185 protein-coding genes, 3 tRNA genes and 7 pseudogenes (2 of these 195 only partly in view) are annotated in these 230686 nt (G+C 72.0%); 85 read left to right on the top strand and 110 right to left on the bottom strand.

The window, feature by feature from the left end; translation table 11 throughout:
• The 4 genes and pseudogenes from ACN28C_RS31490 to ACN28C_RS31505 all read right to left on the bottom strand — a co-directional run.
• A pseudogene (locus tag ACN28C_RS31490) lies at positions 1-201 on the bottom strand (IS1634 family transposase); its annotated part reaches 288 nt to the left of the window's first position; the annotation flags it as partial.
• A gap of 22 nt (positions 202-223) precedes the next feature.
• The gene (locus ACN28C_RS31495; protein WP_422771120.1) at positions 224-631 is read right to left on the bottom strand and encodes a DUF4240 domain-containing protein; all 408 of its coding nucleotides are present in this window, start codon (positions 629-631) and stop codon (positions 224-226) included.
• A gap of 459 nt (positions 632-1090) precedes the next feature.
• Positions 1091-1714 (bottom strand): IS630 family transposase, encoded by a 624-nt coding sequence (locus tag ACN28C_RS31500; RefSeq protein WP_422774614.1) that lies wholly within the window; start codon positions 1712-1714, stop codon positions 1091-1093.
• A complete protein-coding gene (locus ACN28C_RS31505; RefSeq protein WP_422768684.1) occupies positions 1678-2169 on the bottom strand; it encodes a winged helix-turn-helix domain-containing protein in 492 nt (163 codons plus the stop codon). The genes ACN28C_RS31500 and ACN28C_RS31505 overlap by 37 nt, the downstream gene beginning before the upstream one ends.
• A gap of 190 nt (positions 2170-2359) precedes the next feature.
• On the opposite strand from ACN28C_RS31505, the pseudogene ACN28C_RS31510 reads away from it, so the two are divergent.
• Positions 2360-2458 (top strand): annotated as a pseudogene (locus ACN28C_RS31510) (GntR family transcriptional regulator); the annotation flags it as partial.
• An 831-nt stretch (positions 2459-3289) separates the two neighbouring features.
• Here ACN28C_RS31510 and ACN28C_RS31515 read toward each other — a convergent pair.
• The 21 genes from ACN28C_RS31515 to ACN28C_RS31615 form a co-directional block, all read right to left on the bottom strand.
• On the bottom strand, positions 3290-10066 hold the full coding sequence (locus tag ACN28C_RS31515; RefSeq protein WP_422771121.1) for a polymorphic toxin-type HINT domain-containing protein: 6777 nt from the start codon (positions 10064-10066) through the stop codon (positions 3290-3292).
• Positions 10067-10147: 81 nt separating this feature from the next.
• On the bottom strand, positions 10148-13693 hold the full coding sequence (locus ACN28C_RS31520) for a LamG-like jellyroll fold domain-containing protein (RefSeq protein ID WP_422771122.1): 3546 nt from the start codon (positions 13691-13693) through the stop codon (positions 10148-10150).
• Positions 13694-13737: 44 nt separating this feature from the next.
• Positions 13738-16911: a DNRLRE domain-containing protein gene (locus ACN28C_RS31525; RefSeq protein WP_422774881.1), complete on the bottom strand. Its 3174-nt coding sequence runs from the start codon at positions 16909-16911 to the stop codon at positions 13738-13740.
• A 183-nt stretch (positions 16912-17094) separates the two neighbouring features.
• Positions 17095-17355, bottom strand: a complete 261-nt coding sequence (locus ACN28C_RS31530) for a hypothetical protein (RefSeq protein ID WP_422771123.1) — start codon at positions 17353-17355, stop codon at positions 17095-17097.
• Positions 17356-17389: 34 nt separating this feature from the next.
• Positions 17390-18472, bottom strand: a complete 1083-nt coding sequence (locus tag ACN28C_RS31535; protein ID WP_422771124.1) for a Gfo/Idh/MocA family protein — start codon at positions 18470-18472, stop codon at positions 17390-17392.
• Positions 18465-19619 carry a Gfo/Idh/MocA family protein gene (locus ACN28C_RS31540; protein ID WP_422771125.1) on the bottom strand — a complete coding sequence of 385 codons (1155 nt, stop codon included), beginning with the start codon at positions 19617-19619 and terminating at the stop codon, positions 18465-18467. The genes ACN28C_RS31535 and ACN28C_RS31540 overlap by 8 nt, the downstream gene beginning before the upstream one ends.
• Before the next feature lie 9 nt (positions 19620-19628).
• Positions 19629-20783, bottom strand: a complete 1155-nt coding sequence (locus ACN28C_RS31545) for a hypothetical protein (RefSeq protein ID WP_422771126.1) — start codon at positions 20781-20783, stop codon at positions 19629-19631.
• Positions 20784-20885: 102 nt separating this feature from the next.
• Positions 20886-21761: a carbohydrate ABC transporter permease gene (locus tag ACN28C_RS31550; protein WP_422771127.1), complete on the bottom strand. Its 876-nt coding sequence runs from the start codon at positions 21759-21761 to the stop codon at positions 20886-20888.
• The gene (locus ACN28C_RS31555; RefSeq protein WP_422771128.1) at positions 21758-22660 is read right to left on the bottom strand and encodes a carbohydrate ABC transporter permease; all 903 of its coding nucleotides are present in this window, start codon (positions 22658-22660) and stop codon (positions 21758-21760) included. The genes ACN28C_RS31550 and ACN28C_RS31555 overlap by 4 nt, the downstream gene beginning before the upstream one ends.
• Positions 22657-23934 (bottom strand): extracellular solute-binding protein, encoded by a 1278-nt coding sequence (locus ACN28C_RS31560; protein ID WP_422771129.1) that lies wholly within the window; start codon positions 23932-23934, stop codon positions 22657-22659. Before ACN28C_RS31560 ends, ACN28C_RS31555 begins: the two co-directional genes overlap by 4 nt.
• 251 nt (positions 23935-24185) lie before the next feature.
• Entirely contained in the window at positions 24186-25685 is a 1500-nt protein-coding gene (locus tag ACN28C_RS31565; RefSeq protein ID WP_422771130.1) for a xylulokinase, read from the bottom strand.
• Positions 25682-26857 carry a zinc-dependent alcohol dehydrogenase gene (locus ACN28C_RS31570; RefSeq protein WP_422771131.1) on the bottom strand — a complete coding sequence of 392 codons (1176 nt, stop codon included), beginning with the start codon at positions 26855-26857 and terminating at the stop codon, positions 25682-25684. The genes ACN28C_RS31565 and ACN28C_RS31570 overlap by 4 nt, the downstream gene beginning before the upstream one ends.
• Positions 26854-27675, bottom strand: a complete 822-nt coding sequence (locus ACN28C_RS31575) for a class I fructose-bisphosphate aldolase (protein WP_422771132.1) — start codon at positions 27673-27675, stop codon at positions 26854-26856. The genes ACN28C_RS31570 and ACN28C_RS31575 overlap by 4 nt, the downstream gene beginning before the upstream one ends.
• An 83-nt stretch (positions 27676-27758) precedes the next feature.
• Complete coding sequence (locus ACN28C_RS31580; RefSeq protein ID WP_422771133.1) at positions 27759-28835, bottom strand: zinc-dependent alcohol dehydrogenase; 1077 nt, start codon at positions 28833-28835, stop codon at positions 27759-27761.
• Positions 28836-28893: 58 nt separating this feature from the next.
• Positions 28894-29862, bottom strand: coding sequence for an amidohydrolase family protein (locus tag ACN28C_RS31585; protein WP_422771134.1), 969 nt, complete (start codon positions 29860-29862; stop codon positions 28894-28896).
• Entirely contained in the window at positions 29859-30827 is a 969-nt protein-coding gene (locus ACN28C_RS31590; protein WP_422771135.1) for an acetylxylan esterase, read from the bottom strand. Before ACN28C_RS31590 ends, ACN28C_RS31585 begins: the two co-directional genes overlap by 4 nt.
• A gap of 61 nt (positions 30828-30888) precedes the next feature.
• Complete coding sequence (locus ACN28C_RS31595) at positions 30889-31542, bottom strand: type 1 glutamine amidotransferase domain-containing protein (RefSeq protein WP_422771136.1); 654 nt, start codon at positions 31540-31542, stop codon at positions 30889-30891.
• 67 nt (positions 31543-31609) lie between these two features.
• Positions 31610-32668 carry a phosphotriesterase family protein gene (locus ACN28C_RS31600; protein ID WP_422771137.1) on the bottom strand — a complete coding sequence of 353 codons (1059 nt, stop codon included), beginning with the start codon at positions 32666-32668 and terminating at the stop codon, positions 31610-31612.
• Positions 32669-32697: 29 nt separating this feature from the next.
• Positions 32698-33105 (bottom strand): DJ-1/PfpI family protein, encoded by a 408-nt coding sequence (locus ACN28C_RS31605; protein WP_422771138.1) that lies wholly within the window; start codon positions 33103-33105, stop codon positions 32698-32700.
• A gap of 294 nt (positions 33106-33399) precedes the next feature.
• A complete protein-coding gene (locus tag ACN28C_RS31610; RefSeq protein WP_422771139.1) occupies positions 33400-33816 on the bottom strand; it encodes a GlcG/HbpS family heme-binding protein in 417 nt (138 codons plus the stop codon).
• 104 nt (positions 33817-33920) lie between these two features.
• The gene (locus tag ACN28C_RS31615) at positions 33921-34667 is read right to left on the bottom strand and encodes an SDR family NAD(P)-dependent oxidoreductase (protein WP_422771140.1); all 747 of its coding nucleotides are present in this window, start codon (positions 34665-34667) and stop codon (positions 33921-33923) included.
• A gap of 151 nt (positions 34668-34818) precedes the next feature.
• Between ACN28C_RS31615 and ACN28C_RS31620 the strand changes: the two genes are divergently transcribed.
• Positions 34819-35913, top strand: coding sequence for a C45 family autoproteolytic acyltransferase/hydolase (locus ACN28C_RS31620; RefSeq protein WP_422771141.1), 1095 nt, complete (start codon positions 34819-34821; stop codon positions 35911-35913).
• A 64-nt stretch (positions 35914-35977) separates the two neighbouring features.
• The gene (locus tag ACN28C_RS31625; RefSeq protein WP_422771142.1) at positions 35978-36673 is read left to right on the top strand and encodes a FadR/GntR family transcriptional regulator; all 696 of its coding nucleotides are present in this window, start codon (positions 35978-35980) and stop codon (positions 36671-36673) included.
• 73 nt (positions 36674-36746) lie between these two features.
• Here ACN28C_RS31625 and ACN28C_RS31630 read toward each other — a convergent pair whose 3' ends face one another.
• A complete protein-coding gene (locus tag ACN28C_RS31630) occupies positions 36747-37634 on the bottom strand; it encodes a BadF/BadG/BcrA/BcrD ATPase family protein (protein ID WP_422771143.1) in 888 nt (295 codons plus the stop codon).
• A 155-nt stretch (positions 37635-37789) separates the two neighbouring features.
• Here ACN28C_RS31630 and ACN28C_RS31635 point away from each other — a divergent pair, with 155 nt between their 5' ends.
• Positions 37790-39028 (top strand): PQQ-dependent sugar dehydrogenase, encoded by a 1239-nt coding sequence (locus ACN28C_RS31635; protein ID WP_422771144.1) that lies wholly within the window; start codon positions 37790-37792, stop codon positions 39026-39028.
• Between the two features lie 239 nt (positions 39029-39267).
• Here ACN28C_RS31635 and ACN28C_RS31640 read toward each other — a convergent pair whose 3' ends face one another.
• Entirely contained in the window at positions 39268-39618 is a 351-nt protein-coding gene (locus tag ACN28C_RS31640) for a hypothetical protein (protein ID WP_422771145.1), read from the bottom strand.
• 323 nt (positions 39619-39941) lie between these two features.
• Between ACN28C_RS31640 and ACN28C_RS31645 the strand changes: the two genes are divergently transcribed.
• From ACN28C_RS31645 to ACN28C_RS31655, 3 genes are read left to right on the top strand one after another with little or no spacing between them, the layout of a single operon-like run.
• Complete coding sequence (locus tag ACN28C_RS31645) at positions 39942-40562, top strand: hypothetical protein (protein ID WP_422771146.1); 621 nt, start codon at positions 39942-39944, stop codon at positions 40560-40562.
• Positions 40550-41242, top strand: a complete 693-nt coding sequence (locus tag ACN28C_RS31650) for a response regulator transcription factor (protein ID WP_422771147.1) — start codon at positions 40550-40552, stop codon at positions 41240-41242. The genes ACN28C_RS31645 and ACN28C_RS31650 overlap by 13 nt, the downstream gene beginning before the upstream one ends.
• Positions 41239-42690 (top strand): HAMP domain-containing sensor histidine kinase, encoded by a 1452-nt coding sequence (locus tag ACN28C_RS31655; protein ID WP_422771148.1) that lies wholly within the window; start codon positions 41239-41241, stop codon positions 42688-42690. Before ACN28C_RS31650 ends, ACN28C_RS31655 begins: the two co-directional genes overlap by 4 nt.
• 274 nt (positions 42691-42964) lie before the next feature.
• Here ACN28C_RS31655 and ACN28C_RS31660 read toward each other — a convergent pair whose 3' ends face one another.
• The 4 genes and pseudogenes from ACN28C_RS31660 to ACN28C_RS31675 all read right to left on the bottom strand — a co-directional run.
• Positions 42965-43561 carry a DedA family protein gene (locus ACN28C_RS31660; protein WP_422771149.1) on the bottom strand — a complete coding sequence of 199 codons (597 nt, stop codon included), beginning with the start codon at positions 43559-43561 and terminating at the stop codon, positions 42965-42967.
• The gene (locus ACN28C_RS31665; protein ID WP_422771150.1) at positions 43552-44199 is read right to left on the bottom strand and encodes a DUF998 domain-containing protein; all 648 of its coding nucleotides are present in this window, start codon (positions 44197-44199) and stop codon (positions 43552-43554) included. The genes ACN28C_RS31660 and ACN28C_RS31665 overlap by 10 nt, the downstream gene beginning before the upstream one ends.
• Positions 44196-45974, bottom strand: a complete 1779-nt coding sequence (locus ACN28C_RS31670; protein WP_422771151.1) for a glycosyltransferase — start codon at positions 45972-45974, stop codon at positions 44196-44198. Before ACN28C_RS31670 ends, ACN28C_RS31665 begins: the two co-directional genes overlap by 4 nt.
• Before the next feature lie 269 nt (positions 45975-46243).
• Positions 46244-46487: pseudogene (locus ACN28C_RS31675) on the bottom strand (transposase); the annotation flags it as partial.
• A gap of 434 nt (positions 46488-46921) precedes the next feature.
• Here ACN28C_RS31675 and ACN28C_RS31680 point away from each other — a divergent pair.
• The 3 genes from ACN28C_RS31680 to ACN28C_RS31690 all read left to right on the top strand — a co-directional run bounded on the left by ACN28C_RS31680 (position 46922) and on the right by ACN28C_RS31690 (position 51112).
• Entirely contained in the window at positions 46922-47089 is a 168-nt protein-coding gene (locus ACN28C_RS31680) for a hypothetical protein (protein WP_422771152.1), read from the top strand.
• Positions 47090-47870: 781 nt separating this feature from the next.
• Entirely contained in the window at positions 47871-48581 is a 711-nt protein-coding gene (locus ACN28C_RS31685; RefSeq protein ID WP_422771153.1) for an ABC transporter ATP-binding protein, read from the top strand.
• Positions 48578-51112, top strand: coding sequence for an FtsX-like permease family protein (locus ACN28C_RS31690; RefSeq protein ID WP_422771154.1), 2535 nt, complete (start codon positions 48578-48580; stop codon positions 51110-51112). Before ACN28C_RS31685 ends, ACN28C_RS31690 begins: the two co-directional genes overlap by 4 nt.
• A 141-nt stretch (positions 51113-51253) precedes the next feature.
• Here ACN28C_RS31690 and ACN28C_RS31695 read toward each other — a convergent pair whose 3' ends face one another.
• Together ACN28C_RS31695 and ACN28C_RS31700 are read right to left on the bottom strand one after the other, a co-directional pair.
• The gene (locus ACN28C_RS31695; RefSeq protein WP_422771155.1) at positions 51254-51919 is read right to left on the bottom strand and encodes a response regulator; all 666 of its coding nucleotides are present in this window, start codon (positions 51917-51919) and stop codon (positions 51254-51256) included.
• Between the two features lie 586 nt (positions 51920-52505).
• A tRNA-Lys gene (locus ACN28C_RS31700) sits at positions 52506-52581 on the bottom strand.
• 190 nt (positions 52582-52771) lie between these two features.
• Here ACN28C_RS31700 and ACN28C_RS31705 point away from each other — a divergent pair.
• Together ACN28C_RS31705 and ACN28C_RS31710 are read left to right on the top strand one after the other, a co-directional pair.
• A complete protein-coding gene (locus ACN28C_RS31705; protein WP_422771156.1) occupies positions 52772-54010 on the top strand; it encodes an Ig-like domain-containing protein in 1239 nt (412 codons plus the stop codon).
• Positions 54011-54268: 258 nt separating this feature from the next.
• Complete coding sequence (locus tag ACN28C_RS31710; protein ID WP_422771157.1) at positions 54269-55570, top strand: Ig-like domain-containing protein; 1302 nt, start codon at positions 54269-54271, stop codon at positions 55568-55570.
• A 116-nt stretch (positions 55571-55686) separates the two neighbouring features.
• Here the strand turns inward: ACN28C_RS31710 and ACN28C_RS31715 are convergent.
• A tRNA-His gene (locus ACN28C_RS31715) sits at positions 55687-55759 on the bottom strand.
• A gap of 172 nt (positions 55760-55931) precedes the next feature.
• A complete protein-coding gene (gene orn, locus ACN28C_RS31720; RefSeq protein ID WP_422774882.1) occupies positions 55932-56528 on the bottom strand; it encodes an oligoribonuclease in 597 nt (198 codons plus the stop codon).
• A gap of 68 nt (positions 56529-56596) precedes the next feature.
• On the opposite strand from orn, the gene ACN28C_RS31725 reads away from it, so the two are divergent.
• Positions 56597-57892 carry a glycosyltransferase family 87 protein gene (locus ACN28C_RS31725; RefSeq protein WP_422771158.1) on the top strand — a complete coding sequence of 432 codons (1296 nt, stop codon included), beginning with the start codon at positions 56597-56599 and terminating at the stop codon, positions 57890-57892.
• Positions 57893-58184: 292 nt separating this feature from the next.
• On the opposite strand, the gene ACN28C_RS31730 is transcribed toward ACN28C_RS31725, so the two are convergent.
• From ACN28C_RS31730 to ACN28C_RS31740, 3 genes are all read right to left on the bottom strand, one after another.
• Positions 58185-60161: a hypothetical protein gene (locus ACN28C_RS31730; protein ID WP_422771159.1), complete on the bottom strand. Its 1977-nt coding sequence runs from the start codon at positions 60159-60161 to the stop codon at positions 58185-58187.
• Between the two features lie 230 nt (positions 60162-60391).
• The gene (locus ACN28C_RS31735; RefSeq protein ID WP_422771160.1) at positions 60392-61141 is read right to left on the bottom strand and encodes a YcnI family protein; all 750 of its coding nucleotides are present in this window, start codon (positions 61139-61141) and stop codon (positions 60392-60394) included.
• Positions 61142-61152: 11 nt separating this feature from the next.
• Entirely contained in the window at positions 61153-63108 is a 1956-nt protein-coding gene (locus tag ACN28C_RS31740) for a copper resistance CopC/CopD family protein (protein ID WP_422774883.1), read from the bottom strand.
• A gap of 420 nt (positions 63109-63528) precedes the next feature.
• Between ACN28C_RS31740 and ACN28C_RS31745 the strand changes: the two genes are divergently transcribed.
• Genes ACN28C_RS31745 through ACN28C_RS31755 form a run of 3 tightly spaced genes read left to right on the top strand, consistent with a single transcriptional unit; the run spans position 63529 to position 66006 of the window.
• Positions 63529-64065, top strand: coding sequence for a MauE/DoxX family redox-associated membrane protein (locus tag ACN28C_RS31745; RefSeq protein ID WP_422771161.1), 537 nt, complete (start codon positions 63529-63531; stop codon positions 64063-64065).
• Positions 64058-64777 (top strand): DsbA family protein, encoded by a 720-nt coding sequence (locus ACN28C_RS31750; RefSeq protein ID WP_422771162.1) that lies wholly within the window; start codon positions 64058-64060, stop codon positions 64775-64777. The genes ACN28C_RS31745 and ACN28C_RS31750 overlap by 8 nt, the downstream gene beginning before the upstream one ends.
• Entirely contained in the window at positions 64774-66006 is a 1233-nt protein-coding gene (locus ACN28C_RS31755; protein WP_422771163.1) for a hypothetical protein, read from the top strand. The genes ACN28C_RS31750 and ACN28C_RS31755 overlap by 4 nt, the downstream gene beginning before the upstream one ends.
• A gap of 9 nt (positions 66007-66015) precedes the next feature.
• On the opposite strand, the gene ACN28C_RS31760 is transcribed toward ACN28C_RS31755, so the two are convergent.
• The 5 genes and pseudogenes from ACN28C_RS31760 to ACN28C_RS31780 all read right to left on the bottom strand — a co-directional run bounded on the left by ACN28C_RS31760 (position 66016) and on the right by ACN28C_RS31780 (position 68985).
• A complete protein-coding gene (locus ACN28C_RS31760) occupies positions 66016-66153 on the bottom strand; it encodes a hypothetical protein (RefSeq protein WP_422771164.1) in 138 nt (45 codons plus the stop codon).
• The gene (locus ACN28C_RS31765; RefSeq protein ID WP_422771165.1) at positions 66150-66950 is read right to left on the bottom strand and encodes an energy-coupling factor ABC transporter ATP-binding protein; all 801 of its coding nucleotides are present in this window, start codon (positions 66948-66950) and stop codon (positions 66150-66152) included. The genes ACN28C_RS31760 and ACN28C_RS31765 overlap by 4 nt, the downstream gene beginning before the upstream one ends.
• Entirely contained in the window at positions 66947-67717 is a 771-nt protein-coding gene (gene cbiQ, locus ACN28C_RS31770; protein ID WP_422771166.1) for a cobalt ECF transporter T component CbiQ, read from the bottom strand. The genes ACN28C_RS31765 and cbiQ overlap by 4 nt, the downstream gene beginning before the upstream one ends.
• A 159-nt stretch (positions 67718-67876) precedes the next feature.
• A pseudogene (locus ACN28C_RS31775) lies at positions 67877-68269 on the bottom strand (PDGLE domain-containing protein); the annotation flags it as partial.
• Complete coding sequence (locus tag ACN28C_RS31780; protein WP_422771167.1) at positions 68266-68985, bottom strand: energy-coupling factor ABC transporter permease; 720 nt, start codon at positions 68983-68985, stop codon at positions 68266-68268. The pseudogene ACN28C_RS31775 and the gene ACN28C_RS31780, both read right to left, overlap by 4 nt.
• A gap of 140 nt (positions 68986-69125) precedes the next feature.
• On the opposite strand from ACN28C_RS31780, the gene bcp reads away from it, so the two are divergent.
• The 3 genes from bcp to ACN28C_RS31795 all read left to right on the top strand — a co-directional run bounded on the left by bcp (position 69126) and on the right by ACN28C_RS31795 (position 70547).
• Positions 69126-69602 carry a thioredoxin-dependent thiol peroxidase gene (gene bcp / locus ACN28C_RS31785; RefSeq protein WP_422771168.1) on the top strand — a complete coding sequence of 159 codons (477 nt, stop codon included), beginning with the start codon at positions 69126-69128 and terminating at the stop codon, positions 69600-69602.
• A gap of 29 nt (positions 69603-69631) precedes the next feature.
• Positions 69632-69712: transfer RNA gene (locus tag ACN28C_RS31790), tRNA-Leu, on the top strand.
• Between the two features lie 316 nt (positions 69713-70028).
• Positions 70029-70547 carry a GNAT family N-acetyltransferase gene (locus ACN28C_RS31795; protein WP_422771169.1) on the top strand — a complete coding sequence of 173 codons (519 nt, stop codon included), beginning with the start codon at positions 70029-70031 and terminating at the stop codon, positions 70545-70547.
• Positions 70548-70601: 54 nt separating this feature from the next.
• Here ACN28C_RS31795 and ACN28C_RS31800 read toward each other — a convergent pair whose 3' ends face one another.
• Complete coding sequence (locus ACN28C_RS31800) at positions 70602-71501, bottom strand: expansin EXLX1 family cellulose-binding protein (protein WP_422771170.1); 900 nt, start codon at positions 71499-71501, stop codon at positions 70602-70604.
• 290 nt (positions 71502-71791) lie between these two features.
• Positions 71792-72664 carry an MOSC domain-containing protein gene (locus tag ACN28C_RS31805; protein ID WP_422771171.1) on the bottom strand — a complete coding sequence of 291 codons (873 nt, stop codon included), beginning with the start codon at positions 72662-72664 and terminating at the stop codon, positions 71792-71794.
• 141 nt (positions 72665-72805) lie between these two features.
• Between ACN28C_RS31805 and ACN28C_RS31810 the strand changes: the two genes are divergently transcribed.
• From ACN28C_RS31810 to ACN28C_RS31845, 8 genes are all read left to right on the top strand, one after another.
• Positions 72806-73672 carry a MurR/RpiR family transcriptional regulator gene (locus ACN28C_RS31810; protein WP_422771172.1) on the top strand — a complete coding sequence of 289 codons (867 nt, stop codon included), beginning with the start codon at positions 72806-72808 and terminating at the stop codon, positions 73670-73672.
• Between the two features lie 106 nt (positions 73673-73778).
• Positions 73779-75530: a urocanate hydratase gene (gene hutU, locus ACN28C_RS31815; RefSeq protein ID WP_422771173.1), complete on the top strand. Its 1752-nt coding sequence runs from the start codon at positions 73779-73781 to the stop codon at positions 75528-75530.
• A gap of 11 nt (positions 75531-75541) precedes the next feature.
• The gene (locus ACN28C_RS31820; protein WP_422771174.1) at positions 75542-76771 is read left to right on the top strand and encodes an allantoate amidohydrolase; all 1230 of its coding nucleotides are present in this window, start codon (positions 75542-75544) and stop codon (positions 76769-76771) included.
• Positions 76768-78258 (top strand): formimidoylglutamate deiminase, encoded by a 1491-nt coding sequence (locus ACN28C_RS31825; RefSeq protein ID WP_422771175.1) that lies wholly within the window; start codon positions 76768-76770, stop codon positions 78256-78258. Before ACN28C_RS31820 ends, ACN28C_RS31825 begins: the two co-directional genes overlap by 4 nt.
• A 42-nt stretch (positions 78259-78300) precedes the next feature.
• Positions 78301-79476: an imidazolonepropionase gene (gene hutI, locus ACN28C_RS31830; protein WP_422771176.1), complete on the top strand. Its 1176-nt coding sequence runs from the start codon at positions 78301-78303 to the stop codon at positions 79474-79476.
• Positions 79464-81017, top strand: a complete 1554-nt coding sequence (gene hutH / locus ACN28C_RS31835; protein ID WP_422771177.1) for a histidine ammonia-lyase — start codon at positions 79464-79466, stop codon at positions 81015-81017. Before hutI ends, hutH begins: the two co-directional genes overlap by 13 nt.
• A 231-nt stretch (positions 81018-81248) precedes the next feature.
• Complete coding sequence (locus tag ACN28C_RS31840; protein WP_422771178.1) at positions 81249-82439, top strand: low temperature requirement protein A; 1191 nt, start codon at positions 81249-81251, stop codon at positions 82437-82439.
• 164 nt (positions 82440-82603) lie between these two features.
• Positions 82604-84211, top strand: coding sequence for an ABC-F family ATP-binding cassette domain-containing protein (locus ACN28C_RS31845; RefSeq protein ID WP_422771179.1), 1608 nt, complete (start codon positions 82604-82606; stop codon positions 84209-84211).
• Between the two features lie 88 nt (positions 84212-84299).
• On the opposite strand, the gene rdgB is transcribed toward ACN28C_RS31845, so the two are convergent.
• From rdgB to ACN28C_RS31890, 9 genes are all read right to left on the bottom strand, one after another.
• Positions 84300-84914, bottom strand: coding sequence for an RdgB/HAM1 family non-canonical purine NTP pyrophosphatase (gene rdgB / locus ACN28C_RS31850; RefSeq protein ID WP_422771180.1), 615 nt, complete (start codon positions 84912-84914; stop codon positions 84300-84302).
• Positions 84911-85639: a ribonuclease PH gene (gene rph / locus ACN28C_RS31855; RefSeq protein ID WP_422771181.1), complete on the bottom strand. Its 729-nt coding sequence runs from the start codon at positions 85637-85639 to the stop codon at positions 84911-84913. The genes rdgB and rph overlap by 4 nt, the downstream gene beginning before the upstream one ends.
• 165 nt (positions 85640-85804) lie before the next feature.
• Positions 85805-86551, bottom strand: a complete 747-nt coding sequence (locus ACN28C_RS31860) for an MBL fold metallo-hydrolase (RefSeq protein WP_422771182.1) — start codon at positions 86549-86551, stop codon at positions 85805-85807.
• 294 nt (positions 86552-86845) lie between these two features.
• Positions 86846-87811, bottom strand: a complete 966-nt coding sequence (locus ACN28C_RS31865) for a PLP-dependent cysteine synthase family protein (RefSeq protein ID WP_422771183.1) — start codon at positions 87809-87811, stop codon at positions 86846-86848.
• 10 nt (positions 87812-87821) lie between these two features.
• Positions 87822-88190 (bottom strand): MoaD family protein, encoded by a 369-nt coding sequence (locus ACN28C_RS31870; protein WP_422771184.1) that lies wholly within the window; start codon positions 88188-88190, stop codon positions 87822-87824.
• 68 nt (positions 88191-88258) lie between these two features.
• The gene (locus tag ACN28C_RS31875; RefSeq protein ID WP_422771185.1) at positions 88259-88747 is read right to left on the bottom strand and encodes a Mov34/MPN/PAD-1 family protein; all 489 of its coding nucleotides are present in this window, start codon (positions 88745-88747) and stop codon (positions 88259-88261) included.
• Between the two features lie 329 nt (positions 88748-89076).
• Positions 89077-89598, bottom strand: a complete 522-nt coding sequence (locus ACN28C_RS31880) for a DUF2017 domain-containing protein (RefSeq protein WP_422771186.1) — start codon at positions 89596-89598, stop codon at positions 89077-89079.
• A complete protein-coding gene (clpS, locus tag ACN28C_RS31885) occupies positions 89574-89864 on the bottom strand; it encodes an ATP-dependent Clp protease adapter ClpS (protein WP_422771187.1) in 291 nt (96 codons plus the stop codon). The genes ACN28C_RS31880 and clpS overlap by 25 nt, the downstream gene beginning before the upstream one ends.
• 70 nt (positions 89865-89934) lie before the next feature.
• On the bottom strand, positions 89935-91623 hold the full coding sequence (locus ACN28C_RS31890) for a hypothetical protein (protein ID WP_422771188.1): 1689 nt from the start codon (positions 91621-91623) through the stop codon (positions 89935-89937).
• A gap of 273 nt (positions 91624-91896) precedes the next feature.
• Between ACN28C_RS31890 and ACN28C_RS31895 the strand changes: the two genes are divergently transcribed.
• The 4 genes from ACN28C_RS31895 (at position 91897) to ACN28C_RS31910 (ending at position 97936) form a co-directional block, all read left to right on the top strand.
• A complete protein-coding gene (locus tag ACN28C_RS31895; protein WP_422771189.1) occupies positions 91897-94575 on the top strand; it encodes a LuxR C-terminal-related transcriptional regulator in 2679 nt (892 codons plus the stop codon).
• 97 nt (positions 94576-94672) lie between these two features.
• Entirely contained in the window at positions 94673-95953 is a 1281-nt protein-coding gene (locus ACN28C_RS31900) for a nicotinate phosphoribosyltransferase (protein ID WP_422771190.1), read from the top strand.
• Between the two features lie 94 nt (positions 95954-96047).
• Positions 96048-96638, top strand: a complete 591-nt coding sequence (locus ACN28C_RS31905; protein WP_422771191.1) for an isochorismatase family protein — start codon at positions 96048-96050, stop codon at positions 96636-96638.
• A gap of 65 nt (positions 96639-96703) precedes the next feature.
• Entirely contained in the window at positions 96704-97936 is a 1233-nt protein-coding gene (locus tag ACN28C_RS31910; protein ID WP_422771192.1) for an MFS transporter, read from the top strand.
• Positions 97937-98061: 125 nt separating this feature from the next.
• Here the strand turns inward: ACN28C_RS31910 and ctaD are convergent, their stop codons facing one another.
• The 4 genes from ctaD to ACN28C_RS31930 form a co-directional block, all read right to left on the bottom strand.
• On the bottom strand, positions 98062-99822 hold the full coding sequence (gene ctaD / locus ACN28C_RS31915) for a cytochrome c oxidase subunit I (protein WP_422771193.1): 1761 nt from the start codon (positions 99820-99822) through the stop codon (positions 98062-98064).
• A 164-nt stretch (positions 99823-99986) separates the two neighbouring features.
• On the bottom strand, positions 99987-101093 hold the full coding sequence (locus tag ACN28C_RS31920) for an FAD-dependent monooxygenase (protein ID WP_422771194.1): 1107 nt from the start codon (positions 101091-101093) through the stop codon (positions 99987-99989).
• Between the two features lie 314 nt (positions 101094-101407).
• A complete protein-coding gene (locus ACN28C_RS31925) occupies positions 101408-102505 on the bottom strand; it encodes a sugar kinase (protein WP_422771195.1) in 1098 nt (365 codons plus the stop codon).
• A 63-nt stretch (positions 102506-102568) separates the two neighbouring features.
• Positions 102569-103192, bottom strand: a complete 624-nt coding sequence (locus ACN28C_RS31930) for a bifunctional 4-hydroxy-2-oxoglutarate aldolase/2-dehydro-3-deoxy-phosphogluconate aldolase (protein WP_422771196.1) — start codon at positions 103190-103192, stop codon at positions 102569-102571.
• Positions 103193-103282: 90 nt separating this feature from the next.
• Here ACN28C_RS31930 and ACN28C_RS31935 point away from each other — a divergent pair, with 90 nt between their 5' ends.
• Both ACN28C_RS31935 and ACN28C_RS31940 read left to right on the top strand, forming a co-directional pair.
• Positions 103283-104077: an IclR family transcriptional regulator gene (locus ACN28C_RS31935; RefSeq protein WP_422771197.1), complete on the top strand. Its 795-nt coding sequence runs from the start codon at positions 103283-103285 to the stop codon at positions 104075-104077.
• A 265-nt stretch (positions 104078-104342) separates the two neighbouring features.
• Entirely contained in the window at positions 104343-105491 is a 1149-nt protein-coding gene (locus ACN28C_RS31940; RefSeq protein ID WP_422771198.1) for a GH12 family glycosyl hydrolase domain-containing protein, read from the top strand.
• 75 nt (positions 105492-105566) lie between these two features.
• Here the strand turns inward: ACN28C_RS31940 and ACN28C_RS31945 are convergent, their stop codons facing one another.
• Together ACN28C_RS31945 and ACN28C_RS31950 are read right to left on the bottom strand one after the other, a co-directional pair.
• Positions 105567-106583 carry a hypothetical protein gene (locus tag ACN28C_RS31945; RefSeq protein ID WP_422771199.1) on the bottom strand — a complete coding sequence of 339 codons (1017 nt, stop codon included), beginning with the start codon at positions 106581-106583 and terminating at the stop codon, positions 105567-105569.
• Between the two features lie 222 nt (positions 106584-106805).
• A complete protein-coding gene (locus ACN28C_RS31950; RefSeq protein WP_422771200.1) occupies positions 106806-107594 on the bottom strand; it encodes an aldo/keto reductase in 789 nt (262 codons plus the stop codon).
• A 184-nt stretch (positions 107595-107778) separates the two neighbouring features.
• Here ACN28C_RS31950 and ACN28C_RS31955 point away from each other — a divergent pair, with 184 nt between their 5' ends.
• The 3 genes from ACN28C_RS31955 (at position 107779) to ACN28C_RS31965 (ending at position 111770) form a co-directional block, all read left to right on the top strand.
• The gene (locus tag ACN28C_RS31955; protein WP_422771201.1) at positions 107779-108921 is read left to right on the top strand and encodes a DNA polymerase ligase N-terminal domain-containing protein; all 1143 of its coding nucleotides are present in this window, start codon (positions 107779-107781) and stop codon (positions 108919-108921) included.
• A gap of 78 nt (positions 108922-108999) precedes the next feature.
• Positions 109000-110205, top strand: coding sequence for a threonine synthase (locus tag ACN28C_RS31960; protein ID WP_422771202.1), 1206 nt, complete (start codon positions 109000-109002; stop codon positions 110203-110205).
• Positions 110206-110300: 95 nt separating this feature from the next.
• Positions 110301-111770, top strand: coding sequence for an MGH1-like glycoside hydrolase domain-containing protein (locus ACN28C_RS31965; protein WP_422771203.1), 1470 nt, complete (start codon positions 110301-110303; stop codon positions 111768-111770).
• A 5-nt stretch (positions 111771-111775) separates the two neighbouring features.
• Here the strand turns inward: ACN28C_RS31965 and ACN28C_RS31970 are convergent, their stop codons facing one another.
• Both ACN28C_RS31970 and ACN28C_RS31975 read right to left on the bottom strand, forming a co-directional pair.
• Positions 111776-112168: a cupin domain-containing protein gene (locus ACN28C_RS31970; RefSeq protein ID WP_422771204.1), complete on the bottom strand. Its 393-nt coding sequence runs from the start codon at positions 112166-112168 to the stop codon at positions 111776-111778.
• Between the two features lie 493 nt (positions 112169-112661).
• Entirely contained in the window at positions 112662-113096 is a 435-nt protein-coding gene (locus ACN28C_RS31975) for a hypothetical protein (RefSeq protein WP_422771205.1), read from the bottom strand.
• Positions 113097-113342: 246 nt separating this feature from the next.
• On the opposite strand from ACN28C_RS31975, the pseudogene ACN28C_RS31980 reads away from it, so the two are divergent.
• Positions 113343-113555, top strand: a pseudogene (locus tag ACN28C_RS31980) (fibronectin type III domain-containing protein); the annotation flags it as partial.
• Positions 113556-113796: 241 nt separating this feature from the next.
• Positions 113797-114759, top strand: a complete 963-nt coding sequence (locus ACN28C_RS31985) for an NAD-dependent protein deacetylase (protein WP_422771206.1) — start codon at positions 113797-113799, stop codon at positions 114757-114759.
• 80 nt (positions 114760-114839) lie between these two features.
• Here ACN28C_RS31985 and ACN28C_RS31990 read toward each other — a convergent pair whose 3' ends face one another.
• The 3 genes from ACN28C_RS31990 to ACN28C_RS32000 all read right to left on the bottom strand — a co-directional run bounded on the left by ACN28C_RS31990 (position 114840) and on the right by ACN28C_RS32000 (position 117792).
• Positions 114840-115775, bottom strand: coding sequence for a DMT family transporter (locus tag ACN28C_RS31990; RefSeq protein ID WP_422771207.1), 936 nt, complete (start codon positions 115773-115775; stop codon positions 114840-114842).
• A gap of 254 nt (positions 115776-116029) precedes the next feature.
• Positions 116030-116326, bottom strand: coding sequence for a HesB/IscA family protein (locus tag ACN28C_RS31995; RefSeq protein ID WP_422771208.1), 297 nt, complete (start codon positions 116324-116326; stop codon positions 116030-116032).
• 287 nt (positions 116327-116613) lie between these two features.
• Positions 116614-117792, bottom strand: a complete 1179-nt coding sequence (locus tag ACN28C_RS32000; protein WP_422771209.1) for an NAD(P)-binding domain-containing protein — start codon at positions 117790-117792, stop codon at positions 116614-116616.
• Between the two features lie 22 nt (positions 117793-117814).
• Between ACN28C_RS32000 and ACN28C_RS32005 the strand changes: the two genes are divergently transcribed.
• From ACN28C_RS32005 to ACN28C_RS32025, 5 genes are all read left to right on the top strand, one after another.
• Positions 117815-119128 (top strand): phospholipase D-like domain-containing protein, encoded by a 1314-nt coding sequence (locus ACN28C_RS32005; protein ID WP_422771210.1) that lies wholly within the window; start codon positions 117815-117817, stop codon positions 119126-119128.
• 123 nt (positions 119129-119251) lie between these two features.
• Positions 119252-120832 (top strand): malate synthase A, encoded by a 1581-nt coding sequence (gene aceB / locus ACN28C_RS32010; RefSeq protein ID WP_422771211.1) that lies wholly within the window; start codon positions 119252-119254, stop codon positions 120830-120832.
• Between the two features lie 90 nt (positions 120833-120922).
• The gene (locus ACN28C_RS32015) at positions 120923-122389 is read left to right on the top strand and encodes an FAD-linked oxidase C-terminal domain-containing protein (protein ID WP_422771212.1); all 1467 of its coding nucleotides are present in this window, start codon (positions 120923-120925) and stop codon (positions 122387-122389) included.
• Positions 122390-122392: 3 nt separating this feature from the next.
• A complete protein-coding gene (locus ACN28C_RS32020) occupies positions 122393-123883 on the top strand; it encodes an FAD-binding protein (RefSeq protein ID WP_422771213.1) in 1491 nt (496 codons plus the stop codon).
• A 301-nt stretch (positions 123884-124184) separates the two neighbouring features.
• Entirely contained in the window at positions 124185-125375 is a 1191-nt protein-coding gene (locus ACN28C_RS32025; RefSeq protein WP_422771214.1) for a (Fe-S)-binding protein, read from the top strand.
• Between the two features lie 33 nt (positions 125376-125408).
• On the opposite strand, the gene ACN28C_RS32030 is transcribed toward ACN28C_RS32025, so the two are convergent.
• Positions 125409-126038 carry a pyridoxamine 5'-phosphate oxidase family protein gene (locus tag ACN28C_RS32030; RefSeq protein WP_422774884.1) on the bottom strand — a complete coding sequence of 210 codons (630 nt, stop codon included), beginning with the start codon at positions 126036-126038 and terminating at the stop codon, positions 125409-125411.
• Positions 126039-126291: 253 nt separating this feature from the next.
• Between ACN28C_RS32030 and ACN28C_RS32035 the strand changes: the two genes are divergently transcribed.
• Entirely contained in the window at positions 126292-128832 is a 2541-nt protein-coding gene (locus ACN28C_RS32035) for a hypothetical protein (RefSeq protein ID WP_422771215.1), read from the top strand.
• 181 nt (positions 128833-129013) lie between these two features.
• On the opposite strand, the gene ACN28C_RS32040 is transcribed toward ACN28C_RS32035, so the two are convergent.
• Positions 129014-129346, bottom strand: coding sequence for a nuclear transport factor 2 family protein (locus tag ACN28C_RS32040; RefSeq protein WP_422771216.1), 333 nt, complete (start codon positions 129344-129346; stop codon positions 129014-129016).
• Positions 129347-129435: 89 nt separating this feature from the next.
• Between ACN28C_RS32040 and ACN28C_RS32045 the strand changes: the two genes are divergently transcribed.
• Together ACN28C_RS32045 and ACN28C_RS32050 are read left to right on the top strand one after the other, a co-directional pair.
• On the top strand, positions 129436-129924 hold the full coding sequence (locus ACN28C_RS32045) for a winged helix-turn-helix transcriptional regulator (protein ID WP_422771217.1): 489 nt from the start codon (positions 129436-129438) through the stop codon (positions 129922-129924).
• A gap of 173 nt (positions 129925-130097) precedes the next feature.
• Positions 130098-132977: a tetratricopeptide repeat protein gene (locus ACN28C_RS32050; RefSeq protein WP_422771218.1), complete on the top strand. Its 2880-nt coding sequence runs from the start codon at positions 130098-130100 to the stop codon at positions 132975-132977.
• Between the two features lie 360 nt (positions 132978-133337).
• Here the strand turns inward: ACN28C_RS32050 and ACN28C_RS32055 are convergent, their stop codons facing one another.
• A complete protein-coding gene (locus ACN28C_RS32055; protein WP_422774885.1) occupies positions 133338-134054 on the bottom strand; it encodes a response regulator transcription factor in 717 nt (238 codons plus the stop codon).
• Positions 134030-135586 carry a sensor histidine kinase gene (locus tag ACN28C_RS32060; RefSeq protein WP_422771219.1) on the bottom strand — a complete coding sequence of 519 codons (1557 nt, stop codon included), beginning with the start codon at positions 135584-135586 and terminating at the stop codon, positions 134030-134032. Before ACN28C_RS32060 ends, ACN28C_RS32055 begins: the two co-directional genes overlap by 25 nt.
• Before the next feature lie 130 nt (positions 135587-135716).
• On the opposite strand from ACN28C_RS32060, the gene ACN28C_RS32065 reads away from it, so the two are divergent.
• From ACN28C_RS32065 to ACN28C_RS32080, 4 genes are all read left to right on the top strand, one after another.
• The gene (locus ACN28C_RS32065; RefSeq protein ID WP_422771220.1) at positions 135717-136616 is read left to right on the top strand and encodes an ABC transporter ATP-binding protein; all 900 of its coding nucleotides are present in this window, start codon (positions 135717-135719) and stop codon (positions 136614-136616) included.
• Entirely contained in the window at positions 136613-137443 is an 831-nt protein-coding gene (locus ACN28C_RS32070; protein WP_422771221.1) for an ABC transporter permease, read from the top strand. The genes ACN28C_RS32065 and ACN28C_RS32070 overlap by 4 nt, the downstream gene beginning before the upstream one ends.
• Before the next feature lie 103 nt (positions 137444-137546).
• Positions 137547-138779, top strand: coding sequence for a serine hydrolase domain-containing protein (locus ACN28C_RS32075; RefSeq protein WP_422771222.1), 1233 nt, complete (start codon positions 137547-137549; stop codon positions 138777-138779).
• Between the two features lie 201 nt (positions 138780-138980).
• Complete coding sequence (locus tag ACN28C_RS32080; protein WP_422771223.1) at positions 138981-139643, top strand: hypothetical protein; 663 nt, start codon at positions 138981-138983, stop codon at positions 139641-139643.
• Between the two features lie 22 nt (positions 139644-139665).
• Here ACN28C_RS32080 and ACN28C_RS32085 read toward each other — a convergent pair whose 3' ends face one another.
• Positions 139666-140874, bottom strand: coding sequence for a hypothetical protein (locus ACN28C_RS32085; RefSeq protein ID WP_422771224.1), 1209 nt, complete (start codon positions 140872-140874; stop codon positions 139666-139668).
• A gap of 1034 nt (positions 140875-141908) precedes the next feature.
• Positions 141909-142433, bottom strand: a complete 525-nt coding sequence (locus tag ACN28C_RS32090; protein WP_422771225.1) for a hypothetical protein — start codon at positions 142431-142433, stop codon at positions 141909-141911.
• 616 nt (positions 142434-143049) lie between these two features.
• Between ACN28C_RS32090 and ACN28C_RS32095 the strand changes: the two genes are divergently transcribed.
• On the top strand, positions 143050-143589 hold the full coding sequence (locus tag ACN28C_RS32095) for a roadblock/LC7 domain-containing protein (RefSeq protein WP_422771226.1): 540 nt from the start codon (positions 143050-143052) through the stop codon (positions 143587-143589).
• Positions 143590-143716: 127 nt separating this feature from the next.
• Here ACN28C_RS32095 and groEL read toward each other — a convergent pair whose 3' ends face one another.
• The 8 genes from groEL to ACN28C_RS32135 all read right to left on the bottom strand — a co-directional run bounded on the left by groEL (position 143717) and on the right by ACN28C_RS32135 (position 154238).
• Entirely contained in the window at positions 143717-146080 is a 2364-nt protein-coding gene (groEL, locus tag ACN28C_RS32100) for a chaperonin GroEL (protein ID WP_422771227.1), read from the bottom strand.
• Positions 146070-146645 (bottom strand): hypothetical protein, encoded by a 576-nt coding sequence (locus ACN28C_RS32105; protein WP_422771228.1) that lies wholly within the window; start codon positions 146643-146645, stop codon positions 146070-146072. Before ACN28C_RS32105 ends, groEL begins: the two co-directional genes overlap by 11 nt.
• Before the next feature lie 204 nt (positions 146646-146849).
• Entirely contained in the window at positions 146850-148427 is a 1578-nt protein-coding gene (locus tag ACN28C_RS32110; protein ID WP_422771229.1) for a PQQ-dependent sugar dehydrogenase, read from the bottom strand.
• Between the two features lie 45 nt (positions 148428-148472).
• Positions 148473-148916 (bottom strand): hypothetical protein, encoded by a 444-nt coding sequence (locus ACN28C_RS32115; protein WP_422771230.1) that lies wholly within the window; start codon positions 148914-148916, stop codon positions 148473-148475.
• A gap of 73 nt (positions 148917-148989) precedes the next feature.
• On the bottom strand, positions 148990-150951 hold the full coding sequence (locus ACN28C_RS32120; RefSeq protein WP_422771231.1) for a vWA domain-containing protein: 1962 nt from the start codon (positions 150949-150951) through the stop codon (positions 148990-148992).
• Between the two features lie 2 nt (positions 150952-150953).
• A complete protein-coding gene (locus tag ACN28C_RS32125) occupies positions 150954-152525 on the bottom strand; it encodes a magnesium chelatase (RefSeq protein WP_422771232.1) in 1572 nt (523 codons plus the stop codon).
• A gap of 291 nt (positions 152526-152816) precedes the next feature.
• Positions 152817-153866: a LacI family DNA-binding transcriptional regulator gene (locus ACN28C_RS32130; protein ID WP_422771233.1), complete on the bottom strand. Its 1050-nt coding sequence runs from the start codon at positions 153864-153866 to the stop codon at positions 152817-152819.
• 195 nt (positions 153867-154061) lie between these two features.
• Positions 154062-154238 carry a hypothetical protein gene (locus tag ACN28C_RS32135; RefSeq protein WP_421491016.1) on the bottom strand — a complete coding sequence of 59 codons (177 nt, stop codon included), beginning with the start codon at positions 154236-154238 and terminating at the stop codon, positions 154062-154064.
• 491 nt (positions 154239-154729) lie between these two features.
• Here ACN28C_RS32135 and ACN28C_RS32140 point away from each other — a divergent pair, with 491 nt between their 5' ends.
• The 9 genes from ACN28C_RS32140 (at position 154730) to ACN28C_RS32180 (ending at position 168007) form a co-directional block, all read left to right on the top strand.
• The gene (locus tag ACN28C_RS32140) at positions 154730-155380 is read left to right on the top strand and encodes a transaldolase family protein (protein ID WP_422771234.1); all 651 of its coding nucleotides are present in this window, start codon (positions 154730-154732) and stop codon (positions 155378-155380) included.
• Between the two features lie 25 nt (positions 155381-155405).
• Positions 155406-156137 carry an HAD family hydrolase gene (locus ACN28C_RS32145; protein WP_422771235.1) on the top strand — a complete coding sequence of 244 codons (732 nt, stop codon included), beginning with the start codon at positions 155406-155408 and terminating at the stop codon, positions 156135-156137.
• A 103-nt stretch (positions 156138-156240) separates the two neighbouring features.
• Positions 156241-158001 carry a class II aldolase/adducin family protein gene (locus ACN28C_RS32150; RefSeq protein ID WP_422771236.1) on the top strand — a complete coding sequence of 587 codons (1761 nt, stop codon included), beginning with the start codon at positions 156241-156243 and terminating at the stop codon, positions 157999-158001.
• Positions 157998-161477 (top strand): DUF4915 domain-containing protein, encoded by a 3480-nt coding sequence (locus ACN28C_RS32155; protein WP_422771237.1) that lies wholly within the window; start codon positions 157998-158000, stop codon positions 161475-161477. The genes ACN28C_RS32150 and ACN28C_RS32155 overlap by 4 nt, the downstream gene beginning before the upstream one ends.
• A complete protein-coding gene (locus tag ACN28C_RS32160; RefSeq protein WP_422771238.1) occupies positions 161470-162882 on the top strand; it encodes a glycosyltransferase in 1413 nt (470 codons plus the stop codon). The genes ACN28C_RS32155 and ACN28C_RS32160 overlap by 8 nt, the downstream gene beginning before the upstream one ends.
• Entirely contained in the window at positions 162882-163856 is a 975-nt protein-coding gene (locus ACN28C_RS32165; RefSeq protein WP_422771239.1) for an aldo/keto reductase, read from the top strand. The genes ACN28C_RS32160 and ACN28C_RS32165 overlap by 1 nt, the downstream gene beginning before the upstream one ends.
• 62 nt (positions 163857-163918) lie before the next feature.
• On the top strand, positions 163919-165484 hold the full coding sequence (locus tag ACN28C_RS32170; RefSeq protein ID WP_422771240.1) for an alpha-amylase family glycosyl hydrolase: 1566 nt from the start codon (positions 163919-163921) through the stop codon (positions 165482-165484).
• Complete coding sequence (locus tag ACN28C_RS32175) at positions 165474-166742, top strand: D-arabinono-1,4-lactone oxidase (RefSeq protein ID WP_422771241.1); 1269 nt, start codon at positions 165474-165476, stop codon at positions 166740-166742. Before ACN28C_RS32170 ends, ACN28C_RS32175 begins: the two co-directional genes overlap by 11 nt.
• Positions 166739-168007 carry an MFS transporter gene (locus ACN28C_RS32180; protein ID WP_422771242.1) on the top strand — a complete coding sequence of 423 codons (1269 nt, stop codon included), beginning with the start codon at positions 166739-166741 and terminating at the stop codon, positions 168005-168007. Before ACN28C_RS32175 ends, ACN28C_RS32180 begins: the two co-directional genes overlap by 4 nt.
• A gap of 10 nt (positions 168008-168017) precedes the next feature.
• Here ACN28C_RS32180 and ACN28C_RS32185 read toward each other — a convergent pair whose 3' ends face one another.
• Positions 168018-168770, bottom strand: coding sequence for a class I SAM-dependent methyltransferase (locus ACN28C_RS32185; protein WP_422771243.1), 753 nt, complete (start codon positions 168768-168770; stop codon positions 168018-168020).
• A gap of 82 nt (positions 168771-168852) precedes the next feature.
• On the bottom strand, positions 168853-169194 hold the full coding sequence (locus ACN28C_RS32190; protein WP_422771244.1) for a hypothetical protein: 342 nt from the start codon (positions 169192-169194) through the stop codon (positions 168853-168855).
• 686 nt (positions 169195-169880) lie between these two features.
• Here ACN28C_RS32190 and ACN28C_RS32195 point away from each other — a divergent pair.
• The 4 genes from ACN28C_RS32195 (at position 169881) to ACN28C_RS32210 (ending at position 173082) form a co-directional block, all read left to right on the top strand.
• A complete protein-coding gene (locus ACN28C_RS32195; protein ID WP_422771245.1) occupies positions 169881-170687 on the top strand; it encodes a helix-turn-helix domain-containing protein in 807 nt (268 codons plus the stop codon).
• Positions 170678-170866 carry a DUF397 domain-containing protein gene (locus tag ACN28C_RS32200; RefSeq protein ID WP_422771246.1) on the top strand — a complete coding sequence of 63 codons (189 nt, stop codon included), beginning with the start codon at positions 170678-170680 and terminating at the stop codon, positions 170864-170866. The genes ACN28C_RS32195 and ACN28C_RS32200 overlap by 10 nt, the downstream gene beginning before the upstream one ends.
• 455 nt (positions 170867-171321) lie before the next feature.
• Positions 171322-172056 carry a peptidylprolyl isomerase gene (locus ACN28C_RS32205; protein WP_422771247.1) on the top strand — a complete coding sequence of 245 codons (735 nt, stop codon included), beginning with the start codon at positions 171322-171324 and terminating at the stop codon, positions 172054-172056.
• A 156-nt stretch (positions 172057-172212) separates the two neighbouring features.
• Positions 172213-173082 (top strand): class I SAM-dependent methyltransferase, encoded by an 870-nt coding sequence (locus ACN28C_RS32210; RefSeq protein WP_422771248.1) that lies wholly within the window; start codon positions 172213-172215, stop codon positions 173080-173082.
• A gap of 124 nt (positions 173083-173206) precedes the next feature.
• Here ACN28C_RS32210 and ACN28C_RS32215 read toward each other — a convergent pair whose 3' ends face one another.
• The 5 genes from ACN28C_RS32215 to ACN28C_RS32235 all read right to left on the bottom strand — a co-directional run bounded on the left by ACN28C_RS32215 (position 173207) and on the right by ACN28C_RS32235 (position 177384).
• The gene (locus tag ACN28C_RS32215; RefSeq protein WP_422771249.1) at positions 173207-174097 is read right to left on the bottom strand and encodes a metallophosphoesterase family protein; all 891 of its coding nucleotides are present in this window, start codon (positions 174095-174097) and stop codon (positions 173207-173209) included.
• Positions 174098-174141: 44 nt separating this feature from the next.
• Positions 174142-174549 carry a cold-shock protein gene (locus ACN28C_RS32220; protein WP_422771250.1) on the bottom strand — a complete coding sequence of 136 codons (408 nt, stop codon included), beginning with the start codon at positions 174547-174549 and terminating at the stop codon, positions 174142-174144.
• Between the two features lie 118 nt (positions 174550-174667).
• The gene (locus tag ACN28C_RS32225; RefSeq protein ID WP_422771251.1) at positions 174668-175456 is read right to left on the bottom strand and encodes an ABC transporter permease; all 789 of its coding nucleotides are present in this window, start codon (positions 175454-175456) and stop codon (positions 174668-174670) included.
• Between the two features lie 140 nt (positions 175457-175596).
• Positions 175597-176619 carry an ABC transporter substrate-binding protein gene (locus ACN28C_RS32230; protein WP_422771252.1) on the bottom strand — a complete coding sequence of 341 codons (1023 nt, stop codon included), beginning with the start codon at positions 176617-176619 and terminating at the stop codon, positions 175597-175599.
• A 621-nt stretch (positions 176620-177240) separates the two neighbouring features.
• Complete coding sequence (locus tag ACN28C_RS32235; protein ID WP_422774948.1) at positions 177241-177384, bottom strand: hypothetical protein; 144 nt, start codon at positions 177382-177384, stop codon at positions 177241-177243.
• 47 nt (positions 177385-177431) lie between these two features.
• Here ACN28C_RS32235 and ACN28C_RS32240 point away from each other — a divergent pair.
• From ACN28C_RS32240 to ACN28C_RS32250, 3 genes and pseudogenes are all read left to right on the top strand, one after another.
• Positions 177432-177593 (top strand): annotated as a pseudogene (locus ACN28C_RS32240) (GntR family transcriptional regulator); the annotation flags it as partial.
• Positions 177594-177602: 9 nt separating this feature from the next.
• Complete coding sequence (locus ACN28C_RS32245; protein ID WP_422774886.1) at positions 177603-178088, top strand: GntR family transcriptional regulator; 486 nt, start codon at positions 177603-177605, stop codon at positions 178086-178088.
• Between the two features lie 60 nt (positions 178089-178148).
• Positions 178149-179087, top strand: coding sequence for a DUF6282 family protein (locus ACN28C_RS32250; RefSeq protein ID WP_422771253.1), 939 nt, complete (start codon positions 178149-178151; stop codon positions 179085-179087).
• A gap of 134 nt (positions 179088-179221) precedes the next feature.
• Here the strand turns inward: ACN28C_RS32250 and ACN28C_RS32255 are convergent, their stop codons facing one another.
• Positions 179222-179701, bottom strand: coding sequence for an OsmC family protein (locus tag ACN28C_RS32255; RefSeq protein ID WP_422771254.1), 480 nt, complete (start codon positions 179699-179701; stop codon positions 179222-179224).
• A 242-nt stretch (positions 179702-179943) separates the two neighbouring features.
• Between ACN28C_RS32255 and ppdK the strand changes: the two genes are divergently transcribed.
• The 4 genes from ppdK (at position 179944) to ACN28C_RS32275 (ending at position 188503) form a co-directional block, all read left to right on the top strand.
• Entirely contained in the window at positions 179944-182622 is a 2679-nt protein-coding gene (gene ppdK / locus ACN28C_RS32260; protein WP_422771255.1) for a pyruvate, phosphate dikinase, read from the top strand.
• Positions 182623-182831: 209 nt separating this feature from the next.
• The gene (gene pflB, locus ACN28C_RS32265) at positions 182832-185066 is read left to right on the top strand and encodes a formate C-acetyltransferase (RefSeq protein ID WP_422774887.1); all 2235 of its coding nucleotides are present in this window, start codon (positions 182832-182834) and stop codon (positions 185064-185066) included.
• On the top strand, positions 185063-185827 hold the full coding sequence (gene pflA / locus ACN28C_RS32270) for a pyruvate formate-lyase-activating protein (RefSeq protein WP_422771256.1): 765 nt from the start codon (positions 185063-185065) through the stop codon (positions 185825-185827). The genes pflB and pflA overlap by 4 nt, the downstream gene beginning before the upstream one ends.
• Positions 185828-185920: 93 nt before the next feature.
• On the top strand, positions 185921-188503 hold the full coding sequence (locus tag ACN28C_RS32275; protein WP_422771257.1) for a cation-translocating P-type ATPase: 2583 nt from the start codon (positions 185921-185923) through the stop codon (positions 188501-188503).
• Here the strand turns inward: ACN28C_RS32275 and ACN28C_RS32280 are convergent.
• The 6 genes from ACN28C_RS32280 to ACN28C_RS32305 all read right to left on the bottom strand — a co-directional run bounded on the left by ACN28C_RS32280 (position 188476) and on the right by ACN28C_RS32305 (position 194383).
• Positions 188476-188952, bottom strand: coding sequence for a Crp/Fnr family transcriptional regulator (locus ACN28C_RS32280; RefSeq protein WP_422771258.1), 477 nt, complete (start codon positions 188950-188952; stop codon positions 188476-188478). The genes ACN28C_RS32275 and ACN28C_RS32280 overlap by 28 nt on opposite strands.
• A gap of 182 nt (positions 188953-189134) precedes the next feature.
• Positions 189135-190145, bottom strand: coding sequence for a type I glyceraldehyde-3-phosphate dehydrogenase (gene gap / locus ACN28C_RS32285; RefSeq protein ID WP_422771259.1), 1011 nt, complete (start codon positions 190143-190145; stop codon positions 189135-189137).
• A 151-nt stretch (positions 190146-190296) separates the two neighbouring features.
• Positions 190297-190998, bottom strand: coding sequence for a CBS domain-containing protein (locus ACN28C_RS32290; RefSeq protein ID WP_422771260.1), 702 nt, complete (start codon positions 190996-190998; stop codon positions 190297-190299).
• Between the two features lie 329 nt (positions 190999-191327).
• Complete coding sequence (locus ACN28C_RS32295; RefSeq protein ID WP_422771261.1) at positions 191328-192368, bottom strand: zinc-dependent alcohol dehydrogenase family protein; 1041 nt, start codon at positions 192366-192368, stop codon at positions 191328-191330.
• Between the two features lie 135 nt (positions 192369-192503).
• Complete coding sequence (locus tag ACN28C_RS32300) at positions 192504-194228, bottom strand: cellulase family glycosylhydrolase (protein ID WP_422771262.1); 1725 nt, start codon at positions 194226-194228, stop codon at positions 192504-192506.
• Positions 194198-194383 (bottom strand): MMPL family transporter, encoded by a 186-nt coding sequence (locus tag ACN28C_RS32305; protein ID WP_422771263.1) that lies wholly within the window; start codon positions 194381-194383, stop codon positions 194198-194200. Before ACN28C_RS32305 ends, ACN28C_RS32300 begins: the two co-directional genes overlap by 31 nt.
• Before the next feature lie 216 nt (positions 194384-194599).
• Between ACN28C_RS32305 and ACN28C_RS32310 the strand changes: the two genes are divergently transcribed.
• From ACN28C_RS32310 to ACN28C_RS32320, 3 genes are all read left to right on the top strand, one after another.
• Entirely contained in the window at positions 194600-195346 is a 747-nt protein-coding gene (locus ACN28C_RS32310; protein WP_422771264.1) for a DddA-like double-stranded DNA deaminase toxin, read from the top strand.
• Positions 195343-195765, top strand: coding sequence for an Imm1 family immunity protein (locus ACN28C_RS32315; protein ID WP_422771265.1), 423 nt, complete (start codon positions 195343-195345; stop codon positions 195763-195765). The genes ACN28C_RS32310 and ACN28C_RS32315 overlap by 4 nt, the downstream gene beginning before the upstream one ends.
• Before the next feature lie 151 nt (positions 195766-195916).
• Entirely contained in the window at positions 195917-196849 is a 933-nt protein-coding gene (locus ACN28C_RS32320; RefSeq protein WP_422771266.1) for an HIRAN domain-containing protein, read from the top strand.
• A 9-nt stretch (positions 196850-196858) separates the two neighbouring features.
• Here ACN28C_RS32320 and ACN28C_RS32325 read toward each other — a convergent pair whose 3' ends face one another.
• The gene (locus ACN28C_RS32325; protein ID WP_422771267.1) at positions 196859-197095 is read right to left on the bottom strand and encodes a winged helix-turn-helix domain-containing protein; all 237 of its coding nucleotides are present in this window, start codon (positions 197093-197095) and stop codon (positions 196859-196861) included.
• A 269-nt stretch (positions 197096-197364) separates the two neighbouring features.
• On the opposite strand from ACN28C_RS32325, the gene ACN28C_RS32330 reads away from it, so the two are divergent.
• From ACN28C_RS32330 to ACN28C_RS32340, 3 genes and pseudogenes are all read left to right on the top strand, one after another.
• Positions 197365-197931 carry a hypothetical protein gene (locus ACN28C_RS32330; protein WP_422771268.1) on the top strand — a complete coding sequence of 189 codons (567 nt, stop codon included), beginning with the start codon at positions 197365-197367 and terminating at the stop codon, positions 197929-197931.
• Between the two features lie 147 nt (positions 197932-198078).
• Positions 198079-198198: pseudogene (locus tag ACN28C_RS32335) on the top strand (hypothetical protein); the annotation flags it as partial.
• Between the two features lie 6 nt (positions 198199-198204).
• Entirely contained in the window at positions 198205-198393 is a 189-nt protein-coding gene (locus ACN28C_RS32340) for a hypothetical protein (RefSeq protein WP_422774949.1), read from the top strand.
• A gap of 60 nt (positions 198394-198453) precedes the next feature.
• On the opposite strand, the gene ACN28C_RS32345 is transcribed toward ACN28C_RS32340, so the two are convergent.
• On the bottom strand, positions 198454-198855 hold the full coding sequence (locus ACN28C_RS32345; protein ID WP_422771269.1) for a YbaB/EbfC family nucleoid-associated protein: 402 nt from the start codon (positions 198853-198855) through the stop codon (positions 198454-198456).
• A 156-nt stretch (positions 198856-199011) separates the two neighbouring features.
• Between ACN28C_RS32345 and ACN28C_RS32350 the strand changes: the two genes are divergently transcribed.
• The 7 genes from ACN28C_RS32350 (at position 199012) to ACN28C_RS32380 (ending at position 209213) form a co-directional block, all read left to right on the top strand.
• On the top strand, positions 199012-199578 hold the full coding sequence (locus ACN28C_RS32350; RefSeq protein ID WP_422771270.1) for a hypothetical protein: 567 nt from the start codon (positions 199012-199014) through the stop codon (positions 199576-199578).
• Positions 199575-199907 carry a hypothetical protein gene (locus ACN28C_RS32355; RefSeq protein ID WP_422771271.1) on the top strand — a complete coding sequence of 111 codons (333 nt, stop codon included), beginning with the start codon at positions 199575-199577 and terminating at the stop codon, positions 199905-199907. The genes ACN28C_RS32350 and ACN28C_RS32355 overlap by 4 nt, the downstream gene beginning before the upstream one ends.
• Positions 199900-200592: a hypothetical protein gene (locus tag ACN28C_RS32360; RefSeq protein ID WP_422771272.1), complete on the top strand. Its 693-nt coding sequence runs from the start codon at positions 199900-199902 to the stop codon at positions 200590-200592. The genes ACN28C_RS32355 and ACN28C_RS32360 overlap by 8 nt, the downstream gene beginning before the upstream one ends.
• Before the next feature lie 173 nt (positions 200593-200765).
• Positions 200766-202355 carry a TIGR02677 family protein gene (locus ACN28C_RS32365; protein ID WP_422771273.1) on the top strand — a complete coding sequence of 530 codons (1590 nt, stop codon included), beginning with the start codon at positions 200766-200768 and terminating at the stop codon, positions 202353-202355.
• Positions 202352-203587 carry a TIGR02678 family protein gene (locus ACN28C_RS32370; RefSeq protein WP_422771274.1) on the top strand — a complete coding sequence of 412 codons (1236 nt, stop codon included), beginning with the start codon at positions 202352-202354 and terminating at the stop codon, positions 203585-203587. The genes ACN28C_RS32365 and ACN28C_RS32370 overlap by 4 nt, the downstream gene beginning before the upstream one ends.
• The gene (locus ACN28C_RS32375; protein ID WP_422771275.1) at positions 203584-207966 is read left to right on the top strand and encodes a TIGR02680 family protein; all 4383 of its coding nucleotides are present in this window, start codon (positions 203584-203586) and stop codon (positions 207964-207966) included. The genes ACN28C_RS32370 and ACN28C_RS32375 overlap by 4 nt, the downstream gene beginning before the upstream one ends.
• On the top strand, positions 207963-209213 hold the full coding sequence (locus tag ACN28C_RS32380; RefSeq protein ID WP_422771276.1) for a TIGR02679 family protein: 1251 nt from the start codon (positions 207963-207965) through the stop codon (positions 209211-209213). Before ACN28C_RS32375 ends, ACN28C_RS32380 begins: the two co-directional genes overlap by 4 nt.
• A 14-nt stretch (positions 209214-209227) precedes the next feature.
• Here the strand turns inward: ACN28C_RS32380 and ACN28C_RS32385 are convergent, their stop codons facing one another.
• Complete coding sequence (locus tag ACN28C_RS32385; protein WP_422771277.1) at positions 209228-210655, bottom strand: aldehyde dehydrogenase family protein; 1428 nt, start codon at positions 210653-210655, stop codon at positions 209228-209230.
• Between the two features lie 218 nt (positions 210656-210873).
• On the opposite strand from ACN28C_RS32385, the gene ACN28C_RS32390 reads away from it, so the two are divergent.
• Positions 210874-211707, top strand: coding sequence for a helix-turn-helix transcriptional regulator (locus tag ACN28C_RS32390; RefSeq protein ID WP_422771278.1), 834 nt, complete (start codon positions 210874-210876; stop codon positions 211705-211707).
• Positions 211708-211791: 84 nt separating this feature from the next.
• Here the strand turns inward: ACN28C_RS32390 and ACN28C_RS32395 are convergent, their stop codons facing one another.
• The 14 genes from ACN28C_RS32395 to ACN28C_RS32460 all read right to left on the bottom strand — a co-directional run.
• Positions 211792-212682 carry an RNA polymerase sigma-70 factor gene (locus ACN28C_RS32395; protein ID WP_422771279.1) on the bottom strand — a complete coding sequence of 297 codons (891 nt, stop codon included), beginning with the start codon at positions 212680-212682 and terminating at the stop codon, positions 211792-211794.
• A 72-nt stretch (positions 212683-212754) separates the two neighbouring features.
• Positions 212755-213507: an SDR family oxidoreductase gene (locus ACN28C_RS32400; protein ID WP_422771280.1), complete on the bottom strand. Its 753-nt coding sequence runs from the start codon at positions 213505-213507 to the stop codon at positions 212755-212757.
• Between the two features lie 189 nt (positions 213508-213696).
• A complete protein-coding gene (locus ACN28C_RS32405; protein ID WP_422774888.1) occupies positions 213697-214632 on the bottom strand; it encodes a hypothetical protein in 936 nt (311 codons plus the stop codon).
• Between the two features lie 276 nt (positions 214633-214908).
• On the bottom strand, positions 214909-216519 hold the full coding sequence (locus ACN28C_RS32410; RefSeq protein WP_422771281.1) for a PucR family transcriptional regulator: 1611 nt from the start codon (positions 216517-216519) through the stop codon (positions 214909-214911).
• A gap of 129 nt (positions 216520-216648) precedes the next feature.
• Positions 216649-217755, bottom strand: coding sequence for an o-succinylbenzoate synthase (menC, locus tag ACN28C_RS32415; RefSeq protein WP_422771282.1), 1107 nt, complete (start codon positions 217753-217755; stop codon positions 216649-216651).
• Positions 217752-218744, bottom strand: coding sequence for a GNAT family N-acetyltransferase (locus ACN28C_RS32420; protein WP_422771283.1), 993 nt, complete (start codon positions 218742-218744; stop codon positions 217752-217754). Before ACN28C_RS32420 ends, menC begins: the two co-directional genes overlap by 4 nt.
• 2 nt (positions 218745-218746) lie before the next feature.
• Positions 218747-219871, bottom strand: a complete 1125-nt coding sequence (locus ACN28C_RS32425) for a M20 family metallopeptidase (RefSeq protein WP_422771284.1) — start codon at positions 219869-219871, stop codon at positions 218747-218749.
• A gap of 1 nt (position 219872) precedes the next feature.
• The gene (locus tag ACN28C_RS32430) at positions 219873-223367 is read right to left on the bottom strand and encodes a serine hydrolase (RefSeq protein ID WP_422771285.1); all 3495 of its coding nucleotides are present in this window, start codon (positions 223365-223367) and stop codon (positions 219873-219875) included.
• Positions 223364-224113, bottom strand: a complete 750-nt coding sequence (locus ACN28C_RS32435) for an ABC transporter ATP-binding protein (protein ID WP_422771286.1) — start codon at positions 224111-224113, stop codon at positions 223364-223366. Before ACN28C_RS32435 ends, ACN28C_RS32430 begins: the two co-directional genes overlap by 4 nt.
• Positions 224110-226161, bottom strand: coding sequence for a dipeptide/oligopeptide/nickel ABC transporter permease/ATP-binding protein (locus ACN28C_RS32440; protein WP_422771287.1), 2052 nt, complete (start codon positions 226159-226161; stop codon positions 224110-224112). The genes ACN28C_RS32435 and ACN28C_RS32440 overlap by 4 nt, the downstream gene beginning before the upstream one ends.
• 1 nt (position 226162) lies before the next feature.
• Positions 226163-227236, bottom strand: coding sequence for an ABC transporter permease (locus tag ACN28C_RS32445; RefSeq protein ID WP_422771288.1), 1074 nt, complete (start codon positions 227234-227236; stop codon positions 226163-226165).
• Positions 227233-228798 carry an ABC transporter substrate-binding protein gene (locus ACN28C_RS32450; RefSeq protein ID WP_422771289.1) on the bottom strand — a complete coding sequence of 522 codons (1566 nt, stop codon included), beginning with the start codon at positions 228796-228798 and terminating at the stop codon, positions 227233-227235. Before ACN28C_RS32450 ends, ACN28C_RS32445 begins: the two co-directional genes overlap by 4 nt.
• Before the next feature lie 56 nt (positions 228799-228854).
• Positions 228855-230258 carry a serine hydrolase domain-containing protein gene (locus ACN28C_RS32455; protein ID WP_422771290.1) on the bottom strand — a complete coding sequence of 468 codons (1404 nt, stop codon included), beginning with the start codon at positions 230256-230258 and terminating at the stop codon, positions 228855-228857.
• 128 nt (positions 230259-230386) lie between these two features.
• Positions 230387-230686 carry the 3' portion of a hypothetical protein gene (locus tag ACN28C_RS32460; RefSeq protein WP_422771291.1) on the bottom strand. Its footprint extends 258 nt past the window's final position, so the window shows 300 of its 558 coding nt (coding positions 259-558); the start codon falls outside the window, past its right edge; it ends in the stop codon at positions 230387-230389.

Raw genomic sequence — 230686 nt, forward strand, 5'->3', positions numbered from 1 at the left:
GACCTGCCAGAGGTCGTGGTAGGAGCTGATGACTTCGCCGGCGGGCATCACGTTGCCCGCGATGTTGGTGACGTAGCCCTTCAGGCCGACCAGGCGGCGGGCGCGTTCCAGCGAAACCTGGTCGAGGGTCTGCGATCCGTTGCTGGTCTTGACGAACCGGGGAGTCCGGGCCGCTTTCTGCCCGTCGACGACGGCGCGGGCCCCCATAGGCAACCCTAAAGAGTTACATCATTGGCTCACCGGTGCGTTTCTGATATTCAGTTCGTGCGAGGTAAAGAAGCGCCTCAGCAGATTGGAGCCGAGGGGCAACAAAGTTACTGAAGCGCGCCGATTCCTCAAGCACCGCCCGTGCTTCCTCCCGCCCAGCGAGCAAGCATGCGCACCGGGCGTAAAGGAAGTGATCGGCAGTTTGCTCCAGAATCAAATCTTCCGCCAATTCGACCTGAACTGACGCCAGAGAATTCAAGTCCAGCGCATCCAGATTCCGATCTAGCTGCTCTTGGAAATCAACCAGGTCCGCCAGGTCCAGCGCGTGCAGTCGCTGCTCAACTCGCCCGACCGCCGCTTCGACGTCCGCCCGACTCGTAACAGGATTCGACTCGATCAGTGACCAGAAGTCAGCAGCCATCATTGACCCCAATCCTCGGCTCCGGGCAGCATCGGTTGGTTACGTCTGTCAAGAATCGCCTTTCCAGGAGAATTAATATCGTTCGACAAAGGCACGCCCTGTTTGCGTAGCTGCTGAATCCGTAGGTGCTCAGCCACGAATACGTCATCTTCGCATCCACACACATGTGTAACCTTGACGTCATCCATGCTCGCCAACCGACCACTACGAAGGTGATCGCCCAGGCGATTCGTCAAGTTAATCGACTTGCCGACATAGGTTTTGCCAGGGTTGTGCATGTCAGGGAACTCGTAGATTCCTTGGTCTTTCCCGCAGTTATGGACGAGGACCGGGGTTTTGCCGGCGAGCACATAGTACGTGTGGGATTTTCAGCCCGTCACGCAGTGTTACTTACGCGTTCATAACGTTTCACCTGGCCTTTCGTGAGTGGTACAGCGGTTGAAAGTCTGGGGTCTGTTTCGGTCATGGTGGTTCCGGTTCCAGGCTGAGTCCGGTCTGGGTGAGGAAGCCGGGGATCAGGTCGGGTCGGTACTGGATGCGTTTGAGTCGGTTGCGGATGATCGCGGCGAGGTGGTCCACGCCGTCGACGGCGAGGTTGCCGAGGCTGGACTTCATCGTTGACCACAGGCCCTCGACGGGGTTGAGGTCGGGTGCGTACGCGGGTAGTTGGACCACGGTCAGCCACCGGTGGCGGGCGGCGATGAGCTGGCGCATCGCGGTGCTGGTGTGGGTGTTGACTCCGTCCCAGATCAGGATGATCGGGGCGTGGAGCCGGTGGTGCGCGGCGGTGATCAGGGTGGCGTAGTCGTCCTCGGACAGGCTGCGGCGCTCGCCGGTACGGTTGCGGTGGACGCGCAGGCGGTAGAAGACGTGGCCGCGCTGGCCGGGTTTGTAGGCGATCAGTCCGGCGATCGAGACCCGGCCTGAGCCCTTGCCCGATACCCGCACGGTGGGTGTGTGGCCCGTGCGGGCCCAGGTTCGGGCCCTGGACGGGCGCAGGGTCTGTCCGGCCTCGTCTTCGAAGACGATCCACGCCCTGGTCGCCGCCGCTAGCCTCGTACCTTGGCCCAGGTCGTGGCCCGCCAGTCGGCGATCGCGTCCTCATCGCGCTGGACGGCTCGGTGTGTGGGTACCTGAGGGGTGTAGCCCATGCGGTGCAGCAGGTAGGACACGCCGCGCAGGGTGTAGGAGACGTGGAACAGTCGGCCGATCAGGGTGGCGACCCGGGCCAGGGTCCAGCGTTGGTCCTCGATCCAGCCGTGTGCGGCCGGGCCGAGGTCCAACTCCGCGCGTAGCCGCAGTAGCTGGTCCGGTGAGAGCCGGGAGACGTTTCCACCCGGGCCGGTCGAGGCCAGGGCGGTCATCCCACCCGCACGCCAGCGGCGTCGCCACTGGTAGATCGACTTCGTCGACACCCGTAGCCGGGCCGCGACCTGCGCCGCCGGCACATCGACGGCGAACATCCGCGCGGCCTGCATCCGTACCTGCTCCCGCTTGGCCCGTCCGGCAGCGGACAGGCCACCACTATCGGCGTACCTCACACCCCAGGTATAGATCGACACCGACCGGTCGTCCATAGTGGTTGATCACAGGCGATCGACCGAGCCAGACCCCAGCCATTCAACCGCTGTAGCAACGCGCTGCATCGAAATCTATCGGTTGTTGACGGCGACGGTGACGGCAACCCGGGGAGACGTCCACGCCTTCGAGGTTCAGGGCATCGATGGGTGCGCCTACCTCGCCGACCAGCACGCCATCACCATCCGCTACCACCATGCCCGCACGGCCGACGACAAAAACGCCGCCCTGCACGAGCTGGATGCCCGGTAACGACAAGCAGGCACCACCCCGCCAAGCGCTCCCGCAACAGCCGGCGACGCAACGCGAAGCAGTAAGCCAGCCGGACCAAGGCCCCCGACCAAGAGCCGACTGGCTCAAAACTGCTCTACAGGTATCAAGTAGGCGGCCCGGCCGAAGCCGGGCCGCGCGCACGCGCTACAGGCCTACGGCCCCGCGCGCACGCCCACCAATATCGAGCCCGCCGTCAGAGGCCAAGACCATGGACGGTCATGGCCGTGACGATCCCTTCACCAACCACCCACGGCGACCGGGTCCGGGGATCGACGCCGCACCGCTACGCGGCACGCCACCGAGCATGCCATGGGCCGCCCACGGACCCGATGCGCAACATCGATAGGCATCGATTAGCTTCCGATACTGGCGGCAACCCTGACGGCAACGCAGGCGCACGGCCACGACCTGTACGGGCAACCGTCACGCTGCGCATTCACCTCAGCCGTCACGGAAGGCGTTCGCGGGGCATCCAACGTTAAACTTCTTGCCGTCTTACGCCCGTATTCGAGAAGCGACTCTGCGGGGGCCATTCGTTCGCGAATGTGCCCCCACTCGTCGGCTATGCGTCAAGGTCCGCTATCCAGGCGCGGAAATCCTCCTCGCCATGGAGATATACCCCTGGCCCCTGCTGGAGATCTGCACCGGCTAACCTGTCCAGTGCGGTCCAAAGAGTTGAATCTGAGGAGTAATCCGCAGATTCATCTTTGATCAGCTCCAGGGCCCAGTCCGCGACTTCCTCTCGCCTACCTGACCCCTGGAGCAGGGCAGCCATCCTGCTTCTGACCTGCTGATGAATGTCCTGCACTGCTACCAACTCCCTGTGTAGTTGCCGCCAGCGTCGAACATGTAGTGAACCTTGTTGCCGCCGGTTGCGCCAACATCAGGGCGAACGATTCTGACGTTCCCGCTATGATCCAAGGTCTCATGCCAGATACGGGTAGCCCCAGTATCAGGATTCCACTCCCGTACGAGGCGACGGCCAACCATCTCTCCAGGCGTCCGCGCCTCGGCTATTTCACCATAGAACCGGACTCGGCCATCGGGTAGCTCACGAACGCCACCCTTTCCATACTTTGCCGCTTGGTCCAGAAACTCCTGCGGATACGCCTTGAAATGCGGAACCTCGCCGCCCCCGCAGTTGTGGACCAATACCGGAGTGGTGCCGGCGAGCACATAGTACGTGTGGATGTCGTCGACGGTGACGTCGTACATCACTCGCTGGCTGGCGTAGGGCCGGACGGCCGAGACCGTCACCGGCATGTTGTCGACGGTCAGCAGCTTCTCACCGACGCGGAGCTGGGACGCGTCGACCCAGGCCGACCGCTGCGCGCTCCAGAAGGGATGATTCGCTGTTGTTTCAACGAGAACCGGCCCCGCCGCCGTCGCCAGGGTGAGGTCGGTCAACGCCAGATCGAGATTTATATGGGTGGCGACGACCTCGCGGACCGTGGTCGCACCGGTATCAGGGGCGGTGGCGAGGACCTTGTCCCCTGGCTTGAGCCTCTCGATCGGCCGGAGGGAACCGTCCGCCAGCAGGACGAGGGTGCCGGGCGCGAAGCTGTGGCATCCCTTGCTAAGGAAACTCTTCGCGCCATCGATCAGGTCACCGAGCAGGCCCTTGACGCGACTGGTGAGGTTGGCGAGCTTTTTCCACTTCCATGGCGCGCCGTATCTGACGGCCAGCTTGCCCAGCGCACCCCCGATGGCGGCGCCCGCGACGTTGGCCGCGGTGGCCAGGCAGCCGCCCATGTCTCCCTTGAGGAAGCAGTCCAGGGCATCGGTGATACCCAGCTCGTCCATCAAGATCTTGGCGAGGGCCTTGGCAGCGTTGAGCATCTTCGCCTTGGCCGCGGCGATTCGGCGCTGCCGCTCCTTCTCCGCCGCCGCCCGCGCGGCCGCCGCCCGCTCCTCCGCCGACGCCCGCGGGTTGTTGTGGACGTTGATCTTCGGCTCGTCCGGGTCGTACGCGCCCGAACAACCACCGCAGCCGTCGTTGTGGCCTTTGACCTTGTGGTAGTTGCCGTACATGTCGACGTAGTCGGCGCCCGGCCCACACACGTCGTCCGAACACGCCTTCAGACCATCAGGATCCGAGTACGAGATCGGATTGTTGTTCGCGTACGCGTACCCGTTCATCTGCTGCGGGTCGTGGACGTCGATGATCGGGTCGACCGAGATGAACCGGCCGGTGACCGTGTCGTACTCGCGCGCGCCGATATTGACCAGGCCCGTCGTGGAATCGATGTTCCCGTTGACGAAGCCCTTTTCCGTCGGCCACTGACCCGGATCCGGCGGGGTGCCGCGGTTCTCGCCGAACGGGGTCATCCGCCGGTGCGTGATGGCGCCGCCCTCGTCGATCGTCGCCTGGCCCGTGCCGTGGTGGTCGTTGGCGACGTACCGGACGCCGTCGACCTTCCGCACCAGCGACGCTCCGCCCGGCAACGAGTAGTAGCGGGTCGCGTCGGTGGACCGGGTCTGGTGGTTCAGCCGGATCTCCATCCCCGGCAGGTAGAGGGTGGTGGCGTTCGGCTCCTTGCGGAGCATCCGCGAGCCGTCCACGTCGTAGAGGAAGCTGGTCTTCTTGCCGGTGGCGTCGGTGACCGACTCCAGGTTGCCCTCGGCGTCCCACACCAGGTCCTGGTCCTCGCCGGTCTTCGTCCGCTTCTTCGTGTTGCCGGCCGCGTCGTACTCGTACGAGTACAGCCGGTCCCCGGACGGCGTCTTCTCCGTCATCTGCCGCAGCGTGTGCGGCTGCGCCTGCCCTGCGGCCGGGTACGTGTAGGAGCGCTCGACGAGAGGGGTGCCGTTGGCCGCGTACTGCGTCTCGGTCCTGCGGTTGCCGGTCAAGTCGAACGTGTAGGCGTGGTGGTAGGGGGCCACCCCACCGACGCCGGTCGCCGACGGACCACCGGCGCACGGGTCCTCCGCGGTGCTCGCCGATGTCCAGGCTCGCTCCATCCGGCGCAGGTAGTCGTACGTGAAGCACTGTGTGTCACGGGTGCCGGACGGGTTGTTGGCGATCCGCAGAATGTTGCCGGACGGGTCGTACGTGTAATGGGCGTCGATGTCGATCACCGACGCGGACTCCCGGTCGAGGCGCTGCTGGGTCAGCCGCTTCGAGCCCTGCTCGTAGCCGTACGTCGACCAGACCTTCTTGCCACCGACCAGCGCCTCGGTCTGGATCACCTCGCCGGTCGACGAGTAGTCGACGTCGGTCAGGTAGGCGGCCTCCCCGGTGGTGGCGGTCAGCCGCTCCAGGTTGTCGTAGGTGTAGGCGATCGCCTCGCTGGGCAGACCACCGGCTTCGGGCATGCTGACCGCGGCGATCGTGCCATCAGAGTTGTACTCCGTGCCGAACAGGTACAACCCGGCGAGTTCGGCACCGGCGTGCTCGGGGACCTGGTAGTAGGTGGCGTGCGGCCGGTAGAACTCGTCGTAGCCCGTCACGTAGGTGGTGTACTCGGCCCCGTCGATCCACCGGCTGGTCGACGAGAGCTGCCCCAGCATCTCCAGGTCGTACGTCCAGCTGCTGAGCAGTTGTCCGGAGGCCACGGTGCCCTGGTAGACGGCAGTTTTGCGGCCGATCTCGTCGTAGGTGGTGCTGATCTTGACGCCGACTCCGTTCACGGTACTGGTGACCCGGTCCAGGTCGTCGTACTCGATGGTGGAGGTGCCGGCGTCCGGGTCGATCGACTTGACCTTGCGGCCGAGCCGGTCGTACTCGTGCCTCCAGACGTTGTTCGCCGGGTCGGTGACGGTGGCCAGTTGCCCCGCCTTGGTGTAGGTGTACGTGGTGGTGTCGGCCGGGCCGGACGGGTCCGCGCCCTTGTACTGGAGCAGCTCGGTGGTCTGGCCCAGCGCGTTCGTGATCGTCGTGGTGGGAGTGCCGCCCTGCGGCGGGTCGACCGAGATCCGGTCGCCGCCGTAGCTGGTGGTGGTGCGCCACTTCTCGTTGCCGGCCACCGAGAAGATCTCGATCTTGGCCCGGTCCGCGCCGTCGTAGACGTAGCTGGTCTGCCCCTCGACCTCGCCCGGGTACGCCGGGTAGATGGTGTCGGTCGGCGCGCCGGCAACGTTGTAGGTGGCAAAAGTCTTATCGATCTTGCCGGTGGCGGTGTAGAAGGTGTCGGCGACCAGGCGGGTGCTGTTCGGCCCCTCGGTCTGCACCTGGCGGGGCCGCAGGAAGCCGTCGTGCAGCTTGTATTCGACGCTGTACGAGCCGTCCGTCTGCCGCCGTTCGGTCTTGATCGCGACCGGCCTGTCCTTCCGGACAAGGTACGAGTACCGGATGCTCGGGTCCATGTCGGTGCCACCGGTGCGGTCCGGCATCCACACCTTGCTCAGCCGGCCCAACGCGTCGTACTCGAGCTTGCTGACCAACTGGTTCGGGTCGGTCTGCCTGACCGGCTGGCCCCAGGCAGGGGCGTACTCGGTGACGGTCACGTGGTCGAGCGGGCTGGTCTGGGTGACCCTGGTGGTCAGCCCGTTCGTCTCGGTGTAGTCGGTCCGGGTGACCCGGCCGAGCGCGTCGGTCGAGGTCTTCGGCCGGCCGTACGAGTCGAACGTGCTCTCGACCGCCCGCACGTACGTCGCGGTGGTGCCGTTGTGGCTCTTCAGCCGCTCGGACCGGGTCGGGTTGCCGGACTTCGACGCGACGCCGAAGGCGTCACCGTCGTAGAACGTGCGGGAGTCGTCGAGCACGTCGGTGGCCCGGTTCGGCGTCGCCGAGCAGCGCACCGACACCGACTCCACCTGGGAGACCAGATGGTGGTAGTGCCGCGTCGGGTTGTCCGCGTAGGTCGTGCGGGTGCACGACTCGTCACCGGTGACGTCGACGTCGCCGTGGTGCTCGGTCCGGGTCATCCGGCCGAACGAGGTCTCGAAGGTGTTGGTGGTCCTCGTCTCCCGCCAGGCGCCGCTGGAGATCTTGACGAAGCTGCGCGACTCGGCGGTGTTGGTGAACCAGGACTTCCGTGAGCCACCGGGGATAGTCTGGGTGGCCGTGTTGTGCCGCCACGGCACCGAGATGCTCTTGCTCATCTCGTTCGGGCCGTCGTAGGTGACACTCTCCAGCTCGTGGCCGGCGAGCTCGTCGTGGTCGACGTGCTCCACACCCGTCGAGTCGTCGATCCGGACATCCCGGGTGCCGCTCCCGGGCTTCTTGTCGCCATGCATGCCGCGCAGGTAGCGGTGCTCGGTCCTGGTGGTCTGCACCTGCCCGTTGCCGGTGGTCACCACGACCCGGCCGTAGCCGCGCCACTCGCTCCAGGTGAGGTCCTTGGCGTCGGAGACGCCGTCCGGCTCGGCATGCCGCCAGGCGGCGCCGTCGAGGTAGTCGTACCTGGTCACCATGTCCGGCGAGCCGCCGGTCCGGTCGGTCTCGATCACCTGCTCGACGACGTACTTGTGGAACCAGTCGGTGATCGGGTCACCGCTGCCCAGCGGGTTCCACTTGACCGGGTAGCAGCGCCTCGTGCTGTTGCCCTCGGTGGGCACGCTCGACGCCGAGCAGTCCGGGTCCATGTAGTTGACGTCGACCTGGGCGCCGGAGTCGGTCCAGACCGTGGCCAGGCGAAACCGGTTCAGCGGCGAGATGTTGTCGGTCGGCGTGTCGATCCGGTTCGCCAGCTGGATGCCGCCGAGCTCGACCGAGGGCATCTCGATCGAACCGCCCACCAGCCCTCGGTGGGTGATCTTGTGCAGCCACAGCGTGCGGGAGGCGTCACCGTTGTCCGTGAGCAGGTGGTCGAGCTTCCACTCGTCCACCGGGGTCCAGCCGGACGCGTTCCGGATCTCGGTCGTGATGCCGGTCAGCCGGGCCCTGGTCCAGAACGTCGGGGTGATCTGGTCGAGCTTGCACCTGGTGTCCCTGTTGCAGTTCCGGTCGAACGGCACGTCCGGCCAGTACGACGCCGTCCCGGTGGTCAGGTCCTGCGGGTCGCAGTCGACGTCGCCGGTCGGCAGGCACCGCTCCCTGGTGTCGAAGCGGACCCGGGCGGGTGCGTGGGTGCTGTAGACGGCGTTGTCCCGCTGGCCGTAGTCGATCCGCTTCAGCCAGCCGCCCCGGACGTAGGGCACCCCGTTGACGTCGGTTTTCTTGCCACGGGCGTAGTAGTTGATCTCCTTGTGGTAGAAGTACGAGGTGACGTTGCCGTAGCGGTCCTTGACGTAGTCGAGACTCCACCGCCACGCCTGGTCGCAGTACGCCGACGTGAAGGTCGCGTTGTAGCACGGCTCCTTGTCGTCGTCGCCGTACACCGGCATCGTCCAGGCGGAGCCGGTCTCCTCCTTGTCGGTGGTCCAGCCCGGCAGGCGGTTACGCCCGAAGTGGTACTCCGAGCCGTCCACGGTGGTCACGACCCAGTACTCACCGTCGTTGTCGCCGTTGACGGCACCGAAGCGCCGCTCGACCTTCGCCCCGTCGTCGGTCGCGAAGCGGAAGCTGTTCTCGCCGGTCTTCACCAGCTCGGTGGACTTGCCGTTGAGCAGGATCGTCGCGTTGTCGAACGCCCAGCACTGGTCGGCGTACTGGTCGTGGCCATCCTCGGAGCAGGGCTTGTAGCGGCGCTCGATGTGGCCCGGCTCGTAGTTGAAACCCTCACCGATCCAGGACCCCTGGTTGTTGGTCGCGGCGGTCCGGCCATCGACCGACTGTGACGAGTAGGCCAGGGTGATGGCCGGCCCGTTGCCGCCCGGCACCGGCGGGGTCCGCAGCGGGTAGCTCCACGAGAATCCGCCGGTCGACGGGGCCACCGACCACTTGGCCGACGGCGCCAGCTTGGTCGCCCCGTAGTCGCCCTGCGAGGACGAGTCGTCGGCGGCCAGCGCCAGCAGGGTGCCGGCCGGCGCGGCGCTCACCTGGGCGGAGAGGGTGCGGTTCGCGGAGTCGTTGACCGTCGGGAGCGGAATGCCACCGCAGACCGACCGGTCGGGCGTGGTCAGCGCACAGTCCGGCAGGGCAACGAGGCGCAGCCGAGCACCATAGTCACCGCCGAAGGCGGCCGCGAAGCTGCCGTACCCGACACCCAGTCGGACCTCGGCGGCGGCCGGCTGCCCGTCGGTCCGGCTGACCCGCACCAGCGGGCCGTCCAGCCGGGCCCGCTCGGAGGCCTTGCGGTCGAGCACCTCCACCCGAACCCTACCCGGCGCCGGACCGCTCGCGCGGCCGTCGCTCGCATCGGCTGGTGCCGCGGCGGAGACCGAGACCGAGAGGCCACCGGCCCTGCCCGCGGCGGCGGGCCCGGCGGGGTCCGCGCCGTGGGCACGGGCACCGGCCGTCGCGACCGTCGCCGAAGGTACGGCCAGCTCGGTGGCGCCGGCGGCCGGCCAGGACACCTTGGCGGGCGTGGTGCTGGCGGCCGCCTCGGCCGGGTTGGCACCGCGCGGGCGCACCCCCAGCGGCGCGCGGTCCGGAAGCAACGTGGTCTTGTCCGTGGCCGTGGGACGGGCACGCTCCGCAGCGGTGGCGGGCATCGCGGCGACCTGGATGAGGCTCGCGCCCATCACACCGGCCATCGCCCAGGCCACCGGTCGAACCACCCGGCGCTGCCAGGCGCCGCGTGCGACCAGGAGTCGGGAGAACATCGACCCTCCTAGGGGGTGACTCACGGGGAAAGGCAATGGGTGTCGGGGACCGCCCAGCGGGCGGTCCCCGACACGGCGATCTCAGAGGTTGGTCTTCTCGGCGATGACGCGGATCTTGTCGATGGTGACCCGGTCGGCGACACCGCCGTAGACCCGGATCTCGTCGAGGTTGCCCGACAGGTACTCGGTGTCGGCGCCGTCGAGCGCGACGCGCCCGAACTGGAGGCTGGTCATCGCGGTCGGGGTGAACGGCTTGCCCAGCGCCGGCAGCTCGGTGGACTTGCCGTTCACCCAGAGGGCCAGCTCACGGGTGTATCCGTTGTAAACCAGCGCCAGGTGGTCACCCACCCCCACCCGGGAGGGGCTCTCGTCGGTGCTGATGCTCGCGAACTCGGCGCCGGTGCGGTCGTCGGTCGTGGCCGCCAGCTCCCATTCGCCGTCGTTGTTGGCCCGGACGACGATCGCCGTGTTGTTCGTCCCCTTGACCGAGAAGGCGGTCATGGGGTGTCCGACCGAGCTGCTGGTGAGCCGGACCCGCGTCGCGATCGTGAAGCTGCCCGTGGGGTCGACCAGCGCGGTGGAGGACTGTGCGTACTGCAACGAGCCCGGGATGCCCATCATCCGCAGGTGTCCGGCACCGACCATCCGACCGATCGGGGTCGGCGTGCGGACCAGGACGCTGTCGTGGCTGAGCAGCAGCGGACTGCCGCCCCCGACCTCTGGGCTCTGCTTGTTGGCCTGGTCGTTGACCTGCCAGTACGCCTTGCGGGACAGCACCTGCTTCTGCAGGCCCGTCGTGTCCTCGGCCACAATCGGCCGATCGAACACGGAGACCTCGGCCATGCCGCCCTTCCAGAAGTCGGAGTACCCGCCGCCCTTGTAGTAGTTGTGGCGGCCGAGCTGCAGGGCACCGCGGGCCCGGGTCAGCGAGCGCCGGTCCTTGACGACCGGCGCACCGGCGCCGACCTGGAGTGAGATCTTCCTGTTGGGGCCGTCGAAGATGGCCGTGACGAAGGTCCACTCCGTCGTGACCGTCCCCGCCGTCACCCTCCACTCACCCAGGTTGATGACATCGTTGGTGGGCATCCGGAAGAACCAGCTGCCCTGGTCGACGCCGAGGCTGAACCCCGGCTCGCCGGTGCCGTCCTGGCTCACCGCCACCTGGCGCCGGGTCACGTCGTCCACCCGGAACCACCCGGTGATGGCGAAGCTCTGCGAGATGTCGGCCAGCACCGACCTGTCGGTGGCCAGGTAGGCGTGGGGCGTGCCGTCGAAGATGGCGGCGCGGTCCCACGGACCGAAGTTGTTGGCGTCGGCGGCGAACGTGACTCCGCTGCCGACCCGCGCGTCGTTCGGTCCGGCCCGGTCGTTCGCCGTTGTCGAACCAGCGACGTCCGACATCGTCCACTGGGACACCGGGGGACGCTTGCCGACCCGGAAGGTACAGGTGACCGGCGCGCTGCTCCCCTTCGCCGCGTCGATCGCCTTGACGAACAGCTGCCGTGGCCCTTCCTTGTCCGGCGTCCAGTTGATCGTCACCGGCCCGCCGTTCGTGGCCGGCCTCACCTTGACCGTCGGGCCGCCGTCGAAGGTGTACTCGTATTCGGTGACGTCGGTGGAGGCCGAGTCGAAGGTGAAGCTGCCCTGCACGCCGATCGAGCCACGCCACTGGTCGTCGTCGAGGCAGTCGGGGGTGGTGTCGGTCGCGTCGAGCGGGAGGTACTCCGGCGAGTCGACGTCGGGCGGGCTCGGGCTGCTCTTGTCGTACCAGAACTGGCACGGATTGCGGGAGCCGTCGGTGCTCCACGGCCCCCAGCTCACCCCGTCGCTGGCCCGGACCTCCCACGAGACGAGAACGTTCTCCGGGATGTTGTCGGCCGCGACGATCTGATAGTTGAAGAGTGAACCACTGGCCTTCAGCCCCGTCACAATGCTGCGGGTCTGCAGGCTGCCGCCGGACGGCGTCCAGGTGATCTTGAATTCGGCCTTGATCTGCTCGGTGACCGAGGACGAGTGGTCCGGGTCGCGCAGGATGGCGTTGAGCCGTGGCAGGACCGGGACGTACGGCGCGGACGATCCGCCGTACACGCAACCGCCGCCGATGGACATGGTCAGGTCGGCCAGGTTTGCGATCAGCGGCGCCCGGTTGTAGCGGACGGAGAGGACGCCGTTGTCACAGAACCGCTTGGTGTGCGTGGAGTCGCTCTCGCTGACCGATCGCAGGCCGAGGGTCACGGTGCTCCACCCCCTGGCGACGGCCTGCTGGACGGCGGTCCTCGCGTTCCATTCGGTGTTCTGGTTCGTCGAGGTGCAGCTCGACTGGGTCCTGGTCGGGGAACTGGTGGCGAGGTGCGTCGCTCCGGACCAGCCGGAGCCGCCGGGCTGGTTGCTCCAGTTGGTGGAGGAGCTGATCCCGGCGGGCATCAGGTAGAGCGCGGCCGCCCGGGCGGTCGAGTTGTAGACGTGCTGCAGGGTCACCCGGAACGTGGCCTCCAGGATCGTCTTGCCCGAGTACGGCGTGGCGAGCCGGTAGAAGAGGCGCTTGACCTTCGAGTTGTTGCAGGAGTTGGGGCAGAGACCGATCCGCTCGTGCCGCTTGCCGTCGAACTTCCAGTACTCCTCGCTGGGATAGCCGCTGTCGACCATCGCCCAGGCGCTGTTGGTACTGCTCTGCCAGACCGGGTCCACGTACACCGGGTAGGTGGTCGCCGGGTTGGCCAGCATCGCGGCGTCCGGGGTCAGACGCAGCGTGCCCGACGCATAGTCGAGAACCACGCGGGCGATCCTGGAGTCCTCGCCGGGTCCCCGGGCGGAGGCGGCGTTCGGGTCCGGATCCGCAGCGCCGGTGGCCCGTCGTGGGGCGCCCGCGTCGCCGCCTTCCCCGCTGCCGCTGTCCCACATCGTCGGGGCGTCGGCCTCCATCACCGGATTACCGGTGGCCGGGTCGAGGGCAACCACGCCGCCTTCCTCGGTCTCCTCGATGTCGAGGCCGACACCGGTCACGCCGAGCCGGAGATCCTGCAGCTCGGGCAGGTTCGCCGCCTCGGGCGTCTTCAGCACCAGTACGTGCGAGAACCCCTCGACGGTCACGTTCGCCACCAGGTCGACGTCCGGCAGGACGTTCGGATAGGTGGCCTGGTCGCCGTCGATGGTGGGGATGGGCAGCGGCCCGTGCGGCCAGGTGAGCGTCATCACCCGGGAGTCCCGCTCGGCGACCATCAGCGGGACGTCGCCGCCGCCCGACAGCCGCATGTTGAGCAGGGCCGCCGCCAGCGTGATGGTGCCGTCGCCCTGGGCGACCAGCGTCGCGTCTGCCGGAACCCAGGTCTCGCCCTGGAGCACCCGGACCGCCTGGTTGTACTCGTTCGCGATCAGCGTGCCGTCCGGCTGGGCGAAGACGTCGCGGTACTCGCCCCGTTCGGAGAGCACCTCGACCGGCCGGCCGAGAGCGGCGGCCGCGAGGATCGCCTCGGCCTCGGTGTCCCGTACCGGATCGGTCTCCTCAGCGGCAGCGACCGGCGCCGGCTCGGGAGCGTCAACATAGGCAGTCCCGGCCAGCAGGCCGGCGAGGCTGAGCGTGAGGCCGAACGTGAAGAGCCGACCTCGTTTTTGCGTACGACGGGTCACCGTCAGGTCCTCCCCCGTTGAACTGTGCGAATCCATGTGCGCCATCAGCTGATCGCCGCCCCGAAAGCGCTGTGTCCGGTGGGGAGACCGCCCTGGCCCGGCTGCCAGGTAACGCTCGGAACCACGTTGCCGGCGACCAGGTCGGACCAGGTGAAGCCGTAGACGGCGTCGGTGCCGTACGGGGTGCCGACGTGGAGACGCTGCGACGTGGCCGCGAGCGAGGTGCCCAGCAGTTCCTGGGCCGCCGCCGACCCCGGCATGCCACCCGACACCCGGTGCAAGGTGATCGGGGTGCCGATCGGGTTGGCCAGGGCCGGGAAGACCCGGATCCGGCCCGAGTCGATGGCGCTGGTGCCGGCGTCCTCCCCGGGAACGCCGATCGCGATGAACATCGTCGAGTTGGTGCCCTCGCTGGCCGGTGCGGTGTTCACCACCGCGACCTTCTCGCCGAGATAGTCACCGTCCTCGGAGGAGTAGGTGATCTCCGGCAGCTCGGTCACGGTGTTTCCCGCCGTCACGTGGAAGCGGTGCACCAGGCCGGCGTCGGGCGCGGGCGTGTTCGTCGCCGCCACCGTGATGTCCTCCCCCGGAACGCCGACAACCACCAACGAGTCCGCCTGTCCGGCCGGGGAGCCGACCGGGCGGTACGGAGCGATCGAGATTGACTTGCCGAAGTTGTCGTCGGCCTCGGACACGTTGGAGATGCCCGCCACGTCCTGGGTCAGCCCGGCAGCCAGGGTGGGCAGACCGTCCGTCAACGTGTGGCTGAAAACGTTGACCGCTCCGGCGAACGCCTCGGCGCCGATGGCCTCGCCCGGCGAGCTGACCGCCCAGTGGTGCGTGGAGGCGGCCACCGCGAAGCCGGTGCGGTCGTCGATTTCCGCCGAGCCGGGGATCCCACCACCGCCCTGGTTGAGCGCGAGATTCAGGTTGCCGCGGAGGTAGTGGACGATCCCGGTGATCGGCCCGGTGGAGAGGCCCTCGCCGGGAACGCCGATGACCAGGTACGGCTCGCCGCTCGCGGTTCGGCTGCCGGCAACCGCATAGCCGAACCAGTCGAAGGCCTCCGCCGTGTCCGGAACGTTGGTGACGTCCTGGTGGTAGGAGATCGGTGGCCGCGCCTGCGCAAGGCCCGCCGGTGAGCCGAAGAGCAGGTAGACGGCACCGGCCTGGGTCTGGCTGTTGACGGTCTGGTTTGGCACGCCGACCGCGAGATCGGTGCAGCCGTCGTTGTTGGCGTCATAGGCGGAGATCGACGTGCCGAAGCGGTCACCCGGCTCCGCTGTCCCGGGTACGTTGGTCACGCCCTCGTGCAGGGTGTGCACGGTCGCGCTGCCGCCGTACGCCACGTTGATCCGGCCCGCGCGGATGGCGCCGCCGACAGTGGCCTCCGGGTCGGCGATCGCGATGTCGGCGACGCCGTCGCCGTTGAAGTCGCTGTCCGTGCCGCCGGTGCAACCGGTGATCGGCGTGACCGTGGTGTGGACCTGCATCTCGCAGAACGACGACCAGACGTCGCTGTTGGCGACGCCGTCCGCTGCCTTCACCCGCCAGCGGTAGATGCCGCCGTCGACGAAGGCGCCTGCCGGGACGGTCGCCGCCGCGGTGGCGCCGGACGCGACACCGCCGAAGCTCGCCGAGCCGATCGGCTTGTCGGCGTCCATCGCCCACCACTCGAAGGTGACAGTCATGGCGGTGCCGTCACCGTCCGAGACCGTGGCCTTGAACTGCGGGGTGAGCGTGTTCACCAGGGGGCGGCCGGAGCCGGCCACACAGCTCGTGGTCGGGACGGTCGAGCGGGCGGTCACCGTGGGCCACGAGTTGTACGTCACCGACGCCTTCGGGTCCTCCGCGGCACTCGCGCCGTCCCGGGACCGGAACTGCTTGAAACCCGAGGTGATCGTCTCGTCCGCCGCGCGGATGCCCATTCCGGCCCGGGTCTTGTTGGCCGTGGCGGCGCGCTGGAAGAAACTCCTGCCGTCGATGGTCGCCCACGCGTCACTGCAGTCGCTGGAGCCGTGCGTGGCGGTCGAGGTGGCTTCCTCGTGATCCCACGTCGGCTGGCTCGTGAACCTCGTCGTGGCGGTTGCCGTGCCCGTCGACCAGATCGTCCACCCGGTGGGGGTGCAGGTGTGTGACCAGAAGTTCCAGAACGAGACCGTCGCAGCGGTGATCTGCTTGCCGGCGAGAACCGTGGTGTCCCAGGTGAGGAACGAGCGGGTGAGGGTCGCCGGGGTGGTCGCCAAGAGCCCGATCTGCAGGTCGGGTTGCGCGCTCTGATCGGTGGTCACGGACTGCCGGACGTACGTGTCGAACGTCGTGGTCAGCGGGTTGACCGTCGGGTCGATAGTGACCGGAAAGACCGTGGCGCTGCTGTGCAGCCAGGTCGGATCCGGGGTCAGGGTGAGCTCGACGCCGCCGACCCGGTCCGCGACCTCGGTGCGGACGGGTTTCTGGCTGGCAGGGCTGCCGGCGAGGTCCCTACGGGCGTCCCACATCAGTGGTGCCGGGATGCGGGCGGTCTGCTCGCCGCTGCGGTCGGCCAGCGTGATGGCGCCGTCGGCGCTCCGCTCGGCGGTCGCCACGCCAGGACCGGAGAAGGGGAACGTGACCTTCTCGACCTGGGCCACGGCGGCGCGATTCTTGACCACCAGGAACTGTTCGAAGCCGAAGCGGGTCGCCTCCACCACGAGGTCGACGCCGGGCCGGGCGTCCACATAGGTGGCACGGTTGGCGTGGAGCATCGGTTTTGGCAGCGCTCCCGACCAGCCCATGGCGACCCGGTCGTCGTCGACGCCCACCGCCGCGAGTTCATGCCCGCCAACGCCCCGGGCGCCGGAGATCCGTAGGTCGTTCGGGTGCGCCACCGGCGCCACCGATCCGTCCGCCTGCGCCGTCAGGTTGAGATCGACGGACACCCAGTCGCCGCCCCGCCGGAACCGCTGCATGCCGGCGGCGATGTCCGCCCGGAACTGACCGTTGGGTAGTGCGTAGACCTCGGTCGTCTCCGAAGTGAGACTCTTGACCTGAACTGGCTTGCCGGTCTCGCGGGCGGTCCGCAACGACACCGCCTCGTCGGCCCGGCTCTGCACGCCACCCGTAACGCCGTCCGGTCCTGCGGCGAGATATCCCGCCGGCTCCCCCGGTACGCCCGACAACGCGACTGCCGTCAGTACGGCAACGCCCGCAGCCAGGCACGAACGGACGGTGGCCGTCACCCGACGTGCCACGAACCCTCCCCCGTGTGATTTCCAGTTGTGAGCAGGACTCTAGGGAGTGCCCGACTGAGAGCACAAGGGCAGTCACAAGCTGTCAGGACGGACTGCGGTGAACCGGACATCTCCCCGAGTCGCCATCACGTGGCGTGGCCTGCGGCTACTGGCCGACACGCCGAGAGGGCCCTACCTGGTACGCGAGATCACCCCCGACCACGACGAGCCGTAGCGCGGGTGGCGCCCGGCCAGCGTGCAGACGCGGCAGCGGGGCTCGCCGGCCGTGGCCGCCGAACCCTGCGCCTGCCGCCCGGAGATCGATGCGAAGTTCTCCGGGGCGATCATCTCCAGCGTGGATCGCTGCCGATCCTCCTCGGCGGCGAGGGCCGCCGCGATCTCCGGGGCGACGGTGGCGAGTTCCTGGTTGACCACATCGGCGTTGACCGGCACGGCCCAACTCGCCTCGATCGGTGCGGTGTGGGTGCTATCTGGCCTCCGTCGATGCCGGGACGGTCACGGCCTGGCCGGTCCGGACCGACTCGTAGTAGGCGTCGATGACCCGCTGCACGTGCAGTGCCGACGCGGCGGTGACCGTCGGCCGCAGTGCGGCCCCGTCGCGCAGCGCGGCGACGAAGTGTGCCGCCTCGTCGTCGTAGCTGGCCCTCGGTGTCACCGCCGAGCGCCAGCCGGTCAGGCCCGGCGGCGCGGCGACGGACTCCCATCCGGTCGGTCCGTCCTTCGCCGTCGTCACCAGTTCGTACCGGTCGGCGTACACGCTGAGCGTGCCGGTCGTGCCGTGGAACGAGTAGCGCAGCGGCGTCGGGCCGACCTGCCCCCACCGGGTGTCGATCGCGGCGAGCGCACCACCCGCGTGCCGCACGATCGCCGCGGTGTTGTCCTCGATCTCCGGTGGCACGTCCGGATCTACCGTGGCAGCGAAGCCGCTGATCCGCTCGACCGGGCCCAGATAGGCGACGAGGGTGGTCAGCAGATAGCCGGCCTGGTCCACGAAGGAGCCGCCGCCACCGCGCGACCGATCGGTGAGCCACGCGGCGAAGTCGTCCGACACCCCCGTCGCCCGGAGCCCGGCGTGACCGGCGAGACCCCGCGCGAACTGCACGGTGCCGAGCAGACCGTCCCGGACGAGCTGCCCGACCTCGTCGACGAGCGGGTCGAAGGCGGTGTGGAAGGCACACATCAACAGCCCGCCCGTACGCCGGACCGCCTCGGCGATGACCGCCGCCTGTTCGCCGGTGGCGGCGAGCGGCTTGTCCTGGTAGACGGCGACACCGCGTTGCAGCGCGGCGACCGCGATGCCGGGCTTGGCGGCATTCTCCGCACAGACCAGGACGGCGTCCAGCCGCTCGGCGGCCAGCATCGCTTCCGGGTCTTCGTACCCGACGACGCCCGGCACCGCCTCTCCGGCACGTTCCCGCAGTGCCGCCGTCTGCTCGGCCACGGCGACGACGTCCACTGCGGGCAGGCTCCGCAGCGAGCTGACCAGCGACCACACGTGGTCACTGGTCAGCCCCGCCACGCCGATCCGGATCGGGCGCGGGTCAGCCATGGATCAGCGCACCGTCCCGCACACCCCGGTCGAACTCGGCCGGCGTGAACGACGTCGTCAGCTCGATCGCCTGACCGGTCGTACTGGCCTCCTCCGCGGCGAGCATGATCTCCAGGGCGTGCCGGGCGACGTCGAGGGTCAGCTCGTTCGGCCGGGTCCCCCGGACCACGTCGACGAGATGCTCGACGATCAGCGCGCGCTTGAGGTTGTTGACGTGCTGCTGCGCGAACTGCAGGTCGCGGATGTCCACATCGAACCATCCCCGGGTGCCGTGCTCGTGGTCCACCCGGTAGAGCTCGAGCTGCTTGCCCTCGGGCTCGTTGAGGTTGCGCCACATGTTGAGCACACCCTCCCGGCCGAAGATCTCCATCCGCGGCGACTTGGCCGACCACACGTTGTAGGTGCCGTCGATGACGCAGAAGGTGGAGTCGCCGAAGTCGAGCAGTACCAGGTTGTTGTCGTTGGCGGTGACCGGAAACGTCAGCCCGCGCACCGGGCCGGACGGTACGGTCCGGGTCGCCTCCGTGATGCCGAAGAAGCCGAAGACCCGCTTCGCCGGCCGGTTCAGGATGCCGAGCACCTCGTGCATGCTGTACACACCGATGTCGAACATGGGGCCGGAGCCCTTCTGGTAGAACCAGCTCGGGTCGCTCGGCCAGGCGCCGGCGGCGGGGCCGGGGCCGGAACTCCGGTGCCGGACGAAGCAGAGCTGGCCGATGGTGTTCGCGGCCAGCAGCCGGCGCGCCTCCCGACGGGTCGGGTAGAGCATGTTCGGCGGTGCGCAGACCACGCTGAGCCCCTTGGCGTTGGCGGCCTCGGCCAGCGCGTCGGCCTCGTCGATGGTGACCGCGACCGGCTTCTCGGTGGTCAGGTGCTTGCCGGCCCGCAGGATCTTCAGCGACGTCTCGCCGTGCACCGGGATCGGGGTGAGGTTGACAACCGCGTCGAAGTCGCCGTAGTCCAGCATGTCGTCCAGGGTGGTGAAGGCCCTGGGGATGCCGAATCTCGCTGCGGCGTCCCTGGCCTTCTCCTCCACCGGGTCGGCGACCGCGGTCACCACCGCCTTGTCCGGGATGTGGTGCAGGTTGGGCAGGACGCCGTTCGGCTGGACCGCGATGTTTCCCGCACCGAGAACCGCAATCTTCATGGGATCCATCTAGTTCGACTTCCTCTCGTCGATGGTGGACAACGGTGCCGGCGGCGCTGCCGGCGCGGACGGGGTACCGAGCTTGGTGTCGTCCTGGTCGTAGACGAACTCGTCGGGGTCGACGCCCCGGGCGACCGCGACCCGCTGGGCGATCTCCTGGAGGCCGTAGCCGACCAGAAGCTGGCCGGCGAACGGGCCGAGCGCCGCGGAGTCGAGCAGCAGCGGTGGCAGCCCCGAGGCCGGGACGTGCACCGTCGTGCGTCCGCCGGAGATCGTCACCGACCAGCGCAGCACCGGTGCGGGCTCGGGTCCGGCGGCGAGCTGGTCGGCGACCCGATCCAGCCGGTCGCCACCGACGAGCACGGTGAGCCCGCCCGGAGCGGACTCCATCGGGCCGTGCAGGTAGCGGCGGGTTTCCAGCGCCCCGGCCCGGATCCGGCCGACCTCGCGGATCATCAGCGCGCCGTACTCGGCGGCCGCCAGCCAGTCCGGGTCGGCCACGACGTCCATCGCGGCCCAGCCGGCGGCATCCGACACCGTGCCGGCGGCATCCGACACCGTGCCGGCGGCATCCGTCACATCCGTCGCCGTGCCGGCGGCGTCCATCACCGTGCCGGCGAGCCGGTCGCCGAACGCGACCGCCGCGGCGGAGAGCGCGGCGACCTCCGCCGCCCAGCCGCGCCCCGGCGCACCGCCCGCGCACCAGTCGGCGAACATGTGGCCGGCCAACAGCAGCGCGGCGAAGCCGACCGTCGAGGCCCGGCTGTCGGCCAACCCGCCGAGGACCACCGCCTCCCCCGTCTCGGCCGCGAGCGGCGAGTCGGCGGCGTTGGTCAACGCCAGTCCCCGACCGGTCGGAAGCGCCTCGACCGTCGCGAGGAGTTCCGTGCTGCGGCCGCTCTGCGAGACCAGCAGCACCGGCCACCCGACCGTGGCAGCGAGCCCCGGCACGTCGCCGGGTGGCAGGCTCACCGCACCGACACCGTTGTGACGCAACCGGTCGGCGACCGCGTCGGCGACGGCCGCGCTCGCGCCGATCCCGGTGCAGATCCAGCCGCTGGCCGCCCGCCACGGCCCGGTGAGCCCGGTGAGCCGCGCCGGCAGGTCGCCGGCGACGCGGCCGAGCGGCGCGAACTGCCGGACCCGCCCGTCAGCGAACCGCATGACCATGCCGTACCCGTGACCGTGCTGGCCGCGTTCGACGGAGCCCGCCGGCCGGCGGGCGCGGAGCGGGACGACCGACGGCCTCCCGGGTCGTGCGCGCGCTCATCCCTTGACCGCCCCGACCGCCGCGCCGGTGGTGAGATAGCGGCGGATGAGCACGAAGAAGACCATCACCGGCAACGCGAAGATCGTGCTCGCGGTCATGATGCCGCCCCAGTCGGTGCCGTTCTGGCTGCTGAACTGCTGCAACGCGCCGGGGAGCGTCTTCATGGACTCCTGCTGCAGGAACGTCATGGCGAGCAGCAGTTCGTTCCACGAGGTGATGAACGCGAAGATGGCGCTCACCGCGACCCCGGGCAGGGCCAGCGGGAAGATGATGTGGACCAGTGCCTGGAACCTGTTGGCGCCGTCCACCAGCGCCGCCTCGTCCAACTCCTTCGGGATGCCGGCGAGGAAGCCCCGGATCAGCCAGACCGACAGCGCGAGTGACAGCGCGGCGTGCGCGATGATCACCCCGGCGTAGGTGTTCAGCAGACCGAGATTCCGGTACGCGGTGAAGAGCGGGATGACCACGACGATCGACGGCAGCATCTGCACCACGAGCAGCGCCACGGCGATCACCGACTTCGCCGGTACCGCGAACCGGGACAGCGCGTAGGCCGCCATCATCCCGAGGATCACCGAGCCGGCCGTGGCGCCGGACGCGATGATCACCGAGTTGAGCAGTTGCTGACCGATCGCCCCCTGCAGCAGGACGGAGTACCGCGACAGCGTCGGGTCCGTCGTCCAGAACTGCGGCGTGACGGTGAAGATCTCCGGCTCGGGTTTGATGGAGGTCAGGAACATCCAGTAGAACGGGAAGATACTGACCAGCCCGATCGCGATCGCCACCAGGCCGAGCAGGAACCGGCCCAGCGCCCGTCCGGCAAGCTGGACGCGCCGGCTCGGATACCTGTCCCGGGCGAAGAGAACGCTCATCCGGCGTCCTCCCGTTGCAACCTGACGTACAGGGCCGTGACGACCGCCAGCACGGCGAAGGTCGCGATCGCCAGCGTCGCCCCCATGCCGCCGTCGAGGAAGGCGAACGCCTCCAGGTAGGTCAGCAGCGACAGGATCTCGGTCGAGTGGTTGGGGCCACCGGGCGGCACCGTCATGACGAAGATGTGGTCGAACGCCTGGAACGCCTGGATGGTGGCGAGCACGAAGAGCACGACGATGACCGGTCGCATCACCGGCAGCTTGATCCGGAGCAGCACCTTGAACGCCGACGCCCCGTCGAGCCGGGCCGCCTCCACGAGGTCGCCGGGGACCGACTTCAGCGCGGCGAGGAGCGCGATGGTCAGAAACGGGATCTTGGCCCAGATGATCGCGACGGAGACCACGATCAGCGCCGACGTCCCGCTGTTGAACCAGCCGTAGCCGTCGAACCTCTCCAGACCGAGCGTGCTGAACAACCAGTTCACCACGCCGTACTGCGAGTCGAAGGCCCACTTCCAGAGGATCGCGGCCGAGACCCTCGGCATGGCCCACGGCAGCACGACGAGGATGGTCAGCAGTTTCATCCCGGGCAGCCCGGAGTTGAGCACCAGCGCGATGAGCAGCGAGGCGACCATCGAGCCGATGACCGTGACCGCGGTCAGGACCACGGTACGGACGAACGCGGCCTGGGTCTGGCCGTCGGTGAACATGTCGACGTAGTTCTGCAGTCCCACCCAGGCACCGGTACGCAGCCCTCTCCCCTCGTGCAGCGACAGCCATACCGTCTGCCCGAAGGGATATCCGATGACCAGCACGATCCCCAGCATCGTGGGGGCCATGAGCAGCCACGGGACGAGTCTGAGCTGCGCCCGGTGCCGGGACGCCACGTCTACGGTCACTTGCTGAACGCCTCGTTGATTTCGGTGTTCAGCTGCTCCATCACACTGTTGACGTCGGAGTTGCCGCCCATCAGGGCCTGCATGGCGTTGACGATCGCGCCGCTGCCCTCGACCTGACCCCAGCGCGGGTCCGCGGGCACGTAGCGGGTGTGCTTTGCCTGGTCACCGAAGGGCTTGAAGAGCGGGTCGGCGAACGAGCCGGACGTCTGCTCCTGCTCGATTCCGGCCAGGGACGCCGGCAGCATGCCGATGCCCTTGGTGTAGCCGATGACGTTGTCCGGCTCGGCCATGTGCCGCACCAGCGCCATCGCGTCGTCGAAGTCCGGGCAGTCCTTGAACACCACCAGGTTGCTGCCGCCGGCGAACGTGTCGTTGTTGCCGCCCGGACCGGTCGGCAGCTCCATGACGCCAACCTTGTCCTTCAGATCCGGGGCCTGGGCGAGCATCGACTTGAGCTGGAAGCTCGCGTAGATGCCCATCGCCACCTTGCCCAGGGCGAACGCCTTGGTGCCGTCGGCGGCGACCCAGTTGGCCGCGTCCGGTGGCGACAGCTTGTCGACGGTCAGCAGCGTGGCGTACCACTCGAACGCCGCCTTGGCCTGCGGCGAGTTCATCGTCGCCCGCCAGGTGTCACCCTCCTTGACCGCGATGTCGCCGCCCCAGTTCCAGACCAGCGGCACGAACTGCCAGATCTCGCCGCCCATGACGCCGAAGCCCGCGATGCCCTCGGCCTTGTTGTCGGCGTCGAGCTTCTTGGCGGCCGCCCTGACGTCCTCCCAGGTCTTCGGCACCTGCAGACCGCTCTTCTCCAGCAGGTCCTTGCGGTAGACGAAGGCGCGGTTGCCGACGTTGTAGGGATAGCCGTAGAGCTTGCCGTCCATGGTGGCGCTGTCCACCATGGATCCGACGTACTGCTGCTTGGCCTCGTCGAGGGCGAGGTCCACCTCGGCCAGCGCACCCATGCCCGCGAACTCGGGCGTCCAGGTGTTGCCGAGCTGCGCCACGCACGGCGGGGCGCCGCCGGCCACCGCGGTCACGTACTGCTGGTGTGTGTCGGCGCCGCCGACAAATCGCAGGTTGATTTTGACACCGTCATGCGACGACTCGAAGTCGGTCATCACCTTCTGAATCACCGGCTGTAGCTCGGTGCCCGGGTCGTTGAACCAGACATCGAGCGTGCTCTCGCCGGACGATCCGGACTGCCCGGAACATCCGACGACCGCACCCATCGCGCCGACCATCGCCGCCGCTATACCCCACTTCCACCTAGCCACGGGATCTCCTCCCTCACGTCACCGTCGAGGTCCTGACTATTGGAGTCGGTGCCAGTACTGCTATCTGCTTGCCTGGCTGCCAGACAAGTTCCCTCATCCTGGCCCTGACGTGGAAGTTCCGCAAGGGGGTCTGCCCAGCAGATCGTCATCGCGGGCACGCCGATCGCATCCTCGGCGCACCGATGCCTCGATCGTTCGTCCCATCGGCCGAGGCGCGCTGACCACCCCGCGTCGGCAGGGCGACGTTCGGGTCACGAGCCGGCGCGCTCCGCGCGCAGTGCCGCGTAGACCGCGTGGCGTGCCGGATCCGGCGTCGCGACAGTCGCCGCGCACACCGGATCGTGCACGACGGCCTCGCCGATCCCGGCGAACCCGAGCCGGGCCAACCCGACAAGTCCCAGATCGGTCTCGGCGGTGATGGTGAGCGGTCGCCCGAGCACGTCGGCCAGCAGCCCGGCGAAGCCGCCTGCGGAGGCACCCCCGCCGCAGAACAGCACCTCGTCCACCGGCCGGGCGGCGAGCACCCGGCCGACCTGGTCGGCAACCCAGACCGCGACACCGTCGACGACCGCACGCGCCAGATCGGCGCGGCCGGTCGCCAGCGACAGCCCGGTCAGGTCGCCCTCGCCGACGACCGCCTCGCGGCCGCCACCGGGTCGCGGCGCGCGGGGCACGAACCGCACGCCGTTGGCGCCGGGCGGCGCCGCCGCGGCGAGCGCGAACAGGCCGTCGACGTCACCGCGCGGGCCGGTGACGTCACCGCGCGGGCTGTGGAACTCACCGTGCGGGCTGTCGAACTCACCGCGCGGGCTGTCGAACTCACCGCGCGGGAACTCGAACTCACCGCGCGGGAACTCGAACTCACCGCGCGGGAAGTCGACGTCACCGCGCGCCGGCCCGAAGAGCCCGGCCGCCCAGTGCAGCACGGCGCCGCTGCCCACGGCGACCGCCAGGCAGCCGACGTCACGCAGCCCGGCCAACGCCGCCGGGTCGGCGAACCCGCCGTACGCCGCCGAGGTGCCGGCATAGAGCACACCGCGCCCGGGGAAGGCCGCCTGGGCGCCCAGGCAGACCGTCAGCCAGTCGCCGCTGCCGGTGACCACGGGCGTACCGGCGCGCAGGCCGGTCTCTGCCGCGGCGTCTACCGTCACCGTGCCGGCCACCGCCTCCGGCGCCAGCAGCGGCACGGGCTCCGCGCCGAGCCGGGCCAGCAGCGCGGCGCCGGCCGGCGTCTGGAGCCCGCTCGCCGGTTCCACCAACCCGGCGCCACCGGCGTCGTACGGGTCGCTGCCGAGCTCTCCGGTGAACCGGTACCGCAGATAGTCCTTGACCGGGATCGCGGCCCGCAGCCTGCCCTCACCGAGGTCGGCCCAGGCGGCGAGCCGGGCCAGCGCGGCCCGGCCGCCCGCCGAACCGGCGTCGAACTCCGCCTCGCGGGCGGCGCCGCGCCGGTCGCCGGGAAGCAGCACGGTCCCGGCACCGCCATCGGCGAACAGCGGTACGAGGGTGTGCATGAAGCTGGTGACGGCGACCACCCGTACTCCGGTCAGCTCCCCCAACCCGCCGACCGCCGCACGGACGCTGCGCCACCACTGTTCGGGTGCGCCGGTCACGCTGCCGTCACGACCGCGCCGGCTCGGCGTCGTGGCGCGGGCGCGGGCCAGCACCCGACCACGACTGTCCACAAGGGCTGCCTTGACCGAACTCGTGCCCTGGTCGACGACGAGTGCCGGCCCGGACCCACTGGTCATGCCCTGCCGCCACCAGGCGTGATCATCACCTTGACCGCCCCGGCGCCGCGATCGGCCAGCGTGCGGAAGCCGTCCGGCAGGCGGGCCAGCGGAAGGCTATGGGTGATCAGCGCCGCCGCGTCGACCGTCCCGGCGGCGAGCAGGTCGCGTGCGCGCCGGAAGTCGGGCACGCCGCCGAGGCAGGCGCCGTAACTGTTCGACCACCGCAGCGTCACCTCGCGCCGGTACGCCAGGTGCGGGTCGAGGCTCGGCGTGCCGGGATGGACGCCGAGCACCACCACCTCGCCGCCGGGCGTGACGAGACCCAGCGACTCGGTCAGCGAATCGCGGCTGCCGGCGGCGTCGAAGACCACCGGAAAGGTCCCGGCGGCCCCATCCCGGGCCCGCCGTCCGGCGGCGGTCGAGGTGTCCCAGACGGTACTGGCGGCACCCGCGCCGAGCGCGACGTCGAGCGTTGCCGCGCGGTGCCCGAGCAGGCTCACCGGATGCCCCGCGGCCCGGGCCACCTGGCCGAGTGTCTGGCCGATCGCCCCGCTGCCGAGCACCGCGACGGGTGCACCCGGCGGGAGCGCCACCAGGTGCAGGGCATGTACGCCGCAGGCGTAGCAGTCCAGCAGCGCCGCCTCGGCCAGCCCGACGTGGTCGGGGAGCGGGTGGAGCTGGCTGGCGGGCGCCACGTCGTACTCGGCGAACCCTCGGCTGTGCACGGGCACGCCGTGCCGCGTCCCCCGCTCGGCGCAGAGATAGCCACGGCCGGCCCGGCACAGCGCGCAGTGCCCGCAGCTGAGCAGGTGGATCGGCTCGACCGCGACCCGGTCGCCGACGGCGAAGCCGGCGACGGCGGCTCCCAGCGCGGCGATCCGCCCGCTCAGTTCGTGCCCGTCGCCGTCCGGGTGCGCCGGGTCGTGCTGCCACGGGCCGAGGCCACGGTAGGCGAGCAGGTCGCTGCCGCAGATGCCGGCCGCGACGACCTCGACCAGTACCTCGTCCGGCTCGACCGCCGGCACCGGCACCCGGGTGATCCGGATGTCGGTGCCGCCGTGGAACACCGCCGCCGCCATGGTCTGCCCGCTCGGATCGAAAGCGGCCTGCCCGGTCGGAACGGCAGCGCCGCCCTGCCCGGTCGGAACGGCAGCGGCCTGCCCGGTAGGGGCGGCGACCGGGTCGGTCACAGCGCCGCGTTGAGCTGCTTGACCGCGGCGTCCACCGAGGCACCGCCGTGCACGATCTCCACCAGCGCGGCGACCATGAGATCGGGCCGCTCGGCCTCGACGATGTTGCGGCCGAAGACGACGCCACGCGCACCGGCCGAGACGGCGTCGTGTGCCAACTGCAACGCGTCGCGCGGAGTGGGCTTGACCGGGCCGCCGAGCGCGAGCAGCGGCGCCGGGCACGTCGCCACCACCTCGGCGAACTCCTCGACCGTGCCGACGAACTGCGCCTTGACGAAGTCGGCCCCGGCCTCGGCCGAGATCCTGGCGCCGTTGGCGACGTTGGTCACGGTGTGCGCCTCGGTGGCCGCGAAGCTGACCGGGATCGGTTCGGCCATCAGCGGCATCCCCCACCGGTCCGCCTCCGCCGCCAGCTCCCGCAGTTCACCCAGCAGGGTCCGTTCCGGGTTGCCCGGGAAGACCTTCAGCTCCAACGCGTCGGCGCCGTACCGCACCGCCTGCTTTACGCCGTAGCCGGCTGACGGGATCTCACTGTCGAGCGCGAGGATCAGGCCACGCCCGCCCAACTCGCCGGCGGTCGCCCGGGCAAAGCCGATCCCGGCGAGGACGGCGTCGATACCCCCGTCGACGATCCGGCGGACCGCCGTCCGGGCGTCACCCAGGCCGGGCTTGACGCCGTACTTGAGACCGGCGTCAAGCGCCGCGACCACGGCTCTACCGTCGGGAGCGAAGACGTGGTGCATCCGGCGCCGCGGCCAGGCCGGCAGGTGCTCGGGGAAGGTGTGCGGACCCGGTAGGGGCCTGGCAGTCAGTGTCATGTGCTGTTCCCTCGATTGCGTGCTGTCCCTCGATTGCGTGCTGTCCCTCGATTGCGTGCTGTCCCTCGATCGGCCGGCCCGGCTCAGCCGGCGACCACGATCGACTTGAGGCCGGTCTGTGCCCGCGTCGTCTCGAACGCCTTCGTGATGTCGGCGAGGTCGAACCGATGGCTGACCAGCGGCGCGGTGTCGACCATGCCGAACCTCAGCAGCCGCAGGGCGGTGCTGAAGTCGTGCGGTGTGAAGTCGTGGCTCCCGTTGATCGAGACCTGGTCGTAGTGCGGGATGTCGGGGTTCACGGCGATGGTCCCCTTGGGATGGGTCCCGGCGAAGAGGTTGACCGTCGCGTTCTTCCCCGCCATAGTCAGCGCCGCCTGGATCACCGACGGGATGCCGACGGTCACGATGACCGCGTCCGGCCCGTACCCCTCGGTGAGTTCGCGGACCTCGGCGGCGCCGCCGTCGTCGTCGCCGGCCACCACGACATCGTGTGCGCCGCAGGTGCGGGCGACGTCGAGCCGGTCGGCCAGCCGGTCGAGCACGATCACCCTGGCCCCCCGACCGGCCGCGACCTGGGTGTGCAGCAGACCGATCGGACCCGCGCCGACGACGAGCACGTCGGCACCGAGCCCGACCGGGATGGTCCGGTGGGCGTTGAGCACGCAGGCGAGCGGCTCGCAGAAGCTCGCCGCCTCGAACGACACCTCGTCCGGCAGCCGGCGAAGCTGCCGTAGCGGCATCGTGGTGAGGTCGGCAAAGCCGGCGATCGGATACGAGACCACGTTCTGGCAGAAGTTGGCCGCGCCGCGCTCGCACTGCCGGCAGACGCCGCACACCCCGCGCCAGTCGACCGCCACCCGGTCGCCGACCCCCCACGGCCCCGCCGCACCGCCCGAGGACTCCGGCGTGCTGCCCGGGAACGCCGGCGAGCCGCCCGGGGAATCCGGCGCGTCGGCGCCGAGGGCGACGATGACGCCGGCGATCTCGTGGCCCGGCGTCCACGGCTCCCTGGTCGCCTTGACCCCGGTGTAACTGCGGATGTCACTCGGGCAGACCCCGGACGCGTGGATCCGCACCAGCGCCTCCCCGGCCTTCGGCCGCGGATCGGGGACCTCCTCGACCCGCAGGTCGCCAACTCCGTACAACCGCGCCGCTCTCACCCCATCGATTCCTTCCCTTGTCCGGCCCTTGTCCGGCCCCACCTGATGTCGGGCCGGGTCACACCCGCGAGATCGTGATCGCCCTACGCGTGTCCAGCCCGACCAGCGCGCGTGCGTTCGCGCCGAGCCCGGCCACGCCGCCGACCTCCGCGAACCCGTCGAGGCGCCGGAACTCCTCGCGGACCGTCCCGGCGTCGACGAACGGATAGTCGGTGCCGAGCACCAGCCGGTCGGCCGGCGCGATCGTGAGCAGGGAACCGAGCCCCGCCCTGCTGGCCGAGAGCGCCGAGTCGTACCGCAGCCGCGCCATCGTCGCCAGCACGCCGTCGACGCGGGCCAGCTCGGGAAGCGGCTCGGCGATCTCCAACCGGCGCGAGATGTACGGCAGCACGCCGCCGCAGTGCGAGAAGATCCAGGAGATCCGGCGGTACCTGTCGACCGCGCCGGAGAGCATCAGGTTCATCAGCGAGCGGCTGGTGTCGAAGACGTACTCGAGCAACGAGGGCCGCAGGTCGACGGCGCCCTCCGCCCACCACGGCGGCAGCGTCGGGTGGACGTGCACGATCGCGTGCATCGCGTCGAGCTCGGCCAGCAGCGGCTCGAAGCCCGGGTCGCCCAGGTAGCGGCCCGCGTAGTTGGTCAGCAGGCTGACGCCGACGAAGCCGGGGACCTCGGCGAGCCGGCGCAGCTCCGCCACTGCCGCGTCGGCGCAGGGGAGCGGCACGGCGGCGAAGCCGAGAAACCGCCCCCGCGCGCCGGCGACGATCCCGGCCAGCTCGTCGTTGGTCTCCCGCACCAGGGTCGTGGCGAAGTCCTGGTCGCCGAAGTAGTAGCCCGGTGACGCGGTGGAGATGGCCGCCACCGCGATGCCGAGGTCGTCCATGGCCGCCAGCGACCGGGCCCGGTCCCAGTCCGGGAACGGGATCCCGGGCTGGGCCTGTACGCCGATCGCGGTGAGCCGCGCGACGTATCCTGGCGGTATCGCGTGCTGGTGGAGGTCGACCGGCCCCGGCGGGTAACCCGTCACCCGCCGGTCCCCAGCGCCCGCACTTCGCGGATGACCCGCATCTGGTCCTCGGGGCCGCCGCCCTCGTGGCCGTTGAACTCCCACACCGTCATCCGCTTGTCGCCGGGATAGGCGTTGTGGACCGCGAAGACCGTGGAGGGCGGTGCGACGACGTCGCCGAGACCGACGCAGAAGGACGCCGGAGAGCGCCCGCGCCGGGCGAAGTACACCGCGTCGAAGTAGCCCAGCGTGGCGAACGCCCGGTCCGCCCTGGTGCGGTGGATGGCGAGCCAGCGCTTCAGCTCGCCGAGCGGGCCCTGCTCGGTCACCTGGAGCGCCCGGCGGAACGCGGCCAGGAAGGTGACCTGGGGCGCGATCCAGGCCAGGTCGTCGCGGAGGCCGCCGACCACGACCGAGAGCGCTCCGCCCTGGCTGCGCCCGGTGGCCACGATCCGGTCCCGGTCGATCCCCTCGGCGCCCCGGACGACGTCGACGAACCGGTAGGCGTCGACGTAGAGCCGCCGGTAGTAGTACCCCTCCGGGTCGAGGATGCCACGGCTGAGGTGGCCGGGGTTGGCCGGTGGCGTACCGGCCGGGTCCGGGGTGTCCCCGGTGCGCCAGGTGCTGCCCTGGCCCCGGGTGTCCATCACGAAGTGGGCGAAGCCGGCCGAGGCATACGCCAGCGACTCGATCGGCAGCCCGCGCCCGCCGCCGTAGCCGAGGTACTCCACGACCGCCGGCAGCGGCCCGGCGACCCCGGCAGGTCGGATCAGCCACCCCTTCACCCGCGCGCCGCCGTAACCGGAGAACTCGACGTCGAAGACGTCGACGGTGGCGAACTCGTGGTCGACCCTGGTGATCACCGGATCCAGCGGGAACGCCGCCTGCTCCGCCAGGGTACGGCGCCAGAAGTCGTCGAAGTCGGGCGGCTCCGGCTCGTCGTACGTGAAGCCGCGCAGCTCGGCGAGGGGCAGGTCGACGTTCACGAAGATCCCTTCTGGTCGGTGTGGGCACCCGGACGGCGGGACGGCAGGACGGCCGGCAGGGTCAGCCGAATTCGGCGTAGGCGCGGTAGTTGGCCGATCCCGGTCCGGCCGCACGGTTCTTGAGCAGCGCCGGAGCGCGGTAGACCGCCGAGCTGGGCGTGTATTCGGGCAACGGCGGCCGGGTCGTCTCCTCCGCCTCGGCGATGAAGTCGAGCACGCCGGCCAGGAACGCCGGGAGGTCGTTGGGCAGCTGCGCGGTGAGCAGCTTGCCGTCGCGGACCACCGGCTCGTCGAGCCAGGTCGCGCCGGCGTGCCGTACGTCGTCCCGGATGGTCGGCACGGACGTGGCCCGGCGGCCCCGGACGACGTCCGCGGTGGCGAGCAGCCAGCCGGCGTGGCAGATCGCCGCGACCGGCTTCTCCCCGGTCACGCTCGCCCGGACGAAGTCGACAATCGACTTGTTCCGCCGCAGGTACTCCGGCGAGAAGCCGCCGGGCACCACGACGGCGTCGAAGTGGTCCGGCGTGACCTCGCCGATCGCCACCTCCGCGACGGCGGGATAGCCGAGTTTGCTCGCGTACACCTCGCCCCGGGCGGGCCCGACGATCACGACGGTGGCGCCGGCCTCTCTCAGCCGGAGCACCGGATACCAGAGCTCCAGCTCCTGGTACTGGTTCTCGCACAACACGGCCACCCGGGCCTTGGAAACGTCCACGGTTGCTCCGCTCTCTGCTCGATGGCGGCGGCGACTCCAGCGGTCGACCGGCCGCGTTCGGACGTGGCTAGGCGGCCACGGGGTCGGGAACCTCGATCGAGAAGATCCGGCGCGGGTTGTCCACCATGATCTTCTGGAGCTGCTCGTCGGTGACGCCCTTGGACTTCAGCCGCGGGACCCAGCTGGTGAACATGTAGCTCAGGTCGACCTTCTCGTTGAGCAGTTGCGGGTCCTGCTCGGTGACACCCGCCCGGGGGTTCATGAACCACCTGTCGAACGACAGCGTGATCCGGTCGCCGAACCCGGCGTCGAGCAGCTCGACCAGGGCAACGGCCATCGCCTCGTCCAACTCCTCGGCGCTGCTGATCCGCCACGGGATGCCGACGTGGTCGAGCTGCACGTTGGCGCCCATGTCGAGCACCTCGCGCATCGCGCTGAGCTGCGGTGGGACGAACGCGTGGCCGAGGATGACCTTGCCCGGGTCCATCCCCTCCTCCAACAGGATCTCCAGCTGCTCGCGCAGCGGGTTGGTCACGTCGAAGTCCATCGGGTCGATGTGGGTGTTGATCGCACAGCCCACCCGGGTCGCCGCCCTGGCCGCCGCGCGGATCACCCGGTCCTCGACCTCGTGGATGTGGCGACCGTTGGGGCCGAGCGGACTCGGTCGCGGCGAGACGCTCTCCTGCCCGGTGGCAATCTTGATAGCACCGGCCCGGTACGGCGTCTTGTGCCAGGCGAACACCATGCCCTCGGTGAGGTCACTGACGAAGAAGTCGGTGAGCTCCTCGACCGTCTGCCGCCGCCAGTAGTAGGGGATCCCCATCCGCTCCGGGAAGAAGCCGGTGATGGCGACCACGTTCATGCCGGTCTTCACCGCGACGTCGGCCATGAACTTCGGGTACCGGCCGACCTCCGGCGGGGTCATGTCGACGATCGTCCCGTAGCCGTGGTCCTCCTTCCCCCGGCGGACCTGTGCGGAGACGAAGTCGACCGCCGCGTCGTAGTCCAGGGCGGCCCGGGGGTCGAGCTCGGCGCCGGGATAGCCGTAGAGCAGGTGCTCGTGCGACAGCATCAGCCCCGACCGCTCGGCCGGAACGTCACCGAGCACGGTGCGCAACACCTTCATGCCTTCACCTCGCTGGGCATGCCTTCACCTCACTGGGACAGTTCGCGAACAAGGGTGTTCATCAGTTCTGGCAGCGCGTCGGCGGACGCGAACGGCCGTGCGCCCGTGGCAGCCGGCACGCCGACGGCACTGCCGACGGCGTAGACCGGTTTGGCGGCGGCCGAGGCCGCCCGCAGCAACGCCGTCTGCGCGTCGGAGAGTGCCGGTTCCCCGGTCACGGTGCCGGCGACGACGACCGCGTCGAAGAGGCTCGGCTCGTCATGCTGGCCGACCGGGATCAGTGGGTAGCCGAGGTGACTGGTGACCCCGTCGGGTTCGGAGGTCACGACCGTGACGTCGGCCCCCGCCTCACGCGCCCGCAGCACCGGGTACCACAGCTCGAGTTCCTGGTAGCCCTCGGCGGCCAACACGGCGATGGTCCTTCCGGTCAACGACATGCACCACTCCTCAGCGTGTTGGATCAGCGTGTCGGATCAGCGGGTTGGAAGTCCGGCGATCCGGTTGTCCACTTGCCTGACAAGTTATCGACTCGGCCCGCCCGGGCGCAAGGGTCGGCCGGCCGGGACGCAAGGATCGGCCGGCCGGGACGCAAGGATCGGCCGGCCGGGACGCAAGGATCGGCCGGCCGGGACGCAAGGGTCAGCCGGCCACCGGAGGCCCCGGTCACCGTCCAGGGCGACAGAGCCCCACCTCGGCCGGTCACCGTCCGGGGCGACAGCACCGACCTCAGCTCAGTCGTCGTCCAGGGCAGCACAGCCGGCCTCGGCACAGGCCAGGTCCACCGGCGGCGCCGCCCCGCTCACGCCGACCGCACCGATCACCGTGCCGCCGGCACCGCCGGCCTGGATCGGCAGGCCACCGGCGAGCACGAGGATTCGGCCGCCGGCGGCGTTGGCCATCCCCCAGTCCGCCCCACCGGGCGCGGTGGCCTCGGCCCAGCGGTGGCTGGGAGCACCGAACGCCACCGCGGTGTACGCCTTGTCGACGGCGAGCCGGAGCGCGACGGCATTGGCGCCGTCCATCCGGGCGGTCGCGACCGGGTCGCCCGCCGGGTCGGTCACCGCGACCGCCATGGCGAGCCCGCGACCGGTGGCCTCGGCGAGGACGGCCGCGATCACGCGTTGCGCCGCCTCATAGTCGATTGTCATGATTTGTCGAGACATAGGGTTACCTCTCTCTTCCGGCGCGAGCGGAGCCGCACCCTCTGCCGAGCCGCTGCCCCGCATGGCCCGGCTCGCCGACCCGTCGGCACTCAGGAGGCCAGCAGCCCACCGTCCACGACGAAGGACTGCCCGGTGATGTAGCCCGCGTCCCGCGACGCGAGGAACGCCATCAGGCCGGCGACGTCGTCGGGCTGGCCGAGGACGCCGCGCGGGATCCGCGCGACGAGGTCACGCTCGGCCTGCGCGCGATCCCGGCCGACCCGTTTCCAGTACGGGTCGTTGAACGGCGTGTCGATCCATCCCGGGCAGACGCAGTTGACCGAGACGCCGGCGGGAGCCAGCGCCACGGCGAGCGATCGCACCACGGCGACGAGCCCGCCCTTGGAGGCCGCGTAGGCGAACGATCCGCCGCCGCCACGAAATGCCGCGGTGGAACCGGTCAGCACCACCCGCCCCGCACCCGACGCGGCCAGATGCGGCGCTGCTGACTGTGTGATCAGAAAAGGCGCGCGAAGGTTCAACGCCATGGTCCGGTCCCACTCCTCGACGGTGAAATCGGCGAGCTCGCGCTCGACCAGCAGGCCCGCGCAGACCACGACGGCGGTCAGCTCGCCGGTCAGACCGAGGGCGGCGGAGACCGAGGCGGCGGCGCCGTCCGGGTCGGCGAGGTCGCAGTGCGAGACCGCGTAACGGTCCGGTGGCTGGTCGGCCAGCCCTTCCCGTGCGGCGTCGTCGGCGATGTCGCTCACCTGGACGTGCCACCCGGCAGCCAGGAGGCGGCGCGCCACCGCGCGGCCGATCCCGGTTGCTCCACCCGCCACCAGGGCTGTCGGCATACGTCGTCCTTCCGGTATGGGTCAGGGTCATTGGCTGACCGGTTGTCTGGCTGCCAGACATCGTGCTTAGATTGCCCGGGACTCGCAAGGGGGAACCTATCCCAACCTGTCCGGCAGCCTGATGGCCTGGCAGTCTGCAGAGAGGATGTCCGTGAGCCAGTCGCACTCGTTCCCGCACTACCGCGTCGGCGGACCACCACGCGAACGGGGCCGGGCCTACGGAGCCCTTGCGCGGCGCGAGATCGAGAGTTCGATGGTCGGCTACGCCCGGGTCTTCGACCACTACCAGGGCTGGGCCTGGCCGGAGGTCCAACGGCGGGCCCGTGGCTTCCTGCCGGTCATCGCCGACTTCTCCCCCGCGATCGCCGACGAACTCGCCGGAATCGCCGAGGGGGCCAACCTCGACTTCGAGGACGTGGTGGCGCTCAACACGCGCAGCGAGATGATGTTCGGCGACGGCACGTCGATCGCACCGCTGGAATGCACATCCTTCTGCCTCACGCCGGAGGCGACCAGGACGCGCACCCTCATCGCCGGACAGAACTGGGACTGGATCCAGCACGCCCGCCAGACCTCGGTGGTGCTGGAGGTGCACCGAGACGACGGCCCCGACTTCATGACCGTCGTGGAGGCCGGCCTGTTGGCCAAGGTGGGGTTCAACTCCGCGGGCGTCGGACTCTGCACCAACACGCTGATCAGCAGCCACTCCGAGGGCACCGCCGCGGTGCCGTACCACGTACTGCTGCGGTCGGTGCTGGACAGCGACTCCGGCCGCCAGGCGGCCGACCGGATCGTCGACACGGACCGGGCGATCTCCGCCAACTACCTCATCTTCGACCGCGACGGCTTCTGCACGGACATCGAGACGACACCCGTGGCCGGCGGTTTCCAGCGGCTCTCGCCGACCGACGGGGTGCTGACCCACGCCAACCACTTCCTGGCCGACGACCTCACCGAACGCGACGTCTATCTCGCGCGCAAGAAGCACACCGTCGACCGCCTACGCGCGATCGACCAGCACCTGCGCGATCGGCACGATCACACCATCGAGTCACTCAAGGCCACGCTCGCGGACCACACGTTCGAGCCGAACAGCGTATGTCAGCATCTCAACCCGGATGTGCCGGAGCCCGAGCGGACGTGCACCATCGCGGGCATCATAATCGATGTCGAGGACGCCGCTCTGCACGTCGCGCCGGGCAATCCGTGCACGACGTCATGGTTGACGTACCATATCGGAACGTGATCTTACGAGTGCGCTGAGTGGAGCAAATGTTGCTGTCAGACAGTCAGACCGGTACGGTGCTGCCGTGACCATCAGGCCAGTGGAGCAGCGCCGTGCGTCGGAAGTTGTCCGTGCGCAGCTCATCGAGCTGATCGAGTCCGGTCACTACGCGGTCAACGACCGCCTGCCCTCGGAGGCGGAGCTCGCGCAGTCGTTCTCGGTGAGTCGGTCGGTCATCCGGGAGGCGCTGCACAGCCTCAACGCCCTCGGCCTGACCCGCTCACATGCCGGCAAGGGCACCTTCGTCGCCTCCGACCACCTCAGCTCGCGGCTGCTGATGGGGCGATATCTCCCGGCGCAACTGGGCGAGATCCGCCGCGCGCTCGAGGTCCCCTCGGCCCGGTTGGCGGCCGAGCGGCGGACCGCGGCAGACCTGAAGAAGCTGCAGCAGCTCGTGCAACGGTTCGGCGCTACGCCCGAGCCGGGCAAGCGAATCGAGATCGACGCCGACCTGCACATCGGCATCGCGGCCGCGACGGGCAACCCGCTCTTCGAACTGCTCGTCGGCGACCTGCGACAGGTGCTGCAGGACCAGGCCCTGACCCTCACCAAGATCGAGGGACGCGCAGAGCAGGCCGACGTCGAGCACCAACGCATCCTCGACGCGATCGTGGCCGGCGACGGCGCCGCCGCAGCGGCCGCCATGGAGGCCCACCTGGACTCGGTCGCGGCCCTGTCCGAGGAGGGCCAGCCCGTCGTCCCATCCCGCCGCTCCCGCTAGCGACGCCGAGCCCGGCTCACGCTCCGCCCAGGCTCAGAGCGCGTCCGCCAGGCTCAAAGCGCGTCCGCCAGGCTCAGAGCGCGTCCGCCAGGACGAGGGCACCGAGCACCGGCGGGCGGTCGAGCACGCGTACGGTGGTGTCGGGCCGGCTGGCCGCGACGGCGGCGGTGAACAGGTCGCGCAGCCGGGACTGGGCGAGAATGACCGCGCCGGCCACCACCACGTTGTCGGCCGCGACCCCCCGGTCGGCCAGTCTGTCCACCAGACCGGCGAGCTCCGAGGCGGCCTGCGCGACGACCCGCGCGGCAAGCGACGAGCCCTCGTCCGCGGCCCGGAACACCTCTACCGCGTGCCCACCGACCCACCCGGCTGACCGGGCGGTCGAGAGGGCGGCGGCCAACTCCGGCTCGTCGGCCACTCCGAAACTCGCCAGCAGCCGCCGGCCGAGCAGCCCCGGCGCCTCACCCCGGTCGCGGGCACCCAGGATCGCCTGTACGGCCGCGCGGACCAGTCCGGCCGCGCTACCCTCGTCGCCCAGCACCCAGCCCCAACCACCCGCGGTGACGAGTCGACCGGCGGCGTCCCGGGCGACCGCGATGGAACCGGTACCGGCGACGACACCGATGCCGGTGGGCAGCCCGACCGCAGGGGCCAGCAGCTCGGCGTCGTTGACCACCCGCACGGGACCGCGGAAATACTTCCCGAGATCCCGGGCGAACTCCTCGCACTGCGAGGTGCTGTCGCAACCGCGCGCACCGACGGCCAGCGGCCAGCCGTCCGCCTGCTCACCCCGCCAGGAGCGGACCATCTCGTGTAGCGCCGCCGCATCCCGCGGTCGCGATGAGCTGCGCCAGTCGTCGGTCCGGACGATCCGTTCGCGGACCAGATCCGGGCCGGCCCCGACCGCCAGGTGAGTCTTTGTCCCGCCGATGTCGACGCCGAGAGTCTCATGGGCCGCCATGTCCAGCAGCGTAACGGTCGGGAACGGTGCCACCATGCGCCGCTTCGCGCCGCAAAGGCGACAGGACGGGCGGACTTGATATTGACTGATGTAGATGTATTGTGGAAACGCTGCCAGATCGCATCCTCCACCCCGCCTGCTCGAGGAGCTGAAACATGTCGCGACGGCGTTGTCGCCCGGCCACCATGCTGGCCGGGCTGCTCGTTCTGGCCCTGTCCGCGTTCCTGTTGCCACCGGCGTCGGGGGCCGACACCGCCGCGGCCGGCACACCCCGCAACCGCGCGGTGCCACTCGCTGAGCTGACCGTGGTGTCCGAACAGGTGGCTTCCGGCCTGCGTCGTCCGATCGCGCTCACCGGGCTGCCGGACGGCCGGATGTTGATCGCGGAGAAGGACGGCACCGTCCGCGCCTACCACCCCGACACCGGCTTGTCGGCCGAACCGGTGCTCGACCTGACCGCCCGGATCGACACCTCGAACAACGAGCGCGGCCTCCTCGGCATCACCCCTGCGCCGAACTTCGCGTGGACCGGGATCCTCTACGTGGCCTACACGAGCCTACCGGCCGGCGCGCTGACCCTGGCGCGAGTGCCCATCGGCGCCCCTGGTCGGGTGCAGGTGCTGCTCACCCAGGAGCACGCCGAGTACGGCAACCACAACGGCGGACAGGTGGCGTTCGGCCGCGACGGCTACCTCTACTGGTCCCTCGGCGACGGCGGTCACGCGAACGACCCGTTCAAGGCAGGTCAGGACCTTGGCACCCTGCTCGGCAAGATCGTGCGGATCGACGTCAACCGCACCTGCGGGGGGAAGCCCTACTGCGTGCCCTTCGACAACCCGTTCGTCCGCGTCTCGGGCGCGCGGCCGGAGATCTGGCTCTACGGGCTGCGCAACCCCTGGCGGTTCACCGTCGACCCGGTCGACGGCTCACTGTGGATCGGCGACGTCGGCCAGGGCCTGGTCGAGGAGGTCAACCACATCCGCCCGTGGCAGGGCGGGGCGAACCTCGGCTGGTCCTGCCGGGAGGGCACCCCGGTGTTCGACCCGGAGCAGTGCCGGCCGGGCGTGCGGTACACCGACCCGGTCTTCGAGTACGAACATTTCATGACGGAGAGCTGCTCGGTGACCGGCGGTGTGGTGTACCGAGGGTCCGCAACCCCGGAGGCGTGGGGAACCTACGTCGCGAGCGACTACTGCTCGACCCTCGCGTTCGCCGTGCGTCCCAAGCCCACGGGTGGCTACGAGTCCGCCACGATCGGCAACTTCCCCATCCAGCCGACCGCGATCGACGTCGACGTGCACGGCGAACTGTACGTGCTCAGCGACCTCCCCGGATGGCTGAGTCGGGTGCGGTTCGAGCGGGTCCAACCAGCCTCTGCGGGAGCCGCCACCTGACGGGGAAGCCATCGGGGACGGCGAACTCCTACACCCCCATCCAGAACTGCCTTTGCCGTAAGGGCTCGGCGGGCGAGCAGATTACGCCGTAGGCGACTCGGGAACGCGCCAGGTGATCCGGAACCGGTCGGCGTCGGGAGGTCAGCCGTACTGATAGGCAGCATACGCCTCCAGTTCCTCCAGATCGGGATTGCGGTAGCCGTACGGCACACCCCGTTCCGCCCCGACGTAGTCACCCTTCAACGTGTGCAGCAGGAGCCGCAGCGCGTGTTCGCCCCCTGCTCCTCGATGAGCCGCCTCATCGCGTCGACCCATTGGTCCTCGGTTATCGGTGGCTCGTGCCGGGCAGCGAGCGAGGGATGGATCTCGATGGCACCGACAGGATTGATCAATATCCCCATAAGAAGTTCTGGCGTCCACTTGCCGTCCTCACCTCCCAATCCGCCGTTGACGATCTCCTGGAACGACGTCAGCGCGCCGGATTCCCCTTCGCTGATCGCGCGCCACAGCAGCTGGAACCTGGCTGTCTCGGACTTGTCGTCGCGGGGCGGACTACACAGTCCGGCGAGCACCACGACGATGTCGCGCACGGTCTCCCAGCGCGGCGTCCGTGTCCCGTTGACGGCGCTGCGCACTGTCTCGTGACTTGCAGCCGACAAACAGTCGTCTCTGCGACGGATGAGCCGGCTCACCCTCCGGAAGCCCGGTTGGCCCGCCGACCGGCGGAGTTCTTTGGTCACCCGGACGCGACGGCTCGGCGACGCCACGCTGGTTCATGACGCCGAGCGCGCCCAGACGGAGTCTGCCTCCTGGGCGCCGGTACGTGACAACCATGTTGCCCGTCTCATCAGCGTGCGCGAGGCCGCTAAGGCCGTGGCAGGGTTGGCCCGCAGCCGAGATACCGAGGCCTTACGTGTCGCCTGGCTACTCATATCGCTGGGGTCCGCGTAACACCCGGGTCGCCGACGCTCCGGAACCACCAGCTTCCATAGACCGGGAGGATCCGGAATTCAAGGGTGAAGTCTTCCGGCTCGACCTCGCCATCATCGAAGCTCGGGAGGCGGCGGAGCGGCTGGCTTATCACCTTGTCAACGATCAGCTCCCTGAGGAGCCCGAAATGTGCGACGAGTTCAAATGCTCGGAAAGTTGCTCGGGACGCCACGAGACCTCACACGTCGACTGCGGGCCCGACGTCGTCTTCGACGACCTGGATGGGGAGATTTTCGCTCAGAGCGTCGATCTGTATCGGAAACTCAGGACTGAAGCGGGGACATGGCGCGGCTCGTGCCCCGAGGTGATCTCGGTCGTCGACTGGTGTCTCTCCCTTGATCGGTCGATCAGCCGTTATTCGTACAGTCCCGATGTCGTTGATGATGCGTTGAGACCTCGGGGATCGGAGGGCGCGGGCGTCCGTAAGAGCACGGCCCGCGGGCACCACGGCGGCGACGGCTCTAATCCTGGCCTCAGGTTGATCGGGAAGAGTAAGCGGCAAAAGTTATCGACTGTAGGGGGCGGGCCGGCGTGCGGATCATGATCGCGGATGATGACGCGGCCATCCGTGAGTCGCTGGAGCGGGTGCTCCAGGTCGAAGGTTACGACACAAGCAGCGTCGCCAACGGGCTCGCTGTGCTCGACGGGGTCGGTGCGGCCGGCGGTGACGCGCTGGATCTGCTGATCCTCGACGTGATGATGCCCCGCCTCGGCGGGTTGGAGACCTGCCGGCGGTTGCGGGCCGCGGGCCGGGATCTGCCGGTGCTGATGCTGACCGCCCGTGACCAGGTCTCCGACCGGGTCGCGGGGCTGGACGCGGGCGCCGACGACTACCTGCCCAAGCCGTTCGCCACCGAGGAGTTGCTGGCCCGGGTGCGGGCCCTGCTGCGCCGGCGCACGCCGACCGACGGGGAGTCGCAGATCCTGTCGTTCGCCGATGTGCGGGTCGATCCCGACAGGTTCGAGGCGTGGCGGGGCGGGCGGCCGCTGCGCCTGACCCGGACCGAGTTCTCCCTCCTGGAGGTTCTCGTGCGCAACGCGACCCGGGTCTTGACCCGCGACGCGCTGTTCGAGGCGATCTGGGGCTTCGACATGAGCACCACCGCCAACAACCTTCAGGTATATGTGAGCTACCTGCGCCGAAAGATGGAGGCCGAGGGTGAGCCGCGATTGATCTACACGCTGCGCGGCCTGGGATACACGTTGCGGGAGACTCCTCCGTGAGCAGGCACGCCGGCCGGGAACCGCGCCGAGTGACCCGATGGTGGCGCCGGCGATCCCTGCGGACCAGGCTGACGGTGATCGCGGCGATGGCCATCGCGGTCAGCGTGTTCGTGTCCTTCCAGGTGGCCAGCGAGCTACTGGACTTGGAGCTGCAGAACACCGCCGAGAATCAGCTGCGCGCCGACTCCCGCGTCCTGGCGACGGACGCGGAGCGCGTCGGTCTGGCGCAGATCCAGCTACCGCCGTATTCCGGATCCGGTCGGCTGGTGCGGGTCATCCTGCCCGACGGCTCGACCCGTACGCCGGCCGGCCAACCCGCGCTGCCCCCGGTCAGCGAGCGCGCCGGGCGCGTGGCGCAGGGCGGCTTGGCCGACTCGATGGAGTCGAACGACAGCGACGAGGACGGCTACCTCATCTACACGCTGCGGGCGGGCGACGGCGCGGTCCAGGTGGCCCGCGTCGTCGACGACAGCCCGGTCAACCAGTTCGGGTTCGGCATGCTGCTGATCGGGCTGCTCTGCGTGGCCGGCGGCGCCCTTGTCGGGCGGACCGTGGCGCGGGCCGGGCTCGCACCGATCGACCGGCTGACCGCCGCCGCGGAACGTGTCGCACACACCCGGGATCTCGACGCCGACATCCCGGACGAGGGCGGTGGGGAGATCCGGCGGCTGATCCAGTCGATCAACGACATGCTCGCCGCGCTCCGGGACTCCCGGCGGGCCCAGCGGCTGCTCGCCGAGGACGCCGCTCACGAGCTCAAGACGCCGCTCACCAGCCTGCGCCTCAACGTCGAGCTGCTGATCCGGCTCGACCGGCGCGGCACCCTGGACAGCGCACTGCCGGCGGGGAGCCGGACCCGGCTGCTCAACGATCTCGGCGCCCAGGTGGCCGAGTTGAGCACCCTCGCCGCCGAGCTGACCGACCTGGCGCGCGGTGACGTCAGCGACGAGAGCACCGAGCCGCTCGACCTCGCCGACGTGGTGGTGGCCGCCGCGACCCGGGCGCGTTCCCGCGTGCCCGACATCGAGGTCGCGCTCGACGTGACCTCCGTGTGGGTGAGCGGGCGTCCCGCTGCGCTCCAGCGGGCGGTGCTCAACCTCATCGACAACGCGGGCAAGTGGTCCCCCGCCGACCAGCCGGTCCAAGTCCGGCTCCGTGCCGAGGGCGCGTCGGCGGTGCTCGAGGTCGATGACGCCGGTCCGGGCATCGACGCCGCCGACGCACCGCGGGTGTTCGACCGGTTCTACCGTGCCGACAGCGCCCGGGCGTTGCCGGGATCCGGTCTTGGGCTGTCGATCGTGCAGCGGGTCGTTCACGCCCACGGCGGCCGGGCCACGGTCGGCCGCTCCGCACGCGGTGGCGCGCTGCTTCGGGTCGACCTTCCGACCGCGGCCCCGACCGCCCCGATCGCGCGGCGCATCACCGGGGAGGACACCTCGGCGTGCTGACCCGCCCCGGCGGCGCGGCGCTGGCCAAGGGCCCGCCACAGCGGCAACGAGACGAGGACCGCGAACGTGGCCGCCAGAACCGAAGATGTCATCGGCTGGCCGCCGCCGAGCTCCGGGAGATGCTGGCGCAGACCCCCCCAACAGCCCCGGCTTCTCCTTGCCGGTCGTGCTGAACCGCCGGATGGCCGGCCAGAAGATCCGCAGCTGAGTCCGCCCGCACGCAGGCGCACGACTCGGGTACGAACGTTGCCTGCCGTACTCGATGCCGACGACGTCATCCGGCCGCGGTCGCCGCTCGGCGGCGGCGCAACACGTAGCGGACCAGTTCGCCGAGCGCGGTGATGGACAGGGCGAGACCGAGTCCGACCGCCAGGCCCAGCGTCGGGTTGGATTCGAAGGCGGCGCCGCCGAGGTAGCCGATCAGGCCGGAATAGCCGGCCCAGGTGACGGCGGCGATGGCGGTGAACAGGGTGAAGCGGGCAAGCGGGTAGCCGGTGGCACCGCTGGCAGTCACGATCGCGGTGCGGCCACCGGGGACGAACCGGCCCGCGATGATCAGGGCGCCGCCCCGGCGGTGCAGGTGCGGGGCGATCCTGTCGGCGGCGCGGATCAGGCGGCCGCCCGGACGGCCCTCGCGCAACAAGCGCCCGATGAGGTAGCCGATGTGATCACCGACGAAGGCGCCCAGCGCGGCGAACACGATGATCAGCGGAAGCGACGGGATGCCCGACACGGCGAAGACCGCCGCCGCGATGACGACCGACTCCGACGGCAGGAACGGCAGGAACGCGTCGAGGATCGCCAGCGCGAGAATCGCCAGATAGATGACCGGAGAGGTCATCGCGTTCTCGATCATGACCATCAGGTCCATCGGGACCGCTCCTCCCCTTCGAGCACCCAGGCGCAGAGCCCGACTACGACGAGCACGAGCGCCAGCAGAACCCGTTCGACCAGGCCCGCGAACGGGAGGAAGCTTTGGCCGAGCAGCACCGCCGGCCCGTTCACCGCCGCGAACGCGACGCACGCGACGAACGCGGACCACCCGGCCGCGTGCAGCCAGCGGACCCGGGCCGGGTCGGCCCCGCGCCCCGCACGCTTGGCGATGAGAAGGGCGAAGAGCGGTGGCAGCGCCGCCATCAGCGCCGCGCCGAAGCGATGCACCACGGCGGCGACGCCCGGTTCGGTCCCCGGCAGGTTCGTGGGAAACACCACCACTGCGACCAGGGACACGCACCACGTCGACAACAGCACGGTGAGGGGCCAGGCCGGTGACAGCACGCGCCGGGCGCCGGCCAGGAGCCATCCGCCGGCTGCCGCGAGCCCGGACGCCGCCAGGGCCAGCAGGACGGCGCCCGGCACGGTCCGAATCGATTGGCTTACCATCTGGTCCACCGGGTCGACGTCGCCGACCAGCAGCAGGCCCGCCCCGGCCGCCGTGCCCAGGCCCAGGCTCAGCTGGGCGTTGCGATACCAGTGGGAGGTGCCCGACCGGACGATCGTCGTTGTCATGCGGCGACCTCGGCGGGCGCGGGCGCCTCACGGGCCGGACGGATCCGGTAGAGCTGCTCGAACTCGGACACCGTGCGGGTCTGGTCGTGCTGCTCGGCCACGGCACGAGCCCGGTGCCCCAGTTCATCCGCGTGCTTCGGGTCGCAGAGCACGGTGAGCAGTCGCTCGGCGAGCGCGACAACGTCGCCGGGCGGGAACAGGTAGCCGGTCTCCTCGTCCCGTACGAGGTGGGGCAGGGCTGCGGCGTCGGCGCCGATCACGGGCCTTCCGCTGGCCATCGCCTCGAGCGTGACCAGGCTCTGCAGCTCGGCGGTGCCCGCGTTGACGAAGACCGCCGACGCCGCGTATGCGGAGGGAAGGTCCTCGTCGGGGATGAAGCCGGTGAACGTGACATGCTCGGCGACGCCCAGTTCCCCGGCGAGCGACCGCAGCGTCCGGTCCTCGGCCCCGATCCCAACCAGGAGCAACTGGGCGTCGAGGGAGCGCCGCACCAGCGCGAACGCCCGCATCACGACATCGACGTTCTTTTCGGCGTCGAGCCGGCCCACGTACGTGATGGTGGGCTTGTGCGCGAGGCTGTAGGCCCATCGGAACTCGGCTGCGGGCGCCTGCTCGCGGAAGCGGGCGAGGTCGATGCCGCACGAGATGGGCAGCACCGGCCCGGACACACCGGAGACGACGGCGAGCGTGGCGGCGTACGGGGTCGGGGCCGTGACGATGTCTGCCTTGGCGAACACCCGGGCGGCGTCGCGCCATGCCCACTCGTGCGCCCTCGTCCGGCCGGCGTTGCCGATGGGCAGGTAGTGGATCAGGTTCTCGGGCATGAAGTGGTTGGTGGCGACGACGAACAGGCCGCGCTCGTGCGCCGCGTCGACCAGCGCCCGGCACAGCGGGAAGTGGCTCTGCACGTGCACCACGTCGGGCTCGACCTCGTCGAGGATCCGGCGGGCTGCCGCGCGCAGCCCCAGTGGCGGGCAGAACCGGAAGCCTGAGTGGCCCGGCACCGGCAAGGAACGCACGCGGTGCTCGACGACGCCGTCGCTGGAGGTGCCGGGATGGGTGCGGGTGTCCGTCGACGGCGCGACCACGTGCACCTCGTGCCGGGCGGTCAGCGCCACGGCCAGGCGCTGGGCGAAGTAGGACGCCCCGTTGACGTGCGGGGCGTAGGTGTCGGCACCGATGAGGATGCGCATGGGACGACTACCTTTCGTAGGTGGTATCGCTTTTCGTTGGTGGTATCGCTTCATGACGAGGTGGAAGATCGCGACCGGCACGGCGACGGCCGCGGTGAGCAGGAAGATGCCGCCGGGCAGTGCGAGCAGGCCGGACAGCTGGCTGCCGAGCAGAGCGCCGAGACCGATCAGCACCAGGCCGCGTACGGCGGCGGTGGCACCCACCCAGGCGGCGAATCTCCGGTACGGGAGCCCGGCGAGCCCCGCCGACACGAACGCCGGGAGGGCGAAGACGTCGACGAGCTTGGCGGTGATCACCAGTCGAGGCAGCGACATCCCGGCCAGCCGGTCGATCAGCGCCGTCGCCTTGAGCCTGCTCAGCAGGGACGCCACCCAGGGCCGCCGGGCCGACCGGCCGACGAGGTAGAGCAGGCTGTCGCCCACCACCTCGGCCAGCACGACGATCACCCAGATCGGCCAGAACGCCGCAGCGCCGGCGCCGACCAGGGTGCCCGCGGTGATCGTCGCCGCCGGCCCCTCGATGAGCACGAAGGGACCGAGCACCAGGTAGGGGTGCTCGAGCACGGCCTGTGTCAGATCCATGCCGAGAAGCTTCGGCCGAAGGTTCCGCACCGGTCGTCCCTCCGCGGGGCCGACCGATGTAGCTGCGTGGTAGCGGGTCCGATCACCAACCACGGCACCCACCGGCCTGCCAACCGACCGGCCGGCGCTTCCCCGGACGGCGCTGCGTTGACCGCCATCACCAGCCTCCTACGCACGGGTTACATCGCTTATCTGGTGCCGAATTCATAGCGAGCGAATCTGAGACGACCGTTAATACGGGCATCGCGCTCCTACGACGGGCAACTGCCGGGTTTCGGTGCGCTGGCTGGCGGGGCGGTGGTCGGACGCAGGTTCCGAAACCCGCGACGGACCCGGGCGGGTGGGCGTCGCTCGGGTGCCGCCGGCCGCTCATGGCCGACGCAGGTCCGCGACGAGGGGTCGCGCGAGGCGTAGCTGGGTGTAGCCGGTGATGATCAGCCAGGTCCACCGGTGGCGGCTTCGGTGGTGCGGCTTTTCGGCCGGTCCATCCCAGGTCTGTTTGAACAGCCGGAATGCCCTTCCCCTCGTAGCGTGGAGGTCGGAGCTTGAGGTGATCTTGATGGACAGAGGTTCACGGCTGAGGCGAGAAGCCAGTTCGATCCGGCGTTCCGGGCAGGGCGCGGCACGTATCGTGCGGAAGACGGGTAAATCGATCGCTCAGGTCGCCCGCGACCTGGGTGTCGATAGCGGAACCCCAGCAAACTGGGGGCGAAAAGGGACGTCAATTCGCGGTGAGGCCGCTGCCGGGCAGTTGGGCCGAGGACGAGCAGGCGGAGCTGGCCCGGCTACGGCGGGAGAGGCGGAGCTGGCGATGGAGCGTGATGTCCTCGAGCGATCCGTGGTCCTGCGGGTCAGGGAAGCAACGGGCCGGTGAGCGTGGCCCCCTTCATCGCTTCCCAGAGGGCCGAGCATTCCGTGCCGCACGACTCCGCCCGGGCCTGCGCCCGATGGAAGGTATACCAGTCGATGGGCCGCGTCGGTCGTACTTCGACGACGCCGTCGCCGTCGCCGTCGCCGTCGCCGTCGCCGTCGCCGTCGCCGAGGTCAGCTTTTCCACCATCAAGGTCGAGTACGGACGCCGCCGCCACTTCCGCACCGCACCGAAGCACGCCTGAAGATCGCCACCTGGATCACCGACTTCCACAACCGTCCTGAGCGCCGTATTAACGGTCGTCTCAGGTTCGCTCGGTATGAATTTGGCATCAGATAGGCGATGTAACCCGTGCGTAGGAGGCTGGTGATGGCGGTCAACGCAGCGCCGTCCGGGAAAGCGCCGGCCGGTCGGTTGGCCGGCCGGTGGGTGCCGTGGTTGGCGGGCGGCTCGTGGGTGGCGCCGGCAAAGCGGTGAAGCACCACCGGTTTCATGGAGCACCCTGTGAGGTTCGAGAGCTGTTTCAACGGTCCACCGGCGGGCCACTTCACGAAGCGGTTCGGCTGCCCTGAAGCACCTTGTGAAGCAGCCGGTGGTTGCCCGTAGGGCAGCTGCTCGCGGTGAAGGAGCCCGTCCTGGGGCGTGTGGCGGACAGCAGGAGTCAGTCACGGTAGCGCGGGCGTGAACTCACTGTTGGCGCGCCCAACCGGTTTTCGCCCTCCACCGCCGGGCAGCCGGCCGAGGCAGCTTGCCCATGGCCACATCGATGGGCGCTGCGCGCTGAGACTCACCGACCGACTCTCGGTATCGAGGGCGTACCTGGCCGGAAGAAAGCTTCGGGGCAACCCCAGGCCGGCTAGGTGGATCCCGGTCTCCGGTCCTCAGCTAGAGCTACAACTCCAGATCCCTTACGGAACCCTGATCAACCACTCATCGGAGGTCTCGTGTCCTCAGGTCCAGATTCCACGGTCGTCGATCGGCAGTCCGGGAGCGCGCTGTCAGCCACCGCTGATAACGCTGCGGCCATGCTCGTCGGCGCCGTCAAGCGATACGGCTCCGGCCAGTCGGCCGTCGTCGCGCTCGACGACGTCACTATCGCGTTTCCGGCGGGGAAGTTCACGGCGGTGATGGGCCCGTCGGGTTCGGGAAAGTCGACGATGATGCACTGCGCCGCCGGGCTGGACCAGCTGACGTCGGGCCGCGCACTCGTCGGCAACACCGATCTGTCGACCCTCGACGACCGCGAGTTGACCAGGCTGCGCCGAGAACGGATCGGGTTCGTGTTCCAGGCGTTCAATCTCGTGGCGACGCTCACGGCCAAGGACAACATCTGCCTGCCGTTGACGTTGTCGGGGCGCCGGCCGAGTCTCGCAGTGCTCGATCAGGTCGTGTCGCTGCTGCGCCTCGGTGATCGCATGCATCATCGGCCGACTGAGCTCTCGGGTGGCCAGCAACAGCGAGTCGCCGTCGCCCGGGCGCTGGTCGCCCAGCCGCAGGTGGTTTTTGCCGACGAGCCCACCGGCAACCTCGACACCCGCTCCGGACAGGAGATCCTCGGATTCCTGAGATCAGCAGTCGATCTGCATCACCAGTCGATCGTGATGGTCACGCACGATCCCAACGCCGCTGCCTGGGCGGACCACGTCGTGTTCGTCGTCGACGGCCGAGTGCACGACGTGATGGATCACCCATCGGCCGATTCGGTGATCGACTTGATGAAGGGCCTGGAGCGATGAGCCAGATGATGCGGAGTGCGGCTCGAAGCGTGCTCGCGAGTCGAGGTCGGTTCGTGCTAACGGGCACGGCGATCACGCTGTCGGTGGCGTTCCTCGTCGCGACGCTGGTGCTGTCCGACTCGATGCGTGGCCGAGCGGCCGGTGACATCGCCGAAGCGTTGGCCGGGACGGACGCCGTGGTGCAGGGCGTCGTCCTCGGCGAGCCCGGCGGAGGGCCGGGAGATCCGGAAAGGTCGGTTCGGCGATCGCTGGATCCCGACATCACCGAGCGCGTGACTACGGTCGATGGCGTCGACGGGGCCGCCTCCCAATGGGTCGGCTTCGCGAAGCTGGTCGTCGACGGATCGTCGGTCGGAACCGGCACGGCGAGCGACGTCGGTCGCAACTGGGTCGCCGACCCGGCGCTCAATCCGTTCCGGCTCACGAGCGGACGACCACCGATCGAGGTCGGAGAGGTCGTGATCGATCGATCGATCGCCGGTGACGCAGGCTTGGCTCCGGGTGACGTCGTACAGGTCCTGACCACGACGGGGATACACGACGCGACGATCACCGGTGTCGCGACGTTCGCGTCGGCGGACGCGGCACCACTGCAGCGAACGGTGTTGTTGCCCGATGGAGCGGTGTCCGCCTGGCTCGACACTGCGGCGCCGACGGAGGTGCTCGTCAACGTCGCGGAGGGCGCTGACCGCGCCGAGGTACTCGACCGATTGTCGGCGCTGACCGATGCCGAGGTCATCGACGGGCCCGACCACATCCGGACGATGCAGGACGCCGCGACCTCACCCCTGCAGTTCCTGACCGTGTTCCTCCTGGCATTCGCCGTGGTCGCGGTGTTGATCGCTGTGACGATCATCTTCAACACGTTCGCGCTCACCGTCGCCCGCCGCAGGCGGGAGTCGGGGCTGCTGCGTGCGATCGGTGCGGAACGACGTCAACTGCTCGGCGGAGTGGTGATCGAGGCAGCGCTCGTCGGGACGATCGCCACGCTCGCCGGCCTCGTGTCCGGGGTCGCGGGAGTGGGCGCGCTGCGCTGGCTCGTCGGACTCGCCGGGGTCACGTTGCTCACCGGGCCGTCGATCGTGACCACGACCTCGATCGCGGTCGCCGCGACCGTCGGTATCGGCGCAACGATCCTGTCGGCATGGATCCCGGCTCGCCGCGCGGCGGCGACACCGCCCATCGAGGCGCTGCGCGAGAGCGCGGCGGAACCCCGGGTCGTCAGCCCGGCGCGAACTGCGAGCGGGCTCGTGCTCGCCGCGGCGGCGATCGCTGGAGGAGCTGTGGCTGTGGTGCTCTCGAGCGCGACGTGGGTCATGTTCGTCGCCGCCATCGTCCCGGCACTCGTGCTGTGCGGCCCGGCGATTGTGACCGCCGCAGCGCGTGGGAGCGCTCGGGTGGCCCGCCGCGCCGCCGGTGTGTGTGGCTCGATCGCAGCAGGCAATCTGGCTGCGAGCCCCCGTCGATCGGCGTCGACGGCGCTCGCGCTCATGCTCGGCACCGCGATGGTCACAATGTTCGCCATCTTCGCGAGTTCACTGACGAGCGCGGTCGAGACGGACGTTCGTGACGGACTGCAGGCAGACCTGGTGGTCACGTCGGCGACCGCCGACTTCCCGACGATCGACCCCACCCTGGCCGGCCGGATCGCAGCGCTGCCCGACGTCGACGCAGTCGCTGCGCTGTCGATCGCCGAAGGGATCGTGGCAGGGAAAGCCGAGGCGATCGGCGGCATCGACCCGACGGCACTGCCCACCATGTTCGACCTCGACCCGATCGCCGGCGACCTCGCCGACCTGAGCGAGGGGGGCGTGGCCGTGGTCGGCGACGACCCGACACTGCTCGGCGGCACCCTCGCGATCGCGTTCGAACGCTCGACACTCGAGGCGCCGATCGTTGCCGTGGTCGCGAGGAGCACCGGCGGTTTCGAAGCCCCTTTGTACTTCTTCGACCGTGCGACACTCGACGCATCGGTCGGTCGCCTGCTCGACGCTCTGTTGTTCGTCGACCTTGCCGACGGAGTGGTCGCGGACGCCGAGGAAGACGTGAGGGCGCTGGTCCGAGCCACGCCCGGATCATTCTTCGAGACCCGGGCAGAACACGTTGCCAACAGCGGGAGCGAGATCGCCGCGTTCCGGAACTTCATCGACGGGATGCTCCTCCTCGCGAGCTTCATCGCGCTCCTCGGAGTCGCCAACACCACGGCGCTCGCAATCAATGAACGTTCTGGAGAGTTCGGGCTGCTGCGAGCGGTCGGCGCGACTCGCCGAGAGTTGCGTCGAATCGTGCGACTCGAGGTGGCACTCCTGTCGTTCGTGGCAGCATCGATCGGTATCGCCGTCGCAGTCGGCTTCGGCTGGGCGCTGATCGACGTCACCGGTGGCGCGGAGATCCCATCCGTCGTCGTACCGTGGTCTCGCCTCGCAGTGACGCTCGTCGTTGCGGTCGCGGCCGGTGTCGTCGCCGCGGCATGGCCCGCGTTCCGGGTCTCCCGGGTGCCCGTGCTCGAGCTGGCGGGCCGGGACCGCTGAAGCACAGGTCCTGCGCCTGGACCGAGCGGCCACGACCGGCCCGAGTGCAGGGACCTCCCGGCGGAGTACGCGCCCGCCCTGTGGCTGATGAAGCGGCTGGGAACTACGGTCGTGCCCTCGTGGGACGCGCGAGATGAAGTGCTAAACCGGCCGGGTTAGTCTCAGATTGTAGGCGAGGATGACGGCCTGGATCCGGTCCCGTGCGCCAATCTTGGCGAGGACCCGCCCGACGTGGGTCTTCACCGTCGACTCCGACAGCGTGAACCGTTGCGCGATCTCGCCGTTGGTGAGGCCGTGGCCGATGGCGACGAGGACCTCGCGCTCGCGGTCGGTCAGGAAGTCCAGCCGGGGATCCTCCCGCACGGACCCGCAGAGGTCATCGTCGAGCTGGTCGGCGAGCGCGTCGAGCAGCCGCCGCGTCAGCGCCGGCGCGATCACCGAGTCCCCGGCGGCGACGGCCCGGATGCCGGCGAGCAGTTCCTCCGGGCGGATGTCCTTGAGCAGGAAACCGCTCGCCCCGGCCCGCAGTGCGGCGAACGCGTAGCGGTCCGAGTCGAACGTCGTCAGCACCAGGACCCGCGAACGCCCACCGGCAGCGACGATGCGCCGGGTTGCCTCGATCCCGTCGACGCCCGGCATACGGATGTCCATCAGCACCACGTCGGGACGCAGCTCCGTGATCCGACGAACGGCCTCGGCGCCGTTCTCAGCCTCGCCGACGATCTTGGTGTCGGGGGTGTTCTCCAGCAGCATGCGAAAGCCGAAGCGCTGCAGCGGCTGGGCGTCCGCCACGAGTACAGAGATCATGAATGGCTGCCTTTCAGGATCAGTTGATCCGTCGTGCCTCCGGCCGGGGCCGGCACTGACCGTGCCGCCGTGAAGCGCGCGCGTTCGGCCATGCCGACGAGGCCGAGACCCGTATCGCCCGGCGATGCCTACTTCATACCGAGCGATCCTGAGACGACTGTTAAAACGGCGTTCAGGCCGGTTGGTCGAGGGCGCGGCTTCGTCGGCTGGCCGCGGCCGTGCACGCTTAGCCCTCTGCTACCTCGCGCTCGACAAGATCGAAATAAACAGCAAAGAGCCCGGCCGATATCTCGACCGGGGCATGAAATGCCAGCTCGCGGCATCGTCGGGCCCGCCCTCGCCCCGGACAGCCCTCACATCCTCGAACAGCTCGGCGGGAGGCCGCAGTCAGGCGACCCCGAGCCCCGCCACCCCGGCCAGAACCCGGGCCACATGGATCCGGGCAGGATGACGACCAGCACCGCCGTCACCCGGGCCCGTCGAACCTGATCACCTGAGGGCGGCACCAGGGGGTCGGGGAAGAGATTGAAATTACATAGATAAATGTCGAAGCCCTGGCCAGCTTGCTGCTGGTCAGGGCCCTATTTGGTGCGCCGCCAGGGACTCGAACCCCGAACCCGCGGATTAAGAGTCCGCTGCTCTGCCAGTTGAGCTAGCGGCGCTCGCTGACAACGGGAGAAACCCTAACACGCGCCCACGGAAGGGCTCCAACCAGTTCCCCTCCTGGCCACCGTGACCACCACCGAGCGAGGCGATCCGGACAATCTACCCATAAGTTTCGGCATCCGGGGTCAAAACCGTGGCCGCGATAGGGCACGATGTCTCCCGGGATTCGAGTGGACCGAGGTGGGGATGGGCAGGAGCACACGCAACTGGGCGATGATCGTCGCTCTGGCGGTGGCAACGCCGTTCGGGGTAGCGGCCTGTGGCGGCGGGGCGGAGGAGAAACCGCAGTTCGAGGGGGGCAACGGGGCGGCGGCCGACCCGAGCACGACGCCGGCACCGCCGGCCGAGCCGATCGACCTCACGGTCACCCCGTCCGACGGCGCCAAGAAGCAGCCGGTCAGCGTCGAGATCGGTACCCGGATCAAGGGCGGCAGGATCGACGACGTCACCCTGACCCTCGCCGGCGGCGGTGCGGTCAAGGGCGCCATGCGGCCGGACGGTTCCTCCTGGGTGCCGGCGGCGCCGCTGAAGTATGCCAAGACCTACACCGCTCAGGTCACCGCGACCTCTCCGTCCGGGCAGACCGAGACCAGGACGACATCGTTCAGCACCATGGCCAAGCCGAAGTCGGTGATCGGCTCCGGCCTCTACCTCTTCGACGACAAGACCTACGGCGTGGCCATGCCGGTGGTGGTGGAGTTCTCCCCAGGCATCCTCAAGAAGGACCGGGCAAAGGTGCAACAGCGGATGTTCGTCGAGTCTGACCCGCCGCAGCCGGGAGCCTGGCACTGGGTCTCCAACGGCACCCAGGCCTACTACCGCGCCCCGGAGTACTGGCGGCCGGGCACAAAGCTCTCCGTACGGATCGGCCTGGAGGGGATCCCGCTGAGCAACGGCCGGTACGGCAACGTCGACCGCAGTGCGACCGCCAAGATCGGCAGCCGGTTCGAGATGAAGGTCGACAACAAGACCAAGAAGATGACGGTCCTCGAGGACGGCAAGCTGGTCCGGACCATCCCGGTGAGCCTCGGCAAGAAGAGCACCCCCTCCTCCAGCGGCACGATGGTGGTGATGGAGAAGAAGGAGTCCACGGTCTTCGACACCCGCGACGACCCGGACCCGGCGAACCGTTACGTAACCGATATCGACTTTGCCCAGCGCCTGACCTGGGGCGGGGAGTACATCCACGCCGCACCATGGTCGGTGGGCGACCAGGGACGGCGTAATGTTTCGCACGGCTGCGTCAACGTCTCCACCGCGCACGCCCGCTGGCTCTTCGAGAAGACCAAGACCGGTGACCCGGTGACGGTGAGCGGCACCGAGCGCAAGCTGGCCGCCGGCAACGGCTGGACGGCCTGGAACCTGCCCTGGAAGGAGTATGTCAAGGGCAGTGCCCTGCCGGTCCCCGCCGACCTCGGCACATGACGGGACGAACGCACCGGACGGGACGAACGCACCTGACGGGACGAACGCACCGGACGGGACGAACCGGCCTCGGCACCTGACGGGACGGGATCGGGAAGCGCCATCGACATTCGCGGCGCCAACGGACCAACCGCCTCTGCCCGATGGTGTTCTACCGCACGGCGGGAAACGAAAACGTGCTCACCAGCGTCTGTGAAAGAGGATGGCTTCGGGGACGGGTGGGTAGAGCTGTGGGAAAACCAGCACTGTGAGGGGATCATGCAAGCAGGCCGAGATCAGTTGATCCGTCGTACCTCCGGCCGGGGTTTCGCGACGCGGCGCCGACCTGCGCCGCTCCAGATGCTCGCCTCGGTCCTGCTCGCCGCCGCTCTTGCGGTCACCGCGACCGCCTGCACGGGTGACGGCGACAAGGGTGGCGGTCCGTCCTTCCAGGGTGGCAGCGAGGCCGAGGAGAAGCCGAAGGCCTCCGCCGAGATCACCGCGCCGGCTGCGGACGCCAAGGACGTTCCCGCCGCCGCGGAGATCACCTTCAGCAGCAAGGACGCCGTCGAGACCACCGTCGAGCTCAAGAACGCGGCCGGTGAGGCCGTCAAGGGCGCCCTCACTCCGGCCGGGACGTGGCTGCCGGAGAAAGCGCTCGAATACGGTACGACGTACACCGCGACCGTGACCGCGACCGGCGACGACGGCAAGCCGGCGACGGTGACCAACACCTTCACCACCATGGCCGAGCCGAAGAACCAGGTTCGGGTGACGAGCTTCCTCGGTGACGGCCAGACGGTCGGGGTCGGCATGCCGTTGATCGTCAAGTTCGGCCGGGCCATTCCGGAGGACTACCGGGACGACGTGCAGCGCCGGATGACCGTCAAGGCCACCCCGGCCCAGGAGGGGATCTGGCACTGGGTCAGCCCGACCGAGGTGCGCTTCCGCCCGAAGACCTACTGGAAGGCGAACAGCAAGATCTTCTACAAGATCCAGGCCGGCGGGCTGCCGATGGGCGACGGCTGGTACGGCCGGGCCGACCTCACCGTCGACATCAAGACCGGGCCGGCGGTGATCATGACCGTCGACAACAAGACCAAGAAGATGACGGTTACCAAGGACGGCAAGGTCATCAAGACCATCCCGGTGAGCCTGGGCAAGAAGAGCACCCCGTCCTCCAGCGGCACCATGGTGGTCATCGAGAAGCTCAAGGAGACCGTCTTCGACACGCGGGACGATCCGAACCCGGAGAACCGCTACGTCACCGACATCGAGTACGCCCAGCGGCTCACCTGGGGTGGCGAGTTCATCCACGCCGCACCGTGGTCGGTCGCCTCGCAGGGGCGTACGAACGTGTCGCACGGCTGCGTCAACATGTCCACGGCGAACGCGAAATGGCTCTTCGGGCAGACCCGGGTCGGCGACCCGATCGTGGTAAAGGGCACCGAGCGGAAGCTCCAGAACGGCAACGGCTGGACCGACTGGAACATGAGTTGGGACGACTACGTCGACGGCAGCGCGATCCCGGTCGGGGAGACGACGGCAACGCCGAGCACCGAGCCGGCCGTCACCGGCTGACCGGGCACGACGACGGTCTGACCGGCCCGACGACGAGCCCACCAGCGACGATCGAGGCCCCCTCCCAACGGAGGGGGCCTCGATCTGTGCGGACTGCGGACCAGATCCGCCGGCAGGGTGACTGATGGGATTTGAACCCACGACACCCGGGACCACAACCCGGTGCTCTGCCAACTGAGCTACAGCCACCATGTTCAGTTGAAGATATGAGCGTCCGCCATCACCGGGTCGGCAGACCCGGCGGGGCGACGACCAATGATAGCCATATCCCGTCCTGCGCCGTCGACCGGGTTACGCCCCCCGGGCCGGCCGGGCAGAACAGGGCACAGCCGGGCCGGGCAGAACAGGGCACAGCCAAGGTTCAGAGTTCGGCGGCGATCGCCTTGGCGGTGTCGACGTCCGGGCCGGGCAGCGGCACGAAGACCGTCCGCCGGTAGTACTCCAGCTCGCGGATGCTCTCCCGGACGTCGGCCAGGGCCCGGTGGGCCAGCCCTTTCGCGGGCTGCCCGAAGTAGACCCGGGGGTACCAGCGGCGGCAGAGCTCCTTGATCGACGATACGTCGATCATGCGGTAGTGCAGGTGGGTGTCGAGTCGGGGCATGTCCCGGGCCAGGAATCCCCGGTCGGTGGCTATGGAGTTGCCGCAGAGCGGCGCCGTCCGCGGGTCCTTGACGAACGCGGTGACGTAGTCCAGCACCAGGTCCTCCGCCTCGCGCAGGCTCACGACCGACCGGCGTACCTCCTCGGTCAGCCCCGACCGCTCGTGCATCGCCCGGACGATCTCCGGCATCCCGGCCAGCGCCTGCTCGTCGGCGTGGATCACCACGTCCACGCCCTCGCCGAGCACGTTGAGATCACGGTCGGTGACCAGCGCGGCGACCTCGATCAAGGCATCCTTGCCGAGGTCGAGCCCGGTCATCTCACAGTCGACCCAGACGAGAAGATCAGCCACGACGATCAGACTACGCGCAGCCCCGGAACCCGCGCCTCAACGCTGCGGACAGATCGGCCCGCTAGGGTTCTTTCGTGCCAGCCGATCCCCCCGCGCCCCCCGCCAGTAACCAGGACGATCCCGGCGGCCGCACCGCCCGCCAGCTCATCGTCGTGGTGCTGGTCGCCGCGGCGGTGCCGCTGCTCTATCTGGCCGGCACCCCACACCACTTCTACGACCTCAAGATCTATATGAGCGCGATGCGGTGGTGGGCGGAGGGAAACCCGCTCTACGACTACGTGCAGGCCGACCTCCTGCAGGGCGAGCTGTACTTCACCTATCCCCCCTTCACCGCCCTGCTGCTGCGCCCCTTCGCCGCGTTGCACATCAACGTGACGATTTTCCTCTTCACCGCGCTGACCATCCTGGCCCTCCTGGTCACCACCTGGTGGCTCGTCTCGTCGGTCGCCGACCGGCACGGGGTGTCCCGATGGTTCGCGGCCGGACTCGCCGTCCCGCTCGTCTTCGCCGTGGAGAGCACCCGGGAGACCATCGGCTTCGGCCAGATCAACATGCTGCTCGTGGTGCTGGTCCTGGCCGACCTGCTCTTCGCCGTACCTCGGAACTCGCGTTGGGCGGGCGTCGGGATCGGGCTGGCGACGGCGCTCAAGCTCTATCCGGGCATTTTCATCGTCTATCTGCTCGTCACCCGGCGGTGGCGGGCGGCGCTGGTCTCCAGCGTGACCGCCGCCGGTGCGACTCTGCTGGCGGCGGCGATCGCCCCCGGCGACTCCTGGCGGTTCTGGACCCACGAGCTCTGGCTCACCGACCGGGTCGGCCGGCCCGACTACACCGGAAACCAGTCGCTGTTCGGGCTGCTCAACCGCTTCACCACCCCGGAGCGGCCGAACCAGGCACTCTGGCTGGCGCTGGCGGTCGCCGTCGCCGCCTACGGCCTGTGGCGGGCGGCCCGCGCGGCCCGGGCCGGTGACGAGGTCGCCGGTCTCACCCTGACCGGGCTGGTCGCCGTGCTGGTGAGCCCGATCACCTGGACCCACCACGCGTACTGGTTCATCCCCGCCGTGGTGGTGCTGGTCGACGCCGGGCTCCGGTCCCCCGATCCGGTCTCCGGCGCGGCCGGGCGCCGCCGCAGCGTCGCACTGCTCTTCCTGGCCGCCCTGGTCACCGCCGTGATCGTGTACGGAGTGGTCTCCTACTACGACTGGGGACGCGCCTTCGATCGGACGGACACGCCCGGCGAGTTCCTGCTGCGCAACCTCTACGTGCTCGTCGCGCTGCTCCTGCTGGTCGTCCTACCGATTCGACACGCGTCATCGGGCGTGCCTGCGGCCAGCGAGGCCGCAAAACATGAACCAAGCATCCGGCAGTAGCAGAAGTTGCGCCAAATGGACAGATCTATCTACTAGCCCAGCATGCGGCTAATCTAGGGACAACACCTAAAACGTCCCTTCGGTACACCGATCCCCCGGTGAAGGTGGCCCCCCGTGTCGGCAGCGCGGGGGGCCACTTGCCACCCGTCCCCCCTGATGAAGGCTTCGCGGCCGGCCAGAGGGCGTCGGTCCGTGCCGGCAGGGTGCCAAGGCGCACACCGCGAGGCGGCCAGGAGCAGAGGCAGCGAGGCGCTCAGAAGCAGAGGCAGCCGCCAGCGGTCGTCGGGTGTCGTCAGGTCGCCGTACCGGCTCGCCCTCCGGCGATTTGCTCGGCGGCCTCCGGCCACCCTGGTGCCGGCTGGTTCGGCAGGCTCTCCGAGTGCGCCGGCGCGGCCTCCGGCCGCATCGGCGCCGGGTCCGGGTGCACGGCCACCGCATCCGGACACTCCATGGCAGGCACCTCGTACGCGGGCCCGTGCGCCTGCGGGTGGGGCAGGGCGGCGCGGGTCGGAAGTGGGACTGCGGCGCCACGCGGCGCCGATCCGGGGATGGCCGGGCGCAGTGCGATCTGCCGGATCGGCCACCCGCTCTCGGGCTCGGCCGGCGGCGGGGCGGTCGATGCGACGGGCGTCTGGCTGACCGGTGCCGCCGGCTGCGGGATGGGTGAGGACTCCGGCCGCTGCATGGGCGGCGGCGTACTCGTCGAATCGTCGGTCCTGCCGGCTGCCGGGACGGGCGCCGGTCGGGGTGGCCCGGGCATCGGCGGAGCCGGCGCCGGCAACGGTGGCGTCGGTGCGGGTGCCGGCACCGGCGTGGGCGGTGGTTCCGGCGCCGGGGCGGGCGCGGGCGCCGGGGCGGGGGCCCGACCGGCACCATACGGGGCATGATCCGGCGTCGCGGCATGACTCGGCACCGCGCCGGAAGCTGGCGGCGCAGCAAGCCCCGGCGCCGCGCCGGAGACCGGCGGCGCAGCATGACTCGGCGCCGCGCCGGAGACCGGCGACACAGCAAGCCCTGGCGCCGCGCCGGAGATTTGCGGTGGAGCTGGAGCAGCGCCTGGACCTGAGGAGGCAGCGGCCACCGGCGCCGGTCCGGGCGTCGCCGCGTGCCGCGCGGGCGTGGTGGTACCGGTCGACAATCCGTTCGGCGGGTTCAGCGGCGGCCAGATCGGGCGTACCGGCGGCTTGGGGCGGGACGCCGCCCGTCCACCGGCAACCGACGGCGCCAGGACGTCCGCGAGCGTTGCCGGCCGGACCAGCGGCGTCACCCGGAGTACGGCGGGAGATCTCGTAGCCGTGGTCACCTCGTCCCGCTTCCGGACTGCCGCCTCCCGCACGGGCGGGATAGCGATGTCGGGCTGCTCCTGGTCAGTGCCCTCGTGGCCCTGCACGGTGCCGTCCCGGTCCCGCACCGGCCGTCGGGCCGGGTCCGTGGAGTCGCCGATCTCGTCCAGGGCGGCGACGCCGAGCCGGGCCGCGAGCGCCGGCACCTGGCCGGGTTCCACGACGAAGACCACCTCGCGGGGGCGCACCGGCCTGGCCAGCAACACAATGCCGAGCAGCACCAGCAGTCCTCCGGTGGCGAGCAGGGTCCAGACGACCGGATCGAGCCAACCGACGCGAACCTCGGCCCGCAGGTCGGCGGCGACCCCGGCCCTCCCGTCCGGACGCATGACGACCAGGCTGAGCCGGCGCCCTCGCAGGTCGTCGGCGGTCAGGTCCAGCGCACCGACACCGCTGCTGAGCCAGAGATCCTGCTCGCCGGGAAGCCCCGGAAGCCCGATGGGTTCGGGGAGCTCAGGGCGTCCGGGAGCACCGGGGGGTCCGGGGCGCTCCTGGGGGCGTCCGGCGTTCTGCCGCTGCTGCCGCTCGGGTGCCGGCTCGGCGACCTCGGCCGGGCCGACCCGCACCGGCAGGCTGCCCCGGGTCACGCTGACCCGGTCGACCTGGGCATGCGACGTGCCCGCGAGGTAGGCGGCCACCTCGGCGGCGGGCCCGAGCCCGATGAACACCGGCTCCGATCCGGTACGGGCGACGAGCCGCAACCCGCTCCGGGCGGCTGGCAGGAAGGGCGCGTCCCGGCCGAGCAGTGCGGCCAGGTCCGGTACGACGGCGGCGTGTCCATCCGTCGCGATCGGGTCCAGCCGGCCGCCGAAGGCCCCGTCGTCGCCACGCCGCTGCGACACCGTCCACAATGCGGCGCCGGCAAGGAGCACCGGCAGCCCGATCGCGAGCACGAGTATCCCGGCGATCATCCGTACGAAGCGCATACGCGTCTCTTTCTCTCCGGTCGCCTACCCGCCGACGACGATGTCCCCTTACCGGCGGGAGCCGCGGTACCCGCAGACCATACCGAGCTAAATCACATAAACACCGGATTATTGCCCGAAAACGCCGCCGGCCCGTCGGCAGTGGTGCCGACGGGCCGGCGAAGGATCTGCCCGGTGGTGCGGGAACGGCGTCCCGTGCGGTAGTGCAGGGCGACGGAGAGCCGCTGGGGTCAGACGGCCGGCGGAGCGTCCTGCCGGCGGGTACGGGCGAACGCCAGCCCGCCCAGCGCCAGACCGGCGAGACCGGCGACCAGGCCCGCGATCGCCAGGCCCAGCGCAGCGGAGTCCCCCTCGTCCTCGTCGTCGTCCGCGCCGGCGGGCTCCGCGACGACGTCCGGGCCGCTGGTCGCCGGCGCGCCGCCCTCGGACGCCGCCGGCACCAGCGTCAGCACCGGCGCGGGGTCGTTCTCCGGCTCGCTACCGTCGGCGGCCGGGGGCTCGATCCAGCGCGCGACGTTGCCGTCCGAGTAGTGCTGGAGCACCCGGAACACGAGCCGGTCGGTCTCGGGCAGCGGCCCCATCGAGACCGGGAACTCCTGGAACTCCCCCGGCTTGATGCCGGCGTCCGGCGCCGCCGTCCAGGTGATCTTGGAAACCACCTCGCTGACCTGACTGCCGTGTACCTCCACCGGCGGATTCACCGTGCGCTTCTCGACGGTCGCCGTCCAGCCCGGCATCGGCATCGTGGAGACCGAGGCGAGCGGCGCGTCCTCCGGGAACGTCACCTCCAGCTTCACGGTCGACGCGGTGTCGCTCTCGGTCGGCGCCCGGAACGCCACGCGACCGTAACCGCCCTGGGTCGCCTCTCTCGGGTTCACCGTGACGTGTGCGGACGCCGACGAGGCCAGCCCGAACACGCCGATCACGGCTGCTCCGAGCGCGAGGGCCGCGATGCGCGTGGCCCGACGGTGACGGATCATGTCGTACCTCTCTAGGTGATGGGCACGGTGCTACTCACCGTGGCCTGGTCGATATCCGATATCCGGACGGTGAAACTGAGCTCCCAGTTGCCCGCCCTCGGCAGGCTGATCTCGCCGATGGCATGGTTGTCGGCGATCGGCAGCAGGGCGATCTCGATGGGCTCTACGCCCTGCTCCGGCAGGGCCGCCGTGGCCCGCCACTGAACCACCGGCAGGGGCTTGTTGTCCGGCGTGTACGCGTAGAGGTGGACCGAGTTGATCCCGGTCTCCGCCGGGTCCACCTCGACCTGCAGCGAGTAGAGCGCACTCGTCAAGGTCGTGGAATAGTAGCCTGCTCCGCCGCCGTCACCGTACTCGCTGGCGGTCCGGGCCGGCGTCGTCTGCACCAGGACGGCGGAGAGCGCCAACACGACGGCGGTGATCGCGAGCTCCACCCAGACCGCCCGACGCAGCCGCCGACCCGAGGTGACCGGTGGGGCGGGGTCGTCGATGAGTACCGCCGTGGCGCTGGCCACGCCGCCGCCGGCCGCCACCACCCTGCCCGGTCCGTGCCGGCCGGCCCCGCCGCCCGGCCCGACCACCTCGTCGGGCCCGTCCGGTTCGGCGGCCGTGCCCGGCCCGTCGCGGTCGTCACCGTAACCGTCACCGTTGCCGTCGTCGCCCGGCCGGTAACCGCCGTCAGCCAGGCCCGGCTCGTCCGGGTCGTGCGGCTCGTCCGGGTCGTGCGGCTCGTCCGGCTCGTACATTAGCTCCGGGCTTTCGGCGAGGAGCCGGCGCCGGACCAACTGCCGGGAGTACGCGGCAACCGCGACCACCGCGGCGAAGAGCACCGCCTTGGCGATGATCAGCCGGCCGTACGTGGTCGACACCAGCGCGTCGAGCGTACTGACCTCGATCAGGGCTTGGACGATCCCGGCCAGCAGCAGCGCGGAGACGGCGACGGTCGCCCAGCGCGACCAGACCGGCAGGATCGCGTCGAGTTCCCGGTCGTTGGCGCGGCGGAGCAGGAACGTACCGAGCATCACCAGCCCGCCGAGCCAGACCGCCATGCCGGCCAGGTGGACGGCGTCGACGACCACCGAGACGGCCGGCACCGGCGAGGCCGCCGGGTGCCCGGCGATCGGCCAGGTCCCCAGGCCGGCCACGCCGAGCACGGTGAGCAGGATGTGATCACCCCGGCCGGCCCGGCCGGTGATCAGCGGGCGAAGCAGGATCGCCGCCGCGGCCAGGATGCCGAGCCGAACCAGATGGGCCGCGCCGAAGGTGCTGCCGAGCACGTCACTCAGCCCGCTGGCGGTGACCGCGAACGGCCCGGCACCGGTGGTGTACGGCACCTGGAGCCAGAGCCCCCCGACCGTGGAGAGCGCGATCAGCCCGATGCCGGTCCAGATCAACCGGCCCGGGCCGCGCCGGTCCAGCCGCCGGGGCCAGAGCAGGCTGAGCACCATCACGGGACCGACCAGCAGCAGCAGGCCGGCGTAGCCGAGGTACTTGAAGACCTCGACCGCCGTACCCACCACCGGGTGCACCTCGTCGGTGCCGGTGTCCGTGGGCGGCGTGGACGGGGCGCCGACCGAATAGGTGTACGCGCCGGCGACGGGATGGTTGTCCGCCGAGATCACCCGGTAGCTGACCAGATAGCTGCCCCGCGCCCCGTCCGGGTCGACGGGGATGGTGATGACCGCGCCGTTGAACGTCGGGTCACCCCGATCCACCCGGGCACCGTCCGGCCCGAGGACCCGGATCTTGCCCGGTACCTCGCGGACGGTCTCGCTGAAGGTGAGCACCACCTCGGCGGGGGTGTTGGGCAGCACCACGTCGGCGGCCGGACTGCTGCTCACCAGCACCGCGTGCGCACTGGCCGGGGCGGCCGGGCCGAGCAGCAGGCCGAGGGCGGCCAGCAGCAGGCCGAGGCTGGCACCGGCCCGGGCCAGCCGTCGGCGATTCGCAGGAATCATGCTCGTAATCGTGGCCGACGACCAGGTGCGTGCGCGACCTCGGGTCACCCCCGCCCCGCCCCGGTCACCCCGACCGCCCACACCACGCCTGGCTCGGCCACCCCACCGCCCCGGGAATCGTCGGCGCGCCGATGGTCGAGACCGCTACCGCCACTACGCACAGACAGATAGTCGGTCCCCGGTCCGGAAAAGTTCCCGGGCCCGCCGGATCGGGACGGATCGCCGGCTCTGTCCACCGGCACCGCCGCCGCTGGGTCCGTGATCCGGGCCCTGCGACGGCATCCCGAGGGATATGCGGGTAATCCCGGCGTGGTGCCGCACTGCCCACGTACCGTGGGTGAACACGATCTCACCGCGGAACGGCGACCCGGATGACCGATGCCACACCGGGGGCGGAACCCTCCCACCGATCAAGACGACTAAATGACTGTGACTGAGCGGAACACAGCGAGCACTCCGGCCCCGGGCGGCAGCCGATGGCTGACTCTCCGCCCATGGCTCGGCACGGCGGCCCGGCTCGGCCTCGCCGCGGTGTGGCTGGTCGCAGGCGGTTCCAAGGTCGGTGACCTCGCCGCCTCCGGCCGGGCGGTCAACGCGTACCAGCTGTTCCCGTACGACCTGGCGGTGGTGATCGGCGCGGCCCTGCCCTTCGTGGAGTTGGCGCTCGGGCTGATCCTGCTGCTCGGCCTCGCCACCCGGCTGGCCGCCGGGATCTCCGCCGCGCTCCTTGTGATCTTCATCGCCGGCATCGTCTCGGCCTGGGCCCGGGGCCTCTCCATCGACTGCGGCTGCTTCGGCAGCGGTGGCGACCTCGCCGCCGGTCAGCAGCCGACGTACGGCACGGAGATCCTGCGCGATCTCGGTTTCCTGGTGCTCGCCGGGTTCCTGCTGCTCTGGCCCCGTACGCCGATCTCGGTGGACGCGGCGCTCGGTCGGGACACCCCGGAGGAGGAGAACGATGACTGACCGGAACCGGAAGGGGCAGCGCCGCCCCGCTCGGGTCGTACGCGAACAGATGGCCCGGGAACGGCGCCGCAAGCGCACGCTCTGGACCTCGGTGGGCGCGGTCATCGTGCTGATCATCGCCGGCCTGATCGGCTGGGGCGTCTCCACCGCCCAGGACGCCGGGGACTTCACCCCGCCGGCCGGGGCCAATCCGGAGGGCACCGGCATCGTGGTCGGCTCCGGCCCGGTCAACATCGACGTGTACGAGGACTTCATCTGCCCGATCTGCCGGGAGTTCGAGCAGCAGGCCGGCGAGACGCTCGACCGGCTCGTCGCCGAGGGAAAGGCCCGGGTCACCTACCACCCGGTAGCGTTCCTCGACCGCTTCTCCAGCACCGAATACTCGACCCGCTCCTCCGCCGCCTCCGGCTGCGCGGCGCAGAGCGGCAAGTTTCGGGAGTACGCCGAGGCGCTCTTCGACCGGCAGCCGCCCGAGGGCGGTCCCGGGCTCAGCGACGAGCAGCTCGTCGAGGTCGCCGGCAGCGTCGGGCTGGGCCGGGACAGTTTCCGCAACTGCGTCGAGGAGAATACCTTCGAGAAGTGGACCGAGCATGTGACCGAGGAGGCGGCCCGGGCGGGGGTCACCGGCACGCCGACCGTGCTGGTCGCCGGCAACCGGGTGGCGGCGAGCCCCGAGGCGATCACGGCGGCGGTGGCAGCGGCCGGCGGATGAGCCGTCCACCCACCGGTGACCGGCGCCGGCCCGGATGGCCGGGCCGTTCCCGCTGGCCGGGCCGGGTCGGGCTGGCCCTGGTGGCTGGGGCGCTCGGGGCGCTCGGGGCGCTATGCACCGCGACGCCGGCCGCCGGGCACGCCGCCGACGCCCCGGACGGCACCAACTACCGCACCGCGATCACCGGCGTCAGCCCCGAGGTTCCCGGGCTGAGCGTACGGGTGGTGGAGGGTGGCGCCCGACTCGAACTCGAGAACCGGTCCGGCCGCACGATCGAGGTGCTCGGCTACGCCGGAGAGCCGTACCTGGAGATCCGCCCCGACGGCGTCTACGAGAACACGGTCTCGCCGGCGACGTACCTGAACCGGACCCTGCCCGGAGACGCCGCCGTGCCTGCCGAGGCCGACCCGGCCCGGCCCCCCTCCTGGCGGCGGGCCGGCACCGAGCCGGTGGTCCGCTGGCACGACCAGCGCACCCGCTGGCTGGAGGAGGCGCCGCCGGCCGGGGTCGCCGCCGACCCCGGCCGGTCGCACCGGGTACGCGACTGGGTCGTGCCGCTGCGCGACGGGCTCCGCCCCATCGAGCTGCGCGGCACGCTGGACTGGCTACCGCCGCCCGACCCGCTGCCCTGGTGGAGTGCCAGCCTGCTCGGTGCGCTCGCGATCGGCGCGCTCGGGTTGCTGCCCCGGGCATCCCGGCCGGGACGGCGGGCCACCGTCGCGCTGGCCGGGCTCGCCGGCATCGGCGGGGCGGCGGCGCTCGGCTTCGCGCTGGCCCGGGGGGCCGACGCCGGGCTCGGCGGGATGCTGCTCGGGTTGGTCACCGGGGAGCTCTGGCCCACCCTGACCGGCCTGGCCTCGCTGGCCGCCGGGGCGTACGCGCTGACCCGTCGACCGGCCGGCGACTTCGCGCTGGCCCTCGCCGGCACCTGTCTGGCGCTCTTCACCGGGGTGACCAACGCCGCGGTCTTCCTCCGTTCGGTGCTACCACTGCCCTGGCCGCCGACGCCGGCCAGGATCCTGGTCGCGGTGGTCATCGCGGTCGGCGGCGGGCTGGCCGCGGCCGGCGCGCTGCGGCTGCGGGCCGCGGGCCGCTCGGCCGGGATAGCCACCGTGGCCGCCGGAGCCGGCCGGTCACCGGCCCGCCGCTGGTCGGTCACCCTGACGACGGAGGAGCAGGCGGCCGGCTCGTCCCTCCGGCGTGCCGACGAACCGGCGTCAGGTGGTTAGCGCGGCCGGTCACGCGAGAAGTGCGTCGAGGATGTGCCGGGCGGTCCCGGCCATCGCCGGCTTGCTGTCGACGTAGTAGGACAGCGCCACGATGGCCTGGCTGAGCGCCCATCCCCGGCGGGGTGGATCAGTGGCCGGTCTGGTCACCCGTTGGCGGCGAGCTGCCGGGCGGCCACCGCCGGGTCGAAGCCGTACGGCAGCTCCAGGCGGTGCCGGGCGAGCAGTTCGGTGTCGGCGAGAATCTCGGCGGTCGCCCCGTCGGCGACGATCCTGCCGGTGTCGAGAATCACCGACCGGTCGCAGAGTTCCAGCGCGTACGGCAGGTCGTGGGTCACCATCAGCAGGGTCACCGGCAGCCGGCGCAGGATGCCGGCCAACTCGCGCCGGGCCGCCGGGTCGAGGTTGGAGGAGGGCTCGTCGAGGACGAGGATCTCCGGACGCATCGCCAGCACGGTCGCCACCGCCACCCGGCGACGCTGGCCGAAGGAGAGGTGCTGGGGTGCCCGGTCCCGGTGCTCGGCCATCCCGACCGCGTCCAGCGCCTCGGTCACCCGCTCGGCCAGTTCGGCGCCGCGCAGGCCCAGGTTGGCCGGGCCGAACGCCACGTCCTCGGCGACGGTGGGCAGGAAGAGCTGGTCGTCCGGATCCTGGAAGACGATGCCGACCCGGCGGCGGATCTCGGCGAGGGTGGCCCGGTCCCGGTCCACCGTCAGCCCGCCGACGGTGACCGTGCCGTCACCGCCGGAGAGGATCCCGTTGAGGTGCAGCACCAGGGTCGTCTTGCCGGCGCCGTTCGGGCCGAGCAGGGCGATCCGCTGGCGGCGCGGCACGGTCAGGTCGACGCCGCGCAGCGCGACCTGCCCGTCCGGGTAACTGAACCGCACGCCGCGTACGTCCAGGGACGGCGGGTCGGCGGCGGACGGGCTCTGCACGTACCCGATCATCCCAGCACGACCGCGGCGGCGGCGATGCCGGTGGCGGCGAGCGGCACGGTCGCCGCCACCAGCCAGTGCCGGGCGGTGGCCGCGCCGGTGCCCAGCCAGACCGCCGGCATCCGGCCCTGGTAGCCCCGGGACACCATTGCCAGGTAGACCCGCTCGCCCCGCTCGAAGGCGCGCAGGAAGAGCGCACCGATGCCGGCGGCGAAGCCGCGCAACTGCCACACGAAACGGGGGTCGTCACCCCGGGAGATCCGCGCCACCCGCATCCGCCGCGCCTCGCCGACCAGGACGTCGAGGTAGCGCAGCATGAAGGCGGCGATCTGGGTGAGGATCTGCGGGCAGTGCAGCCGGTCCAGGCCGAGGATCAGGTCCCGCATCGTGGTGGTGCCGGCGAGCAGGAGCGAGGCGAGCACCCCGAGTGTGCCCTTGGCCAGGATGTTCCAGCCACCGTAGAGACCGTCGACGGAGAGTTCCACCCCCAGCCAGCTCACCCGCTCGCCGGTGCCGACGAAGGGCAGCGCGAAGGCGAACACGACGAACGGCAGCTCGATCAGCGAGCGGCTGGCGAGCCAGCGCAGCCCGATCCGAGCGACCGCCGCCACCAGCAGCACGAGCAGGAGATAGCCGCCGAAGGCCCAGAACGCCTCGCGGGGGGTGGCGACCACGGCGATGGTGAAGACCACCATCGCCGCGATCTTGACCTCGGGCGGCAGCCGGTGCACCGGTGACGTCCGGTCCCGGTAGAGCACGTGGGCGTGACCGGCTCCCATCGGCGAGCCTCGCTACCCGCTCCGGCCGCTGAGGCCGGCACTGTTGTCGATGGCGTCGTCGCCGCCGGTGCTGCTGCCGCCGGTGCTGCTGCCGCCGGTGCTGCTGCCGCCGGTGCTGCTGCCGCCGGTGCTGCTGCCGTCGCTTCCGCCGGCCGTGCCGGCGACCGGGTCGCCGGTCCCGCTCTCCGGCGTGTCGGTCGCGCGACGCCGGGCCAGCCAGAACAGGCCACCGCCGACGGCGAAGGTGACCAGCACACCGAGCACCCCGGCGAGCCCGGTCGACAGGTACGAGTTGTCGATTCCCCTGATCCCGTAGTCGGCGAGCGGCGAGTCGGCCAGTTCGTGGTCCCTGGTTTCCTGCGCCGGGCAGCTGCCGCCGGTGATGTTGTCGTCGGCGTCGAAGGTGCAGCCCTCGCGCAGCGACGAGTCCAGGCCGTCGGGATGGGCCGAGGCGAAGTTGCTGACCACCCCGGCCAGGATCAGCGCGACCAGCAGGCCGCCGAGGATGAAGACCCCGGTGCGCTTCGTCTTCCGGCTCGCTCCGATCGTCATCGGGCACCTCCGGTGAGCGGGAGTTGGCCGGCGGTGGAAAGCGGCCGCAGCGAGCGCAGGGCGTAGATCAGGTCGGGCCGCACCTTCGCCACGGTCATCACGGTGGTCGCGGTGATCAGGCCCTCGCCGATGCCGATCAGCAGGTGGGCTCCGGCCAGCGTTCCGGCCAGCGCGCCGAGGCCGCTGCCGAGGTCGGTGGTGCCGCCCAGCCAGTACTGCAGGACGAAGCCCTGCGAGGCGACCAGGACGCTGAGCACGGAGGCGACGAACGCGGTCGCCGCAAGCCCGCTCGCGGTCCGGGGCAGGATTCGCAGCAGGAGCACGATCAGCAGATACGCGACCGCGACCCCGATCAGCGCCATGTTGGTGATGTTGAGGCCGAGCATCGCCACGCCGCCGTCGCCGAAGATCAGCGACTGCACGATCAGCACCACCGCCACGCAGAGCGCCCCGACCCAGGGCCCGACCAGCATCGCGGCGAGGGCGCCGCCGAGCAGGTGACCGCTGACCGCTCCCGTGAAGATCGGGAAGTTGAGCATCTGCACGGCAAAGATGAAGGCCGCGACCAGTCCGGCCATCGGCGCCAGCCGGTCGTCCAGGTCCTGCCGGCTGCGGAACACGCAGAACGCGAGCGCCACCAGGGCCAACGCCCCGAACGCCGCGGCCACGGGACCGTTGATGATCCCGTTCGAGATGTGCATCGCCAGGTTGTCCACGCCACCTCCCTTGAATGCCGGCGCGGGATCCGCCCCGCCAGCCGGCCCAGCGTAGGAGCCGACTGTGGCTATTGCCAAGATTTTGCAAGAGCTGTACGCCAACCGCAATCTCCGGTCCACCTGGCGATAGGGTCATCGCCATGACCTCGCCAACCCGCCTCGCAGCCGGCGACCCCGCGCCCGACTTCGCGCTGCCCACCGACACCGGCGACACACTCTCGCTCAAGGATCTGCGCGGTCGCAAGGTCGTGCTCTACGCCTACCCCAGGGCGATGACGCCCGGCTGCACCACGCAGGCCTGCGACTTCCGGGACTCGCTCGCCTCGTTGCAGGCGGCCGGCTACGAGGTGGTCGGCATCTCCCCCGACTCCCCCGCCACCCTGGCGAAGTTCCGGGACCGCGACGCCATCACCTTCCCGCTGGTCGCCGACACCGACACGGCGGTACTCACCGCATACGGGGCGTACGGCGAGAAGCGGTCGTACGGGCGGACGATCACCGGGGTGATCCGGTCGACCTTCGTCATCGACGAGGAGGGCCGGATCGAACGGGCGCTCTACAACGTCAAGGCCACCGGGCACGTCGCCAAGCTTCGACGGGACCTCGGCCTGGACTGAACCCGTCGGCGGTCTAGACTTTGCGGCGAGCGGGAGTGGTGTAATGGCAGCCACGCAGGATTTAGGTTCCTGTGCCTTCGGGCGTAGGGGTTCGACTCCCCTCTCCCGCACAGCTCGGCGCGGTCGCCCCAACTCCGGCGCGGTCGGCCCAACTCAGCGCCGTCGGCCCGGCTCTGCGCCGTCGGCCCAACTCTGCGCCGTCGGCCCAACTCAGCGCCGTCGGCCCAACTCAGCGCCGTCGGCCCGGCTCAGCCTCCCGGCCGTGGCCCATAGACGGTGCCAACCGCGCCGCGGTCGACACCGCCGGCACCGCCCTGCCCGCCCCGCCGGGCTGCGCTGGGGCGGGGCGGGCAGGTGCTGTTAGCACCGTCACGCCCGGCGCGCGGGGCGGCGGGAGCACCGGACGCACGCGCGAGGATGGCCGGTGTGGGCATCCGCTTCGAACTCGATCCCCCGCTGACCACCGAGTTGCGTGACGAGATCGTCAACCTCTGGACGGCGGTGACCAACGCCGGAGGCGCGGTCGGGTTCGTCGGCCCGGTCACCGAGGAGGAGGTCCGGCCGCTCGCGCTCGCCGCACTCAGGGACGCGGCGCAGGGACCGGACCGGCTGCTGGTCGGCTATCACGGCGACGAGTTGGTGGCGCTGCTCTTCTTCACCGACAACCGGTTTCATCTCAAGGCACACTGGTGCGCGCTGAAGCGGGTGATGGTGCACCCGGACCGGCAGGGGCACGGCTTCGGCCGGACGCTGCTGCGTCACGCCGAGCAGTTGGCCCGGAAGGCCGGCTGGGAGGCGCTGCACCTGACCGTCCGGGATGGCCGGGGCGTGGAGGAGTTCTACCGCCGGCTCGGCTACCGGGAGGTCGGCCGGCTGCCCGGCGCGCTCCGGGTAGGGCCGGGCGACGACCGCGACGAGATCCAGATGTGGCTGTCGCTTACCTGATCCAGGTGCAGCCGGCCCGGGCGGTACGTCGGGGCGGGCCGGCGCGCGCGGGGATCAGTCGCAGCCGACCGGAACCGAAGCGCCGGCCGCTCCCGCCACCGGCTTTCCGGAGGCGTCCCTCCCGGTCGGCGTACCCGTCCCCGGGGTGTCTGGCGACGGCGTCGCGGATGCGCTCGGGGCGGCGGTGGCACCGGCACTCAGGTTCGGCGGAGCCGACGGGGTCGGCGTGCCGGCACCCGCCGGAGTGGTGTCGTACATCCGTACCGTGCTCCGCTGCACCAGGCGGGGCGTCAGCCGGATCCCGGTGGCGACCGCCTCGTGTCCGTGGACGTCGACGACCCGGATCGAGTACGGCCCCCTGCCGAGTCCGCCGTCGACGACCCAGTAGTTGTCGGACCCGCGCTTCGCCGCCCGCCAGCCCCCACCCGCACTCTTCGCCGCCAGCGACTTCACGGGGTTTCCGTGGTCACCCACCTGCACCGCGAACCAGTACTGCGACACGCCACCCTTGAGCCGGAAGGTGAGCGGGCCGGGCAACGGCGGGTCGACCACCGCCCGGTAGCGCACCGGGACGATCCCCTGCGACAGGTCGGCGATCTTCGCGAACGCCTGCCGGGAAAGGTCGATCTTGCCACCCGTGCAGCCCGCGCAGCGGTCCAGCACCATCACCCGTACGGTGCCCTTCGGGCCGGTCACGTCGAGGAAACTGCCGCAGGCGGCCGAGCCGGCGTACTGGGCGGAACCGAGCGCCACGTAGAGCCGGTTGGCCGGCGGACCGGGCAGCGAACAGTTCCCGCCAGAGTTCCCGCCGTCGTAGTGCGACGCCTTTCCCTTGTAGACGGTCCCGTCGGCCGGTGGCGCGACCAGGTCCACCGGCGGTCCGGCGAGCCCGGCGCAGGCGGCCGAGTCGGAGAACTGCCAGACGAGCACGAGCCCGAGGAGGGCGGCGAGCACCGCCGCGGACCCGCCCGCCAGCCATCGGCCCGCTGGTCGCCGACGCAGGAGCCGGCCGCCGCGCGGTCGCCGGCTCCCGTGGTCGTCGGCCGCCGGGGAAGCCGCCGGAACACTTTCGTCGCTGCTTCCGGGATGGGGTGCCTCGATCACCCGGGGGATGTTGCCCGAGCCGTCGCGCCTTCCGCAAGATCGGCGAACCGCCTCCGACCCGGCACGGCCGGGAAGCACGGCGGGCAGCACGGCCGGGAAGCACGGCCGGGAAGCACGGCGGGCAGCACGGCCGGGCAGGATCAGGACAGCAGTTCCACCGGGTCACCCACGGTCAGCGTGCCGACCGGACCGGACGACCTGAGCGCCGGCACCGGCACCGGCGCCGGCACCGGCACCGGCACCGGCACGAGGTTCTGACCGAAGACGAGTTGCCGGTTGATCCGCCGGTACGCCGCCAGGGTGCGCAGTGGCTCGCGGCCGCGTACCCCGGTCTCCTGGTCCGTCGTGGTGACCAGGCAGCGGCCGCACGGCTTCGCCACCCGGAACGTCACCGGGCCGATCCGGAGCCGGCGGCCGATCCAGTCGTCCTCGGCCCACGGTGCCGCTCCCCCGACCACCACGTTCGGGCGGAACCGGGTCATCGGCAGCGGCGCCTCGATGTTGCCCGACTCGAGCAGCGCGGCATTGAGCGCGTCCAGGGACGCGCGGTTGGTGAGCAGCAGGGGATAGCCGTCGGCGAAGCTCACCCGTTCGGCCGGGTCGGCGAGGTGGGTGTCCGGGATCGGGCGCGCGGTCGGGTCGCCGAGCCAGACCAGCCGGATCTTGCGGTCGAGCAGTCGGGAGAGCCAGTCGTCGGCCGCCGGACCCGCCAGCCGGCCCGGGGCGGGGGGCAGGTTCGACAGCACCCGTACGGCGACCGGGTCGCCGTCGACCGGCTCGGCCACCTCGAGTTCCGGCCGACCGGCGGCGCGCAGCAGCAGCGTGCCCGGGTGGAGTTCCGGCCGGATGGCGACCAGGCCGGTCGCCTGACGCTGGGTGACCCCGGTCCCGTCCTCGTCCACGATCATCCAGCGCCGGTCGCCGGCCAGGCCCCACGGCTCGACCCGGGCCTCGTCGAGGTCGAGCCGGTAACAGCTCTTGACCGGGTACGTGTGGAGCGAGACCAGCCGCATGTCGTTCACGATGCCACAGCGGCCACCGGTCGATCTCCAGCGCTCGCGGCTGACCGTGGTCGGCAAAGCTCCAGCCGGAAGCGCCAACCCGTTCGTGGTGTCCCATTGCCCCCTGAAATGTTTTATGCATACAGTCTTGTTGTGAATGACAGCGCTGTCATCGCGGCACCGTCGACGGACCGCGTGCTCGACCTCTTCCAGGGCATCCGGCTGACGCCGACCCAACGCCGGATCGCGCACAGCCTGGTCCAGCATGCCGCCTCCGCCGCCTATCTCTCCGCGGCCGAGGTCGCCGAACTGGCCAAGGTCAGCCAGCCCTCGGTGACCCGGTTCGCCATGGCACTCGGCTACGACGGCTACCCGGCGCTGCGCCGCCGACTGCGGGAGATCGCCGCCTCCGGCTACGGCCGCCCCGACCTGGCCGCCCCGACCGGCAACGAGATGCAGCGGGCGATCCGCGCCGAGGCCGACAACCTGGACCGGCTCGCCGAGCAACTCGCCGACCGGGACGGGGTGACCGCCGCCGGGACGATGTTGGCCGGCAGTCGGCCGCTGGTCGTCCTCGGACTGCGCGCCGCCGCCCCGCTGGCCGGATACTTCGCGTACTTCGCGGCGAAGGTGCATCCGGACGTGCGGGTCCTCGACTCCGGCGGGACGCTGCTGACCGACCGGCTGGAGCAGGCACGGGCAGCCGGCGCGGGCGCGCTGCTCGGCATCGTGCTGCCCCGCTACCCCCGGGAGTCCCTGGACGCGCTCCGGGACGCCCGGGAGGCGGGGATGTCGGTCGTGGTGATCACCGACTCGGCGGTCAGCCCAGCCGCCGAGTACGCCGACATCGTCCTGCCGGCCGCGGTCGGCGCACAGCTCGTCTTCGACCTGCACGCCGCACCGATGGCCCTGTCGATGGTGCTGCTCCAGGCGATCTGCGACGCCGCGCCCGCCGACGCGCAGCGTCGCCTGGAGGAGTTCGAGCAGTCCGCCGCCCGCCGCCAGTTGTTCGTCGTGTGACCGCCCCGGCGCGAACCGACGTCCAGGACCACAGCACACCGCCGTCGCACCCGATCGGCAGCACAGCACACCGCCGTCGCCCCGTTCCACCGCAGGAGGAGTCACCATGCCCGAGCCGATCCGCGCCGCCCGTGGCAGTACCCGGACCGCCGCCGGGTGGCCCCAGGAGGCGGCGCTGCGGATGCTGATGAACAACCTCGATCCTGAGGTGGCGGAGCGCCCCGACGACCTGGTCGTCTACGGCGGGACCGGGCGGGCGGCCCGGGACTGGCCGTCCTACCACGCGCTGGTCCGGACGCTCCGGACCCTCGCCGACGACGAGACCATGCTGGTGCAGTCGGGCCGTCCGGTCGGCGTGCTGCGGACCCACGAGTGGGCGCCCCGGGTGCTGATCGCCAACTCCAACCTGGTCGGGGACTGGGCCACCTGGCCGGAGTTCCGCCGTCTCGAACAGCTCGGCCTGACCATGTACGGCCAGATGACCGCCGGTTCCTGGATCTACATAGGCACCCAGGGCATCCTCCAGGGCACCTACGAGACCTTCGCCGCCGTCGCCGCCAAGCTCGCCGCCAAGCTCGCCGCCAAGCCCGCCACCAAGCCCGCCGCCGGGCGAACCGCCGCCGACACCGACCGGCAGGACGAGGGTGCCGGCTCAGGCATTCGCACGGGCGACGGCTCGCTCGCCGGCACGCTGACGCTGACCGCCGGCTGCGGCGGCATGGGCGGGGCGCAGCCGCTCGCGGTGACGATGAACGGCGGCGCCTGCCTGATCGTCGACGTCGCCCCGGAGCGGCTGGCCCGCCGGGTGCGTACCCGCTATCTCGACACCGTCGCCGACTCCCTGGACGCCGCCCTCGACCAGGTCCTCGCGGCGAAGCGGGACCGCCGGCCGCTCTCGGTCGGCGTGGTCGGCAACGCCGCCACCGTATTCCCGGAACTGCTCCGCCGCGGTGTCGATATCGACATCGTCACCGACCAGACCAGCGCGCACGACCCGCTCTCGTACGTCCCCGACGGCGTGGAGCTGGCCGACGCCGCCGAGCTGGCCCGGAGCAAGCCGGCCGAGTACACCGAACGGGCCCGGGCCGCGATGGTGAGACACGTCGCCGCGATGGTCGGCTTCCAGGACGGCGGCGCCGAGGTCTTCGACTACGGCAACTCGATCCGGGGCGAGGCACAGCTCGGCGGGTACGAGCGGGCGTTCGCCTTCCCCGGCTTCGTGCCGGCGTACATCCGGCCGCTCTTCAGCCAGGGCAGGGGGCCGTTCCGCTGGGCGGCGCTCAGCGGTGACCCGGCCGACATCGCCGCCACCGACCGGGCCGTCCTCGACCTCTTTCCCGAGAACGAGTCGCTGGCCAGGTGGATCCGGCTGGCCGGCGAACGGGTCGCCTTCCAGGGCCTGCCGGCCCGGATCTGCTGGCTCGGCCACGGCGAGCGCGACCGGGCCGGCCTCCGCTTCAACGACATGGTGGCCAGCGGCGAACTACGCGCCCCGATCGTCATCGGTCGGGACCATCTCGACGCCGGCTCGGTCGCCTCCCCCTACCGGGAGACCGAGGCGATGGCCGACGGCTCCGACGCGATCGCCGACTGGCCACTGCTCAACGCCCTGGTCAACACCGCCAGCGGGGCGTCCTGGGTGAGCATCCACCACGGCGGCGGGGTCGGCATCGGCCGCTCCATCCACGCCGGGCAGGTCAGCGTCGCCGACGGCACCCCGCTGGCCCGCCAGAAACTCGAACGTGTCCTGGCCAACGACCCGGCGACCGGCGTACTCCGGCACGTCGACGCCGGCTACCCGGAGGCCACCGAGACCGCCGCCCGCAACGCCCTCCGCGTTCCGATGGCCGAGGCGTGAGGAGGGGCCCCGTGTTATCGGATTCTGTTGTAGAAGGGCCCCCTCCTTTCACCCGGCTCTGGGCGGAGATCGTGGGGGTGGGGCGGGACGCGGGCAGCGGCGGTTACCTGCGGTACGGCTTCGGCGGGGCGGTACGGGAGTTGGAGCGGTGGTTCCGGGGCGTGGCGACGGCGGACGGGGCGCACACCGTCGAGGCGGACGGCAACGGCAACCTCTTCGCCTGGTACGGGCCGCCGCCGGAGCGGGGCGACGCCGTGCTGCTCGGCAGCCACTTCGACTCGGTGCCGCACGGCGGCGGCTACGACGGCCCGCTCGGCATCGTCAGCGCGCTGCTGGCGGTGCGGATGCTACGCGAGAGCGGCCGGGAGTTCCGCCGGCCGGTCGGGGTGGTGGCGTTCGCCGAGGAGGAGGGTTCGCGGTTCGGCGTACCGTGCCTGGGATCCCGGCTGCTCAGCGGTGCGCTCGACCCGGATCGGGCGGCGGGGCTGGTCGACCGGGACGGCACCACACTGGCCGAGGCGATGGGCCGCCGCCCGGCCGGGGCCCGGCCTGAGCTGCTGAGCCGGATCGGCGTCTTCGTCGAGCTGCACATCGAGCAGGGGCGGGCACTGGTCGACCTGGCCGCGCCGGTCGGCATCGCCAGCGGGATCTGGCCGCACGGCCGCTGGCTGCTGGACTTCGCGGGCGAGGCGAACCACGCCGGCACCACTCGGATGGCCGACCGCCGCGACCCGATGCTGACCTACGCCTTCACGGTGCTGGCCGCGAACAAGGAGGCCCGGCTGCGCGGGGCGCACGCCACGATCGGCCGGGTCGAGGTGGAGCCGAACGCCACGAACGCGATCCCGGCCCGGGTCCGCGGCTGGCTCGACGCCCGGGCCGCCGACGCCGCCACCCTGGAGGCCCTGGTCGAGGCGGTACGCGCCAAGGCCGCCGACCGGGCCGTCCGGGACGGTACGACCCTCGACCTCGTCCGCGAGTCGCTGAGCCCGCCCGTCGAGTTCGACGGCGGACTCGTCACCGCGTTCCGCCGGGTTCTCGCCGACGGGGTGCCGGTGCTGCCGACCGCCGCCGGGCACGACGCCGGGATCCTGGCCGCACACGTGCCGACCGCGATGCTCTTCGTGCGGAACCCGACCGGTGTGTCGCACTCACCCGCCGAGTCGGCGTCGGACGACGACTGCGCCGAGGGTGTACGCCGGTTGGCAGACCTCCTCACCGAACTGGCCGCCGCCGGATGAGCACCCCCGACCCGAGCCGGACCGCCCCCGACCCGAGCACGACCGCCCCCGACGGGAGCACGACCGCCCCCGACGGCCGGAGCACGACCGCCCCCGACGGGAGCACGACCGCCCCCGACGGCCGGAGCACGACCGCTCCCGCCCGGCCCGGCCAGCCGCGGACCTGGTACCACGCCGAGTACGCCTGGCTGCCGGACCGTCCCAAGCCGGACGCCGACGTGCTGATCGAGCTGGCCCGCGGCCGGTTCACCGAGGTCACGCCCGGGGTGGCGGTGCCGCCGCCGGAATCCCGGCGGCTGTCCGGGCTGACCCTGCCGGGGCTGGCCAACGCCCATTCGCATGCCTTCCACCGGGCGCTGCGCGGGCGCAGCCAGGGCGGCCGGGGCGACTTCTGGGACTGGCGTCGGACGATGTACGCCGTCGCCGCCCGACTCGACCCGGAGAGCTATCTCGCACTGGCCCGGGCGACGTACGCCGAGATGGCGCTCGCCGGGATCACCTGTGTCGGCGAGTTCCACTACCTGCACCACGCTCCCGAGGGCGTCCGGTACGCCGACCCGAACGCCATGTCGGCGGCGCTGGTGGAGGCCGCCGCCCAGGCCGGGATCCGGCTGACCCTGCTGGACACCTGCTACCTGACGGCGAGCGTGCACGGCGAGCCGCTGACCGGGCCGCAACTGCGGTTCGGTGACGGTGACGCCGCGCGCTGGGCCGAGCGGGCCGCCTCCTTCGCCCCGGCCGGCCCGCACGCCCGGGTCGGGGCGGCGATCCACTCGGTGCGGGCGGTACCGGCCGACCAACTCGCCGAGGTGGCCGGCTGGGCCGCCGGGCGGGGTGCCCCGCTGCACGTACACCTCTCCGAGCAGCCGGCGGAGAACGAAGCCTGCCTGGCGTACCACGGGACGACCCCGACCGGGCTGCTGGCCGGCGCGGGCGCGCTCGGTCCGGGCACGACGGCGGTACACGCCACCCATCTGACCGACGCCGACCGGGCGGCGCTCGGCGTCAGTGGCACCGGGGTCTGCCTCTGCCCGACCACCGAGCGGGACCTGGCCGACGGGATCGGGCCGGCCCGGGAACTGGCCGACGCCGGCAGTCCGATCAGCCTCGGCAGCGACAGCCACGCCGTGGTCGACCTCTTCGAGGAGACGCGGGCGATGGAGCTGGACGCCCGGCTGTCGACCCTGGCCCGGGGCCACTTCGCCCCGGCGGAGCTGCTGCGCGCCGCGACCGCCACCGGGCACGCGGCGCTGGGCTGGCCGGACGCCGGGCGGCTGGCGCCGGGTGGGCGGGCCGACCTGGTCACGGTTCGGCTGGACAGTGCCCGTACCGCCGGGGTGCCGCCGGCCGGCCTCTTCTTCGCGGCCGGGGCGGCGGACGTCACCGACGTGCTTGTCGACGGCCGGGAGGTGGTCCGGGACGGTCGGCACGGCACGCTCGACGTGCCGGCCGAGCTGACGGCGGCGATCCGGGCGGTGACGGGATGAGGATGGCGGCGATCCGGGCGGTGACGGCGTGAGGATGGCGGCATGAACCTGCTGATCGACAACATCGGCGAGCTGGTGACCAACGTTGCCGGGCTCGGCGAGGGCGGTCCGCTCGGCATCCGCCGCAAGGCAGCGCTGCTGGTCGAGGAGGGCGAGGTTGCCTGGATCGGCCCGGCGCGCTACGCGCCCGCCGCCGACCGGCGGATCGACGCCGGGGGCGCCGCGGTGCTGCCCGGCTTCGTGGACAGCCACTCGCACCTGGTCTTCGCCGGTGACCGGGCGGCCGAGTTCGCCGCCCGGATGGCCGGCGAACCGTACACCGGCGGCGGGATCCGGACCACGGTCGCCGCCACCCGGGCCGCCGGCGACGACCGGCTCCGCGACACCGTCGAGCGGCTGCGCACCGAGGCGCTGCGGCAGGGCAGCACCACGATCGAGATCAAGAGTGGGTACGGGCTCAGCGTCGCCGACGAGGCCCGCGCGCTGCGGATCGCCGCCGAGTTCACCGCCGAGACGACATTCCTCGGCGCCCACGTCGTGCCGCCGGAGTACGCCGACCGCCCCGACGACTACGTGGGACTGGTCTGCGGGCCGATGCTCCGGGCCGCGCTGCCGTACGCGAGGTGGATCGACGTCTTCTGCGAGCGGGGCGCCTTCGACGCCGACCATGCTCGGGCGATCCTCACCGTCGGCCAGGCCGCCGGGCTCGGCGTGCGGGTGCACGCCAACCAGCTCGGCCCGGGGCCGGGGGTGCAGCTCGGGGTGGAACTCGGGGCGGCCAGTGTCGACCACTGCACGCATCTGTCCGATCTGGACGTCGACGCGCTCGCCATGTCGGAGACGGTGGCGACGCTACTGCCCGGGGCGGAGTTCTCCACCCGGTCGACCTATCCGGACGCGCGACGCCTGCTCGACGCCCGGGTGACCGTGGCGCTGGCCACCGACTGCAACCCCGGGTCGTCGTACACCTCGTCGATGCCGTTCTGCGTCGCGCTCGCCGTCCGGGAGATGGGGATGACCCCGGCGGAGGCGGTCTGGGCGGCGACCGCCGGTGGCGCCCGCGCGCTGCGCCGCGACGACGCCGGGGTGCTCCGGCCGGGGGTGCCGGCCGATCTGATCCTCCTCGACGCCCCCTCGTATCTGCACCTGGCCTACCGGCCGGGGGTTCCACTGGTCCGCGAGGTCCTGCACAACGGAGTACCGCAATGTCTACCGTGACCCGTCCCGTCGTCACCGTCACCCCGACCGGGATCTCCCCGGCCGACGTGCTGGCGGTCGCCCGTGGCACCGCCACCGTCGCCCTCGATCCGTCCACCGTGGACACCATGGCGGCCAGCCGGGCGATCGTGGACCGGATCGAGCAGACCGGCCGCCCGGTCTACGGCGTCTCGACCGGCTTCGGCGCGCTGGCCACCACCTTCGTCGCGCCGGAGCGGCGGGCCGAGTTGCAGCACGCGCTGATCCGCTCGCACGCCGCCGGGGTCGGCGCGCCGATGCCCCGCGAGGTGGTCCGGGCGATGATGCTGCTGCGGATCCGCTCGCTGGCGCTGGGCCACTCCGGGGTACGCCCCGAGCTGGTCCGGGCCCTGGTTGACCTGCTCGACGCCGACATCACCCCGTGGGTGCCGGAGCACGGCTCGCTCGGTGCCTCCGGCGACCTCGCCCCGCTGGCGCACTGCGCGCTGGTGCTGCTCGGCGAGGGCTGGGTGGTCGGCCCGGCGGGCGACCGCCAGGAGGCCGGGGCGGCGCTGCGGGCCGCCGGACTGCGCCCGGTCACCCTCGCCGCCAAGGAGGGGCTGGCGCTGGTCAACGGCACCGACGGCATGCTCGGGATGCTGCTGCTGGCGATCGCCGACGCCCGCCACCTCTTCGCGATGGCGGACGTGACGGCGGCGCTGGCGATCGAGGCGATGCTCGGCTCGGAGCGGCCGTTCCTGCCCGAGTTGCACGCGATCCGGCCACATCCGGGGCAGGCGGTCTCGGCGGCCAACATCCACCGGCTGTTGCAGCAGTCGTCCATCATGGACTCTCATCGGGACGACCTGTCACACGCGGTGCAGGACGCGTACTCGATGCGCTGCGCGCCGCAGGTCGCCGGGGCGGCCCGGGACACCCTCGACTTCGTCGAGCAGGTGGCCGCGCGAGAACTCCGCTCGGTGGTGGACAACCCGGTGGTGCTGCCGGACGGCCGGGTCGAGTCGACAGGCAACTTCCACGGCGCGCCGCTCGGCTTCGCCGCCGACTTCCTGGCCATCGCCGCCGCCGAGGTCGGGGCGATCGCCGAGCGCCGGGTGGACCGGCTGCTCGACGTCACCCGCTCCCGGGAGCTGCCGGCGTTCCTCTCCCCCGACGCCGGGGTCAACTCCGGGCTGATGATCGCCCAGTACACCGCCGCCGGCATCGTCGCGGAGAACCGGCGGCTCGCCGCACCCGCCTCGGTCGACTCGCTGCCGACCAGCGGGATGCAGGAGGACCACGTCTCGATGGGCTGGGCGGCCGCCAGGAAGCTGCGTACGGTGCTGGACAACCTGACCAGCCTGCTCGCGGTGGAGCTGCTGGCCGGCGTACGCGGGTTGCAGTTGCGGGCCCCGCTCACCCCCTCCCCCGCCGGGCGGGCGGCGCTGGCCGCGCTGGCGGAGGTGGCCGGCGATCCGGGGCCGGACATCTTCCTCGCCCCGGTGATCGAGGCCGCCCGGGCGGTGGTCGCCGGGCCCGACCTGCGCGACGCGATCGAGGCCGAGATCGGCCCGCTGGGCTAGTCAGGCTTCCGGTCGGCGGAGCGCGGGCAGAGACCGCCCGGAGACCGTGCGGGGGCCCGCTGATCCCGCTCGTCTCACTGATTCGGCTCGCCCGCTACGGGCGGTAACCGCAAATCCCGGAGCGGCGCGCGTCCGGCGTGGTACGACTGCTTCGGCGGCGGCTGGCGGCCGTACGCGCAGGTCAGGCCATTGGTCAGCCGCGTGGTCGGTGGGCGGAAGAGCGGACGGCGGATGACGACGGGCAGGTTCTCGACGCTGATCCGCGATCCCGGACAGCCACAGCGGGCCACCGCCGTGGAGCTCTTCTACGATCTCGTCTTCGTCTTCATCCTGGCCCGGCTGGCCGAGGCGCTGGTCGCCAACCTCCACCCGCTCGGCGCGTACCAGACCCTCCTGCTGTTGCTGGCGATCTGGTGGGTCTGGTCGTACACCAACCTGGCCACCGACACCCTGGACTCGCGGCGGCCAGCGGTCCAGTTGCTGGTCATCGCGATCATGCTCGGCAGCCTGATGATGTCGACGGCCGTGCCGGAGGCGTTCGACGGGCAGGGGGTGCTCTTCGCCGCCTCGTACGTGGGGATACACCTCTTCCGCAGCATCGTGCTCGCGGTGATCCTGCACCGGCACCGGCTGCACAACCGGCCGCTGCGCGGCATCTTCTGGTTCGGCATCTCCGGGGCCATCTGGCTCGCCGGCGCGCTGGTCCCGGGTGTACCACGGACGGTGCTCTGGACGGTGGCCCTGGGCATGGACTATCTGGGGCCGGTGCTGCGCTGGCCGACCCCGAAGCTCGGCCGCTCCCCGGACTGGGAATGGAACACCACCGGCGAGCACCTGGCCGAACGCTACCGCCAGTTCATCATCATCGCCCTCGGCGAGACCGTGGTGATCACCGCCCGGACGATCCGGAGCACCGGGGACGCTCCCCGGGAGCGGATGGCCTTCCTCGTCTCCTTCGGCACCACCGTGCTGCTCTGGTGGATCTACTTCTACCGGACCAGGGAGAAGCTCGGCAGCGCCATCGTCGGCTCCGCCGACCCGGGCCGGGAGACCACCTGGGCCGGCTACGCCCATCTGATCATGGTGGCCGGGGTCGTCCTCACCACGGTCAGCGACGAACTGGTGATCCGCAATCCGCTCGACAACACGCCCTGGGGCTGGGTCCTGGTGATCATCGGTGGTCCCGCGCTCTTCCTGGTGGGCCGCACCCTGTTGGGGCACGAGGTCTTCGTCCGGGTCGCCCGGCCCTGGCTGATCGGGCTCGGAGTGCTGGTCGCGATGTCACCGCTGATGGTCCACCTGCCGCCACTGGCGGTCGCCACCTCCGTCCTGGCGGTGCTGCTCGGCATCGTCGTCGCCGACGCGCTCACCCTCCGGGACCCGCCCGCCCGGCCCGACACCACCACGACCGGCAGGGCCTGACCCGGCAACCACTCCAGCGCGTGCCCGGAGTTCCGGATCCGGTTGCGGCCCAGGCCAGCCGCCGGATATGTTGAACGCGATGTGAGCCGCTGACACCCCTTCCGCGCCCGCGCCCGAGGCACCGCCCGGCGGGCGAAAGGCTCGATTATTTCCGGTGGTGTCAGATGTCCCAGTCAGCTCTGCGCGCGCACGACCTCGTCCGCACCCTCGGTGGCCGCCGCGTGCTCGACGGTGTCTCCCTCACCGCCGCTCCCGGGCAGCGGATCGGGTTGATCGGCGAGAACGGCGCCGGCAAGTCGACCCTGCTGCGGCTGCTCGCCGGGGCGGACGAGCCGGACGGCGGCAGCGTGCTCCGGCCGCCCGACCTCGGCTTCCTGCACCAGGAGATGCCATTCGAACCGGCGTCGACGATCACGGACGTGCTCGACGACGCGCTCCGGGAAGCCCGCGAGGACCTCGCCGAACTCGACCGGCTCAGCCGGGCGCTCGCCGACAACCCGCCGGACGCTGCCGGCCACCCCGACCTGCTCGCCGAGTACGGTGACCGGCTCGACCGCGCCGAGCAGCACGCGGCCTGGGACGCCGACCGGCGTGCCGAGATCGTCCTTGCCGGCCTCGGCCTCGGGGAGCTGGCGCATGACCGCACCCTCGCCTCGCTCTCCGGTGGGCAGCGGGGTCGGCTCGCGCTGGCGGCGCTGCTGGTCCGGCGCCCCGTCGCGTTGCTGCTCGACGAGCCCACCAACCACCTCGACGACGCCGCCGCGACGTTCCTGGAAGAGCAGCTCCGCGACCTGCCCGGGGTCGTCGTGCTGGCCAGCCACGACCGGGCGTTCCTGGACGCGGTCTGCACCGACCTGATCGACCTCGACCCGGCGGTCGACGGCCCGACCCGGTACGGCGGCAACTACACCGCCTACCAGGCGGAGAAGCATGCCGAGCGCGAGCGGTGGCAGCGGCGCTTCGCCGAGGAGCAGGAGGAACTCGCCGAGCTGCGGCACTCGGTCTCGGTGACCGCGCACCAGGTCGCCCCGGGCCGGGCCAAGCGGGACAGCGAGAAGATGGGCTACGGGCACACCGCCGGCCGGGTGCAGCAGCAGATCTCCCGGCGGGTACGCAACACCACCCGCCGCCTCGACGAACTGGAACGCGACCAGGTCCGCAAGCCGCCGGAACCGCTGCGGTTCCGGGCCACCGGACTGGCCAGCAGGTCTCCGGACGGGATCCTGCTGTCGCTGCGGGACGTCCGGGTGCCCGGCCGGCTGCGCCTTGACCGCCTCGACGTGCAGGCCACCGACCGGCTGCTGGTCACCGGGCCGAACGGCGCCGGCAAGTCCACGCTGCTCGCGGTGCTGGCCGGGCGGCTGGCGGCAACCGGCGACGTGCACCGGCGCGGCGGGCTGACGGTCGGGCTGCTGGCCCAGGACACCGTCTTCGACCGTCCGGACCGGACGGTGCGGGACACCTACCAGCAGCTGCTCGGTGCGGTGCGGGCCGAGGCCGTACCGCTGCGCTCCCTCGGCCTGCTCGCCCCGCGCGACCTGGCCCGGCCGGTCGGGGAACTCTCGGTCGGCCAGCGGCGCCGGCTCGCCCTCGCGCTACTCGTCGCCGACCCGCCGGAGCTGCTGCTGCTCGACGAGCCGACCAACCATCTCTCGCCCCGACTCGCCGACGAGTTGGAGGAGGCGATGCGGAGTGGTCCGGGCGCGATCGTGGTGGCCAGCCACGACCGGTGGCTGCGGTCCTGCTGGCCCGGCCGTGAACTCCGGCTCTGACCGCCCCGAGGCATCCTGCTGGATCCCGGCTCGCTGACCACAGGCTCGTAGACCGCTGGATCCCGGCTCTCCGAGCGCGGGCGCGTCGTCAGACCGCCGGCAGGGCCCTGGCCATCACCTTGGCCAGGGCCCGCAGCGCCTTGCCTCGGTGGCTGACCGCGTCCTTCTCCTCCGGCGAGAGTTCGGCGTTGGTCCGGTCCTGGCCGTCACCGACGAAGATCGGGTCGTAGCCGAAGCCGCCCTCGCCCCGCGGCGCCCGCAGCAACCGCCCGGGCTGCCTGCCGTCGACCAGGTGCTCCTTGCCACCCGGTAGCACCAGCGCCGCCGCGCAGACGAAGGCCGCTCCCCGGTGCTCGTCCGGTACGTCCCCGATCTGCGCCAGCACCAGGTCCAGGTTGGCCCGGTCGTCGCCGTGCCGACCGGACCAGCGGGCGCTGAACACCCCCGGCATCCCGTTCAGGGCGTCCACGGCCAGCCCGGAGTCGTCAGCGATCGTCGGCAGGTTGGTCCACTTGACGCCCTCGCGGGCCTTGAGCAGCGCGTTCTCCCCGAAGGTGAGCCCGGTCTCCGGGACCTCCTGGTATTGCGGCACATCCGCCAGCCCGAGCAGCCGGATCCGCCGCGCGCCGAGGGCGTGGTCGAGGATCCGCTGGAGTTCCGCGAGTTTCTTGGCGTTCCGCGTCGCGAGCAGCACCTCGGTCATCCGGCGAGCGCCTTCCGCTGGGCGTCGGTCAGTTCGGCGCAGCCGAGCACCCCGAGGTCGAGCAGTGCGTCGAGCTGCTCCCGGGCGAATACGCCCGCCTCGCCGGTCCCCTGCACCTCGACGAAGTCACCGGTGCCGGTACAGACCACGTTCATGTCCACCTCGGCCGCCACGTCCTCCAGGTAGTTGAGGTCGAGTCGCGGTTCGCCCTCGACGACGCCGACGCTCACCGCCGCGACCGACCGGTGCATCACCTTCGCCGGCTTCCCGGCCAGCGCCTTCCGCTCGGCGAGCCAGCTCACCGCGTCGTGCAGCGCGACGTAGGCCCCGGTGATGGCGGCCGTGCGGGTACCGCCGTCGGCCTGCAACACGTCGCAGTCCAGCACGATGGAGTTCTCGCCGAGCGCCTTCAGGTCGATGCAGGCCCGCAGGCTGCGGCCGATCAGCCGGGAGATCTCGTGGGTACGCCCGCCGATCTTGCCTCGGACGCTCTCCCGGTCGGAGCGGGTGGTGGTGGAGCGGGGCAGCATCGAGTACTCCGCGGTGACCCAGCCGAGGCCGGACCCCTTGCGCCAGCGCGGCACCCCCTCGGTGACGCTCGCGGTGCAGAGCACCCGGGTGTCGCCGAACTCGACGAGCACGGATCCCTCCGGATGGATGCTCCAGCGTCGGGTCAGGTTCACCGGTCGAGGTTGGTCGGGCCGCCGCCCGTCAGGTCGCGCCATCCCCGCAGCCTATGTGCTCGCCGGATCCTCCCGACCGAGGGTGCCCCGACCACCGACCACCGTCACCGATCACCGATCACCGATCACCGACCGGCGGCTCCCATACCCGCAGGACGTTGCTTCCGTCAGGACCGGCGCCGCCGAGCCGAGCGGCAGGTCGCCGGGCTACATGTCGTACCGGGCGCCGGGGCGGACGACCTCCACCGGGCCGGCGAAGGCGGAGAGCGCGGCCTCGTGGGTCACCGCCTCACTGCCCCAGGCGGCGACCAGGTGGGTGAGGAGCAGCCGTCCGACCTCCGCCTTGGTGGCGATCTCGCCCGCCTCGCGCCCGGTCAGGTGCAGATCGGGCGGGTTCTCCACCCCATCGAGGTAACTCGCCTCGCAGAGGAAGAGGTCGGCGCGGTGGGCGAGCCGGAGCAGTGACTCGCAGGGAGCGGTGTCCGAGGAGTAGCAGAGCGAGCGGCCGCCGTGTTCCAGCCGTACCCCGTAGGTCTCCACCGGGTGGTTGACCCGGTCGACGGTCACCGAGAACGGCCCGATCGGAAACGTCCCGGGTTGGAGGCCGTAGAAGGTGTAGACGTCGTCGAGCACCCCCTCGTCCAGGCTGTAGGCGTTGGCAAGCCGGTCCGGGGCGCCGCTCGGGGCGTAGACCGGCAGCGGCGGATAGGGGCCGTCCGGTGCGTAGCGGCGTACCACGATGTATGGGACCGCGTCGAGGATGTGGTCGCCGTGCAGATGGGTCAGGAGGATCGCGTCCACCGCCTTGAGTCCGACGTACCGCTGCAGGGCGGAGAGCGAGCCCGAACCGAAGTCGAGCAGCAACCGGAAGCCGTCGGCTTCGACGAGATAGGCGGAACAGGCCGATTCAGGGCCGGGGAAACTCCCTGCGCAGCCGAGGATGGTCAATCGCATCAGGTCGCCCCGCCATTACTGATGGTCACGGACAGCCCGCCGACCAATGCGGAGGTGATCAATGCCGGTAGGTCTGTCACGGTGCGCAGCCTACGCCGCGACACCTGGGCACAAGAAAGATCTGGGAACAGTTGTCGCCAACGTGACAACCGGTTGGGGAGACCTCGCCCCGGTACAGCCCAGACGCCGTAATCGGCCCCTACCGTTACGTTCCGTCACCTTAGGCGGGCATGTCGGGATACTTTCCGGCCTGCGCCGGCGCCACCCTGGGTCACGGCGATCCGGGCCGGCCGGTCACGCCCAGAGCTGCCCCTCCAGGGCATCCTCGGCGTCGGCCAGGGTGCCGCCGTAGGCGCCGGTCGAGAGGTATTTCCAGCCGCCGTCCGCGACCACGAAGGCGACGTCGGCCCTCCGGCCGGCCTTGACCGCCTCGTGCGCCACGGCGAGCGCGGCGTGCAGGATCGCCCCGGTGGAGAAGCCGGCGAAGATCCCCTCCACCTCGACCAACTGCCGGGTACGCAGCACCGCGTCCCGGGTGCCGACCGAGAACCGCCGGGTCAGCACGCTCGCGTCGTAGAGCTCCGGGACGTAGCCCTCGTCGATGTTGCGCAGCCCGTAGACCAGTTCGCCGTACCGGGGCTCGGCCGCGATGATCTCGATATCGTCGACCTTCTCCCGCAGGTAGCGTCCCGTCCCCATCAGGGTGCCGGTGGTGCCCAGCCCGGCGACGAAGTGCGTGATCGTGGGCAGGTCGTGCAGCAGTTCCGGCCCGGTGGTCTCGTAGTGCGCCTGCGCGTTGCCCGGATTGCCGTACTGGTAGAGCATCACCCAGTCGGGATGCTCGGCGGCGATCTGCTTGGCGGTCGCCACCGCCTGGTTCGAGCCGCCGGCCGCCGGCGAGAAGATGATCTCGGCGCCGTACATCCGGAGCAGTTGCACCCGCTCCGCCGAGACGTTCTCCGGCATCACGCAGACCAGGCGGTAACCCCGGAGCTTGGCGACCATCGCCAGCGAGATCCCGGTGTTGCCGCTTGTCGGTTCGAGGATGGTGTCGCCGGGGCGGAGCCGGCCGGCCCGCTCCGCCTCCCTGATCATGAAAACGGCCGGACGGTCCTTGATGCTGCCGGTCGGGTTCCGGTCCTCCAGCTTCGCCCAGAGCCGCACCGGCGGTGCCCCGGAGGGCACCGTCGGCGACAGGCGGGGCAACCCCACCAGCGGAGTGCCGCCGCACGCGTCGAGCAGGCTCTCGTACCGCGCCATGGCGGCCCCCTCAGCGGGCGGCCGAGGCCGCGCCGGAGCTGTCCACCCCGGCTGCCGCCGCGGCGCTGTGCCCGATGATCGCCGCCGCGGCGGCGAGACCGAACGCGCCGCCGGCCACGGCGGGCAGGATGGTGACGGTGTCCCCGTCCGAGAGCTTCGCGTCGAGCGCGCCCAGGAATCGGACGTCCTCGTCGTTGACGTAGACGTTGACGAAGCGGTGCAGCGCGCCCTGCTCGGTGACCAGCCGGCCCCGCAGGCCGGAGTACTTGCCGTCCAGGTCGGACAGGAGGTCGTTGAGGGTGTCACCGGATCCCTCGACGACCTTGGCGCCGCCGGTGTAGCTGCGCAGGATGGTGGGAATGCGAACCTCGATGGCCATGATGCTGTGCTCCTTGGAAGACGACGGAGTGGGGGACTGACTACGAAACGGCTGCTGAGCTGGGGACGTCAGCGGCCGGAACACTCGTAGTCGACCGTCGCCGGGCTCTGCCCGAACATGTAGGACTGGACGGCGTTCGGGTCCACCGTGGCGTCGACGACCCGGACCGGCTCCTCGGTCACCACTCCATCCACGATCCGGAACGATCGGATCTCTTCCGTCTCCGGATCACGCGTCGAGACCAGCAGGTAGTGCGCGCCGGGCTCTCCCGCGAAGGAGATGTCGGTGCGGGAGGGATAGGCCTCGGTCGCGGTGTGCGAGTGGTAGATCACCACCGGCTCCTCGTCGCGATCGTCCATCTCCCGCCAGATCCGCAACTGCTCCATCGAGTCGAACTCGTAGAACGTCATGGATCGCGCGGCGTTCACCATCGGGATGTGCCGGGTCGGAGTGTCGGCGCCGGCCGGACCGGCGACCACGCCGCACGCCTCGTCGGGATGATCCCGGCGGGCGTGCGCGACGATCGCCTCGACTATCGACCGGTCGATGCTCAGCACAGGCCCCAGCCTACCGCCTGTCCGGCCGGCCGGGTGCGGTCGACCGCCGCCGGCTGGAGTGGTCGACCTCACGTGCCTCGCCCGACTGGCGGCACCGACCCGGGACAGGAAGGGTCCCGTACGCCGACGCGATCGGCGCGATCCGGAAACTGGTCGACGCCGGAAAGGTCCGGATGGCCGGGATCTCCAACGCCACCTGGAGCAGATCCGGCAGGCTCGCCCCGGGTGATCCCGATCCCCGGATCGAGCCGGCCGCCCTGAGATGAAAGGCGGGGGCCCTTCTTATACAAAAGACGATAAGAAGGGCCCCCGCCTTTCATCCCAGGCGCTCAGTCGATCAGGGCGGTTAGCAGCGACTCCTGGAGGTAGCCGAGGTAGGCGTAGATGGAGAGCTGGAAGACCCGGGTCGAGGTCGGGTCGTGCATGACCGCCTCGTCCAACTCGTCACCGAGGTCGGTGTCGCCGGAGATGTCCAGCCGTACGCCCATGGCCAGCCGCGCGTCGTTGAGGGCCCGCAGCCATGCCTCGGCGGCCTCCGCGTCGAGGCGTACCTCACCGCCGCTGGGCGGGGGCAGTGCCGCGAGCACCGCACCCGCCTGGTCGATCTTGCCGGTCTTCAGGTCACCCTCGGTGTACTGCCGGAACTCGGCCGAGTCGCCCGGGCGCTCCGGATAGATGTCCGGAAAGAGCCGCCCGACGACCGGGTCGGAGTGGTCGAAACCGTCGGTGAGCAGGCCGACGACCTCGGAGGCGACCTTGCGGAGCACCCGCACCTCGTCGGCGGCGAAGGTGGCGACGCAGTGCTCGCCCTGCCGGCGGAACGTGCTCACGCCCGATCCACCGTCGCCCACAGCCCGTACGCGTGCAGCTGGGACGCGTCGTGCTCCATCCGCTCGCGGGCGCCGCTGGAGACCACCGCCCTGCCCTTGTTGTGCACGTCGAGCATCAGTTTCTCGGCCTTCTCGTGGCTGTAGCCGAAGAGTTTCTGGAACACCCAGGTGACGTACGACATGAGGTTGACCGGATCGTCCCAGACGATCGTCACCCATGCCCGGTCGGCGACCGGCACGTCTTCGGTCTCCGGCGCGTCGACCGGTGCCACCTGTGGAGCCGCCATGCCCCCATCGTGCCACCGACGAAGGAGTTGCGAGGAACCGGAACGCCGCCCGGATGCGAACCAGCGGTGATCAGGCGAGCAGCCGGCCATGCCGGATCGCGTCGGCGAGCACGCCCGTCAGGGAGCAGGCGATCGCCTCGAACCGCCGGGACACCTCGCGGCACAGCTCCACCTCGGTTTCGCGAAGCGCGCGACGCAACCAGGACCGGGCCCGGGTCGGGTCCACCCGGGCCGGGTTCCGCCAGTACTGGTAACAGCCGCCGGACAGGCCCACTCCGAGCGGAGGCAGGATGCTGCCACCGGAACCGCCCGGATAGGCGGCGAGCGCGCCGACCGCGCCGAGCCCGTAGACCGTCTCGACCTCGCCGGTCTCCCGGATCAGCAGCACCCGGTCGAAGTCCCGGGCCCTCCGGTCGTCGGCGAGGCCCCAGCCGACGGCGGCGGCGGCACGCAGCCGTACGCCCTCGTCCGGTGCGCCGCCGAGAACGAGGGCGAGCGACTCGACGAGGATCTTGTCGACCCCGGCGTCGCAGGCGGCGACCACCTCCAGCGAGAGCGCTTCCACCTCCCGGTCCAGCAGCGCCGGCAGGCTCGGCACGCCGGCTCCGCTGACCACCTCGCGCACGCAACGCAGGTGGATGTTGGCCATCTCCAGCGCGACGTCCCGGCGGAGCCGGTGCGCGAGACCCCGGGCGCGCCGGTCCAACCGCTCCGCCCAGTCGGCGGCGTGCGCGGCCGGGGCGACCGGGACCGTGCGGGTGGCGCCGGGCGCGACCGGCGGACTCAGGCTGGCCCGGCGCAACCCCTCCGTGCCGGCCCAGTCCTTCATGGCCTGGCGCAGGTAGGCGGTGTCGGCGGCGGCCGGATCCAGGTCGATCCACCGCACTCCGGCGAGGCCGGGAACTGCGGCGACCAGGGTGGCACGGCGGTCCTCGACCCAGCCGACCGACACCTCACGGTTCTCGCCACAGGCCGGGGCCAGGTCGCCGTAACCCGAAGCGGGATCGCCGCACGCGGGCGGGAGATCGCCGCACACGGACGGGAGATCGCCGCACACGGACGGGAGATCGCCGCACACGGACGGGAGATCGCCGCACGCGGACGGGAGGACGTTCGGCTCCCATCCGGGGCGATCGAGTTCGGCGGGATCGAGTTCGGCGGGACGATTCCCGACCGGCGAGCCGCCGGCGCCCGGGGTGCCGACGAGGAAGATCGCGGCCTCGCCCGCCACCTCGGCCAGCAGGTCCAGGTCGGCGGCGGCCACCGGTTGGTCGTCGGGCAGCACGTAGAGCAGCGCGCCGCCTCGACGCACGGCGTCCCGGACCACCCGCACGCCGGCCATGCCGAGAGTCCCGGTGTCGGGCGCGTCGACCAGGCAGAAGTGGCGCAACAGTGGATGGGGCAGGGTCAGTTCGACCCGTCGTGGCGGGCGGGCGAGGGCGGGGCCGGCACCGACCGGCACCGACCGGAATTCCCGGCCCGACCGAAGGCCGGGAACGTAGGCGGCGCCACCGGCGGTGGGCGCGTAGTCGATCACCAGAAAGCTGCCGTCCGGCACCCGCAGGGACGGCGCCGCGACCCCGAGCAGCCCGGCGAGGACGGCCCGCCGGTCCCGGGCGGAGGGTCCGACCGTGACGACCGCGAGGGGTTCGTCGGGCGCGGACTCGACCAGCGCCGGCTCCTCGCCCGCCCGGCGGCGGAACATCCGGTCGCCGGGCGGCCCTGACGCCCCGACGGCGGGCAGCGAGCGAAACTCCATCGCCGTCTGTACCTCTCGTGTGACCGGAACGCTCCGGACTCCCGTATGACCGCAACGCTCCGGCCGGACCCACTGGGCGACTCGACCGGTACGACTCCACCCGTACGAGTTCGCCGGTACGACTCCGCCGAGGTCCCGCCGGATATGGGAACGCTACGTGTCGATATCCACACGCTACGAGCATCAACGATACTCATGGATGCTCGGCCAGCTACTCAAATTCATTCAGTCACCAGGCGCGCGCGGTCGGCAAACGGTCTATATGCTGCCCCGATGGGGCGGTGGAGCTTCGTTGGCCGAACGGATGAACTCAACCGGTTGCTGAGTGCCGCCACCGGTCCGGGGAGCCGGGGCATCTTCTTCAGTGGCACGGCCGGAGTCGGGAAGAGCCGACTGCTCGGCGAGGCCCTGGCAGAGCTACCCGCGCTCGGCTGCGCCGTCTGGTCCGCCTCCGCCAACATCGCGACCGCCGGCATCCCGTTCGGCGGGCTCGCCCAGGTGCTGCCGGCCGACCAGCCGGTCGGCCTCTCCCCGCCCGGGATCATGCGCTGGGCCGTCGACGCACTGCACCAGCAGGCGGCGGGCCGGCGCATCGTGATCGGCATCGACGACGCCCACCTGCTCGACCCCTCGTCGGCCGCCCTGGTCTACCTGATCGCCCGCTCCGACAACGCCACCGTGCTCGGCACGCTGCGCAGCGGCGAGCCGGTGCCGCTGCCGATCCGCGCGCTGTGGACGGACGACCTGGTCGAGCATGCCGAGCTGGCCCCGCTGACCGTGCGGGACAGCAACGACCTGCTCACCGCCATGCTGGGCGACCCGATCGACGCACCGTCGGCGGAGCGACTGCACCGGCTCTCCGCCGGAAACGCGCTGATGCTCCGGGAGCTGGTCATCGCCGCGCACGCCAGCCAGGAGCTGACCCGGACCTACGGTGTCTGGCGGTGGACCGGGCGCAGTCACCTCTCGCCGACCCTGGACGACCTGATCGACACCCGGATCGGCCAGCTCGACCCGGGCGTACGCGCGGTGGTCGAACTGGTCGCGATGGGCGAGCCGATCGGGCTGACCCTGTTGCACCGGGCGACCGACAGCTCCAGCGTGGAAACTGCCGAGGAGCGCGGCCTGATCCGGGTCGTCACCCATGACCGCCGCTCGGATGTCCGGCTCGGCCACCCGCTCTACGGCGAGGTTGTCCGGCGGCGATGCCCGGTCACCCGCGCCCGCCGGCTCAACGCCCACCTCGCCGACCTGGTCGAGCAGGCCGGCACCCGGCGCCGCGACGACCTGCTCCGGGTCGCCGTGTGGCGGCTCGACTCGGGGACCGCGCAGGATCCGGCCCTGCTGCTCCGCGCCAGCGCGCAGGCGTTCAGCCAGTTCGACGTGCCGCTCGCCGGCCGGCTGGCCCGGGCCGCCCTGCAGACCGGTGGCGGCTACCAGGCCGCCGAGCTGCTGGCCACCCTGCTGATGTTCGGTGACCAGGCCGAGGAGGCGATCCGGGTGCTGGACTCGGTCGCCGACCAGATCACCTCGGACGAGCGGCGCAGCCGGTGGCTCACCGTACGCGGCATGGTGTCGTACTGGGGCCTCAACCGCGAGTCCACGGTGGCCGAGATCGCGGCGGACGCCGAACGGCTGGCCGATCCCGCCGATCGGGCGCGGGTGGTCGCCTTCGAGGCGATCATGCGACTGCACCGGCTGGAGTCTGCCGAGGCGCTGCGGCTGAGCCGCTCGGTGCTGGACCGGCCGGCCGCCACCGTGGCCGCGCGGGGCCTGGCCCGGTGTACGATCGCGCACCTCCAGGCGGCCAGGGGCGAGCTGGCGCTCAGCAGCCGGGCCGTCGAGGGGGTCGCGGCCGAGGCCGCACAGTGGCGCGGCGAGATGCCCTACCTGCAACTCGCCCTCGAACTGGCCCGGGGCACCCGGTTGACGCTCGCCGGTGACCTGGCCGGCATCGACGCCATCGTCGCCGCCGAGTTCGCCGACCTGGCCGACGCGGGCGACTTCCGGCTCGGCTCCGGCTACCTCTCGATCCTGCGTGCCCAGGCGGCCCGGCTGCGCGGCCAGACCGGCGAGGCGCTGCGGACCAGCCTCGGCGCCTGCGCGGTCCTCGCCACCAGCCGGGTCTTCGCCGGTCTGGCGCACGCGGAGCGTGCCCAGGCGGCGGCGATGCGCGGCGACGTCGACTCCGCAGGCGCGGCGATGGCCGAGTCGGACCGTGCGCAGAGCGCCGTGATGGCGGTGCTGTATCCCTGGCTCGAACAGGCCCGGGCCACCGTGCAGGCCGCCACCGGCGACCATGCCACCGCCGTCGCCACCCTCCGCGAACTGGTGAACCGGCTCCAGACGGACGGCTTCGCCGGGCACGAGGTACTGGCCCTGCACGACCTCGTCCGGCTCGGCCGCGCAGACATCGAGGTCGGTGAGCCGACCGTCACCGGCCGGCGGCGTACGGTGGCGCAGCGGCTCACCGAGTTGGGTGAGACCGTGGACGGTCCGCTGTCGGCGCTGATGGCCCGGCACGCCCGTGCCGAGTACGCACACTCCGGCGACCAGCTGCTCGCCGTCGCGGAGAGCTTCGCCGACCTCGACCTCAACGTCTTCGCCGCCGAGGCGACCAGCCGGGCGGTGGTCCGGCTGCGGGCGGCTCGGTCGACCCGGTCGCACGAGGCGAACCTGCGGCTCGCCGCGCTGCTGCGGCGCTGCGACGTGCTGCGTACGCCGGCCCTGTCGGTGCGCCAGCCGGCGCTGACCGAGCGGGAACGCCAGATCGCCAGGCTGGCCGCCCGGGGTCTGGCCAGTCGGAACATCGCGGAGCAGCTCTACATCTCCACCCGGACGGTGGAAAACCACCTCCAGCGGGTCTACAACAAGCTCGGCGTGGCCGGTCGCGGCGAACTCTGGCCCGCGCTCAAGGCGATACCCGAACCGGACGGCGAAGCCGAACGCTGACCGGTGATGGAGGGAACACCGACCGCCGGGGGCGGGCCGGTGCGGAGGTGACGGACGACCCGAGGCGGCGGCGAGGCGGCACGCTTAGGCTGGTCTGGTGCACAGTTCCCGCCCCGCGCTGCTCACCGACCACTACGAGCTGACAATGGTCGGTGCCGCCCTCCGGGACGGTACCGCCGACCGGCACTGCGTCTTCGAGGTCTTCACCCGCCGGTTGCCGACCGGCCGCCGCTACGGCGTGGTCGCCGGCACCGCCCGACTGGTCGAGCTGGTCGCGGACTTCCGCTTCGGCGACGCCGAGGTGACCTTCCTCCGGAACAGCGGGGTGGTCGACGAGCCGACCGCCGAGTGGCTGTCGAATTACCGCTTCCGGGGCGACATCGTCGGCTACCGCGAGGGCGAGCTCTATTTTCCCGGTTCGCCGATCCTGACCGTCTCCGGCACCTTCGCCGAGTGCGTACTGCTGGAGACGCTGACGCTGTCGGTGCTCAACCACGACTCGGCGGTCGCCGCGGCGGCGGCCCGGATGGTGACCGCGGCCCGTGGCCGTACGTTGATCGAGATGGGCTCGCGGCGGGCCAACGAGGAGGCGGCGGTGGCCGCTGCCCGCGCCGCCTACCTGGCCGGCTTCGGCTACACCTCCAACCTGGCCGCCGGGGCGCGCTACGGGATACCGACCGCCGGCACCGCCGCGCACGCCTTCACGCTGCTGCACGACGACGAGTCCGCCGCGTTCCTCTCGCAGGTGGCGGCGCTGGGCAAGAGCACCACCCTGCTGGTCGACACCTACGACATCGCACAGGGCATCCGGAACGCGATCGCCGTCGCCGGGCCCGACCTGCGGGCGGTGCGGATCGATTCCGGCGATCTCTCGGTGCTGGCCCAGCACTCGCGGGAACTCCTCGACTCGCTCGGCGCCACCGACACCAAGATCATCGTTTCGGGTGACCTCGACGAGTACGCCATAGCGGCGCTCGCCGCCGAACCGGTGGACATGTACGGCGCCGGCACCGCCGTGGTGACCGGTTCGGGCGCTCCGACCGCCGGCCTGGTCTACAAGCTGGTCGAGGTGGACGGCCGTGCCGTGGTCAAGCGTTCCGAGCACAAGGCGACGGTGGGCGGGCGCAAGGTGGCCGTCCGGCGGCACAAGCCGAGCGGCACCGCCACCGAGGAGGTCGTGGTCTCGCAGGGCGAGCCGGAGACGCAGCCCGGCGACCGGGAGTTGCAGCGGCGGTACGTCACCGGTGGCGAGCCGGAGACGCTGCCGACGCTGGCCGAGTCGCGGGAGCATCTGCGCCAGTGCCTGATCTCCATTCCCTGGGAGGGCCTCAAGCTCTCCGCCGGAGACCCGACCATCCCGGTCACCGTACGGGGGTGAGCAGCGACCCCGGCTGTCGCATCCTGTACCGGAATGCCCCGCCCCACCGGCCGAGGAGAGGTAGCGAGGAGAGGTAGCGAGGAGAGGTGGCAGAGTGAGCCGAGCACTGATCATCGTCGACGTGCAGAACGACTTCTGCGAGGGCGGTTCCCTCGCCGTGGCCGGCGGCGGCGCGGTGGCGGCCGGGATCACCCGGCTGCTCGCCGTCGAACCCGGCCGGTGGGCGCACGTGGTGGCCACCAAGGACTTCCACATCGATCCCGGGCCGCACTTCGCCGAGCGGCCCGACTACGCCAACTCCTGGCCCCGGCACTGCGTGGCCGGCACCGACGGGGCCGAGTTCCACCCCGATCTCTCCACCGACCGGGTCGAGGCGGTGTTCCGCAAGGGCGAGTGGGCGGCGGCGTACTCCGGATTCGAGGGCAGCACCGGGAGCGCCGAGGGTGCCGAGGGACTGGCGGGCTGGCTCCGCCGGCACGAGGTGGAGAGCGTCGACGTGGTCGGGATCGCGACCGACCACTGCGTACGGGCGACCGCGCTGGACGCCGCCCGGGAGGGCTTCGCCACCACGGTGCTGCTCGACCTTACCGCGGGGGTCGAGGCCGGCACGACCGATGCGGCGCTGGAGATGCTTCGCGGGGCCGGGGTGAGCCTGCGCGGGACGCCCCGGGTCGGCACCGGGTGAGCCGGAAAATCTGACGGGTACGACGCACCCGGCCGGCAGGATGGCCGGGGAGGTGCCACACCCTGATGAAGCTCACGCCCTACCGGGAGGCGCTGGCGCTGCCCGGCGTCCGGTCCCTGATGCTGCTCGCCCTGCTGATCCGGGTGCCGAAGACGATGACGCTGCTGGCGCTCACCCTCTACGTGGTGGCGCAGCTGGGGCATGGTTACGCGGCGGCCGGACTGGCCAGTGCGGCGATGACGGTCGGCTCCGCACTCGGCGCGCCGATCCTGGGCCGGCTGATCGACCGCCGAGGGCTGCGGCCGGCGCTCGTGCTCACCACCCTCGCCGAGGCGGCCTTCTGGTTCGGCGCACCGCTCATGCCGTACCCGGTGCTGCTGGGCGGGGCGTTGCTGGGTGGCCTGCTGACCCTGCCGGTCTACTCCGTGATCCGGCAGTCGATCGCGGCGCTCGTGCCGGAGCAGCAGCGCCGGCCGGCGTACGCGCTCGACTCGATGGGGGTGGAGCTCTCCTTCATGATCGGGCCGGCCGTGGCGGTGCTGCTGGCGACCAGCGTGTCGCCGCAGGCCACCCTGCTCGTCGTGGGCGCCGGCATCACGCTCTCCGGGCTGGCCCTGCTCTGGCTCGACCCGCCGGTGCGGGACCAGCTGGGGACGGCCGCCGCGCCGTCCGGGGCGCCGCCCCGCCGGGAGTGGCTGACTCCCCGGCTGGTCGGGCTACTGGTGATCAGCGCCGCCACCACCCTGGTGCTCGGCGGCACCGACGTGGCCGTCGTGGCGGTGCTCCGCGCCGCCGACCAGGTGCACTGGACCGGCGTGGTGCTGGCGGTCTGGGCCGTCTGTTCCCTGGTCGGTGGCTTCATGTACGGCATGGTGACCCGGCCGGTGCCACCGTTGACGATCGTGCTGCTGCTGGGCGTCTGCACGATCCCGGTCGGGCTCGGCGGTGCGCAGTGGTGGTCGCTCGGGCTCGCCCTCCTACCGGCCGGGCTGCTCTGCGCACCGGCTCTCGCGTCGAGTTCACACGCGGTGAGCCAGCTCGTGCCGTCCGGGGCCAGGGGCGAGGCGATGGGACTACAGAATTCGGCCCTCACCGTCGGGATCGCCCTCGGCGCGCCGCTTGCCGGTGCGGTGATCGACGCGTCCGCGCCCGCCTGGGGGTTCGCCGCCACCGGCCTGGTCGGCGCCCTCCTGGCGCTCGCCGTCCTCCCGGTCGAGCTGCGCCGCCGCCGGGCAGCCGTCGCGGCCGGCTCCGTCCCCGGCCCGGAGCATCCGCTGAGCCCGGCCGGCAAACCCTGATCAGGCAATCACCGGCGCGGACGCGGCAGACGGGCACCGGCCGGCACCCCCCGGCAAACGGTTCCGGCCGGCACCCCGGGACGTCGTCCCGTGGGCACCGGCCGCGCGTGGATCGTTGTCGGCTGCTACCGCTTGTCGATGTTGCTGGCCGTGTCCTCGGTGTAGCTGGCGCCGTGGTCGGACTCGCTGGTGAGCGGCCTGGCGCCACCCTCCGGCGGCCCTGCCAGCGACTGCCCGCCGGCCGCCAGCTCCGGGAACTTGGCGTCGAACGCCGGCCGCTCGGAGCGGATCCGGGGCATCCGGTCGAAGTTGCGCAGCGGCGGCGGCGAGCTGGTCGCCCACTCCAGCGAGTTGCCGTGTCCCCACGGGTCGGCGACCTCGACCACCGGGCCTGCCTTGTACGACTTCCAGACGTTGTAGAGGAACGGCAGGGTCGAGATGCCGGTGATGAAGGAACCGATCGTGGAGATCGTGTTCAGCGTGGTGAAGCCGTCCAACGGCTGGTAGTCGGCGTACCGCCGGGGGAAGCCCTCCGCGCCGAGCCAGTGCTGTACCAGGAACGTGGTGTGGAAGCCGATGAAGGTCAGCCAGAAGTGCACCTTGCCGAGGCGCTCGTCCAGCATCCGGCCGAACATCTTCGGGAACCAGAAGTAGATGCCGGCGTAGACGGCGAAGACGATGGTGCCGAAGAGCACGTAGTGGAAGTGCGCCACCACGAAGTAGGAGTCGGAGACGTGGAAGTCGAGCGGCGGGCTGGCCAGCAGCACGCCGGTGAGGCCGCCGAAGAGGAAGGTGACCAGGAAGCCGATCGACCAGAGCATCGGCGTCTCGAAGCTGAGCTGGCCCCGCCACATCGTGCCGATCCAGTTGAAGAACTTCATGCCGGTCGGGACCGCGATCAGGAAGCTCAGGAACGAGAAGAACGGCAGCAGCACCTGGCCGGTGGCGAACATGTGGTGCGCCCAGACGCTCATCGAGAGCGCCGCGATCGCGATGGTGGCGCCGACCAGACCCTTGTAGCCGAAGATCGGCTTGCGGGAGAAGACCGGAATGACCTCGCTGATGATGCCGAAGAACGGCAGCGCGACGATGTAGACCTCGGGGTGCCCGAAGAACCAGAAGAGGTGCTGCCAGAGCATCGGGCCGCCGGTCTCGGCGGCGAAGACGTGCGCACCGAGGATCCGGTCGGCGGCGAGCGCGAAGAGGGCTGCGGCCAGCAGCGGGAAGACCATGATCACCAGCAGGCTGGTGACCAGGATGTTCCAGGTGAAGATCGGCATCCGGAACATCGTCATGCCGGGCGCCCGGAGCGTCAGGATCGTGGTGATCATGTTGACGCCGCCGAGGATCGTGCCCAGACCGGAGATGGCCAGGCCGACGATCCACATGTTCGCACCGACCCCGGGCGAGTGCTCGACGTTGCTCAGCGGGGTGTACGCGAACCAGCCGAAGTCGGCCGCCCCGCCGGGGGTGAAGAAGCCGCCCACCGCCAGCGTTCCGCCGAAGAGATAGAGCCAGTACGCGAAGCTGTTCAGCCGGGGGAACGACACGTCTGGCGCGCCGATCTGGATCGGCACCACGAAGTTCGCGAAGGCGAAGACGATCGGCGTCGCGAAGAAGAGCAGCATGATCGTGCCGTGCATGGTGAAGAGCTGGTTGTACTGCTCCGCCGAAAGGAACTGGAGCCCCGGCCGGGCCAGCTCGGCACGCATGAGCAGCGCCATCAGGCCACCGATCATGAAGAACGCGAACGCCGTGACCATATACATGATCCCGATCTGCTTCGCGTCCGTCGTACGCAGCAGCCGCGTGAGTGCCGAGCCCTTGACCGGCTGGTGGACCGGCCAGGGCCGGGTCACGATCGGCTTGGGTGCGACGGTGGTCACGAGTGGCCTCCGGTTCTCGTTAGTCCCACTCGGCACGCGCTGTTGATCTGCGAGCCGTACCTCGCAGGCAGAATAGTCCCCGGCGGCGGGGGGTCCGGCGTCGGGTACGCCCGACCCGCCCGCGCCGCCCGGTGCCGCCGGCCGGCACCCCGATTCCAGACCGTTCAGGCCGGGGCGACCAGTAGCCGGTAGTGCTCCTGGAAGATCCGGTTGCCCCGGTCCCGCAACAGCGGGTCGCGCAACGGCGGCGGTACGTCCCGGGTCCGGTCCCGGTCGCGGGTCCGGTCCACCACCCACTTGATTCTGGGGCGGCGCCGGCTCTCGTAGCTCTCCAGCGCCTCGGGCACGGTTGCCGACCGGCTCAGCGCCCGGGCCAGCACGAGAGCGTCCTCCAGGGCCATCGCGGCGCCCTGTGCCAGGGTCGGCCCGGTGGCGTGCGCCGCGTCGCCGACCAGCACCACCCGGCCCCGGGACCAGCAGCCCAACTGCACCTCGTCGGTGCGGGTCACCTGCACCTGGTCCATGGCGTCCAGGATGGCCGGGACCGGGCCGCCGTACCCGCCGAAGCGTTCGCGTACCCGGGCCAGCGGGTCGGCCGGCAGCGCGGTGCCCACCTCGTCGGCGTAGCAGTGCAGCCGCCCCGCCCCCATCGGCACGGCGACGAACGCGGCCCGCTCGCCGAGCAGTCCGGTCCAGTCGGCCAGCAGCGGGCCGCCGGTCACGATGCTGCGGTAGACGACCTGCCCGGCGGGGTGGGCCGGGCCGCCGAGGGCGGCCAGCGCGCGTACCGCCGAGCGCCGGCCGTCGGCACCGACCACCAGGTCGTACTCGGCCTGCCGCCCGTCGGCGAAGGTGACCGTGACGGCGTCCCGGGCGAGGTCCAGGCCGCGTACCTGGGTGTCGTACCGCACCTCGCCGCCGGCACCGCTGAGCAGCACCCGGTGCAGGTCGGAGCGGGGCAACGCCCGGCACTCGCCGACGCCCGCCCAGAGCTTCCCGAGGTCGACCTCGCACAGTTCGTAGCCGCGCGCGTCGGCGAAGCGCTGCCGCCGGATGACCTGGCCGAGCGGTCGCACCGGATCGGCCAACCCGATCTCCCGGAGCGCCCGTTCGGCGTTGCCGGGCAGGTAGATGCCGATGTCGGTGTCGCCGCCCCCGGACGACCGCTCGGTCACCTCCGGCCGGAACCCGGCGAGCCGGAGGGTACGCGCAACCGCCAGGCCGGCGATCCCCGCGCCGACGACGAGAACGCGCAGGTTGGATCCGGCCAACTGACGCCTCCGGAGGGATCGACACGCGTTGAAGGCAAGAGACTACTCCGCGCGATTCCCTCAGCGGAAGATCCGATCGGATGCGCCCCCGTCACGGCCAGGTCACCGGCATCGGCCACAAGATCGACCGAGGTGACCCCGGAGCCGGGCAATCGCGGCCGCCGGAGGATGCCGGGTCGCCGGCCGAGGGATCCGGGCTCGACCGTCGTGCAGGTGGGCGGGGCAGTGCCGTGTCGCCGAACCGCCGGACCGTCACCCGGGCCGGCCGGACCGTCACCCGGGCCGGACCGACTGCCGCCGGGCGGCCCGACGACTCAGCGCTGGACCCGGGCGCCGGCCCCCCGGACGAGGGCCTCGACCTCCTTCAGGCTCGCCATCGAGGTGTCCCCCGGGGTGGTCATGGCGAGCGCGCCGTGCGCCGCGCCATACTCCACGGCGGTGGCCAGGTCGCCGCCGGCGAGCAGCTGGTAGATCAGCCCGGAGGCGAAGCTGTCGCCACCGCCGACCCGGTCGAGGATCTCCAGCCCTGGGCGGTGCGTCGCCTGGACGAAGCCGCTCCCGGCGGACCAGGCGATCGCTCCCCAGTCGTTGACTGTGGCACTGCGTACGGTACGCAGCGTGGTCGCCACCACCCGGAAGTTGTCGTACTCCTTGGTGACCGCCTCGATCATCCGCTGGAAGTTCGCCACCTCCAGCTCGGCGAGGGAGTCGTCGGTGTCGGGCACCTCGAAGCCGAGCGAGGCGGTGAAGTCCTCCTCGTTGCCGATCATGACGTCCACGTACCGGGCCAGCCGCCGGTTGACCTCCTGCGCCCGGGCCTGGCCGCCGACCGCCTTCCAGAGGCTGGGCCGGTAGTTGAGGTCGTACGAGATCACCGTGCCGTGCCGGCGGGCGGCGGTCATCGCCGCCTCGATGGTCTCCGGGGTCACCTCCGACAGGGCGGCGTAGATGCCCCCGGTGTGCAGCCACCGCACGCCCAGCGTGCCGAAGAGGTGCTCCCAGTCGACGTCCTCCGGCCGCAGTTGACTGGCGGCGGTGTGCCCGCGGTCGGAGGTGCCGACGGCGCCGCGTACGCCGAAACCCCGCTCGGTGAAGTTGAGCCCGTTGCGGACGGTCCGGCCGATCCCGTCGTACGGCAGCCACCTGACGAAGGTGGTGTCCACGCCGCCGGTGAGGATCAGATCCTCCAGCAGCCGCCCGACCTCGTTGTCGGCGAACGCGCTGACCAGCGCGGTACGCAGCCCGAAGCACCGGCGCAGCCCGCGTGCGACGTTGTATTCGCCGCCACCCTCCCAGGCCCGGAAGTTCCGTGCCGTGCGGACCCGGCCCTCGCCCGGGTCGAGCCGGAGCATCACCTCGCCGAGCGAGACGAGGTCGAAGCGGCAGTCGTCGGCGGGGCGGAGCGTCAACATGGGGCGGACCTTTCAGACGACGGCGACGGGACGGGGACGGGGACGGGGACGCGGTGCGAGGGCTCAGCCGGCGGTGCGGCTGGCCGCGACGGCGGCGGCGGTCAGCCGGGTCACCTCGTCCCATCGGCCGGCGGCGAGCAGGGCGGGGGCGACCATCCAGGTGCCGCCGACCGCGAGCACGGCAGGCAGCGCCAGGTAGTCGCCGAGGTTGCCGGTGTTGACCCCGCCGGTCGGGATGAACCGGACCGACCGGAACGGTGCGGCCAGCGCCTTGACCATGCCCGCCCCGCCGAGCTGCTCGGCGGGGAAGAACTTGACCGTGTCGAGCCCGGCGTCCAGCGCCATCTGGATCTCGGTGGCCGTGGCGGCGCCGGGAAAGACCGGCAGCCCACGCTCCTGGCAGTGCCGGACCACGGCCGGCGAGAAGCCGGGGCTGACCACGAACCGGGCGCCGGCGTCGGCGGCCTGGTCGACCTGGGCCGGTGTCAGCACCGTCCCGGCGCCGACCAGCAGGTCAGGCCGCTGTGCCATCGCCCGGATGGCGTCGGCGGCGGCCGCCGTCCGGAAGGTCACCTCGATGGCCCGCAGACCGCCCTCGGTGAGCGCGGCGGCCAGCGCCGGCGCCGAGGCCGCATCCTCGAGAACCACGACCGGCAGGATCCGGGTCGCGGCAATCGTCTCCGTCACGCCACCGATTTGTTCATCATCTTGAACACTGGTCACATAGCTGACCCTACTGCTCTTCCCGAAGCTGTCAAGGCGGCTAGAGTGGCCGCCATGACGACGGGCACGACCGGGGCCGCGGTCGAGGCGTTTCAGCCGGTGAAGTCCGCCGGCCGTACCCTCGACGTGCTGGAGGCGCTGGCCGACTCGCCGCGGCGCCGCTCCCTGGTCGAGCTGGCCCGCGCGCTCGGCATCCCGAAGAGCAGCCTGCACGGCCTGCTGCGCACGCTGATCCAGCGCGGCTGGGTGGAGACCGACGCCACGGGCACCCGATTCGGGCTGGGCGTCCGGGCGCTCCAGGTGGGTGCCGCATACCTGGAGGCGGACGACGCCACCGGCCTGCTCGCCGCGGTCCTCGACGACCTGGCCGGCCAGTTCGGCGAGACGGTGCACCTGGGTCGGCTGGACGGCCCGCACGTGGTCTACCTGGCCAAACGCGAGTCGGTGCACCGGCTGCGGCTGTACAGCGCCATCGGCCGCCAACTGCCGGCACACGCGACCGCACTCGGCAAGGCACTGCTGGCGCAGCGCACGGACGAGGCGGTCGACCGGCTGCTGAGCTGGCCGCTGCCGGCGCTCACCCGCAACACGATCACCGACCCGGAACTGTTGCACCAGGAGCTGGCCACGGTGCGCGACCGGGGCTACGCGGTGGACCGCGAGGAGAACACCGACGGCATCGTCTGCTTCGCGATGGCGGTGCCGCTGCTATCCCCGCCGGTGGACGCGATCAGCCTCTCCGTACCGGCCACCCGGCTCGACACGGACAGCGAGCAGCGGATCGTCGCGGCGCTGCACGGCGCGGTCCGCCAGGTCCGGGCCGCCCGCACCCTGCTCGCCGGCGCCTGACGGGCTCGCGCCGGCCGGTCGCGGTGACCGCCGATCCGGGCCCATTTTTCCGGTACGCCGTTCAGCCCACCCGCCCAACCGCCATAACCCGCCCGATCGGCACGAAGGGACCGACCGGCCACCGTCGGAGTTGCGTTCCGTTTTCAAGCATGTAAATGTGTCTCTAGCTGCCATGGGAGCGCTCCCCTGGCATCACCCGCCGCACGCCCGACATCTCGCGGCACCCGCACCACTCCACGGACACCCACCACGCCCAAGGAGCATCATGAGACGTCCCGTCCCCGTCTTCGCGGCCCTCGCCGGTCTGCTCGTCACCGGCACGATCGCCGTACTCACCTCCGCCGGCCCCGCTCAGGCCGACGTCCAGATCTGCGACCAGTACGGCTCCACCACCATCCAGGGCCGGTACGTGGTGCAGAACAACCGCTGGGGCACCACCGCCCAGCAGTGCATCAACGTCACCGACACCGGCTTCTCCATCACCCGACAGGACGGCCAGGGCAGCACCAGCGGCGCCCCGGTGTCGTACCCCTCGGTCTTCCTCGGCTGCCACTACACCAACTGCTCGCCCGGCACCAACCTGCCGATGCAGGTGAGCCAGATCAGCAGCGCGAACAGCAGCATCAACTACACCTACGTCAGTGGCGCCACCTACAACGCCTCCTACGACATCTGGCTCGACCCCACGCCCAAGCGGGACGGCGTCAACCAGATGGAGATCATGATCTGGTTCAACCGACAGGGCTCGATCCAGCCGATCGGCTCCTCGGTCGGCACCGCCACCGTCGCCGGCCGCACCTGGGACGTGTGGCGCGGCAACAACGGCGGCAACAATGTCGTCTCCTACCTCGCGCCGTCGCCGATCACCAGCTGGAGCTTCAGCGTGCTGGACTTCATCAACGACGTGCGCAACCGCGGTGCGATCACGAACTCGTGGTACCTGACCAGCATCCAGGCCGGCTTCGAACCGTGGATCGGCGGCACCGGTCTCGCCGTGAACTCCTTCTCCGCCTCGGTCAACGGCGGCGGCAACCCGCCGCCCACCAACCCGCCCACGGGCCAGCCGACCAACCCGCCGACCAACCCGCCGGGCGGCAGCTCCTGCCGGGTCGCCTACACGGCGAACTCCTGGAACAACGGCTTCACCGCTTCGGTCACCATCAGCAACACCGGCTCCAGCGCCATCAACGGCTGGACGCTCACCTACAACCTGCCCTCCGGGCAGCAGGTCACCAACAGCTGGAACGCGACCGTCTCGCAGAGCGGCTCCGCGGTGACCGCCCGCAACATCAGTTGGAACGGCACCATCGCGCCCGGTGGCACGGCCTCCTTCGGCTACCAGGGCACGTTCAGCGGCACGTACGCGTCGCCGACCTCGTTCAGCCTGAACGGCGCGGCCTGCAGCCGGGCCTGACCCCGAGCTGACGATCAGGGGCTCCGGCCCGACGGTTCACGGGCTCCTGCCACCGCGCCGGTGGCAGGAGCCCGGTCAGCGATTGGCGAGGCCGGGGCCCAGGCTGAGGCGTTGGCCGGGAAGGTGCCGGTCGAGGGTCCGGGGATCGGCGAAGACCACCCGGCTCAGGTCGTGCCCGCCGGGGTCGCCGGCGAGTACCCCGGGCACCGCCGACAGCACCGCCGACCCGGCCGGCGGCACCGTGGGCAGGGCGCCCGGCAGCCCGGGTGGCAGCACCGGAGCCAGGGCCCGGAACGCACCCCTGACCCGGTCCGCCCGGTAGTCGGCAGGATCGTCCGTCGCCCGCAGCAGCAGACCACCGTGCGTCAACGGGCGCACCTCGGCGAACGCGCCGGACACCCGGAGCCGGTCCGCTCCGCCCAGCCCGGCGGCGAGTTCCCGGGGGCAGACCGTCACCCACTCGTAGCCGCGCAGGTAACCACGGCTCTGCGCGGCGGACTCCTCCGCCGAGCGGCCCAGCGCCGCGTCCAGCATCGTCGCCGGAGCGACCAGGCCGGCGTTCACCACGATCTCGCCGTACGCCGGATCAGCGGCGTCGCCGACCAACCGGGCCAGTTCCACCAGTGCCGGCAACACCAGGGGCAGTCCTCCGGACCGCCCCTCGAAACCGATCGAGATCTGTAGCCGGACGTGCCGCCGCCCGGCGAACCGGTCGAGGAAGACGTCCATCTCCGAGGCGATCGCACCCGGCGCGGCATCGAACCACCGGGCCGAGAGCTGGGCACAGTCGGCGGTGAGTCCGTCCACCCACCGCCCTGGCCGGCGACGCCGGCCCCGTCCGGTGGCGTCCTGCTCGAACGCGGTCAGCGAGGTCGCCGGCGCGGCGGCGCCGGCCGGATGCACGAACGGCAGCAGCAGCCGGCACGTCTCGTCGTACCACCAGCGGGCCAGGCCGGCGAGCCAGGCCGGATCCTCGGCCCGGTCGAGGTAGAGCAGCCAGGTGACGAAATCCGGCTCCGGTCCGCCGTCGGCCGGTCCAGTCTCTCCCGGCCCGGGCTGGCCGAAGCCTCCGCCGAACAACTGGTCGTACACCCCGCACCTCCTCTCGCGCCGCCCGGGTCCCCGACGACCCGCGGTCCGGCGGGCGCGGCACGCGCGGGCCGGACGCGCGGGCGACGCCCGGCGGCGGTTGCCGGCCAGGGTAACCGTCGGCGACCGGACGACCCGAAGCGGCGTACCGGGGAGCGGGTGCCGGCCGACCCGGCCTTTCCCGGTACGCGTCGGTTCACCGGTCCATCCAGATACGCGTCGGGTTCACCGGCCCATCGCGTCGAGTTGGCGCAGCTCGCCCTCGCTCAGCGAGAAACCGAACACATCGAAGTTCTCCCTGATCCGCGACGGGGTCCCCGACTTCGGGATCACCACCACCCCGTGCTCGATGTGCCAGCGCAGCACCACCTGACCCGTACTCACCCCGTGGTCCCGGGCGATCTCCACCAGCACGGGATCGTGCAGGTCGGTCGTCTTCAACGGGCTGTACCCCTCCAACACCACGCCCCGCTCCCGGTGCTCGTCGAGCCGGCGCGAGTCGTAGAGCGCCGGACCCCAGCGGATCTGGTTCACCGCCGGCGCCTCCTCGGTCGCCTCGACGAGCATGTCGAGCTGGCCGGTGTCGTAGTTGCTCACCCCGACCGCCCGGGCCAACCCCTCGTCCCGGACGGCGAGCAGCTCCCGCCAGCTCGCGATGCTGGCCCGGTCCCGCCCGGGTGGCCAGTGGATCAGCCAGAGGTCGACGTAGTCGGTACCGAGCGCCGCCAGGCTGGCGGCGATGGTCTCCCGCTCCCGACCGGCCCGCTCCGGCGGCAGCTTCGTGGTGACGAAGACGTCCTGCCGGGAAAGCCCGCTGTCCCGGATGGCCCGGCCCACCTCGTCCTCGTTGCCGTACATGGTGGCGGTGTCGAGATGCCGGTAGCCGACGTCGAGCGCCTCCCGGACGGCCTCGTACGCGCGCCGGCCGGTGAGTTGCCAGGTGCCGAAGCCGAGCATCGGCATCCGGACCTCGCTGGGCAGCTGGACGGTGGGCTGGTCGATGGCAGACGTCATGTGGCCTCTCCTACCCGGGCACGGCGGCACCATGCCTCACATGATCCGGCATCCGGGCAGCTGTGGCATCCACACAATCGTGGCATCCGGCATCCGGCATCCGGCATCCGGCATCCCGCGTCCGGCATCCGGCGTCCGAAGCCGCGAGCCGGCACCCGGCGGTGGAAGGGCGGAGAATGGCGGTATGTCGGACCGGCTGGACGAATACCGGCGCAGGCGCGACCCGGCGCGTACCCCCGAGCCGGTGCCGCAGCCGGCGGTCCGGAAGCCGGCGGCGACACCGGCCGACGGGCAGCCCGGGGGCCGGTTCGTGATCCAGCAGCACCACGCGCGCGCCCTGCACTGGGACCTGCGACTGGAGCGGGACGGCGCCCTCGCCTCCTGGGCGGTGCCGCGCGGGCTGCCCCGCGAGCCGGGACGCAGCCACCTGGCCGTACACACCGAGGACCATCCGCTCGAATACCTCGATTTCTCCGGCGAGATCCCGGCCGGCGAGTACGGCGGCGGCCGGATGACGCTCTTCGACCGCGGCGACTACACCTGCGAGAAGTGGCGCGACGACGAGGTGCTGGTGCAGTTGCGCGGCGGGCGGGTCTCCGGGCGCTACGTGCTGTTCCGGACGACCCGGGCCGGCGGGTCGGGCAGGGGTGGCGACCGGCGGGGCGGCGGGGGCACCGAGCGGGACTGGATGGTCCGCCGGCTGGATCCGGCCCCGCCGGGCTGGCAGTCGATGCCGGAGCGGATCCGCCCGATGCTGGCGACGGCGGCGGCGACGCTTCCGCCCGACGACGCCGCGTGGGGCTACGAGATGCGCTGGGACGGCCTGCGGGCGATCGGGTACGTCTCCGGTGGCCGGCTGCGGCTGCGCTCCGGCACCGACGACGATCTCCTGCCGGCGTACCCGCAGCTGCGCGAACTGGCCGAGGTGCTGGCCCCGATCGAGGCGGTGCTCGACGGCGAGCTGGTCACCTTCGACCGGGCTGGGCGGGTCCGCCCGGCGGCAGCGTCCGGACCGGGCGGAGCGGGTCCGGTGCGGGACGGCAGCCAGTACCTGATCTTCGACCTGCTGTGGCTGGAGGGGACGAGCAGCCTGGAGCTGCCGTACGCGCAGCGCCGCGAACTGCTCGACGGCCTGGCCCTGTCCGGGCCGCACTGGCAGACGCCACCGTACTTTCCCGGCGGTGGCCGGTACGCGCTCGAGGCCAGCCGCGAGCAGGGCCTGACCGGGGTGGTGGCGAAGCGGCTGGACGCCGGCTACCGCCCGGGTCGGCGCAGCCGCCACTGGCTCGCCGTCGAACCGGGGCCGGCGGCAGGCCCGAAAGAGTGATCCGGACGGCCGGCGGTTACCGTGCGCGTCGGTGACACGGCCGGGGATCATCAGAAGGACCGAATGGGAGGCCGCCCGGTGTACCTGACGCACCTGCACTGTCCGCGTTGCGACAGCACCTACGACGCGGACCGCCCGCAGAACCTCTGCTCGTGCGGCTCGCCCCTGCTGGCCCGCTACGACCTGACGGCGGTACGCGGCGCGGTGGGCCCGGCCGCGCTGGCGAGACGTCCGGCCGATCTCTGGCGCTATCGGGAACTGCTGCCAATCGCCGAGGACCGGCACGTCACCACGTTCGGCGAGGGGTGGAGCCCGATGCTGCCGGCGGCGCGGTACGGCGAATCGATCGGCGTACCCGGGCTGCTTGTCAAGGACGAGGGGTTGATGCCGACCGGTTCGTTCAAGGCCCGGGGCGCGGCGGTGGGCGTCTCCCGCGCTCGGGAGTTGGGCATCCGGCACGTGGCCATGCCGACCAACGGAAACGCGGGTGCCGCCTGGGCCAGCTACGCGACCCGGGCCGGGCTGCGGGCGACCATCGCGATGCCACTCGGTGCGCCCACCATCACCCGGCGGGAGTGCCTGGCCGCCGGCGCGGAACTGCACCTGATCGACGGGTTGATCAGCGACGCCGGCCGGTACGCCGGCAAGCTGATCGCCGCCTCGGCCGGCTCGCCGGAGGAGGGCGGGATCTTCGACGTCGGCACCCTCCGGGAGCCCTACCGGCTGGAGGGGAAGAAAACCATGGGGTACGAGATCGTCGAGCAGCTCGGCTGGCAGGTGCCCGACGTGATCGTCTATCCGACCGGCGGTGGGGTGGGGCTGATTGGCATCCACAAGGCCCTGCACGAGCTGCGGGAACTCGGCTGGATCGGCGAGGCCCTCCCCCGGCTCGTCGCCGTACAGTCGACCGGCTGCGCGCCGATCGTGCGCGCCTTCGGGGCCGGGGCACGCCGCGCCGAGCCGTGGGCCGACGCCTGGACCGTCGCCTTCGGCATCAACGTGCCCGCGCCGCTCGGCGACGAACTGATCCTGGACGCGCTCCGGGACACCGCCGGCACGGCGATCGCCGTCGACGACGAGGCGATCCTCGCCGACCTGCACGACTTCGGCGCGCAGGAGGGTCTGCTGCTCTGCCCGGAGGGGGCCGCCTGCCTCACCGCCGTGCGGCAGCTGCGGGCCGGCGGCTGGCTCCGCTCCGACGAGCGGGTGGTGGTGCTCAACACCGGCGCCGGGTTGAAATACCCGGAAACCGTCGACGTGGACAGCCTGCCGGTCGCCGGATGAACGGCCGCAGGCAGTTCGCGGGGCGGACCGGGCAGTTCGCGGGGCGGGCCGAAAGTTGACAACGACGGTGCGCCGACGGTAGGCGTTGACTGGTTATGTCTCACGCCGCGAAGCACGTCCGGGCGACCGGATCGACGGAATCCCCCGACCTACCACGCCAGCTCGGCGACGCCGACGCGCAGACGTGGCGCGGTGCCGCCGCGATCCTGGACGCCAACTGGACCGGGACCCACACGGTGCCCTCGCGCACCCTCTATCCGCACCAGTGGAGCTGGGACGCGGGCTTCATCGGCGTCGGGCTGGCGCACGTCGCGCCGGAGCGGGCCTGGCAGGACCTGCGCAGCCTCTTCGAGGCGCAGTGGCCGGACGGGCGGGTCCCGCACATCGTCTTCGACCCCGGGGTCACCGAACGCGACTACTTCCCGGGCCCGTCCTTCTGGACCGGCGGCACCCCGTACGCCACGGATCCGGCGGCGCAGGACGGCAACGGTGCCGGTCCGCGCCGCGCGGTCCGGGCGCCGGGTGGCGGGGCCGGGTGGCCGGGCAACGAGGCCGGGTCGGGCAGGCCGAGCAGCGGAATCGTCCAGCCACCCGTGCACGCGGTCGGTGCCTGGGAGGTCTACCGGCGTGCGCCGGGCGATGCGGCCGCCGAGGAGCTGGGCTGGCTCTATCCGCGCCTCGTCGCCCAGCAGGAATACCTGACCACCTGCCGGGACGTGGGTGGGGCCGGGCTCGCCGCCATCGTGCACCCGTGGGAGTCCGGGCTCGACAACAGCCCGGCCTGGGACGAGGCGCTCGCCGCCGTACCGCTGGCGGTCGAGGTGCTGCACCGGTACACCCGGCGGGACATCCAGGTGGTCTCCTCGGACCACCGCCCGACCGACGACGACTATGCCCGTTACCTGAGCATCGCGCTGTCGTACCGGGACGGGGGTTACCGGGACGCGGAACTCGGGGCGCGGCATCCGTTCCTGGTCGAGTGCCCCGGCTTCAACGCGCTGCGCGGCCTGGCCGAGGTGACGCTGGCCCGGATCGCCGAGGTCGTCGGCGCCGACCCGGCGCCGCACCGGGCGCGGGCGCGCGACATCACCCGGCAGCTCGCGGAACGGCTCTTCGATCCGGCCACCGGCATGTTCCACGCCCTGGACGTCCGCACCGGGCGGCGCAGCGCCGCCCGGTGCGTCAACGGTCTGCTGCCGCTGGTCCTGCCCGAGCTACCGGTGGCGCAGGTGGCCGGCCTGGTCGCCGCGATCGGGTCGGCCCGGTTCGGGATCGACGCCGGCATGCCGGTGCCGAGCTACGACCGGTCGGCGGCCGACTTCGACCCGTTGCGGTACTGGCGCGGCCCGGTCTGGTTCAACATCAACTGGTTGCTCCGCCTCGGGCTGCGGACGCACGGCCGGGAGCAGCTGGCCGAGACGCTCCGCTCGGCCCTGCTGCACCTGGTCCGGCACTCCGGGTATTACGAGTACTTCCATCCCGGCACCGGCGCCGGGATCGGCTCCCCTGCGTTCAGTTGGACCGCCGCGCTCACCCTGGACCTTCTCGCCGATCAACCGCGATAGCGCGGTCAGCCGGTCGGCGGCTCGTCCTTGCCGGCCTCCTCCATCGCATCGGCCTCCTCCTTGGTGTGGTGCACCGCGTGGTCCGCGTGCTCCGGAGGGCCGTAGATGGTGTAGAGCACCAGCGGGTTGGGGCCGGTGTTGACGAAGTTGTGCTTCCGCCCGGCCGGCACGACAACCAGGTCGCCCTGGGCCACCTTGCGAGTCTGCCCACTGACCCGGGCCTCGCCGGTGCCGCTGACGAACGTGAGGATCTGGTCGATGTCCTCGTGAACCTCTTCGCCGATCTCGCCGCCCGGCGGGATCGTCATGATGACCAACTGGGTGTGCTTGCCGGTCCACAACACCCGGCGGAAGTCCGGGCTCTCCTGTGCGACGGTGGCGATCGTGAAGTGCTCCATGGCCGAATTCTTACCCCGAATCCGGGGCGATGATTCCCGGTTGGCTGTGACCTGAGTGACCGCTGGGCCGGTCGGGATGCGGCGGGGCGCCTTTACCAGGGTCGGACGTCGCACCGGGTTTGCTTTCGGGGGCGGTGGGAAACCCCACAACTAGCCGGAACGGCCACGACGGTCAACCGGCCGAGCCAGGTCCCCGCTGGCGTACCGCCGTTGGGCTGCGCGGACGGGAGACGGCCAGAGCGCGGCGACGCCACTTTCACCGGCGGCGCCGCGCGCTCTTGTCGAACGCCACCTTCTTGTCGAACGCCATCTCCTTGTCGAACGCTGCCATCTCCTTGTCGAACGCTGCCTTCTTGTCAATGCCTGTACTCCCGCCGGGATGGACGGTCCCCGCGGCGCCGGGCCGCGCCGCGGGGACCGGGGCCAGGCGGTGCCGCCTGGCCCTCCGAGGCCCGGCCGGTGGCGCGCCGGCCGGGCGTCGGGTGAGTACGACTCAGGACGAGACGTGCAGGTGGAACGAGCGGTCGGCGGGCACGCCGGAACTGTTCCAGGTCTGCACGAAGACCCCGGCCGGGTTGCCGGCCCGGCCGACGACGGCGATCTCGCCGGGTGGTGACCCGCCGACGCTGCCGGTCAGGCCGAGGGTGGCGATGAAGGCCGACCGGGCCACGGGCTGGATGAAGACCACCTGGTACTGGCCGGTGGTGATGCGGGATGACGAGACCACCCCGAAGCCCCGGGCGAGCGTTCCGTTCGCGTTCACCACCGCGAAGTGGCCCTGGGCGGTGGCCGGCAGTCCGGCGGCGGTGGCGGGCACGGCCGCGACGTCCACCCCGTCCGCCTCGATACCCTCGGCGGGCAGTTCGTTGATGGCGGCGGGTGGCTGTTCGTCGACCGCCACCTGTGGGGCCTCGCTCTTCTCGGACATGGTGGTGCTCCTTGCTGCTCGGGCCGGTTGTCGGCCCGTGGACGAGGGATCGCGGGGCGTTGCCACAGCGAGCGGTGGCGAGCCCCGGGGCGGTACCTACCCGGAGCCGACATTACTCTCCGTCAACGTTTGACCACACTTAGTACGCCTGTCCGATCGAGGACACCAACTCTGGACAGCGCGACGCAAGCTGCCCGCCCTCCCGCACCCCACCACCTCGCCCTGGCCCTGCCGGTCCTGCCGGCCGTGCCCGCGCAGACCGACCCGCTGATCCCGCTTCCACCGCCCGGCCGGCCGCTGGCCACCGGCATCACCCCGACCAGCGCCACCCTGACCTGGACGCACCCGGACGGCCCGGTCTTCCGCTACTCGATGCTGCGGCTGGTCGACGGCGAGGGGCAGGGCTTCTCCTCGATGCCGTTCGACACCGTCACCTTCACCGCGCTCACGCCGGGCACCGAACACACCGTCGCGGTACGCGCGGCCGCGTTGGTCGGCTCGGGCTACCCGATGAGCCCACTGTCGGAGCCGCTCACCTTCAGCACTCCGCGATCGAGCCAGCACCCACCGGTTGACGCCGCACCGTCGCCCCCGGCACCGGATGCACGATCGTGCAGTGATCCGGCCCGCTCGCCGCTCCGGCCTGCTCGCCGCTCCGGCCCGCTCGCCGCTCCGGCGGGCCGCGAGGCAGCATGGACGGGTGGACAATCGGAACGCCGACGCGTACGCCCCGCTGGCGCACCTCCTGACCGGCGGCGAGGTTGTGGTGCTCAGCGGCGCCGGCATCTCCACCGATTCGGGCATTCCCGACTACCGGGGACCGAGTGGGGCGCTGCGCCGGCACACCCCCATGACGTACCAGACGTTCGTCGGCGATCCGCGGGCCCGGCGCCGGTACTGGGCGCGCAGCCACCTCGGCTGGCGCACCATTGTCCGGGCCACGCCGAACGCCGGGCACCGGGCCCTCGCCGAACTCGACCGGCGCGGCCTGCTCGCCGGGATCCTCACCCAGAACGTCGACGGACTGCACCAGGCGGGCGGCGCCGGCTCCGTGATCGAGCTGCACGGCAGCCTGGCCCGGGTGATCTGCCTCGGCTGCGGTGACACCACCGACCGGGAGGCGCTGGACCGCCGGCTGCGGGCCGCCAATCCCCGGTTCGCCGCCCGCTCCGACACCGTCAACCCGGACGGCGACGTCGAACTGCCGGACGCGATGGTTGACGACTTCCGGACCGTGGACTGCCAGGCGTGTCGCGGCGGCATACTCAAGCCGGACGTCGTCTTCTTCGGCGAGTCCGTGCCGGCAGACCGGGTCCGAGCCTGCTTCGATCTGGTCGAGCGGGCGCGCCTACTGTTGGTGCTCGGCTCCTCCCTGACCGTGATGTCCGGCCGCCGGTTCGTGATCCGGGCGGCCCGGCTCGGCATCCCCGTGGTGATCGTCAACCAGGGTCCGACCAGGGGCGACGACTACGCGGAACTCACCGTCGACGCCCCGCTCGGCCTGGTCCTGCCGGAACTGGTCCGGCTCACCGACCCGACCCGGTCCGCCACCGCGGGAGATGGCCCGACCGGCGGCCGGTGGCACCGGCTGGTGCCGGCCCGTTCCCTGCCCGACCGGTCGCGGGCAGGAAACGGGTCGGCGGAGGTCCGACCGCGCGGCTAGACCGGAGCGGCTAGACCGGAGCGGCTAGACCGGAGCGGCTAGACCGGAGCGGCTAGACCGGAGCGGCTAGACCGGAGCGGCTAGACCGGAGCGGCTAGACCGGAGCGGCTAGACCGGGCGGCGCGCGCCACCGCCACCCCGAGCAGCACCGCGCCGAACACGCCGACCGGGCCGAGCCGGTCACCGAGCAGCAGCGCGGCGAGTACCGCACCGACCAACGGCTCCAGCAGCGCCAGCAGCGCCGCGGTGCCGGGCCGGACGGTACGCAGCCCTCGGAAGTAGAGCAGGTACGCCAGTGCGGTCGGCCCGGTCCCGAGCGCGACCAGCAGGGCGAGGGCGGCCGGAGCCGGATCGAAGCCGAGTCCGCCCGTGCCGGCGGCCACCGGCACCAGCAACAGCCCGCCGAGGGTGAAGGCGTACCCGACGCCGGCGAGGTCGTCCACTCCGGACACGGGCCTGGCGCCGAGCAGGGTGATCGCGGCGAACCCGGCTGCGGAGACGAGCGCGAGCAGCGTACTGGAGAACACCGCGAGCGGCCCGAAGCCGCCGGCCGGCAGCCCGACCAGCGCGGCCAGTCCGCCGACCGCCAGCGCACAGGTCGCGGCCGTCGAGCGGTCCGGTCGGCGTCGGCCGGTGACCGCCTCCACGGCGAGGACGAGCATCGGTGCGGCGCCGATGGTGACGAGCGTGGCGAGGCTGACCGAGGTCAGCGACACCGCGCAGAAATAGCAGGTTTGGTAGACGGCGGCCAGTACGGCGTACCAGGCGATCCGGGACCAGGCCGCCCGACCACGCGGCGGCCGGCGGCCGGTGACGACGAGGAGGCACACGATCAGAGCCCCGCCGACGGCGAGCCGGTAGCCGGCCACCGCGATGGGGGAGAGTCCGGTGTCCTGCCGGAGCAGGGTGCCGGTCAGTCCGCCCGTGCCCCACAACGTGCCAGAGATGACCAGAAACCAGAGGCCGGCACCGGAGCGGCGGCGCGCGGCGGCCAGCGGTGCGGTGGAGGTGTGCATGAGGGTTCGCGCTCCTGCGACGAGAGGGGGAATCGGTCGCGGAAGCGGGGCGAGCCCGGGATCACCCAGTAGGGAACGGCGCGTCGGCCGGATCGACACGACACGCCGGGGTTGTCGCCCCGCTCAGGAGCGCGGGGGCGGGGTGATCGGAAAGCAGCGATGCACGGCTGGACTGTACCGGACCGGAAGCGGGCCGCCCCCGGGCATTCCCATCCGGTGGGCGGCCCGGTGCCGGGCGTGCCTGCGGGTGTGGGTCAGACGGCGGCCGTCGGGCCCTGTTCCGCGAAGCCGAACTGCACCGCGCCCTGCGCGTCGACCGCGGCGTCCAGCGCCTTGTCGTCGAGGATCTGCGCGGCCTGCGGGTCGAGGAAGACCCGCGCCCCGTCGCTGTCCACCACCTGGTCGCCCTGGGCCGGACTGGTGGCCAGGGAGAGGTTGAGCGACCCGGCGTTGAGGTCGCTGGCGATGCGCAGGCCGGCTCCGTCCGGCACCTCCTGCTGCGCGGTCAGGTCCCGGATCACGAGTACGGCGTTCTCGGTCATGGTGAGCATGGAGACTCCTCGTGGATTTTTCGTGTGCGGCCCGTGCGCCCATCCGGCGGGCGTACACCGGGCACCCGAGTCAGGCCAACTGGGGCCTTCGGACATCACGGCGGCCATCGGTCATGTAGCCAGCCCACTCGTCTGGTCCACGTGTGGGCGGACCGGGCTGACGCCTGGGTACGGCCGGTATCCGCCGCACCCCGCGGTCGTCGACCTGGCGCGACGGGCCGTACTTGCCCTACGTTGCCGCTTCCACCCTCATTCGTCAAATCCGGTGAGCCGCCCGGCGGGGCGTGCTATGCGGCACCCTCGGCGCCCGAGGTGTTAGGAAGGGCCCCCGCTACAACAGAAAACGATAAGCGGGGGCCCTTCCTTGCAAGATCGCGTACGGCGGCGCGGGCGGCCCGGTTGGCGCCGATCGTGCTGGCCGACGGCCCGTAACCGATCAGGTGGATCCGCTCGTCGGCGACGACCCGGGTGCCGTCCATCAGGATGCCGCCGCCGGGGGCGCGCAGTTTCAGCGGGGCGAGGTGGCCGAGCACGGCCCGGAAACCGGTACACCAGAGGATGACGTCGGCGGCGAAGCTGCCGCCGTCGGGCCAGACGACCCCGTCGGGAGTGATCCGGTCGAACATCGGCAGCCGGCGCAGCAGGCCCTCGGCCCGCATCCGGCGCAGCTGCGGTGTCCACATCAGACCGGTGGCGGCGACGACGCTGGTCGGCGGCAGGCCGGCCCGGACCCGGGCGTCGACCCGGGCCACCGCGGCCCGGCCCCACTCCGGGGTGTACGCGCCGTCGGCGATCTCCGGTGCGCGCCGGGTCACCCACCGGGTCTCGGCGGCCACCGCGGCGACCTCGTCCAGCAACTGGAGCGCGGAGGTGCCGCCGCCGACCACCACCACCCGGCGCCCCGCGAACTCCGCCGGGCCCCGGTAGTCGGCGGTGTGCAGTTGCCGGCCGGCGAACGCCTCCTGCCCGGGGTAGTAGGGCCAGAACGGCTGCCGCCAGGTGCCGGTCGCGTTGACAAGTGCCCGGGTATGCCACCGCCCGGCGTCGGTGACCACCGCGAGCCGGCCGTCGGGCAGGTCGTGTACCGAGGTCACGTTGACCGGACGGTGCACCGGGAGGGCGAACTCCCGCTCGTACGCGGCGAAGTAGTCGGAGACCACCTCGGCGGCGGGCCGGTCGGGGTCGATCTCGCCGAGCGGCCGGCCGGGCAGGTCGTGCACGCCGTGCACGGCGGACATCCGCAGCGTCGGCCAGCGGTCCCGCCACGCACCGCCCGGCCCGGTGCCGCCGTCGAGCAACACATAGCCGGTCTCCGGGGCGAATTCGGCCCGGCGGAGGAAGTAGCCGGCGGAGAGTCCCGCCTGACCGGCGCCGATCACCACCACGTCGACGTCCGGAGCGTTCACCTCCGGGTCAACTCCGGGCGGTGCCGGATCCCTTCCGGAATCGGAGGTTCCGTCGGTCACACCGGGATGGCATCATCCAGCCATGCGGATATGTAGATTTTCGTCGCGATCGGTCGCCCGTTCGGCACTCGTCTTCATGCTCGCCGCCGGCACGCTCGGCGTACCGGCGGTGGGTGGTGGCGGTCCGGCCGGCGCCGCCGAGCCCGATCCGACGATGAACGACGCGGTCTTCAACCGGCCGACCGGGTCGGCCACGCAGCAGAACGCGATCTTCATCCAACTCGCCCGGATCATCGACCGGGTGCCGGCCGGCGGCGAGATCCAGATGTCCTGGTTCGGGTTCGGCGTCACCGACGTCACCGACTCGGCCAGTACGCCGGATCTGCCCGGACGCCTGCTGAACGCGCATCAGCGGGGGGTACGCGTCAAAATCATCCTCGACCACGAGCAGGTCAGCCAGCGGCCGTACCAGCGGCTGTCGCCGGTGCTCGGCAACGACGACAGCGCCTCGTCCTACATCGTGCACTGCTCCGACCAGTTCCCCGGCGCCGACCGGGGCTGCATCGGCACCCGGCGGATCGACTACACCGACTCCTCGGTGACGGCGTACAACCACAACAAGTTCCTGACCGCCTCCAGCATCGTGCTGAACAACGGCTCGACCGTCTCCAACGTGGTCTTCCAGGGCTCGGCGAACCTGGGCTGGTGGGACGCGAACGAGGCGTACAACAACGGATTGACCTTCAGCGACGCCACGACGTACCAGGCGTACCGGAGCTACTTCGCGGACCTGCGGTCCTACCGGCACACCTCGGGCGGGAACAACAACTACTACCGGAGCACCCCGACCGGCTCCACCTACCGGGCCTACTTCTTTCCCCGGCGGGAGCGCTCCGGCCAGCCGGTCGGCGACCCGGCCACCGACACCATCGTCAGCGTCCTCGACACCGTGCGCTCCTGCTCCTACGACGACAACGGCACCCGGCGGCAGACCGACGTACGGGTCAACATGTTTTCGTTCAACCGGCCCGAGGTGGCCAGGCGGCTCACCGCGCTGCGCAACGCCGGCTGCTGGGTCGACGTCGTCTACAGCGAGGCCAACAGCGGCGTGCTGAACGCGCTGGGCAGCAACGTCCAGCTCACCAGGTGCAACTACAACGTCGGGCCGGGCCGGGACATCCGCACGCACAACAAGTACATGCTGATCGACGGCGCGTACGACGACGACATCGTGCCCCGCGTCTTCACCGGCAGCCACAACTACAACGTCTCGGCGCTACGCCAGGCCGACGAGGCGATGCTTCGGGTCATGGGCCGGGGCATCCACGACGACTACCTGAGCGATTTTTGGCACGTCCGGGACACCTGCCGGGCCAATGGTGGCGCGATCCGCTGAGCGAGCCGCCGGAGACGCATGGCCGCCCCGGCGTGCGGGTCGCCCGGCGTGCGGGTCGGTCGTAACGGGCCGGACGGCCCCGCGCGCCGTACCCTGAGGAGATCACCCACGAGGAGGTCGGCGATGAACCTGCCGCAGGGCGTCCAGGTCACCGGGACGCGGAGCGACCGCTACGAGGAGATACTCACGCCCGGGGCGCTCGACTTCCTGGCCCGGCTGCACCGGTCGTTCGACGACCGCCGCCGGGACCTGCTGGCCCGACGCGCCGACCGGGCGGCGGCGCTGGCCGCGGATGGCACCCTCGACTTCCTCCCCGAGACCGCCGGGATCCGTTCCGGCGACTGGCGGGTCGCCGAACCGGCACCCGGGCTGGTCGACCGGCGGGTCGAGATCACCGGTCCGACCGACGCCAAGATGACCATCAACGCGCTCAACTCCGGCGCCAAGGTCTGGCTCGCCGACTTCGAGGACGCCAACACCCCGCTCTGGCAGAACGTCGTCGAGGGGCAGCTCAACCTTCGGGACGCGATCGCCGGCAAGCTGGAGCTGCGGACGCCGGAGGGGAAGCACTACCGGCTGCGCGACGGCGACCTGGCGACCATCGTGGTCCGGCCGCGCGGCTGGCATCTGCCGGAGAAGCACATCCTGGTCGACGGGGAGCGCATCGCCGGTGCCCTGGTCGACTTCGGCCTCTACTTCTTCCACTGCGCGCGGCCGCAGCTCGACGCCGGCTCCGGGCCCTACTTCTATCTGCCGAAGCTGGAGAGTCACCTGGAGGCGCGGCTCTGGAACGACGTCTTCGGCGCCGCGCAGGAGTGGCTGGGCATCCCGCGCGGCACCATCCGGGCCACCGTGCTGATCGAGACCATCCCGGCCGCGTTCGAGATGGACGAGATCCTCTACGAGTTGCGCGAGCACTCCGCCGGGCTGAACGCGGGCCGCTGGGACTACATGTTCAGCGTGATCAAGAAGTTCCGTACCCGGGGCAGCGAGTTCCTGCTGCCGGACCGCAACGCGGTGACGATGACCGCACCGTTCCTGCGGGCATACACCGAACTGCTGGTGCGGACCTGTCACCGGCGCGGCGCGCACGCGATCGGCGGTATGGCGGCGTTCATCCCCAGCCGGCGCGACCCGCAGGTCAACGAGACGGCGCTGGCGAAGGTCCGGGACGACAAGACCCGGGAGGCGAACGACGGCTTCGACGGCTCCTGGGTGGCCCACCCCGACCTGGTGCCGGTCTGCCGGGAGGTCTTCGACGGTGTCCTCGGCGACCGACCGCACCAGCTCGACCGGACCCGCGACGAGGTACGGGTGACCGCCGCCGACCTGCTCGACGTGGCCGCCACCCCCGGCGCGCCGACCGAGGCGGGGCTGCGCAACGACGTCAGCGTCGGGATCCAGTACCTGGCGAGCTGGCTGGCCGGCTCGGGCGCGGTCGCCATCTTCAACCTGATGGAGGACGCCGCCACCGCCGAGATCTCCCGGTCGCAGGTCTGGCAGTGGCTGCACAACGAGGTGACGCTCGACACCGGTGCCCGGGTGACCCGGGAGCTCGTCGAGCGGATCGCCGACGAGGAGGTCGGCAGGCTCGGCGACGACCCCGGCCGGTACGCCGAGGCCCGCGCCCTGTTCATGGAGGTCGCGGTCGCCGACGACTTCGTCGACTTCCTCACCCTGCCCGCCTACGAACGGATGCCCTGAGCACTGCCCGCTGCCCTGAGCACCGCCCCGCTGCCCTGAACACCGCCCCGCCCCAGGATCGACCGCACCAGGCGGAACCGGAGGTCGGCAATGGCCACAGCGACGATCGAGAGACTGGCCGGAGTGCTGCGCGGTGCGCTCGACGCCGAGCAGGTCATCGACGACCGGGCCCGGCTACGGACCTACGAGTGCGACGGCCTGGCGCGGTACCGGGTGGTGCCGGCGCTGGTGGTGCTGCCGCACACCGCGCAGGAGTGCGCCCTGGTGGTCCGGGCCTGCGCGGCCGCGCGCGTGCCCTTCGTGGCCCGGGGTTCCGGCACCGGGCTCTCCGGCGGCGCCCTGCCGCACGCCGACGGGGTGCTGATCGTCACCTCCCGGCTCCGCGCGATCCGGGAGATCGCTCCGGCCGACGAGCGGGCCGTGGTCGAGCCCGGCGTGATCAACCTGGCGGTCACCCGGGCCGCCGCCCCACACGGCTACCACTACGCGCCCGACCCGTCCAGCCAGCAGATCTGCTCCATCGGCGGGAACGTGGCGGAGAACTCCGGCGGCGCGCACTGCCTCAAGTACGGCTTCACCACCAACCACGTGCTCGGGCTGGAGGTGGTCACCCCGGACGGCGCGCTGGTCCGGCTCGGCGGTCCGGCGCCGGACACCCCCGGCTACGACCTGGTCGGCGCGTTCGTCGGCTCGGAGGGGACGCTCGGAATCGCCACGGAGGTCACCGTGCGGCTGGTCCGGTCGCCGGAGTCGGTGCGTACGCTGCTCGCCGCCTTTCCCGGCACGGACGCTGCCGGGGCGGCGACCTCGGCGATCATCGCGGCCGGGGTGGTGCCGGCGGCGGTGGAGATGATGGACGCGCTCGCCATCGAGGCGGCCGAGGCGGCGGTGCACTGCGACTATCCGGCCGGCGCGGGCGCGGTGCTGATCGTCGAGCTGGACGGCCCCGGCGTCGAGGTCGAGGCGCAGTTCGCCGAGGTGGAACGGCTCTGCCGGGACAATGCCGCGTTCGAGATCCGGCTCGCCGCCGACGACGCCGAGCGGGCGCTCTTCTGGAAGGGCAGGAAGTCTGCCTTCGCGGCGGTCGGCCGGATCAGCCCGGACTACATCGTGCAGGACGGTGTGATCCCGCGGACGGCGCTGCCGGAGGTGCTGCGCCGGATCGGTGAGCTCGCGGCCGAGCGGGGCATCCGGGTGGCGAACGTCTTTCACGCCGGGGACGGCAACCTGCACCCGCTGGTCCTCTTCGACGACGCCGTCGAGGGGGAGGCGGAGCGGGCCGAGGAACTCTCCGGCGCCATCCTCGACCTCTGCGTCGCGTACGGCGGGTCGATCACCGGGGAGCACGGTGTCGGGATGGACAAGGCGAAGTACCTGCCCCGGATGTACACCGACGACGACCTGGAGACCATGCAGCTGCTGCGCTGCGCCTTCGACCCCCGCTCGCTGGCCAACCCCGGCAAGATCTTCCCCACCCCCCGGCTCTGCGGCGAGGTGCCCGGCCGGCGCCGGGGGGCGCATCCGCTACAGGAGGCCGGCCTCGCGGAGGTGTTCTGAGCCATGCCGCAGCTCGACGACACGACCACCGCACAGCTCGACGCGCTGCGGACCGCGATCGCGGAAGCCTCCGGCACCACCGACTCCGAACCGGTGGACGCAGCCGGGCCGGTGGGGGCAGCCGAGCCGGTCCGGCTAGCCGAGCCGGTGGGGGCAGCCGAGCCGGTGGGAGCAGCCGAGCCGGTCCGCCTGGCCGAACCGGTGGACGCAGTCGAACCGGTGCGCCTGGCCGAACCGGTGGACGCAGTCGAACCGGTGCGCCTGGCCGAACCGGTGGACGCAGTCGAACCGGTGCGCCTGGCCGGGCCGGCGGACGTGGTCGGTGGCGTACCGGCCCGGTTCGTCGCCGCGCCCGCCTCGACCGGGCAGGCGGCGGCACTGCTCCGGGCCGCCGCCGAGCTCGGGCTCAGCGTGGTCTTCCAGGGCGGCGGCAGCAGATCGGACTGGGGCAACCCGCCACGCACCCTCGACATGATCGTGCAGACCCGACGGCTGGCGGGCGTGGTCGAGCATGCCGCCGGCGACCTCATCGTGGTGGTCCGGGCCGGTACCCCGCTCGCCGAACTCCAACGGACGCTCGCCCCCGCCGGCCAGCAGCTCGGGCTGGACGACCCGCTCGGCGGGACCGTCGGAGGCGCCGTCGCGGTGAACGGGAGCGGGCCGCGCCGGATGCTCTACGGCACGGCTCGGGACCTGCTGATCGGGGTCACCATGGTCCGCGCCGACGGGGTGGTGGCGCACGCCGGGGGCAAGGTGGTGAAGAACGTTGCCGGATACGACCTCGGCAAGCTGGTGACCGGCGCGTACGGCACCCTCGGCCTGGTCACCGAGTGCGTCTTCCGGCTGCACCCCGTGCCGGCCGCCCGGGCGTACGTCCGGTGCCACACGGCGGGCGCCGGGACAGACGGGGTCGGCCGGCAGGTCGCCGCAGTCCTCGGGGCGCAACTGGTGCCGGCCGCGCTGGAGGTCGACGCGCCGCCCGGCGGCGGTCACGAGACCGTGCTGCTGCTCGAGGGCACCCCCGGCGGGGTCACCGGCCGGGCCGCGGCCGCCGCCCGGCTGCTCGGTGCCGGCGCGGTGTGGACCGACGAGGCGCCGCCGTGGTGGGGGCGGTATCCGTGGCGGCCCGGCGACACCGGGCTCAAGCTGACCGGGGTGCTCTCCGGCGTTCCGGATCTGCTGGCCGCCGCCCGGGCGGCGGCCGACCGGCACGGGCTGCCGATCGGGGTACGCGGCTCGGCCGGCACCGGGGTCCTCTACGCCGGCCTGTCGGCGGCGGCCCATCCGGACCGGGTGGCCCGGATCGTCGAGGAGCTGCGCGGTGCGGCCGCCGAGGCCGGCGGGCACGCCGTGGTGCTGACCGCGCCCGAGCCGGTGCGGGACCGGGTCGACCTGTGGGGCCCGGTGGACGGGCTGGAGCTGATGCGCCGGATCAAGGCGCAGTTCGATCCCGACGCGCGGTTGGCGCCCGGACGCTTCGTGGGAGGAATCTGATGCCATCGCCAGAGTTACCGAAGCCGGGCGGCATGCGACCGGCCAGGGCACCCCGGGACGTGCTCGGGCTGCTCGGCCCGGCACCCGACGACTCGACCGTCGGCGGCCGCGCACCCGGCCACCCGACCGTCGGCGGCCCGGCACCCGGCCACCCGACCGTCGGCGGCCCGGCACCCGACGATCCCGTAGCCGGACCGGCGTTCGACGGTCACCGGCCGCCGCCGGCCGAATTGGTCGCCGATTGCGTCCACTGCGGATTCTGCCTGCCGACCTCCCGACGTACGTGTTGTGGGGCGAGGAGATGGACTCGCCCCGGGGACGGATCCACCTGATCCGGCAGGGGTTGGAGGGCGAACCGCTGACCAAGGAGATGGTCGGGCACTTCGACGCCTGCCTCGGCTGCATGGCATGTGTCACCGCCTGCCCGTCCGGGGTGCGCTACGACACCCTGATCGAGCGCACCCGGCAGCAGGTGGAGCGCCGGCACCGCCGGTCGGCCCGGGAGCGGGCGCTACGAGCGGCGGTCTTCGCGTTCTTCCCGTACCCGGGGCGGCTGCGGCTGCTGCGTGGGCCGCTGCGCGCATACCAGGCGAGCGGTTTGCGCGCACTGGTCGCCCGGACCGGCCTCCTCCCCCGGCTGGCGCCGACGCTGGGCACCCTGGAGGCACTGGCCCCCCGGCTGACCCGGGCACCGAAGCCGCCGGACCGGGTGCCCGCGTACGGGCGGCGCCGGGCGGTGGTCGGGATGCTCACCGGCTGCGTGCAGAGCGCCTTCTTTCCCGGGGTGAACGCAGCGACCGCCCGGGTGCTGGCTGCCGAGGGCTGCGAGGTGGTGCTGAACCCGGCCCGGCAGGGCTGCTGTGGTGCGCTGAGTCTGCACAACGGGCGCGAGAAGGAGGCGCGCCGGTTCGCCCGCGACCTGGTCGACGCCTTCGCCGGCACCGGCATCGACTACTTCGTGGTCAACGCCGCCGGCTGCGGCTCCTCCCTCAAGGAATACGGCGAACTGCTCGCCGACGACCCGGCGTACGCGCAGCGGGCCGCCGACTTCGCCGCCCGGGTACGCGACCTCTCCGAAATTCTGGTCGAACTCGGTCCTGTCGCCCGACGGCATCCGTTGCCGGTCAGCGTCGCCTATCACGACGCCTGCCACCTCGGGCACGCCCAGGGTGTCCGCGACCAGCCCCGGGAACTGCTGCGCGCCATTCCCGAGCTGGAGCTGCGGGAGATCGCCGACCCGGAGCTCTGCTGCGGCTCGGCCGGGATATGGAACATCCTGAATCCGGAGCCGGCGGCCCGGCTCGGCGAGCGAAAGGCCCGGGATGTGCTGGCCACCGGGGCGGAGCTGCTGGTCACCGCCAACCCCGGCTGCCTGATGCAGATCACCGCCGCTCTGCCTCGATCCGGCGCGGGTCGGATCGGCCTGGCGCACACCGCTTCGGTGCTGGACGCCTCCATCCGCCGGCTGCCGGTGCAGCGACTGCTCCCGTGACTGAGCGGAGCCCGGCACCTGACCGAGCGCTGCTCAGCCCTGGTAGAGGCGGCGGGCGTAGTCGGCACCGTAGTAGCGCTCCAACTCCTCCAGCGTCTCCTCGGTCTGCTGGACCCGCTTCACGATCTGCGGCTGTGGCGGCAGCACCTCCGGATCCCAGGTCTCCGGGCGCCACAGGGAGGAGCGCATGAACGCCTTGGCGCAGTGGAAGAAGATCTGCTCGATCTCGACGACCAGGGCCAGGGCCGGACGGTGCCCCTTGACCACCATCTGGTCGAAGAAGGGCGCCTCGCGCACCAGCCGGGCCCGACCGTTGATCCGCAGAGTCTCGCCCCGGCCCGGTATGAGGTAGATCAGTCCGACGTGCGGGTTCGCCAGGATGTTGCGGAAACCGTCCGCCCGCCGGTTACCCGGCCGTTCCGGCAGGGCGATGGTGGTGTCGTCGAGGACCAGCGTGAAACCGGGCGGGTCTCCCTTGGGCGAGACGTCACAGTTGCCCGCCGCGTCGGCCGTGGCCACCAGGCAGAACGGCGAGGCCGCCAGCCACTCGCGGTCGATCTCGTGCAGCCGTACCCGTTCCTTGGTCACCGCCCTCGGGATCGGCTCGCCGAGCAACTCGCGCAGCTCCGCCTCGGACCCGATCTCGACAAGTTCTCCCCGCATCGGCATGCGACCCAGTGTAGGGAGTCCGGCCGCGACACCGGCCGGAGGCGGACACGTCCGGCCGTGTGGCGCTGCACCCGATCGAGGTGACGGCGGGCCGTGTCGTCGCCCCGATCGGGTGCGTTGACCAGGGCAAAGCACGCCGACGTGCCAGGCTCCGAACCCGTTCCGGGTGTCCCCGCCAGCGCCGTGGCCAAGCCGCGGGCGGGACCACCATCTGCCGCGGACCCCAGAGCGACCAGAGGGGTACGCCATGCCGCTGCAGCGCCACGACACGTCCCCGGTGCCGCGCCCCTCCGGGCTCGTCCCACCGGCCGCCGACCTGACCGGAGTCACCGAGCTCCGGCTGCACGGGGTGGGTGGCACGACTCCGGAGGACCTGCTCGGCGACGCGGCCCCGCAGCACGTCTCCGGTGACCGGATCGCCGGCTTCTACCGGACCGCCGACCTGCCGGACCGGCACGTCGAGGCGTACTCGTGGGGCGGGCTGACCTCGCGCAGCGGCGCCCGGGTGCTCTGGCTGCTGCTCTTCCCGTTCGCACTGGCGAACGTGGCCGGCTGGATGTGCAGCCCGCGTACCCACCAACGGCCGGTGTTGTTCCGGCTACACCGGGCGGCGGTCCGCTGGGCGGCCCTCGGGCTCACCCTCAACCTCCTGCTCATCGTGGCGATGACCGGGATGGAGCTGCTCGGCTACCAGTGCGGCGGGCAGTCCGGCTGTGCCGACGACGCCTGGCCGGTGCGCCTCCTGCACCACCCGCTGCTCGCCGACCATCCGGCCCGGCGGATCCTCGCCGGCGCGCTGCTGCCGCTCGCCATGGTCGTCCTGCTGGCGGTCCTGGCGCTGCGCACCATCGCCCGCTACGAGTCGACCAGCCCTCAGGCCCCGCCGGCCGCGAACGGGCCTCGCGGATCGGCCGGGGAGCGGGCTACCCCGGACCTGACCGAGCCGGCAGGCCTGGCCCAGGCAGCAACCCTCGCGGAGGCAGCAGACCTGACCGAGCCGGCCGACCTCCCGAAGGCGGCGGGCCGCGGCGGGTCGGATCGGGGACGGGCGGCGCGATGCGGCATCGGCCTTGCCGACCCGGGATTCTGGGACGGCCGGCGCAGCGCTCTCGAACAGGGTTACCTGCACATCGCCGCCGGGCTCGCCTTCGTCGCGATCGTCCTCGGGCACACCGTACGCGAATCGGCACGTACCGCCGATGCCCCGGTGTACGCCCCGGCCCTGGCCCAGGTCGCGCTGGCCCTTGCCGTACTGGTGCTGCTCGGTGCCGCGGTCGTCGTCGCCGCCGAACGCTGCCCGGTCGCCGTGCCGGCCGTACTGCTCGGTGCGGCGGTCGCGGCAGTCTGCTGTGCCGGCTGGTTCGCGGCCGGGCAACCGGCGTACCGGCAGGCGTTCGGCTATCTGCCGGGGATGCGGGAGGTGGCGGGGCTGGCCCTCGGCGGGGTTTCCGGCACGCTGCTGCTGGTGCTCGCGGCGGTGGTGCCGGGCGGCTGGCGCCGGGGCACGTTCGTGGTCTTCGGTCCGTTCGTGGCGCTCACCCTGAGCGTCTTCGCGCTCAACGTCGTGCTGGTCAGCATGATGACCCGGATCGCCGGCATCACGGCCGAGGTGTCGAACCGCGTGCACCTGCCGGCCGGGCCGACCGACCGGGCCGAGATCTACCTCTATCCCGTCGTCGGGCGGCTGGTGCCCTATCTGACCCTGGTGCCGCTGGGCCTGATCCTGGTCTTCGCGGGCTACGAACTGGTCTGCTACTGGCGGGCCGGAGCGGGCCGGGCGCAGCGGGAGCGGATCCGGGCCTGGTACCGGGAGCACTCGCCGCGGCCGGAGACCGAGCCGGGCTGGCAGCGCAGCACCGTGGCGGCGGAAGCCCGTGGTGGGCGGGGGTTCCTCCGGCTCTGGCGGAACATGCTCGGCCGGGGCTGGGAGGCCCGGATCGCCCGCGCGCGGCGCTTCGCCCGGATGCCCCGCGATGTCGACAAGCTGCTCACCGCCATCGCCGTGCTCTGCGCCATCCTGCTGGTGGTGCTCCAGGTCCGGTACTGGGCCTTCGGCATTCTCCCCTGGGGAACACAGTGGACGATCACCGTCGGTAGCTATCTGGCGGCCACCATCCCAGCCATGATCATCCTGGTACTCCGCAGGGGCTGGCGAAACCTGCACAGCCGGCGCCGGATCGGCGTGCTCTGGGACGTACTCACCTTCTGGCCGCGCGCCTACCATCCGCTGGCCCCGCCGTCGTACGCCGAGCGGGCCGTCCCCGAGTTGCAGCAGCGGCTCTGCCGAATCCGCGACAGCGGCGGGCGAGTGGTGCTGGCCGCACACAGTCAGGGCACGGTGCTCGCCGCCGCCGCGTTGCTACAACGGGAGAACCGGCCGAACGGCGATATGGTCGCCCTGGTCACCTTCGGCTCACCGCTGTCCACACTGTACGGCTGGGCCTTTCCCGCGTACTTCGGGGAGCGGGCGCTCGGCCGGCTCACCCCGACCGGCGGCGCCCCTGGAGTGGCGCTGCACGCCTGGCGGAACTTCTACTACCGGACGGACTACATCGGCGGCCGGGTCTTCCCGGCCGGGCGGGAGCCGGCCGAGATCGATGTGGAGTTGCCGGATCCGGTCAGCAACTGGCACATCCACGGCCAGCCAGCGCCGGTGGCGGCCCGGCATTCCGGTTACTGGGTCGACCCCGCCGTCTGGCGGACCGTGGACGACCTCGCCGAGGCGATCGCCGCCGCCCGCCGGCTTCCCCGGCAGAGCCAGGCGGCGACGCTGCACGAGGAGGCATAACTAACGGCGCCCCACGAGGAGGCATTCGTGACGGCGCCGCACCAGGAGGCATAGGTGACGGCGCCGCACCAGGAGGCATAGGTGACGGCGCCGCACCAGGAGGCATAGGTGACGGCGCCGCACCAGGAGGCATGGGTGACGGCGCTGGCGGCCACCGGTGACGGCGGCCCCGGGCCAGCAATCAGGGGGCGATGCGGAGCCGCCGGATCGCCGCGTCCTCGTACTCCTCGAACCGGAAGCGGAGGCCGGCAAAAGGACTGCCCGGGAAGTCCCCGGTGATGGTGGCGGTCACCACCGTGCCGGCCGGGGTCTCCTCGACATTGGTGATCTCGTAGCTGACCAGCGGCACCTCTCCCCGCCAGCGCCGGATCTCGGCGATGCCGCGATACACCCGTCCCTCGTCCTCCACCACGGCGTCGTCCGCGAACAACCCGAAGTACGCCTCGGCGTCCGGCTGGGAGGCGTACTCGAAGTATCGGCGGATGATCTCGGGAGTCGAACTGGTACTGGTCATGATCGGCCTCCTCGGGTTACTTTCGAACTAGAAGCGAGTGACTTCGACCTTAGCATCGACTAGGGGGCGGCTCGACGGAAGGAGACGCGGTGGCTGGCAAGATCAGACTTGAGGACCGGGAGTGCCCGCTCTCCTCGGCACTCGGGCATGTCGGCGAGTGGTGGACCCTGCTGATCCTGCACGACGCTTTCGACGGTTACACCCGGTTTGACCAGTTCCAAGCGAACCTGAACATCTCGTCCAGCATCCTGACCAGCCGCCTGAAGAGGCTGACCGAGAACGGCCTGCTCGAACGCCGCCGCTACCAGACCCGCCCGGACCGCTACGAGTACCTCCTCACCGACCTCGGCCGCAGCCTCCGCCCGGTCGTCGTCACGCTCGCCGCATGGGGCAACGCCCGGCTCCGGCCCGAGGAGCGCAGCATGATCCTGGTGGACCGGGCCACCGGCGCCGAGGCCGACCCGGTGGTGGTGGACCGGCTCACCGGCCGCCGCCTCGACGGCGACGACTTCGTCTTCACCGCCGGGCCCGCCGCAGGCCCCACCATGCGCTCCCGCTACGCCAGCCCACCCGGCTAGCCTCCCAGATGAGTTAGGAAGGGGCCCTTCTACAACAGAAAGCGATATGCGGGGGCCCTTCCTTGCACCTCGGGCTGGGGAATCCGGCATTTTGGTCCGGTGGCGATATTACGCTCCGTAATCTGGAATTGCGGCGGGAGCGAGCCGATCCAGCGGATCCAGCGGTGGCCGAGATGCCTCATCGAGCACGAAGAACGTCGCACGGTATCCAACGGTCCGCGCAGTGGGAGCAACCAACTCCCCGGCGGATCGGCAGGGAGTCCCGGGCCGCACCCGCCGCACTGCCGGTGCCCCGGCCCGGACGGGCACTCGCCGCGCAGATCGTCGCCACCCTGGGCCTCCTCGCCGCGCTGGTCTGGGTCGGCCGGACGCACCTGCGGGCCGGCCGCCCCGACACCTGGCTGCTCAGCCCGCTGGACGGACTCGCCGTCCTGCTCGGCGGCGACGGGGCGCACCCGACCCGGCAGCGCCTCGGACTGGTGGCACTGGCCCTGATCTGTTTCGCCGCCTGGCGGCACCGGCGCCGGGTCCGGCTCGCCTACCGTCCCGGCCCCGTCGACGTGCAGGAGTTCACCGACGCCACCCCGGACCGCAGCGGCCCGGTCGACGATCTCCGGAGCCAGTTCTGCCAGCGACTCTCCGAGACGCACATCTATCCCCCGTACGCCGGACCGGCCGACCCGCCACCGGAGACCTTCCTCGACGTCGCCGGCGGGGTGGACCCGCGCAGCGGCAACCCGCTGGTCGTACTGCTGCAGATGCTTCCCCGGCTCTGGCCGAGGATCGGCTACCGGGTGACCGGCGTGCTCCAGGTCCGGGCCCAGGAACCCTGCTACGGCGTCTCCGCCACCGTCACCTCCTTTCTCGGCGGCGGCCGGAGTGCGATGACCACCCAGTGGGGCAGCACCTGGGAGGAGGCGACCCGGCGGACCGCGTACTGGGTGCTGGCGACGATCCTGCCGGTCACCCGGCTGGGCCGGGCCGCGCCGTGGCGGAACTGGTGCGGCCGGGAACTGCCGGCGGCGCTCTTCGCCGCCTACAACAAGGGCAAGGAGTTGCAGGACCGGCGGCAGTTCGACGAGGCGTTGCGCTACTACGCCGAGGCACTCAGGCTCGACCCGTTCAACGCGGACCTTCGGGTGATGGTGGCGAGCGTGCAGGAGGAGATGGGGCTCTTCCTCGACGCGCTCGACACCTACCAGTCGGCGCTGGTCCTGCGCGAGCAGGGCGGCTGGTACGACGACCACGTCTGGACCACCCGCACCGACCGGCTCCGCAGCCCGCGCCGGCACCTGCTCGGTACGCTCCGCCACCTGCGCCGCCGGCCCGACTCGATCCGGCTGCGCTATCAGTACGCCTGCACCCTCGCCTACACGGAGCGCACCGTGCACCAGTGGTTCAAGTCCGACGGTGTCGGCGACCGGGAGAAGGTACGCCGGCAGATGCGGCAACGCCTGGAGAAGGCCTTCGTCGACCGGTACTGGCCGGTGGTGGTGACCTTTGCCGACGCTCCCGACGAGCAGTCCGCCAGGGAGTGGCTGCGCCGGGTGCTGCGGGAGTTTCCGGAGGCGACCCAGGTGGTGTTCCAGATCGCGGCGGCGCAGGAGTTGTATCGGCTGCGCGAGGACAGCGTGCTCGCCTGGTTCGTCCGGACCACCCGGTCCGAGGTGACCCGATCGGCGCTGCTGCTGCTCCGGGACGTCTGGGCGCCGTTGCGGCTGGCGAGGGCGTGGCACGACTGGGCCGCCGCCGGCTGGCAACCCCTGCACCGCGCCGGGCGATTCCCGCCGGTCGGGCCGTTCGACGACGGCGGCTGCCTGGCCGGCTGGTGGCGACGCGGTCCGCGTAGCCGGGCCGGGCCGCTGAGCCGGGAGTGGCCGTGCGGCGGCGTACTGCTCGACCGGGCGATCCGGCGGGCCCAGCGCCGCCGCTGGCCCGCACCGCCGCCCGGCTCCTTCGAGTTCTACAACGCCGCCTGCACCTACGGCTTCGCGCTCAAGGGATACTTCCCGGAGCCGGAGCGGCCGGCGCCGGCACACCTCTCGGCGGCCGGCCGGGCACTGTGGCGGGGGCGGCGGCTGATCGCCGACGCGCTGCCGCTGGCCGCCCATCCGCCCCGCTGGTACCGCTGGCCGAGCACGGCACCGCCCATGCCCGACGGCGACGGCCACTCGGGGGCGGACCATCCCGTGGAGGCCAGCCCGCATCCGCTGCCGCCGCCGGTGGCACCGCTGGTGGCGAAGGCCGTGGAGCAGCTCCGGGCCGCGCTGGCCTGCACCGAGAGCGGGGTCGCCGCCGACCGGTTGCGGCGGTGGATCCTGAGCAGCGAGCCCGACCTGGCCCCGCTGCGCCGGTTGCAGGACTTCGGGTACTTCGAGGAGGAGGTGTATCCGAGTCTCAGGGTGGTGCTCCCCCGCCCGGACAAGGTGATCAACTCCCGGATGTCGGCGTACGCCAAGGAACTGATCTGCCAGGGCGCCGTCCTGCTCGAACAGACCTGGCACGACCGGGCCCTGCCGCCGCAGACCGCCGACCCGCACCAACTCATCCGCTGGCTCGACCTGGACGCCGAGACCTGGGACGTCCTCGGCCGGATCGCCCTCGACCACGCCCGCTACTGGCGCGACCGGGCCGAGTTCATCCGGTTGCTGCGTGCGGCGGTCGACCCGGTCCGGATCGCCGAGGCCCGGTTCCCGCCGTCGATCCCGCGCTACGACGACCTCTGCCTGGCCGGCTCGGAACGGCTGGTCGGGGACGGCAGCCGGGCCGAGGAGAACATCGAACGGCTGGCCCGGCACAACATCGCGCTGGTCGACCGCCGACTCAACGCCATCCACCAGACCCTCGCGGAGCACGCCGGAGACGGCAGCCTGCGCGCCCGGCGGCGGCTGGCCGGGATGGAGCTGCGGGGCGAGCCGCTGCGCGGCGACGAGACGCAGGACATCTGCACCCGGCGGGCCGGGCGGTGGCACCAGGTTGCCGAACGGATGCGTGAGAGCGGCCCGGTCGTGGACACCAGCGGGCTGGACGCGCTGCGTCTGCGCGAGCGCTGACCGCCGGAGCCGCCGAGCACCGGGCGCGGGCGGCAGGCGGCGGAGCGGCAGGCGACGCAGCGGCAGGGGGCGGAGCGGCTGGCGACGCAGCGGCAGGCGACGCAGCGGCAGGCGACGCAGCGGCAGGCGACGGGCGCAGGGGGCGGGCGCAGGGGGCGGGCGCAGGGGGCGGGCGCAGGGGGCGGGCGCAGGGGGCGGGCGCAGGGGGCGGGCGCAGGGGGCGGGCGCAGGGGGCGGGCGCAGGGGGCGGGCGCAGGGGGCGGGCGCAGGGGGCGGGCGCAGGGGGCGGGCGCAGGGGGCGGGCGCAGGGGGCGGGCGCAGGGGGCGGGGCGGCGGGGAATCCGACGGCCCGGCTCCGCCTCAGAGCAGCTCGGCGTCGTGCACGAGCAGGGCCACCTGGACCCGGTTGTTCGACCCCAGCTTCGTCAGCAGCCGGGAGACGTACGCCTTCACGGTGGCCACGCTCATGAAGAGCGCGGCGGAGATCTCGGCGTTGGACCAGCCCCGGCCGATGGCGACCGCGACCTTCCGCTCCCGGTCGCTGAGCCCGCCGAGCAGGCGTACCGCGTGCTCCCGCCGGAGGTCGGCGTCCCGCCGGGCCGACGTACCCGCGCCGGTCACCTGCGCGATCAGCTTGCGGGTGACCGTCGGGGAGAGCGTCGCCTCACCGGCCGCGACCCGGCCGACCGCCGCGACGATCTCGGCCGGCGGGGTGTCCTTGAGCAGGAAGCCGCTCGCCCCGGCCCGCAGTGCGCGGAGCACGTACTCGTCGACGTCGAAGGTGGTCAGCACCAGCACCTCGGGCGGGTGCGGCAGCCGGCGCAGCGCCTCGGTGGCGGCCAGCCCGTCCATCCGGGGCATCCGGATGTCCATCAGCACGACGTCGGGACGGTGCGCGGCGACCGCCGGCAGCACCTCGGTGCCGTCCGCCACCTCGCCCACCACCCGCAGCTCAGGCACCCCGCCGAGGATCATCGACAGTCCGGCCCGGACCAGCGCGTCATCGTCGACGATCAGCACCCGTACCGGCTCGGTGCCGGCGGCCGGGCCGTTCACACCGCCGGCCACGGGAGCCAGGCCGCGAGCCGGAAGTCTCCCGATTCGGTACGCCCGTGCTCCAGCCACCCGCCGAGCAGGGCGGTCCGCTCGGTGAGCCCGACCAGCCCGGTACCGGTGCCCGGGATGCCGGGACCGGGCGGCTGGCCGACCGGCCACCGGTTGCGCACCTCGAGGGTGAGTCCGAGACCGGGCCGCCCCCGGGCGGTCACCGTGACGACGGTCCCCGGGGCGTGCTTGCGGGCGTTTGTCAGTCCCTCCTGCACGATCCGGTACGCACCCCGCCCCACTCCGGCCGGCGCGGTGCCCGTACCCGTCAACTCGGTCCGCAGGTCGACCCGCATGCCCGCCTCCCGCGACTCGGCCACCAGCGCGGGCAGGTCGTCCAGGGTCGGCTGCGGCCGCTCGGGTGCCCTCGGCGGCGGCACCGGCGCGGCCGACACGGCGACCGAGACGGCGACCGGCCCGCCGAGTGACACGACGACAGGCCCGCCGACCGACACGGCGACCGGCCCGGCGGCCCGCTCGGTCGACGGAACCGGCACCGGCGGGTACGGCGGATCCGGCGGGTAGGCCCGGTCACCCGAACCCCAGCCGGCGGAGATCGATGCCGCCTCCGCCGGCTGCTCCGGCCCCGCCCCGGTCTGCCGCCCCGCCCCGGTATCCGGCGTCGTCCCGGTCTCGGGTGGCGTCCCGGTCTCGGGTCGTGTCCCCGGCTCGGGCGGGTCCTCGCGGAGCACGCCGATCACCTCGCGCAGGTCCTGCAGCGCCTGGTGGGCGCTGGTCCGGATCACGCCGGCCGCCCGGGCGATCTCCTCCGGCGGCGCGTCGGGCCGGAACTCCAACGCCCCGGCGTGCAGGCTGAGCAGGGAGATCCGGTGCGCCAGTACGTCGTGCATCTCGCCGGCGATCCGGGTCCGCTCCAGCTGCCGGGCCGCCTCGACCCGCAGCCGCTGCTCGGCCTCGGCCCGGTACGCCCGGTCCCGCCAGGAGAGCACGAGCTGCCGCCGGGCCCGGATGAACATCCCCCAGGCGAGCACGGCGGCGGTCAGGACCAGGCTGAGGACCATCCCGACCCACGGCCCGCCGTCCGGCTCCGGATTCCGGTACTCGTAGAGCACCGCGACCCCGAGATGCGCCGCGACCAGTGGACCGGCGACCGACAGCGGGCGGTGCACCACCAGGGTCAGCAGGATGATCAGCGTGGCGATCCCGGACGGGGTGGAGAAGAGCGCCACCGGCAACGCCGCGACGGCCAGCGCCACGGGCCAGCGGCGGCGTACCCAGAGCCCGAGACAGAGCGCGGTGGTGACCACCGCGTCGATGGCGACCGCCAGCTCCGAGTCGGCCCGGTCCGCCACCAGCGTCGGCTGCGGACGCAGCACGTCCCAGAAGGCGACGAGGGCATAGCCGAAGGCGATCAGGAAACAGAGCGTGTCGACGATCCAGTCCCGGGTCGACCGGCGGGGGCGGCGGCGGTCGGCGGCCGGATCGGCGGTCAGGGTGGCCGGCAGCAGCCAGGGATGCTCAGGCCGCGCCAGCACACCGGTCATCGGTCAACTGTACGAGGAGGCGACCGGACCGGATACCAACCAAAGTCGACACCGGAGACTGGCCGATGGTCGGTGGATATGGTCCGCGGGCCGCAGCGCCGGACCGACCGGCCCGGGCAGGCTCGAACGCATGATCAGCGTCGAACACCTGACGAAACGGTACGGACGGCACACCGTGGTCGACGACCTGTCCTTCCACTGCGAACCGGGCACCGTGACCGGGTTCCTCGGCCCCAACGGGGCCGGCAAGTCCACCACGATGCGGATGATCTGCGGCCTCACCCGGCCGACGAGCGGTGGTGCCAGGGTCGAGGGCGTCGACTACCGGCGACTGCCGAATCCGGGCCGGCGGGTCGGGCTGCTGCTCGACGCCGGTGCCCAGCATCCCGGGCGGACCGAACGGGAGACGTTGCGCGTCTCGGCCGACACGATGGGGGTGCCCCGGCGGCGGGTCGACGAGTGCCTCGACCAGGTCGGGCTGAACGCGGTCGCGGCCCGACGGCGGGTCCGGGCGTACTCGTTGGGCATGCGCCAGCGGCTCGGCCTGGCGCAGGCGCTGCTCGGCGACCCCCGCGTGCTCATCCTGGACGAGCCGGCGAACGGCCTCGACCCGGAGGGCATCTACTGGATGCGCGGCCTGCTGCGCGACTTCGCCGACCGGGGCGGCACCGTGCTGCTCTCCTCGCACCTGCTCCGCGAGGTCGAGGCGGCGGCCGACCGGCTGGTGGTGATCGGCGCCGGCCGGGTGGTCGCGCAGGGCAGCAGGGAGGAACTGCTGGCCGGCACGGGCGCGCTGGTCCGGGCGCGCGACCCGGAGGCGCTGCGGGCGGCGCTGGGCCGGGCCGGGCTGCCGGTGCGGGCCAGCACCGACGGCGGGCTGCTGGTGGGTGCCGAGCCCGGCGCCGTCGGGCAGGCCGCCGCCGACGACGGCGTGGCGCTGCTGGAGTTGCGGCCGGCGGAGAGCGCCGGACTGGAACAGATCTTCCTGACCCTGACCGCTGGCGACTCCGTCCGGGAGGCCGTGAAATGACCGCCGACACCACCCCGAACTCCGGTGCCGCGCCGTACGACGCCGCCGGCACCTCCGCCCCGGCGGACGACCGCGTCGACGACCGTCCGACGCTGCTCCGGCTGACCCTGGTCGAGCTGCGTAAGCTCACCGACACCCGGGCCGGCTACTGGCTGCTGATCACGATCGGCATGGTGGCGGCGGCGATCGTCGCCGTGATTCTGATCTTCGCGCCCGACGGCGACCAGCAGTTCGGCAATCTCTTCGCGCTCGCCCAGTTTCCGGTCGGGATCCTGCTGCCGATCCTCGGCATCCTGCTGGTGACAAGCGAGTTCTCCCAGCGCACCGCCCTGGCCACCTTCGCCCTCGTCCCGCAGCGGCACCGGGTGGTGGTCGCCAAGCTCGGCGCCGGAATGGTTGCGGCGCTGCTCTCGGTACTCGCCAGCGCGGCGACGGCGGCGCTCGGCACCGTGATCGCCGGGCTCACCGGCGAGGGTGGGAGCTGGGCCACCGGCCCACTGGCCTTCGTCGGCGCGGCGGCCTTCCAGATGGTCAACGCGGCCCTGGGTATCGCGTTCGGTCTGCTGTTCCAGAGCACTCCGCTGGCGATCGTGCTCTCCCTGGTGCTGCCGATCGCCTGGTCCGCCCTTGGCGGCATGATCGAGCAACTGCACCGCGCCGCCGAGTGGCTGGACACCGGGATCACCACCGCCGCCCTGGTCGAGCCGCCGAACGCCGGTGAGCTCGGCGCTGGCGAGTGGGCGCGGCTCGGCGTCTCGGTCGCGGTCTGGGTGTTGGCACCGCTGGTCGGCGGCCTGGTCCGCACACTCCGCCGCGAGGTGTCCTGAGGCGCCCGCCGGGACAACCCCGAGGCCGGACGGACAGACGCCTTCGTGCCAGCCGGCACGGGGGCGTTGCCGCGCTTTCCGAAGCCGCAGTAGGGTTCCGCAAATGAGCCTCCAGCGCAGCGTCGACCCTGATCAGGTCGGCTTCGACCCGGTGCGGCTGGCTCGCGTCGACACCCACTTCGCCCGGTACGTCGACGCGGGTCTGCTGGCCGGTTGGCAGATCGTGGTGACCCGGCGCGGCGAGATCGCGCACGCCTCGACGTACGGGATGCGGGATCGGGAGGCCGGCCTGCCGGTCGAGTCCGACACCCTCTGGCGGATCTACTCGATGACCAAACCGGTCACCTCGGTCGCCGCGATGATGCTCTGGGAAGAGGGGCGGCTCCAGCTCACCGACGAGATCAGCCGCTGGCTCCCGGAGTTCGCCGACGTCCGGGTCTACGACCGGGGGTCGGCGGCGAAGCCGTACACGGTGCCGGCGGTCGAGCCGATCAGGGTCTGGCACCTGCTCACCCACACCGCCGGGCTGACCTACGGCTTCCTGCAGACCTCAGTGGTCGACGGGCTCTACCGGGCGGCGGGGTTCGAGCTCTATCCGCCACCGCACTTCGACCTCGCCACCGCCAGCGCCGGGCTGGCCAGGCTGCCACTGCTCTTCCAGCCCGGCACGGCCTGGGGCTACTCTGTCGCCACCGACGTGCTCGGCCGACTGATCGAGGTGGTCTCCGGCCAGTCGCTGGACGACTTCTTCGCCGAGCGCATCTTCGGCCCGCTCGGCATGACCGACACCGTGTGGTGGGCGGAGGGCGCCGACGCCGATCGGCTCGCCGCCTGCTACGCGCCGGATCCGGCGACCGGCCGGGCCCTCCGGTACGACGAGATCGGCTCGTTCGCCCTGAAGGAGCCGGCTCTGCTCTCCGGGGGCGGTGGCCTGCTCTCCACCGCGGCCGACTACCACCGGTTCACCCAGTTCCTGCTCCGCGGCGGCGAGCTGGACGGGGCACGGCTGCTCGGTCCGCGTACGGTCCGGTTCATGACCCGTAACCACCTGCCGGAGGGTCAGGACCTGGGGAAGCTCTCGACCGGCGGATTTGCCGAGACGACGCTCGACGGGATCGGCTTCGGGCTCGGGTTCGCGGTGGTGCAGGATCCGGTGCCGAGCCGGACGCCGAGCAACCCGGGCGAGTTCTACTGGGGCGGCGTCGCGAGCACTGCCTTCTGGGTCGACCCGGTCGACGAGGTCACCGCGCTGCTCTTCGCCCAGCTCGTTCCGTCCAGCACCCATCCGCTCCGCCCGGAGCTGCGCCAACTCGTCTACGCCTCGCTGGTCGACTGAGCCGCCGGTCGATTGAGCGCCGGTCGCCGTGCCGCTGGTCGACTGAGCGCCGGTCGACTGAGCGCCGGTCGCCGTGCCGCTGGTCGACTGAGCGCTGGTCGACTGAGCGCCGGTCGACTGAGCGCCGGTCGACTGAGCGCCGGTCGCCGTGCCGCCGGGTGGGGATCCGCCGCACCGGTGGGCTGGCGTGTCGGAGGTAGCGTGGGTGATCGCATCCGGGGGAGGTTCGCCATGGTGATGAGGGCCAAGCGGGTGAGCCTGCTGGACATCGGGCTCGACTCGTCGTTCGACGCGGCGATGACGTTCGTGCAGTCCACGTTGCAGAACATCAACGCCGAGCACCAGCAGCCGATCGTCGACATCGACTTCGTCCGGTCCCGCGACCCGGACACCGTGCTGACCGCGTTCACCGCCTCCTGCGACGTCCTGCACGTGATGGCGCACGGCGACCACAGCAGCACACCCACCTTCGCCAGCAGCGACGGCCGGACCAAGATCTCGCTGGAGGCGCTGGGCGAGGAGGCGGCAGCCCGGGGCCGGGGGATCTCGGCGCACGCGATCCTCGCCGACGGCTGCCGGACCGGCACCGGCGCCTGGCAGAAGGCGGTGCGGGACTGTCTCCAGGACGAGGTCACCTACATCGGCACCTCGGCACAGATCGGCTGGCACGAGAGCGGGGTCTTCTGCTCCGCCTTCTACGGCGCGCTGTTCCGCAACCGTGGCCGGGGCATGACTCCCGCGGAGCAGGCGCAGGACGCCGCCGAGCGGGCGATCGAGGCGTACACGCTGCTGACCGACCGGAACTGCCCGTTCCGGGTGTTGACGCTGAGCCCGAGCCGTTGGGCCCGGATGGCGCTGGCCTGAGTTGCGGGGTCGGCGACCCAGGTCAGGCCGCCGAGCGGGGTTTCGTCGTCCGGGAGAACCGGGTCGTGGTGCCGGCGCGGCGCGGGGTGGGCGGCCGGGTGGCGGTCGGCGGGGCGATCGCCTCCTGCCAGTGGTCCAGCATCGGTACGAGATCCCAACCGACCTGGCGCCGTCGGGATGCGGCGGCGACGCAGCGGGCCCGCCAGCTCCACCCGTTGAGCGGTACGGTCGCCCCGGTCAGCTCCGCGCGCAGGTCGAGCAGGACGTCGACGGAGTGCCGGAACGTCGTGCCGCCCCGCTCGGCGTCGGGCCGGTTCACCAGCCAGCTCAGGTTCCGTCCCGCGCAGGTGGCGCAGTCGCAGCGCCACAGGCCGATGTCGGGATGCCGGCTCATGGTGGCCTCGATCTCCGCCATCGAGGCGTACGACAGGCACTGCCGGACCAGCACCGACGAGCGGGAGACCACGGCGGAGGGCCGGAATCCGGCGGGCCGACGCGGGCCGAGGCGGCGCAGCGTCGGCTCGGTGCCGATCGCCACGGCGGTCGCGCCGGAGCAGAGCGCACCGAGCGCCGGCAGATCGGCGCGGAGCACCAGTACCGGCACGCCGCAGCCGAGGAGTTCGAGCAGGCCGGGCACGATGTCGTCCGGGCTGAACGGGTTCGCCGGCTCCTCGGCGACGACGGCGACGGGCACGCCGACCGCCGACACGTACCGGACGAGGATCTGCCGGGCTATCCGGTCGGCCAGCCAGGAGGGATGCATCGGCAGGAGTGCGATGGCGTCACCGAGCCGGGCGGCCCGTTCGAGGATCCCGGCCAGGCCGGCGGTGTCGCTGCGGGCCAGATAACCGGAGTCGGTCAGCACCGGCAGCCCGAGGTCCCGCTGGCAGTCGATCCACCGCTGGTCGAAGGGGGCCGCCGCGGGCAGCCGGCAGTCGCCGGCGTACCGGGCCGCGTCGAGCAGCACCGGACGCCGGTAGTGGTCCACCTCCAGCAGGTGCCGGGCCCGCCCCAGGCAGCCGCGCAGGTTGCCGCGGTCGACGGTGACGACCAGGCCGGCACCGGCCCGACCGGCCGCCGCAGCCGCCTGGGTAACCTGATTGGTCCGGCAGTGCAGCAGCAGGCTGCGGTCGAGATCCCCGATCCGCCGCCCGTTCCCGCCCGATTGCCCGCCAAGGTCCTGCGCCACGAACCTCACCCCGCTGATCGTCATCAAGACATTGATCACCATGAGTGTTTAAATAGTAACTCGGCGCAACCAAAGTGGGTATCGGATCGCGACTCTTTGGCAGATCGCGGAAAGTGCCTTGGGTGCCGGAACCGCTTCCGGTAACGGCACCACAAGTCCGACCAGATCTCACGCCGTCGGAACGGGCGCACAACTGCGCGCCGACGGGTCGCTCAGACCCTCGGCTCGGCACTGCTTCGTGAATTCTCGAAACGGCGCCGCGAGACAGCTCCGCGCGACCGGCCGGACGGCGGTCGACTCAGAGCACCATCTCGCGCCAGCCCGAGCGCCCACCGAGCCAGGCGTCCGCGAGAATGCGCGCGGAGGCCTCACCGGGACACTGCTGCACCTTCGAGCGCCCTTGGGCGCCCCCGACCTGGGCCTCGACTTCCCATCGCTGCCCATCCGTACGAATGTAGACGTCGCGCCGTGAGCGCGGACCCCGATCGCCGTTCCACCAGTGCCGCTCAACTCTCACCCGGTCACCGTATAGCACGCACGGACCCGCTGGATATCCTCAATGCCCAAACCTTGACCTCTCGGTGACCCTACGGGCCCGCCAGGCGTTCACGCTGCTGCCGGCGCTCCTTCAGGGCGCGGATCAGCCGGATGGCAGTGGCCGATCGTGGCATTCCGCCGAGGAGGTTGGCTCGGGAAGTTGGCACCGGGGCGGGCTGGGCCGACCGTCAGCTACGGGGGAAGGTAACGGCCGGACTGCGGACACCCGCCCCGGGGCCTCTGCGGGGTCGACCGTCGGCGCACCGCGACGCCGGCCGGCCCCGCCGGTCCACCGCCACGCCCGGCGGGGGGCGGCCCACCGGGCGTCGGGTCGCGCGGCGGACCGACCGGCGAAGCATGTCGCACGTCCGAGCCGCACCGTCGGACAATCCGTCCGGCAATCTCGGAATCCGGCGCGGGTCCGGCACGGGTCTGGCACGGGTCCGGCACGGGTCCGGCACGGGTCCGGCGCGGGTCCGGCGCGGAATCCGCCGTGCGGAGCCCGGAGTCCGGATCGGGCCGGTGCGGGCGCCGGCCGGTCAGTCCTCGGCTCTCCGGAGGATCTCGGTACGCCCAGCCGGGGCAGGCCAGACCTGTAGCAGATAGTCCTCCACCCGGTCGCTCCCTTTCCGGCCCGCCGGAAGCTGCCGTCCCCGCGCGTGCACCCGGATCCGGTAACTGCCAGGCCCCCGGAAGCTGATCCGGGGAAAGTCGGTGCCGCCTCCCCGGGCCGACCTGACGTGCGACTGGCCGACGAGGGTCCGGTAGGAGACCTCGACCGCGTCGTCCCAGCCCGCGGTCTCGACCGTCGGCCGTTCGGCGTGCAGCTCCACCGTGAGATTGACCCAGCCGCCGCCGCAGCCGGTGCGGACCAGCACCGCCCCGTCGGTCGCCCCCACGAGGCCGTTGTCGTCCCGGGCGTTCGCCTGCCAGTGCCAGCATGCCGGCGGGTCGGGGTCGGTGAGGGCGAAGAAGAACCTGGCCACGCGTACCACGCCGGCGCAGACCCACATCGCGTCGGTCACCCGGTACTCGAGCAGCGCCCCCGCTCCGAGCGGTATCAACGTCGCTCAACCGTTCCACGTCCGGCGATGATGGACAGCACCGCGCTTCTCCCCGCAGTCAGCGCATCAGGCAGTTGTATTCGTAAATGTCCCTACCTTGCACTCTGACACAGCACCCCGGTGCCGTCCACTGGCGTCCCAGCAATGACCTGGGAAGCGCACGTGCATTTGTGGTTTGCAGACGCCACGTGCAGTCACACTCAGTTTCGGTCACTGTGCGCAGTGGTGTGATGCGTAGAACGACCGGCCATGGGCCGCAACATCGGTCGTATCGCCCTGTTCCATCGCGGACGGGTCAACAGTAAGTTAGCTGCACAGACAAATACCTGTCTCGCGAGATGCAACTTGCACCCCGGCATGCGACCCTCTTTCCCGCAGGAGCACTCGCGCGTCAGACCGGCCGCAGCCCTGACACGCCGTCCGCCATGACGGCACTACGGGCAGTGACGTTCACACCCAGAATGGAGGCGCTGTCAGTGGCGAACCACCACCTGATCCGGTCGCTCAGTTCCCGCGCGGGCGAGAATCCGTTCCGTCGCGCTGCTCCGGCCTGCCCCCACGTCGACCTCGCATCCGTCGTGCGCCACGCACAAGAGATCGAGGACCGGTGCTGACCGTGACCCAGTTCCAGAGGGCCGACGGGGAGCTGTCCGACACCCCGCTGCCCCGCCGCCATCCGGGCGCCCGCCTCGACAGCGGTGGCGAGGAAATCCTGCCGGAGGGGGCGCTCGACCGATCCGGCCCCGCCGCGGCCGGCCAGCCGGACCGCGTCGGCGCCGGACAGTCGGCCCTGCACGCCGAGCTGGGTGCGCTCCGGGACCGGGTGCCGGGCGTACGGGGTGCCGTGCTGGCGAGGATCGACGGGAAACTGCTGGGGCACGATCTCACCACCGGCCCCGAGCCGTTGGATCTCGCCGCGCTCGCGGCCACCACCTTCGGGCTCGGCCGGCAGTGCGGGATGACCCTCCAGCAGGGTCCGTTGCGCGAACTGACGGTACACAGCCACCAGGGCTACTTCACGGTGTACGGGGTGAGCGACGACATCCTGCTCGCCGTGCTCGGCGACGACAGGTTGAATGTGTCGTGGCTGCACCTGGAGGCGGCACCGGTAGCCGAGAGGCTCGCTGACCTGCTGCACGTCGGCGGCACCACGTAGCAGCATGGGCTGGGGCCGGCGTCGGGGCTTCCCGGCGCCGGCTACCCGCCAGCCCGCCAACCAGCAACCGATCAGGCGACCCGCCCGTCGACCAACCGGTCGACCAACCCGTCGACCAACCGGTCGATCAACCGATCATCAGATAGCGGGTCACCACACCGGTCGCGGCGGTGACCGCCTGGCGCAGCGTCGCGGCGGCATCGACGATTCCGGCGTCCAGCGCGACGACATACTCGCCGGCGACCACGTCGAAGGTGATTCCCGGGCCACGGCGGCGCAGGTCGGCCGGCCCGTCCACCGGGTTCCGTCCGGCGTTGCGCAGCAACTCCTCGTAGGGGGCGGCCAACGCGTCGACCACCACCGCATAGCCGAGCGCCTCGTCACCGCCCCCGGAGAGCCGGCCACCGATCCGGCCGGCCACGGTGAGCAGCGCCGCGCCACCCCCGGGAACGAGCCCCCACTCGACCGTCGCCTTCGCGTTGCGTACCGCGTCGTCGATCTGCCGCTTGCGCTTCTTCAACTGTCCCTCGGTCGACTCGCCGACCCTGATCACCGCGACGCCGCCGCCCAGCCGGGCCAACCGCTCCCGCAGCAGCTCCCGGCCGTGCTCTCCTCCCCCGGGCCGGTCCAGCTCGGCCCGCAGCCCCTGCACCCGGCGCCGGGCAAGCTCCGGATCGCCCGCCCCGTCCACCACGGTGGTGTCCCGGCGCGTGGTGATCACCTTGCGGGCGCCGCCCAGTACCCGGGCCGTGGCCGCGGCGAGCCCACCCTCGGCCTCGCCGACCACCTGCGCGCCGGTCAGCAGCGCCAGGTCGGCCATGACCGTGCACCGCTCCTCGTCCGCCCAGGGCAGCCGTACGGCGACGGAGTCGAGGGTGTGCCGCATCTTGCCGACGATCAGCGCGGTGAGGGCGGCGTCCCGGACGTCCCGGGCGAAGACCGCGAGCGGCCGACCCGACCTGCCGACCTCGTCCAGCAGCGGCTGCAACTCCGGTACGGCGGAGAGCCGCTGGTCCACGATGAGGATCGACGGGCCGTCCAGCACCGCCTCGGCCCCCTCCGAGTCGGTCACGAAGTACGGCGAGACGTGCCCGGCCGGGACCCGGGTGCCCCGGGTGAGCTCGAGTTCGAGACCGAAGAGGTTGCTCTCCTCGACGATCACCACACCGTCCTTGCCGACCCGCTCCATCGCGGTGGCCAGCAGGTCGCCGATCACCTCGTCGCCAGAGGCGATCGTGGCGACCATTCTGAGCTGTTCCTTCGTCTCGACCGGCACCGCCAGGTCGGCGAGCTCGGCGAGGACCGCCAGGGCGGCCGCCTCGATCCCCCGGCACAGCGCCACCGGATTCGCGCCGGCCCGCAGCGCCGCCGTGGCGCCGTCCATCATGGCCTGGGCCAGCACCACGGTGGTGGTCGCGCCGTCGCCGACCCGGTGCCGTACCCCCTCCACCAGCTCCCGGACATAACTGGTGCCGATCGCGTCCCGGGTGTCGTGCGCCGTGAAGAGCCGCACCACGCCGGCGGCGTCCGACAGCTCGTGGTACGCCCCGGAGGCATCCTCCACCAGCACCCGCCGGCCGAGCGGACCGAAGGTGCGCCGCACCAGGTCGGCGCCGGCCCGGAAGCCACGGGCGACGACCGCCTGGTGCCGGTTGTGGTTGGTGGGCCGGGGAGCCGCCTCCCCCGCCGCCTTGGCCACCGCCCCCCGGACCGCTTCGCGGCTACGCGGCAGGTGGGGCGCCGCCGGCACGGCCGCCAGGTAGATGTGCGGCTCGGCGTTGTACGCGCTCCACTTCGGCTTCTGGTCCGGCCGGCGCCGGACCACCCCGTCGTGGACGTACCGGAACAGCTCGTCGACCCCGATCCGCCCGTCGCCGTCCAGGTCGGCACCGCCGGTCGCCAGCCCCTCCAGCAGGACGTCGGTGAAGATCGAGCCGCGCGGTGCGGACTCGACCAGGCCGTCGGACTCGAAGGCGTACTCGTAGCTGTCGCAGGCGCTGATCACCACGTACCCGCGGCCGACCTGGCCGTCCAGCGCACCCTGCGGCGTGCCCTTGAAGCCCTCGGCGAACGCACCGGCGAAGCAGCAGTCCAGGACCAGGACCTTCGCGGCGGCCCGGCACGCCTCCAGTTGCTCGTTGACGAAGGAGCGCGAGATCGCGGTGCTGGCCGGCCTGGTCCGGTCGGTGTTGGCGGCCGCGAAATACAACCTGTGGAACGGGTCGACGATGCCGTGACAGGAGAAGTAGAGCAGCACCAGGTCGTCGTTGACCCGGTCGGTGAGCAGGTCCTCGATCTCCCGGCGTACCTCGTGGTCGGCCGGGTCCTGCAGGGTACGGACGGTGAAGTTCCCCACCGACGGGTCCTCCAGCACCGCCGCCAGGCGCTCGACGTCCTGCTCGGGGGCCCGAAGCTGGTCCAGCGACGGGTCGTCGTACTCGCCGACTGCGACGAGCAGTGCGTAGCGGCCGGTCGGCGGGCTAGTCGGCACCGGACCCCGCGCCGCTCTGTGTCGGTGGTACGCCGAGCCACTCGACCACCATCTGCTCGGTCTCCTCGCTGGGCGCGCTGATCGTCAGGCTGCGCCGGCCGTCCCGCAGGACGATCCGCCGGGCGGCACCCCGCTCGACGAAGGCGACCGCGACCTGGGCGAGCGCGGCGACGGTGGTGGCCGAGAAGAGACCGGTCACGACGAGTTCGGCCATGGTCCCGGCGCCGCCGCCCTTGCGACCGAGCAGGCCGGGCGGGATGTTCCCGGCCGGGCCGGAGGCATCGGACCCGGCGGGATCCGGCGTGCCGGACCCGGCGGGATCCGGCGCGCCGGACCGGCTCGGGCCGGGCAGGCCGGGGCCGGCCGGCCTCAGCAGACCTCCGTCGTCGATCAGCAGACCTCCGTCGTCGAACGGAGCCGGCGAGTCGTCGGCACCCGGCCGGGCGACGTGCAGGATCGTCCGGGTGTGCAGCTCCCGGGCCAGTGCGGAGGCCGATTCGGCGTCGCCGCGTTCGCTGCCGGGTACCGGCCCGGAGACCACCAGGGTTAGCGCACCACCATTCATAGAGTAATGGTGTCGTAACAATAAGTAGTTACCTGTCGGGTTGCCGACAATACCCCGTCAACCTGCCGACAACCGGCTGCTGCTGGGGAGCACCGATCACCGATCTCGGCGTGCCGCCCACCGCCGCACCTCCCGGGCACCTCCGGTGTAAGGAAGGGCCCCCGCATATCGTTTTCTGTTGTAGCGGGGGCCCTTCCTTACACCTCAGGCGCAGGTGTTGCCGTTGAGGGTGAAGGCGGTCGGTGCCGGGTTGGCGCCGGTGTTCGAGGCGAGGAAGCCGAACTGGACCGTGCCGCCGGGCGGGATGTCGGCGTTCCAGTTGGCGTTCCGGGCGGTGACGACCGCACCCTGCTGGCTGCCGGTGGCGTTCCAGAAGGTGTTCGCGCGCTGGGCGCCCGGGAAGGTCCAGCCGACCGTCCAGCCACCGACCGGCTGGACGCCGATGTTGGTGACGGTGACCGTGGCGTTGAAGCCGGTCCCCCACTGCTGGTCGACCCGGTAGCTGATCCGGCAGGTGGCCGGCGGGGTAGCGGTGCTGCCGAACTCGATCCGGTGCAGCTGGCCCGGCAGGTCGTTCACCAGGTACAGCTCGCCGTCGGCGTCCTGGCCGAGGCTGGTCGGTTGGATGGTCAGCTCGGTCAGCGCCCGCGTCTGGTACGCCCCGCCGGGGCTGGCCGGCGGCCGGACGACGAACGCCGTGCCGGAGCAGTAGTCGGTGGCCAGGTAGGTACCGGTGGCGATGTCGGCGTACTCCTCGCCCCGGTAGACGTACCCGCCGATCACGGCGCAGCCGTCGGTGGAGGTGCGGTACGAGTAGACCGGCTCGACGTACGCGGCGCCGGCCTGGCAGCGGTCGGGGTTGAAGACCTGCGGCCCCTCCCGGCAGGACCAGCCGAGGTTGGCGCCGGCCTGCTCCGCCCCGAGGTGGTCGATCTCCTCGAAGGTGCCCTGGCCGACGTCGGCGATCCAGAGCGAGCCGTCCCCGCCGAGGTCGTGCGAGAACTTCCACGGGTTGCGCAGCCCGTACGCCCAGATCTCCGGCCGGGCGTCCGCGGTGCCGACGAACGGGTTGTCCGCCGGTACGCAGTACGGCCGCCCGTCGCAGGACCGGCTCACGTCGAGCCGGAGGATCTTGCCGAGCAGGGTGTTCAGGTTCTGCCCGGAGTTGAGGATGTCGTCGGAGCCGCCGCCGTCACCGATGCTCCAGTAGAGATAGCCGTCCGGGCCGAACGCCACGTGCCCGCCGTTGTGGTTGGAGTACTCGGCGTGCGGCTGGGTCAGCACGACCTGCTCCCCGCCGGGCGGGATCGGGGACTGGCCGGCCGTCGCCAGGGTGAACCGGGAGAGCGTGACGGTCCCCTCCGGCAGGGCGGTGTAGGTGACGTAGAGGGTGCGGGTCTGGGCGAAGTCCGCCGTGGTGACCAGGCCGAGCAGGCCGCGCTCGTTGCCGGAGGTGTCGACCCGGTCCCGGATGTCGAGCAGCGGCTCGGTCGCCAGACCGGTCTCCGGGTGGTAGACCCGGATGGTCCCCTGCTTCTCGGCGATCAGCAGCCGGCCGCTGCCGTCGTCGGGGGCGGTGATGGCGGTCGGGCGCTGCAGGCCGAAGGCGACCTGGGTGGTGCTGACGGTGAGCTGGTCCAGTGGCGGCACCGCCGCCACGGCGACACTGTCGGGTGCGGGCGCCGTGCCGGCCGCCTGCGTCGTGCCGGACGCGACCAGCGGAGCCAGTACGGCGGCCGTGCCGGCCAGGCAGAGCCGCCCCAAGGATTGACGTCGCAGCATATTCACTCCCATCGGTTAACAGGACGGTAATGCTGCCGACTATCCCTAGATCGACGTGTCTCGGAGTATGGGAACGCTCCCAGCCGTGGCTACCGGAGATCGGAACGCATGGCGCGCACCCCGTTCGAGGTGCGCGGGCAGGTGGATGCGGCGGTGGATGTCGAGCATCCGTCCCCAAGGGAGCGACTCCCCCACGTACAGCTCGAAGCCCTCCCGCAGGTGCGAGTCGACCGGTGTCTCCGCCTCTGTCCCCGGCCTGTCGACCAGGCCGCAGAGCCGCTCGCTGGTGTCCCGCAGCCGGTCGGCCAGCTCGGCCAGGCCGCCGTCGCGCGGCAGCATCGCCGCCACCAGCGGCCGCAGCATCGCCGCCACCAGCGGCCGCAGCATCGCCGCCACCAGCGGCCGCAGCATCGCCGCCACCAGCTGCCGCAGCATCGCCGCCACGGCGAGCAGGTCCGCGTACGCCCGGCGCAACTCGGCCGTCTCCATTGCCCGGGTCCAGGGTGGGTTCTGGAGGCGTGCCCGGTCCTCGTCTCCGATCGTCGTGCCGGTCCGGGCCGGGTCAGCGACCGCGTCGGCCGCGCCGGGTCCGCAGGTAGTCGGAGACGACGTACTCGCCGAGGTCGTCCAGGTCGGGCGTGAAGACCCGACCGCCGCTGCGCCGGGCCACCGCGTCGACGAACCGGCGCAGCCCGGGGTCCTCGCCGAGCATGAAGAGGTTCATCGTCGCGCCGTACCGGGTCAGCTTGTCCACCTCGGCGACCGTCGCCTGGATCGTCTCCGGCAGCGGCGGCCAGTTGAAGACCCCGCCGCCGTACTCCGGATCGAGGTGCGCGGTCGGCTCGCCGTCGGTCACCACCAGCACCACCGGCTCGGAGCCGGGATGCCGGCGCAGGTGCCGGCCGGCCAGCATCAGCGCGTGTTGCAGGTTGGTGCCCTGCACCATGTCCGGCTCCACCCCGGCCAGCTCCTGCTGGGTCAGCGGCATCGCCTCCCGGCCGAAGCCGACGATCTGGAGCGCGTCCTGCGGAAACCGCGTGGCGACCAGGTGCGACAGGGCCAGCGCGGTCTGCTTCATCGGCCCCCAGCGCCCCTCGGAGATCATCGAGAAGGAGAGGTCGACGCAGAGCGCCACCGCCGCCGAGGCACGCCGCTCGGTCTCCACCACCTCGAAGTCGTCGACCGCCAGCGCCACCGGCACCCCGGCACCGCCGCGCCGGACCGCCCGGGCCACCGTGCGCACCACGTCGAGCGGCTGCTCGTCCCCGTACGCCCAGGGGCGGGAGGCGCCGGTGACCTCACCGGCGGCGCCGGCCGAGCGGAGGTCGTGCTGCCCCTGCCGGCCGGTGGAGAGTTCGGCGAAGATCCGGCGCAGGGCCGTGCCACCGAGCCGGCGCAGCGCCTTCGGGCTCAGGGTCAGCCCGTCGGCGCCCCGGGTCACCCAGCCCTGCCGGCGCAGCTCCCGCTCCAGCTCCCGCAGCCGGCGTACGTCGTCGGCGGCGTCCCGGCCCAGGTTCCGCTGCACCGAGTCGACGTCGATGTCGTCCAGGGTGGCCCCCGGATGCTCCTGGCCGAGCTGGTCGAGCAGGTCGTCCAGGTCGGCGATCTCGCCGAGCGCCCCGGCCGCCTCGCCGTAGCCGAGCGGCTGGTCGCCCCGGACCCGCTCCCGGCGGTCCCAGGCCAGGTCGGGGCGGAGCGAGCGCAGGTTGGCGTCGAGCGCCGAGAGCTGCCCGGCCAGCTCGGGGCCGAGCGAGGACTCCATCAGCCGGGAGAGCTCCTCCCGCTGGGCCGGTGAGAGCGAGCGCATCAGCCGCTCCCCGGCGGCGGCCCGGCGGGCCAGCACGTCGACCAGCTCCTCCACCGTCTCCGGATTCTCCGGAAAGAACTGGCCGTGCCGCCGCATGAACTCGGCGAACGCGTCGGTGGTCTCCTCGCCCCGGTCGTGCCGGGCCAGCAGGTCGTTCAGGTCGTGCAGCATCTCGGCGAGCTGCCGCTGCGCGCCCGGGTCGGCGGCGCCGCGCATCGCGTCGCGCAGCCCGGTGAACCGCTGTTCCAGCACGTCCCGGCGCAGGCCGTCGAGGATCTGCTGGTAGGCGGCGCGGGCCTCGTCGCTGGTCCACTGGTAACCGGAGAGCTCCTCGACCGCACGGGCGGTCGAGGAGGGAAGGTTGTCCAGGACCGCCTCGGCGAACCGGGCATCGTCGTCGTCCCTGCCGCGCAGCTCGTCCCGCTCGGCGGCGAGTGCCTGGTCGAGCAGGGCCTGCGCCCGGGTCACCGCGCCGTCCAGGTCACCCCGGCGCAGCGCCTCCCGGCGCATCCGCCGGGCCCGCGCGACCAGGTCGTTCAGGCCACCCCGGCCCTGCGGCCCGCGCCGCAGCAGGTTGCGCAGCGCCTCGCGCAGGCTGCCGCCGCCCAGCACCTCCGCGCCGACCGAGTCGACGGCGGCCCGGACGTCGTACGGCGGGGCGAGCGGGTCAGGGCCGCCGCGCCAGGAGCCGTACCGGAAGCGGTTTCCGCCGGCCACGCTCAGGCCCAGTCGTCGTCGCGGTCCGAGCGGCCACCGAGATCGCGTCCCCCGGCCTGCCGCCCACCACCGCCGGACGGCCGGCCACCGCCGGGCTGCCCGCCGCCGTCCGGGCTGCGGCCGCCGTAGCGGGTACGGCCCTCGTCGGTCACGTCCTTGGCCAGCCGGCGCGTCAGGTGCAGTCCTTCGAGGACGAACTCGATGCCGGCCGCCGCCTCGGCCGGGGTGGGTGCGTCGCCGAGCCCGAGCCGGTCCAGCGCCTTGGCCAGTCCCGGCACCGTGCCGACCTGCCGGAGCAGCTCGGTCGGGCCGACCAGCTCCCCGGTCTCGACGATTGCGCCGTCGGCGACCAGCGCGGTGAAGCCGGAGACGTCCAGCCCGGCCAGCCGGGCCCGGAAGGTCTCGGCGGTGGCGGTCCGGAGCAGGTGACCGAGGATCTCGATCTCCCGGCCCTCCTCGCCGCTCTCGAACTCGACCTTGCCGCGCAGGGTGCTGGTCACCGAGACCGCGTCGCCGACCCGGGCCACCGGCTCGGTGTCGGCGGGGGCGGCCGGCTGCCCGTCCGGGCCGGCCGCGCCGAGCAGCCCGGCCCGGCGCAGCGCGGCGGCCGAGACGGTCTCGGCGGCGGCGATGGCGAACCGGGCCGAGACCCCGGAGCGGGGGTCGACGGCCGGGGACTCCCGCACCGACCGGGCGAACCGGGCCAGCACCTCCAGTACGTGGTCCGGGACGGCCGCGACCAGCGCCGCCTCCTGCCGGATCAGGTCCAGCTCCAGTTCCAGGTCGAGCGGGTAGTGGGTACGGATCTCGGCGCCGAACCGGTCCTTGAGCGGCGTGATGATCCGTCCCCGGTTGGTGTAGTCCTCGGGGTTGGCGCTCGCCACCAACAGCAGGTCCAGCGGGAGCCGGAGCTGGTAGCCGCGTACCTGGATGTCCCGTTCCTCCAGCACGTTGAGCAGCGCCACCTGGATCCGCTCGGCCAGGTCGGGCAACTCGTTGACCGCGAAGATGCCCCGGTTGGTCCGGGGTACCAGCCCGAAGTGGATCGTCTCCGGGTCGCCGAGCGTCCGCCCCTGGGCCACCCGGATCGGGTCCACGTCACCGATCAGGTCGCCGACGCTGGTGTCCGGGGTGGCGAGCTTCTCGCCGTACCGCATCGACCGGTGCAGCCAGCCGATCGGCAGCTCGTCGCCGGCGTCGGCGACCGCCCGGCGGGACGCCGGGGTGAGCGGGTGCATCGGGTGCTCGTTCAGCTCGGAGCCCCGGATCACCGGGGTCCACTCGTCGAGGAGCTGGCCGAGGGCGCGGATGAGCCGGGTCTTGCCCTGGCCGCGCTCGCCGAGCAGCACCATGTCGTGCCCGGCCAGCAGCGCCCGCTCCACCTCCGGCAGCACGGTCTCGTCGTAGCCGACGATGCCGGGGAAACGCGGCTGCCCGGACCGGAACCGGTCGAGCAGGTTGTCCCGGAGTTCCTGCTTGACCGTCCGGTAGCGGTGCCCTGCGGCACGCAGCTCGCCGAGGGTGCCGGGCAGCTCTGCCGGCGGGGTCGGTGGGACCTGGGAAAGTTCCGTCACGCACCTAAGCTAGCTCCCGATCGTGTCGAACGCGGATCACCGGCGGCCGACCAAGATCGAATTTTGCCGCCGGGCCCGGTGGCGCACCCGGGAGGCCCTGCGGTGTGATGCACGGCACGCCACGCCGCAGCGACCGGCCGGTCGTGCCGGAAGCGGCCTGCACGCCGCCCCGGAGCGACGGGTCCGCCGTGTCCCCCGGGAGCGACGGGTCCGCCGTGTCCCCCGGGAGCGACGGGTCCGCCGTGTCCCCCGGGAGCGGGCGAGCCCGTCGCGCCGGAGCGGCCGGCCCCGTCAGGCGGCCGGCGGCGCGGTGCTCTCCCGGACCACCAGCTCGGCGGGAAGGACGATGTGGTCCAACGGTGGCGCCTCGTCGACCCGCGCTGCGGCGATCGCGGCGGTGAGGGCCGCGGCGGCGGCCCGCCCCTTCGCCTTGATGTCCTGGTGCACGGTCGTCAGGGCCGGGCGGAGCTGGGTGGCCAGCGGGTTGTCGTCGAAGCCCACGATCGACAACTCCCGCGGCACGTCGATGCCCAACTCCTCGGCCACCTGGAGGGCGCCGTGCGCGATGGCGTCGGAGTAGCAGAGGAGGGCGGTCGGGCGGTCGGCACGGTCGAGCAGCAGGCGGGCGCCGATCCTGGGCTGTTCGAGGTCGGTGGTGGGTTGCCGGGCGACCAGCGGCGTGATCCCGGCGGCGCCGAGCACGTCGAGCCAGCCGAGCAGGCGCTGCCTGGCCGCGTAGCCGTCGATCGTCACGTCCTTCGGGTCGATCAGCCCGTGCGGGCCGTGCAGCCCGGACATGAGCAGCCCGATCCGGCGGTGCCCCAGGTCGACGAGGTGCCGGGCCGCGGCCCGCGCACCGGCGCGGTCCGCGACGTTGATGGTGGAGACCGTGTCGAGTGGCTCCTGGTCGACGTAGACCAGCGGGAGCCGGCGGCGGGAGAGGTAGTCGACCGCGGTCGAGGTGGGGTCGCAGGAGTAGATCAGGGCGCCGTCGATGGCGACGTCCCGGGCGGGGATGATCGCACCGCTCTCCGTCGACGAGAGCAGGGTCAGCGCCAGTCCGGTCGGTCCGAGCTGCTCCGCGATCGCGCCCAGGAAGCTGGTGGCGACCAGGTCGGTGAAGGCGAACCGCAGTGACGACGTGAGCACGATGCCGACAGCGCCGGTGGTCCCCCGGGCGAGGGCGCGGGCCGCCGGGTCCGGCCCGACGTAACCCAGGTCTTTGGCGGCGGTGAGGATCCGGCGTCGCAGTCCGGCCGAGAGCTGGTCCGGCTTGGAGAACGCGTTGGAGACGGTCATCCGGCTCACGCCCATGTGGTCGGCGATCGTCTGGAGTGTCACCCGCCGCGCCACGTCAACCCTTCCCGCTCTCGTCGTCGGTGCGGGACCGGCACCGCCATCGGGCCACCCCGCGACCATCCGGGCACGGGGCACGGGGCCCGCGACCCGCCGTCGCCCCGGCGGCGCGTCCGCCACCGCCGATTGCTTCCAGGCTATCAGCGTGGCCATCAGGGAAGCTCGATCGGGCGGTATCGATCAGGCGGGCTCGATCAGGCGGGCGGCGCGGATGAGGCCGTGGGCGAGCGCGACGCGCACCGCCCGGGTGCGTCCGGGACGCTCGGCGTGCGGCACCGGTGGCGCGACCGGGCCGGCGCTGTGCAGTTCGGCGTTGACCCTGCCGAGGGCCACGACGAACGCTGTCGGCGGTTCCATGGCAACCTCCTCGCATACGTTCCTCCGGCAGTCTATACCGGTACAGGGAACCTGTGCTATACCGGTACAGTGATGATCCGGACTGTACCGGTACAGGCATCCGGGCAACGCACCGGTCAAGCCAACCGCCGAAGGGGGCCCGGCAGACCAGCTCTTTTTCCATTCCCTTTCTGCTTTGTTAAGCAGTTATTTCCACGAGGGGAAGCGATGATCAGATGCAGGCAGGCACTCCCACCAGCCACTTCTTGGCAACCGAGCCGGATTTCATATGACGAACATCGTCACTCCCCTCAACGATACGCGCCACTCGACCAGCAGTTTTCTTGGCACGTAGATCAGCTACGTGCCCAATGCGCAGTGATCCGCACGCGCACAGGTCGTCTGTCTTGTGCGGTCCAATGTCCTCTGTGCTTTACTGACTCCGGCACCGGCCGAATAGCCGGTAACCACTCCCACAGACGTTCCATCCGTACCCAGAGACAGGTGCAGAAATGACGTCCATCTATCTTGACTCCGCCAATCCAGAGGACGTTCGCGCGGCCACCGAGACCGGCCTGATCCATGGCGTCACCACCAATCCGACGCTGATGCGCCGGTGCGCCGAGGACCCGCTGCGCCACTGTTCCGACCTGCTCGCCAAGAGCGTCGAACTCGAGTTCTTCTACCAGCCCTGCGGGGCGTACGGCGAGATCGAGACCGAGGCGTGGGCGGCGTGGCGGCTCGACCCCGAACGGGTCACCCTGAAGCTCATGTTCACGCCTGCCGGCATCGCGCTCGCCCGCCGGCTCTGCGACGCCGGCGTCCGGGTGGCGCTGACCGCCGCGCAGAGCCCTCACGCGATGGTGGTCGCGGAGTCGATCGGGTGCGCGGCGGTCATTCCCTACCTGGACCGGGCCTGGCGGGACCCGCGCACCGAGACCCATCTCGTGCGCTCCCTGAGCGCCCTGCGGCGCGGCGACACGCAGATCGTCGCCGCGTCGGTGAAGAACGTCGGTCAGTTCACCCAGGCCTACCTGGACGGGGCCGACGCGGTCAGCGCACCGCTGGAGGTGCTGCACGGAGTGCTCCGTGATCCCGCCGCGGACGAGGCGGAGCAGGTCTTCACCGCCGAGTACGCCGGCACCGCCCTGCGGTTGCCGTAACCGATCCCGAACGGGGGTAACCGGAATGCCCGCGAACCAATTCCAGGCGGTGCTCTTCGACATGGACGGCGTCGTGGTGGACACAGAAAAGACCGTCACCGCCTTCTGGCAGGCACTGGCCGCCGAATTCGGCTTCGTCATCAGCGACGACGACCTGGACGACCACGTCTTCGGCCGCCACGCCGAGCACACGCTGCGGGTGCTGTTCCCCGCGATCTCCACCGCCCAGCAGCCGCCGATCTACGACCGGTTGCGGGTCAACGACCAGACCCTGCGCTACGCCGAAATCCCCGGCGCGATACGCCTCATCGACGACCTGCGCGCCGCCGGGGTGCCCACCGCACTGGTCACCGGGGCACAGGACTGGAAAGCGGTCGCGGTGCTCGACCAGCTCGGCCTCGCGGACCACTTCGACGTGCAGGTCCGGGCCGACGACATCCCGGTGGGCAAGCCGGACCCGGCCTGTTACCGCCTTGCCGCGCAGCGCCTCGGCGTCGACATCCGGCGCTGCCTCGTCTTCGAGGACGCGTTCAGCGGTGTTACCGCCGCGGTGGCGGCCGGCGCGACCTGCGTGGCCCTGGGGCCGCAGCGGCGCGCGGACCGTCTCCGCACGACCGGCGCCCACACCGTGGTGACCGACTTCCGTGACATGCGGTTCGATGCCGTCGGACGCCGACTGGCGGTGGACGGGCAGACCGTCCTGCCCTTCACCCCCGCCGGTTCGCCCTTCACTCCGGCCGGTGTCCCGACCGGCTAGGCCGCACACCCACATCCAGCACCAGCAGCACACATCCCACACCAGAACACCCCGGTCGGCAGCGCCCTGCCGCGCCGTCGAGCCCTGCCCTGGAGAGGGTGCCATGTTGGATCTCCTCAGACCCCCGCTACCGCGCGACGGCGTACGGTTCGACGCCGGCACGCCCCGCGACCAGGTGCTGCTCCGGTCCCACCTGATCGGCACCGATGTCGCACTGACCCGGGCCGGCGGCGGCAACTTCTCCGCCAAGGGCACCCTCGACGGCGAGCCGACGCTCTGGATGAGCTCCTGGGGCTGCGACGGCGCCAGCACCACCGAGGAGGACTTCCCGGCGCTGCGCCTGGCCACCCTGCGGGAGCTGCGGCACGTGCCGCCGCTGGAGAGCCGCACGATGCTCGACCGGGTCGCCGCTGCGGCGATGCGCCCGCAGCAGAAGCCTCCGGGCATCGAGACGCTGACACACGCGTTCATCCCCGCTACCCACGTCGACCACTGCCATCCCGACGCGGTCATCGCGCTGACCTGCATCCCGGACGGCCGGAAGCGGGCCGCGGCGCACTTCGGCGAGGAGGCGATCTGGTTCGACTACCGGCAGTTCGACATGGGCGTCGCGCAGGAACTCGCCGACCGCATCGAGGCACAACCGGGCTGCCGCTTCGTCCTTCTCGCCAACCACGGGATCTTCACCTGGGCCGAGACCAGCGAGCGGTGCTACCGGAACTCGCTGGAGGCCGTGCGGCGCGCCACGCACGCGCTGCACGCCGCCCGCACGCCCCGTACCCGGACTCTCGGCGGTCCGGCCGTGACCGCGATGGCGCCGGAGCGGGCGGCCGACCTGCTGACCGAGCTGTTGCCGGTGATCCGTGGCGCACTGCGCGACGGCGACAACCCGATCGTCGTACGGGCGGAGACCGGCCCTGGCGCGCTCCGGTTCGCCTCCTCCCGGCGCGGACCACGACTGAGCCAGTACGGTCCCGGCTGCCCCGACTCCCTGGTAACGGTCGGCTACCGGCCTCTCGCGCTGACCCCGCAGGAGCTGACCCCGACGGGGGTACGCGCGGCGGTCGACCGTTACCGGGCCCGCTACGCCGACCTGTTCGACCGCCACGCGGACCCGCAGGCCCGCCGGCAGGGCCCCCGCCGCGACCTGCCCCGGGTCCTGCTGCTGCCCGGCATCGGCGAGGTGGTCAGCGGTGCCGACGCCACCCAGGCACGGATCTGCGCGGAGCACTTCGCGCAGACCAGATCGGTGATCGAGGCGGCCGACGCGGCCGGCGGATACTCGTCGCTGCACGAGGCGCAGGGCATCGCCGACGAGTACTGGCCGCTGATGCGCGCGAAACCACTGCTGCACGCCACGACCGGCCCGCTGGGCGACGCGGTGGTCCTGGTCGCCGCCACCGGCGACGGCACCGTCACCGCGCACGTCGCCGAGGACCTGACTGCCGCCGGCGCGCACGTGATGGTGCCCGGTACGGCTCCCGAGCGGCTGCCCGGCACGGCCCGCACCGATCGCCTGGCGGTATTGACCACTCCGGCCACCCGTCCGGCGCACCTGGTGGCCGAGGCGGTGCACACCTTCGGCGGCTTCGACGTCGTGGTGGACATGACCGACGACGACCGGCTGATCCGCGCCGCCGCACCGGTCTTCGCCCGGCAGCGCGGCCGTGGCGTGGTCTGTCTGGCTGGGCGTGGCACCGCCGGTCCTCCGGCGGCCCGCCCTTCGGAAGTCGGTCCTTCGGACGGCGGCGGTCACATCGAGGTGATCGCCGAGCACGACCCCACCCTGATCGCCGAGCGGATCGTCGCGACTCGGCGTCACGAGGTCCCGCTGACCGCGGGAAGTAAGGAGGCAGCGTCGTGACCGGACGCTCGTACGACACATGGTCGGGAACCCGTGACCTGCTACCGCCGGGACGTGTCCTGCTGGCCTCGTGCTTCGACGCACACCACACCATCGGCGGTGGCCTGTTCGCCCTCGGGGAGACGGTCGAGGCCGTCGACCGGGTGTCGAGCACCGGCATGTGCACGGACGGCACCCTGCTGTACCGCTGCCTGTGGAGCGCCGAGGGGAGCCCGGCCGAACTGGTCTCCTACGACTCCTCGGGAGTACGCCGATACCAGCGGCTCGACGACGTCTCCACGCCACACGACATCCTCTGCGTCAACGGGCAGATCCTGGTCGTCGCCACCACGCAGAACGAGGTGCAGTCGATCGGCCGGGACGGCGAGATCCTCTGGCGCTGGCGGGCTCCCGGTGAGCCGGACAGCTGGCACCTCAACAGCCTGGCGCTCTACCGCGACCGGATCGTCGTCTCCGGGTTCGGGCCGTTCCTGCGCCGTCGGGGCTGGGACGAGAACGGCAAGCCGTCCACCGGCCGGGTGGTCGCCCTCGACACCGGTGAACCGCTGCTCACCGGCCTGCGGGCGCCACACCACCCGCACTACGAGAACGGCGTGTGGCTGGTCTGCGACTCCGCCGCCGGGGAGCTCATCGAGATCCCGGACGCGACCCGAAGACCATCCCGCCGCCTTCCGCTGCCCGGCTGGCCGCGCGGTTTCGCCGCCACCGACGACCACCTTTTCGTCGGCATCAGCCCGCACCGCTACGTGGACTCCTCGGTGAAGACCGCGGCGGTGGCCGTGGTGGACCGCGCCGAGTGGAAGATCCTGGGGGTGGTGGACCTGCCGGGGCGGGAGGTCTACTCCCTGGCCGTGGTGCCGGCCGCGCTGGCCGAGGGGGCGCGGCACGGCTTCCAGGCCAACCACACCCGCACCCACGAGCAGGGCCAGCGCCAGCTCTTCGAGCAGCTCGGCAAGCAGCCCCGGCAACTGTGGGCGGTCGGGGACCGGCTCGCTGCGGAGGAGTGCCGGATCGTCGTCACGCCGGAGGAGCCGATCTACGACGACGTCGAGGCCAACAGTCTGCTCACCCTCACCTGCCGGGTGGAGAACGTCGGCACCGCGCTGCTCACGCCGGCGCCGCCGCAGCCGGTGCGGGTCACCTACCGCTGGTACGACGCGGACGGCCGGCACGTACCGACCCAGGACATCCGGGCGGCCCTGCCGCGGTCGCTGCCGCCGAACGCCGCCGCCCGGGTCCTGGTGCGGGCGCGGGTGCCCGAGCAGCCCGGCCACTACCGGCTGCGGATCACGCTGGCCCAGGACGACGGCCTGATCTTCGACGAGCTGAGCGCCGACAACGCCACCGAGATCGACTTCGACGTGGTGCCGGAGGGCATCCGCGACGAGGCGCTGCTCGCCTTCGGCCTCTATCCCTCCGAGGTACGCGCCGCGCGCGGGACGGCGACCGTGGAGGACTTCCTGCGCCACCTGCTGCACCACTCCTCCGGCACGCCACGCGGCCTGACCATGGGGCTGATCGCCGACCGGGGCGTCGCAGCCTTCGGTGACGCGGTCGCCACCGTCCTGGCCTGCTCCCCCGACTCGATCCGGTACGCCGTCGAGCAGGTGATCCGGGAGCTGCACGACGTGCTGCTCAGCGGTGCCGAGGCCGTCGCGTTGGCGATGCACCGGCTCGGCGTCACCGTGGCGTTCACCTACGCCGGCACCTCGGAGCTCGCGCTCTGCGACGCCACCGCCCGGCTCGGCATGCTGCGCAACGGGCGGGGCGACCGGGAGAGCGTCTTCCAGGCCGCGGGCGCGAGCATGCTGCGCCCGGGGCGCGGTGCCGCGATCGTGCACGCGGCGCGCGGGCTGACCAACGCGCTCGGCGCGGTCGGCGCGGCCCGGCGCAACGAGGTCGGCACGCTGGTCGTGGTCGGCATGCCGTCGACCGGATCCGCCCCGTTCCTGCCGCCGCACGGTGAGCCCGGGCTCATCCCCGCCTCCGGGGAGTTCGCCAAGGCGTGGTACGAGCTGGGGGCGGTGCCGCCGGCAGACGCGCCGGAGGAGCGGGCCGCCGCGGTCGGCGTACTCGTGCGGTCGCTGCGCGAGGCGGACCTGGCGGTGCGCCGGGCCCCGTTCGGGCCGGTGCTCTTCGGGGTGCCGCAGGACGTCGCCGAGAGCTACTGGGTGCCGCTCGACGCACTGCGCGAGCTGCCGGCCGGGCCCTACCACACCCCGGTCGACCGGGACGCGCTGCACGAGGCGGCGACCCGCCTCTCCGCCTCGGCCCGTCCGGTGGTGCTGCTCGACGACTACGCGCTCAGACACCCGGGCATCCGGCGGGCCCTGGCCGCCTTCGGCGGAGCGACCGGCAGCGCGGTGCTCCAGGTGAAATACCGGCGGGGTCCGATGATGTTCGAGCGGATCAGCGCCGCCGAGGTGCCCGGCTTCGTCGGCTGGTACGACCCGAACTCCCCGGTGCACCGCCGGATCATGGAGTCGACGGACCTGATCGTCACGGTCGAGGACCGCAACATGTATCCGCGGGTGATCGGTGAACTTCCGGCGGGGCCGAAGGTCGCGATCACCTCCAAACCCGATGCGGTGCGCAAGAACGGCTACCTCGGCGACGACGGCACCCTCGTCGACGGCGACGTGGTCGGCGCGCTGCACGCCCTCGCCACCGCGCTCGGTGACCGCAATGGCGCACCCCGGTGGTACGCCGACCTGGTCCGCGAGCCCTCCCCGCCGCGCTGGGAGGTGCCGGACGCCGCGCTGCGGGTGCGGGAGGGGCTCGCCCGGGCCGTCGACGAGGTGGCGGCCGGGCAGCAGAAGCCGGTCACCCTGGTCGACGACAGCCAGATGTTCGGCGGGCTGCTCGCGGAGGTCTACGACCTGCTCCCCGCCGGCCTGCGGGTCTTCGGCGACCACGGCGGATTCGTCGGCGGCGGGACCGCCACGGCGACCGGCCTGGCCGTGGCCGAGCAGGACGTCCAGGTGATCTGCACCGTGGGCGACCAGGGCCTCACCAACGGGTTGCAGGGCCTGGTGGCGGCGATGCAGACCAACGCCCGGCTGACGTTCGTGGTCTGCAACAACGGCGGCAGTGTCTCGCTGCGCAAGCAGTCGCGGGGGCAGACACTGCTGGACGCCGGTTTCCACCACTACCTGGACAACGCTCCCGGGATGCGCTATGCGGACGCCGCCGCCGTCCTGGGGCTGCACGCCCGCCGGGTCGACCTGACGAACTGGCTCGACCGGGACCACGCGGCGGCCCGGCTCGCCGACTTCCGGCACGCCCTCGCCGCCGCGGTCGGCCACGACGGGCCCTCCCTCATCGAGTTGGTCCTCCCCTCCGACCCGGAGTTCTGGACCGGTGTCTGGATCACCGAGGGCTTCGAGCCGCTGGCCAAGCCGGTGGCGGCGTTGGGAGAACCGGTGGCGGCGTTGGGAGAACCGGTGGCGGCGTTGGGAGAGCCGGCGGATGCGTGAGGTGGCTGTCGGGTCCGCCGACCTTGCGGCGTACCGGCAGGTTCTCGGCCCCGAGCGCAGCGTCGCGCTGCGCTCGGGCGCCGAGCGCCTCCGGGCCGCCCTGGCCGGACGGACCATATGGAACGTCAACTCGACCGCCGCCGGGGGCGGCGTGGCGGAGCTGCTGCACTCGCTGATCCCGCTCGCCCGCGCGCTCGGGCTGCCGGTGCGCTGGCTGGTGATCGACGGGGACGCCGAGTTCTTCGCCATCACCAAGCGGCTCTGCACCCTGGTCTACGGCTCGCCCGGCGACGGCGGACCGACCGGCGGGGCCGAGCAGGAGCACTACCGCAAGGTGTTGCGGGCCAACGCCGACGAGATGGCCGGCTACGTGCGCCCCGGCGACGTGGTGGTCGTGCACGAGGCGCAGCCGGCCGGGCTCGTCGGCCACGCCAGGGAACTCGGCGCCCGGGTGGTGTACCGGGCGCACACCGGTTGCGACGGGCCGAACGCGCACACCGCGCGGGGCTGGGCCTTCATCCGGCCGTACGTCGAGCAGGCCGATGCCACGACGTTCCTGATCCCGCGGCACGTCCAGCCGTGGGCGCCGGATCCGCACGTCATCGCCCCCTCGATCGACCCGTGCCTGCCGAAGAACGTCGGGCTCAGCGCTGCCAAGGCGGTCGAGGTGTTGCGCACCGTGGGCATCCTGGCCGGCGGCGCAGGGCGGCCGGCCACCGTCTCGCCCGGCGCGGGACCGCCTGTCGAACTCCGGCATCCGGCCGTCGCCGTCCGCGACGGCGGCCCGCCGGACGCCCGGACCCCGATGGTGGTCCAGGTCTCCCGCTGGGACCGGCTCAAGGACATGACCGGGGTGCTCCGGGCGTACGCCGCCGCGGACGTGCCGCGGAGCTGCCTCACCCTCGCCGGGCCCGACGTCAGCGGGGTCTCCGACGATCCCGAGGCGGCCGAGATGTTCACCGAGTGCCGCCGCGAGTGGGAGCGGCTGCCGGCGGCGGTCCGGTCCCGGGTCCAGTTGCTCTGCCTGCCCATGGCCGACCAGCGGGAGAACGCCCTGGTCGTGAACGCCCTGCAACAGCACGCCTCGGTGGTGGTGCAGAAGAGCCTCGCCGAGGGGTTCGGCCTCACCGCCACCGAGGCGATGTGGAAGTCCCGTCCGCTGCTCGCCAACGCGGTCGGCGGGTTGCGGGTGCAGGTGGTGCCGGAGGAGTCGGGTCTGCTGCTCGACCCGGCGGACACCGCCGGGGCGGCCGAGGCGATCCGGCGGGTGCTGGGCGACCCGCGCCTCGCCGCCCGGCTCGGTGCGGCGGCCCGGCGCCGCGTGCACGACGAGTACCTGCCCGACCGGCACCTGCTGCGCTGGGAGCCGCTGATCACCGCGCTGCTGACCAGGGGGGACCGCTGATGCGACAGCTCGGCAAGGAGGGCCCGACCACCGGCGACCTCGGACTCGGCTGCATGGGGATGTCGCAGTTCTACGGCCCGGGGGACGACGCGGAGTCGATCCGCACGATCCACCGTGCCCTGGACCTCGGCGTCACCCTGCTGGACACCGCCGACATGTACGGGCCGTACACCAACGAGCAACTGATCGGCCGGGCGCTGCGGTCGCGCCGTGACGAGGCGCTGATCGCCACGAAGTTCGGCAACGTCAAGGACGACACCGGCCGGGTGGTGCGGGTCGACGGCAGTCCCGACTACCTGCGCCGGGCCTGCGAGGGTTCGTTGCGCCGGCTCGGCGTCGAGACCATCGACATCTACTGCCAGCACCGGGTGGACCGCAGCGTGCCGATCGAGGAGACCTGGGGCGCGCTGGCCGAGCTGGTCGCGCAGGGCAAGGTGCGGTATCTGGCGATCTCGGAGGCGTCGGCGGAGACGGTTCGCCGGGCACACGCCGTGCACCCGGTGACCGCCGTGCAGACCGAGTTCTCCCTGGTGAGCCGGGACCCGCAGCGTGGACTGCTGCGGAGCCTGCACGAGTGGGGGATCGGTTTCGTCGCGTACGCACCGCTGGGTCGGGGCCTGCTGTCGGGGGCGATCGACGCGCGGACCCGCTTCGCCGAGGACGACTTCCGCAGCACGCTGCCCCGGTTCGGCGGCGAGAACCTGCGCCGCAACGCGGCACTTGTCGACGGGGTGCGGCAGCTCGCCGGCCGGCACGGCGTCACGGTGCCGCAGCTCGCCCTCGCCTGGGTGCTGGCGCAGGGCCCCGACATCGTGCCGATTCCCGGCACCAAGAGCGTACGCCGGCTCGAAGAGAACATGGCCGCCGTCGACCTGCGGCTCGGCGACGACGACCTGGCGCTGCTCGACGGCATCGCGCCGGTGGGGGCGGCGGCGGGCGACCGTTACCCGGACATGTCCGGCGTCGACATATAGCCACACGACACCCGCACCGGCCGGCGGCGAAGAGGGCCGGTGGCGGAGAAGGAGGGTCCGGCATGACAACCGAGCACTGGTGGCGCAGCGCCGTCATCTACCAGATCTACCCACGCAGCTTCGCCGACTCCAACGGCGACGGCATCGGTGACCTGCGCGGCATCGTGGAGCACCTCGACTATCTGAACGACGGGACGTCGCGCTCCCTCGGCGTCGACGCCCTCTGGCTCTCCCCCTTCTATCCGTCGCCCCAGGCCGATTTCGGCTACGACATCAGCGACTACCAGGCGGTGGATCCGGCGTACGGCACCCTGGCCGACTTCGAGAAGCTCGTCGAGGGGGCACACCAGCGCGGCATGCGGGTCATCGTGGACCTGGTCATGAACCACACCTCGGACCGGCACCCGTGGTTTCTGGAGTCCCGCTCCAGCCGGTCGAACCCGAAACGCGACTGGTACGTCTGGGCCGACGGGCGCGACGGCGGGCCGCCGAACAACTGGCTCAGCTCGTTCGAGCGGTGCGGTCCGGCCTGGACCCGGGACGAGACCACCGGCCAGTTCTACCTGCACAGCTTCACCCCGCAGCAACCGGACCTCAACCTCCGCAACCCGCAGGTGCGGGCGGCGATCCGCGAGGTGTGGGGGTTCTGGCTGAAGCAGGGCGTGGACGGGTTCCGCATCGATGTCGCGCACCGGCTCTTCAAGGACGGCCAGCTCCGGGACAACCCGGAGCCGCTGGCCGCGTACCGGCGGTATCACCGCCATCCGGAGCTGCGGCAGTACAACCTGGACCAGCCGGAGAGCCACGAGCTCCTCCGGGAGCTGCGCTGTTTCCTCGACGGCCACGGGCCGGGCCTGCTGCTCGGCGAGGTGCCGATCAGCGACGACAGCCGCCTGGTGGAGTACTTCGGCGCGGACGGGATGCACACCGCCTTCCACATCGCGTTCTGGGAGCAGCCGTGGGACGCGGCGGCGTTCCGGGGCACCGTCGACCGGCTCTCCGGGCTGGCCCGGCCGGACGCGCTGCCCACCTACGCGCTCGCCACCCACGACATCCCCCGGACGGTGAGCCGGTACGGCCTCCGTCAGGCCCGGGTGGCGGCGATGATGATGTTCACGCTCCGCGGCCTGCCCTGCGTCTACTACGGCGAGGAGCTGGGCATGGCGGACTCCCCGCCGGAGCGGGCGCTCGACGTCGACGACCGGGACGGCCAGCGGGTGCCGATGCAGTGGGAGCCCACCGGCGCCGGCTTCACCACCGGCACCCCGTGGCTGCCGTTCGGCCACGACATCGGCACCGCGAACGTCCTGGTGCAGGACGCGGCGCCAGGCTCCTCGCTGAACCTCTACCGCCGGCTGATCCGATACCGGCGCGCCTCCACCGCGCTGCGCTTCGGCGACTACGAGTCGCTGGACTCGCCCGCACAGACCTTCGTCTACCGGCGGCGCAGCCCGGAGGAGGAGCTGCTGGTCGCCCTCAACTTCGCCGACCGGCCGATCGTGCTGGCGATCGGCGAGGGACCGGCCCGGCTGGAGCTCTCCACCGATGCCGCCCGGTCCGCCGGGACGGTGTCGCTGCGGTCGGTGCCGCTCGGCGCGCTGGAGGGTGTGCTGCTCCGTGTCGGCTGAGCTGCGCAACTGGGCGGGAAACCTGGCGTACGGCGCCCGCCGGGTCCACCGGCCGACGACCCTCGACGAGCTCCGGGCCGTGGTCGCCGGGAGCGACCGGATCCGCGCGCTCGGCACCCGGCACTCGTTCAGCGCGGTCGCCGACACCGTCGACGACCTGGTGTCGCTGGAGGCGATGCCGTCGGTCGTCGAGATCGACGCCGCGGGCGGGGCGGTGACGGTGGGCGCGGGCGTCCGCTATGCCGAGCTGGCCCGGGAGCTGCACGCCGCCGGTCTCGCGCTGGCCAACCTGGCCTCGCTGCCGCACATCTCGGTGGCCGGGGCGTGCGCGACCGGCACCCACGGCTCGGGCGTACGCAACACGGTGCTGGCCGGCTCGGTGCGCGGCTTCGAGCTGATGACGGCCGGCGGTGAGCTGCGGACCGTGCGGCGGGGCGATCCCGACTTTCCCGGCCTGGTGGTGAACCTCGGCGCGGTCGGCGTCGTCACCGCCCTGACGCTGGACGTCGAACCCACCTACCAGGTACGGCAGACCGTCTATCTCGATCTTCCGTTGGGGCCGGCGCTCGACCACTTCGAGGAACTCGTCTCCTGCGCCTACAGCGTCTGCCTCTTCACCGACTGGGCCTCGCCGCACTTCACCCAGGTCTGGGTGATCGCCCGCACCGACGAGCCGGAGCCGAAGGCCCCCGGCGAGCCGTGGTTCACCGCCACGCCCGCCGGCCGTGACGTCCACCCGGTGATCACCAATTCGGCCGCCGCCTGCACCGCCCAGCAGGGCGTACCCGGCCCCTGGCACACCCGGATGGCCCACTTCCGTCCCGAGTTCACGCCCAGCTCCGGCGCGGAACTGCAGTCCGAGTACGCCGTGCCGATCCGGTACGCGACCGCCGCGATCGAGGCGCTGGACCGGGTGCGGGGCGACATCCATCCGGTGTTGCAGATCTGCGAGGTGCGTACGGTCGCGGCCGACGACTTCTGGCTGAGCCCGGCCTACGGCACCGACGTGATCACCATCCACTTCACCTGGATCCCCGACGAGTCCCCGGTGCGCGACGTCATCCGGCTGGTCGAGGAGCGGCTCGCTCCCTTCGACGCGCGTCCGCACTGGGCGAAGCTCTTCGAGGTCACGCCCGAGCAGGTGCGACGGTGCTACCCCCGCGTACCGGACTTCGCGTCACTCGCGCGCAGGTACGACCCCGACGGCACCTTCGGCAACGCCTTCACCCGGCTGTACCTGGAAGGAACCATTGCATGACCGGAACACCGTCCCTGCCCGACGGGCAGGTCACCACCACCGAATCGAGAGACGCCCAACTCGTCCGGCTCAGGACGGCCACGACGCTCTTCTTCGGCATCGGCGGGTTTCTCTTCGCCGGCTGGTCGGTACGCATCCCGGCAATAAAGGAGCAGGTGCAGGCCACCCCCGGCTCCCTGGGGCTGGCGCTGCTCGGCATCTCCGGTGCGGCGGTGCTGACGATGCTGCTGACCGGAGGGCTCTGCCGCCGCTGGGGCAGTCGGCAGGTGACGATCGCCTCCGCCGTGCTGCTGTCGCTGGCGGTGGTACCGCCGACGCTGACCCGTTCGCCGCTGACCCTCGGCCTGACGCTGCTGGTCTTCGGGGTCGGCTACGGTGCGATCGACGTCGCGGTGAACAGTGTCGCGGTCGACCTCATCGCCGCCGTCCGGCGACCGATCATGTCCGGGCTGCACGCGGCCAACAGCGTCGGCAGCCTGGTCGGCGCCGGTCTCGGTGCGGTGCTGGCACTCCGGCTCTCCCCGCTGACCCACATGCTGGTCGCGATGCCCCTGGCGCTGCTCGCCACGGGCTGGGCGGGCCGGATGCTGATGTCGGCGCCGCTGTCCCGGGCGGGTCGGCCGGAGCCGCCGGCCGTGCCGTCCGGGCACCGCACCCGGCACGCCGGGTTGACGGTGGTGATCGCCTCGGTCGCGGCCCTCTGCGCCGCCTACAGCCAGGGTGCGATGGACAACTGGGTCCCGCTGCACATCCAGATCGACCTCGACGGAAACTCTGCTGTCGCCGCCGCCGGATATGCCACGGTCGCCGGGACCCTGACCATCGGCCGGATCGTCGGCGTACGCCTCCTGGAGCGTTTCGGCCATCCGATGGTGGTGGTCGGCGGCGGGATCGTCGCGGCCGTGGGAGCGCTGGTGATGGCGCTGTCACCGGTGCTCTGGCTCGTCTTCGCCGGCCTGGTCGTGACCGGCCTCGGGCTGGCGAACATCTTTCCCTCCGCGCTGGCGCTCGCCGGGGCGAAGGGCGGGCCGAACGGCATCGCCCTGGCCTCCACCCTGGGCTACGGCGGCATCCTGCTCGCCCCGCCGTCGATCGGGTTCCTGGCCGACGGCTACGGCCTGTCCCGGGCCCTGACCATCATCGCGGCGATGCTGGCCATCGCCGCCGCACTGAGTTTCCTGGTCCGGCACGAGGTCCAGGACGGCCGGGCCGAGCGGAGGACGCGCACCACCGCCGCCGCCCCGGATCCGGCGGTGAGCGGTTGACCGGCGGCGACTACCGGTTCTCGTCCTCGGCCGGCGTCGGCCTGGTGGCCTCGAACAGGGCGACACAGCCGCGTACGGTGAGTTGGATGTCGGTGAACCGCTGGTCGAGTTGCCAGCGGAGCCCGGCCAGGTCGTCGTCGGCGTTGTGGAAGATTCCCCTGGCGTTGTAGACCTTCATCAGCCGGCGGGCCGCCGCGCTCACCCGCACCCCGGACGACAGGATCGTGCTGCCGAAGAACCGGCCGCCGGGGCGGAGCGCCGCGGCCGCGTTGTCGAATACCGCGCTCTTCTCCGCCCAGGTGCCGGGGAGGCAGTGCAGCAGGAAGTTCGCCCCGACCGAGTCGTGCTGACCGGCCCGGAACGTGCCGTCGCCGAAGGGCAGCGGCTGGAGCACATCGGCCCGCACCACCGTGGGCTGATGGCGGGCGACCCGCGCCGCACTGACCCGCAGCACGGTCGGGTTGAGGTCGACCAGGGTCAGTTCCGGACGGTCGACCGGGAAGCGGCACCGGTCCAGGAAGTACGCCGTGCCGGCACCCAGCTCGACATGACGGGCCCCGATGTTGCGCTGGTAGTTGTCCAGCATGTGCCGCTTGCCGCAGCGCCACACCAGCCGGCAGGAGAAGGCGAGCACGAACGCGTCGTAGCCGGCCAGCACCAGCCGGTTGTAGACCGCCTGGCCGGCGATGACCTCCTCGGCCGGTGGCGCAGTGCCGGCCGGTGGTTCAGCGTCGGCCGGTGGTACGGGATCAGCCTGTGACATGGCGTCGATCCTGCCGCATCCTCCCAGCTAACCGACTCGGGCATGGTCTGACCAGCCCTCGGGGAGGGTTGTTCACCCAGCGTTAGACACCGTGTCCGCGGGAGCCGCCGTTGCGCCTGCGAACGATGTCGAGGCGCGGGGTCAGCCAGCCCAGGAAGCGGGCGTACATCCGGGCCGGATCCGGTCCGGGGTCGGGATTGAGCAGGTAGAGGTCGCGCATGGCAGCCGCGAACGCCTCGGCCAGGTCCGCCGCCAGTCCGGCCGGATTCCGAAGATGGTCGAGCGGCAGCAGCGAGCGCGCGGCCAGGCACGGCCAGTCGGTGCCGCAGACCCGGCAGAGCCAGATCGGTCGTTGCGGCAGGTGCGCCCGGCCCGGTCGTTCCGCCCCACCCTCTTCCCGAGGGGTACGCCGGCCTGCCGCCACTGTCCTGCCGGCGAAACTGTCGAGCTGCCCCGCCTGTGCACCCAGCTGTACAGGGGCCTCAGCGGAGACTGTCCCGGCGCGCCGACAGCCACCGTCAGGCTCAGGGCCAGGGTCGTTCGGCGGCGACTCGTCGGGCGCCGAACCCACGGCGGCCCCGGTCATCGCCGGAACCCGCCCAGCCGACCCCGCTCCGTCGATCGCACCCGCTCCGTCGATCCGCTCCGGTTCGTCGATCGGCCCCGGTTCGTCGGTCGGCCCCGGTTCGTCGGTCGGTCCAGAGGTGGCATCGTCGGCGCGGGGTGTGGTGAGGTCGTTGGCGTCACCGGCAACGGCGAGAACGCCATCGGCACGGATGGCGGGAGGGTGCCGAGGCATCCCCAGCGCTCTCCGCACCGGCAGTACCGCCAGAGCCGTCGCCAGTCGCGGCGGTGGATTTTCGGTGTACGTCGACTCCAGTTCACGCTGACACCTCCTCGGGTTGGAAGCGGGGGCCGCCTCGGGCGGGGGAAGGAATCCCGACGGCCCCCGCGCGGTCCCGCCCGTCCTTTCCAAGGCCATGGCTCCGAGCGGTTCCGCTGATGACACTCTGCTATGGATGGCACTACGCTGAGGAGCTTCGCGACCGGTACGACCTTCGCGTATCCGGGTTTATCCCGTCCGGTGTTGCCCTTCGTCATCGAGGAGTCATGGTGGAACGGTCACCGATGCTCGAACATTTCGCCGAGGAGCTGCGTCTCGCCCGCGCCGCCGCCGGCATGTCGCAGGCCGCCCTCGCCGAGGCGATCAACTACTCCCAGCCGATGGTGGCCAAGGTGGAGAGCTGCGAGCGCCGCCCGAGCCTGGACTTCGCCCGCCGCTGCGATGCCGTCTTCACCACCGACGGCCGTTTCGTCCGCATTCAGAAGCGGATCAGCCGCGAGATCGTCGTCCAGTACTTCCGGGAGTGGGCCGGCGTCGAGCAGGAGGCGAAAGCGCTGCGGTCGTTCGAGCCGGTGTACGTGCCGGGGCTGTTGCAGACCGAGGCGTACGCCCGAGCGGTCTTCGCGGGGCCGGGGCTGCTCTCCGCCGAGGAGATCGAGGAGCAGGTGGCCGCCCGACTGGACCGGCAGGAGATCCTGGCCCGGGCGAAGCCGCCGCTGCTCACCTTTGTCATCGACGAACACGTGCTCCGGCGCCCGATCGGCAACCGCGCGGTGATGCGGGAGCAACTGCTGCACCTGGTCAAGGTCGCCACCAGCGTGCCGCAGGTGCGGATCCACGTCGTGCCGGCCTCGGCCGGGGCCTACGCCGGGTTGGACGGCCCCTTCGTGCTCGCGACGCCGCAGGCGGGCGAGCCGGCCGTCTACTTCGAGGGGCACTGGCACGGCCAGGTGGACGACCGCCCGGACTTCGTGCGCCATATGATCGACATTTGGGAGACCATCCGCAGCGTGGCACTCCCTGACCAGCAGTCGATCGACCTGATCGCGGAGGTGGCCGAGACGTGGAGCTGACCGACGCCCGATGGCGGAAGAGCAGCCGGAGCAACAGCAGCGGCGGAAACTGCGTCGAGGTCGCCGGTAACCTGCCGGGGGTCGTCGCGGTGCGGGACAGCAAGGACCCGGACGGGCCGGCGCTGGGCTTCGGTGCCGCAGCCTGGCGAAACTTCCTCACCCTGCTGTCCCGGCGGTAGCACCGCCCGGCGCGTCAGGGCCGCAGGCGGTGCCGGACCCAGACGTTGGGTTTCCGGCGACGGGATTCGCCGGCCGAGGGGTCCGGGCCGGACGGCTCCCGCCCACGGTCCGGGTGTGCATCGATCGATCCCGTTAGGCTGGCCCGGTGAGTCAGCCGCCTGCCGAACCGCCAGCCTCCGAGCCACCCCGACCCGGCCCCGAACCCTCCGGACCCGAGCCCACCGGACCGGCGCCTGGCGGGCCACCGCCTGCCGGACCACCGCCTGCCGGACCGGCGCCTGGCGGGCCACCGCCTGCCGGACCGGCGCCTGGCGGGCCACCACCTGCCGGGCCACCGCCTGCCGGGCCACTACCTGGCGGCACTCCGCCCTTCCCGCCGCCGCCTGCCGGTGGCGGCCAGCCGGCTCCGCCGTACCAGCAGGGGTCGCCACCGACGCGGAGCCGGCGGCCGCTGGTGATCGGCCTGATCGCGGCGGGTGTGGCGGTCGTGCTCTGCCTCGGCCTCGGCTGTGCCGGCCTGGTGGTCTACTACCTCCGGTCCGACAGCGACAGCAGCGCGGACGCGGGCGGCGAGAGTGCTGTGCCGGCGACGCCGGGCTCGTCCGCGCGCACCTCGTCGGCGGAATGTTCGGGCACCGTCAGGCCGACGCACGCCGACACCAGGCCGGTCGGGCTGCCCGACTTCGACGCCGCGGCGACGACGGGCACCGCCACGATGCGGATGACCACCAACCTCGGCGAGATCGCCATCTCGATGGACCGGGCCCGCACCCCGTGCACCGTCGCGAGCTTCCAGCACCTCACCGGGCGGAGGTTCTTCGACGGCAGCACCTGCCACCGCCTCGTCACCGAGGGGATCCACGTGCTCCAGTGTGGCGACCCGAGCGGCACCGGGCGAGGTGGACCGGACTACACGTTCGCCGACGAGAACCTCACCGGCGCGCGGTACGACCGGGGCGTGGTGGCGATGGCCAACACCGGCCAGCCGGCCACCAACGGCAGCCAGTTCTTCATCATCTTCCGGGACAGCTCGACGGCGCTCCAGCCGCTCTACACCCCGTTCGGCACCGTCACCACCGGTCTCGACATCGTCGACCGGGTGGCGGCCGGCGGCCACGACAACTCCAACCCGGCCGGCGGCGGCACACCAACTCTCCCCCTGACCCTCCAGACGGTGACCGTGGACTGACCCGCCCGCCGTCCTGGGAAACGGTCGGGTGGATCTTGACGGCTTCTTGCGCCTTGAACGACAACAAGTCATCACGATCCGGTCCTGGGGTGACACGCAATTTCCAATTTCGCAAGCTACTGGCGAAGTATCGGGATAAAGGTCAGAATTCCCCGCATGGCTGTTGGTGAGTTCCAGACCCAGGTCGTCCGGCGTGCCCGGGGGATCAGCGCCGCCCTCAGCACGCCGCCGTACGTGAAACCCGGACACTTCTACTCCCCCGCCACCTCCCCGGCGGACCGGAGCAGGGCGGTCGGATGGCGCGACCTGACACCGGTCGGTGTGGACCTGCGGGAGGGCGAACAGCTCCGGCTCGCCGCCGCACTCGGCCCGTTGATGCGCGAGTTGCCCGCCGACCGCTGGCACGACCGCAACGGGTTGTACGGCCGCGCCGACGCCGCCGTGCTGCACGCGATGCTCCGGCATCACCGGCCGGCCCGGTTGGTGGAGGTCGGTTCCGGCTACTCCACGGCGGTCGTCCTCGACGCCGCCGACCGGTTCCTGCCTGAACTGCGGATCACCTGCGTCGAGCCGCACCCGGAGCGGCTGCGGGCCCGGCTGCGCCCCGGCGACCAGGTCGAGCTGGTGCAGCGCCGGGTCCAGGACGTCGACCGGTCCATGTTCGGCCGGCTCGGTTCCGGCGACATCCTGCTGATCGACTCGACGCACGTGGCCAAGGCCGGCTCGGATGTCGTCTGGCTGCTGCTGCACGTGCTACCCACGCTGAATCCCGGCGTGATCGTGCACATCCACGACATCCACTGGCCGTTCGAGTATCCGGAGCGGTGGCTCCGGGAGGGCCGGGACTGGACCGAGGTCTACCTGCTGCGGGCCTTCCTCACCGACAACGCGGCGTGGCAGGTGCTCTTCTTCACCTCGTGGCTGTGGTCGCAGCACCCGGAGGTGCTACCCGCCGAGCTCCGCGAACTGCCCACCGGCGCCTTCTGGATGCGCCGCGTGGACGAGCCGGACGGCACCGCCCGCTGACGGACCAGGCGGCACCGCCCGCTGACGGACCGGACGGCACCGCCCGCTGACGGACCGGACCGGACGGCACCGCCCGCTGACGGACCGGACGGCACGGTCGAGTCGGGCGGTAGCCGTCCCAGTCTCACCAGACCAGGTCGGCGTCCTGCTCGGGCGCGCCGACCGGCAGGATCCGCACCGGGCCACGCGGCGGGTTCCGCCGGGCCTGCCACTCCCGCGGATAGCCGAGCGACACCTCCTGGAAGCGAACCCCGTCGAACCAGTTGATCCTCGGGATGTGCAGGTGCCCGTAGACGACGGCGGCCGCGTTGTAGCGCCGGTGCCAGTCCGCGGTGTGCACCGTGCCGCACCACTGGGCGAAGACCGGATAGCGGAGGATCCGGGTGACCTCCCGCACCAGCGGAAAGTGGTTCACCAGCACCGTACGGGTGCCGGGCGCCAGCTCCGCCAGCCGGCGTTCGGTGAGCGCCAGCCGCGCCGCGCACCAGTCCTCCCGACTCGGGTACGGATCGGGGTAGAGGACGTGTTCGTCGGTGCAGACCACGCCCGCCTCGTGCGCCATGGCGAGCCCGGCCTCCTTGCTCTGCGCGCCCTCCGGCCGGAACGTGTAGTCGTAGAGCAGGAAGAGCGGCACCACCGTGACCGGACCGCCCTCCCCGGTCCAGACCGGGTACGGATCCTCCGGGGTGACGACGCCGAGCCGGCGACACACCTCGACCAGCATGTCGTAGCGGGCGACTCCGCGAAGCCGGACCTTGTCCTGCGGGACCGTCCACAGCTCGTGGTTGCCGGGCACCCACACCACCGTGCGGAAGCGCTCGGTCAGCAGCCGCAGGGCCCAGTAGACGTCCTCGACCCGTTCACCGATGTCACCGGCGACCAGCAGCCAGTCCTCGTCAGAACCCGGCACGAAGCCCTCGACGAGCTTGCGGTTCTCCGCATATCCGACGTGCAGGTCGCTGACGGCGAGCAGGTCGCCGCCGGAACGCGAGCCGCCGGAACGCGAGGGGGTCACCGAGCGATCCTACCGGGCCGGAACGGCCACGCCGGGCGGGTGGCTCAGGACTCGACCCAACCGTGCTGCCGGGCCAGCGCCACCACCTGCTGGCGGATGACGCCGATCTGGGCTGCGGTCAGCGACGGCACCTTGTCGATCAGCAACTCGGTGATCTCACTGCGGAACTCGGCACCGGAGAGGACGTCGCAGAGCCCGTCATCCTCCCCCGCCGTGCGCACCGGGCGTGGCTTGGCGGCGGCGACCGGGCGGTCGACAATCCGCACCACCGAAGCCTTGAGCCCGCGCTCGCCCTGCTCGACCTCGTAGTCCAGCCGGATCCCCGGCTGGATCAGGTGCTTGTCCTCACCGAAGTCGTTGGCGTGCACGAAGACGTCCTCACCACCGTTGTCAGGGGCGATGAACCCGTATCCACGTACCTCGTCGAACCTCAACAGCTTCCCAGACGCCACAACCACCACCGCCACCTGTCACCTGTCACCTTTGCAGAATCACCAACACGCAGGAAACAGCGTAGCCATCGGATCGCGGGCCGGCGGCCCCGGACCACTCCGGGTGGTCACCCAACGGCTACGACGAGATCTCCCGTGCCCAGGGCGCGACGAGCCGCTCGATCGTCACCATCAGGTAGAACAGCGCGGCTCCCATCAGCGCCAGCAGGGTCAGCGCGGCGAACGCCAACGGCGTGTCGGCGGAAGCCCCGGAGTTGACGATTACCGCGCCGAGCCCTTTGTCGGGGTTGACCACCTCGCCGATGATCGCGCCGATGATCGCCAGCGAGATCGCCACCTTCAACCCGACGAAGATCTGCGGTAGCGCCCAGGAGAGCCGTACCTTGACGAAGGTCTGCCACCACGACGCCGAGAGCGAGTGCACCAGTTCGCGCAGGTCGCTCGGGGTCGAGGTCAGCCCGGCCATCGCGGAGACGACGATCGGGAAGAAGCAGACCAGGATCACCATGACGATCTTCGGCCCCGGACCGAACCCCATCCAGACCAGCAGCAGCGGTGCGAGCGCCACCTTCGGGATGGCGTTGATCGCCGCCATCAGCGGCATGGTCATCCGCTCGACCGTCCGGAAGGCGGCCAGCAGCAGGGCGACCAGCAGCCCGCCACCTGCCGCGATGCCGAAGCCGATGACGGTCTCCAGCAGAGTCACCCAGGTCTCCGCGAGCAGATAGCCGGGAAGGCGCACGAACGCGTCGACCACGTCCGGCGGTGCGGGCAGGAAGAACGGGTTGATGTCGAACATCTCGGCAATCAGCCACCAGGCACCGATCGCCAGCAGCGCACCGAGTACGGGCAGCCCGACGTTCGACCAGAGCCGGGCCGCTGTGGGGGTGGACGGATCACCGGTCATGACGACCTCCGGACGACGCGACGGGCGGTGTGCAGTGGCGGGCGGTGTCGTGGACGGCGCACGGCCGGGACGGTGGTCGGTCCGACCTGCCGTCCCGGCCACGGTCGCCGAGCCCGCCGGTGGCGGGCGCGACGCTCGGGCTATCCGGCCTTCGGTACGAAGCCGAAGTCGACCACCTTCTCCGGGGTCAGCCCGGCGGGGATCAGACCGGCGCCCTGCATGACGGCGATGGTCCGCATGACCCGTTGCTCGTCCATGTATCCGATCGGGGCACCGCCGGCCGGTGACACGTACGGCGTCATCGCCTTGATCTCACCGACCCCGGACGGCACCGCGTAGCTCGGCTCCGCCTTGTTGAGGATCTGCGCCGCCTCCTCGGGGTGCTCGACCGAGTACTGCAATCCCTTCAACAGCGCGGTGGTGAAGCGGCGTACCAGGTCGGGGTTCTTCTCGATCAGGCCCGGAGTGGTGATCACCGCGTTGCCGAAGAGGTCCCGGAGGTAGTCGCTGTACGGCAGCACGACGACCTCCTTCTTGGAGATGTTCGCCAGTGCGGTGCGGCTGAGCAGGAAGGTGCCGAGGGCGTCCACCTTGTTCGCGGCCATCAGGCCGTTCAGCGCGGTGGCCTGCGCGCCCTGGATCTTCACCTTTGCCGCGTCGATCCCGGCCAGCCGTGCGTACGCCGGGAAGAGCAGTTCCGTGACCGACCCGGCGCCGGTCGCGATCGTCCGGCCCTCCAGGTCCTTCGGGGTGTTGATGTTGGTGTCCTTGGTGGTCATCACCGCGACCAGCGTCTGCTGGTGCACGGCGGCGACGGCCCGCCAGTCGGTGAACTCGCCCTTGCCGGCCTGGATCACCGCGCCGGTGAAGTCGAGCGCGGCGAACTGCACCTTGTTGGACTTCAACGCCGTCAGGTTGGGGACGTTGCCCGCGCCCTTCTGGATGTCGACCTCGATGCCGGCCTCGGCGAAGAAGCCCTTCTCCTTCGCCACCCAGACGAAGGCGTCCCGGCCGACCGCCCCGAAGGCTGTGATGTAGCCGACCTTGTCCGGATCTTTCTTCGCCGCCTCCGCGTCCGCCCCCGAGTCGCCGCCGCAGCCGCTCGTGACCGCCAGCGCCACCGCCAGTGACGCCGCGGCCAGCAGGCGAGAACGTCTGATCATGTGTGTGCCTCCCGCTCGTGGATTCGGTACCGAGGGCGGGTATCGACGCCTCCCGTACGAACCGCACGCCGCGACCCCTCGGCGTGCGGCCGGTCACCGGCCCTCGTTCGGTCGAGAATCGTAAATGAGCTGTGTCCGAAATGTCATCGACGGAATCCGGTCAAGATTATGGCAAGCTGAGGCTCAATCGCTTTCCGGGCAACCTGTCTCAGCAGGTCGAAGCGTTTGACATCTGATGTTCACAGCACTCAGTCTGTCTGCAACATTGTTGATGATCCTGGAGACAGAGTTGCGGTCAGCTGCGCTGGGCTGGAAGGTGGCGGGCTCCCCGCGCCCCGCCGACCCGACCGACCCGGGCCGCGGCAACCGGGCGTACTGCCCGGCGGGTGGGCACACTGCGGCTAAGGTCCGACGCGTGCATATCCCCGTCGACACGGTGGACCCCGCGGACCCGACGCTCCAGTGTCACCGGCCGGATCGAATCCGTCGCGGCCCCCGCCCAGATCGCCCAGATGTTGACCGATGCCGGACGCCGGACAGATTTTCGCCCGCAAAGCACGGGCCGGTCCGTTTGGCCGGCTCTGGTCGCACGGCCGGGCGCGGATGCCGGCGGTGACCAGATCATGACCGAATCGGCGCAACCGCAACCAACGCCGTCACCATCGCAGCCGTCACCACCGCAGCCGTCACCACCGCAGCCGTCACCACCGCAGCCGTCACCACCGCAGCCGTCACCACCGCAGCCGTCACCACCGCAGCCGTCACCGGCCGGCGGACGGCGGCGGGCTCCGGCTCGATCCGCCGACGAGGCGTACGACCAGCTCCGTCAGGAGATCTACCGGGGCGAACTGATGCCGAACGAGCGACTCATCGAGGTGGAGCTGGCCGCCCGGCTACAGGTCAGCCGGGCGGTCGTCCGCACGGTGCTGGTCCGGCTCGGCCAGGACGGTCTGGTCGTGCTCACCCCGAACCGGGGCGCGCACGTGCGGCTGGTCACCGAGGCGGAGGCCGTCGAGATCCTCCAGGTGCGGGCCGTCCTGGAGGCGCTCACCGCCCGGCAGGCGGCGCTGAACGCCACCGCCCGGGAGATCGCCGCGATCCGCCGGCTGCTCGCCCGGATGGAACGCAAACTGGCCGCCGACGACCTGCTCGGCTACTCCGAGGGGAACGCCAAGCTGCACGCCGCGATCATCGAGGCGTCCCGGCACCAGACCGCGTCCCGGCTCATAACCGACCTGCGGGCCCAGCTCGTTCGCTTCCAGTACCGCACCATCCTGGTGCCGGGCCGGCCGGCCCAGTCCCTCGCGGAACACACCGCGATCGTCGAGGCGATCGCCGCCCGGGATCCGGAGACCGCCGAGGCGACGATGCGACGCCACCTGGGACACGTCGAGTCCACCCTGGCCAGGACCGCGACGGCGATCCGTCGCCGGGGCGGCGGCCGGGCCGATCCCACCAGTCCGGGCTGAGCGGTCGCCCGCCCACCGGGCCGGTCACCCCGCCATCCCGCCACCCTCGAAGGAGTTTCGATGTCCGAGCACCCCGTCCCCTCCGCCCGCGCCCGTGCCCTGGTCGCCGGGGCGTACGACACGCACGTGCACGTCGCACCCGACGTGATGGAGCGGCGGATCGACGACCTCGACCTGGCCGGGCGCTTCGCCGAGGTCGGGCTCGCCGGCTTCGTACTCAAGTCGCACTACGTGGCGACCGCCGAGCGGGCGGCCGTGGTCCGCAAGGCACGCCCCGGGGTGGACGTGCTCGGCGCGGTGACCCTGAACGGCTCGATGGGCGGGATGAACCCCGTCGCGGTCGAGATCGCCGGCCGGCAGGGTGCCCGGGTGGTCTGGATGCCGACGGTCGACGCCGGCAACCAGCGTCGCAGCCACGCCGCCGACCTGCCGGGAGCGAAGCCGGCGATGTGGGGCGCGCTCCAGGCCGACCTGCACGCCCAGGGCATCGTGCCGGCGGCCGTCGAGGTGGTCGACCCCGACGGTCGGGTGCTGGAGCCGGTGCGCCAGGTGCTCCGGGTGATCGCCCGGCACGACCTGGTGCTCGCCACCGGGCACCTGTCCGGTCCGGAGATCGTCGCCGTGGTGCACGCCGCCCGCGCGGTGGGGGTACGCCGGATCGTCGTCACCCACCCCGAGTTCACCTCGCAGCGGCTGCCCGTGGCGCAGCAGCGGGAACTCGCCGAGGCAGGTGCCCTGCTCGAGCGCTGCTTCACCACGCCGTACACCGGAAAGGTCTCCTGGCCGGATCTGTTCGGCAACATCCGGGCGGTGGGCGTGGCGCACTCGGTGCTCTCCAGCGACCTGGGCCAGCCGTTCAACCCGCCGGTCGAGGACGGTCTCGCGCTCTTCGCCGACAAGCTGCTGGAGGCCGGCTTCGCCGAACCGGACATCGAGACGATGGCGGTGCGAAACTCCCGGCGGCTCGCGGCGCCCGCCGGCGACCGCGTCCCGGCCTGACCGCCGTCCCGGGCTGACCGCCGTCCCGGGCTGACCGCCGTCCCGGGCTGACCGCCGTCCCGGCCTGACCGCCGTCCCGGGCTGGCGAGGCCCCCGGCGACGGTACTCAGGCGGCGGTACTCAGGCGGCGGTACTCAGGCGGCGGCGCCGACGACGGTGACGGGTTCGTGGCGTACCGGGAAGGTGACCGAGCTGGCGATGAAGCAGAGCTGGTGGGCCCGGTCGTGCAGCTCGGCGGCCCGCTCCGCCATCTCCGGCGCCGCCACGGTGACCCGGGGCCGGAGCACCACCTCGGTGAACGCGCCCCCGCCGTCGCCGCTCTCCACCATCGTGCCGACCGCCTCGTCGACGTAGCCGGTCACCACCACCCGCCCCCGGGCGCAGAGGCTTAGGTACGACAGCATGTGGCACTGGGCGAGCGACGCCAGCAGCAGCTGCTCCGGGTTCCAGCGGGCCGGATCGCCCCGAAACGTCGGGTCGGCGGAGCCGGGCAGCAGCGGCGGCCCGTCGGCGGTGACCTGGTGGTCCCGCCCGTAGTCCCGGTAGTTGACAGTGCCCGCCGCACCCGCCCCGGTCCAGGTGACGGTCAACGCATAGTCGTGGATCCTCGGCACCGCACTCTCCCTCTCAGCTCGCTGCTCGCTGCTCGCTGCTCGCAGTATGCACCGCTTGAGGTGCAAGGAAGGGCCCCCGCTTATCGCTTTCTGTTGTAGCGGGGGCCCTTCCTAACGCCTGTGGCGGTTCCGGCGGGGCGAAGGTCCCGTCGACGGGCTTCCTCTGGCCCTGTGGCCCGAGGTCGGCGCCCTGTTACCACCGGTATGACGACCCACGTCGACCCGACGAGAGGCGGCCGGTGATGCCCAGGTACGTGTTCGACTTCAGCGAGGGTGGCAAGGACCTCAAGGATCTGCTGGGTGGCAAGGGCGCGAACCTCGCCGAGATGACCCGGCTCGGCCTGCCCGTGCCGCCCGGATTCACGATCAGCACCGAGGCGTGCCGGGCGTACCTGAGCACCGGTGAGGTGCCGGCGGGACTCGTCGACCAGGTCGACGCCGAGCTGCGGAAGGTGGAACGGCGGGCGGGCCGGACGCTCGGCGACCCCCGCAACCCGCTGCTGCTCTCGGTGCGCTCGGGCGCGAAGTTCTCCATGCCGGGGATGATGGAGACGGTCCTGGACATCGGCCTGACCGACGTGACCGTGCGCGGGCTGGCCGGGCAGACCGGGGACCCGCGCGCGGCCTGGGACTCGTACCGGCGGCTGATCGGGATGTTCGGCCGGACGGTGTGCGGGGTGCCGGCCGACGCCTTCGAGCGGGAACTCGCCGCGCACCGGTCGCACGCCGGGGTCGCCACCGACGCCGAGCTTGGCGAGCCGGACCTGCGACACCTGGTCGAGGTCTACCGGAAGGTCTTCGTCGACCACACCGGCCGGGAGTTCCCGCAGTCGGCACGCGAGCAGCTCCACCTGGCGATCGAGGCGGTCTTCGCCTCCTGGAACACCGGGCGGGCGGTGTTGTACCGGCGGCAGGAGCGGATCCCGCAGGACCTCGGAACCGCCGTGAACGTGATGGCGATGGTCTTCGGCAATCTCGGCTCCGACTCCGGCACCGGGGTGGCCTTCACCCGCGACCCCGCCACCGGGCGGCGCGGCGTCTACGGCGACTACCTGGCCGACGCCCAAGGCGAGGACGTCGTCGCCGGGATCCGGAACACCGTGCCGTTGCAGGAGCTGGAACGAATCGACCCGAGCAGCTTCGACCAACTCAATTCCATTATGGACAAACTGGAGCACCACTACCGCGATCTCTGCGACATCGAGTTCACCATCGAGCGCGGCAGGCTCTGGATGCTGCAGACCCGGGTCGGCAAGCGCACCCCGGCGGCGGCGTTCATCATCGCGGCGCAACTCGTCGACGAGGGCGTCATCGACCTGGACGAGGCACTGCGCCGGGTCAGCGGCACCCAACTGGCCCAGCTCATGTTCCCGCGCTTCGACCGTACGGCCGCGCCCGCGCCGCTCGCGGTCGGCGTACCGGCCTCGCCCGGCGCGGCGAGCGGGCGGGTGGTCTTCGACGCGGCCCGCGCCGCGCGCCGCGCGGCCGACGGCGAGCCGGTCATCCTGGTCCGGCGCGAGACGAGCCCGGACGACCTGCCCGGCATGATCGCCGCACAGGGCATCCTCACCTCGCGGGGCGGCAAGACCAGTCATGCCGCCGTGGTGGCCCGTGGGATGGGCAGGACCTGCGTCTGCGGCGCCGACGCGCTGGACGTCGACACCGAGGCCGGGCGGTTCACCGTCGGCGGCACGGTGCTACGCGAGGGCGACGTCGTCTCGATCGACGGCGCGACCGGGGAGGTCTTCCCCGGGGAGGTGCCGGTACACGCCTCGCCCGTGCTGCGCCACCTCCAGGGCGAGACGGCGGCCGGCGAGGACGCGCTGCTCGACGCCGTAGGACGGCTGATGGCGCACGCCGACCGGCTGCGGCGGCTGGAAGTGCACGCGAACGCCGACACCGGCGCGGACGCTGTCCGGGCGCGGCGGTTCGGCGCCCAGGGCATCGGGCTCTGCCGCACCGAGCACATGTTCCTCGGCAAGCGCCGGGCGCTGGTCGAGGCGCTCGTCCTCGCCGACGGCGAGCAGGAGCGGGAGGCGGCGCTGGCCGCACTGCTGCCGTTGCAGCGCGCCGACTTCGTGGAGATCTTCGAGCAGATGGACGGGCTGCCGGTGACGATCCGGCTGCTGGACCCGCCGCTGCACGAGTTCCTGCCGCCGCTGCCCGAACTGACCGCCCGGGTGGCTCGCGCCGAGGCGCTCGGGCACGATCCGGGACGGGACGGCGCCCTGCTCGCCGCCGTGCGCCGGATGCACGAGGAGAACCCGATGCTCGGGCTGCGCGGGGTCCGGCTCGGCCTGGTGGTACCGGGGCTCTTCGCCATGCAGGTCCGGGCGATCGCACAGGCCGCCACCGAGTGCGCCGGCCGGGGGCTGTCGCCCCGGCCCGAGATCATGGTGCCGCTGGTCGCCACCGTCCAGGAGCTTGAGGCGGTACGCGTCGAGGCGCGGCGGATCCTCGACGGGACCGATCTGCCCCGGATCCCGATCGGCACGATGATCGAGGTACCCCGGGCGGCGCTGACCGCCGGCGAGATCGCCGGGGCGGCCGACTTCTTCTCGTTCGGCACCAACGACCTGACCCAACTCGGCTGGGGCTTCTCCCGGGACGACGCGGAGGGGGCGTTCTTCCCCCGCTACCTGGAGTTGGGCATCTTCGGTGTCTCGCCGTTCGAGTCCATCGACCCGAGCGGGGTGGGGCGGCTGGTCCGGATCGCCGTCGACGAGGGCCGGGCGGTCCGACCCGACCTGACAATCGGGGTCTGCGGCGAACACGGCGGCGACCCGGACTCGATCCGGTTCTTCCACGGCGCCGGCCTGGACTACGTCTCCTGCTCGCCGTTCCGGATCCCGATCGCCCGGCTGGAGGCCGGCCGCGCCGCGCTCGCCTCACCGGCGGAGCCGACCGTCGACAGCCGCTGACGGGACCGACCGGCGCCAACGCCACAGGTGTTAGGAAGGGCCCCCGCTACAACAGAAAACGATAAGCGGGGGCCCTTCCTTTCAGGACTTCCGGCCCTGCCAGGGTCGGCGTCGGCGGCCGAGGCTGGAACTGCCGGAAACGAGAGTCTGGAGCCGCCCGGTCGGAGGAGACCATGACGATGTTCGACGCCATGACCATGCTCGACGCCATGACGATGCTCGACGCCTGGCGCGGATTTGTCGGCGACGACTGGCGGTACCGGATCGACGTGGAAGCGTTCATCCGGCAGAACTACACCCCGTACGAGGGGGACGCCACCTTCCTGACCGGCCCGACGGCACGGACCACCGAGCTGTGGGACGGACTCGGGCCGCGCTTCGCCGAGGAACGCCGTCGCGGCGTCTACGACGTCGACCCGCGCACCCCGTCGACGATCACCTCGCACGCCCCCGGCTATCTCGACCGCGACCGGGAGCTGGTCGTCGGGTTGCAGACCGATGCGCCGCTGCGCCGGGCGATCATGCCGGCTGGCGGGATCCGCATGGTGGCCAGCGCCCTCGCCGCCTACGGCTACACCCTGGACCCGCAGGTCGAGGAGACGTTCACCAGGCACCGCAAGACGCACAACGACGGGGTCTTCGACGCCTACCCGGACGCGGTCCGCCGGGCCCGCCGCTCGCACGTCATCACCGGGCTGCCCGACTCCTACGGCCGGGGGCGGATCATCGGCGACTACCGCCGGGTGCCGCTCTACGGTGTCGACCAGCTCATCGCCAGCCGGCTCGCCGACCGGGCCCGACTGGACGGATTCCCCTCGTCCCCGACGATCATCCGGGACCGGGAGGAGCTGGCCGAGCAGGTCCGGGCGCTGGAGGAGCTGAAGCAGATGGCGGCCGGCTACGGGTACGACATCGCCGGCCCGGCGACCACCGGCCGGGAGGCCGTCCAGTGGCTCTACTTCGCCTACCTGGCGGCGACCAAGGAGCAGAACGGCGCGGCGATGTCGCTCGGCCGGACCGCCACCTTCCTCGACGTCTACCTCCAGCGGGACATCGCCGAGGAGCGGCTGACCGAGCAGACGGCGCAGGAACTCGTCGACGACCTGGTCATCAAGCTGCGAATCATCCGATTCCTGCGTACGCCCGAGTACGACCAGCTCTTCTCCGGCGATCCGACCTGGATCACCGAGGCGCTCGGCGGGATGGGAAAGGACGGCCGGACCCTGGTCACCCGCACCACGTTCCGGTTCCTGCAGACCCTCTACAACCTCGGCCCGGCACCGGAACCGAACCTGACCGTGCTCTGGTCACCGGCCCTGCCCGAGGGGTTCAAGCGGTTCTGCGCCCAGGTGTCCCTGGACACCAGCGCGGTGCAGTACGAGAACGACGAGCTGCTGCGCCCGGCGTACGGCACCGACACCGCGATCGCCTGCTGCGTCTCGGCGATGCGGGTGGGCAAGGACATGCAGTACTTCGGTGCCCGCGCCAATCTGGCCAAGGCGCTGCTCTACGCCATCAACGGCGGGCGGGACGAGCTGACCGGGGCGCAGGTGGCTCCGCCGACGACGCCGGTCGGCGGGGAGGTCCTCGACTACGACGAGGTCGTGGCGGCGTACGAGAAGACCCTGGACTGGCTCGTCGCCACCTACGTCGACGCGCTCAACGTCATCCACTACATGCACGACAGGTACGCCTACGAGCGGCTGGAGATGGCGCTGCACGACTATCCGGTGCACCGCTTCCTCGCCACCGGCATCGCCGGGCTCTCCGTCGCCGTCGACAGCCTCTCCGCCATCAAGCACGCCAGGGTGAAGGTACTGCGCGACGAATCCGGTCTGGCGGTCGACTACGCCGTCGAGGGCGACTTCCCGTGCTACGGCAACCACGACGACCGCGCCGACAGCATCGCCGTCTGGCTCGTCGAGGCGTTCATGGCGAGGCTGCGCCGGCAGCCGACGTACCGCAGCGCCGAGCCGACACTGTCGGTGCTGACGATCACGTCCAATGTGGTCTATGGCAGGCACACCGGCAACACGCCCGACGGGCGGCGCGCGGGCGAGCCGTTCGCGCCCGGTGCGAACCCCGGCAACGGCCGCGACCGGCACGGGCTGGTCGCCGCCGCCCTCTCGGTGGCGAAGCTGCCGTACGCGAGCGCCCGGGACGGGATCTCGCTGACCAGCACCGTCACCCCGGACGGCCTCGGCCGCAGCCGGCAGGAGCAGGTCGGCAACCTGGTCGGTGTGCTGGACGGCTACACCGACGCGGGCGGCTACCACATGAACGTCAACGTGCTCGACCGGGCCACCCTGGAGGACGCGATGGCCCACCCCGAACGCTACCCGCAGCTCACGATCCGGGTCTCCGGCTACGCGGTCAACTTCGTCCGGCTCACGCCCGAGCAGCAGCGCGACGTGATCTCCCGTACCTTTCACGGATCGCTGTGAGCACCACCATCACCGGGACCACCGTCCCCCGAACGGCCACCGGGGCCGTGCACTCCTGGGACATCTCGACCGGAGTGGACGGTCCCGGCACCCGGCTGGTGGTCTTCCTGGCCGGCTGCCCCCTACGCTGCCGCTACTGCCAGAACCCGGACACCTGGCGGATGCGGCCGGCACAACGCACCGACGTCGATTCACTGTGGACGGTGGTTTCGGGGTTCACCCGCTTCATCCGGGTCGCCGGTGGGGGCCTCACCGTCAGCGGCGGTGAGCCGCTGCTCCAGCCCGCCTTCACCGGGGCGCTGCTGCGCCGCGCCCGGCAGACCGGCCTGCACACCGCGCTCGACACCTCCGGCGCCCTCGGCGACCGCGCCGACGACGCGCTGCTCGACGCCACCGACCTCGTCCTGCTCGACATCAAGTCCGGCGATCCGCAGACCTACCAGCGGGTGACCGGCGGCGAGGTGGCCCCGACCCTGCGGTTCGCCCGGCGGCTCGCCGAGCGCGGCAACCGGATGTGGATCCGTTTCGTCCTCGTGCCCGGCCTGACCGACGCGCCGGCCAACGTGGCGGCCGTGGCCCGGCACGCCGCCGCGCTCGCCACCGTCGAGCGGGTCGAGGTGCTGCCGTTCCACCGGCTCGGCGCGGCCAAGTACGCCGCCCTCGGACTGCGGTTCCCGCTCGCCGACACCCCGCCGCCCTCCCCCGAGCTGCTGGACCGGGTACGCGACCAGTTCCGCGCCCACGGCCTGGTCACCTTCTGAAGGCACCCCGCCGTCTGATCAAAGGTCCAAGGTCCCGGATCGCCCAGCAGGCCGGCCCTGCCGCGGAAGGGGACTCGGCCGCAGGCTGGAGGCATGGCCCCCACCATCGCACCCGTGACTCCCCGAGGGCTCACGGCGCAGGACGCAGCGGCCCGGCTCCGCACCGACGGGCCGAACACGGTGACGGCGCCGGTCCGCCGGCATCTGGCCCGCCGGATCGCGCACCAGCTCAGCGATCCGCTGGTCGCCCTGCTGGTCGCCGCCGCCGTGGTGACCACGGCGCTCGGCGACCACTCGAACACCGCCGTGATCGCGCTGGTCGTCATCGTCAACTCCACCATCGGGGTGGTGCAGGAGATGCGGGCAGACCGGGCAATCGCCGCGCTGGACCGGATGGCCGCACCGACCGCCCGGGTCGAGCGGGACGGCCGGCATCTGGTCGTACCCGCCGACGAGCTGGTCCGGGACGACCTGGTGCACCTCGAACCGGGCGATGTCGTGCCGGCCGACCTGCTGCTGGCGGAGGCGCACCGGCTCCAGCTCGACGAGGCGGCGCTCAGCGGCGAGTCGGTCCCGGTCGCCCGCTCGGCCGGCGCGGAGGCGTACGCCGGCACGGTCGTGGTCACCGGGCGCGCCACCGGCACCGTCGTCCGCACCGGTCCGGCCAGCGCCCTCGGGCGGATCGCCACCCTCGTGGCGACGACCCGGCCCGCACCCACTCCGCTGCAACGCCGGCTCGCCGGGCTCGGCCGCGCCCTGGGACTGGCGGCGGTGGTGCTGTCGACCGCCGTCTTCGTCATCGGGGTGGTCGGTGGGCAGGCGGTCGTGGAGATGGCCGTGACCGCGGTCAGCCTGGTCGTCGCGGCGGTGCCGGAGTCGCTGCCCGCCGTGGTCACCCTCGCCCTGGCGCTCGGCGCCCGCCGGATGGCCGCCACCCGGGCGATCCCCCGGCGGCTGCACGCGGTGGAGACGCTCGGCTCGGTCACCGTCGTCGCCTCGGACAAGACCGGCACGGTCACCGAGGGGCGGATGGCCGCGCAGCAGGTACTCAGCTCCGACGGGACCGCCTACCGGATACGCGGCAACGGATACGACCCGCACGGCGAACTCTACGACGACGCGGAGGCGGTGGTGGTGCGCCCGGACTCTGCCGTGCGGGACCTGGCCAGGGCCGTGCTGCTCTGCAACGACGCCGTACTGGCGGCACCGACCGCCGACCGCCCGCGCTGGACGTCGGTTGGTGACCCGCTGGAGGCCGCGCTGGTCGCGTTCGCCGGCCGGGCCGGCCTGGACCGGGATGCCGAGCGTGCCGCGTGGCCCCGCGTCGCCGAGCTGCCGTTCGAGCAGGAGACCCGCCGGATGGTGACGGTGCACCGCCGCCCGGACACCGGATATCTCGTGGTGTGCAAGGGTGCGCCGGAGTCGGTGCTGGCCGCACCGCTGGCACCCGAGAGTTCGCCCGAGGTGCTGGAGCACGCCGCCCGGCTCGCCGCCGACGGACTTCGCGTCCTCGCGGTCGCCACCGCGACGTTCGACACGCCCCCGGATCCGCGGACGGTCAGCGGGCTGCGGCCGGCCGGGCTGGTGGGGATCGGTGATCCGGTCCGGTCGGCGGCGCCGGAGACCGCGGCCGCCTTCGCCGAGGCGGGCATCCGGCTGGTGCTGATCACCGGCGATCACCCGGCCACGGCCGCCGCAATCGGCGGCCAGCTCGGGATCTGGCGGCACGGCGACGGGATCGTCCTCGGCGACGGGATCGTCCTCGGCGACGACGGGACGGTCCCCCGGGACGGCGGCGGCGCGGTCGGGGACGCCCGGGTCTTCGCCCGCATCCAGCCCGAACAGAAACTGGACATCATCGCGGCCCTGCAGTCCCGGGGCCACGTGGTGGCGATGACCGGTGACGGGGTCAACGACGCCCCGGCGCTGCGCCGGGCCGACATCGGGGTCGCGATGGGCGGCGGCACCGCGGTCGCCCGGCAGGCCGCCGACCTGGTACTCGTCGACGACAACCTCGGCACCGTCGGCGCCGCGATCGCCGAGGGGCGCCGCATCTACGACAACATCCGCCGGTTCCTCCGGTACGCGCTCGCGGGCGGCGTCGCGGAGATCCTGGTGATGCTGACCGGCCCGTTCCTCGGGCTGGCCGTGCCGCTGCTGCCGGCCCAGATCCTCTGGATCAACCTGCTCACCCACGGCGTACCCGGGGTGGCGCTCGGCGCGGAGCCCGCCGAACCGGGCATCATGCGCCGGCCACCCCGCCCGCCGCAGGAGTCGGTGCTCGGTGCCGGGCTGCTGCGCGGGGTGCTGTTGACCGGTGCGCTGCTCGCCGCCGTCGTCCTGGCGGTCGGTCTCGGGGCCCACGCGCTGGACCGGCCGTGGCAGTCGGTCGTCTTCGTGGTGCTGGGCCTGGGGCAACTCGGCATCGCCCTCGCAGTCCGGGCGCCCCGCCGGCCCGGCGGTCCGCGCAACCACGCCCTCGCCCCGGCGGTACTGGTCTCGGCGTTGCTGCAACTGGCCGGGATACTGCTGCCGCCGCTGCGCGACCTGCTCGGCACCGCGGCGCTCTCCGCCGCCGAGCTGGCGGCCTGCGTCGCGGTCGCGACGGTTCCCGGCCTCGTGGTCCTCGCCACCCGCCGGAGGGTCCGTCAGCCGGCGGGCTCCGCCGTCGAGTAGCCGTAGAGGTCGAGCAGGCGCGTGCGGGTGGCCTGGAGCCGGTCGAGCATCACGGCGGTGAACCGTCGGGTGAGTTCGTAGCCGAACCCGCTGTCGTCGTTCATCAGGGACCGGACACCGGGAGCGTCGAACTCGATCGCCCGGATAGGCTCGACCACGATCGCGCCGAACTGCCACCGCTGCGGCGGAAAGAGCCAGGACCAGCCGAGTACGTCACCGCCCCGCAGGTTCTCGATGACCACGTCGCCACGGCCGGGAGTGTGCAGGTCCAGCGCCACCTCCCCGGTGCGCAGCAACCAGAACCGCGTCGCCGGTCGTCCGCTCGCGAAGAGCCGGTAGCCACGGTTGCGGTACACCGGATGGCCGTAGAGGGCGAGCCGGTCCACCCGGTCCGGGGCCAGCCCGGCGACGAACGGGTGCTCGGCTAGCAGGTCGCGGGTGCGGTTCATGGGTCTCCCCTTTCGCCGTGACGACGCCGTCGGGCTCGGTGGGACGACCGAGCCCGACTTCCGTAGCGCGCAGGATGCGCGCACCAACACTCACATCGTGGTGCTCGTTCCGACCGCAGTCTCCTCAATCGCACCTCGGTGCGCCACGACCGCCCAGGGACCAATGGCCCGACCGCCTGCCGTCAGTCCTTACCGGCGATCAGGGAGGTGAGGTCGACGAGACGGTTGACGTAGCCCCACTCGTTGTCGTACCAGCCGAAGACCTTCACCAGCGCCCCCGCCGACTGGGTGAGCGCGGCGTCGAAGACGCAGGAGGCCGGGTCGCCGACGACGTCCCGGGAGACCATCGGCCGGTCCGTGTAGCGGAGCACGCCGCGCAGCGGGCCGTCCGCGGCCGTGGCGAACGCGTCGTTGAGTTCCGCCACCGTGGCGGGTACGTCGAGTTCACAGGTCAGGTCGGTCACCGAGCCGTCCTCCACCGGCACCCTCAGCGCGACACCGTCCAGCCGCCCGGCGACGGCGGGCAGCACCAGACCGATGGCCTTGGCCGCACCGGTGCTGGTCGGGATGATGTTGACGGCCGCCGACCGGGCCCGGCGCAGATCCTTGTGCGGGCTGTCCAGCACCGCCTGGTCGTTCGTGTACGCGTGCACCGTCGTCAGGTAGCCCCGGGCCACGCCGAAGGCGTCGTGCAGGACCTTGACCATCGGCGCCGCGCAGTTGGTGGTGCACGAGGCGGCGGAGATCACCTGCTGTCGCGGGTGGTAGGTCGACTCGTTGACACCGAGCACGATCGTCGCGTCGACGTCCTTGGCCGGCGCGGAGATCAGCACCCGCCGGGCGCCGGCCTTGAGGTGGCCGGCCGCCGCGTCCCGGGTACGCAGCTTCCCGGTCCCCTCGATCACGAGGTCGACACCGAACTGCGCCCAGGGCAGCCGCTCCGGCTCCCGTTCCCGGGAGGTCTCGATCCGGCGCCCGTCGACGAGGATCGCCGAACCGTCGACGCTGACCTCGGCGTCGAGCGGGCCGAACGTGGAGTCGTAGGCCAGGAGGTGGGCCAGGGCGGCCGGCTCCCACAGGTCGTTCACGGCGACCACCTCGAAGCCGTCGTCGAAGAGACGCCGGTCCAGTAGTGCCCGCAGGTAGTTGCGGCCGATCCGGCCGAACCCGTTGACCGCGATCCGGTAGGTCATCTCGTTCCTCCACTGTGTCGGCAGAGCGGGCCTCCGCAACTCCAGCGTTGCCGGCTCCGCCCGACGGCCCAAGGGGCGAAGGTCCCGCCTGCAGGGCGGACAGGAACACAACCACGTCCGGCCGGCAGGCGGGGCCGCGGCACGTCAGGCGCTATGCGGGACGAGACGGGACGGCCCGGTTCCGCCGGGAGCCGGGCGGTTCGACGTCGTCCAGGCCGTAGGCCAGGTGGTCCTCGACACCGACCACGCCGGGCACGGCGGCGACCAGCTTGACGGTCAGCTCGGCCAGGCTGCGCCGGTCGAGACGACCGCGAAGCGTCACGAGGCCGCCGTCGACCGCGACCTCGACCGCGAGCGGCTCCAGCCACAGGGTCCGCAGCAGCAGCCCGTCCGCGATGTCGTGCCGCAGTTCCTCGTCGGGGCGAAGGTGCACCTTCAGCAGGTCGGCACGGGAGACGATCCCGATCAGGGTGCCGTCCTCCGCCACCACCGGCAGCCGCTTCACGCCCTTCTCGGTCATCAGCCGGGCGGCGGCGTGCAGCGAGGTCTGCGGACCGGTGGTCACCACCGGCGAGCTCATCAGCTCGCCCGCCACCCGGGCTCCACCCTTCTCCCGCGGCGACCGGCGCCGGGTGGGGTACTTCCGCCGCCGGGCCACGGCGCCGGCGAACTCGACCTTGTAGACCAGGTCGGCCTCGGAGACCACCCCCACGACCCTGCCCGCCACGTCGACGACGGGCACCGCGCTGATCCCGCGCGCGGCGAGAAGATCCACCACGGCCCGGTAGGTGGCGTCCTCGGGCACGGCGGCGACCTCGGTGGTCATGACGTCCCGTACCGTCCAGTTCCGCATTGCCTCTCTCCTCACGGCGAACTCGCCCCACCGCAACGGCAGGTCTCCCCCTCCATGGCACGCCTTCCGGCCCTGGGTCGGGCAGGGCCGGGTGGCCCGGACGTCCGGGGCCATCGGCCGTTGCCGCCGACCGCTGCCGGCCCGACGCGTTCGGCCGGGGCCGCCCGCCGACCCCGACGCGTTCGGCCGGGGCCGCCTGCCGACCCCGATGCGTTCGGCCGGGGTCGCCTCCTGCTCGGCTCGACTAGCCGCCGTCCGACGCGAGCCGCGGGCCCCCGCCCCGATGAGCGTCGGGGCCCGCCGCTTGCCCGTCACCGGTCGCCCGACGCTCAGCCGGCGGAGAGCACGACCTTGAGCGCACCGGTCTCGGCCGGCCTGGCGAAGACGTCGTACGCCGCCATGATGTCCCCGAGCGGGAAGCGGTGCGTGATGATCTGGCCGACGTCGAGCTGCCCGGCGGCCAGCATGGTGAGCAGATCCGGCGTCGAGTACGTGTCGACCAGTCCCGTCGTGATCGTGACGTTCTTGATCCAGAGGTCTTCGAGGTGCAGCGTCGCCGGCTTTCCGTGCACGCCGATGTTGGCCACCCGGCCGCCGGGACGGACGAGCGTCGTACATGTCTCGAACGACTGCGGCGTGCCGACGGCCTCCAGCACCACGTCCGCGCCGAGGCCACCGGTGACGGCCTGGACGACCTCCAGCGGATCCTCGTCGGCGCTGACCGCGATGTCCGCCCCGAACTGCTTGGCCGCCTGCAACCGGCTCGCCGCCCGGTCGACCGCGACGATGTGCGCCGGGGAGTAGAGCCGGGCGGTCAGCACGGCGGCGAGCCCGATCGGCCCGACCCCGACCACCACCACGGTGTCGCCGGGCCGGACCCGGCCGTTGAGCACACCCACCTCGTAGGAGGTGGGCAGGATGTCGGCGAGCATCACGGCGGCCTCGTCGGTGACGTTCGCCGGCAGCTTGTACGTCGACAGGTCGGCGAAGGGCAGTCGAACGTACTCCGCCTGCACCCCGTCGACCCGGTGGCCGAGGATCCAGCCGCCGCCACCGAGACACTGCCCGTAGCTGCCGCTGCGGCAGTAGCGGCACACGCCACACGCCGAGATGCAGGATGCCAGGACGCGGTCGCCCTCGCGCAGGCCGCTGACCCCGGAACCGACGTCGACGACGGTGCCGACGGCCTCGTGCCCGAGCACCCGGCCGGGCTCGACCGCCGGGACGTCGCCGGCCAGAATGTGCAGGTCGGTGCCGCAGATCGTCGCGGTCTCCACCTTGATGATCGCGTCGCCGGGGTCGGTGATCGTGGGCTCGGGAACGTCCTTCCAGGATTTCTGCCCCGGGCCGCCGTACACAAGCGCTTTCATGGCGCCTCCTATCCTCCTGCCCCCAACCTGCTCCGGGGGCGGGAGGCGAGGCAGGGCCGGTCCGCACTCCCGGCCGGGTCGAAGGTCCCGGCCGGGGGTGAGGTGTGGGAGGCGTCTGGCCTGTGGCGACCGGCGTCAGAAGTCGTCGGGGGTGCGGATCCGGTCCCGGATCCAGCGCCCGGCCTCCTTCAGCCGGGCGGTGTCGCCGAACGCGCCGGCCGCGCAGGTGCCGGTGGTGAAGACCGCACCGGAGCGGAAGTCGTCGGAGAAGTTCCAGTTCACCCAACTGATCTTCCGGCTGGCGAAGAGGTCCAGGTAGCGCTGGGCCATCACGAAGTCGTTCGGCCCGTCGCCGGAGTAGTCCTGGGTGCCGAACTCGGTGACGAAGAGCGGCAGCCGGTCGGCCGCGCTGCGAACCGTGTCGAGGTAGTAGTCGTCGTGCGAGGCGGCGTAGAAGTGGAAGACGTACATGATGTTGCCGGCGTCGACCGGGTTGGCGGCGATGACGTCGGCGCCGCCGCCGCTGCCGGAGGCGCCGAGCGAGGACCAGTCGGGGGTGCCGACCAGCACCACCGCGTCGGAGTCGCGACTGCGGATCACCGGGATGATCTGGTCGGCGTAGCTCTTGACGGCGCTCCAGGCCACCCCGTTCGGCTCGTTGGCGATCTCGTAGATCACGTTGTTCTTGGCCCGGTGCCGGTCTGCGATCTCGGCGAAGAAGGTGCGCGCCCGCTCCAGGTTGTGGTTCGGGTCGCCGGGGGTCAGCATGTGCCAGTCCACGATCGCGTACATGCCCCGGGTGGTCGCCATCTCGATGTAGTTGTGCACCAGGTCGGTGTAGTGGCGCGGGTCGGTCTCGTAGCCGCCCTCCTGGATGTACATCGAGATCCGCAGCACGTCCGCCTGCCACTGTCGGGCGAGCACGTCCAGCGAGGCGGCGGTGGCGCAGTCGGCGTACCACTGGAGACCGTGCGTGCTCATCCCGCGCAACTGGATCGCCTTGCCGGCGGCGTTGCAGAGCTGCCGGCCACAGACCCGGAGCTGGCCGTTTGCCGCGACCGGGGTGACGCCGCCCGGCGGGACCGTCGGCGGTACGCCGGTCGGCGTCGCCGTCGGGGTCGGGGTGGGCCCGGTGCCGCCGCCGCACGGTTGGCCGTTGAGCTGGCAGCCGGTCGGCGCGCCGGAGCCGTTACCGATGAAGCCGAAGGTCACGGTGCCGCCCGGGGCGATCCGGCCGTTCCAGGAGACGTTGCCGAAGGTGTGCCGCTGGCCGCTGCTGGTCAGCGTCGCGTTCCAGTGGGAGCCGACGGTGGTCCCGGCCGGCAGGTCGAACCGCACCTGCCAGGAGGTGATGGTGGTGCTGCCGCCATTGGTGATGGTGTAGCGGCCCTCCCACCCCGAGCCCCACTCGGAGACCTTCGCGAACGATGCGGTCGGGGTCGCGGCCGCCCGCGCGGCGACGTCCGTCACCGGCAGCGTGGCGACCGCCGTGACCGCCGCAGCCGCCGCGACGAGTCCGGACAGCAGGAGCTTTCTGTGGGTACGCCTCACGATTCCTCCGACGCTCGACGGTGCCAGCTCGGCCAGCACATGGCAAGCCATCAATTGTCGTCGAACTATAAAGAAGACTAAATATATTCGCAACAGCACCTTCACCGGGGCTCGACGCTGCAACACCCGCTCGGGTCGAGTGGCCGGGGCGGTCCGGTGCGGTCGTCCCGGCCGGCAGAACCGCTCCCCGAGTCCGGTCGCGATCGCCGGAACCAGCAGGGTACGCACGGGCAGCGTGCCGAGCAGCACGCCCACCCCGACGACGATGCCGATCTCGGTCAGGGTGACCAGCGGCAACACGCCGAGCACGCGGAGACGGCGGCGAGCAGGGTACCGGCGCTGGTGATGACCCCGCCGGTGGCGGCGAGGGCGGTCAACATGCCGCGCCGGGTGCCCTGCCCGACCGCCTCCTTCCGGGCCCGGGTGGAGAGGAGAATGTTGTAGTCGACGCCGAGGGCGACCAAGAAGAGGAAGGACAGCAGCCGTGCACCGGTTTCTCGGCGGGATGGTGGAGACCACCCGGGAGCATCGGGACGAGTTGCGCAGTGGCCGGCCGGCAGCGCGGCGGACGCGCTCGAGGCGACAGCGAGACACCTCGGCAGGCTCGTAGCAAACGGCGGGCGTGCACGACGATCTCTTCCGCCTCCCAGCCACATAGGTCGCATAGCAAAGGAACTCTGTTGAGTCTCAGCGAGGTAGGCGACGAGCTGCGAGGGATGGTGGAGCGGCTCGCCGATAGCCGCATGCGGGCAATTGGGGCTGCTGACCAACTCGCCAAGCTGCTTGCGTTGCTCACGGCCGTCACACGCGGAAGCCAACACCCGCTGCTCGAACAGACCAGGGCACACCTCCAGGCTGCGGTCCAACGCCTGCGCGAGGCCGCTGCGGCCAACGGTGAGGCAACGGCAGCGATCAGGGCCTACATGTCCGCGATCGGCTTGACCACCGAACTCGCCCAGACACCCGGACTCGCTGAACAGCCCAACCGCGCGACAGCCGGCCCCGGAAAGCACGACGAGTTGGTGAAGCGGGCACGCGAGTCGCTGTCGCCGGGCGTGCCGGGTGCCCGCACCCAGGGCAAGTGGGTGCGCTCGGACGGAAAGGTTGAGGAGCTGAACAGTGGCAAGCACGACGAGTGGTATCAAAAGGCCAAGGCGTTCGCCGCCACCTTGCCCGCACATCTAAGGGCGGCGTCTCGGCTGGCGGTGCACCTTGAAGTCAAGTTCGCGGTTCGAATGCGCGAGGAAGGGCGTACACGAGAGACGGTCGTCATCGACCGTCCCATTTGCGGCCAGAGCGACCGGGATCGGACCCTGCCCTTCACCTGTGATAAGCAGTTGCACCACTTCTTGCCACCCGGGGCCGAGCTGACAGTGGTGGAGCATGACGGCACCCGCCGTACGTATCGAGGAGAGTCGACTCAATGAGCTTCGTCGCCACCTGGACCATCCTGAACGCCGACGGCACGAACAGCGGCGACGAGATGGTCATCCGATCGGCGACGGACGTCGCCGACCTGATTTCGGCACTCGGCCAACCGGGCGCCACTGCGGCGCTGGTACGTCACGAGCAGCGACCGACGGTGCAGGATGATGAGGGTCGAACGGTGCCAGATCACGACATGAGCGTCGGAGTCTGGCAGGGGTTTGGCTACCTTACGTACGCCGACCCCGACCACGACTACGAAACCCTCGCTGGCGTCCCGGAGTCACCCGAGTTCGCCGCGCACTACGTCGAGTACGACACGGGAACCGGCGTCCCCCTGGACCGGCTGCAGGCAGCTCTGGTGGAGTTCCTCGAATCCGCGCGACGTCCCAGCACCGTCGACTGGCAGGAACCCCTGTAGCACCTCGCCGGGCGACTTCGCAAACGAGTCACATCTTTGACAATCGCAGTGGCTGGTCGGAGGAGCACAATCCCACGCCGGGCAGCGGTACGTTGCCGCAGTGACTCGACCCTTTGACCTATGGGGCCAGCGCGGCTGGTGTGGACAGGAAGTGGTTGGCGAGTCCAACTACACAAAGCAGATCCGTGCGATATTCGGCCGGAGTTTCGACCCGAACGGCAGCGAGATCGTCGCGCTGGCACATCTGATCCCAGAGCCGACCAACCGATTCGACCCAAATGCCGTCAAGGTGCTCTGCTCCGGTTACCACGTCGGTTACCTACCCCGCGAGCGGGCCGCCCAGTACGCACCAGTCCTGACCGCACTTATCGACCAGGGCTGGACGCCCCAGGTCCGGGCGCGCGTTTGGGGACAGGATCGCGAGGACCGGGAAACCGGACGGGTCGCCTTCGTAGGTTCGGTCACGCTCGATCTCGCAGAGCCACACATGATCGTGCCGACGAACATGCCACCTTCGGAGCTGCACACCGTGCTCCCGGCCGGACGCGCCGTCCAGGTATCCGGCGAGGAGAAGCACATGGCCCACCTCTCGGGGCTGGTCGCCCCGCCCGGCGGGTCCTGGGTGTACGTCACGCTGCACGAAGTCGAGGTCCAGCGGGCTCGGTCCAGCCGCACCCTCGTCGAGGTCCGGATCAACGGCGTAGCCGCCGGCACCTTGAGCCCGGCCACCTCGACCGAGACGTTGCCGGTCATCACCCATCTCCAAGGCATGGGGCTGACGATCGCCGCCCGAGCCGTCCTGAAGGGAAATCGCGTCAAGGCGGATCTGGTCGTGCATATGTCGAAGGCAAGCGAGCTGTCGGACGGCTGGCTCGATGCGCCTCCGACCGCCAGGGGCGTCAACCCGGCGCAACGCGCCGAAGCTTCGCCAGTACAAACGATGGCCACAACTCCGCGCTGGCGTTTCGTCGTGCCACCGAGTTGGCCGCCACCGCCGGCCGGCTGGGTGCCCCCGCAGGGCTGGCGACCGGACCCGTCGTGGCCACCAGCGCCCACGGGCTGGCAGTTCTGGATTCAGGAGTAGCTCGCCGCGTCACTCCGCCTGCGGGTCTGAGTCCTTGACGAAGACACCCCTGCCTGGCGCCCCGACCACCACGCCACGATCCCGCAGCAGGGCAACCGCTCGGGCCGCCGTCGAGAACGACACCGAGTACAGGTCGGCAAGCTGCGTATAAGACGGCAGCTTGGCACCCGGCTCGTACTCGCCGGCCCTGATCCGAGCGGTGATATCTGCGGCTATGTCGGCGTAGCTGAGCGGGATCGTGGGCATTGCAGGTCCTCCCGGGTTGGCACCCTCATCTGATCATGCTCGTGGCAACCTCCTCAAGCACCTGGTTGACCTATGTCACTAAGTGGAATAGCATCTCCATGAGTCGCCCGGGTTGGCACCAGGGAAGGCTCTCCCTCCGGGTGTACGCCCGGAAACCGTGCCGAGGTGGCCGCAGGCTATCTGGCAGTGGTCCGAACCTCCCCCAGTGGTCCGGGCCGCCTCGGCACGCCAACAGCAAGCACCCGCACACCCACCGGAAGGAGATTGGCGTGACGGTGCCGGAGGCGGCTACAACGGAGGACACGGACGACGAGACACCGGCGGAGACACCGGAGACGGCGAGCGTGGCGTACGCGGCAAAGGAGGTCGCGGACGACCTGCGCAAGGTCTACCTGGCGGTCGTCGCGGCATCCGCGCTGCTGGTGCTGACCAGCCAGGGTTCGGCACATCCGGCGCTACGCCGGGCCCGCCGCTGCGGCAAGGACGCGATCGAGCTGGCCGTGCACGCCGAGGAGCTGATCGGCGAGGGCGTCGCCGAACTGCGTACCCAGCTCGGCGACCCCAACGTGACAAGCATCGGCCGGGTGGCCGGCGCGCTGGACCTGTCGCGTACACAGTTCGCCGAGGCGGCCGAGCGGGTCGCCGGGTTCCCCGACCGTCTGCGCGCCGCCGGCCAGCGGCTCCGCGACGCCGACGACCCCGAACTCGACCCCGACACCGTGATCGGTCACTGGTCGCACGCGTCCGATCAGCTCGTCCTGCTGACGGAGAGCCTGACCGGTGCGGTTTCGGCGCTGAGCTCGTACACCGATCGGCTGACCGGCGCGACCAGCTAGAGCCCCTTCCGGCCGCCTGCCTCCCGGGCGGCCGGAAGCGGAAAAGGGCCCGGGGCGGGTGCCGGGCTCCGGCCGGCGACCATCCGGATGGCCGACGGCCGCCCCCGCCCGCCTCGGCGCCGCCGCCCACCCCCTCGAAGGACCGCCATGAAACCCCTCCCCCACCCCGGCCCCGCCCGACGACGCGCGGCAAGCCGCCACCGGGATCTCGACCCGGGCCAGGCCCGCACCAAGACTTTCGGCACCCGCTGGCGCGGCCTCGACCCTATTCAGGTGTACGCCTACCTGCGCCGACTCGCCGCCGAGATTGCCCGGCTCCGCCGGGCCGAGTCCGCCGCCCGGTCCGAGGCGGACCGCCTCCGCACCGAACTGCACCGATGGCAGACCCACCACGCCCGCTGCTGGTTCGTCGCCCCACACCGACACACCCTCCCCGGAACGCCCAACCGGGGCCACTGGTAGCTCACCCCACGCCTGACGCCACGACGTCAGGTTTCGGCGATGGGCGGGAAACTGCGACGCCTACCTGCCGTCGATGGCGTCGAAGAGGCGTCGGCGCATCATCTCGAACTCCCCGGACATGTCCTGGGCCGTTCGATCGAGTTCGTCAGCAGCGCGGGCGGCATCGGCCGCAGCGGATGGAGTGCCGGCAGGGTCACCGACATCGGCGGCCCTGGCAAGTTCCTCTCCCACCTGAACGCCCAGATCCTCGTGCGCAAGGCGCAGCGCCTCCAGGATCGACGCGCTCAGCGCCACAGGTGCCTGCCGCATCGCCTCGGCGTCGATGGTGAGTTCGCGGGGGATGCCGCCACCGTCGATGGCGACCCGCACCAGCCCGTCCTCCGACCGCCCACGGCCGCTGACCCGGTCCAGAGCAGCCAGCACCGGATCGGCGACGGGGTCCCGCTCGGGCCCCCCGCTCATTACCATGGGTCCACCTCTCGACCACCCAGCGATGCCTCACCATACCGTCGATGCCGGTTCGATCGGAGGCCGCGAATGGATGTATCACCCGAAGCGCGATCGACGATCCGAACCCGTCCTGCCGGTAGCGCATCCCGCTCGGCGCTCGGCCGAGGTATGGAATTCGCGGGCGCCGCGCTGCTGGCCGCCTCGACCGTCGTGGCGATCGTCGCCGTCGTGCTGCTCGGCATCCGGTGGGTGTCCGGGGACGATCCACGATTCGCCACCAGCCTGTTCCTCTGGGCCGGCCGGGGGATCTGCGTCGCCGCGCCGCTGTTGTTCGTCGGCAGGTACGTCCGTCGCCAGGCAGCGCTGCTCAGGGACTTCACGCTGGTGCTCGACGACGCCGGGGCGCACTGGTCCGGCGCCGTCGCCGGATCTGTCGCCTGGACGGAGCTGGACCACGTCGTCGTCACGGCCCGACCGCGCCGGTCGCGCCGGCTGATCTTCGCGAGGCGGGTATCCGGAAAGGCCGGCCCGACTGACGCGACCGTCCGGGCCTCCCCCATGACACATCTCGTGCAACGCCTGGTCAACCCGTCCCGCTGGATCCTCGACGTACCCCTCGACCGCTTCGAGCAGCCACCGGAGGCGCTCGTGCGGGTCATACGTTCGGCAACCGGCGGCCGATTCCCCGACCTCTACCCGACCGAGCAGTTTCCCCGAATCGAGGAGACATCATGAGCGACATATCGGCCGACCCGGATCACCTGCGCAGCGTCGCAGCCGGGCTGGCAGAGCTGGCGGGCCGGGTTGACGTCCTGTCCCGCGGTCTCAGCGACGGCGGCGCGGCGCCGGACCGGAGCCAGTTCCCGGAACTCCCGGTCGGACAGCGGGCCGCCACGGTCTGGAGCGACGGGAACTCGGCGTTCGTCGACGGTCTCTCGCTGGTCGGGCAAAGCCTCTCCCGGTTCACTGACAGCATCCTGGCGGCAGCCGCCGCATACGAGCAGGCCGATCTCCGCGGTGCTGACCGGATGCCACGCAACCTGCCGGGAGAGACGCATGGCTAGCGTGGCCGAGAAGTACGGCATCGACATGTCGGACGTCCGGCGGGTAGAAGGCTTGTACGGCCGAAGGCTGCCGGACATCCTCGAACCGCTGCGTCAGGCCGACGCCGATTTCGAGGCGCTGCGATCCGCCGCCGAGCAGCATCGCTCGGTTGCCGAGGAGGCCCTCCGGGTACACGGCGACCTGACGCAGTTCCGCAGCGACATGGCATGGGGCGGGCAGGCCGGCAGCGCCGCCGCGAACGCCCTCGACGTGGTACTGACGGTGCTCAAGTGGATTGCCGCGATCATCCTCTTCGTGGTCGGGGCGCTGCTCGCGCTCATCGCGATGCTCCTCTACGCGATCGCCGCGATCCTCCGCTGGATCGGAAAGGCCCTCGCGACCTGCGCCGCCGTCGTCGCGGTCGTCGTGACGATCGTGGTGATCATCCGATCAGGCGGACGGGGACAGTCGGGGCGACTCAACATGATCTGGGCGGCGCTTCGAGCCGTCTTCGACACGACGTACCTCGCCACGCTGGGCATCACCGGCGCGCTCGGCGACGGGTTCGGCTGGGTGTTCGAGCAGGCAGCCAAGGGCGTCATGTGGTTGGCGCTCTACCTGATCGAGGTCGGCGGGGACCTGACGGGTACCCCGGACGAGGAGATGGGACCGCTGCGCGACGAGCGCAACAAGCTCTTCGACTGACCCCACGTCGCACCCCGCCCGACGCGAAGCTCGCTGGCTTGACCCACCCCCGTCATCCGCCGATACGTCGAAGTCCAGCGCGGCTATCCATGCAGCACCTACAGCGCCCGCGCCCCCGCGAAACGCCCGGGGCGGTGCGACCGGCCCACCCCCGCCGATGCGATGATGGCTCGATGCCCGGCCGGACCGAATCCTCCGCGCAGCCCTTCGCCCACCTGCAGGCCCAGAACGCCCCGCTCTACCGTGCGATCCTGTCGACATTCGTCCGGGCGAAGCAACGCTTCACCGTGCACCTGCGCCCCGAGGACGTCCTCGCCGACCTCGGCCCCGGTACGCCGACCGAGGCGGTCACCGCCGCGCTGACCCAGCTCGCCGAGTGGGGCAACCTGCGGGCCGATCCCGACACCGGCCGGGTCACCACAGTCGAGGACTTCCACCGGGCCCGCTACCTCTACCAGCTCAGCCCGGAGGGGCACGCCGCCGAGCAGGCGATAGCGGTCTACGAGGAAACCGTGGCGCGGCGCGGGGCACTCCAGTCGGTGGCGCTGTCGGACATCGCCGCCCAGCTCCGCGCGCTGCTGGTCATCGCGACCGAGGCGAACCCGACCGAGGCGGGACCGGGGGAACCCCCGGACCCGGCCAAGACGCACCTGCTGCTGATGAGCCTGGTCGACCGCTTCACCGGGCTGGCCGACAACGCGCAGGCGTTCATGGCCTCGCTGCGTCGTACCGTCGACTTCGCCGACGCGGAGGTGGACGTCTTCCTGGCGTACAAGGAGCAGTTGATCTCGTACATCGAGCGGTTCATCGCCGATCTTGCCAACCGGGGTGCCGAGATCGCCGCGCTCGCCGGCCAGATCGAGGCGGCGGGCGTGCTGCCGCTGCTGGAGGTGGCGGCGCGGCGTGAGGCGGCCGACGCCGCCCCGGGCGACGAGGCCGACGAGCACGCCCGGCAGGCCGCGACCGGGGCGGCGCTGGCCGCCTGGCAACAGCGCTGGCAGGGGCTGCGCGACTGGTTCGTCAGCGCCGACGGCGGCGGGCGGCAGTCGCAGGCCCGGCTGCTGCGGGCGGCGGCGATCGGCGCGATCCGCCAGCTGCTCGGCACGGTGACGGCGATCAACGAGCGCCGGGCCGGCCGCTCCGACCGCTCGGCCGACTTCCGGACCCTGGCGCTCTGGTTCGCCCAGGCTCCGGACGACGAGTCCGCGCACCGGCTCTGGCACACCGCCTTCGGCCTCTCCCCCGCCCGCCACCTCACCACCACCGCCGAGAGCCTGGCCCGCACCGAGGAACGGCCGGTCGCCAGTGCCACACCGTGGGCGGAGGCACCGCCGTTGGAGATCAGCCCTCGGCTGCGGCGCACCGGCTCGTACGAGCGGCGCGGCTCGCCCAACCGGGTCGTCGACCGCTCCGAGCAGCGCCGACTCCTCGCGGAGCGGATGGAACGCCAGGCTGCGGAGGTGGCTCGGGCCCGCGCCGCGCTCGCCACGCCCGGCCCGATCACGCTCTCCCGGCTCGGCGAGCTGGACAGCGCCGAGTTCCGGCTCTTCCTGCACCTGCTCGGTGACGCGCTCGCGGCGCGCCAGCCGGACGCCGACGAGGTGGTGACCACCACCTCCGACGGCACGCTGCTGGTCCGGCTCGCCCGGCTGGCGGACGCGCCGCGGGTGCGCATCGTCACCGAGGACGGCGTGCTCACCGGCCCCGACCACCTGATCGAGATCACCGATCTCCTTCCGACCCGCACCCTGGCCGCCGTATGAGAAGGAACCGGATCCCGGCCGCCGACGAGCCGGCGGCCCGGCTGCGGCAGGCGGCACGGATCCTGCTCGCCCGCCCGCTGCTGGTCGCCGGCCTCACCGCCGACGAGGAGTTCCGGCTGGTCCGGGCGTGCGCGCCGGAGCTGCGGGAGTGGTTCGAGCGCGAGACCGGCTGGCGGCTCGTCGCCGACGCGCAGACGATCCGGCTGATGAAGCTGACCGCCGATCCGTACGACGGGACCCATCCGGCCCGCGACCCCCGCGCGAAGACACCGTTCTCCCGGCAGCGGTACGTGCTGACCTGCCTGGCCCTGGCCGCGCTGGAACGCACCGACGGTCAGGTGACGCTGGGTCGGCTGGCCGAGGAGATCGTGCTGGCCGCCGCCGAGCCGGCCCTCGCCGACACCGGTTTCACCTTCACCCTCGACCGGCGGGAGCGCCGGGCCGACATGGTGGCGGTGGTCCGGCTGCTGCTGCACTGGGGTGCGCTGCGCCGGGTGGCCGGCGACGAGGAGGCGTACCTCGGCGCGGGCGGGGACGTCCTCTACGACGTGGACCGGCGGGTGATCTCCGGGCTGCTCGCCGCCGCCCGTGGCCCATCGATGATCTCCGAGTCGGCGCCGGAGGAACGGCTGGACGCGCTGACCACCGAGGCGGTACTCGATCTCGACGACGCCCGGAACCGGGCGCTGCGGCATCGGCTCACCCGGCTGCTGCTGGAACAGCCGGTGGTCTACCACGACGACCTCTCCGAGGCCGAACGCTCCTACCTGACCAGCCAGCGGTTCGCGCTGCTCAACCGGATCACCCAGCTCACCGGCCTGGTCGCCGAGGTCCGGTCCGAAGGGATCGCCATGGTGGACCCGGCCGACGAGCTGACCGACGTACGGATGCCGGCCGAGGGGATGCAGAGCCACCTGACCCTACTGCTCGCCGAGCGGATCGCCAGCGCCGGCCGGGGCGTGAACGTCAGCGAGCTGCACCGGCACACCCGGGCGCTGGCCCGGGAACACAGGTCGTACTGGCGCAAGCACGCTACCGACCCCGGTGCCGAGGTCGACCTGGTGACGACCGCGCTGGAGGCGCTGCGCGCGCTCAAGCTGGTCACCGTCGAGCCCGGCGCCGACCCGCTCGTGCACGCCCGACCGGCGATCGCCCGCTACGCCCTGGCCGAACCGACCATCCGCGAACGTGCCCAACCGACCATCCGCGAACGGAAGGAACCCGTACGGTGACGGTGTCTCCGCCCCCGGCACTGCCGACCCGGACACTGCCACTGCCACTGCCACTGCCACAGCAGGAACGATGGCAGCCGCTCCGTGCCGGCCTGGTCGACATCTTCTACTACGACCAGGAGGAGTTCCACTTCCACGGCGGCAGCCTGCTGCTGCGCGGCAACAACGGCACCGGCAAGTCGAAGGTGCTGGCGCTGACCCTGCCGTTCCTGCTCGACGGCGAACTCGCGCCGTACCGGGTGGAGCCGGACGGCGACCCGAACAAGCGGATGGAGTGGAACCTGCTGCTCGGCGGCCGGCATCCGCACCCGGAGCGGCTCGGCTACACCTGGCTGGAGTTCGGCCGCCGTGACCCCGACGGCCGCCACCACTACCTCACCCTCGGCGCCGGGCTCAAGGCGGTCGCCGGACGCGGCATCGCCCGGCACTGGTTCTTCGTCACCAGCCAGCGCGTCGGCGGGGACCTGCACCTCGTCACCCCGACCGGCACGGCCCTGGCCCGGGAACGGCTCCGGGACGCGCTCGGCGGCGCCGGCATGGTCTACGACCGGGCCGGCGACTACCGGCGCGCGGTCGACGAGGCGCTCTTCGGGCTCGGCAACCGCTACGAGGCGCTGATCTCGCTGCTCATCAAGCTGCGCCAGCCGCAACTGTCGAAACGGCCCGACGAGAAGAGTCTCTCCCGGGCGCTCGGCGACGCTCTGCCGCCGCTGGACGAGAACCTGATCGCCCAGGTGGCGGAGGCGTTCCGCAGCCTCGACGACGAGCGGGAGACGCTGCGGGAACTCGCCGAGACCAAACGCGCCGCCGACGACTTCCTCGCCCGTTACCGCCGCTACGCGCAGGTGGCGACGAAGCGCAAGGCGGGCGTGCTGCGCCAGCGGCACAGCCGCTACGAACACCTCGGCCGCGACCTCGTCGAGGCGCAGCGGGCGTACGCGGAGGAGGACGAGCGGGTCCGGCAGGCACAGTCCCGGCTCGGTGAACTGGAGCACGAGAGCCGGGAACTGGCCGCGCGCCGGCAGGCCCTCGCGGAGAGCCCGGAGGCCCGGACGGCGGAGCACCTGCACCGGCTGCGGGAGATCGCCGAGGAGCGGGCCCGGCTCGCCGAACGCCAGCGGCAGCACCTGCGCGACGTCGAGTCGGACGTCGCCCGGCACCGCCGCGCCCTCGACGAGGCGACGGGAGAGCTGCGGCACGCCGAGGAGGTCGAGGCGGCCGTCCGGCGGGAGGTGACGGAGAGCGCGGAGCGGGCGAGGATCGCCGACCGGCACCGGGACCAGGTGGTGGCGGCACTACCCGGCGGCCCGACCGCCGAAGTGACCCGCCCGACCGTTGATGTGACCCGCCCGACCGCCGAAGTGACCCGCCCGACCGCCGAAGTGACCGGCCCGACCGTTGAGGTGACCGGGGCGAGCCGGGCCGCGGCCGAGCTGATCGAGGCGTGGACCGGTGCGCTGCGTACCCTCGACCGGCTGCGTGCGGCGGCCGACGCCGCCAGGGGTCGTGCGGAGCGCGCCCGCGGCGAACTCGACCGGCTCGACGGCGAGACGGCCACCGCCGACCTCCGGATCACCGAGGCGGAGGCGGCGGCGACCGGAGCGGGCGAGCTGCTGGTCCGGCAGGTCCGGGAACATCTCGCCGACCTGGTCGAGCTTCCGGTCACCGACCCCGACGCCCTGCTCGCCCGGCTGGAGCAGTGGGTCCCGGCCCTGGCCGGCGACAACCCGGCGAGCCGGGAGGTGGCCCGCGCCGCCACCTCGGCCACCGAGGCGATCGCCCGGCAGGATGCCGCGCTGGAGGCCGAGCAGCGCCGCGCCCGGGACCGGCTGGACGAGATCGACGCGGAGCTGCGCCGGCTCGCCGACGGCGTGCACCAGCCACCGCCGACCCCGCACACCCGGGACCCGCGGGTACGGGTGGACCGGGCCGGTGCGCCGCTGTGGCGGGTGGTGGACTTCGCGGAGGACGTGCCGGAGGCGGACCGGGCCGGCATCGAGGCGGCGCTGGAGGCTGCCGGCGTACTCGATGCCTGGCTCGACCCGGACGGCACGCTGCGCGACCCGGTTTCCGGCGACACGGTGCTGCGGCCGGCCGGCCCGCGCCCCGGCGGCGGGCCACCCCCCGGAGCTACGCCGGCCGGTTCCGCGACCCTCGACGGCCTGCTCCGGCCGGCGATCGACGCCGCCGATCCCGCCGCCGCCGCGCTTACCGACCGGCTCGTCGCCGACGTCCTCGCCGCGATCGGGTACGGCGCCGGCTCGGCCGCGGTGACCTGGGTCGACGCCGACGGCCGGTACGCCACCGGCGTCCTCGCCGGACGCTGGACGAAACCGGCGGCGGAGCACATCGGCGACGGCGCCCGAGCGGCGAGCCGGCGTGCCCGGATCGCCCGGCTGCGCCAGGAGGCCGCCGAACTGTCGGCGCTGGCCGACGACCTCGCCGAGCAGCGCGGCACCCTCGACGCACGGCGGCGACGGGTCACCGAGGAAGCCGAATCGCTCCCCTCCGACCAGCCGCTCCGCGAGGCACACACGCTCGTCCGGACCGCCTACGACCACCGCCGGGAGACGCTCGCCCGCCGGGACGAGGCGCGGGCGGAGCTGGAGACCGCCGCCCGGGTGGCCGCCGACGCGCTCACCGAGGCCACCGACTTCGCCGGTGACGTCGGGCTGCCGTACTCCGCCGAGGAACTCGCCGGGGTACGCGAAGGGCTGCAGAGCTACCGGGTGGCGCTCGCCGCCTGGTGGCCGGCGGTGACCGGCGGGTGGGCGGCGGCCCGGCGGCACGGTGCGGCGCGACGGGCGTACGAGGAGCGGCTGACCCGGCTCGAACCGGCGGCCGAGGAGGCGGCCTCGGCCGGGCAGCAGGCGACGGCGGCCCGGATCGAGTTCGACACCCTCGACGCGACGGCGGGCGCCTCCGTCGCCGAACTGCGCCGGCAGCTCGCCGAGGTGGCCGGGGCGCTGACCCGGTGCGAGGAGGCGCAGCGACACACCCGGGAGCAGGAGGGCGTTGCCCGCGACGCACGCGGTGCCGCCAGCGGCCGCCGGGACGGCCTGGAACGGGAGCTCGCCGAGGTCAGCCGCGACCGGGACGAGGCGGTGGCGGCGCTGCGCGCCTTCGCCGGCACCGGGCTGATCGACCTGGTCTGCCCCGGGCTGGAGCTGCCCGATCCCGGGCAGCCCTGGGCGGCCACCCCGGCGGTGGCGCTCGCCCGGGGCATCGACCGGACGCTCGCCGACGTCGACACCGAGCACGCCCGCTGGGAGCGCCTCCAGCAGCAGGTGAGCGTCGACATCAAGCTCCTCGCCGACAACCTCTCCCGGCACGGTCACCAGGTGCTCCCCGCCGTACGGGAAGAGACGATGGTCGTGGAGGTGGTGTTCCAGGGGCACGGCCGCAGCGTCGCCGACCTCGCCACCGCGCTCGTCGGCGAGGTCGAGGAGCGGCAGCGGGTGCTCTCGGCACACGAGCGGGAGGTGCTGGAGACCCACCTCGTGAACGAGGTCGCGGGCGCGCTCCAGGAACTCATCTCCGGCGCCGAGCGGCAGGTGGAGAGCATGAACGCCGAACTGGAGGCCCGCCCGACCTCGACCGGGATGCGGTTGCGGCTGCTGTGGCGGCCGACCAGGGACGCCCCGGACGGTCTCGCCGAGCTGCGTGCCCGGCAGCTGCGGCAGAGCACCGACGTCTGGAACGACGAGGACCGGCGCACGGTCGGCGCCTTCCTGCAACAGCAGATCGACCGGGAACGTCTGCGCGACGAGGGAGCCACCTGGACCGAGCAGCTCACCCGGGCCCTGGACTACCGTGCCTGGCACGAGTTCGCGGTGCAGCGCCGCCAGGACGGGCAGTGGCGACCGGCGACCGGTCCCGCCTCCGGTGGTGAACGGGTGCTCGCCGCCAGCATTCCGCTCTTCGCGGCGGCCTCCTCCTACTACGGCTCGGCCGGCAACCCGTACGCGCCGAGGTTGATCGCCCTCGACGAGGCGTTCGCCGGGGTGGACGACGACTCCCGGGCCAAGTGTCTCGGCCTGCTCGCCACCTTCGACCTGGACGTGGTGATGACGAGCGAGCGCGAGTGGGGCTGCTACCCGCAGGTGCCGGGTCTCGGCATCGCCCAACTGGCCCGGCACGAGGGGATCGACGCCGTCCTGGTCACGCCGTGGCGCTGGGACGGGCGCGAGCGGCACCGGCTGCTGCGGCCCGCACCGCAGCAGCCGCCCCGGCAGCGCGACCCGGACGACAGGGCACCCGCCGTGCCGTCGGCCGGCGAGAACGCCGCCGCACCCTCGGCGACCGACAGACCCGCCGCCGCACCCTCGACCGGCGGGGAGATCGACGGACCGCCACCCGGGCTCTGGAACCTCGAGTGACGGACCCCGAGCGGCTGCGCCGCCAGCTCGGTGGAGCGGAGACCGCCCGGCTCGTCCAGCGGTTGCGCCACCGGCTGGCGCACGGCCGGGCGCTGACCGGCAGCCTCTCGCTCGGCGAGCCCACCGATGAGGAACGGCGGGCGGTCGAACGGCTGCTGGGACGGCGCCCCGGCCGGGGCAGCTCGCTCACCGTCAACCTCGACGACCTCGACCGGGTCGTCCGGCGCAGCGGAATGCACCACGACGGGTTGGCCGCCGCCGTCGAACTGCTCGGTGGCGAGGTTCCGGTACTCGCCGACGTCCGGGCCGCCGAGGCCGCCGCGTGGCGCGGTGCGCTCGCCCCGCTGTCGACGCTGGGCGGCCGCCGCGCGGAACTCTCCGACTGGTGCGCGGATCCCGGCACCGGCGCACTGGTCCGCCGACTCGGCCGGACACCGGAAGCGGCGGCCCGGCTCACCGCCGACCTGGTCTCCGTGCTCGGGGAGCTGCCCGCCGCGGGCGTACCGCTGGCCCGGCTCGCGGTCCGGACGGTCGGTGACGCGCACGCACTCGACGCCGACAGTCCGATCGCGACACTGGTGCTCTCCGCCGTGCGGGCCACCTGGTGGCGTGCCGGGCCGCTGCCCGCCTCCGCCGCCGAGCAGCGACGCGCGCTCTGGGATGTCGCCGGGGTACTCGTCGACGAGCTCTCCTCGACCGTCCTCGTCCTCAACCTGCCCGCCGCCGCCGGCAGCCGGCTGCACGACCTCACCGCGACCGCCGCCGACCTCGGCGAGCCGGTGGTACTCACGCTGCGGCAGATCGGCCGGGACCGGCTCCGCTTCCGCACCACCCCGGTGCACGTCTGCGAGAACCCGACAGTGCTCGCCACGGCAGCGGACCGGCTCGGCCGGGCCTGCGCACCGCTGGTCTGCATCGGCGGCCAACCGTCCACCGCCGCACTGCGGCTGCTCCGCGCACTCGCGGAGCAGGGCTGCGAGCTGCACTACCACGGCGACTTCGACTGGGGTGGGGTGCGGATCGCCAACCTGCTCCGGTCCCGCGTGCCCTGGCGGCCGTGGCGGTACGACACCGCCGGATATCTGGACGCCGCACCGGCCGCCGCACCGGGGTCGCTGCCCGGCATCCCGGTCGAGGCGAGCTGGGATCCCGAGTTGACGGCGGCGATGCGGCAACGCGGCGCACGGGTCGAAGAGGAACTCGTCCTCGACGACCTCCTGCTCGACCTGACGGGCGGCCAGGGCTGACGCGGCGCCCGCGCTCAGCGCTGGATGGACTTGGTCTCCAGGAACTCCTCCAGGCCGGCGCGGCCGAACTCGCGGCCGTTGCCCGACTGCTTGTAGCCGCCGAAGGGTGCCAACGGGTTCCAGTGGCCGCCGTTGACGTCGACCTGACCGGCGCGCAGCCGCCTCGCCACCCCGAGCGCGTGCTCGGGCTCGCCGAAGACCCCACCGGTCAGCCCGTACGCCGTGCCGTTGGCGATCTCCACGGCCTCGTCCTCGTCCGCGTACGGGATGATCGTCAGCACCGGGCCGAAGATCTCCTCCTGGGCGATGACCGAGTACGGGTCGACGTCGGCGAAGATCGTCGGCCGGACGTAGGCACCCTGCTCCCGCCCGTCCGGTCGGCCGGGGCCGCCGAAGACCAGCGTCGCGCCGTCGGCGATGCCGCGCCGGATGTAGCCGTCGACCCGCTCCCGGTGCGCCTCGGAGGCCATCGGACCGATCCGGGTCGCCTCGTCGGTGGGCTCCCCGACGGTGTACTCCCGGGCGGCGGCGACCGCCAGCGCCACGATCTCGTCGTGCCGCGACGCCGGTACGAGCATCCGGGGCCAGGCGCCGCACACCTGGCCGCCGTTGGTGAACGCCATCGCCACCCCGGCACCGACCGCCGTGGCCAGGTCGGCGTCGTCGAGGATCACGTTGGCGCCCTTGCCGCCGAGTTCGAGGGCGACCCGTTTGACGGTCTCGGCGGCGACGGCACCGATCCGCCGGCCCGCCCGGGTGGAGCCGGTGAACGAGATCATGTCGACCTCCGGGTGGGCGGAGATCGCCTCGCCGACGACCGGGCCCGTGCCGTGCACGACGTTGAAGACCCCCGCCGGTAGACCCGCCTCGGCGGTGACCTCGGCGAGGATCCGCGCGGTCAGCGGCGCGACCTCGGAGGGCTTGAAGACCATGGTGTCGCCGGCGATCAGTGCCGGTGCCAGCTTCGACACGATCTGTTGGAGCGGGAAGTTCCACGGGGTGATCGCGCCGACCACGCCGATCGGCTCGCGTACGACGAGCGAGTTCCCGATCTCCCGGGTCCAGTCGACCTCCGCCGCGAGGGTGACGAAGGACTCGGCCACCGCCACCGGGAAGCCGACCTGGGCGGTCCGGGAGAGCGTCAGCGGCGACCCCATCTCGGCGGTGATCGTCACGGCGATCTCCTCGCTCCGGGCCCGCAGGCCCTCGGCGATCCGCGCCACGACGGCGGCGCGCTCGGCGGGCGGGGTGGCGGCCCAGCCCGGGAAGGCGGCCCGGGCGGCGGCGACCGCACGGTCCACGTCCCCGGCGGTGCCGGCGGGTACCTCGGCGACGATCTCGCCGTTCGCCGGGTTGATCACGGGAATGGTCTCCGGCGATCCGGCCGGGGCCGGCTTCCCGTCGATCCAGTGGCTCGGCACGGAATGGGTTGATCCAGTCATGGATCCGAGTCTTGGCCGAGCGGTCGGGGGCAACCAGGGACAGTCGATCCCTGGACGACTGCCGCCTGGCTTCCGCCCCCGCCGGGGTGCGACGGTCGACACCCCCGGAATCGCGGCCGGCCCGGAGCGTGTTGTGGAGATCGCGACTACGGCACGGCGGGCGGTGCCCGTGAACCGGACGGCATCAGTCCGGGAGACCTGGATCGGGAGGAAGCGTCATGGACCGGGCTCGGCTCGCCGAGTTCCTGCGCAGCCGGCGTACGGCTATGCAACCGGAGGAGGTCGGGCTGCCCCGGGGGCAGCGACGCCGTACCGGCGGGCTGCGCCGCGAGGAGGTCGCCGCGCTGAGCGACATGTCGACCGACTACTACAGCCGGATCGAGCAGCAGCGCGGCCCCCGCCCCTCCGAGCAGATGCTCGCCGCGATCGCCCGCGGCCTGCGGCTCTCCCTGGAGGAACGGGACCATCTGTTCCAGCTCGGCGGCTATCCGGTCCCGCGGCGGGTCCGCCGCGCCGAGCACGTCAACCCGGGCATGATGCGCATCTTCGACGGGCTCGGCGACTCCGCCGCCCAGGTGGTGAGCGACCTCGGCGAGACGCTGCGGCAGACCCGGCTCGCCAGCGCCCTGCTCGGCGACGAGACCGGCCACACCGGCCTGGCCCGCAGCCTGCACTATCGCTGGTTCACCAATCCGGCCAGCCGGCACATCCACCCCGAGGAGGACCATCCCGGGCACAGCCGGCTGCTCGCCTCGGACCTGCACCGGGCGTACACCCGGGCCGGTCGGGACTCCCGGGCCGGGGAGATCGTGGCCGCCCTCCTCGCCCGCAGCACCGAGTTCGCCGGCCTCTGGCGCGACCATCCGGTGACCGGCCCGTACTGCGCGCCGAAGCGGATCCGGCATCCCCGGCTCGGCCTCCTCGAACTGCACTGCCAGGTCCTGCTCGACCCCGACCAGTCGCAGTCGCTGCTGGTCTTCACCGCCACGCCGGGCAGCGAGAGCGCGGAGAAGCTGCGACTCCTCTCGGTCGTCGCGGGCCAGGGATTCTGACCCACCCACCCACACACCCACCCGCGCGACGGGCCGGCGACGGACCAGCTCTTTCGCCGGTGGGCAGACCGGCGGAGCCGGCACTCAGGCGGCGAACTGCCGGAGCTTGTCCGGGTTGACCACGATCAACAGACGGTCGACACCTCGCCGGGTGGTTTCCAGGGCGAGCAGTGCCTGCGGGGTTCCGTCGGCCGCCGCCACCAGCACACTCTCCGAACCGTTCGCCTGGACGAGCCGGAACACCGCACTGGCCCAGTACTTCCGCAGCACATTGTCGAGGAAGGTGGTCACCCGGGTCACGCCGGACAGTTCCTTCCGGGATGCGTGCACCCGCCCGCCGCCGTCGGGGCGGGCCACCACGTCGTCCGCGAGGAGTCGCTCGAAGGCGGTCAGGTCCCCGTCCCGGGCCGCCACCAGGAACGCCTCGACCAGGCGCCGGTGCTCGGCCCGGCCGACCGGGGTCGACCGGGCCGACGCCAGGTGCCGGCGGGCCCGGCTGGCGAGTTGCCGGGCGTTCGCCTCGGAGGTCTCCAGGACCTCCGCGACCTGTCGGTGGCTGTAACCGAACGCCTCCCGCAGCACGTAGGCCGCCCGCTCCGCCGGGGCGAGCTTCTCCAACAGCAGTAGGACCGCCAGGTCCAGCGCCTCCGCCCGCTCCGCCCCGAGCGCCGGGTCGGTGGCGGTGTCCACCGGCTCCGGCAGCCACGGGCCCACGTACGTCTCGCGGCGCGCCCGCGCCGTCGTCACCGCGTTGATGGCCAACCGGGTCGTCGTGGTGGTGAGGAACGCCGCCGGGTTGTCGACCTTCCGGCGGTCCGTCCCCTGCCAGCGGAGCCAGGCATCCTGGACGACATCCTCGGCGTCACCGACGCTGCCGAGCATCCGGTAGGCGATCCCGAAGAGCCGTCCCCGGACCGCCTGGAATTCGGCCACGTCGTCGGCCGGGACGGCCTTCCCATCGGCTGCGGGCTGCACGATGCCATAGTCCACGAATCCGCCGGCGGGCGGCAAAGTTCGGCGCCGAAGCCGCCCGGCAGGCCGGGGCGGTTACGCCACGCCCGCTCCCCCGCGCCGCTCCGCCAGCCGGATCCGGCCGGTCCGGGCCTCGCCGAGCGGCACCAACGCGTCCTCCGCCACCACGGTCCCGAAGTAGCCGGCGGCGGGGTCCGCCACCACCTTCCGGGGGTCCTGGTCGGCCTCCAGGACCGACCGGATCACGTCGTCGAGACGGGACCGCTCCGGGCCGGCCACCTCGACGATCCCGCCGATCGGCGCCCCGGCCGCGACCTCCGCCACCGCGTCGGCCACGTCGTCTGCGGCGATCGGCTGGAAGAGGACCGGCGCCAGGCGTACGGTGTCGCCGTCCGTGCCGAGGCCGGCGATGGCGTCGAGGAACTCGAAGAACTGCGTGGCGCGCACCACCGAGTACGGGATCGGTGAGGCCGCGATCAGTTTCTCCTGGGCGACCTTCGCCCGCATGTACCCCATCTCCGGCATCCGGTCCGCCCCGACGACCGACAGGGCCACGTGGTGGCCCACTTCGGCGGCGGTCTCGGCGGCGAGGAGGTTACGGGTGGAGGTCTCGAAGAACTCCAGCGCGGCGGCCGGCTCGAAGGAGGGCGAGTTCGACACGTCGACGACGACCTCGGCGCCGTCGAGCGCCTCGGCAAGCCCTTCGCCGGTGACCGCGTTCACCCCGGTTCTCGGCGAGGCCGCCACCACCTGGTGGCCCCGCGCGCCGAGCAGGTCCACCACCCTGCTGCCGATCAGTCCGCTGCCGCCGATGACGACGATCTTCATCTGGATCTCCTGGGTCACTGTTCGGCGCCTGCGGGCGCCCTGTCGACCACTTCGACCGGACGGGACGGCGTTTCGTGACACCCACCGGACGTGGCGGTCGCCACCCACGGTGGCCGGGCGCGGCAGTCGGTGCAGGCGTTTGCCGACGCGCTCACCCGGCCGGGTCGGCCGCACGGGCCGCTCCGGGGATCACACCGCCACCCGCTTCCCGTCGCGCCGTCCCGGGTCGGCGGGCGGCGCGGACCGCCGACGCGCGTCGACGACCACCGCGGTGGCCGCCGCGAGGGTGAGCACCACCACGACCGCGAAGGCGAGCAGTGTCTGCCGATCGGGGTCGGTCACCGGCATGCCACGCCTCGCCTGCCAGGTGAGCACCGTGAACAGACCGGTGTAGCCGAGGGCGGCGACGCCGACCAGCCGGGCCCGGACCTGTTCGTCGCGGAGCCAGCCACGGGTGGTCGCGAGGACACCGAGGATCGCGGTGACGAGCAGCAGCACCTGGATGGCGTGCATGCCGACGAAATGCGGTACGCGAAGGTCGCCACCGGTCGTGCTCCAGTGGGTGAGAAACATCCCGTTGCCGTCGGGGTCGCCGATGCCGTGACCGCCGCTCATGGTCACCGGGTTCCCGTTGGCGTCGGTCACCGTACGGGTCGCGGCGCTTGAGGAGTCGCTCAGCCAGAGGGCCACGACCATGCTGGCAACGGCAAGTCCCAGTCCGGCGCGCAGCGCGCGGTCCACGGCGCGGTCGCCGGTTCGTTGGATCAGGACCAGGACCGCGATGATCAGAGTGATCAGCAGGAGCGGCATGACGCCGAAGGAGAAGACCGTCCGCACGGTTCGGGCGACGGGCTCGGCGTTCTCGTTGAAGTGGCTGAAGGTGCCGTGCGCGGCAGCATAGAAGACGGCACCGACGTCCAGCAGGCCGGCGACCGCGAAGACGGTGCCGAGCCACCACCCGACACGTCTGCCCCTGCTCAGCCTGCTGAGCAGCCACGCCAGCGTCAGGCCGTACACCCCCATGGCGAACCCGAACTTCATCGGCTTCACCCAGACCGATTCGCCCATGAGCAGGCGGTCGTCGACGACGAGACCGGCGGTGGCGACCACCGTCAGGGTGAACATGAGCGTCGCGCTCGCCAGCAGCGGACGGTGCCAGCCCCGTATCGCCCCGAGACATGCGGAAAGAATGGTCAACCCAGGCTCCCTACGACGGTCGACGGGTCGTAGCTGCTCCGGCCCGCCGTGGACGACGCTGATCTGTCCACCAGCCTGGGCGAAGGCGCGCCGGGTAACCATCCGGTACGCCCCCGGACGTGATGGCGGGCAAACCCCCGGTCGGGTCCGGGGGTTCACCCGTCGACGCGCAGGCGGGAAGTGCCGACCGACCGGTGGCGGGTGTCAGGCCGGCGGGTTCTCCGGGCGGGGACCGAGCAGCCGGAGTTGCAGCATCGCCGCGAAGCGCTCGTCGGGGTCACGCAGGTTGATGCCGCCGACCTCGGCGAGCCGGCGGAGCCGGTAACGGAAGGTGTTCGGGTGCACGTACGACGACTGGGCCGCGGCCGCGACGTCGCCGTAGTGGTCGAGCCAGGTGGCCAGGGTACCGACCAGGTGGCTGCCGTGCCGGCGGTCGTACTCGATGAGCTTGCGGATGCCGCCGGTCGGGCCGTCTCCGCGGGTCGCCGCCAGGTCGCGGAGTTCCAGCAGCAGGGACTCGACGTGGACGTCGTCGATGCGGGCGGTCCGCCGGTCGCCACGGACCTGGGCCAGCACCCGCACGGTGCGGTCGACGCAGGCGCGGGCGTGCACCAGCTCGCTGATGTCGCGCGCCACCGGGCCGATGCCGACCACCGGGCGGTACCGGTCACCGACCCGGTCCAGGAAGTCGGCCGCGAGGCGCTGGCCCCGAGCCTCGGCGTCGTCGAGCGCGGTCGGAAGCAGGCCGTACGCGGTGCCGCCCACCAGCGCCGTGGTGCTGCGCGGCTGGACCGCGTGCAGGTAGACCGCGAACGCGTCGCCGAGCCGCTGGCGCTCCTGGATGACGGCGGGATCGTCGGCGCGCGACTCGCCGCCCTGCGACAGCGCGGCGCCGAGCAGCAGCAGCGACTGGCCGGCCAGGCCGAGCCGTTCCAGGGCCGAACGGGCGCCCGCACCACCCTCCAGCGCCGAGCTCAGCAGGTCGACCCGGAGCCTGCGCTGGACGTCGGTACCGGCCCGCAACCGCATGAGATGCAGGGCCACGAGCTTGGCGGCGTCCCGCAGTGCCTCGGCCCGCTCGTCGGTGAGATCCTGGTGCGTCGCCGCCCAGATGGAGCCGAGCACCTCGTCACCGGCCCGGACCGAGATCGCCCAGCGCGGCATCGAGTACCCGTGCCGGCCGTCCCCGATCGGGTCGATCCGCACCGGCTGGTCGGTGCGGAGCAGATCGCGGAAGACACCACGCTCGGTGAGCACCTGCGTGTAGCGCTCGGGGACCTGGCGGCCGAGGATGACCTCCACCCGTGGCGCGTCCGCCTCCTCCTGTCGGCCGGAGAAGGCGAGGACCCGCGAGCTGCGGTCCTCGATGGTGATCGGAGCGTCGATGAGCGCCGCGATCGCGTTGGCCACCGCGAACAGGTCGCCGGAGGGGAGCCCCAGCAGCGACTCGGACTCGGCCACCCCGACCTCGTCCTCGGCGAGCAGCGAGCGCAGCATCGCCGCGAGGTGCGCCCACGGTGCGCCGCGGCGCAGGCCGAGCAGGACCACCCCGGCCTCGTCGGCCGCCGCCCGCACCGATGGAAGCGCCGGGACCGACGAGCGCAGGATGAGCGCGACGGCCTGCTGCGCACCGATCTGGTCGATCAGGTCGACGATGGCCGCCGGATCGCTGACGCCGACGCCCAGCACGAGCGCACGCGGGGGCAGGACCGGGTTGTCGTCCGGGTCGTGGATCACCACGGCACCGACCGGCTCGGCCCTGTCGGGGTCGCCGTGCACCAGCTCCAGCAGCATGGAGCCGAGGTCGTCCAGCACGCGACCGAGGCTGGCTCGTGGTCGCGTCGACGGGGCGGGGTTCGCGGTGATGGAGCACTCCCTGAGCCTGGACGTCGCTACGACGATAAGGGCCCGGGGTTGCCGGCGACAAACGAACTTCCTGCGAGGTCAGGCCGTGATCCACTCCGTCCGCGTGCTGCACTCGGCCAGGCGGTCCGGATCCGGTGCCACGCCCAGCCCGGGGCCGGTGGGCACGGGCAGGTGCCCGTCGGCCAGGACGAACGGCTCGGTGATGTCCGCTGCGTAGTAGCGGCCGGAGGCGGAGGTGTCCCCCGGCAGCGTGAAGCCCGGCAGCGCGGCCAGGGCCACGTTGGCGGCCCGGCCCAGCCCGGTCTCGAGCATGCCACCGCACCAGACCGGTACGCCGTGCGCGGCACAGACGTCGTGGATGCGTCTCGCCTCCAGATATCCGCCGACCCGGCCCGGCTTGACGTTGACGATCCGGCAGGCGCCGAGCCGGATCGCGGCGGAGGCGGAGGCGGCCGAGGTGATCGACTCGTCGAGGCAGACCGGGGTGCGGATCAGGCGGGCCAGGTCGGCGTGGCCGAGCACGTCCTCCTCGGCCAGCGGCTGCTCGATGAGGAGCAGGTCGAACGGGTCGAGCGCGGCGAGGTGCCGGGCGTCGGAGAGCGCGTACGCGGCGTTCGCGTCGGCCTGCAGGAGCAGCCGGTCGCCGAACCGCTCGCGTACGGCGCGCACGGGCTCGACGTCCCAGCCGGGTTCGATCTTCAGCTTGATCCGGACGTACCCCTCGGCCAGGTAGCCGTCGACCGCGTCGAGCAGGGCGGGAATGCTATCCATGATCCCGACGGAGACGCCGCAGGGCACCCGGTCACGCACGGCGCCGAGTTCCCGGGCGAAGGAGCGACCCTCGGCGCGCAGTTCCGCGTCGAGGATGGCGGTCTCCAGCGCCGCCTTGGCCATCCGGTGGCCCCTGATCGGAGCGAGGGCGCCGGCCACGGCGGGCGTGTTCGCGGGCGCCGCCGCGAACAGCGCCGGGATGAGGTGGTCGCGCAGCACGGCCCCGGCGGCACCGACGTACTCGGAGGAGTAGAACGGGTCGGACATCGCGACACACTCGCCCCATCCTTCGGCGTCCTCGGTGACGGCGCGCACGAGCAGCACCTCGCGGCTGGTCGTCGTGCCGAACGAGGTGCGGAAGGGTGCCACCAGGGGCATGGTGATCCAGCGCAGCTCGCAGCCGGTGAGTTTCATCGATCCCTCCGCAGCACGTATCCTCCGGTCCGGTCGAAACCGACGACCGTGGCGCCCTGCGCCATGAGGGCCGTCATCGCCTCGCGTACGGCGCCGCGCCACCGCCCGGCCAGGACCGGATCCGAGACGCGCAGGCTGGTGATGTCCGGCGGGACGGCCACCAGGCTCGTCGTGCCGTCGAGGCGGCCCGGCTCGGGTGACCCGTCCGCCGCCGCGCCCAGGGCCACGATCGCACCGGCGGCCGGGGCGGGAGCCCGCCGGCGCCCGGCCGGCGCCGCACTGCCGCTCGGCCGAACGCATGCCTCGACCACCGCAGGGTCGCGCAGCGGCCAGTGCACGAGCAGCCGGTCGGTGTCGCTGTCCCGGTTGACCTTGTCCACCATCAGGCCGTAGAAGTTCGGCAGGTACTCGACAGGCCGGGCGGCCAGCTTGACGATGTTGAAGTAGGCGTTGCGGGACACCAGCGGGTCGAAGGTCCAGGCGATGTGGTCGACGCCCCGGCACATCGCCCACGCCCGCTGGTGCAGCTTGAGGGCGAAGCCGACCCGACGCCCGACCATCTCGGCGGAGACGCCGGCGATGTGGCTGTGCAGCGCGTCCTCCGACGGGGCGTGGAAGAAGCCGACGCACGCCCCGACCAGCTCGTCGTCCACGAAGGCGCCGCCGACGTAGTTGCCCGCCTTGCCGAAGGCCCGCAGCAGTTCGAGGCTCACCGGCGGATTGGCGTCACGTCCCCAGATCCGGGCGAGGAGCCGGACGACCCGCTCGAGGTCGCGCAGGTCGGTCACCTCGCGCACGCTGACCCCGGCCGCCGTGGCGGCGGCACGGGCACCGGCGATGGCCTCGTCGGCGGCACGGGCACCGGCGACGGCCTCGTCGGCGGCACGGGGACCGGCGATAGCCTCCTCGGGTGCGGTGCGTGGAGCGACGGCCGGTGGGGCCACGTCGGGCACGGCGCCGATGCTGTCGAGGTTCTCGGGGCTCGTCATGGTCACCGGGCACCCGACGTCCCGGGTCGGGCCGGTGCTGCGGAGAGCAACTCGGCCATCAGCGAGGTCAGCAGCGCCGTCCGGCCGGGGAGGAACTCCAGCAGGACATGCTCGTCGTCGGCGTGCGCACCACCGCCGACGGCACCCAGACCGTCGAGGGTGGGCGTGCCGACGCCGGCGGTGAGGTTGCCGTCGGAGGCACCGCCGACGGCGGTGGCGACCAACGGCGGCAGGCCGAGCGCGTGGGCCAGTTCCTGTGCCCGGGCGAAGAGGGCGGCGGAGGCGGCGGCCTCCATCGGCACGCGGTTCGGTCCGCCGACGACCTCGATGACGGCGCCGGGCAGCACGGCCGTGAGGCGCCGTATCGCGCCGTCCACCCGGTCCTGCTCGGCCACCGACCGGACCCGGACGTCCACCGCGACGCTGCCGCCGGCCGGCACGGTGTTGGTCGTGGTGCCCGCGCGGGACAGCGTCGGGGTCACGGTCGTGCCCGCCCCGGCGTCGGTCAGCGCGGCGATGCGCAGCACCTGGTGTGCCAGCTCGACGGTGGCGTTGACCCCGCGCTCGGGGGCGAGTCCGGCGTGCGCGGCCCGGCCGGTGACGACCAGCTCGTAGCGGGACACGCCCTTGCGCTCGGTCTTCAACCCTCCCCCGTCGGCGGCCGCCTCCAGCACCAGCGCCGCGCCGGCCGCGCGCGCCTCGGACTCGACGAGCTCCCGGGACGACGGCGACCCCAGTTCCTCGTCGCCGGTCACCAACAGCGTGATCCCGTCCCGGTCGGGCAGCGCGGAGATCGTCTGGAAGGCCATTGCGACGCCCGCCTTCATGTCCAGGCAACCGGGGCCGCGCAGCACGTCGCCCACGACGCCGTACGGGATGCGGGCGAGCGTCCCGAGCGGCCAGACGGTGTCGTGGTGGCCCAGCACCAGCACCCGGGACGGGCCGGAGCCGAACCGCCAGCGCAGGTGCGTACGGCCGTCGAGGACGATCCGCTCCGGCTGCCTGCCCAGCCGCGCGGCGCCGACCCGGGCCACCACCTCGGCGCTGCGCGCGACGGCCGCGAGGTCGGTGGAGGGCGACTCGCACTCCACCAGCGCCCGGGTGTCGGCCAGCAGTGCGTCCAGCATCTCAGTCCACCCTCGGGGTGGCCCGGGCGCCGAAGTGCACGTACCGTTCCCCGGTCGCCAGCTCGTAGAAGGTGACCGGATACCAGGTGGTCCGGTGCGCGGGTGTGGTGAGGAACAGGCCGGGGCCGACCGGGACCAGCGGCTGCACCTCGACCGGATCCGGGACGAGCGCGGCCAGCGGTCCGGTGAGCGTGGTCCGCATCCGGGGGCCGGAACCGCCGGCACCGGCACCGCCACCGGTCTCGTCGGCGTCGCCGGCCAGCACCTCGATCCGCACCGACGCGCGCTCGTACGTGCCGACGTACGGGGTGATGTCGACCGGCACCGGTTCGGCCGGCGGAGTGACCGGTGCCGGCATCCGCACCCCCGCGAGTTCGGCGAAGAGCTCGGCGAAGAGGTCCTGGTGCAGGTCCCGGGCGCTCTCCCTGTTGGTCAGCAGCGTGATCGCCAGGCCCTGCTCGGGCAGCAGCCGCAGGAACGCGGCCTGCCCGATGGTGTTGCCGTCGTGCCCGACCAGCCGGTGTCCGTCCCAGCCGAAGCGGATCCAGCCGAGGCCCCACGAGTCGCCGAGGGACAGCTTGTCTGGCAGCTCGGCGTGGTGCGCGGCCATCGCCGCCGCCGACTCGGTGCCGAGCACCCGGGCGCCGTCGGGCCCGAGGCCGCCGGTCAGGTGCATCCGGGCGAAGGCCAGCACGTCGGCCGCGTTCGCGCTGATCACGCCGGCCGGGCCGAGCGAGCGGGGCAGGTGCCACACCGGCGCCGCGACGAGGTCACCCTCGTGCTCGACGTGGCCGGACGCCGCCGGGTGCAGCAGCACCTCCTCCGGCAGGGTTGCCGTGGCGGTCAGGCCGAGCGGGGTGCACAACCGCTCCCGGACGGCCTCGTCCCAGCTCTGCCCGGTGATCTCCTCGATCATCCGGCCGAGCACCGTGTAGCCGGCGTTGCAGTAGGACCAGGTCGCGCCGAGCGGGTGGTTCTGGGTCTGCTCGGCGAGCAGCTCCACGTAGCGGCGCAGGCAGTCGTCGCCGCGCCCGGTGTCGGTGAAGACGTCGCCGTCGATGCCGCTGGTGTGCGTGAGCAGATGCCGGGTGGTGACCCGGGCCGCCACGTCCGGGTCGGCGAGCCGCAGCTCGGGCAGCACGTCGAGGACCGGGGCGTCGAGCTTCAACCGTCCCTCGTCGGCGAGCTGCATGATCACGGTCGCGGTCCAGACCTTGGTGATCGAGCCGATCTGGAACAGCGCGCGGGGCGTCACCGGTCGGCCCGAGGCGGTGTCCAGCACACCGGTGCAGACCTCGACCAGTTCGTCCTCGTCGCCCGGCTCGGTGGCCAGCCGCAGGATGCCGAGCTGGGCGCCGGGCACGCCGTGCCGCTCGGCCAACTGCGCGAGGCGCCGCTGCCAGTACGCCGCGTCGACCGGCGGGCGGCCCCCGCGCCGGGTGTGCTGCTCGACCCAGTCCACGACGCGCCGGTTGTAGTCGATCCGCTGCGACGGCGGCCCGGTCAGGACGAAGACGTGCGAGGCGTGCGGATAGAGCACCAGCCGGGTCGGCACGCCGCGCTGCCGCAGCGCCGTGTGCCACTGCTGTGCCTGGCCGACCGGGCAGGTGAGGTCGTCGGCGCCGTGCAGCAGCAGCGTGGGGGTGTGCACGTCGGCGACCCGGGTGAGCGGCGACATCCCGGCGTAGCGCTCCGGGTCCTGCCAGGGCGGGCCGCCCAGCTCGTACGCGCTGAGGAACTGGCCGTCGTCGCAGGTGCCGGCCATGCTGACCAGGTCGGCCACGGTGCCGCCCGCGACGGCCGCCGCGAACCGGTCGTCGTGCCCGGTCAGCCAGCAGGTCAGGTAGCCGCCGTAGCTGTACCCGGTGACGGCGAGCCGGTTCGGGTCGGCGATTCCCTCGGCGACCAGGGCGTCGATCGGTTCGAGCAGGTCGGGGGCGTCGGCGACTCCCCAGGCCCCGTTGACGGCGTCGTACGTGGCCTCGCCGTACCCGTCGCTGCCGCGCGGGTTGACGATCAGCACGACCCAGCCACGCCTGGCGAGTTCCTGGTGGTACAGGTGGACCTCGTCGGCGGCGCCGTTCCACGCGTTGTGCGGCCCGCCGTGGATGTCCAGCAGCAGCGGTCGGGGTCCTGCGGCCTCGCCGTCGCGGATCAGCCAGCCCTGCACGCTGTGGCCGTCGGAGATCGGGAAGCTGCGCTCCTGCCGGGCGAAGAGTTCGACATCGGCGAGCGTGCGACCGTGCCCGGTCAGCACCCGCTCGGTGCCGGTGGCCAACTCCACGACGGCGACCTCGCCGAACGAGTCCGGGGTACCGAGCACCACCACCGCCCGGCCCGACCCGACCGAGAGGCCGTCGACGACCCGGCCCGCGCCGGCCAGGACCGGGCGCGGGTCGGTGCCGTCGGCCGCCACCGACCACAGGTGCGAGCAGCCCTGGTCGCGGAGGCAGAAGAGCACCCGCCCGTCGTGCTCCTGGGGCGGCCCGCCCGGATACGCCACGGCCCCCGGCATGACGTTGCGGTCCAGCGTGCCGGTGAGGTCCGCCGGCTCGCCGCCGTCGAGCGGCACCCGCAGCAGCCGGGCGTGCCCCACGGGGTCTCCCGTCCAGCCCACCACGAGCAGGGCGGAGCCGTCGGCGGTGAAGCCCACGGTGCGGGCGACGCCGCCGGCCGGCCCGACCCTCCGCGCCATGCCAGCACCGGACGCACCGCCACCGTCCCGGGCACCGGACGCACCGCCACCGTCCCGGGCACCGGACGCACCGCCGCCGTCCCGGGCACCGGACGCACCGCCACCGTCCCGGGCACCGGGCACGCCTCCGGCACCGTCGCGGTCGTCGACGGCCAGCAGGTGCACCTCCGCGCGGAGACTCAGGTCGCTGTCGTCGCCCACGGCACGCACGAAGGCCAGCTCCGTGCCGTCCGGCGACCAGACCGGTGCGCCGGCGTCGTGCGGTCCGTCGGTGAGCACCCGGCACCGCCGGGTGCCGACGTCGAGCATGTGCAGTTGCCGCCGTACCGCGCCGACCAGGCCGGCGCCGTCAGCCTGGTAGTCCAGCCCGTTGCTGACCAGCGGCGCCGCCGCGCCCCGCGCACCGCCGTCCGGATCGACGGGAGCGGCGAACGCGAGCCTGCTGCCGTCCGGGCTCCACGCCGGCGTGCCGGCCGGCAGCGGCAGGTCGGTGAGCACCTGCGGTTCGCCGCCGTCCATCGGGGCCACCGCGACCTGGCCACCGCGCAGGAACGCCAGCCGACTGCCGTCCGGGCTCCACACCGGCGACGTGTCGTCCGGGCCGGCGGTCAGCCGGCGGGCGCTGCCGCCACCGGTGGGCACCACCCACAGCTCGCGGACGGTACGGTCCGCCGCCCCGTTCTGCGTGCGCAGCACGTACGCGACGTGTGAGCCGTCCGGCGCGAGGGCCGGTTCGGCGGGCACGGCCAGGACGAGGAGGTCGTCGATGCGCAGCCGTCGGGTCACGCGTTGCTCCGTCACGTGTTGCTCCAGGTGGTGAGGCGGTGACCGGGGACCGCGTCGAGCAGTGCCCGGGTGTACTCGTGGGAGGGCGCGGTCAGCACCCGCTCGGCGGGACCCTGCTCCACGACGCGGCCGCGCAGCATGATCGCCACGCTGTCGGCGACGTACCGGACCACGGCCAGGTTGTGCGAGATGAACAGGATGGAGAGCCCGAGTTCGCGCTGCAGTTCCCGGACCAGGTTGAGGATGGCGCCCTGGATCGACACGTCCAGCGCGGAGGTGATCTCGTCGGCGATCACCACCCGGGGCCGGCCGGCGATGGCCCGGGCGAGCGCGACGCGCTGCCGCTGCCCGCCGGAGAGCTGCCCGGGATACGCGACCGCTCGGGCCGGATCGAGGTGTACGAGTTCCAGCAGCCGGGCCACCTCGGCGCGGCGTTGCGCACGCGACGATCCCGGTGGCATCGCCTCGGCGACGGTCTCGCCGATCGTCATGCGTGGGTCGAGCGAGGAGTAGGGGTCCTGGAAGACCATCTGCACCGGCCGGCACCTGCCGCGCGCCGGAACCGGCCGGCCGTCGAGCAGGATCCGGCCACCGGCCACCGGCACCAGGCCGACGGCGGCGCGGGCCAGTGTGGACTTGCCCGAGCCGGACTCGCCCACCAGCCCCAGCACGCGACCGGCGGGCACCCGCAGGCTGACACCGTCCACCGCCGTCATTCGTCCATAGCGGACGGTCACCTCCTCGAAGGTCAGGTCGCTCATGATGTCTCCACCGCAGAGGCCGACGGCGCCTGCACCGTCGAATTCCGTGACGCCTGCGCCGCCGAGGGCGGTGACGCCTCCCCCGCCGAGGGCGCCTCCCGGGTCTTCCGCTCGTCGTCGGGCGCCGCCGGACGGGCGTGCCAGCACGCCACCCGGTGTCCGGACGGATGCCGTCGCAGGGGCGGGTCCTCGTCCCGGCAGCGCTGCGTGGCCAGCGGGCACCGGGCCGCGTACGCACACCCCTCGGGCAGCTCTGCCGGGTCCACGGGACGCCCGGGGATCACCGGCAGCGGCCGGTCCAGCGGGGAGTCCATCCGGGGTACGGCGCCGGTCAGCGCCCGGGTGTACGGGTGCAGCGCCTCACCGGTCAGCCGCTCGGTGGGCAGGTCCTCGACGATGCGCCCGGCGTACATCACCAGTACCCGGTCGCAGACCTCGCTGACCACCGCGACATCGTGGCTGATCAGCAGCAGTGCGACGTCGTCGGCGGCCCGGATCGCGGTCAGCAGGTCCAACACCTGCCGCTGGACGGTGACGTCCAGGGCGGTGGTCGGCTCGTCGGCGACGATGAGCGCCGGGGTGCCCATCAGCCCCATGCCGATCATCGCGCGTTGCCGCATGCCGCCGGAGAACTCGTGCGGGTACTGCCGGGCCCGGCGCTCGGGGTCGGTGATGCGCACGGCGCGCAGCCGGTCGACCGCCCGGGCGAACGCCTCGCGGCGGTTGCGCCCGTGGTGGTGCCGCGAGACCTCGGCGAGCTGGCGGCCGATCCGCTGGGTCGGGTTGAACGAGCTGGCCGGGTCCTGGAACACCATCGCGAGCGAGCTGCCGAGCCGGCGGCGTTGCCCGGCGGAGTCGGGTGCCCGCAGGTCGGCGCCGAGCAGGTGCAGGCGCTCCGCGTCGACCCGACCCGCCGCGTCGGTCAGCCGGGAGACGGCGAGGGCGGTGAGCGACTTGCCGGAGCCGGACTCGCCGACCACGCCGACCGCCTCGCCGCGGTGGATCGTGAGCGTCACCCCTCGTACCGGCCGCACCGGTCGGTCGGCGCCGGGGAAACTGACGGTGAGGTCGCGGACGTCGAGCACCACATCGTCGGCGGGCTCACCGGCGGACCCGCCGGCCGGCTCCTCGGCCTCGGAACGGGCGTTGCCGGCCGCCGCCCGTTTCGAGGCCGGGTCGGTGGGCGAACCGGCCGGGACGGGGAGGCCGACCAGGGCGTCCATCCCGAAGCCCTTGGCCACCGCCTCGCCGAGCAGGTTGAGCGCCAGGCCGGCGACCAGCACGGCCAACGCCGGAGCGATCGCGGCGGCCGGGTTGATGTAGAGCACGCCGATGCCGTCGTAGAGCAGCCGACCCCAGTCGTACTCGGGGGACTGCACGCCGAGACCGAGGAAGGAGAGGCCGGCGAAGGCGAGCAGCGCGCCGCCGGCACCGATTGTCGCGTTGACCACGAGCGGCTCGGCGATGTTCGGCAACAGGTGGCGCAGCAGGATGCGGAAGCGACCGACACCGGCGACCCGGGCGGCGGCGACGAAGTCGCGGGCCGCGACACCGGCGACCAGGGTCTGCACCAGCCGGGCGAACATCGGCGCCCCGGCCAGCCCGATGGCGAACGCCGCCCCGGTCGCGCCGACCCCGAAGATCACCGCGAAGAAGAGCGCGAGCAGCAGGCCGGGAAAGGCGATCGCGATCTGCACGGCACCCGACACGAGCCGACCGGCACGCCGGCCGAGCAGCCACGGCGCGGTCCCGAGCAGGAGCCCCGCCAGCACGGTGATGGCGGTGGCAGCGAGCGCGAGACCGACCGAGAGCCGGGTCGCCTCGAGCACCCGGAACGCGATGTCCCGGCCCAGGTTGTCGGTGCCGGCCCAGTGCTCGGCGGACGGTCCGGCGAGGATGTTGGTGGTGTCGACGGCGTTCGCCCGCCCGCTCCACGGCGCCGGACCGACCACGGCGATCACCAGGACCACCAGGACCAGCCCGGCCGCGGTGCGACCCGTCGGGGTACGCAGCACGCGGAGCCAGCGGTGTCCGGCGTGGAGGTTCACCTCAGCCCTCCCGGATCATGGACCGGGGGTCGAGCAGCGCGAGGGCGACGTCGACGGCGGTGTTGATCAGCAGCACGCCCAGGCCGTAGATGAGCACGATGGCCTGCACCAGCGGGTAGTCCTTGCTGAGGATCGACCGCACGATCGTGGTGCCGAGGCCGGGCCAGGCGAAGACGTTCTCGACCAGAACGGTGCCCGCGACCATAGAGCCGAGGATGAGGCCCGAGAGCGTCAGCGCGGCCGTGGCGGCGTTGGGCAGGGCGTGGCCGAGGTAGAGGGAGCGGACCGGCAGGCGCTTGGCGCGCGCCGTGCGCAGGTAGTCGGCGTCCAGCACGCTCACCATCTCCACCCGCAGGATGCGGGCGAGGATCGCGGCCGGCCCCACGGCGAGGGAGAGCACAGGCAGCACGTAGCCGGCTGCGGTGGCGTTGCCGGCCACCGGCAACCACTGCAGCGTGACACCGAGCAGGTACACCAGGCCGACGCCGAGGAGGAAGTCCGGAATCGCGCCGAGCACGACGCTGCCGGTGGTGAAGGCCACCTCGGTGCGCCGGCCGCGACCCCGCCGGGTGAGCACGCCCATCAGCACCCCGACCGGTAGGGCGAGCGCGGCCGCGGCGAGGAAGGCGAGCGTGGCCAGCGTCAGCGTGGCCGGCAGGCGCTGACCGACGACCTCGGTCACCGGCAGCCGGGTCAGGATCGACGTCCCGAGGTCCCCGGCGAAGAGGCCCTTCAGGTACGCGGCGTACTGGGTGAGCAGCGGGTCGTCCAGGCCCAACGCCGCACGGCGCTCCGCCACCAGCGCCGCCGGAGCGGTGGGGCCGAGCGCGGAGCGGACCGGGTCCCCGGGGACCAGATGGATCATCAGGAACGCGGCGGTGACCAGCACCCAGAGCGAGACCAGGAGCCGGGCGGCCCGGCGCAGCGCGAACCGGAACCATGCGCTGCCGACGAGCCGGAGGACCGGCGGCGGTACGGCCGCCGGTCCCTCCCCCTCCCCCTGCACCGCCGGCCGCGGCCGGACGGATGCGGCGACCCTGCCGATCCGCCGCGTGCCGAGCCGGTCGGTGGTCATCGGTCGAGCATCCGGATGCTCGTCGGAATGAGCTGGCCGGGTGTCTCGAACCGGGCCTTGACGCCGAACGTCGGCACCTGCTGGTTCGCGAACGGCACCACGTCGGCGGCCTTCACCAGCGCGGTCTCGGCCGCAAGCCAACTGGCGCAGCCGGCGACGCCGTCCACCGCGCTGGCCTGCTTCACGGCCGCGTCGTACTCGCTGTTGCCGATCCCGGCGAAGTTGGTGCCGTCGGGCACGGTCGGCCCGGAGAGGAACGGCACGAGCTGGTCCGGGCTGTTGACGTTTATCGGCGCCCAGGCGATGTCCCAGTCACCGGTGCCGAAGAGGGTCTGGTTCATCACGTCCGCGCTCTGCGGCTTGGCCGTGACCTCGATCCCGGCGGCCTTCCACTGCTGTATCGCGAGTTCGGCGGCGGCCGTGCCGGCGCTCCCCACGTTTGTCGGGTACGCGAAGACCAGCGGCCTGCCGGCGATCTTCTTGAGCGCCTCGGTGGCCGCGGCCGCGTCGTGGGCCGGCAGCGCGTCGCCGAGTTGCCCGCCGGGACAGGCGACCGGCTCGATCGCGGCGAGCGTCGTCGGCGGCGTGCCCTTGCCGGCCGAGAGCACGGTCCGCAGCTCCGCGAGGTCGAGCGCCTGGGTGAGGGCCATCCGGACGGCCGGGTCGGCGGTGGCGTGCCCCTCGGCCTGGTTGTACCACTGCTCGCCGAGCACCGCCGTGGTGCGCGCCGCGAAGAGGCCGGCCTTCTCCAGCCGTTCGGCGTCGGGCCCGGTGACCTGCGCGGCGTTCAGTTCGCCGGAGAGCAGCAGGTTCGCCGCGGTGGCGGGGTTTTCCACGATCCTGATCACGACGGTGTCGGGCATGCCGGGGGTCGCGGTCGTCGCGCCGTCCGGTCCCCAGTCGTAACCCTCGCGGATCGCGTACGTGTAGTGGTCTCCGGGCACGGCTTCGGTCAGGGTGTACGGCCCGGTGCCCGAGGTGCCCCTCGCCAGGGTCGTGCGGTCGGCCATTCCGCCGGGGCAGACCATCGGCAGGCTCGCCAGCCCGTTCAGCACGAACGGCGCCGGGGCGGCCAGCTTCAGGGTCACGGTGCCGGCGGCATCGTCGCCGGTGGCGGTGGCTCCGGCCGGCAGGAAGGTGCCGAGGAACGGGCTCTTGTTCTCCGGGTCACCGACGTAGCCGAGGTTGTCGCTGACCACCCTCGCCGTCATGGGGGTGCCGTCGGCGCAGGTGATGCCCTTGCGCAGGGTGAGTGTCACGTCGGTGCCCTGCGCGCTCCATTTCTCCGCGAGCTGCGGCCTGATGTCGCCGCTCTTCGAGTCGACGCTGACCAGCGTGTCGTACCCGAGCTGGGTGACGGTGAACAGTGCCGTGGCGGCCGAGGACTGCGGGTCGAGGTTCCCCGGGTCGGCGGTGAGCGCCATCGTGAAGGTGCCGCCGTCCACCACCTGCCCCTGCGACTGCTGACCCGTGCCGCCGCCTCCGTCGCCGCAGCCGGCCAGCGCCAGCGACGCGCAGATCCCTGCGGTACCGACGATTCTCGTACCAGTTATGAGTTTCATTGACGAAACCTCTTCCAGCCTGCCGGCTCGACGGGGATGAGCGTGGTGGGCCCGGCTCAGGCGGGCGGGGCCGTGGCGTCCGCCCGGCGGACGGCCCGGCCGACGTGCAGGAACCGGGCGCGGCCCGCGCCGTCGTCGCCGACGAACGCGTGCGGTGCGTGGATGCCGTGCTCCGGCTCCAGCGGAATGAGGCTGTCGCCGCGGTACTGCACGAGCTCCCGGCGGGACGCCTGCCCCACGAGCTCGGCGATGTCGCCCTTGGGCGTCTGCTCGATCCAGATCCGGCCGTCCTCGTCCTGGCTGACCGTCAGGTCGGCCACCTGCGACGTGTACGTCCCGACGAACCGCCGCGCGTCCACCGGCTGCGGGTTGTCGGGCGGCCGCGGCAGGTCGGGCAGCGCGACCCTGCCGAGCTCGTTCAGCACGAGGTGGAAGACGTCGCGGTAGAGCGACATCGCATCGCCGCCGTTGGTCATCAGCGTCACGGCGAGCCCGTCCTCGACGGCCAGGCGCAGGAAGGCGGCCTGCCCGATGGTGTTGCCGTCGTGCCCGACCAGCGTGCCGGCCGGGGTGTCGAAGCGTTCGAAGCCCAGCCCCCAGGAGGTGCCCATCAGCCCCAGATCGGGCAGGCTCACCTCGCGCTGCCGCATCCGGGCCGGGGTGCCCGGCGCCAGCACAGGCGTGCCGTCGACGGACCGACCGTCCTCGAGGTGCATCCGGGCGAAGCCGAGCAGGTCGCGGGGGCGCATCGCCAGCATGGCACCGGCCGGCGCGTTGGACCGGGCGAGCGCCCAGACCGGCGCCGGGCGCGGGCCGGCGCCGGGCTCCGTCTCCAGGTGGCCGACCGCGACCCGGTGCAGGATCGCCTCGTACGGCCCGGTCGCCGCGTGGGTCAGGCCGAGCGGCTCGATCAGGTGGCGACGCAGGCAGTCGTCGTACGGGATTCCGCGCAGCACCTCGACGAGCCGGCCGAGCACGCAGTATCCGGCGTTGTTGTAGGAGAACTGCTCGCCGGGCGTGAAGAGCTGCGGCACGTCGTGCAGGGTGGCGACGTATTTGGCCAGGCAGTCGTCGCCGACACCGGTGTCGGTGAAGATGTCGCCCTCGAAGCCCGCCGTGTGGTTCAGCAGCTGGCGGGTCGTGATGTCCTCGCCGGCCGCCTCGTCGCCGATCCGGAACTCCGGCAGGTACGTCCGGACCGGCGCGTCGAGGTCGACCTTGCCCTCGTCGGCCAGTTGCAGCACGAGGGTGCTCGTCCAGAGCTTGGTGATGGAGCCGATCTGGAATAGCGAGTCTGGCGTCGCCTCGACCCCGGTGGCGGTGCTCAGCAGACCTGTGGCACCGTCGACGATCTGACCGTCGTGCAGGATCCCCCAGGCCGCGCCCGCTATCCGGTATTGGCGGAGCAGTTCCGGAACACGAGCCTCCAGGATGCCCTGGACCTCTGTGATCGTCGTCATATCGCGATCGTAGAAGCGGAGGCCAGCTCAGGTGTTTGTCGGTCCTGACGAAAAATTCATGGAGCGTTGGTCGGAGCGAACAACCAGGGCAACCGGATCGCCGCTCGGCGCCCTGCGTCGCGCGACCGTCAGTTCTTCTTCGCCGTCCGGCCGAGTCGCAGGGCCGAGATGAGGAAGAAGATGGCGCCGGGGATGGCGTAACCGATCGCGTTGGTCAGCGCCGGGTTGTCCGCGGAGGCAGTTGCGATGAACGACCCGCCGGCGAGCACGGAGATGCCACCGCTGATGATCATGGGCCACTGGCCACCCATCCTGCGTCGGGTGACGCCGACGATCAGCTGGATCAGCCCGGCCACGACCGCCCAGGCACCCCAGACGCGCAGGACCGCCGGGATGCCGGACGCGGCGGCGACGGCCACGCCGACGGC

The sequence above is a fragment of the Plantactinospora sp. WMMC1484 genome (assembly GCF_049315195.1).
Taxonomy (GTDB): Bacteria; Actinomycetota; Actinomycetes; order Mycobacteriales; family Micromonosporaceae; genus Plantactinospora.

Coding starts and splice junctions, on each gene's coding strand:
- ACN28C_RS32400 (WP_422771280.1), bottom strand. CDS start 213,507: ATGAAGATCGTCGTCATCGGCGGCAGCGGACTGATCGGCAGCAGGGTG.
- ACN28C_RS32050 (WP_422771218.1), top strand. CDS start 130,098: ATGCCTCATCGAGCACGAAGAACGTCGCACGGTATCCAACGGTCCGCG.
- ACN28C_RS32140 (WP_422771234.1), top strand. CDS start 154,730: ATGACGTCCATCTATCTTGACTCCGCCAATCCAGAGGACGTTCGCGCG.
- ACN28C_RS31935 (WP_422771197.1), top strand. CDS start 103,283: ATGACGACGGGCACGACCGGGGCCGCGGTCGAGGCGTTTCAGCCGGTG.
- ACN28C_RS31660 (WP_422771149.1), bottom strand. CDS start 43,561: ATGGACCTGATGGTCATGATCGAGAACGCGATGACCTCTCCGGTCATC.
- ACN28C_RS31710 (WP_422771157.1), top strand. CDS start 54,269: ATGCAAGCAGGCCGAGATCAGTTGATCCGTCGTACCTCCGGCCGGGGT.
- ACN28C_RS31765 (WP_422771165.1), bottom strand. CDS start 66,950: ATGATCGGGTACGTGCAGAGCCCGTCCGCCGCCGACCCGCCGTCCCTG.
- hutH (WP_422771177.1), top strand. CDS start 79,464: ATGTCTACCGTGACCCGTCCCGTCGTCACCGTCACCCCGACCGGGATC.
- ACN28C_RS31605 (WP_422771138.1), bottom strand. CDS start 33,105: ATGTCGTTGACCGGAAGGACCATCGCCGTGTTGGCCGCCGAGGGCTAC.
- ACN28C_RS31955 (WP_422771201.1), top strand. CDS start 107,779: ATGTCGGACCGGCTGGACGAATACCGGCGCAGGCGCGACCCGGCGCGT.
- ACN28C_RS31630 (WP_422771143.1), bottom strand. CDS start 37,634: ATGGCGGCCCATGAGACTCTCGGCGTCGACATCGGCGGGACAAAGACT.
- ACN28C_RS31845 (WP_422771179.1), top strand. CDS start 82,604: ATGTCCCAGTCAGCTCTGCGCGCGCACGACCTCGTCCGCACCCTCGGT.
- ACN28C_RS31705 (WP_422771156.1), top strand. CDS start 52,772: ATGGGCAGGAGCACACGCAACTGGGCGATGATCGTCGCTCTGGCGGTG.
- ACN28C_RS32295 (WP_422771261.1), bottom strand. CDS start 192,368: ATGAAAGCGCTTGTGTACGGCGGCCCGGGGCAGAAATCCTGGAAGGAC.
- ACN28C_RS31805 (WP_422771171.1), bottom strand. CDS start 72,664: ATGCGGCTGGTCTCGCTCCACACGTACCCGGTCAAGAGCTGTTACCGG.
- ACN28C_RS32150 (WP_422771236.1), top strand. CDS start 156,241: ATGTTGGATCTCCTCAGACCCCCGCTACCGCGCGACGGCGTACGGTTC.
- ACN28C_RS32135 (WP_421491016.1), bottom strand. CDS start 154,238: ATGGAACCGCCGACAGCGTTCGTCGTGGCCCTCGGCAGGGTCAACGCC.
- ppdK (WP_422771255.1), top strand. CDS start 179,944: ATGCCCAGGTACGTGTTCGACTTCAGCGAGGGTGGCAAGGACCTCAAG.
- ACN28C_RS31965 (WP_422771203.1), top strand. CDS start 110,301: ATGTCTCACGCCGCGAAGCACGTCCGGGCGACCGGATCGACGGAATCC.
- ACN28C_RS32350 (WP_422771270.1), top strand. CDS start 199,012: ATGGAATTCGCGGGCGCCGCGCTGCTGGCCGCCTCGACCGTCGTGGCG.
- ACN28C_RS32425 (WP_422771284.1), bottom strand. CDS start 219,871: ATGCTGGACGCACTGCTGGCCGACACCCGGGCGCTGGTGGAGTGCGAG.
- ACN28C_RS32385 (WP_422771277.1), bottom strand. CDS start 210,655: ATGACTGGATCAACCCATTCCGTGCCGAGCCACTGGATCGACGGGAAG.
- ACN28C_RS31565 (WP_422771130.1), bottom strand. CDS start 25,685: ATGACCAGTGGGTCCGGGCCGGCACTCGTCGTCGACCAGGGCACGAGT.
- ACN28C_RS32225 (WP_422771251.1), bottom strand. CDS start 175,456: ATGACCGGTGATCCGTCCACCCCCACAGCGGCCCGGCTCTGGTCGAAC.
- pflB (WP_422774887.1), top strand. CDS start 182,832: ATGACGATGCTCGACGCCTGGCGCGGATTTGTCGGCGACGACTGGCGG.
- ACN28C_RS31635 (WP_422771144.1), top strand. CDS start 37,790: ATGTCGCGACGGCGTTGTCGCCCGGCCACCATGCTGGCCGGGCTGCTC.
- ACN28C_RS32060 (WP_422771219.1), bottom strand. CDS start 135,586: ATGACCGGTGTGCTGGCGCGGCCTGAGCATCCCTGGCTGCTGCCGGCC.
- ACN28C_RS32445 (WP_422771288.1), bottom strand. CDS start 227,236: ATGACCACCGACCGGCTCGGCACGCGGCGGATCGGCAGGGTCGCCGCA.
- menC (WP_422771282.1), bottom strand. CDS start 217,755: ATGAAACTCACCGGCTGCGAGCTGCGCTGGATCACCATGCCCCTGGTG.
- ACN28C_RS31680 (WP_422771152.1), top strand. CDS start 46,922: ATGGAAGGTATACCAGTCGATGGGCCGCGTCGGTCGTACTTCGACGAC.
- ACN28C_RS31870 (WP_422771184.1), bottom strand. CDS start 88,190: ATGGCCATCGAGGTTCGCATTCCCACCATCCTGCGCAGCTACACCGGC.
- ACN28C_RS31755 (WP_422771163.1), top strand. CDS start 64,774: ATGAGCCGTCCACCCACCGGTGACCGGCGCCGGCCCGGATGGCCGGGC.
- ACN28C_RS32325 (WP_422771267.1), bottom strand. CDS start 197,095: ATGCCCACGATCCCGCTCAGCTACGCCGACATAGCCGCAGATATCACC.
- ACN28C_RS32280 (WP_422771258.1), bottom strand. CDS start 188,952: ATGAACCGCACCCGCGACCTGCTAGCCGAGCACCCGTTCGTCGCCGGG.
- ACN28C_RS32275 (WP_422771257.1), top strand. CDS start 185,921: ATGGCCCCCACCATCGCACCCGTGACTCCCCGAGGGCTCACGGCGCAG.
- ACN28C_RS31950 (WP_422771200.1), bottom strand. CDS start 107,594: ATGACGTCTGCCATCGACCAGCCCACCGTCCAGCTGCCCAGCGAGGTC.
- ACN28C_RS32030 (WP_422774884.1), bottom strand. CDS start 126,038: ATGCGGGGAGAACTTGTCGAGATCGGGTCCGAGGCGGAGCTGCGCGAG.
- ACN28C_RS32160 (WP_422771238.1), top strand. CDS start 161,470: ATGCGTGAGGTGGCTGTCGGGTCCGCCGACCTTGCGGCGTACCGGCAG.
- rdgB (WP_422771180.1), bottom strand. CDS start 84,914: ATGACCGAGGTGCTGCTCGCGACGCGGAACGCCAAGAAACTCGCGGAA.
- ACN28C_RS31545 (WP_422771126.1), bottom strand. CDS start 20,783: ATGCGGTTCGCTGACGGGCGGGTCCGGCAGTTCGCGCCGCTCGGCCGC.
- ACN28C_RS32315 (WP_422771265.1), top strand. CDS start 195,343: ATGAGCTTCGTCGCCACCTGGACCATCCTGAACGCCGACGGCACGAAC.
- ACN28C_RS32355 (WP_422771271.1), top strand. CDS start 199,575: ATGAGCGACATATCGGCCGACCCGGATCACCTGCGCAGCGTCGCAGCC.
- ACN28C_RS31550 (WP_422771127.1), bottom strand. CDS start 21,761: ATGAGCGTTCTCTTCGCCCGGGACAGGTATCCGAGCCGGCGCGTCCAG.
- ACN28C_RS31730 (WP_422771159.1), bottom strand. CDS start 60,161: ATGCGCTTCGTACGGATGATCGCCGGGATACTCGTGCTCGCGATCGGG.
- ACN28C_RS31840 (WP_422771178.1), top strand. CDS start 81,249: ATGACGACGGGCAGGTTCTCGACGCTGATCCGCGATCCCGGACAGCCA.
- ACN28C_RS32025 (WP_422771214.1), top strand. CDS start 124,185: ATGGACTCGCCCCGGGGACGGATCCACCTGATCCGGCAGGGGTTGGAG.
- ACN28C_RS32180 (WP_422771242.1), top strand. CDS start 166,739: ATGACCGGAACACCGTCCCTGCCCGACGGGCAGGTCACCACCACCGAA.
- ACN28C_RS32370 (WP_422771274.1), top strand. CDS start 202,352: ATGAGAAGGAACCGGATCCCGGCCGCCGACGAGCCGGCGGCCCGGCTG.
- ACN28C_RS31670 (WP_422771151.1), bottom strand. CDS start 45,974: ATGGATCTGACACAGGCCGTGCTCGAGCACCCCTACCTGGTGCTCGGT.
- ACN28C_RS32065 (WP_422771220.1), top strand. CDS start 135,717: ATGATCAGCGTCGAACACCTGACGAAACGGTACGGACGGCACACCGTG.
- ACN28C_RS31495 (WP_422771120.1), bottom strand. CDS start 631: ATGATGGCTGCTGACTTCTGGTCACTGATCGAGTCGAATCCTGTTACG.
- gap (WP_422771259.1), bottom strand. CDS start 190,145: ATGACCTACCGGATCGCGGTCAACGGGTTCGGCCGGATCGGCCGCAAC.
- ACN28C_RS32345 (WP_422771269.1), bottom strand. CDS start 198,855: ATGAGCGGGGGGCCCGAGCGGGACCCCGTCGCCGATCCGGTGCTGGCT.
- ACN28C_RS31865 (WP_422771183.1), bottom strand. CDS start 87,811: ATGGCGCGGTACGAGAGCCTGCTCGACGCGTGCGGCGGCACTCCGCTG.
- ACN28C_RS32085 (WP_422771224.1), bottom strand. CDS start 140,874: ATGGTGATCAATGTCTTGATGACGATCAGCGGGGTGAGGTTCGTGGCG.
- ACN28C_RS32035 (WP_422771215.1), top strand. CDS start 126,292: ATGCCGCTGCAGCGCCACGACACGTCCCCGGTGCCGCGCCCCTCCGGG.
- ACN28C_RS32020 (WP_422771213.1), top strand. CDS start 122,393: ATGCCGCAGCTCGACGACACGACCACCGCACAGCTCGACGCGCTGCGG.
- ACN28C_RS32170 (WP_422771240.1), top strand. CDS start 163,919: ATGACAACCGAGCACTGGTGGCGCAGCGCCGTCATCTACCAGATCTAC.
- ACN28C_RS31995 (WP_422771208.1), bottom strand. CDS start 116,326: ATGCTCACCATGACCGAGAACGCCGTACTCGTGATCCGGGACCTGACC.
- ACN28C_RS32005 (WP_422771210.1), top strand. CDS start 117,815: ATGCGGATATGTAGATTTTCGTCGCGATCGGTCGCCCGTTCGGCACTC.
- clpS (WP_422771187.1), bottom strand. CDS start 89,864: ATGGCGGCTCCACAGGTGGCACCGGTCGACGCGCCGGAGACCGAAGAC.
- bcp (WP_422771168.1), top strand. CDS start 69,126: ATGACCTCGCCAACCCGCCTCGCAGCCGGCGACCCCGCGCCCGACTTC.
- ACN28C_RS31860 (WP_422771182.1), bottom strand. CDS start 86,551: ATGCGATTGACCATCCTCGGCTGCGCAGGGAGTTTCCCCGGCCCTGAA.
- ACN28C_RS31970 (WP_422771204.1), bottom strand. CDS start 112,168: ATGGAGCACTTCACGATCGCCACCGTCGCACAGGAGAGCCCGGACTTC.
- ACN28C_RS32405 (WP_422774888.1), bottom strand. CDS start 214,632: ATGTTCACCCTGACGGTGGTCGCCACCGCCGGTCTCGTCGTCGACGAC.
- ACN28C_RS31695 (WP_422771155.1), bottom strand. CDS start 51,919: ATGATCTCTGTACTCGTGGCGGACGCCCAGCCGCTGCAGCGCTTCGGC.
- ACN28C_RS31685 (WP_422771153.1), top strand. CDS start 47,871: ATGCTCGTCGGCGCCGTCAAGCGATACGGCTCCGGCCAGTCGGCCGTC.
- ACN28C_RS32015 (WP_422771212.1), top strand. CDS start 120,923: ATGGCCACAGCGACGATCGAGAGACTGGCCGGAGTGCTGCGCGGTGCG.
- ACN28C_RS32185 (WP_422771243.1), bottom strand. CDS start 168,770: ATGTCACAGGCTGATCCCGTACCACCGGCCGACGCTGAACCACCGGCC.
- ACN28C_RS31610 (WP_422771139.1), bottom strand. CDS start 33,816: ATGACAATCGACTATGAGGCGGCGCAACGCGTGATCGCGGCCGTCCTC.
- ACN28C_RS32365 (WP_422771273.1), top strand. CDS start 200,766: ATGCCCGGCCGGACCGAATCCTCCGCGCAGCCCTTCGCCCACCTGCAG.
- ACN28C_RS31825 (WP_422771175.1), top strand. CDS start 76,768: ATGAGCACCCCCGACCCGAGCCGGACCGCCCCCGACCCGAGCACGACC.
- ACN28C_RS31895 (WP_422771189.1), top strand. CDS start 91,897: ATGGGGCGGTGGAGCTTCGTTGGCCGAACGGATGAACTCAACCGGTTG.
- ACN28C_RS32390 (WP_422771278.1), top strand. CDS start 210,874: ATGGACCGGGCTCGGCTCGCCGAGTTCCTGCGCAGCCGGCGTACGGCT.
- ACN28C_RS32115 (WP_422771230.1), bottom strand. CDS start 148,916: ATGGAGACGGCCGAGTTGCGCCGGGCGTACGCGGACCTGCTCGCCGTG.
- ACN28C_RS32420 (WP_422771283.1), bottom strand. CDS start 218,744: ATGACGAGCCCCGAGAACCTCGACAGCATCGGCGCCGTGCCCGACGTG.
- ACN28C_RS31990 (WP_422771207.1), bottom strand. CDS start 115,775: ATGCACACCTCCACCGCACCGCTGGCCGCCGCGCGCCGCCGCTCCGGT.
- ACN28C_RS32070 (WP_422771221.1), top strand. CDS start 136,613: ATGACCGCCGACACCACCCCGAACTCCGGTGCCGCGCCGTACGACGCC.
- ACN28C_RS31575 (WP_422771132.1), bottom strand. CDS start 27,675: ATGACACTGACTGCCAGGCCCCTACCGGGTCCGCACACCTTCCCCGAG.
- ACN28C_RS32230 (WP_422771252.1), bottom strand. CDS start 176,619: ATGATCAGACGTTCTCGCCTGCTGGCCGCGGCGTCACTGGCGGTGGCG.
- ACN28C_RS32145 (WP_422771235.1), top strand. CDS start 155,406: ATGCCCGCGAACCAATTCCAGGCGGTGCTCTTCGACATGGACGGCGTC.
- ACN28C_RS31925 (WP_422771195.1), bottom strand. CDS start 102,505: ATGTTGACGCTCCGCCCCGCCGACGACTGCCGCTTCGACCTCGTCTCG.
- ACN28C_RS32110 (WP_422771229.1), bottom strand. CDS start 148,427: ATGCTGCGACGTCAATCCTTGGGGCGGCTCTGCCTGGCCGGCACGGCC.
- ACN28C_RS31600 (WP_422771137.1), bottom strand. CDS start 32,668: ATGAAGGTGTTGCGCACCGTGCTCGGTGACGTTCCGGCCGAGCGGTCG.
- ACN28C_RS32435 (WP_422771286.1), bottom strand. CDS start 224,113: ATGAGCGACCTGACCTTCGAGGAGGTGACCGTCCGCTATGGACGAATG.
- ACN28C_RS31750 (WP_422771162.1), top strand. CDS start 64,058: ATGACTGACCGGAACCGGAAGGGGCAGCGCCGCCCCGCTCGGGTCGTA.
- hutI (WP_422771176.1), top strand. CDS start 78,301: ATGAACCTGCTGATCGACAACATCGGCGAGCTGGTGACCAACGTTGCC.
- ACN28C_RS31665 (WP_422771150.1), bottom strand. CDS start 44,199: ATGACAACGACGATCGTCCGGTCGGGCACCTCCCACTGGTATCGCAAC.
- ACN28C_RS31975 (WP_422771205.1), bottom strand. CDS start 113,096: ATGTCCGAGAAGAGCGAGGCCCCACAGGTGGCGGTCGACGAACAGCCA.
- rph (WP_422771181.1), bottom strand. CDS start 85,639: ATGGCGCGACCTGACGGGCGGCGGCCCGACCAACCTCGACCGGTGAAC.
- ACN28C_RS31535 (WP_422771124.1), bottom strand. CDS start 18,472: ATGGCTGACCCGCGCCCGATCCGGATCGGCGTGGCGGGGCTGACCAGT.
- ACN28C_RS32450 (WP_422771289.1), bottom strand. CDS start 228,798: ATGAAACTCATAACTGGTACGAGAATCGTCGGTACCGCAGGGATCTGC.
- ACN28C_RS32360 (WP_422771272.1), top strand. CDS start 199,900: ATGGCTAGCGTGGCCGAGAAGTACGGCATCGACATGTCGGACGTCCGG.
- cbiQ (WP_422771166.1), bottom strand. CDS start 67,717: ATGGGAGCCGGTCACGCCCACGTGCTCTACCGGGACCGGACGTCACCG.
- ACN28C_RS32195 (WP_422771245.1), top strand. CDS start 169,881: ATGGTGGAACGGTCACCGATGCTCGAACATTTCGCCGAGGAGCTGCGT.
- ACN28C_RS32250 (WP_422771253.1), top strand. CDS start 178,149: ATGTCCGAGCACCCCGTCCCCTCCGCCCGCGCCCGTGCCCTGGTCGCC.
- ACN28C_RS32455 (WP_422771290.1), bottom strand. CDS start 230,258: ATGACGACGATCACAGAGGTCCAGGGCATCCTGGAGGCTCGTGTTCCG.
- ACN28C_RS32040 (WP_422771216.1), bottom strand. CDS start 129,346: ATGACCAGTACCAGTTCGACTCCCGAGATCATCCGCCGATACTTCGAG.
- ACN28C_RS32210 (WP_422771248.1), top strand. CDS start 172,213: ATGGCTGTTGGTGAGTTCCAGACCCAGGTCGTCCGGCGTGCCCGGGGG.
- aceB (WP_422771211.1), top strand. CDS start 119,252: ATGAACCTGCCGCAGGGCGTCCAGGTCACCGGGACGCGGAGCGACCGC.
- ACN28C_RS31910 (WP_422771192.1), top strand. CDS start 96,704: ATGAAGCTCACGCCCTACCGGGAGGCGCTGGCGCTGCCCGGCGTCCGG.
- ACN28C_RS31540 (WP_422771125.1), bottom strand. CDS start 19,619: ATGAAGATTGCGGTTCTCGGTGCGGGAAACATCGCGGTCCAGCCGAAC.
- ACN28C_RS31515 (WP_422771121.1), bottom strand. CDS start 10,066: ATGTTCTCCCGACTCCTGGTCGCACGCGGCGCCTGGCAGCGCCGGGTG.
- ACN28C_RS32165 (WP_422771239.1), top strand. CDS start 162,882: ATGCGACAGCTCGGCAAGGAGGGCCCGACCACCGGCGACCTCGGACTC.
- hutU (WP_422771173.1), top strand. CDS start 73,779: ATGCCCGAGCCGATCCGCGCCGCCCGTGGCAGTACCCGGACCGCCGCC.
- ACN28C_RS31690 (WP_422771154.1), top strand. CDS start 48,578: ATGAGCCAGATGATGCGGAGTGCGGCTCGAAGCGTGCTCGCGAGTCGA.
- ACN28C_RS31890 (WP_422771188.1), bottom strand. CDS start 91,623: ATGGAGTTTCGCTCGCTGCCCGCCGTCGGGGCGTCAGGGCCGCCCGGC.
- ACN28C_RS31940 (WP_422771198.1), top strand. CDS start 104,343: ATGAGACGTCCCGTCCCCGTCTTCGCGGCCCTCGCCGGTCTGCTCGTC.
- ACN28C_RS31735 (WP_422771160.1), bottom strand. CDS start 61,141: ATGATCCGTCACCGTCGGGCCACGCGCATCGCGGCCCTCGCGCTCGGA.
- ACN28C_RS32075 (WP_422771222.1), top strand. CDS start 137,547: ATGAGCCTCCAGCGCAGCGTCGACCCTGATCAGGTCGGCTTCGACCCG.
- ACN28C_RS31615 (WP_422771140.1), bottom strand. CDS start 34,667: ATGCCGACAGCCCTGGTGGCGGGTGGAGCAACCGGGATCGGCCGCGCG.
- ACN28C_RS32105 (WP_422771228.1), bottom strand. CDS start 146,645: ATGAATGGTGGTGCGCTAACCCTGGTGGTCTCCGGGCCGGTACCCGGC.
- ACN28C_RS32290 (WP_422771260.1), bottom strand. CDS start 190,998: ATGCGGAACTGGACGGTACGGGACGTCATGACCACCGAGGTCGCCGCC.